The following is a 230686-nucleotide window of genomic DNA, read 5'->3' as shown; positions in this document are numbered from 1 at the left end:
GACGACGCCCAGGCCTCGGAGGTCGAGCCGCCCCGCGAGACGCTGGTCGAGCCGCCGGTGGGCTACCGTCAGGCGCCGAAGAAGATCGTCCGCAACAACGGCGACCCGGTGAAGAACGCGAGTGCGGAGCGCGAGGAATCCGATCCGGGGACCTATCTGCGCAACCAGCAGCGGCGCTGAACGGAGGCGCTTCCGGGCGAGATGCTGTGGCGCAGTTGCGACAGCGGCTGACGACGGCAACATAGGGACTTTCCCGGTACGGCTTTTGCCGCCGGAAATCGCAAAGGTCCCGCATTCCGGTCATCCCTCGGGGGAGGACCGACGAGGGCGGGGCTGGGTAAGGACAGGCTGATGTACCTTTTCAGGCAGGCGACGCCCTCCCTCTTCCCCCGGTTCGGGGCCACCGCCGGGCGTGGGGAGGCCGCCGCCTTCGGGGGCTCGGAAGCCGGCGGACCGGAGGTCGCGTCCTTCACCCTCGACAACAATCTCGACGTGGTGGTGGTGCCCGATCACCGGGCACCGGTGGCGACCCACATGATCTGGTACCGCAACGGTTCGGCGGATGATCCGCTCGGCCAGTCGGGCATCGCCCACTTCCTCGAACACCTGATGTTCAAGGGCACCGAGCAGCACCCGGTCGGCGCCTTCTCCAAGGCCGTGTCCGGCCTCGGCGGCCAGGAAAACGCCTTCACCAGCTACGATTACACCGCCTATTTCCAGCGCGTCGCCCGCGACCATCTCGGCACGATGATGGCCTTCGAGGCCGACCGGATGCACGGCCTCGTCCTCGACGACGCCGTGGTGGCGCCTGAGCGCGACGTGGTGCTGGAGGAGCGCCGGATGCGGGTCGAGACCGATCCGTCCGCGCAGCTTTCCGAGGCGATGGCCGCGTCGCTCTTCGTGCACCACCCCTACGGCATCCCGATCATCGGCTGGATGCATGAGATCGAGGGGCTGAACCGCCAGCACGCCCTCGATTACTACAACCGCTTCTACACGCCCGAGAACGCGATCCTGATCGTGGCCGGCGACGTGACCCCGGACGAGGTGCGGCGGCTCGCCGACGACACCTATGGCCGCGTCACCCCGCGCGGTGCCCGGCCGGAGCGCCGCCGTCCGCGCGAGCCGGAGCCCAAGGCTCTGCGCCGGGTCGCGGTGGCCGATCCCAAGGTCGAGCAGCCGACGCTGCAGCGGCTCTACCTCGCCCCGTCCTGCATGACCGCCACCGATGGCGGCTGCCACGATCTCGAATTGCTGGCCGAGGTGCTGGGCGGCGGGTCGACTTCCTACCTCTACCGCAAGCTGGTCTTGGAGCAGGGAATCGCGGTCAATGCGGGCGCTTGGTACATGGGCTCCGCAATCGATGACACGCGCTTCTCGGTCTACGCCATCCCCGCCGAAGGCGTGAGCCTGGAGCAGCTGGAGGCCGCCCTCGACCGGGTGCTCGCCCGCGCCCCGTCGGACGCCCTGGCCCACGACGCGATCGAGCGGGCCAAGACCCGGCTCGTGGCCGAGACGGTCTATTCCTCGGACAGCCAGTCCTCGCTCGCCCGCATCTACGGCTCGGCGCTCGCCATCGGCGAGTCGATCGAGGACGTGCGCCGCTGGCCGATCGACATCGAGGCGGTGACGCAGGAGCGCCTGAAGGCGGCCTGCGAGCGCTGGCTCTCCCCCGCACGCTCCGTCACCGGATACCTGACCAAGGCCCGGGAACCCGACGCCCCGGTCGCGATGGCCGCCGAGTAGGTTCGCGCGAACCTCCTCCCTCCGCGACCGCAACGAGAACACACGAGGCTGCCATGAACCTGGCCGACACAGACACGCAGACCGCCACGAGTCCCACGACGGCCCTTCCGGTCGTGGCCGTTCCCGGCGTCGAGGCGTGGCACGTCGAGTCCAACGTCGTGCCGATGATCGCCCTGTCCTTCACCTTCGAGGGCGGCGCGGCCCAGGATCCGGAGGGCAAGGCCGGTTGCGCGCAGATGCTCGCCCGCCTGCTCGATGAGGGTGCGGGCGACCTGACCTCCGACGCCTTCCAGGAGCGGCTCGCCGCGCGGGCGATCGAACTCTCGTTCCATGCCGGACCGGACGCCCTGGGCGGCTCGCTGAAGATGCTGCTGAAGCATGCTGACGAGGCGATCGACCTCCTCGCCCTCGCGCTGGCGAAGCCCCGCCTCGATCAGGACGCCATCGAGCGGGTGCGGGCCCAGGTGATCGCGGGGCTGCGCTACCAGCAGAACGATCCGGGCGTGATGGCCTCCCGCCGGTTCTTCCGGGAAGCCTTTGCGGGCCATGCCTATGCCCGCCCCTCCTCCGGCACCATCGAGAGCGTGGCGGCGATCACCCGCGACGATCTCGTCGCCATGCATGCGCGCCTGATCGGTCGCGGGCGGATCAAGGTCGCGGCGGTCGGCGCCATCGGGGCCGAGTCCCTGGCCGAAGCCCTCACCCGCGCCTTCGGGTCGCTCGCCGAGGCGGGTGAGCTGCTGGCCGTGCCGCGCACGGAGATCGCAGAACTCGGCCGCCGCATCGTGGTCGATCTCGACGTGCCGCAATCGGTGATCCGGTTCGGCATGAAGGGCATCCCGTGGCGCGACCCGGACTTCATCCCGGCCTATGTGCTGAACCACGTGCTCGGCGGCGGCGCCTTCACCTCGCGCCTGTTCCAGGAAGTGCGCGAGAAGCGCGGACTCGCCTATTCAGTGGGCACGTCGCTGGTCAGCCACCGCTCGGCTGCGATGATCTGGGGCTACACGGCTACGAAGAACGAGCGGGTGGGCGAGGCCCTGTCGGTGATCGGCGACGAAATCGGCCGCCTCATCACGGAAGGCCCCTCCGACGAGGAGTTGCAGAAGGCCAAGGATTACCTGACCGGCTCCTACGCGCTCGGCTTCGATACCTCGACCAAGATCGCCCACCAGCTGGTGCAGATCGCCTTCGAGGATCTGGGGATGGACTACATTTCCCGCCGCAACGCCATGGTCGAGGCGGTGAGCCAAGCCGACATCCGCCGCGCCGCCGCCCGCACCTTCGCCGACGGCCAGATGCTCGTCGTTGCCGCCGGACGACCCGTAGGGCTCTGAGGACGGGTCAGGCCGCCTGTCGGCTCAGGGGGCGATCCGCTCGATCTCCTGACCGACATTGCGGGTGAGTGTCTCGACCTCGTAGCGCCTCTGAAGGTTGAGCCAGAAATCTGGGCTCGTGCCGAAGTAGCGGCCGAGCCGCAGGGCCGTGTCCGTCGAGATGCCGATTTGCTCGGCAGCGATACGCTCGATCCGCGTTCGCGGCACATGACAGGCGCGCGCCACCGTGCCCGCCGACAAGCCGAGCGGAAGCAAGAATTCCTCGCGCAGAACCTCACCGGGATGAAGCGGCGGGAGGATCGTATCGGTCTCGTAGGCGATGGCCATTGGCATATCTCCTGGCGGAGCGGGGCGATGCCCCAGTCAGTGGTAATCGACGATCTCGACCTCGGCAGGACCCATCTCCGTCCAACGGAAGCAGACGCGAAACTGATCGTTGATCCGGATCGCATGCTGTCCGGCCCGGTCCTTTCCGAGCGGATGCAGCCTGTTGCCCGGAGGTGCCCTCAAGTCATCGAGAGTAGCGGCGGCGTCGATCTGACGGAGTTTGCGACGCGCCGTGATCAGGATCGACGCAGGCATTCCCTTGGGATGTCTGCCGTGGAAGACGGCTTCCGTTGCATCGTCCGCAAAGCCATGGATCGCCACCGCATGTCCCACCCCGTCCGGAATATGTATCACTGAGTGATACGGGTCCGTCAAGGGTTTCTGCCGATGATCCGCTTCAGGCCAGCCGTCTCACCGCCGCCACGGCCTCGTCGTCGACCCGGTCGACGTCGGGGGCATCGATGTGGCGGTAGCGGGCCTGGATGAGGCCGAAGGCACCGAACGCGGCGTGGCCTGCGGCGACGAGGGCGAGGAGCCATGTGCCGTAGGGCTGTGCCCGCAGCAGCACGAAGGCGTCGCTCAAGCCCTTCGCCTCCGCCGAACTCTGGTGCCACGCCGCGGCGGCGACGAAGCCGCCGATGATCAGGAAGGCGATGCCCCGCGCCGCATAGCCGAACCGCCCGGTCGGCTCGGCCCAGCGCCGCCGCGCCTCCCCGTCGAGGGCGAGCCGGGCGGTGGTATCGCCCCGCCAGGCCTTGGCGAGATACCCGAAGGCTGTCGCCGCGATGGCGAGGCCGACCAGCGCCACGAGCCAGCGCCCCATCGGCTGCGACAGGAGCCACGCGGTGCCGTCATGCACTCCGTCGCCCCCGCCGAGGCCGAGGCCGAGGCTGAGCGAGGCGGCCGTGCCCGCGAGGCCGACATACAGGATCGCGCTGATGAGATGGGCGCCGCGCACCACCAAGCCCTTGAGCGAGGTGCCGCGCCGGTCGGCATCCGTCACGGCCTCCACGGCGCGCCACAGGGCGAAGGCCAGAAGCCCCAGGGCGATCAGGCCCACCAGCACCGCCCCGAACGGTCCGACGAGAACCTTGCGCAGGGCGTCGTGGCTGTCGCCGGGACGCCCGCCGCCGAACGCGGCGAGCAGGGCGAGACCGCCCACGAGGACGTAGACCGCGCCGCGCGCGCCGTAGCCGAAGCGCGCGAGGCGCTCCAGGGTGTTGCGCCCGCCGGGCAGGGTCGATGCGGACGGGACGCTGATCATGGCACACACTGCGCGAGGAGACCGCTCAACGCGCGAGCGTGGCGCTTCGTTCAGGGGGCTGCCTTCTCGGCGCGGCCGGACAGGGCGACGTAGAAGCCGAGCCCGTCCTGCGCGGGCAGGGTCTGCAGGCGCTCCACGAGACCCCGGCGCTTGGCGTCGAGGAGAAGCCGTCCGGTGGGCTGGAACAGGGTCTCGCCTCCGCCCTCCGGCGGCGCGTCGAGCCGCACGGCGACGGTCTTGCCCTTCGCGAAGCGGCTGCGCTCGATCATGTCCTTGAGCGAGGCTTCGGCGGTCGCCTTGTTGGCTCCGCGCAGGTCGAGCACAGATTCGGCGTCCGTGACGCCCAGCGAGCCGCGCAGCTTGGCGGCATAGAAGTCATCGAAATGGGGCAAAGGCTCTGCGCTCGCGCGTTGGAGGATCCACTGTCCCGCCAGATGTCGCGCAAAGGCGTGCCGCCGTCGAGTTCTCCGTGCGCCAGAGGGGCGATCAGCCGCCGCTCATACGCGGCGCGTCGAGGACGCGCCCGGCATCCAGGAAGCGCTGCGGGTCCACCGGCTCGCCCTCGATTCGGGTCTCGTAATGCAGGTGGGAGCCGGTTGAACGGCCCGTGGAGCCGACATAACCGATGATCTCGCCCGCCGCGACGCGCTGGCCCGGCCGCACCGCGATGCGGGCCAGATGGCCGAAGCGGGTGGCGAGTCCGTGGCCGTGGTCGATGCCGACCATGTTGCCGTAGCCCCCGGCCCATTCGGCCTCGGTGATGACACCCGGTGCCGTGGCCCGGGCGGGCTCACCCGATTCGGCCTTGAAGTCCAGGCCGGTATGCAGGGCGAGGCCGCGCGTGAAGGGATCGAGCCGCGGCCCGAACGGGCTGGAGAGGGACACGCTCCCCGCGAGCGGCTTGCGCAGGGGCAGTTCGTCCACGAGTTGCCGCAGGCGCTGCCCCTGACCGATCAGGCGGCCGACGAGGGTCATGCCGCCGTCAAAACCGTAACGTTCGATCCCGCCCGCGCCGATCGGCACCAGAGGGCCGCCGATCCCCTCGGCCGACACACGCGGCAGCAGGCGCGACGGATCGAGGCCGACACGCGCGATGACGGCGCGCATGCGGTTGATGCCGGTCTCGGCGCTGCGGGCGATCCGCCCGAGTTCGGCGCCTTGCGCCTCCTCTAGCCCGCCGAGGCGGGCTTCGAGGCGGAGCAATCCATCCTCGGCGTCGAGGCTGTTCTTGGGGTTCAGATTGTTCTTGGGGTCGAGGGCACTGCGGCGGTCCGGCCAGGGCTGAGCGGCCTCGGCGGGGTCATCCTGGCGAAGCTCGAACCCGGTCAGGGGCGGCGTCCGGCCCGCCGGGGGCGCATAAGCTCGGGCCGTCGCGGGAAGCGAGCCGGTCGCTGCGGTGTCGAGAAGGCCCGAGAGGGCGGCCTGCCGCCGCTCCAATTCGGTTTGCCGGGCAAGGGCGGCGCGCAGGCGGGCCCCGATATCGGCCTGCGCCTCGGCTCCCTCGGCGCGGACGCCGTCGATCTTCTCCTGGAGGGTGGCGATGCGCGCCTCGTAGGCGTTGCGCATCGCCATCTGCCCGGACACGATGCGGCCCAGGGCTTCGTCCCGGAACAGGACGAGGTAGGTGGAGGCGCCCGACCACAGGAGGCTCACCGCCAATCCGGCGCCGAGCCACGGCCCGAGGCGTCGGGGCGCTCGCTCCTGCCTGTCCTGAGGGGTCGTTCTGGTCATCGGGGAGCCCAACGGCGATCCCGGCATCAGACCCGAACAGGGTTAAGGAACCGTGCGGAGCCCGGCACTTACGGCAGGGCGCGGGCCGCCGCGAGCACCTCCTCGGCATGGCCGGGCACCTTCACCTTGGGCCAGATGCGGGCGATCTTGCCCTCGCGGTCGACGAGTACGGTGGTGCGCTCCACGCCCATGTACTTGCGCCCGTACATGCTCTTCTCGACCCAGACGCCGTAGGCGCCGAGCACCTCCTTGTCCTCGTCGGAGGCGAGGGGGAAGGCGAGCCCGTACTTGCCGCAGAACTTGTCGTGGCTCTTCACCGGATCGGGCGAAAGGCCGACGATTCGCGTATCGGCTCCCTCGAACTCGCCGAGAAGGCCGTTAAAGCCCTGGGCTTCGAGAGTACAACCGCTCGTGTCGTCCTTGGGATAGAAGTACAACACGACCTTGTGTCCTTTGAGCGCAGACAGCGCGATGCGCCCTCCCCCGGAGGCGGGCAGGTCGAAATCCGGGGCCGCAGCCCCCTCGCTCAAGGCCATCGTGCCTTCCTTTCGGCCGATTGATGGTGTGGGTGGAAACCGGTTCCGGTCTCCCCGCGCGGAGTACCAAACCCGGAGCGAAGCCGCTGTAAAGGCCGCTTCATCTCCGCATCCACCGCAACCGGGCATCCCGTCCCGCGCTGCGATCACCGAACGAGAACACCCGCATTAAGGGGCTCGATGGCGGATCTGAAGATCACGGGTCGCCCGCCGAGGACGAGAGCGCGGCACTGGGGCTGGCGTTGCCTTCTGGGCATGACCGGCACGGTGACCCTGTTGGCCCTCGTGATCGGGGTCGCGGCGATCCGCCTGTCGAACGGCCCGATGCGCATCGACGGCCTCTCGGCCGCCGTGGCCAAGGCCGTAGCCGAACGGATCGGCTCCGGCTGGTCCATCGCGCTGCGCGGTAGCAGCCTCGAACTCGATCGCGAGAACGCCCTGGCCCTGCGCTTCACCGGGCTCGACATCCGTAACCCGCAGGGCGCGCTGGTCGTACGTGCGCCGCTGGCACTGGTCAGCCTCGACCCCTGGGGCCTGCTGACCCTCAGCCTGAAGCCGCGCTCCATCGAGTTCCGCGACACCCAGACCACGGCCCTTGTCCACAAGGACGGCTCCATCGCCTTCGCCGCCTCCGAGGCGGCTCAGCCGGTCGATGTCGAGCCGCACACCCCCCGAGCGTCGACGCGCTGCGGGGCAACGTCTCGCCACTCTCGGCGGCGCTCGCCTCCATCTTCGGCGTGGTGCTCGATTCCGGTGGCGTCGTCGGTGCCCTCGACCGTGCGCGGATCACCGACGCGAAGATGCGCCTGATCGACGATGACGGACGCGAGCGTGCGGTCTTCGCCCGGGTGAACGGCCTGTTCGGGCGAGATCCGGTGAACGGCACCCGCAGCTTCGAGCTCCGCCTCGACGGCCCGCATGGCGAGTGGCGCTTCGGCGGCAGCCTGCACGAGAACGGCGACGGCGCCCGCGCAGGCCGGATCACCCTGGACGATCTGCCCGTCGCCGACTTCCTGCTGCTGGCAGGGCAATCCGGCCTGCCGCTCACCACGGACCTGAAGCTCTCGGCCCGTGCCGACGTGGCCCTGTTGAACGGCCGCATCACCACGATGAACGCCAAGGTCCATACCGGAGAGGGCACGTTCCTCATCGAGGAGAAGGACTTCAACCCAGTCACGATCGACGATCTCGCCGCTACGCTGAGCTGGGACGAGAACGCCCGCACCATGGCGCTGGACAGCCTCGACTATACCGGGGGTGGCAACGCCCTGCGCTTGGCCGGACGCTGGGCGCAGAGCCCGGCGGGATCCGACACGACCTGGACCGCCAGCCTCTCCGGCCGAGACGGCATCCTGCGCGGCGCCACGTCCAAGGACGTGCCGGTGAAGATTGACAGCCTCGATACCCGCCTGTCCGGCCGGGCCGGGGGCATCGCCATCGAGGATTTCGCCCTCTCCGGCCCCGGCGTGAAGGGCCACATCACCGGCACGATCGGCACCGAGGCCGACGATGGCGGCATTAACCTGCGCATCCTCGCCAGCGAAGGCGAGGTGCGGACCTTCCTGCGCCTCTGGCCGGAGCATATCGCCCCGGCGGTGCGCTACTATCTCGCCGACCAGCTTCGCGCGGGCCGGGTCGACCGGGCCGACATGAAGGTCGTGATGACCGGCCAGGAGATCGCGGAGGCGACCAAGGGCGCCCCCTCCCCGACAAGGGACTGAACATCGCCTTCAAGGTGTCGAACGCGGCCATCGACGTGTCCGCCGACGCGCCGCCCCTCGTGAAGGGCAGCGTCACGGGCCTGATCACCGGCCGCACCACCACGGTCCGCGGTGTGACCGCCGATGTGAAGGGCCCGGATGGACGCAGCATCTCCCTGTCGGACGGAAGCTTCGTCATCGCCGAGGCGACCCCGGACCATACGGTGGCGCAGATCGGCCTGCGGCTCTCCGGCGGGGCGGACGGCTTGGCGAGCGTCCTCGAATCCAGGCTGTTCAAGAGCGTGCTCAGCGCCGAGGTCGATCCGGCGACCGTGAAGGGCAATGTCGACCTGCGCGTCGATTTCCCCCTCGACCTCAAGCACATCCCCGACCTTGCGGAGATCCCGATCACGCTCACGGGCAATCTCACGGACCTGTCGGTCGACAAGGTGGTCGGCAAGGACAGGCTGGAGGCGGGCCGCTTCGCGGTGAGCTACGACAAGGGCGCCGTGGCGGTGAAGGGCGACGGCAAGGTCGGCGGCGCGCCGATCGCCGTCGATATGCACCAAGCCAAGATCGGCGCGCCTGGCGAGGTGGTGGTGAGCCTCGCCCTCGATGAGGCCCTGCGGGCGAAGAAGGGGCTTCCGGCCTCGCCGCAGCTGACCGGCACCGTGCCGGTGCGGGCGGTGATCGCCTTCGGCAAGCCGGGTGCCACCAAGACGCCCGTGCGGATCGAGGCGGATCTCACCAAGGCGGGGATCGACGGGCTTCTGCCGGGCTTCACGAAGCCGGCGGGCCGGGCGGGCAAGCTCGCCCTGACCCTGACCGACCGCGAGGGTGGCTACGACCTGCGCGACATCGCCCTCGATGCCGGGCAAGCCGTGGCGCGGGGCAGCGCCTCGCTCTCGTCCGAGGGCGGGCTGGAGCGGGCCGAGTTCACAAGCCTGAAACTCTCGCCGGGGGACGACCTTCGCGTCGTCGTGGATCGCAACGGCAACGCCTACAAAGTGACGGTGCGCGGCGCCGTGGTCGATGCCCGGCCCTTCCTGAAGTCGCTCTCGGGCCCCGAAGGCAAGGGGGGCAAGGAGGCGGCGCCGAAGGATGTCGAGGCCGACATCCAGGTTCCGATCGTCGCGGGCTTCAACGACGAGGCGATCACCAACGCCAATTTCAAGCTCTCTCTGCGGGGCCACGATCTCCGCTCGGGCACGATCTCTGGCCGGTTCCGCGCCGCGCCCATCGCCGCCAGCGTGTCCCGGGCCGAGCGCGGAGCGGCGCCGACCCTCTCGGTCGAATCCGCCGATGCGGGGGCGACCCTGCGCTTCCTCGATATCTACAAGCGCATGTATGGCGGGCGGCTCGTCGCCGGGATCGGCCTCAATGACGGGCCGCAGGCGGGCGTCGTGCAGATCCGCGACTTCACCCTGCGCAACGAGCCCGCCCTGTCGAGCATCATGGCTCAGGGGCCGGACCCGGCCGAGGCCCAGCCGCCCGTGCGTGGGCGCAAGGGCGCGGTGGCGCCGCCCGCCACCGCCGCCTCGGTCTCCTTCGACCGGATGCGGGCGAATTTCGTGCGTACGGGGACGCGGGTGGATTTCTCCGATGCGGCGATCTCGAATGCGGCGCTCGGCTTTACCCTGTCCGGTTACCTCGACACGGGGAAGGAGCGCACGGACATCAACGGCACCTTCGTGCCCCTCTACGGGCTGAACAACGTCGCGGCGCAACTGCCGATCGTCGGGCCGCTGCTGGGCGGCGGCAACAACGAGGGCCTGTTCGCGGTGAATTTCCGCGTGTCGGGCCGGCTGTCGAGCCCGGACGTGACGGTGAACCCCCTCTCGGCCATCGCCCCCGGCTTCCTGCGCAAGCTGTTCAGCGCGGGCGGTGGTCCCTTCGCTCAGGGCATGCCCGGCGCGCCGCCGGTCGAGGACCGCTGACGCTCACGAAAAAGCCCGGCGCGGAGGACCGGCCGGGCTTAACGACTGAAGCGGAGCGACCCTGGCGGATCGCTGGCCGGCGCTACTTCTCGACGAAGGCCTTCTCGATCACGAAGTGGCCGCCCTCGCCGTGGTTGCCCTCCTCGTAGCCGCCCTCGGCCAGGAGTTGGCGGGTGTCGCGGATCATGTCCGGCGAGCCGCACAGCATGAAGCGGTCGTTCTCGATCGACATCGGCGGCAGGCCGATATCCTCGAACAGCTTGCCCGAGACCATCAGGTCGGTGATCCGCCCGCGGTTGCGGAACGGCTCGCGGGTCACGGTCGGGTAGTAGATCAGCTGGTTCGAGATCATCTCGCCCAGGAACTCGTGGCTCGGCAGATCCTGCGTGATCGTCTCGCCATAGGCGAGTTCCTGCACTTGGCGGCAACCATGGACCAGCACGACCTTCTCGAACCGGTCGTAGGTCTCGGGGTCCTTGATGATCGACAGGAACGGCGCGAGGCCGGTGCCGGTGCCGAGCAGATAGAGGTGCTTGCCGGGCAGCAGGTTGTCGAGCACCAGGGTGCCGGTCGGCTTCTTGCCGACGATGATCGGGTCACCGACCTTGAGGTGCTGGAGCTTGCTGGTCAGCGGGCCGTCCTGCACCTTGATCGAGAAGAACTCGAGTTCCTCCTCGTAATTGGCCGAGACGACCGAGTAGGCGCGCAGCAACGGGCGGCCATCGACCTCCAGGCCGATCATCGTGAACTCGCCGTTGCGGAAGCGGAAGGCCGGGTCCCGCGTGGTGCGGAACGAGAACAGGTTGTCGGTCCAGTGGTGCACCGACAGCACCCGTTCCTCGTAAAACTTGCTCATCGCGACATCAGTCCCCACAGGCTCGTATGGTCTGGCGATTTTGGATTTGGGGGCTTTTCCCGCGCTGCGTCATGCGCGTCAAGGCACGCGACGCCACAGCCGACGCATAACTGAACCCCCTGGAATCATTCGAAATTCTTAACGACGCGGCGAGGCCTCCAGCGGCACCAGCCCCGCCTCGATCTCAGCCCGGCGCGGTTCGAGGAACGGCGGGAGGGCGAGACGCTCGCCCAGGCTCTCCATCGGCTCGTCCGAGGCGAAGCCCGGCCCATCTGTCGCGATCTCGAACAGGATGCCGTTCGGCTCCCGGAAGTACAGGCTGCGAAAGTAATATCGGTCCACCGGGCCGCTTGACGGGACCCGGTTCGCGCGCAGGCGGTCGGCCCAGGCTCCGTATTCCGCATCGGGGATGCGGAAGGCGACGTGATGCACGCCCCCGGCCCCCGCGCGGGCGGGCGCCGACGTGTCGTGCAGCAGTTGAATCTCCGCCGCCGGGCCACCCTCGCCCATGGCGTAGACCTCGATCCGCCCCTCCGGCGCATCGAAGGCCCGCTCCCGGCGCATGCCCATCAGGCCGGTCAGCACGGCGCCCGTGCGCTCTGGCGCGGCCACCGCGAGGCGAATCGGGCCGAGGCCACGGATCTGCTCGGGCGCCGGGACCGGCGAGCGGTCCCAGGGATGGGCGTCGCCCGCGCCGCCATCGTCCACCAGGGCGAGGCGCTGGCCCTCGGGATCCTCGAAGTCGAGGGTGAGGCGCCCGTCCCGCATTTCCGGCGCGGCCCGCTTCACCCCGGCCCTGTCGAGCCGCTCGCACCACGCCTCCAGGCCGCCCGCCACGCGCAGATGCGTGCGGGCGATGCTGCCGGAGCCGCGCCGCTCCGGCGCCGCCGGCCAGTCGAAGAAGGTGATGTCGGTGCCGGGGCTCGCGAGCCCGTCCGCGTAGAACAGGTGATAGGCCGAGACGTCGTCCTGGTTCACCGTCTTCTTCACGAGGCGCAGGCCAAGGACGCCCGTGTAGAAGGCGAGGTTGTCCGCCGCGCGGGCCGTGACGGCCGTCAGGTGATGGATGCCGGTGAGTTGCATGACTGGTTCGGGGGCGCCTCGTGATTGCCCCACACATGGCGCTCCGCCGCCGTCATTGCGAGCGGAGGCGAAGCAATCCAGGGATGCGCCCCGCTTGGAAAGGGGCCGTGTTCAGAGATCCCCGAAGGCGAGTTGGCCCTGGCTGCGGCGCGCTTGCGGAGCCGCCTTGTCCTTCGCTTTGGCAGGTGCCTTGGACGAGGCGGCCTTGCGCGGCTTCGGATCTCCGCGGAGGCGGGCGACGGCCCTGTCGCGGGCCACGGCCTCCGGCGCGTGCGGATCGTCGGTCAGCCACTTGCCGCGCTTGATCACCTCGTTGACCCGGCCCTGGTTCACGCCGACCTTGAAGGCGATCTCCTGCTGGGTCATGCCCGTGCTGGCATGAAGCTCCAGGATCGAGCGGGCAAGTTCGGGCGTCATCTTCTGGCCCGTGAGGCGCCGGGCGGGCTTCACCGTGCGGGTCGCGCGGTCACGTTCCCGCAGGCGCTCCAGCAGCGCCAGGGCCATGTTCATGCCGTGCTCGCGCAGGGCTTCCTCGAATTCCTTGAGCGTCGCCATGGGCGCCGTCCTCCGTCGGCCCAGCCTCGTCTCAAGGAGAGAACGTGCCGGGAACGGCGAAGTTGCGCAAGCACAGGCGCCCCCGTGCAACCCACCTAAGAAGGGCCTGAGCCGGTCATCCACCGGAAACGGTGCTGGCCCGGCACGCCGGAGCGGGCTACAGCCCGGCCCGCCCCGTTTTCGGCGGCGACCGCGACAGCATGACGATTGCCTGGCTCCCACTCATCGCCGTGCCCTTCGCGGCCTTCCTCTCGGCGGGGCTGATCCTGCGGCTGCGGCCGCTCCTGCGCCGCTACGCGCTGGCCCGGCCGAACGCCCGGTCGAGCCATGTCGAGCCGACGCCGCAGGGCGGGGGCATCGCGGTGGTGATGGCCCTCATCACCGTCTCGGGCCTGCTCGCGGGGGCGCCGGAGGCCGGGCCGCGCGACGCCTGGACCTGGCTGGCGGGCTGCACCCTGGTGCTCGCCGTGCTCGGGGCGGTGGACGATCTGCGCCCCCTCCCCGCCCTGCCCCGGCTGGCGGTGCAGATCCTCGTCGTCGGCCTGCTGGTGACGCATCTCGACGGGCAGCTCGTCCCGGAGATTCCCCTCTGGCTGGAGCGCGGCTTGGCGATCCTTGCCGGGCTCTGGTTCGTCAATCTCACCAACTTCATGGACGGGCTCGACTGGATGACGGTCGCCGAGATCGTCCCCGTTTCGGCCGCCTTGGCCCTCCTGGGTCTCGCCGGATATCTGCCGCTGATGCCGACGCTCGTGGCGGCCTCCCTGCTCGGGGCGATGCTCGGCTTCGCCCCGTTCAACCGGCCGGTGGCGGGCCTCTTCCTCGGGGATGTCGGATCCCTGCCGATCGGCCTCGTGAGCGCGTGGCTGCTCTGGCACCTCGCGCTCGCGGGGGCTTCGCGGCGGCGATGCTGCTGCCCCTGGTCTACCTCGCCGATGCGAGCCTGACGCTGATCGCGCGCGCCGCCCGGCGGGAGCGGATCTGGGAGGCGCATCGCGGCCATTTCTACCAGCGGGCGACAGTGAACGGGCTCACCGTGACGGGCGTTGTGGGGCGGGTCTTCCTCATCAACCTCGCCCTGGCGGGCCTCGCGGCGGCGAGCGTGGTATGGCCATCCTGGCCGGTCTCGCTGGGCGCCCTCGCAGCCGGGTGCGGGATCGTCGCCATTCTGCTGCGCCGCTTCACCCGGCCGTGACGGAGGTCATTCCATGACGGGTCTCGTGGCGCTCACCGGGGCGACGGGCTTCATCGGCCGTCATCTCCTCGCCACCCTGACGGCGCGAGGCTACCGGGTGCGGGTGCTCCTGCGCCGCCCGGTCGAGGTGCCGCCAGGGGCCGCGAGCGCCGTGGTCGGCGATCTGACCCGCCCGATCAACATGGCCGCCGCACTCTCGGATGTGGACGCCGTGGTCCATTCCGCCGGGCTCGCCCATGCGATGTCGGGCACGCCGGAGGACGATTACCGGACCCTCAACACTGAGGCGACGGCCCGCCTTGCGCAGGCCGCCGAGCGGGCGAAGGTGCGCCGCTTCGTGTTCCTGTCCTCGATCCGGGCCCAGACCGGGGCGAGCGCGCCGGGCCTCGTGACCGAGGCGGACGAGCCGCGTCCGACCGATCCCTACGGACGCTCCAAGCGCGAGGCCGAACTGGCGCTTGCCGCCACCGGGCTCGACTGGGCGGCCCTGCGGCCGGTCCTCGTCTACGGCGCGGGTGCGAAGGGCAATCTGGAAGCGCTGCTGCGGCTCGCCCGCTCGCCCTATCCCCTGCCCCTCGGGGGTCTGCGCGCGAGGCGCTCGCTGATCTCCCTCGACAGCCTCGCGGAGGCGGTGGACACGCTGCTGAAGGCGCCCGAGCCCCTGCGCGCACCCTTCATCGCTGCCGATCCCGACCCGCTGACCCTGCCGGAGATGATCGCCGCCCTGCGCCAGGGTCTCAGCCGTCGGCCAGGCCTGCTGCCGATGCCGGAGCCGCTCCTCGGCCTCGCCTGCCGCGTCACGGGGCGGGGCGAGGTCTTCGAGCGGGTGGCGGGCGGTCTCGTCGCTCGCAGCGACGGCCTCGTACGCCTCGGCTGGCAGCCTCCGATGACGACGCGCGAGGGGCTGGCGCGGCTAGTACAGGGCTAGCCCAGGGCAGCGGGGGCTGCGGCGGGGATGGCCTGCGCGGCCGGGGCGTCGGCCTGGGCCCGCGCGATCCCGCGCTCGCGGAAATGCGGCACCGCCTCCTCGAACACGGCATCCGCCGCCGCCCGGTCGCCCTCGGCAACGGCTTCGCGTAGGCGGGCGATCCAGGCGTCGAGGCGGGGCCTGTCGGCGAAGATCGGCTGGGCGGCCATGACGCCCTCGATGCCCGGCAGGCCGACGCGCGGCTCCTCGCGGGCGAACAGGATCTCGTTCAGCCGCTCGCCGGGCCGGGCGCCGGTGAAGGCGACATCGATCTCGCTGCCGGGCTCGAAGCCCGCGAGGCGGATCATCCGCTCGGCAAGGTCGGCGATGCGCACCGGCTGGCCCATCTTCAGCACGTAGACGGCGGCCTGCTCGCCCCCTCCGTCCGCGCCTCGCCATCGGCATGGGAGGCGGCGGTGAGCACGAGATCGCAGGCCTCGCGCACGGTCATGAAGTAGCGGACCATGTCCGGGTGGGTCACCGTCACCGGGCCTCCGCGGGCGATCTGCGCCTTGAATACCGGCACCACCGAGCCCGCCGAGCCGAGCACGTTGCCGAAGCGCACGGCGATGAGCCGCGTCGGATGGCCGGGCTTGCGCGCCTGCGCAGCGTCGAGGGATTGCGCGATCATCTCCGCGAACCGCTTGGTGACGCCGAGTTGCGAGACCGGCTCGATCGCCTTGTCGGTGGAGATCATCACCAGGGCGCGGGCGCCCGCTGCCACGGCCGCCTCGGCGACGTTGAGGGAGCCGAAGACGTTGGTCTTTATGCCCTCCTGCCAGTCCCGTTCGAGAAACGGCACCTGCTTCAGGGCGGCGGCGTGCATCACGTAATCGGGCCGGAACGCCGCGATCACCGCGAAGGTGCGCTCCCGGTCGCGGATATCGGCGATGACGCCCGTCACCTCGGCCTCGGTCTCGAGGATCGCCGGGTGGCTGAGAATGCCGTGGAGCGCCGGCTCGGAGGATTCGAGGACCAGCACGGCGGCAGCGCCGAAGGCGACCGCCCGCAGGCAGATCTCCGAGCCGATCGAGCCGCCACCGCCCGTCACCACCACGCGGCGGCCGGTGAGGAAGCCCTCCAGCCGCGGCCTGTCGATGGCGACGGTAGGGCGCAGCAGCAGATCTTCGATCTCCAGGGGCGCCAGTTCCGGCCCCTGCGGCCCCTCCCCCAATCCGACCACACGGGCGAGCGGCAGGCCGAGGCGCCGGGCGCGGGCGATGAGGTCGTCGGGAGCGGATTCCGGGGCGAGCGCGCTCGGCGCGGCCACGAGGCGGCGGATCGGCTCGCCGCGCGCGCCGCTATCCATCACCACCCGTTCCAGATCCGCGAAGCCGCCGAGCACCGGCACGCCGCGCATGTACTGCCCGGCCTCGTTCCGGCGCGGCGACAGGATGCCCCTGGGCGCGAGCTTCTTGACCGAGCCGGTCTCGATCGCGCGCAGCAGCACGTCGATATCCGAGCCGCGCCCGAGCAGCAGGGTCGGCACCGTGGCGGCCTTGGCGTTCGTCTGGCGCGAGCGCGTGTATTTCAGGTAGCGGAAGGCGGCCCGCGTCCCACCGAGCAGGAAGATCTGCAGCACCCAGTAGAGGGGGATCGCGATCTTGCCGAAGAAGTAGAAGCCGTAGAGATCGGCCGAGACCAGCACCCAATCGACGACGAGGAGCACCAGGGCGAGCACGCTCGCCGCGCGCACGATCCCGGCGAGGTCCGGCAGGGAGGCGAAGCGCCACTTGGTCCGGTAGAGCCCAAACCGGACATAGACCAGCCCGGCGACGATCAGGAACGGCGGCAGCAGCAACGGCAGGGCGTGCAGGCGCTCGGCGAGCATCGCCCCCTGGAAGCGGAACAGGAAGGTCAGCACCACAGCCGCGGCGGTCGCCGCTAGATCGTGGGCCACCATCACCGCGGTCTTGGCGAGGCGCTGCTGCATCGGATCCGCGGGGGTATCCGCCGCGGCGCGGAGCGTGTCAACGCTAGGCTGTGTGGACTCTTCGGCTTCCCGTTTGAGCATCCAGTGATTCAAGGTCCCCTGGATGACTTCGCTCCGTCGGCAAAGACGGAGGTTTCCCTTGAAGCGACGCCCCGCCCCCGGACGGGTGGGCCGGAGAGGCCCCTAACCCGGAGCGAAATGGCCCCGGTACCGCGCCCCGATCCGCTCGACGGGAAGCGCGACGAATACGTCCGTCGTGCCGAACTGGCGGTCGATCACCGCACCGTCACCGAAAGTGGCGCCGAGGCGCAGGTAGCCCTTGATCAGGGGCGGCAGGGCCTGCAACGCCGCTTTCGGGTCCACTGCCTCCTTCGACAGCCGGTCCATCCGCACCCCCCGCTCCGGTAGGGCGCAGGCGCGCCACGGCTCGGGCGCGCGGGCATGGTGGTGGAGGAAGGACAGCGGAAGGGCGAGCCGGTCGGGATCGGTCCCTTCCAGGGAGGCGCAGCCGATCAGCGCGTCGATCCGGTGGTGCAGGATGTAGGCGTAGATGCCCTGCCAGAGCAATTCGACCGTGCGCTTGCCGCGGTAGGGCTTCAGAACGCAGGAGCGCCCCAGCCCAGAAGCCGCTTCCCGCCCTGGGCGGCGAGAACGGGGGAAAGGTCATACTCGCCCTCGGAATAGAAGCCGTGGTGGCGCTCGGCCACCTCACCGCGCAGCAGCCGGTAGGTGCCGACCACCTTGGGCCGGGGCGCGCGGAACGGCGTCTTGGCGGGCTTCAGCTTGTCGTGGTCGAGCACCAGAAGGTGGTCGCAGAGGGAATCGTAGGCATCCGAATCCCGGCGGGACAGGGAGGCGAGACCGGTCGGCACCGCCGACATCTCCTCATAGAACACCTTGAAACGCAGGCGCTGCGCCCGGCGGATTTCCGAACGGCTCGTGGCGAGGCGCACTTCCAGATTGCCGATGCGGCCGAGAGTGCGGCCCTTCAACCCCCCGTGCCGGTCTCCGGCAGGCGGATCGCATCGGCCTCGGCCAGGACGTCGGCGATGTCAGCGGGAGTGGGCTTGCGCTTCAGCTTGGCGAGCGGCGCGGCGACACCCCATTGGACGCCGCGGTGCAGACCGGCGCCGAGGGCCGCATAGGCCTCGCGGTGGAACAGATTCGTGGCCATCGCCCCCTCGCATCGCACGCCCGTCCCGGGCGCCGCGAGATTCGACATCAGCATGCCGTGGCCACGGCATTATGACAGTCACCACGACATGCAAGAGGGCATGCAAAGGGGGCATGCAAGTGAACATGAAGACGCCCCGGCCCTGAGGCCGGGGCGCTTCCCCCACGGGCCCTGAGGCCGGGGCGCTTCCCCCACGCGGAGGGTGTGGCGGCTTACGCTGCCTGACGGTCGCCCTCGGAGACCTGACCCTCGATCACCGGCGTAGCAGCACGACGGCCCGAGGCGATCTCGATGCGACGGGGCTTCTTGGCCTCGGGGACCTCGCGGACGAGATCGACGTGGAGGAGGCCGTTCTCAAGGACGGCGCCCGTCACCTGCACATGGTCCGCGAGCTGGAAGCGGCGCTCGAAGGCCCGGGCGGCGATGCCCTGGTGCAGGAACTCCACGCGCTTCTCGGCCTCGCCCTTGCGCTCGCCACGCAGGGTTAGGGCATTCTCCCGGACCTCGATGGAGAGGTCTTCCTCGGTGAAGCCCGCCACCGCGACGGTGATGCGGTAGGCGTTCTCGCCCGTACGCTCGATATTGTACGGCGGATAGCTCGGAGCGGTCTCGGTGCTCGCGAACTGATCGAGGGCGGAGAACAGACGGTCGAAGCCGACGGTCGAACGGTAAAGGGGAGCAAGATCGAACTGACGCATGACATATCCTCTTGAAGAGCAACATGTTCTCTGGTCCGCCCATTGGGCCGGACCGGTCTTCAGTGCCGCCTGACGGCCGGCACGAGTGAGATATCGGGGTGGCCGATCCGGGTCGCAAGACCCGTCAGACGGCCGAGGGAACGGATTTTTTCAGGGGCGCGGTCCATGCTGCGCCGGGGGCGGCACGGGAGTCGGCGAGACGTGACACGGTTCGACGGACGGAGCGGGGCCGAGCCCCCGCTGCTCACCCTGCGCGATACGCCCGACAACCCGGCGCCGCCGGGCGGGACCATCACCATGGTCGGCACGAGCGACGATTGCAGCCTGCGCGCGGCGACATGGCGGCCCACCACGCGGACCTGCCGGGGGACCGTCACCCTGCTCCAGGGCCGGGCCGAGTTCATCGAGAAATATTACGAGACCATCCGCGACCTGCGCGGGCGCGGCTTCGCGGTGGTGGCCTTCGATTGGCGCGGCCAGGGCGAATCCGACCGGCGGGTGGACGATCCGCACAAGGGGCATGTCGACCGGTTCGACGATTACCGCCTCGATCTCCTGGCCGTCGCGGAAGCGGTTCTGACGGGGATGCCGCATCCGCATCTCTGCCTCGCCCATTCCATGGGCGGCTGTATCGCCCTGACCGGCGCCCTCGACGGCTGGCTGCCGTTCAAGCGCATGGTGACGGTGGCGCCGATGCTGTCGATCCGCATGGTTCGCTTTCCCGCCGCCGCCTCGCTGCTGTCGAGAGGCCTGCACCGGCTGGGTTTCGGCTCGCGCTACATTCCCTTCGGCAAGCCGGTCTCGATCGCCACCAAGCCCTATCCCGGCAATCGCTTGTGCCGCGATCCGCAGCGTTACGCCCGTAACGCCGCCGCCGCGCAGCAGGTGGGGGCCGGGGCGGTGGGCGATCCGACCATCGCGTGGCTCGCGGGGGCGTTCCGGGCCATGGCGCGCCTGCGCGATCCCCGCGCCGCGCCACGCATCGACCTACCGGTGCTGATCGTGGCGGCGGGCGCCGACCCGGTCTGCGGCACGCCCGTCACCGAGCGTTTCGCCGGACGGCTGAAAGCCGGGCACATCCTCGTCCTGCCGGATGCGCGCCACGAGATCCTGAGCGAGCGCGACGCCATCCGCCAGGATTTCTGGGCGGCCTTCGACGCTTTCATGCCCGGCACGGCCCTCCCCACCCACGAAGAGGTCGAGCGACACGCGGCCCCGGTGCCCGTGTAAGGGGATTCCGAAGGACGAGCCCTCTGGACACCCCGTCTCAGCCCGCGAGGTCGGGGTCGATGTCGCGGGGGCGGACGTAGTGTTCGAGGCTGCCGCGACTGGGAGCGATGCTCGCCCAGGTCTCGGCCTCGAAGGCGATCACCGCGAAGGCGGCCGTCGGGAACTCGGTCGCGAGCAGCGCGCGCAGGCCCTTCGGTCCCGCACCTGTCAGCGTCGCCGCGAGATCGCCGAGGCCGGGATTGTGCCCGACCACGATAAGCATGCCTACCTCGTCGGGTGCCCGACGGATCGCGGCGAGGATATCGCCCGCAGCGGCCTCGTAGATTTCCGGCACGATCTCCAGCCGGGGATCGCCGAGGGCGTCCTTCACGGCGGCCCAGGTCTCCTGCGTGCGCTGGGCGGGCGAGACCAGCGCGAGGTCGGGGCGCAGCCCCTCCTCCGCGATCCGCGCGCCGACGACGGGGGCGGCCCGCCGCCCGCGCTTGTTCAGCGGACGCTCCAGATCGCGAACGCCCGCAGGACGGTCGGACTTGGCATGGCGCAGGAGGATGAGGCGGCGCATGGCGTTGGGCCCTGGATGGAGGGTGTCAGAACAGCGTGCCGATATCCCGGCGGCCATCGAGAACGCGAACGATCTCGACCTCTTCGACCGGCAGGTCGTCAGGATCCGGGATGGTCTCGTAGAGAATCAGATAGGGGGCTTCCACGAGGATGCGCGTCGTCGGCCGGATCTCGGGACGGCGCGGCCCCAGCCGGGGTTGATCGGCCAATTGCCCGGCCCGCTCCTCGATCCGGTCGAGCAGGCGCTCGGCCGCGCTCGGGTTCTTGCCTATCAAGCCGAGATAGATGCTGCGGACGTCCTCTCGTGCGAGCCGGGACCAAACGACCTCAACCCTCACGGCCGGTATCGTCCGCCCGCGCGGCGAGACGCGTCCGGCCTTCGCCGCGAAGCGCCTCGAAGTCGAGAGTGCCGTGGCGACCGCTGGCCTTGCCGGCGTCCCATGCGCCTTGCAGCCGCGCCAGGGACTGGCTTTCCCGGCGTTCGGACCAGAGCCGCACCGCGTCGCGGACCGCCTCGCTCGTGGAGGCATAATCGCCTGCCTCGACCGCATCCCGCAGGAGGGCCGCCATCGGTTCGGGAAACACCACCGTCATCCGCCCGCGATCAGCCACCACGATCCTCCTCCGGTCGGCGCCACCAATGGCCGAGCTAGCCTTTCCGCCCCTCGCGCCGGGTCATGAAGGCGAGCTTCTCGAACAGGCTCACATCCTGCTCGTTCTTGAGCAGCGCCCCATGCAGCGGCGGGATGAGCTTGCGGCCGTCCTGCTCGCGCAGGGTCTCGGGCGAGATGTCCTCGGAGACGAGGAGCTTCAGCCAGTCGAGCAGTTCCGAGGTCGAGGGCTTCTTCTTGAGGCCCGGCACCTCGCGGGTTTCGAGGAAGACCCGCAGGGCCTCCTCCACGAGGCGGCCCTTGATGCCGGGGTAATGCACCTCGACGATGGCGCGCAGCGTGTCCGCGTCGGGGAAGCGGATGTAGTGGAAGAAGCAGCGGCGCAGGAACGCGTCCGGCAACTCCTTCTCGTTGTTGGAAGTGATGATCACCACCGGCCGCCGCACGGCCTTCACGGTCTCGCCGGTCTCGTAGACGTGGAACTCCATCCGGTCGAGTTCGGTCAGGAGGTCGTTCGGGAACTCGATATCGGCCTTGTCGACCTCATCGATCAACAGCACCGGCCGCTCGGGGGCGGTGAAGGCCTCCCACAGCTTGCCCCGGCGGATGTAGTTGGAAATCTCCGAGACGCGCGGGTCGCCGAGTTGCGAGTCGCGCAGGCGCGAGACCGCGTCGTACTCGTACAGCCCCTGCTGCGCCTTGGTCGTGGACTTGACGTTCCAGACGATCAGCGGCGCCTTCAGGCCCTTGGCGATCTCCTCCGCCAGCACGGTCTTGCCGGTGCCGGGCTCGCCTTTCACGAGGAGCGGACGCTCGAGCGTGACGGCGGCATTCACCGCAGCCGTCAGGTCGGGGGTGGCGACGTAGGTGTCGGTGCCGGAAAAGCGCATCGCGGTCTCGGAGGCTGGCCTGAACCGGAGTTACGCGGCGTCCGCCGACCCCGCAAGCGGTCAGCCCGTCCGCTCAACCCTTCTCGTGCCACACGCAGTTGCGCGCCAGGATTTCGAGGTTCACGTCGGATTTCTGCGGCTGCGGCAGCGTCTTGCCGTCCATGGCGAGGTCGATCTTCAGCTCGACCTGTCCCTTGCTCTCGTTGGAGCGCCGGGAGAAGTAGCAATATTGCTGGTAGGGCTGATCGACCCCGTCCTTGAAGTTCCAGCCGGTAACGATCTGCCCGTCGAGATAGGGCACCTGCTTGAACACCGTGAAGGTGGTGTTCACCTGCGCCTTAGAGGCGGGGCTCGCCTGCTCGCCGAGCTGGGCCTTGGTCGGTGTCGGGGCGCCGCCGAGCTTGGGCAGGCCTTCCAGCTTCAGGGTGTTGTCGGTGAGCGTGACCTCGCCCTTCGTCTTGAGGGTCACGTCGGCCAGCGCGGCCTGCATCGCCGCAGCGATCTTCTCCGCCGCCGTGTCGAACTGGTTCATCGTCGCCCAGCCATAGGCGGCGGCACCGATTCCGGCGCCGGTCAGGCATAGGAACACACCGGCCCCGAGCGCCCGGAACAGGAAGGCGCGGGCGGCGACGTAGCTCGAATCCGCACGCAGGCGGGTGTTCACCTGCTGCGCGAGGGCGATGTTCTCAGGGGTACCGGAGGCAACGTAGTTCATGCGCCGGCTCCAGCGGCAGGAAGGGTCGGACCGGGCAGGCCCTGGTTCGCGGCATTCTGGCCCGGCAGGCTCTGGGGCGGCTGGGCTGCCGCCGGACGGTTCATCGGGATGACGGCGGCCTGTTGCGGGGCGGCCTTCGGCAAGGACGGGGTCGAGCGCAGGGCATCGGCGATGGCGTCGAGCATGTACGGCGCCGCCTCGGGGTTCACCGCCGCGCCGAGATCGTCCTCATCCATGAAGGTGCGGCGGGTCGAGACCGCGCAGAGGGCCAGGATGGTCGAGGCGAAGGCCGCACAGAGGGCGGGCACGAACACGAAGATGCGCAGGAAGGCGTGGACCTGCTGCTCGGTCACGTCGATCGGATCGACGCCGTAGACCATGGCCGTGAACGAATGCAGTTGAGAGCGGTTCACCGCGTTCCGGTAGGCCTGCTCGGCATCGGCGACGCGACGATCGGCGGCGCCTCGGTCGAGGGCCGCGCGGTCCTTGCGGGCCGCTTCGAGGTCCTTTACCAGCGCGGTGCGGTCGGCATTCGCCTTGGCGACGCCTGCCGAGAGGGCGGCAACGCGCGGGTCGGTGACGCATTTCAGGTTCTGGTAGCGCACGCCCTTGGAATTGGTGCCGAACACCTTCTCGCAGCGCTGGCCAGGAAGGCCCGCGAGCTGCTGAGCGTTGTCGCCCGCGCGCTTCTCGATCTGGTCGAGTTCGGTCGTGTACTGAGCGACGCGGCTGTCGGCGGCCTTGATGCGGTCCTCGATCGTCGCCCGGTCGGCCTGGGCGTCCTTGAGGGTCGTCTTGGTGCGGGCAGCGTCCATGAGACGCGGATGGAACATCATCTCGCCGAGCTGCGAGACCGACTTCGTGGTCACGCCCGCCGCGAAGATAATGCCGAGGATCGCGAGCGCCCGCACGAAATACGAGCGCTGCGTGCGCGCGAGGATGCCGAGCGGCACCCGGCACAGTTCCACCGCCGCATAGACCAGCGGCGCGAGCAGCATGAAGTAGAAGGCGTGCCAGTCACCGTCGCTGTAGACGCCCGCGAAGAGCCACGCCCCGGCGAGCGAGGCGCCGATGACCATGAACTCCACGAGATAGGCGATGGCGACGTAACCCCACTTGATGCGGTAGCCCTTCTCGACATGCCGCTGGTGCTTCCACCGGTCGGATTCGAGTCGCCATTCCCGGCGCTCGCGGGCGACCTCACGGCTGGGCGCAGCCTTCGGGGCCCTCTCGGCCCGTGAGAAGATCGACTTCAGCGAATTCATCGGTCTCGTCACATCCAGGGCCCGGTCCGGGTCGAGCACAAGCTCTCTTCATTGTTTCCTTACCCCTGCATTGTGCCGATTTTGGGCCACACCCCCGGTTGTACCCATTTTGTGCCCGCTAACGCCGGAAGGGATCGTCGCCGGGACACGATTCAACCTCCGGGGCGGTTGCCGCGCGTGGCTCCAGCACCCATGATCTGGCCGTCCCCACCGTCGAGATCACGCGAGGCTAGAGCCGCCGCCGATGCCAGAAGTCCATGCCGGCTCCTACAAGGAAGCGATCCTGTTTCTCGTCACGGCGGGGATCGTTGTCCCTCTGTTCCACCGGCTGCGGATTTCTCCGGTCCTCGGGTTCATCGGAGCGGGCGCGCTCCTCGGTCCGTTCGGCCTTGGGCGGCTGGCCGACCAATGGCCGGGCGTGCACCTCTTCACCATCGGTAACCGGACGGAGATCTCACACCTCGCCGAATTCGGCGTGATCTTCCTGATGTTCATGATCGGGGTGGAACTGTCCTGGGAGCGGCTGCGCACCCTGCGGCGGCTCGTCTTCGGCCTCGGTTCGTTGCAGGTCGGCTGCTCGGCCCTGATCCTCGGCGCCATCCTGTTCGGGCTCGACGTGCCCCTGACCGGCGCGGTGATCGTCGGCATCGGCCTCGCCCTGTCCTCGACGGCGGTGGTGCTGCCGGTGCTGGCCGAGCAGCGGCGGCTCAACACGCCGACCGGGCGCGCGAGCTTCGCCGTGCTGCTGTTCCAGGACCTTGCCGTGGCGCCGGTGCTGTTCGCCATCGCCGTGCTCGGCCACGACACGGGGGGCGACAAGGGCCTCGCCCTGGTCCTGGCCCTCGGCCAGGCGGCGATCGCCCTGGTGCTGATCGTGGTGGCGGGCCGCCTCGCCCTGCGCCCGCTGTTCCAACTCGTCGCGCGCACCCGCTCGACGGAACTGTTCATGGCGGCCTGCCTCCTCGTCATCGTCGGCACGGCGCTGACGGCGGCGGCGAGCGGCCTGTCGATGACGCTCGGTGCCTTCGTCGCCGGCCTGCTGCTGGCCGAGACCGAGTATCGCCGGGCGATCGAGGCGACGATCGATCCGTTCAAGGGCCTGCTCCTCGGGGTGTTCTTCGTCTCGGTCGGCATGAACCTCGACCCGAAGCAGCTCATGGCCTCGCCGGGGGCGATCCTCGGCCTGTCCCTGGCCCTCGTCCTGATCAAGGGGGTGTGGTGGTGATGGCCGGGCCGGTGCTCGGCCTGTCGCGGGCCGTGGCGCTGGAAGCCGCGCTGCTGCTCGGGCCGGGGGGCGAGTTCGCCTTCGTGCTCATCGGCGGCGCCATGGCCACCGGCCTCGTGCCCGAAGAGGTCGGCGCGGCGGCGCTCATCGTCACCACCGTGACGATGATCCTCATCCCCGCCCTCGCCGCCATCGGACGGCGGATGGGAAGCCATGCGGCGGCCACGGCGCGCGGCCGGATCGAGGCCGAGCCGCTGCCGGAGAAGGTCGAGAACCGGGTGATCGTCGCGGGCTATGGCCGGGTCGGTCGGCAGGTCGGCGAGATGCTGGCCCGCCACCGCATCCCCTACCTTGCCCTCGATTCCGATGCGGCCCGCGTCGCCGAGCAGCGCCGGGCCGGGGCGCCGGTCTATTTCGGCGATTCCGGCAATGTCGAGATCCTGCGTCGCAGCGGCATCGACACGGCCCGCGCCCTCGTCGTGACCCTCGATACGCCCCGCTCGGTCGAGGAGGCGGTGACGGCGGCGCGCAGCGAGCGGCCGGACCTGACCATCGTCTCCCGCGCCCGCGACGCGAAGCACGCCGCCGCCCTCTACGAGCTCGGCGTGGACGATGTCGTGCCCGAGACGATCGAGGCGTCGCTGCAATTGTCGGAGGCGGTGCTGGTCGATGTCGGCGTACCGATGGGCCTCGTCATCGCCTCGATTCACGAGCGCCGGGACGAGTACCGCACCCTGCTCAAGAAGCGTGAGAGCGAGGCGAAGCCGGTCTTCCGCGCGCGGCGGACCGTAGGGAAGGCTCTGCGCGCCGAGCCCGAGAAGCGCGAGGCTCCCGCCCGGCCGGAGAAGGCGGCGAGCTAGAGGGCAGACCCGTCACACGGGTGGCGGGGCCGCGTCCTGGGAGGCGGCGCGACGGGGGGCGCGGGTCCGTGCGACAGGCTCGTAGCCTTCCGCGAAGCTGCACCGGTAGGTGATCTCGTCCGGCGCGCCGAGGCCGGTGACCAGCGGCACGGTCACGGTGTCGCCCTGGAAGCGCCAGCCGCGTGCGCCCTTGTCCCAATAGAGCCAGACGGTGCCGGGATAGCCGCGCAGGCTGAACACGGCCGCCTTCTTCGACAGGGCCTGCACGGCCCGCGGCGCGTACATCCCCCTGTCCCGGTAGGCCGCCCGCGTCGCTTCGGGTTGCCGGTCCATAAAGGTGTTACGCACCACTTGAATCGTCGCACCCGGCTTCGCTAGAAACCGCTTGAACTCGGGTAAACTACGCAGGATGACCGCCACGGCAGGTCTCCTCGACACCGGCTCTCGCCCGCACGATCGCGGACGCATCACCGTTCCGAATGAGTTGGGGTGATTCCCGTGACGGTTTAAGTGACTACGCGAGTCTCAGCCGGTAGGATATCAACAGGAATCGGGACTTATGCCCAGATTCAGGCTCTTGAAGCCGAGTCCAGGCCGTTCAAAGCCCCCTCAAAGACTTCTGCAGCGCCGCATTTCACTTAAGCCCACGCTTTCAAGACTCTGCGCCGATTCGCTCTGATTCGCCTGATGCGGTGCGAAGACTCTGCGGCGGTGCGAAGGCCCCCTCGCCCGGAACGAGCCCCGCCGCCGCACTTGACCCCGGCGCCCCGCTCGCGCGTTGTCGGGCCATGCTGCTCCAGTTCTTCACGGCCCTGCGTGACGCGAAGGTCCCCGTCACCCTCAAGGAGTATCTCGTCCTGCTGGGCGCGATGGAGCACGACCTGCCGGGCAAGAGCGTCGAGGAGTTCTACTTCCTCTCGCGCACGGCCCTGGTGAAGGACGAGACGCATCTCGACCGGTTCGACCGGGTGTTCGGCACCGTGTTTAAGGGGCTCGAGACCGTCGGCGAGGCGGTGGAGGCCGTGCCGATCCCCGAGGAATGGCTGCGCAAGCTCGCGGAAAAGTACCTCACCGAGGAAGAGAAGGCGCAGCTTCAGGCGCTCGGCTGGGACAAGCTGTTCGAGACGCTGAAGCAGCGCCTCGCCGAGCAGAAAGGCCGTCACCAGGGCGGCTCGAAATGGATCGGCACCGGTGGCACCTCCCCGTTCGGCGCCTACGGCTACAATCCCGAGGGCATCCGCATCGGGCAGGACGGCAACCGCAACTTCCGTGCGGTGAAGGTGTGGGACCGGCGCGACTTTCGCGACCTCGATGACGATGCCGAGATCGGCGCCCGTACCATGCGGCTCGCGCTACGGCGCCTGCGCCGCTTCGCCCGGACCGGGGCGGCGGACGAACTCGACCTTGACGGCACGATCCGGGCGAGCGCCCGCCAGGGCTATATCGACGTGAAGATGCGGCCCGAGCGGCGCAATGCCGTGAAGGTGCTGCTCTTCCTCGATGTCGGCGGTTCGATGGACTGGCATATCGAGCAGGCGCAGGCCCTGTTCTCCGCCGCCCGGTCGGAGTTCAAGCACCTCGTGCACTTCTACTTCCACAATTGCGTCTACGAGGGCGTCTGGACCGAGAATGCGCGGCGGCACGAGGCGCGCACGCCGCTCATCGACGTCATCCGCACCTATGGCAGCGATTATCGCCTCGTCTTCGTCGGGGACGCGTCCATGAGCCCCTACGAGATCGCCGTGCCCGGCGGCTCCGTGGAGCATTGGAACGAGGAGCCTGGCGCCGCCTGGCTCGGGCGGCTACTCGACCACTTCCACGAGGCGGCGTGGCTCAACCCCGTGCCCGAAACCCATTGGGGCTACACGCAGTCGATCGGGATGGTGCAGCGCCTGATGGCCGGGCGGATGTTCCCGCTGACCCTGGAGGGGCTGGATTCCGCCGCACGGTCCTTGGTGAGATAGAGCCGCCCGCCGTCATTGCGTTCGCAATGACGAAGAAGAGCCGCCCCAGCCCGATCCTCAGCCCTGCTGGGCCGGGGTCGCGACCTTGAGGCCGTCGAGTTCCGGCGAGATCTTGATCTGGCAGGACAAGCGGGAATTCTCGCGCACGTCGGTGGCGAAATCGAGCATGTCCTGCTCCATGTCCTGCGCCTTGCCGACCACGTCGATCCAGGCATCGTCCACGTAGACGTGGCAGGTGGCGCAGGCGCAGGCGCCGCCGCATTCGGCATCGATGCCGGGCACGTTGTTGCGCAGAGCCGTCTCCATCACGGTGGCGCCGACGCTGCCCTCGACGGTGCGTTCCGTCCCGGCGTGATCGACGTAGGTGATCTTGGGCATGCTCAAGGCTCCTCGTGCGCGCCGGGTCGCAGGGCGGCTCGTCGCGCGGCGGTGACTGATTGGAGGCTCGCAAGGCGGAAAGCAAGCGGATCGAGGCCCGCAAACGCCACAGCGCGGAGCGACTTTTCGAAGCCTCAGGCCTCGATCTCTGCGAGCGCGGCCCGCATCGCCCCGGCCAGAGCCGCGACGGCGGCCTCGGCGCCCACCTCCCCCGCGCGCAATCCGGCCTCCGCCTCCCCGGCGAGGTGCTGTACCCGCAGGGCGCCGAGACCGGCCGCCGCGCCGCGGATCGTGTGGGCGATGTCGGCGCGTCCGGCCGCGTCGAGGGAAGGATCGGTCAGGGCGGGCAGGAGGCGGTGGCACTCGCCCGCGAACAGCGCCAGCACCTCGCGGGCCAGCGCGTCATCGCCGCCGGTCTGCGTTTCGAGGATGTCGCGGTCGATTTCTGCCATCGGTGACCCCGCAATCCACATCGTATCGCCCGGGAGGGGCTCCCCCTCGCCTCGCGCTCGGGCTCCGTCCCTGGCAGTGTGGCTGCGCCCGCCGGACCGGTCTCGGTAACCATTCGGTTAATGTTACCTGGGGGCGGTCCACCCCGCTCCTTCCGGGGCAGGGTGCCGGAGTTTAGGCTCGGGTGGTAAACGGGAAGTTGCGTCTTCGGCGTGCAAGCGCCGGACCCGTGCGTGTGAGGCGTTCTATGGCGACGGACAAGAAGCTGAAGGACCCGGCCGAGGCCGCTCTCTCAGCCATCGAGCAGGCGCTGAGCCTCGACGCGCTGATGCGCGACGGTGGCGCCCGGTCGGAGCCGCGCCTGCCCGATGTGGGCGATGCCGATCCCCTGTCCGACGGTGGTCGCGACGCGTCCGGCCGCCTGCCTCCGCCGCGCCTCGACATCGAGCGTCCGCCGGGCGGCCCGCAGCCGCTGTTGCAGGATCCGCCGCTCGCCTCCGACCTGCCCTCCCCCGATTTCGACCGGCCCCGCCGCGAGGGTGGCCTGCTGCCGCCCGACCGCTCGCTGGTGGCCAACGACGACCGGCGCAACATCGGCATCCTGCAGCAGACCCTGCGGGTGCGCCCCTCGCGCAAGCCCTACATCGTCGCCTCCGCCATCGGCCTCGTCTGGATCGCGGGCCTGCTCGGCGTCGCCTGGACCCAATCGGGCGGCGATCTCGCAGGCTTCGTCGCGGGGCTCCCGCCGCTCCAGGCCATGGGCGCCGTCTCGGCCCTGCTCGGCCCGGTCATCCTGTTCGTCGTCGTGGCGATGCTCGCCGTGCGCGCCCAGGAGATGCGCCTCGTCGCCCGCGCGGTGGGCGAGGTCGCGGTGCGCCTCGCGGAGCCGGAGGGCTTCTCGACCGATGCCGTCCTGACCATGTCGCAGACCGTGCGCCGTGAGGTGGCGGCGGTGGGCGACGGCGTGGAGCGCGCCCTGGCCCGTGCGGGCGAACTCGAGACCCTGGTGCGCGGTGAGATCGCCACCCTGGAACGCGCCTATTCCGACAACGAGATCCGCATCCGCTCCCTGGTCGATGAGCTGGTCGCCCAGCGCGAGGCCATCGTCACCAACGCCGAGCGCGTGCGCGGCGCCATCGCGGGCACGCATCAGAACCTGACGCAGGAGCTCGATGGCGCGGCCCAGCGCATCGTGGCGGCCCTGGACGGCGCGGGCGAGCGCGTCACGGGCGCCCTGGATTCCCGCAGCGCGATCATCACCTCGTCCCTCGGCGAGGTGGGCGAGCGCGTCACCGGTCTGATGAGCGAGCGCGGCGATACGCTGATCGAGCGCCTGTCGCAGACCGGTTCGGGCGTGCGCGAGAGCCTTGAGGGCGTCAGCGCCGAACTCGTCCGCACCTTCGAGAGCCGCACGGTGGAACTCACCGGCTCGTTCGAGGCCACGGGGCAGGCCCTCACCGGGCGGCTCGCCGAGAGCGCGGGCCGCGTCGCGCAGACCCTGGCCGAGGCCGGGGCCGAGGTCGGCGCCACCATCGAGCGCCAGGGCCAGGCGGTGCGGGAGAGCTTCGAGCGCTCCACCACCGGGCTGGAGACCGCCTTCCTGACGCGCGGCACCGAGCCGACCGAGCGCTTCGCCGCCACGGGCGCCGAGATCACCGGCCGCTTCGCCGAGGTCGGCACCGCCTTCACGCAGGATCTGTCGGGCCGCGGCACGGCGCTGCGCACCGAGATCGAGACGGCGGGCCGCGACATCGTCGGCGCCATCGCCCAGAGCGGGAAGAGCGCGCAGGACACCCTCGCCCAGGCGGCGGACGGGGCTGCGGCGACGCTCGCTGCCCGCGCCGTCGCTGTGCGCGACGACCTCGTCGGCGCCGCCGAGCGGATCAGCGAAGAAGTGTCCGGACGCGGTGGCGAACTCGCCACGCGGATGGAGGGCATCGTCTCCCGCCTGCATGAGACCATCGCGGTCGAGGGCTCGGGCCTGGAAAACCGCCTGGAGGCGGCGGCCGAGCGCGCCAGCGGCCTCGTCGCGGGCCGGACGCGGGAAGCCGCCGAGGGGCTGGAAGTCGCCTTCGCGGCGCTGGGCCGGGGCTTCGAATCCGGCGCGGGCGATGCCGTCCGCAGCCTGCGCACCAGCGTCGAGCACCTGTCCGGCGAGATCGACGGCCGCGCCAGCGAGGCTGCCGAGGCCATCCGCGCGGCAGCCGCCACGGCGGGCGAAGCGGCGCAGACCCGCGTCGCCGAGGCCGCGAACCGCCTGACCGAGAGCCTGGGCACGTTGCGCACCGCCTCCGCCGAGGTGACGGGCGCCATCGAGGCGGAATCCGCCATCCTGCTCACCCGCTTCCGCGAGGCCGCCGAGCGGGCGACCGAGGAGCTGGGCTCGCGCGGCGCCGCCGCCGTCGCAGAACTGCGCACTGCCCTCGAAGGGCTCGACCGCGAGCTCGCCGCCCGCACCACAGCCACGACCGGCGCTCTGGAGCGTGCCGCCGCGCAGGTCGCCTCCGACCTGTCCAGCCGTCTGGGCGAGATCGAGGCCACCTTCGGCGCCCATGGGCGCGACGTGGCCGACCTGCTCTCCACCCATGCCGAGGAGACCCACGCCCGCATCGCCGGGACCGGTCGTGACATCGTGCTGGCCGTGGCCAACCAGGGCGCTCGCATCGCCGACAGCCTCGGGCGCACCGGCGACACCTTCGCCGAGACCGCCGACGGGCGCGTCAAGGTCATCGAGGAAGTGCTCGGCAGCCGCCTCGCCGCCCTGCAGGAGACCATCGCGCGCGGCGACATCCTGGCCGACCGGATCGGCCGGGACACGGCGGCCCTCGGCCAGACCGTGGGCCAGCAGCTCGATGAGGTCACGCGCCTCATCAGCGACCGTGGCCAGGCCGTGGCGGAGACCATCGCCGGGCAGGCCCGCGAGGCCGGGAGCCTGATCGAGACCCATCTCGGCACCCTGGAAGAGCGGTCCTCGCGTCATGCGGACGAGGTGGCCCGCCGCGCGGCCAGCCTCGCCGAGACCGTGGCCGGGCTCGTGGGCGAGGCCGGCACCGTCATCGAGACCCAGTTCGGTTCTCTGGAAGAGCGCTCCGCCCGCCAGGCGGACGAAGCGGCCCAGCGCGCCGCCGCCCTGGCCGAACGCGTGGCCGCCCTCGTCGGCGAGGCGGGCGAGGTCATCGAGACCAAGCTCGGCTCACTGGAAGAGCGCTCCGCCCGTCAGGCGGACGAGGCGACCCGCCGCGCCGCCGCCCTGGCCGAGACCGTCACCGCCCTCGTGGGCGAGGCGGGCAACCTCATCGAGAGCCGGTTCGGCTCGCTGGAAGAGCGCTCCGCCCGTCAGGCGGACGAGGCGACCCGCCGTGCCGCCGCCCTGGCCGAGACCGTCACTGCCCTCGTGGGCGAGGCGGGCAACGCCATCGAGAGCCGGTTCGGCTCGCTGGAAGAGCGCTCCGCCCGTCAGGCCGACGAGGCGGCTCGCCGCGCTGCCACCCTGGCCGAGACGGTCGCCTCCCTCGTCGGCGAGGCTGGCAACGTCATCGAGACCCAGTTCGGCACGCTGGAAGAGCGCTCCGCCCGCCACGCGGACGAGGCGGCTCGCCGCGCTGCCACCTTGGCCGAGACGGTCGCCGCCCTCGTCGGCGAGACCGGCACCCTGATCGAGACCAAGCTCGGCGCCCTGGAAGACCGCTCCGCGCGTCACACCGCCGAGGTCGCGCAGCGCACCGCTGAGATGACTGAGGCCCTGGCCGGTCTCGTGGGCGAGGTCGAGGGCAAGTTCGGCACCCATGCCGACGCCCTCAAGGAGGCGCTCGCCGCCCGCGCGGGTGAGATGGCCCGCCTCGTCGATGAAGGCAGCCGCAGCTTCGCCGAGGCTGTGGATGCCCGGCTGGCCTCGGCCTCCCGCGACTTCGAGATCCGCTCCGCCGGGTTCGGCGAGGAGATTGAGCGCCGCACCGCCGAGATCGCCCGCGCCCTGGATTCCGGTGCCGAGCGCTTCGACGGCACCGTGCTGCGCCGCCTGGAAGAGATCAGCGCGACGCTGGAAGAACGCGCCCGCCTCGTGGACGAGAGCTTCGGATCGCAGGCCTTCGAGGCGATCCGCCTGATCGAGGCGCGCACCCGCGCCGTCGATGCCGAACTGACCCAGCGCACCCGCGACCTCGTGCAGGCGATCGAGTCCCGCACGGGCGGGCTCGACGCGGCCATGGGCGAGCGCATCGCCACCCTGACCGGCGCGGTCGAGGAGCATACCCGCAACCTCGATGCCTCCTTGGCGGCCCGCGCCGAGGACATCGCCCGCCTCGTGGGCGAGCGCGCCAACGCCGCCGACGCCGCCCTGACGGCCCGGACGGAGGATGTCCGCGCCGCCTTCGCCGAGCGCTCCGATCTGCTCGGCCGCCTCATCGACGAGCGCACCGAGGCCATGTCGCGGGAGCTCGACGAGAAGGGCCGCGCCGTGTTCGGCGTCATCGGCAACCGCATCACCGAACTGGCCCGCCTGTTCGACAGCGGCAGCACCTCGCTCGCCGAACTGATCGACAATCGCGGCGAGGGCGTGCTCGCCAAGCTGCAGCAGACCATCGCCGATGCCGAGCGGATGCTCGAGGAGGGCGAGGGCCGCCTCGGCCATACGCTCGCGAGCCGCACGGGCGACATCAGCGCCCTTCTCGATGAGGGCGTGCGCACCGTGCACGGGCTGCTCGACGAGCGGACGACCCAGGTGCGCACCATGCTCGATGGGCATGCGCGCACGCTGGTCGAGACCCTGGACGGTCGCACCGGCCCGCTCAGCGAGGCCCTGGACGGGCGCGGTCGCGAACTCGTCACGGCGCTGGAAGGTGCGCTCGTCGGTGCCGCCGGGGCGCTGGAGAGCCGCACCGAGGCGCTGGGGAGCCTGTTCGACTCCCGCCTCGGACGCCTGGAAGATCTGGTCGAGGGCCGGGGCAATCGCCTCGCCGAGACCCTGGACGCCCGCGCCGAGGGCCTGCGCACCCTGTTCGAGGAGGCACATGCCACCCTCGACGCCGCGGTCGAGGGCGGCAGCGGCCGCTTCGCCGCCTCGGTCGATGAGCGGCTTCAGACGCTCCGCGTCCTGCTCGAAGAGGCCCCCGCCGCCGTGGCGGCCCTGGTCGAGACGCGCGAGCGCCAGCTTGCCGCCACCCTCGACAGCCGCACGCAGCGCCTGCGCGCCCTGTTCGAGGAGGCCCAGGACGGCCTGCGCGACCTCGTGGAGACCCGTGGCGGCGACATCGCCCAGACGATCGCCACCCAGACCGACGAGCTGCGCGGCATCCTCAACGCGGCCCCGGCCGGTGTGGCCGATCTGTTCGACGCCCGTCTCACCGCCCTGCAATCCACCTTCGACGAGGCCCGCGCGGCCATCGACGGCCTGCTCGAATCCCGCAGCCGCGGCCTGATCGAGGCGGCCGACGACCGTGTCGGCGCCCTGACCGAGACGTTCGAGACGCGCCTGCGCGAGCTCGACGGGGTGGTCGAGGGCCGCACCCAGGAGCTGACCCGCGCGGTCGATACCCGGGCGGATACCTTCACCCAGCGGATCGACAGCCGGATCCAGCGCTTCGCCAACCTCGTGGGCCAGCGCGCCGACGCCCTCGCCTCGGCCTTCGACGAGCGTCACGACGCCTTCGCGGGCCTCATCGAAGAGCGCACTGCCGGGCTCGGCGCGGCGCTCGACGAGCGCGCCCGCGCCCATGCCGAGCAGGTCGAGGCGCACACGGCCGCCCTGGCGGCGACGCTGGCCGCTCGCGAGGCGGCACTCGCCGCCCTCATCGACCAGCGCGCCGAGGCGATGGGGATCGGCTTCGAGCGTCGGGCCAACGCCCTCGGCTCCCTGGTGGATGCCCGTGGCGAAGCCCTGGCCCGTCGTCTGGCCGAGAGCGCCGAGACCCTGGTGCGGGCGATCGAGGAACGGGGCGGTGCCCTGCTCGAGCGCCTCAACACCAGCGGCGAGACCGTCGGCGGCGAGTTGGAAGGCCATGTCGCGCGCTTCCGCGCCGCCGTGGACGGCCCGATGCGCGACCTCGCCGATGCCCTGTCCGACCGGGCGGGCACGATCGAGCGGGTCCTTGAGGAGACCGGCCTTCCGCTCGCCGAGACCCTGCGCACCAACACCGAGCGCCTCGCGGTGCAGACCCGCGCCTCGGCCGACATCCTCCGCGCGGCGGTGGACGAGGGCGCGGCGCGGACGCTCGCCGATCTCGCGGAGACGAACGAGCGGCTCACCAGCGAGCCTGGGCGGCGTGATCGTGCGGGTCGAGAGCGCCAACGCGGCCCTGTCGGGCCTCGTGGCGGGCGCCGACTCGCATCTCGGCTCCATCGAGCAGAACCTCTCGGGCCGCCTGTCGCAGATCCGCACCGAACTGGAGCGGGTCGCCGCCGAGACCAACCGTGCCGGGACCGATGTGTCGGCCCAGGTCGCGGCCCTGCGCGAAGCCTCCGAGGGGGCCCTGCGCGAGGCGACTGGCCTCGCCCAGAGCCTCGACGGCGCGGCCAGCTCCCTCGACGCGGTCGAGACGCGGCTCTCCTCGGCGCTCGCCGAGCGCGAGCGTGCACTCAACACGGCGCTGGCGGAGTTCGAGGTCCGGGCCGAGACCCTGGAATTGCGCGGCTCGGCCTTCTCCGGGCAGATCGACAAGGTCCTGCGCGATGCCGAGAACCGGGCGCGGTCGCTCACCGAGACCCTCGCCCGTTCAGCCGAGAGCGCGGGCGCGCAGGTCACGGGGGCCTTCGCCGGGCTCAAGGACGATGCCGGCGCGGAGGCCGAGAAGGCCGCCGCCGGTGTGCGCGAGGCCCTCGACGTGGCCTCCCGCGAGATGCGCGAAGGGCTGGAAGAGGCGCAGGCCCGCTTCGGCGAGTCGGTAACGAACCTGCGCGAGATGGCTGCGTCGATCCGGAGCGAACTCGAATCGACTCGCGCCGACCTCGCCCGTGGCGTCCTCGAACTGCCGCGCGAGACGCAGGATGCGGCGGGCGAGATGCGCCGGGTGGTGTCGGACCAGATCAAGGCCCTCAACGAGTTGTCGGCCCTGGTCGCCCGTACCGGCCGCTCGGTGGATGTGGCCCAGCCGATGGCGCAGCCGCAGCGTCGCACCGCCGAGGGCGGAAGCCGCGCCGTCGCCGCGCCGCCGGTCCCCGCCCCGGCTCCGGCTCCTGCGCCGGTCGCGCAGGCGCCCGTCGCGGCGGCTCCGAGCCCGGCTCCGGTTCAGGCCCCGACCCCGGCTCCCGCATCCACGCCCCGGCCGACCCCGGCCCGCACGGAGACGCGGACCGTGACGCCGCGCCCCGCCACTCCGGCTGCCGCGGCGGCGGGCAACAACAAGCGGGGTTGGCTCTCCGACCTTCTCACCCGCGCCTCGCTGGACGAGGACGAGGAGAGCCCGGCCGCGCCCTCCACTCCGGCCGCGTCCAGCCCCGCCCCCGCCGCCCCGGCCCGCGAGTCCCGGAGCACGACGGCCTCCGCCGCCCCTGCCCCGCGCAACGGGAAGTCCGCTGCCGCCGAGACCGGCCGGATCGCCCTCGACACGATCTCGACCGACATCGCTCGGATGATCGAGCACCGGACGGCGGTCGATCTGTGGGAACGCTATCGCCGGGGTGAGCCGAACCTGTTCACGCCGCGCATCTACACGGCGCAGGGACAGTCGACCTTCACCGAGATCCAGCGGCGCTACCGCTCGGATCAGGAGTTCCGCCGCAGCGTCGATCGCTACGTCAGCGAGTTCGAGCGCCTGCTCGGCGACGTGGTCAAGAACGACCCCGACGCCAAGCGCACCGATGCCTACCTCACCTCCGAGACGGGCAAGGTCTACACCATGCTGGCCCATGCCAGCGGGCGGTTCGAGGGGGCGTAAGCTCACCCCCTCTCCCACCGCCGAGGCCCCGCGGGGTCGGCGGGCCGTGTTGAATCAGGAAAGCCCGTTCCGTCATCTTCGGCGGGACGGGCTTTCTCTTTGGCGGAGGGTCGAACGGGGCCTGTGAGGCGCTGGGCTCGATCATTCACCCGTCATGGCGGGCAAAGGAAAGCTCTCCAGGCACGCGCCCCGTTTAGAAGAAGTCAGCCGCCCTGGATTGCGTCGCTCAGCTCGCGATGACGAACAGGCATCGTGAGCCAAAACTCTTGGAGCGCGTTCTACCGCAGGTCTTCCGGCAGCGGGGCGGGCGCCGATCCACGGCGGGATTCCAGCGCGTTGGCGATCTGGTACCAGAGCTTGGACTTCTCACGGTCCGGCGGCATGCCCGCACTGGCCTGCCGGGCGATGATTTCCTCATCGTAGGTCCGTGCGACGCCGCGCGCCCCGCGCGGATCGCCCGCCGCCGCTGCGCGCCGAAAGGCGGCCCGTGCCTCGGCGATCTTGCCGGTCGAGAGAAGCGCCTCGGCCTCCTTCGTGAGCACATCGAGCTCGGCGGTGCGGCTCTGCCGCCGGTGGGCGGGCGGCTGAGGCCTCAGGGTCGCCGCGCGCGTCGTCTCCGGCGCCGGCCTGCGGACGATGGTGCGGTGTCGGGGTTCCACGGCCCGGGCACGGCTCTCCTCCTTCGCCGGGGCGGGGCCGGCCTCCGCAGGCGGGAGGGCCGGAGGAGCGGCCCCGAGAAGGGCATAGGCCGGTGCTGCGGGCGGTGGCGGCTCCAAGGCCGCAACGGACGGGGGCTCGGGGGGAGCGGACGGCGACGGCTGCGTCACCTCCGGTGCGGCGGCAGGCACAGGGGCCGCCTCGGCGATCTCGATGGGCGGCGACGTTGGGATGGGCCCGGGAGCGGGCGCGCTCGCCTCGGGCTGGGCGGAGGCACCGCGCAATGCCAGGGCCGGCGCGGCGGGCGGCGACGGCGCAGCCTCTGGCGTCGCGCTCTGCAGGGCGGGCGCGGAAGGCCGCAACTGGCCGAGAGACAACACTCCGGCGGTGACGGTGATCGCCATCGAGACGCCGAAGACCAGGGTCTTGAAGCCCCATTGTTTGCTGGGCGCAGGTAAGGCCACCTCGGGTACGGCCCCGAGGAACCGCGCCGGAGAGGTGAGGACGGAGGCCGCCAGCGTGCCCGTCGCCACGAGGGCCGGAGGGGCTTCCGCGACGGGCTCCGCGGGCGCAACCGCGACCGGAGAAGCGGGTGGATCCTCAACAACTTCGTGTTGCTCGACGGACGGCGTCGGGGCGCTGGGGCTCTCTTCGGGCTCAACCGCGGCGGGCGTCGCCTCGTCGGTCACCGCCTGTGCCTCGGTGGCGGTCTCCGAGCTTGGAGGCGGGGCGACCGGCGACGCGGCGAGGGTCGCTTCCTCGGTCCCCGACAGGATGAAGATCCGCGTCGATTCCGGCACGCTGTGGAGCCGCACCGGCGGCTCGGGCGGCGCCGGGTATTCGACCAATCCGGCCATGGGCGGCGGCGGTGGGGCGACCGGCAGGGGCAGTGTTGTCGCGCGCGGCATCGGGGCGACGTCCGGCCGGAAAGCCATCGGCTGGGTGACGATCGGCGGCGGCGTGAGCCCGTAGAGGCGGCGTGACGCCAGGGCCGAGAAGGCGCCGATCTCCGGCGTGGGGGGAAGCCCTTGGGCGAGGCGAGATGCGGGTCCCAGACCGGATCGTCGGCATCCGACGACACACTCCCGTCCTCATCGGCCACGGCGAAGGGGCTTCCGGCCGACTGGCTCCAGGCCACAGCCGGGCGGCCGGGCCAAGAGGCCGACATGGACGAGGCGGAGCCGCCGCCATGCTCGCCATAGGAGGCCTCGGCGGCCCTGAACGCCGCATCGAGCGAACCACTCCCGGTCCGGGCGGCACCCTCGTCCTCGTCGGTATCATCACCCCGGTCGAACCGTCCGGATTCCAGGGCCGAGGCGGTGATCTGATCTCCCGTGGCTGCCCGCCCCGTAACGGTGCGGTAGGCGCGGCGCGAACGGACGGTACTGGAGAGGGGGCTCTCCACCCCGTCCGAAGACATGTCCGTCCTGCCGAAGTATGGGGACATCAGTCTAGCGCCAAATCAAAAGTCGACACTCGGCGACCGACTACTTAAGATGTAAGTCTATCGCCCAGGAGCGGATGCGGGATGCTGTTGGCAATCGCCTCGTTCGCTGGACTTCAAGTGCTGTAGGAGTCAAAAAATTTTGTCAACAAACTATGTGGCAAAAGACGGCAGACCTGCGTGCGGTTGTGGGGGATATGTTGTTAATTTGCGCCACAGACCGCTTATTTGATAGTGTCTAGTTGCCGGCTGCGATTGACGTTTTGATCCCCGAATCAATTCAACAGCCGTCCCGATGCGACTGCGCTGACCAAACTCTTAAGATTTGATTCGTTGAAAGGGGCAAAGGCCTCGTCAGGGCAGAGCGGACAGGCGCGTGACCAGCGTGACCAGTTCGGCCTGCCGCCGGGTGCGGGTCTTCGCGAAGGCGGCCGCAAGTTGCGAGCGCACCGTGGCGAGGCTCACATCGAGGATGCGCGCGGCCTCGCTCGTCGTCGCCCCACCCGCGATCAGGGTCGCCAGCTTGGCCTCGGCCGGCGTCAGGCCGAAGATCTTTTCCAGGGCGGGCTGGTTCGGCTTCACGCTCGTTTCCAGATCGATCAGCACAAGCATCGAATGACCCTCGGCCTCCGCTGCTGGGGTCGCCATCGCGTTCATGATCAATGGTCTCTGGTCCGTGCGATCGATCAGGATCCAATGCTCTTGGTCGATATCGACCCGTATCCTGCCGTGACGAAGCAACTGCTTGATCAGATCTCGGCCGACAGTATCCAAATCTTTCAGTTCATCCCCTTCCGCGAAGAAACTCGCGTTGAGGATTTGACGTGCCATGTCGTTGGAAGCAATGACTTTTCCATCGGACGAAACAACGAGGCCGCCGCAGCCCATCCTTTCAAGGATTTGCAGGAGCGGTGCGTCCGAAGTCATTCTTATTCCTTCTGATTTCGGCTACATCGCGTATAGTGAAAGCCTAGGATAGGGCGTCGGTTCCTGCAAGCCTGCAAAGTCTCTTGGCGACTAATCCTTTCGTCAGGCTTGCGTCGAACGGTAGAAGGGGTCGCGGTTCAGAGGGCATTCTACATCGAAATGGGGGAGGTCGGCGCTCCGGTTCCCGATGCTCCGCACTTGCCCGCGCAACCGTGAAGGCAGGGCGACTTGCGTCCTTCGCGTATCGGCGCGACAAGAGGCAAGGAATTTCACTTATATTGGGGTTTCATGTCTTTCACTATTGTTGCGGTGCGGCACGGAATCAGCATTTTTAATCGCCGGGCCTCGCCGCGTGATGCGCTGTTCTTGGCATCCGCGCGCGTCCAGGAAGGGGTCGAGGCGGTTCGCGTGTTCGGCGCCCAGGGCGAATTCATCGCGGCGTCCGCGCTCGCGGAGGCCGCCCGGCGCCAGAGCGGGGCCACGTCCGTGCAGAACGCGGTCAACGACGCGTTCAAGGATCTCGTCACACTCGATCCGAACCCGCCCGAGCGCCGAGGCGAGAGCTTTCGCGTGGGCGGCGATGCACCCACGAGCCCTGCACAGGAGGCGCTGCCTCGGCGCGAGGCGGAGCCGTCTCAGACTGAGCCCGTGCGCACCGGCCGGGTGCGGGTATTCCGCGCGAAATCATCCCGGGACTGAGGGGACCCGGATCGCCGGGACTGAATTGCGCGCCGCGAAATTGACGATAGAACGGCTCGACTCAGTCACGAGGTGTGATCGACATGCCGTTGCAACTGACGCTTGCCGCGGTCGGCGTTCTCATCGGGCTTCCCATCGCCCTGTTCGGCTTCATGCGGCTCGATGAGAACCCGGGCAAAGTGAGCGTGGCGATCCTCATCATCGGCCTGCTCATCACCTTCGGCCCGATCGCCAACGCCAGCATCGCCCATTACCTCGCGACGAGCCATGACGGGCGATACAACGCCTGGTAACGGCCCCGCACCGAGGGGCCCTCCTCCACGACACGCGGTCAATGCCTGGGGCCTGTCGGAAGCCCAGCGCGCGCTGCTGCTCGACCCCGAGCGGCATCTCCAGGCGCTCTATGCCATCGCGGCCGATGCGCTGATGCGCGGGGCGCTCGACACCGCCTATGCCTGTGCCGACCGGCTGTGCCGCCTGTCCGGCTCGGTCCAGGGGCAGGCGCGTGCCCTGCTCGTGCGCGCCGAGGTGGCGCGGCGCCTGGGCGAACCGGAGCGCGCGAGCGAGGATATGGCGCGGGCGCTCAGTCTCGACCCGACGGATCTCCTCGTCTGTCTGCACGCGCTCCAACATGGCGAGAGCGACGCGCGGCTCTCGTCGGCGCAAGGCCTGATCGACGATCCCGCCGCTCCTTCCGGGGCCGTCCGGCTGGCGCTGGCGGTGCTCCAAGCGGCGCAGGCGCGAATCATCGCCCGGATCGAGGCTGGGACGACCCACTGGCACGGTGTCGTGGCGTGGCCGCGCGGGCGAAGCCTCACGTATATAATGAGTGGGCCGGAGGGTGAGACGAGCCGGATCGTCCCTCCCGATCCCGCCCATCCGCTCGCCAGCGCGTCCGTCGCGATCGCGACCCTGGGGGGAATCAGGCCGGGGCCGGGTGCCTTCGCGCTCCGCTTCGCCTGCCGGGGCGAGCCGGCGCTCGAGGCCGATGTGGCGTGCCCCTCGCTCGAACGGGCCCCGAAGGCGCAGTCCGCGCCGGAGCCGTTGCCGGGCGGTGAGTTCGACCTCAGCGTGATCATGCCGGTCTACGAGGACGAGGAAGCGACCGCACGATGCCTCGATACCCTCGAGGCGCAGAACCTGCCGGGCCTGCGCTGGCGGATCGTTGTCGTGAACGACGCGAGCCCCAACGCCGCCCTCGTCGCGGATGTCGCGCGCCGGGCGGCCGAGGGACGGCTCACCCTCATCCATCTCGCCACGAATGTCGGCTACGCCGCGGCGGTGAACCGGGCCGCCGGGGCGATCCGCTCCGGGGCTCTCCTGCTTCTCAATGCGGATACGCTCCTGCCGGAGGGGGCGCTCGAACGCCTGATGGCGATCGCGACCGAGACGCCGGATCTCGGCACGCTAACGCCGCTCTCGAATGACGGCGTCGTCACGAGCTTCCCGCTTCCCTACACGCGCAACGACCTGCCCTCCCCCGAGGATTTGGCGCATTGGGACGCGGCGGCCAAGGCTGCCGGTCACGGGCCTGTCGCGATCCCCAACGGCATCGGCTTCTGCCTGCTGGTCACGCGGGCCTGCTGGGATGCGGCGGGCGGATTACCGCTGACCTATGGGCGCGGGTATTTCGAGGATGTCGGCTCTGCCTCACCGCCCGAACACTCGGCTTTCGCAACCTCTGCGCCATGAATGTCATGGTCGGCCATGTCGGGTCTCGCTCGTTCGGCGCGAGCAAGCGGCGGCTGGTGATGAAGAACAGCGCCATCTTCGCCGCGCGCTTCCCCGAGTATCAAGCCGAGATCGATGCCTTCCAGCTGGCGCAGCCATTCCGGCCGGGCTTCGCCGCGATCGAACGCAGGCTCGCGCCCCCACCCTACGATCTCCTGGTCCTCAATCCCCTGCCGTCCACCATGCCGGCCCTCGCCCTACAGGCTCGCGCGCGAGGAGGCGGCGGGACGACGCGTGCTCCTTATCGAGCCCGACGAGCGGGCGACATCCGTCGCCATGCGCCTGCGCGGACACGGCGGCGGCCTGCCGCAATCCCTGTCCTTTGTGCTGAACAGTGAGGATGAGCGCCGGGCGATGCGCACCTACCTTCGCGGTACGGGTGCCAGAAGGATTCACATCGCTTCGCCGGAACGGTGCCCGCCCGATTTGCTCGCACTCGCCGCCGCTCTCGACCGGCCGGTCGATCACCTCCTTGCCGGACCACTGCCCTCCGAGGCTGTGTTGCGCCAGGCCGCGTCGCTCGTCTGCGCGGACGGTATGACGTTGGCCAGCGCGCGCCGGGCGCTGTCGGCACGCCTGCGCAAGAAACTGAAGCCGACTGTGCCTGAGATTGTCGAACCTCCGACAGGACAGAGCAGGCGGAGCCCGGTACTCGGCATTCTCAGTCCGGTCGCGCGGGCGGAGACGAGCCGCCTCGTCCAGGCGGTCGAGACCCGCCTGCGCCGCTCCGGTTCGGCGATGCGGATCGTGATCCTCGGCGTGACGCTGAACGACCTGACCCATCTCGCCGACGGGGCGAGCTTCGTCACCGGCCCGGTTGCGGCGTCCGATCTCGCCTCACTCGTCAGGCTCTACGGCTGTACGAACCTCGTCCTGCCGATGCGGGACGGCCTGTTCGAATGTCTGGAGGCGGCGTGCGCCGGATCGGCCGTGCCGCGCGCCTATTTCGACCGGTCCGGCGGAGCCTACGAGCCGCGCGCGGGTGATCTCATGCTCGATCCTGCACTTAACGTAGACTCGGCGGCGGACGCTCTCGTCGGCTGGCTCGCGGCGGATGCAAGGATCGCCGCATGACCGGGCACGGTGAGGCCTCCTATGTCGCGCGGGTCGAGCGCACCGGACCGGCGACCATATCCGGCTACGTCCATCACCGTGACGACTACGCCCTCCGGCTGGTCGTAGAACTCCTGATCGACGGCCTGCCCGTGGCGCTCGCCCGCGCCGAGATCTACCGGCCCGACCTCGACGGCGCCGGAATCGGCGATGGCCGCTACGGCTTCAGCTTCGTCCTGTCGCCGGATGTTGTGGCCTCCGGGGGCACGGTGCAGGTCGTGCTGGCGAACCGGGACGAGCCCCTCGCCCCGCCCCTCGTTCTGGGGCACCCCGCCGGGATCGCGCCGCAAGCCGAAGGCGGTGCCGGTGCGGTCGAGTGGGCGGGGGGCTTCTCCTGACCGGCTGGCTCGCGCCCCGCTCCGACACGGCGCAAGCGCGGGTGCGGGCGGTGATCGACGGTGAGACGGTCGCGGAAGGCCCCGCGGACCGCTGGCGCCAGCGCAGCCGAGGCGGCGAGCGGCCGGTGCCGGGCTTCATCCTGCACCTGCCCGAGCGGCTGGCCGATGGATTGGCCAAGCGCGTGGTCGTCACCGACGGCGCAGGTATTCCCCTGGGCGGCAACCCGGTCGCCCTGGTCGCCTTTCCCGATCCCCTCGAACAGGCTCGCCCTGCGCGCCTACGGGCCGGAGACCGGGGGCGTCGCGCAGCGCGCGCGTCTGTTCGATGCCCTCTCGCCCGCCACGGCGCCGCTCGCCGGGGTGCAGGCGTGGCTGCGCCGCTTCCCAGACCCGGCGCCCGCGCCGACAGCGCGTTCCTGGGCCATCGTCCTCGTCGGGGACGAGCCCGAGGCGGTGACGCGCACCCGTGAGAGTGCGGCGGACGCGTCCGGTCTCGCAAGCCTCGCCGCCCTGCCCTCGCCGGACGGGATCGGCTTCGCCCCGGCTGATCTCCTCGCTTTCCTGACGGGCGAGGCGAGAGACCTCGATCACGTGATCCTCGCCCCCGCCGGCACGCGCTTCGTCCGCGACGCCCCGGCCCGGCTCGCTGCCGCCCTCGGCGCGGATCCTGAGGGCTATCTGGTCTACGGCGATGCCCTGATCGGGGCACCCGGTGCGGAGACGATCCTCGCCTGGCCGAGCTTCGACTACGAGCGCTGGCTGGAGCAGGGCTACGGCGCACGGCTCTTCGCCCTGCCCCGCGAGCGGGCCGTCTCCGCCCTGAACGCGGGCGCTGGCGACCTCTATCGCCTCGTCCTCGCGCAGATCGACGATCCGGTCCGCGCCCGCCGGACCGTGCTTCATCTGCCGGGGATCGCGGCGACGCTGCCCCCGCTCGATCTCGCGGCGGCGACGCGCCGCCTGTCGGAGGCGACGGCGGCCCATCTTCAGGCTCGCGCGATCCCGGCGCGGATCTGGCCCGGCAACGGGGCTGTTCTCCCGGCGATCCGGGTCGAGCGAGAGCCTTCCGAGGGCACGGTGAGCCTCCTCGTCATGCCCGGCCGCGATCGCGACGGGCTCGCCCCCCGCCTCGAGGCCCTGCGCCCGGCCCTCGACAGGATCGGCGGCGAACTCCTCGTCCTCGGCCAAGGCGCCCTCGCGCCGGACGGGGCGAGGCCGTGGTCGCCCGCCCGCGCGATGAACCGCATGGCCGCGGCGGCGAAGGGCGACCTCCTCTGTTACCTCGACGGCGATCTCGAGATCCGAGACGAGGGATGGCTCCTCGAATTGCTGGGTCGCCTGCGCGAGCCCTCGACCGCGGTGGTCGGCGCGGTGGTGCGGTCGGCCAGTGGCCTCGTGCACCATGGCGGTCTCGTCCTCGGGCCGGGTTTCGGCGTGGGCGAAGCCCTGACCGATCATCTCGCCGACGAGCCGGGGCCGGGCGATCTAATGCGGGTCGCGCGCGAGCCGAGCGCGGTGGCGGCCGGGTGCCTCCTCCTGCGCCGCTGCGACATCTTCGCCCTCGGTGGGTTCGACGAGGTGCGCTTCCCCGTCCATTACCCGGCCCTCGACCTGTGCCTGCGGCTCGGCGCGCGAGGCGCGCGCGTGGTCCTCACCCCCCATCTCGAACTCGTGCGGGTGGCTGCTCCCGGGGCGCCGGAGCCCGCTCGCAAGGGCGTCGATCCGCAGCGCAGCCGGGAAGTGGCAGCCTTGCGCGCCCGGTGGGGGGGCGTTCTCGCCGCCGATCCCGCTTACTCGCCCCTGCTCGGTCTCATCGACCCGGCCTATGCCGCGCTTGCCTGTCCCCCACGCCCGCGCGTGGCGCGACAGCGTAACCTTCACCGTTCGGATGACGTCGAACCGGTCTGATGAAGAATTGGCAGGGTGCCGGGCCAGTGCTAAGCGCGAAGGACGGGGCGAAATCAGGCGGTACACCGTCATTCGCCAAGCACTCCCGGTTCGCCAAGCCTTCACCGCGTGGCGTTTCCGCCGGGGCTCGTGTGGCCGGGCGCTGGGGCGCCTGGATTCGTGGGGGAAGCGTTCGTGCCGGATTCAGCGCAGTCCGCTCGCCAGAGGCGCGTGCTCAACACCGGCAGCGGGCCGCTCAACCCGATGAAGCTGCACCCGGTGTTCCGCACCCTGGGCTGGACCGAGGTGCGCCTCGACATCGACGCGCGGGTCGCGCCCGACCTCGTCGGCTCGGTCTCGGACATGCGCGGCCTCGTGGGTGACGCCAGCTTCGACGCGATCTGGTCGTCGCATAATTTCGAGCATCTGCATGCCCACGAGGTGCTGCCCGCCTTTCGCGAGATCGCCCGGGTGCTCAAGCCGGATGGCTTTGCGCTGGTCACCTGCCCGGACCTGCACGCGATCGCGACGCTGATCCTCGAGGGCAAGGCGGAATCGGCGATCTACACGGCGCCGGCCGGGCCGATCACCACCATCGACATGCTGTTCGGGCACGGGCCCTCGATCGCTTCGGGCAACACCTACATGGCGCACAATACCGGCTTCACGGCGGACCGGATGGCGCGCTACTTCCTCGATGTCGGGTTCACCGAGGTGCGCACCGGCAAGGGCGGGTTCTACGACCTCTGGGCCTTGGGCCTCATGCCCGAGGCGCGCCTGGAGCGCCTGGAGGGGATGTTCTCGGGCACCGAGCAGCAAGCCCTGGTGCGATGACGTCTGGCCCGGCGCGTGCCTGTCCCCGCGCCGCGCATCTGGGGCGTCGCTCGACGCTCTGTTATGAGCAGGCCCCTCTCCGCGTAACCTTGCCTGACCAGGGACGGTGGTCCGCCCCATGAACGTCCTGTTCGTCCATACGAACTTCCCGGCCCAGTTCCGCTACCTCGCGGAGACCCTCGTCGCCGATCCCGCGCACCGGGTCGCCGCGATCGGCTCGCAGACGGCGGGCGGCGTCCGTGGCGTGCGGCTGGAGCGCTACCATTTCCAGGATGTCGGGCACGCCGCGGTCCATTCCTTCGCGCGCCGGTTCGATTCCGAGGCGCGCCGGGCCGAGCAGGTGCTCTACGCGCTCAACGCCCTCGAAGGATCGGGCTTCGTCCCCGACGTGATCGTGGCCCATAGCGGCTGGGGCGAGACGCTGCCGCTGCGCGCGAAGTTTCCGCGGGCCAGACTGATCGTCTACTGCGAATACTTTTACCGGGAGCAGGGCCAGGACGTCCATTTCGACCCGGAATTCCCCAAGCTCGGGATCGACGGCCTGACCTATCTCCGGGCCAAGAACGCGAGCCAGTTGCTGGCGCTCGCCGAATGCGACCTCGGCCTCTCGCCGACCCAGTGGCAGCGCTCGACCTATCCGAGCGAGTTCCACGGCAAGATCGCCGTCGCCCATGAGGGCGTCGACACCGAGGCGGTGCGCCCCGACCCCTATGCCGTGTTCCACCTTCCCTCGGGCTATAGCCTCAACGCGCAGTCCGAAGTCCTGACCTTCGTCGCCCGCAATCTCGAGCCTTTGCGCGGCTACCACGTGTTCATGCGTGCCCTGCCGGAGATCCTCCGGGCGCGTCCCCAGGCACAGGTCGTCATCGTCGGTGGGGATTCCGTGTCGTACGGACCGCCCTCCCCCGATGGGCGCAGCTGGAAGGACACCTACCGCGCCGAGGTCGCCGGGCGGATCGACCCGCGCCGGGTGCACTTCGTCGGCGCCCTGCCCTACGCTCAATACTTGAGCCTTCTCCAGATCAGCCGGGCGCATGTCTACCTGACCTACCCCTTCGTCCTGTCGTGGTCGCTGGTCGAGGCGATGAGCGCGGGCTGTCTGGTGATCGGATCGGACACCGCGCCCGTGCGCGAAGTGATCACCCACGGTCAGAACGGGCTCCTCGTCCCGTTCTTCGACATCCGGCGTCTGGCCGCGACCGCGATCGATGCTCTGGGTGACCCGCACCGCTATATGGCCCTGCGGCAGCAGGCCCGGGCGAGCGCGTCTGCGGGCTTCGAGCGGCGCCGGGCGGCCGCGGGTCAACTCGCGCTGCTGACAGCCGCGGCCGGAGGAGGCCACGCGGGTCGATAAAGTCACACAGCGGGACAAGTCACCACGGGCGGTGCGATCTCATTGCTGGCGCAAGGCACGCGTGTAAAACAGTCTCAGTGGATTCCTCATCTGTGTGACCGGCGCCGCACTCGCGCGGGATCAGGACTGAGCGGCGAATCCGATGGCCGCGGGACTCGTCTACACAGCCTATGCAAGTCATCTCGATCGTTCAGCAGAAGGGCGGCGTGGGCAAGACGACGCTCGCCATCAACCTCGCCGGCGCCATGAAGCAGCGCGGCATGACGCCGGTGGTGGTCGATGCCGACCCACAAGGATCGGCGTCAGCCTGGGCGATCCCGCGAAAGCTCGGCTTCGAGGTTCGCCCGGAATTGCTGTCGAGCGGCACGCTCTCGCAGTGGCTGCGCAACATCCTCAAGCAGCGCGCCGACGTGATCCTGATCGACACCCCCGCTGGACTGAGCTCGGTCTCCCGGGCCGCCGTCGACGTCGCCGATCTCGTGATCATCCCCTGCGGACCCTCGAGCCTCGACATCAACGCCGCGCGCACCACGCTGATGAATGTGGTGACCGCCCTGCGCAGCGACTCGCGCTCGAAGGCGCAGATCGTGATCGTGCCGACCCGGGTCGATATCCAGACGCCGGAAGGCCAGCAGATCACCGATGAGCTCAGTGGGCTCGGCGAGAGCGTCAGCCCGGCCCTAAGCCACGACGTGTATTTCGTGCGTGCCTTCACCCAGGGCGTGACGGTGACCAGCGCCGCTCCCGAGAGCGGCGCCGCGAACGAAATCCGCGCCGTGGCGGATTTCGTGCTCAGCTCAATCGCCTCCAAGGATGCGTGAGGCTATCGGCCACCTGGCTTTGAATGCGCGCTTCGCAAGCGCGAGCATTCGAAGGGTATGATGACCCCATTCCTAATATTCATAGCTGACCTGCGATTTTGACATAAAGCCGCAGGCTATTGCTGCAACGCGGTCGCGAACAGTGGCTCGAACTTGGTGGGCATGCGGGCTTACCCGCTCGATTGGGCAACCTCACTTTCCCAGCAAACAGCTTCTGGAGCTCATCACCCCATCGCATCCGGCCGAGCAGAAGGATCTCCTCGCTAATCTCGCGGCTTTTAACTGATCCGTACGGTGATCTGGCCCAACAGCCATTCTACGGATCAGCCAAATTGGCCTAAGTATTCACAGTCAAGCTTGGCGCGGGAGCGTTCGATGGCTGATCGTCGGGCGATATTGGGTGGATTTCAGAGCGGAATTGCTCCGGTTGCGCTGCGCTGCACTGTGGTAAGAGCCTCGAGGTCCCTGGCGGATGTGACTGCAAAAGCACGACCAAGAGAATTGTCGAAAAATTTGACCGTTATGATTTCCATCAAATGAATGATGCGCCGCGGTCGAAGACAGGGTAATCAATGATTCGTGACCGTTGGCCCGAGTCGTGCAAGAGCTGCGGCAGAGAGTCGAACGGCGAAATGAGAACAATGGGGCCACATCGTGTGACGTGCTGCCTAGTCGTGGCAGTTGCACAAAGTATTGGCCGCCAGTTTTGACTGATGTTCGGCCAAGGCTTGAAGACATCACGAAAAGTTAACTTATCGAGACTTGCTTCGGCCAAATAAATTTGGCCGAATTGCTGAAACTTGCCGAATTAACCAAGTATGTCGGCGTCGTTTTTCGGCAACTAAGTACAAATTTCGCCGCAAACACGCTTAATGTAGTGTTGACGCTGCTTCAGGGCGCGATCTACAAAATGGCACAAGCGCGGCTGTGCGAGCATCCGTGCAATCCGTGGAAGGGTGAGATGGCAGAGCGCGTTGCATCCGTGCCGCTCGAGGCAGGCCTGTTCGTCCTGCGCTATGTCCAGGCGCTGTCGTCCTATGGCGCGCCTCACGTCTTTGTGCGTCCATCGCCGGGGAGCGAGGGGGTCGTGACCGTGCTCTCTGCTCCGGGGGATCGGGCTGGCTCGATCTCAGCTCCGGGTGGTTGCGTGGTCGTGCGCGCCGAACGGGCGAGCAGCCTTCATGTCACGATCACCTCCACGATAACCGGTGGCGGCACCGAGGCTGAGCTTCGGCTCGAATCGCTGCTCGGTGATGCGGTTCGGGGCGATGAAACTGCCACCAATTTCTATGAGGCACCGGGTTCGCAGCAACAGGTCCTCAACCCACCTCCCTCAATTGCGCTATTGGGACATGTGTCGCGACGCGGCGACGTACGAGTGGGGGGCGGCATATGGGTGGCCGGGCCCGATAGTCCGGCACCGGTGGAAGGCCTGGAGATAGCTGTTGTTGGGCAGGCCGCCGGTCTGGGTGTCGAGTATCAAGTGCAGGTCGGTGGTGGAAGTTGGACCCGGTGGATGCGAGGCGAATTCGCAGGCACACGCGGGCAAGCCCGCCCCCTGCTCGGCCTACGTATGCGTCTCACCGGCGGTTCGGCAACGCAGTTTCAAATAGAGGCAGAGGCTTTATTTCTTGGCGCCTCCGTCAAACGAGTCACAGGGCAACTCGTCGAAGTCATCAGCAATTCCGGCGTTGATCCAATGGTTGGGCTCAAAGTCGCGCTCATCGGACCAATCCACGAAAATCGCCCGATCCAGCCCCAAACGCCGTCAAGGGTGAAATTGCCTGCCGCCTCTGCAGCCAATCCAATTCCGCCTGCCAGGCCGGGTCGCGTCCGCGTCTTCCGGTCGGCCGGTATCCGATAGTTTTAAGCGCTCTGCGCACCACCAGATCAAAATGCAGGGGGATTAACCGTGGCCGATTATGGATCACAAACCCAAGAGGGCGGCACCGGCGACGGATATATCTCCGGCGCGACAGTCTTTGCAGACGCAAACGGCAATGGAATTTTCGATGCTGGTGAAGCTAGCGCTATCAGTGATTCGCTAGGGAAATTTATACTAACGAATGCGTCCGGCACGCTCTACAGCGTCGGAGGTACAGATACGTCAACGAACCTTCCGATAAAGGTGACCTTATCAGCGCCGGCAGGTTCCAAATTCATCTCGCCACTGACAACCCTTGTGAACGCACTGCTGCCGCCCAACGCGACCGCGGCAGATCTCGCAGCAGCAGAATCAAAGGTATTGACCGGACTTGGCATAAGTCTAAACCCTGGGCAAAGCCTCCTGACCTTAGATCCTATCGCTGGAGCGATCAGCGGCGACACCGGCGCAACCGACGCATACCTAGCCGGGGCGAAGATCTACGACACAATCGTAGTGCTAAGCGCCGGCCTCAGCAGTCAAGGAGGTGTCTCGAAGGAGGTTGCGACAGATAGCGTTCTCTCTGCACTTGCAGATAAAATCAGTGCTTCCGTATCCGCCGGGCAATCCGTCGATCTGGGTTCGTCGGTCAGCTTGCAGCAGGTTCTAACGTCGGCTGCAACGACCGCCGGTACGACCGTAAGCGCGGATGCCGCGGAAAGCATCGGAAATATCGCGTCTTCTACAAACGCGGCGATTGACGCTGCCGTCGCAGCGACATCTGGAGGCACGAACGTTTTCCTCGCTACAAGCGCGGTGCAGCAAGTAGCGACAGGCACGACGGCCGCCGCTATTCTCAACAATCCTCAAGGGCAATCTCTTCAATCCGTTGAGGCTCAGTACACCGGGCAAAACCTAGCAAACTTGGTTGACGACGCGAAAGACAATGTAAGCGCGCCCGCAGAAAACTCTACTACCGGCAAGCTGTTAATCCAACTATCCGGAGACCAGTACGCTGGTAACCCCGAATTCTCGATTTACGTCGATGGCAAACTAGTAAGCGGCAATCTGAGCGAGATCGGCGGGACAGGTACGGCAAATAACGCCGGCGTATCCGCAAGTCATACTCAAGGACAATGGCAAACGTTCTCGGTCGACGGAGTCTACGATACTAAATCCGCCCATGAGATAACCGTATCATTTAATAACGACGCTTTCGGCGGGGGGAATCAGGATCGTAACCTCTACATCGGAAAGATAACTATTGCAGGACAGGAAGTATTCGGGACCAGAAATGAGTCCCCAACATCACTATACTCAAATAGCAGTCAATCGTTCACAACCTCGGTTGCGGGAACGATCAAACCCGTCGCAGCGGGCGACGACACGTTGACGATTCGTCTGTCAGGTGATCAGTACTCGGGCAATCCAAATTTCATTGTGTATGTCGACGGCGTTGCCGTAAATGGTCAACTAAGCACAATTAACGGGACCGGTATTTCAAATCAAGAAGGCGTATCCGCGCTACATTCGCAGAATCAGTGGCAAACTTATATCGTAAAAGGAAACTTTGATCCGACATTGGCTCATAAGGTTGATGTTGTCTTCAATAATGATCTTTATGGCGGCCAATGGGGTGATAGAAATCTGTATATTGGTGACATAAAACTCAATGGACAGCCGGTTGCTGGCTCGTATGATAGCAGTCCCGTGACGATGTTAGGAAACGGGACCTCAACCTTCGTTACGGCTATAGCACAAAGCGGTGACTCTGCTGACAACACAGGACAAAGCACCATCTCTGGTGGAACTGGAAAGCTATTCGTCGGAACCAACGGTGACACACTGTATGGCGGAATGGCCGCGGGAGCGCATGACACTCTAACTGCCGGCGCCGGAGCCAATTTGCTTTCCGTCAAGTACGGCGACAATGTTCTCGTGGCGAATTCCGGGCTTGACACGCTCCAGGGAGGGAGTGGCCACGACACGTTGTATGGCGGCGGAACCACCGCGCTCTATGCTGGATCGGGCGGCGATACCCTTTACGGGGGTCTAACGAGCAGTGCTCACGACACGCTAAATAGTGGGGGTGGCAACGATCTTCTTTGGGTATCACAGGGCAACAACCTACTTTTCGGCGGTGCCGGCCTGGATACACTTCAAGGAGGAAGTGGTCACGACACTCTTTACGGCGGGGGGCAGAGCGTCCTTTACGCAGGTACCGGCGGTGACACTCTATACGGCGGACTTGGCAATGGCGCTCACGATACTCTGAGAGGAGGAGCTGGGAGCGACTATCTGGCTGTAAATCAAGGAAATAATTCATTATACGCTTTTGGAGGAACTGACACCCTCCATGCCGGTTCCGGAAACGATACACTGTACGCGGGCAACGGACAGGCTCTGCTATATGGCGGAAGTGGCACGACGACTTTCGAAATTGGAAAGTTCGACGGCAACGACACGATCGTCGGCGGGTCTGGGACCAGTCATGTCAACATATCGGGTTATGCCGGGGCAGAAGCTGAATTCAAGAGTAATTCGGATGGCTCCACTACGATTACTTTCAATAGCTCCAGCCAGACCCTCACCGTCAGCGGCGTCGATGAACTCAAATTCTTATCTGACAACACTACGCACAAGCTGCCTTGAGCCTTAAAAAAGCCGCGAATGCAGGGGGCGACTAGGTCGCCCCTTGCCATTTTAGCGCCTCAAATTGAGCAAGCCAAAGGGTTACGGATAACCGACCTAGAGCCGAAAATTTCGGGTGAAGCATGTTTCAGGATCATAAGAAGCGGATAAATGACCTCAATGAGGAACCGCATTCGTCCGCGCTGTTGTCGAGCTTAGTTGTCATCGCACGATCGCACGGCCTACACTTGACAACTGCTAAAATCTGCAAAGACAATAACTTCGACGCTTCTAAGATAAACAAACAAAAACTAAAAGAATGCGCTAACAAATCTGGTCTAAAATCAAAGCATCTTACTTTATCTTGGAGCGGGCTCCAAAAAATTGAGAGATCTTTGCCTGTAATCGTTTTTCTGGGCGATGGTACCCCTCTACTTCTTCGTAAGGTACTAAGCAATTCTACGGCTGAGCAAGTACAGCTGCAAAACCCAGACGATCCTGACGATATCTATTTGACACTCGACCGCGTCAAATTTGAGGAGATTTGGGCGGGGGAGATTATGCTATTCCGCCGCGAGTACGGCGTGAAGGACGAAAGTCAACCTTTCGGCATGGGTTTGATTGCGACGCTAATGTTCCGAGATCGCAATATAATTCGTGATATTACACTTTCGGCGCTGTTTCTTAGTCTACTAACCCTTGTGCCAATACTGTTCTTTCGACTTATGACGGATCGTGTTTTAATGCACCACGCGTTGAGCACGTTCATAGTATTATCAATAGCACTGGGCATTTGTATTATCTTTGAAACACTATTCTCTTTCGTACGTCGTGCTCTGATGAATGTCTTGATCACACGCATAGACGTAAAGCTCTCAACGCTAGTTTTCGAACGGGTACTTAGACAACCAGTTGATTTGTTTGAACGTACACCAGTCGGCTTGATCGCTCGCAATATGAGCGAAATCTCGAAAATTCGTGCCTTCCTTTCGAACCAACTTCTCGGCACACTTCTCGACGGTATATGTTTGGTCGTGTTTATCCCTGTGATGTTTATGTTGAGTCCGGTGCTGACCGGAATTGTATTATCGTGTTGCGTTGTCATTGCGCTTTGGACAATGGCGATGTTGCCTGTATTCGCGAAGCGTAGCAGCGAAGCTATTGCCGCCGATGGCTTGCAAAGGTCTTTCTTGATACAAACACTTCAGGGAATACGAACTATCAAATCACTCGCGCTGGAAAGTCGACAGATATACCAATACGAATCCTACGTGGCTAAAACAGCGAAGCTCCGAATGAAGGAAGGAAATCTCGCGAATTTAATCCAGTCAACTATCCTGCCAATTGAGCGCTTCATGGTCTCTGGCACGATGGCCATCGGTGTGTATCTTGCGATGACGGCTACGGACCCGTCCAACGTCGCAGAGTTATTTGTTTTTCTTCTGCTAAGTCAGCGCGTAGTTGGACCGATGCGACAAATGGCGCAGCTTGTAGAGCAGTATGAAGAGGCAAAGAGTTCGGTACAATTAGTATCTTCACTAGTAAACAATCCCGCCGAGGACCAAAAGCATGGGCAGGGAGTTCGTAGTCAGATTCAGGGCCAAATCGAATTTGCTGACGTAACGTTTAAGTATCCTGGGGCTACTTCTCCAACATTGAAGAATGCAAAATTTGTCTTGCAGGCTGGTCAAACACTGGGAGTGATGGGGCGAAGTGGTAGTGGAAAGACCACAATCACGAGGCTCTTGCAGCGATTGCATAATGATTTCGACGGGATGATCAAGATCGATGGCATAGATATTAGAGAATACGCACTCGATCATTTGCGTTCAAGTCTTGGTGTCGTGTTGCAAGACAATTTCCTATTTGCGGGATCGGTGCGGGATAACATCACGGCGGCAAAAGTGAGCGCGACCTTTGAGGAAGTCGTGAGAGCATCCCGACTGGCGGGTGCAGAAGAGTTCATCGAACGATTGCCGCAGGGATACGACACCTTGCTGAACGAAGGCTCAACTAATCTTTCGGGCGGTCAAAGACAAAGAATAGCGATCGCACGAGCACTAATCACAGATCCGAGAATTTTGATACTTGATGAGGCAACGAGCGCCCTCGATCCAGACAGTGAAGCGATCGTGAACGAAAACTTGCAAAAAATCGCTGCAAATAGAAGTGTAATCGTGATCTCTCATCGATTGTCGTCCCTCGTTTCTTCCGACGCGATACTCGTGCTTGAAAAAGGCCATGTAGAGGATGTAGGACGCCACACCGAATTACTAAACCGGTGTGATATATATCGTGAGCTATGGAATAGACAAAATCCGCCGACAACTACTCTGCAGGAACCGAGATTACGACTAGTAAACTAAACGAGATTTTGATATGAAGATATCTTCACAAGACAAAGAGCTCACGAACTTTCAATCGGAAGTTGAGGAACTGCGGAACTCGTCCGATTTAAAAATCATTCGCTTAACTAGTTGGATTGCCGCGGGAGTCTTAGTGACGTCGCTGGCGTTTGCCGCTGTTGCGCGGGTTGACCGCGTTATCACCAGCGAGCGAGGCAAAATCGTTCCGTCGCAGGGGGCGATCTTATTTCAAGCTCTCGACAACTCCCTCATAAAGACACTCGATGTCAAAGAAGGTGATCGCGTAGCCAAAGGGCAACTGCTCGCTACCCTCGATCCGACCTTTGCCGAAGCAGACGTGGATCAGCTTGCCCGTCAGCTCGCAAGCGTTGATGCACAGATTAGCCGGGCGAACGCCGAGCAAACGCGGAATGATTATAATCCGTCGAATGAAGAGCGAGATAAAAATGAGTATGTGAGGCTTCAAAAAAATCTTTACGATCAGCGCAAACTTCAGTTCAACGCGCAAATGGCAAGCTTCGACCAGAAGATTGCACAAACTCAGGCGACGATCCAAAAACTTCAAGGGGACGAAGTACGTTATAAAGAGAGGGAGAAAATCTCACAACAAATCGAGGGAATGAGGCAGACTCTAGTCGAGCGGCAAGCGGGGAGCCTCCTGAATCTCCTGTTAGCTAGCGATACCCGTCTTGAAATGCTGCGCACTATGGAGAACGGGCAAAATTCTTTGATTGAGGCACGTCACCAAATTGCGTCCATCAAAGCGGATCGGGATGCTTTTGTGCAGCAGTGGATGTCGACCAGTAGCCAGGATTTGGTGAGCGCGCAGGGCAATCGTGATGGCTTAATCGCGCAACTTGCTAAGGCATCACGGCATAAGGACTTAGTCAGGCTCACCGCGCCTGAAGACGCATTCGTTTTGTCTAGAGCAAAGGTTTCAGTTGGTGCTGTGCTTCAGAGCGGGACAACGTTGTTAAGTATCGTTCCCGAAAACACTCCAATTGAGGTAGAGCTAAATATATCTGCGAGAGATATCGGATTCGTGCGAGCTGGCGACGCGGTTTCTGTCAAAGTCGATGCGTTTCCCTTCATTGAACATGGTCAAGCATTCGGGAAGTTGAGTTGGATTAGTGAAGGCGCATTTACGGTTGACGACGAGGGCAGAGCCGTAAACCCCTTTTATCGTGCGCGGGCAACTATTAGTGAAAGTCGATTTGTGAGAGTTCCGAAGTCGTTTCGGCTTGTTCCGGGAATGACTCTTACTGCAGATATTCACATTGGCGACCGCTCGATACTTGGATACATCATTGCTGGCGCGACCCGAAGTGTTAACGAGTCAATGCGAGAACCCTGATGGCAAAGATCGCTGTGTCATGGTTCGCCGGTATTAAGGGTAGATATTTCTTTACAAGGGCTTTGAAGCTGCGCGAGAATGATAAGCTCGCAAGATCGCACAGATATATGGCTATAGCGGCGAGCAGTGGCCACGTTGACGCATGCTATGAGCTAGGATGCAATTACAAGACCGCGCGTGGATGTATATGGTCGGGAAGTGAGGCTTTGAGATGGTTCAAATCTGCCGCTGCTTCCGGGCAACGAGATGCTCAATTCGAATTGGGTCTCGCTCATCTGACTGATCATGATACAGCTTGGTGCATTGGTTCATCGGCTAGGTGGGCAACTACTTTCTCCGAAAGAAAAGGGGAACTTATACCCCTGATCTTTCCCGAAGGAATTGAGAAACTAAAGGACGACCTCGAAGCGTTTCGCTGGCTTCGTAGCTCCGCTCTGCTAGGCAAGGCAGAGGCAATGGCAAACCTCGGTTGGCTGCAATATCGTGGTATTGGTTGCGAACGAGATGTTGGTCAGGCAAAGCAGTGGTTTGAAGCAGCAGCTAATGCTAGCATCAGCCAAGCTGCTCTGGGATTGGCCGAGGTATATGGCGATAAGAATACAAATTTCTACGATCCTGAGCAGAGAAGATCTTGGCTACTAAAAGCGTCGGAGTTAGGTAATCCATCTGCATCTTATATTATTGCAAAAGAGATTTCTACCGCCAATGCTTCCAACCATGAGGAGGTTGAGCATTTTCTTGAAGTTGCATGTCGAGCCCACCACGCAGCAGCCTGCTATGATTTGGGTTTGCTGAGGTTTCGCCGTAGTCGTACTCAGAAAGCGGCTGAAGAAGCGGTAGAGTTAATTCGTCAAGCGGCTAAAAAGGGCGTTGCTCAAGCATCATGTACCTTAGGTGAAATATATATAAAGGGTGGTGTCATTCCTTCAGACCATCGTGAAGCTGCGAAATGGTTTAAAGTCGCTTCTGATGCCGGGCTGAGTAATGCGCATTTCAATCTTGCTTGTCTGTACGCTAGAGGCGATGGTGTCGTTACAGACTTAAGACAGGCTGCTAAATATTTCGAACTAAGTGCGTTAGCTGGTCATATAATTGCCGCCTATAACACTGCGATATTCTATAGAGATGGTAAAGGCTTCGAGCGAGATCTCTCAAAGGCCATTCTTTGGTTTCGAAAAGCAGGGGAGAATAATGTTGTTCCAGCCCAGGTTGCTCTAGGGAAACTCCTGAGTTCAGATTTGCCGGGCATGAAAGATCAGCGCGAGGCTCGGCTTTGGCTGGAGCGCGCAAGTGCGGCCGGCGACGTCGAAGGCCAATTCGTTTTGGCTAGAATGATGCTCTTATCGCAGGTCGGTGATGACAATACTGAAATTTTAAGGCTACTTCATTCGGCTGTCGCTGCCGGGTATTACGAGGCTGCGATATTTATCCTTGCTGCAAAGTATGATCATTCATTATTAGACAGTCTTACACAAGTGTCAATTGAATGTCTTGAGAAATCGTCGGAAATGGGGGTTGTCGCCGCGGGTAATGCGCTCGCGAAAGAATTACTGCGGGGCGAAAATGTTAAGTTCGATGAGAGCAGGGCGATAGATATCCTCGAGGTGAATGCAAAGTTTGGCGACGCAGCTGCTAACTTCGAGCTTGGTGTTTTTTATTGTAGGCGTTCTCATAGTCCCTCGGACCTCGGTAAAGGATTGGCGTTCTACCGTCGTGCTGCTGAGTTGGGTCATGTACTTGGTCAGTACAATGCTGGTCTTATGCTTGCTAGGGGTGTTGGGGATACCCTAAACTTAGAAATCGGTACGGGTTTACTCGAAACGGCAGCAAAACAGGGCCTCAAAAGTGCAAGTGATGCTTTGGCTTTGTTGCGCCAACCAAGTCAGGGTGGTCAATAAAGGTGCCCTTCGACATCGTTATTTGGTGCATCGCATGAATGATAGGACTGCGTTCAGCGTTGGGTCCGTGTAATGGATGTCATGTTGCCGTTTGGGCTCGTACCCTATAGCGTTGCGACGGGTTAGAGGTTGGCAGTGTTGAGTGTGCAAGCAGCCGTCGATGCCTTCCCCCTTGTTTGTCGATCCGCGCGAGTGTTTCGTTGCGGCCGTTGCACAGGGTGCCTCCTATCAGGCGGCACCGCGGTTCGGTGGTGGCGGGTCCAGTGGCAGGCGCTGGTCCGAGCGGTTTGCTTAGTAAGGCCATTTCGCGCCCGAGCCGTAAGGGATTTTCCGATCTCGTCTTCTGATGAGTGATCTGATCGGGAGGTTTGATGATCCCGTCGGGGGGATCGTTTTGTGTCTCGACTTGACCGTAGACTCGAGCCGGAGGGGACGGTCCGGCGTTTCAAGGTAATTGACGGCACGGTCGGTCGCACGCTCTGGGCTCCGACGATGAGGCGCGAATCCTGGATGTGACGTTCGTTCCGGACGCGGCGGTGTCGGTGGTAGCTCGCCGCCGCGGGTTGACGCTCGACCTGGACACGCCCGTCTTCCTTGATGTGATCGCGGCTGCCACCAACATGGCCCGCCGGTTAGGACGCTCCGCGAGCGGTAAGCAGTGACGGCTCCTCGTGCCGCAGGGCCACTACAGAACTACCACCTTCTTAGCCGCCCTGGGCAACACCGGGCTGTGCGCGCTCAGATTCGTTGACGGCGCCACCAACGGTGTCCGTTCTAGCAGCTACGTGGGGCCGACAGCCTCCTGCCGGTGCTGCAACCCGCGGACACCGTCATTGTCGATAACCTGAAGGCCCAAATGGTCGTCGGTGCGCGCGAAGTTATTGAGGCGGTTGGGACGCTGGGCGTGTACCTCCTACCCTATAGACCTAAGTTCGATCCGATCGAGCAAATCTTCGCGAAGCTTGAGCATCTGCTACGAGCCGCAACCGCCGGTACCGTGCCCGACCTCTAGAGCCGTGCCCTTTCAGGTTGGCTCACAGGCATCGTACCCGGCAGCGGTGAGGTAGTTTCGGGATTCATCCGGTCGGACGGCGGTGAACGCGTTCTCGATGGCGGTGATTAGGTCGACTGCGGTCCGTGCAGCAGCCGTCCGGGGGAGGGCTTTGACCTTGGCAAAGACCTTCTCGATCGGATTTAAGTCGGGACTGTAGGGCGGAAGGTAGCGAACCCGTGCGCCGACCACGTCGATGGCCTCGCGCACCCCGGCTAACTTGTGGGCGTTCAGATTGTCGAGGATGACGGTGTTACCGGGCTTCAGCACCGGAGCCAGGGTCTCGGTGACGTAGGCGCGGAAGCGTATACCATTCGTGGCTCCATCGAAGACGCTCCTGGCGATCAGTCCCGTGGCGCGCAGGGCGGCAGTGATGGTGGTGGTCTTGTAGTGGCCGTGGGGCACGGCGATCCGGCAGCGCTGACCGCACGGAGCACGGCCATAACGGCGAACCATCCTTGACGTGGCGGGCGTCTCGTCAAGGAAAACCAGGCGATTCGGATCGAGGTCAGGTTGGCGATCGAACCAGTCCTCGCGCGCGGCCCTCACATCCGACCGCTCTTGCTCGGCCGCGTGGACAGCCCCTTTATGGATGGCCTGCCCCTCACCCGAGCTGCGCTGCTAGGCTTGCAGGGTAGCCCTAGATGAGGAAGGGAGCGGGACGATGACGATCCCGGTTCTCGGGATCGACCTGGGCAATAACGCTGCAGCCTCGTCGGGCTGGACGCGGCGGGGCGGGTCGTGCTGCGCTGACGCATGGGGCGTGAGGCGGTCATCGCCTTTGGTGCGAAGCTGCCGGGGTGTGTCGTTGCGATGGAGGCCTGTTGCGGCGCTCATCACATGGGCCGCATCCTAGACGAGCAGGGCCACACCGTCCGGCTGATGTCGCCGGAGTACGTGCGCCTCTACGTCAAGGCGCAGAAGAACGACAACCGCGACGCCGAGGCCATCGCCGAGGCATCCACACGCCCGACGATGCGGTTCGTGGCTCTCAAGTCCGAGGCGCAGCTCGACGTGCAGACCCTGCACCGGGTGCGCGACCAGCTCGTAGGCGAGCGCACGGCGCTGACAAACCAGATCCGTTCCGTCCTGCTGGAACGTGGCCACGTCATAGCGCAGGGGCGCGCCAAGCTCACCGCTTGCTTGGCCGCGTTGCTTGACACGGACGCGGGCGCTTCGCTTACGCCACGCATACGCACCCTCGTGGCCGAAATGCGCGAACGCTGTCAGGATCTCGACCGACGCATCGCCGCGCTCGACGCCGAGTTGGCCGAGCAGGCCCGCATCAACGAGGACGCTCGTCGGCTGACCACGATCCCGGGCATCGGCGCACTTAACGCAACCGCGCTGGTGGCAGCTATCGGCGATGTGGCCAGCTTCGCCCGCGGACGCGATCTAGCGGCCTGGCTTGGTCTCGTCCCGCGGCAGGTGACGACCGGCGGGAAGCCTCGGCTCGTCGGCATCACCAAGCGCGGCAGCAAGTACCTGCGCTAGACGCTGGTCCAGGGTGCCCGCGCCGCGCTGCCCTCGCTGCGCCAGAGCGACACCTAGCTCGGGCAGTGGCTGCGCGGGCTGCTGGCGCGGTCGCACGTCAACACGGCGGTGGTCGCCCTGGCGGCCAAAATGGCGCGCATCGTCTGGGCGCTGCTGCGCCACGGGCGGGTCTACGAGCCGGCAGCCGTGGCCGCCTAATCCGAGTTCGGCCAACGCGGACGCGCCGGCCTTCCGATGTCTGCGGGCGGTGAGAGGAAGATGGCCTGACGGTCCACCGGTGTTCTGGAAGCCTCTCCGTAAATATGGTGCTCGACGCCGACCCCTTTATGAGGCGCAGGACGCGCGGATCTCCATCTTGGCCAACGGCGCTGTCGGAAGGCCGGATACGTTTATGCAGACTTCACAGACCAGCGGATCCAAGCCACTTGCGGACGGGGCGGGCCATACGTTTACGGGTGATCCCATGCCTGGCGAAGAAGCGTGACAGACTGCTCGTGCTGGCCCGGACGCCGTGTCCCGAGAGCCTGTCGCGCAGTTCCCGCAGGAAGGAGAGCGGGTGTTCTTCGTTGAGCCGAAGGATCAGGGCGGCCTGCGCTTCTAGACGCTGCGAGTTGCGGTCGCCGCCCATGGGCGTGGGCGCGACCTGCCCTTCCTGTCGGAAGCGCTCATGGCAACGGACTGCGATGGCCGCCTCAATACCGAAGCGTTTGGCCGCCTGACACCGCGAGGCGCCCGCTTCGCTCGCGGCGACCACACGCTCGCGCAGATCGACCGATAGGGCTGAAGGCATGGCGATCCTCCATACAAGCCCATCCAGTGAGTCACACGCCAGCCAGATTGCCTAACTCCAACCGGTTCAACCCGCCAGGGTACGGCTATAGGGCCGCTAGCCACGAGGCCTTCACTCGCTGCACCGTAGACGAACGTCGCAACTGCATCACCGCCCCCGAATACGAGGTTGACTTTGCCGTCACTACACCGGTGGGACCAGCTCTGGTGCTTTGAAGCGGTCGGAGAATCCACGCATACGGTGAGGGGCGCAATTCTTGGTTATGGCTCGATCGGTCTGCGTGCTCCTTTATCCGACCGACGCGGAACGATTGGCTATGACCGCCAGCGACCGCTCTCGTTCGTTCAAGCATACCCAGCGGGCCCGAATCGTTCTGCTTTCGCCCCATCGCCTGAGCGTCCAGGGCGTGGCCCGGCGGGCGGGCGTCAGTCGCCCGGCCGTGTGGAGCTGGCAGCGGCATTACGCCGAGGCGTGTCCCGAAGATATGCTGCGTGCCAAGATGCGTCGGCCCGGCACGCCGCCCTATTCGACCGAGACGGTGGCCAAGGCGCTGGCCCTGACCTACTCGGAGCTGCCGGTCGAGATCACGCACTGGATCGGTCGGACCGCGGCCGCGTGGTAGGACGTCGAGCGGACTCGGGCATCGTTCGCCAAGTTCCCTCGCCTCGCCATCCGCTACGAGGGAAGGACTGACATCCATCTCGCCCTCCCAACCCTGGCCACCGCCCTCATCGTCTGGCATTTCATCGGACGATGGTTTTGTAAGCCGTTCTAAGGTCCACGCTCCACGGGTGGGTCGAAGTTCAATTGGCACATTGGTCTGCGAGAACGGTTGCCTCGGCGGGGCGGTCGTTCTAAACGTTCAAAAGAATGCGGATTACTCATAGAGGGTGTTTGTATGGCTGACGATCAAGTTCGAGACTTGTCGGTGAAATCTCTCGATTTGTTTCGTATGGGCTTTGATGTTGAATTTTATCTGAAGTCATACGGAAGTTTTCCTGACGCACAGGCCGCAGTCAAGCATTATGCCGAAATCGGCGAGGTGAATGGAAACAAGCCTTGCTTTATTTTCGATCCAAAGTGGTATCTCCAAACCCATTCCTTGAGTGGAGATCAAAGAGCTCTCAATCATTACTTGTCATATGGAGAAAGTCGCAATCTTAATCCATCTATATACTTCGACGTCGAATGGTTTAGAAATATTTCTGTTCCGGCGGACTACCAAGATACCTGTCTGAGCTATTATTTGCTTAATAGACAGCGATTAGTATTATCTCCACACCCATTATTCAATCTGAAACTTTATTATGAGCTAAACCCTGACGTAGCATCTGCCAATATTGATGGTTTTGAGCATTTCGTTACTTGGGGGATTTTCGAAGGTAGAAAAGGTTCATTTGAATTCGATGCGGAGTTCATTTGGCAGCGGTATCTAAACAATAACCGTTCCATTAATCCATTTATATCATACTTAAAATACGGCGCCGAGCCGGATGGCAACCAAAGGCGTCAGGTATAACTGTAAGTGTTTCGTCCGAGCGTAAGAAGACTGTAGCGCCTGGCGAGCATTTTGAGGCGAAGCTACAGGTAAATCCCGGCTTGAAAGCCGCGAAAGCGTTTGCGTTTTATCTTCCGCAGTTCCATCCAATCTTTGAAAATGATGAATGGTGGGGGACTGGATTCACAGAATGGCACAATCTGGTGCGAGGTTCGCCTCGTTTCCATGGCCATATCCAGCCAAAAGTACCGCGTGATTTGGGTTTTTATAACCTACTTGATAAAGATGTTATTCAAAATCAAGTAAAATTGGCAATAAAAATGGGTCTCCATGGTTTCTGTTTTTATTACTACAATTTTGATGGCAAGAGATTGCTTGAAAAGCCACTTGATTTGTTTGTGCGGAACAACGAAGAGCGCTTTTCGTTCTGCCTTATGTGGGCCAATGAGAATTGGACACGTCGCTGGGATGGTCAAGAACAAGACGTTCTTATCGCGCAGACTTACAAGAGGGACGATGAACGTTCCTTAGTTGCAGACTTTGCGCAATATCTCCGAGATCCAGCGTACTTTACTATAGATGGTAGGCCTGTCTTGCTCATTTATCGTGCCGATATTATTCCAGATTGCAAAGCAACCGTTGATAGGTGGCGGCAATTATTTCATCGCGAACATAATCTGAAACCGATACTCGTAATGGCTCAGACATTTGGAAATATCGACCCTCTCGCTAAAGGATTTGACGCCGCAATCGAGTTTCCACCCCATAAGTTTGGTTCAACTTTGTCACGAATAAATCATCAAGTTCAGCTTCTCGATGAGTCCTTCTCCGGCGATATTCGGTCCTATGATGAACTAATCGAGAAATCGCTTATAGATTTTCCTTCCGAATTCCCATTGATAAAGACCGTCGTTCCAGGGTGGGATAACGATGCTAGGAAGCAGGGAGCTGGAATGGTTTTTCATGGAGCTCTCCCAGGTAAGTTCGAATCGTGGATATCCAAGCTTCTCCCTTCAATCGCCGATCATCCTGTCTTCAATGAAAAGCTCCTTTTTATCAATGCTTGGAATGAATGGTGCGAGGGCGCTTATCTTGAGCCTGATACCTACTTTGGGTACGCATTTGGGAATGCCTTGTCTCGATCGATAGGGAATTATGTCTCGCCTGATAAGCTGAAGATTATCTTGGTTGGGCATGATGCATTTCCCGCAGGCGCGCAGCAATTACTTCTGAGTATCGGGTCAACCTTGAAATTCCGTTTTGGCGCCGAGGTATCTTTCATCCTTATGGGTGGGGGGCGATGGTTAAAGATTACCTCGCAATCTCGAATACTTATGTTGTCGACGTCAAACACAACTTCTGGGATGAGCTAAACGAACATGTTCAAAAATTGGCTAACAGCGGCTATAAATTAGCTATAACAAACAGCATCTTTTCGGGTAATATCCTGGAAACATTAATTGCTTCGAGAATTAGATGCTTGTCTCTTGTTCACGAGCTGCCAAGAATCATCAATAATGGTTTTGGGGCTGAGCATATCAAGAAGATTTTTGGGCTTAGTGATATTGTCGTGTTCCCCAATAATTTTGTTAAACGAGCTTTGACAAAAGTTTTTGATGAACCGACGAAGAGATCCGTTGTTCGCCCTCAGGGAATGTATAAGAATCTTGTATTTGATACACCCGCAAAGCTACGAGAAAAGCTTGGTATTCCCAAGTCATCGAAGATTGTCATAAACGTTGGATATGCTGATCTTAGAAAGGGCGTCGACTTATTTATACAAGTAGCTCGTTTTAGCTGGACGCAGCGAGACGATCTGCATTTCGTTTGGCTTGGAGGGAGGGATGCAGATGTTAAGGCTTGGCTTGCTTCCGACAGTCCCAATATGCATTTTCTTGAGTTTACAAACGATGTCGGCGCAGTTTTAAGTGAGTCAGATATTTTCCTCCTAACATCCCGCGAGGACCCTTTTCCATCGGTTGTCCTGGAGGCGCTAAGCTTTGGGCTACCCGTCGTCGGGTTTGAAGAAGCGGGTGGTGCAAGTGAATTATTAGCTAATCCAAATCTTGGACGCGTTGTACCGCTTGGCGACGTAGCTGCGGCTTTTGACGCCGTGGTTACTTTGCTGGAAGATCCGGGATCGGATCACAAAGAGTCCGGTCGTTCTTTTCGGGCCGACTTCATACATCGGAATTTCGATTTTGGGGATTACTGCGCCGATCTGCTTAAGTTAATTGGGGGGTATTGTCGGGTATCTGTCATTGTGCCGAATTATAACTATGGACAATACATCGAACAGAGACTTGCATCGATCTTTTCCCAAACTTACCCTTTGTTCGAGGTTATTGTTTTAGATGACGCATCAAATGATGCCTCTGTTGCAATCATAGAAAGTTGCTCCAAGTCCCTTAATAGGGATTTTATCCTGGTCGAGAATGAGGCTAACTCGGGCAATGTCTTTAGTCAGTGGAAGCGAGGGGTGGATCTCGCGAAGGGGGATTTTGTTTGGATAGCCGAGGCTGACGATCTCTCTGATCCTATGTTCCTCGATCGGCTTATTAAAGGCATAACTCAAGTCGACGCGTTGTTTGGCTTTTCCGATTCGAGAGCTATCGATGCACAGGGCGATCTCGTTTATGAAAGCTACAAAGGATACTATTCAACCGCCTATCCTGAGGCACTCTCAACAACACAAGCAATCGATAGTCGTGATTTTCTCTCGGAGTTTCTCGCCGTTCAGAATTATCTACTTAATGTGAGTTCGGTCGTTTGGAAGCGCTCAGTTTTGCAGGATGTTTTTGGCCGGCTCTCCGACGCAGAAGTTCAGGATCTTACTCTTGCGGGCGATTGGAAGATCTATGTTCTTGCTTGTTTGATCGAGGGCACTATTTTTTATGACAGTACGACCTTGAATGTTCATCGGCGCCATTCAGGGAGCGTGACGGGGCGAATTGACCCCGCAAAACATGTTGATGAAATTGAGACTATGCATCATTTTATAAATTCTGTGGCTGTTGGTGGGCAGTTCAAAAGTCGTCAGCAAGATTACGTCCGGAAGGTTCGCGCTCAACTTGTGCATTAATGTCCGCGGTGCTCAGTCGTTATTATGTGTTAGGTGGGGCGTCAAATTTCGGGTGTTCGTCACTCTGTGATGAGGTGATTTTTCACCTTTCAGTCGGTTGCAGCTTTAGGGGTTTGGGATGCGAATTTTTTTGCTTGGTGCTACGCCCAGCTTCAAAGAAGAACCCGGACAGTCCGGTGCCACAAAGTTGGCACGGACTGGGGGCAATTCCGGAAATCAAGTTATCGCGTATGGCTTACTTCAATCATTAAAATACTCCAATCTCTCGTGGGACTACTCGGTCGGACCAGATTTCGTTCGCGAAAACTACGATTTTGTGTTGATAGCGGCGGCAAATTTTTTGCACAAATCTTTCGATTTCGGAGGAATGGCTGATTTTTTGGAAAAAACAAAACTCCCTTGTGCCATGATTGGGGTTGGCGCCCAGTCAAATGATTATGGATTAGACTTGGAACTACAGCCTGGAACTCGTCGCCTTATGGATATCGTGTCAGAGCGTAGTAAGTTAATCGGTGTCAGAGGGCAATTCACAGCGGGAGTTTTAGATCGTCTTGGAATTAAGAATGTGCAGGTAACGGGGTGCCCGTCTTACTATATGCTTGGTCCGGCAGGTCCTACTAAGCGCGCTGACCATCCTAGTTTTCCGTCCCGCATTTCGATCAATTCGTCGCGAGACGTCATACGTCATTCTTTTGATCCGTCACGTATGGCTTCGTCAGTTCAGCATATTATGTCTATTGGAGTTAAATATGGTGCCGATTTTGTTGCCCAAAGCGAGAGCGATGAAATTGCGATTGCGATGTCTTCGGGGGACGCTGATGCAGCAGTCATTGAGCGTTTCGTTCAATTTTACTCAAGTGTTGGCTCCTCTGAGGAGTTGACATTGTATGCTAAAAATCACCTCAAGATCTTCTGGGATGTTGGCTCTTGGATTGATGCGGTCAGACGGGTTGACTTTGTTCTTGGGCACCGGTTTCACGGAGCTATGGTTGCGTTACAGGCTGGCACACCATATTGTGTTATCTGCCATGATTCTCGGACATCGGAGATGTGCGAATTCTTTGAAATGTCTCATGTAAAGCTTTTAGATTCGAGGGCCGAGGAATTTGAATATTTGTGGGAGGTTGGGCGCGTAGGTGACGTTTCCGATCGCTACGCTCAGCTATTCCCTCTATTTATGAATTTCTTATCAGCAAACGGCCTAGAGCCGCGGCATCAATCATTTGTCGAGTAGGCATCATTGTTCGCGATCGGCCAAAGCGAGGGGGTCTGAGGGAAAAAATCTAGCATGCTGTTAGCCGCTCCACTACGGATGGCGTGGTCCGCAGAGCAGGTTGGGTGAGTGCAGCTGGCCAAGCGGTAAAGGCTGGCACGAACAGCTCCGGGACTGGTAGTCGGTATCCGAGCGACGCGTGTTGGCGGTTGGAGTTGTAGTGTCGCCTTCGGTTTCTCGATCACGATCTGTTTCTCGTATGGCAACGCACGGCTCCGGCCTACGTTCGGGCTGGCTGGGCAGGTGCTCATCCGGCTGCGGGAGAACGCTTCCGCGACAAGTTCGAGCGATACATCGCCGGCGACGGGCACGATGCGGACTTGTAGCGCAAGGCGCTGACCGTAATCACCGCCAAGGTGGCGCGCATGGTGGAGGCCAGCATCAAGGTCGGGGACGACTACCGGCCCTTCCTGGAGGGGCCCGGTGCCAGGCAGGAGAACCCCTCTCAGCAGAGTCGTGAGGGCGTGAGAACCACAGACCTGTAGATAATGCTCGGGTCTTCTGCCTGGATCGACATCTTGGGTTGAGGACGGTGAGGACTGACCCTGACCCAGCAAACTGGTCCAGGCCGAGCGCAAGTTATTCGGGCATCCTGAACCCTGGAGGGTGGATGCCAGGCCTCGCAGACGCTTGACGAGTGAACAGATCGCCTTCGCCCTACGGCAAGCGAAGAACGGCGCGACGGTGGACGAGGTCTGCCGGAAGATGAGCGTGTTCGAGCCTACGTTCTACCGCTGGAAGAAGCAGTTCGTCGGCATGGGCGTGCCGGAGATCCGGCGGCTGAAGCAGCTGGAAGACGAGAACAGCAAGCTTAAGCGGCTGGTCGCCGACCTGACGCTGGACCGCTCGATGTTGCAGGACGTGCTCAAACGAAAGTGGTGAGGCCCGCCATTCGTCGTGAGGTCGCCGGCCACCTGCGGATGGCCTACGACATCAGCGAACGTCGGGCCTGTCAGGCGACCGGCTTCGGTCGCTCGTCCCAGCGCTACAGGAAGCGGTCGGATCCGCAGGTGGCGCTGCGCATGCTGCTGAAGGAGTTGGCGTCGGCGCGGGTGCGCTACGGCTACCGGCGGCTGCACATCCTGTTACGGCGGGAGGGCTGGGTCGTGAATCACAAGCGTACCTACCGCCTCTACCGCGACGAAGGGCTGTCGATCCGGTCCAAGCTGCCCAAGCGTAAGCGGGCTTGGCGCTACCGCCAGGGGCGACCGGCGATCGGCGGTCCCAACGAGGTCTGGGCGATGAACTCATGTCTGACGGCCTGTTCGACGGACGCCCGTTCCGGATCCTGACGGTGGTCGACTGCCATACACGAGAGGCGCTCTCACTGACGCAGAGAGCCAACTTCCGCGCTTTCCAGGTCGTCGAAGCGCTGGACGCCCTGGTCAGGCTTCGTGGTCGTCCGAGGAGCCTCCGGGTGGATAATGGGCCGGAGTTCGCCGGACGCATGCTCGATCAGTGGGCCTACCTGAACGCAGTCGAGATCGACTTCTCTCGACCGGGCAAGCCGACCGACAACGCCTACATTGAAGCCTTCAACGGCCGCCTGCGGGCGGAATGCTTGAACGCCTTGTGGTTCCTGTCCCTAGCCGATGCCCGCGCGCGCATCGAAGAATGGAGGTGTTACTACAACGATGACCGACCTCATACGGCCCTGGGCGGCTTGACGCCCCGAGCCTTCGCCGACCAAGCTCTCACAGCGCGAGAACTTGCATAGGCCGCGGACCACAAACGGGGTCAACTCCAGACCCACCGCGCACTAACTTTGCTCTTGGACCACTTCGTGGGGGCCGATCAATCCTGTCTTCGCTATGGCTAAGAGCTTTTTCGGATCGACGTTGACGACAAACACAACGCAGGCCCATGTTCTCGGACGAAGAGCTGTTGACTGGAGTAACCGCACCCTGAGGCTGCAACGCAGTGGAACGCCGAATTGCGTTCTGTCACGGTGAGCGATCGACTCCCTGCAGATCGTGCACCTTATGCTACCCATCGACATGGGAAACCAAATCCAGGCCCTTGGTTGTCTCGGCCTGACCGCTTGCTCGCTCCCGTCTATCCTCCGGCCCGGACCCACGATTCTACCCGTCACAGCACCGCGACGGTGTTTGCAGCGGTCGACGCATTAGCAGACACCGTGCTCGACGTCTGAAAGTAGTGCCATCGGAACAGTGCTTTCATCCGGCCCTGATCATGGAAAAACTTTCAAGCCCCGCACGCCGGCGCGCCTGTGAGCCGCTCGGTCAGCATCGCTCGATACGGCGCAAGGTCCCGCGATGCCATGATGACGAAGAAGCGCCGACGGCCGGTCTCGTGGCGTCGGCCGAGCAGGTATGTACGCTATGGCTACCCCAAGATCAGCGCATTGTGGAAGGCGGCCGGGTGGCTCGTCAATGACAAGCGCGTCGAGCGGATCTGCCGGCGTAACGGCCTGAAGGGTTCGGTCAGGACACCCAAGCGGGGGCGGACGTGGGATAACGACGGTTCCTGCCTGCGTCCTCGCCCCGAGTACCCCAACCACGTCTGGTAGTATAACTAAGTCGAGGCCCGCACGCATGAGGGCCACAAGTTCCGGTTGCTTAACGTCGCCGACAAGCTCATGCACGAACGCTTGGCCATCCGTGTTGCCGACACGCTAAAGGCGATCGACGTGATCGATGTGCTCTACGGCCTGTTCCATCATTCGTGACGCGTCAGGGCAAATCCGTTCAGACAACGTCCTACGTTGCGACGAAGGACGGCCGGCCAGTATGGGGCAGCCACCTAGAGCGCGTGTGGGGCTGCTCAACGGCCATGCCTTGGTCTAGATTAAATGAACAGGCTATACTTAAGTTTTCGTTATCCATGATCATGTCGGCGCTCGTAATGTTGGCCATTGCGCGTATTGAGAGGTGCGTCATTACGCTAGCGGGCAGCGGTATCCCAAATAAAGCAACTCGCAACAACGTCATCGCTAGCCCAAGGTCGGCGGCCGCTGCATATATCTGGCAGGCGGAAATGCAAGCTGAGAGCTTTGTCTCTCTGTAGCTCACTTTTTGCTTCTACGGCAGCGCGCCTGAAAATTGATTTGCGGAGCATCCACCTCCGGCTATTCTGCAACTGCGCAACCGGAGAAAATTATGCATACCGTAATCCGAGGTCACTGCTCGATCTGCGAAAAGGACACGACCTTCGAGATGCGCAGACCGTCTGCTTGGCGTTCATTGACTTGCATGGAATGTGCATCGGCTTCTCGCAACCGGGCGCTGTGGCTTGCCATTTCCCGCGCCTGTCCTGGGTGGCGTGAAAAAGCTGTTCATGAGGGTTCGCCCGGGTATGACATCGTTAGCCGAAGACTGGCTGCAGAGTGCAAAAACTACACTGCATCGCAATACGATACGGGAAGGGAACTCGGATCTATAGTTACGGAAACGCGCCTGCCCTGCGGTAAATATTCAGTTCAAGATTTCGAGAAGCAAACATTCGACGACGAGGTTTTTGATCTCGTTGTGACCCAAGATGTGTTCGAACACATATTTAATCCAGCCTCGGCTATCGCTGAGATTGCGCGAACCCTCAAGCCGGGAGGTCTGACCATCATGTCTGTCCCTGTAATCCGGGCATTTCAGCCATCTCGTCGAAGAGCTAGGATTACTGGGGGGCGAGTGGAACATATTCTTGAGCCCATATATCACGGCAATCCAGTGAGTGGCGACGGATCCCTCGTAACGATAGATTGGGGCCTAGATATCGCCGCCCAGCTTTCTGCCGCGTCCGGCATGTATTTCGTCATGCAGACATTCGAGAATATGGATCTAGGTATACGAGATGAAGTGAACCAAATTCTAGTCGGTAGAAAATCACCTTTGCCAGATATTAGTTAGAATATTCGGCATGGGTGGCGTTAGGTGAGCAGGGTACATGAGTCGACGCCGGGCCCTTTCTTCAATTATGAGTATACACCAGGTTTACGATGATCCGCCTCTCGCTTGTCGCCCCCGTTATCTGACTTGCTGGCTTTCGAACGTACGGGCTGATTGAGAGGTTCAGCAGGGATCGAATGAGTTTGGGCATGGGACGAGGTTAGCGTCCGGACCCATAACGGTGGCCCGGACGGCTGGAGTGTGATTCACGGCTCCTACGGGAGGGGCCGATGGATCATTTCTGGCTGACGGGCGAGCAGTTCGCGAGGATCGCACCGCCTCTGCCGACCGACACGCGGGGCAAGGAGCGCTTGGACGACCGGCGCGTGATCAGCGGCATCGTCCACGTGCTCAAATCTGGAGGGCGCTGAACGGACGCGCCGCGCGAGATCTACGGGCCGAAGAAGACCCTCTACAATCGCTTCGTGCGCAGGGCGGCCAAGGGGATCTGGGTTGGGCTGTTCGAGACCCCCGCTCAAGCCGGTGGGCCGCCCTCCCAGGTGCTGATCGCTTCCACCGCCGTGAAGGCTCACCGCTGTGCCGCAGGGGGCAAGGGGGGAGCAAAGCCGAGCCATCGGTCGCTCGCGGGGCGGGCGCATGACCAAGATCCACGCCCTCACCGACCGCTTCTGCCGCCCGCTCGCCTTCCTGCTGACCGGCGGGCAGGCCCCCGACTGCAAGACCGGCGCGCTGCTGGTCGAACGCCTGCCCGCCTGCCGCATCGTGCTGGCGGACAAGGGCTACGACAGTGACGCCATTCGGCGGCAGATCGAGGCGGCCGGGGCCGCACCCAACATTCCACCCAAAATCAACCGCCGCTGGAAGCCGTGCTTCTCCCCCGCGCTCTATCGAGGGCGCAACGCCATCGAGCGCATGTTCGGCCGCCTCAAGGACTTCCGCCGCATCGCCACCCGCTACGACCGTCTGGCGACCAACTATCTCGCCGCCGTCTGCCTCGCCGCCGCCATCAGCTACTAGTTATGAGTCCGGACCTAGGTAGGGCACTCATACAACCAATTGTCTTAGCTCGCGTTTTTTCCTGAGATTGGAGTTTCTAACGCAGGAGGATCGCGATGGCACGGTTGTTCTGGCTCTCCGATGAAGCCTGGGGGCGGATCGAGCCGCACTTCCCTCACGGCCAACCGGGCAAGCCTCGGGTCGACGACAGGCGAGTGATCAGCGGCATCCTGCATGTGCTGAAGGTCGGCTGCCGCTGGCAGGACACTCCCTCCGCTTACGGTCCGCACACGACGATCTACAACCGCTATAACAGGTGGTCTCAGCGCGGGACCTGGCAGCGGCTGTTCGCCAAGATCGCGGCCACAGGACCCGTGCCAGATGAGTTGATGCTCGACGTGTCCCACGTGAAGGCCCACCGCTCGGCTGCTGGCGGAAAAGGGGGGCCTGGAGCCAGGCCATCGGCCGCTCGCGGGGCGGGTTTACGAGTAAAATCCATTGCTTGGCCGATGATCGTGGCCGACCGGTTGCGTTCGCCCTGACGCCCGGCAACGTGGCCGACATCACCATGGCGCTGCCTCTGCAGTGCGCTGTGGTGCCGCCCAAGCGACTGATCGCCGACAAGGCCTACGACGCACAGAGCTTGAGGGATTGGCTGAAAAGCCATCGGGTAATTGCCACTATCCCGTCTACGGCCACCCGGACGGTACCCTATAAGCACAGCCGGATCGCCTACCGGCGGCGCAATCGGATCGAGCGGCTGTTTGGTCACCTCAAAAACTGGCGGCGCGTCGCAACCCGCTACATCGGTTAGCCTGTAACTATCTCGCAGCTGTCGCGCTCGTTTCCTGTGTCATCGCATGGACCTAAATGAGTCCCCTACCTAGTCCTACCGCTGCCGGAAGTGCGATCAGTCTTGCGGTGCCAGCTCGCCAAGCTTCACATGATGCTGCTGGACCGGGTCCGCTCTGCCGCGGTCTGCCGGTCATTGCTGATGGCGCGCCGCAGGAGCAGGGTCACATAAACAATCAATCGAGCAATATGCTGGGTTCCACTCATCGGCTTGACAATAATTTCGCCATTTTTCCAAAACCGAGCTTGCCGACCAACCACATTTGAGTTGCCCATGTCGAAACGGTCTGCCGTCTATTCACAATAAACGCCCACCGCAATCGCTATTATCATGCACGTGGTAGCTTTTGAGTTATGCTGCGTTCGGAGGGACAAATTTCAACTGGATAGATTTGAATTTGTGATGCCAATCATCAAACTACCGAATTCCATTCGGATGAGCTGCAAAAGCGCTATTGATGTTCATTCGACAATTAACTGAAGGCAGGGCGCATCGAGGGTTATACCTTCGTCGCAGTTCATCTAAAAGGTTTGTATGGAATGATCTTGCCGCTGTATACGCCCGGATCAATATCTATAATCGGTTTAGTCGCCAGACATTAGAGCGCAAGCATGAATGAGTTCAATCTATGAAATTCGGTGACTAAGACCGGAGGTATCATCTAAAGCAAGCACACTGACGTTAGCTTCTCTAGCGACGAAAAAGGTGGCGTTGCCTTCAAATTTTATAAGCGCTAGCTTCTCAGACGCGACCAGCCGATAGACGAGAAATGACGTATCTCACACCTGATGTTTTCGAAGGTAAGGATGGGCATCTATTCCTTGCTCTAGGCAGCAATAACGTTGTAGGATTGTTTTCGGAGAGACATGCTAGCTTTGATTCTCTATTGCGAGATTGGCGGTCGTTGATAGAGGGACGAGCACGTAAGCTTGCTGATATGGGAGTCGTTTATAAGCATATCTTTGTACCAGACAAACTTACGATCTATCGAGAAGAAGCTGGAGATCTGTGGCAGGGTTTAAAATCACCCGTGGAGTTTATTGAGAACGCCGGATTGGCGCCGATGGAAGATATTATTGTTCCGCTATGCGCTTATCTTCGCAAGCAGAAATCCTCATATCCCATCTTTTTCAAGAATGATACTCATTGGACCCCAGAGGGCTGCTTTAGTGCGTATCAAATGCTCTGTGCGTACCTATCGATACCTCACAGGGCGGATTTGATCTCTAACCCTTTTGGCCGTGTTGAATTAAGCGGCGATCTTGGGGGGAAACTTAATCCGCCGCGCACAGAGACATTTCGGTTTGGCAGTTTTGGAAGATCAGCTACCCGAGTTTCGGCAAATCGTCTTGTTACTCTACGCGAAAGCGGAGCGCTTCCTAACGGTAACGATCTTCATGTAGGTTCCATCGTTGAATTCAGAAACATAGCTTCTTCTACGCCGCTACGGGTCCTCTTGTTTGGTGACTCATTTTCGGAGTATAGGAATCACTATCTTACCGGATTATTGGCAGACACTGTAAGTGAATTGAAGTTTGTCTGGTCAACGAACATTGATTACGGTGTTGTAGAGAGATTTAGACCAAACATTGTTATATCGGAGATAGCGGAACGATTTATGTGTCGAATCCCAACTGATGACGTGGATATTGAGCGGCACGCGGAAAAGAAAGTCGAAACTGCACTTCAAAAGGCACGATAGGGTCTTAAAATGATTAAATCAGACGAGAAAATCAATATTAAGATAGCTGCTGTTACGATGGCGTGGAATGAGAGCTTATTTTTGCCTCTATGGATAAATCATTACGCGAGGCATGTAGGAATAAACAACTTATATATAATCGATAATGACTCGGACGACGGCTCGACGAGCAATTTAGGAGGTATATCTAAAATCAGGTATCCTCGAGGAGAATTCGATGACACAGCACGCGCTACATTCGTAAGCAATATTGTAAATGCAATTCGTCCCAGCTATGATGCAGTGATATTTACGGATTGTGATGAATTTCTAGTCCCGGACCCAAGCTACGCTAAAAGCATACCTGAGTATATTCATAAAGTACAAGGACAAGCCCTAGGCGCGATCGGTCTAAATTTACATCATATGTTGACTGAAGAGAGGCCGTTTGATCCTCACGTTCCAATTTTTCATCAGCGCCGTCATGTCCAATTCGTATCCCCTATGTGCAAGCCATCTATTACAAGAGATAATGTAACTTATTCTCCGGGATTTCATAATTCGTCTTTGTTTCCTACTTTTGGATCGTTGTATAATTTTCATCTTCGATGGGTCGACTGTGGCTACTCTCTCCGTCGGTTGGATATGACCCGTACTATGCGTTGGAAAGACAGTTCGTCGTGGCATTATCAACGGCAATCGGACGAAGACACAATAGCTCATTTTTTACATGTTAAGAAACTCAATCGAACAAACGATGATGATTTTCTATTCGCGGATCCTATGGGAAAAATATCGAGCGAATTGAGGTCTAAAGCGGCCAGTGGAGTATTCTATATTCCGCAAAACTTACGTGATTCACACCTGACGGTTCTTCCGAGTCGATTCGATGGATCGATATTATAGGTCTTGCATCTTCTTTGTTGTGCAAAACGAAGACGTTATATGTTTTGCCGCTTTATATAGGGCGACTGTCTATCATGATCTTTAATGCTGGTTATACAAAGTATACTATCGCGATGAATTCGAAGATAATACAACGTGTGTAATCATGAATACGGAGAAAGTTCATGCGGACGAGGCGAAATTTTTTATCATTGGCGGGAGGGGGTATTGCGGTTTGCTACGGCACTTCGTTATACGGTGCGAATCGAGCCAGTTGCTATTTTGGTGCGATAAGATGGGACGCTCAATACTGTGACACGCAGGGGCAACCCTGCGCGGACGAAGAGCGATCACTTAGTCCTGCAAAATGGCATTATAGAGCGCCCGTTCACAGCCGAATTGTGGGTAACGACAGAATCATTTTTGATGCTAGTCAAGAAAGTTTTGATGACGAAATCAGGGCGGCGCGAGCAGGCGGATTAAAATACTGGGCATATCTTACGTACGGCTCAAACGGTGCTATCGATCTTGATAATTCCATGATGAAGGGACTTGCTTATCATTTAAATAGTTCGATTGCAAACGAAATACAGTTCTGTCTAGTGCTTACTTTAGATACTATTGGACAAATTTCCGATCATGTGAATGCGTTTGACCGGATTATCTATTTGGTGAATAAAAGTAATTATTTAAAGGTTATGAATGGCAGGCCTGTATTTTACCTATACTATCGACAAGATGTAATGGACAGACGGTGGAAAGGATCGCTAGATTATATAGCTGAACGTTTGAAGCTTCTTAGGCAGTCGTTGAATAAGATTGGGCACCTTGATCCCTACTTGATTATCATGTGCGCTCCCCCCTCACTCGCCGAAACTGTGAGATTCAAAACGGGAGCGGACGCAATCTCCGCCTATGGGATCACCTTGGGCCCAAATGCTAATGCGTCCTATGCTCAATATGCTTCTTTCGTCAGGGCATATTGGGAACGAGAGCTTAGGGCGGGTCAGGCGGGCGTTGTTCCAACTGTTATGATTGGCTGGGATTCGAGGCCGAGAAGAGAAATTCCGCCATCATATGATCTGCGCGATTATTCGAAAATCGATAAAGCTGCGCATATAGAGAGTCCAACTCCAGACGAATTCGCTGCTGAATGTCAGGCTGCTATGGATTTTGTGAATAAGTATCCGCAAAGATGCGAAGCTCGGCTTGTTCTGATTTATGCGTGGAACGAGAATAGCGAGGGTGGCGCATTGGGACCGACGATAGGCGATCCCTCGGCGTCAAAACTTCGTGCGGCAAGGAAAATTTTGAATTAGGTGTGCCAATGTTATGAATCTATTGGGCTGTGTGGGACTCTGGGGTCATCATGACTATTAAAAGTCGGTGCTGAATATATGTATAACGATGAAATGCAGATTGCTTTCGAGTATATTGCCATAATCTGGATATTGCGCGTTATGAACATTCGACAATACTAATTGCTATCTTATGATATCTAGTGCCTACCATATTGTTTCCAAAATTCTTTCAAGCCGACGTTAAACCTTTGCGCCGTAGGTTGGAGCCGGCATGGATTCAGTCCGAGAGGGATTTTCATGCGGATCCTCGTTACCGGCGGTTGCGGCTTCATCGGCTCCGCCCTCGTCCTGCATCTCGTGCAGGATCTCGGACACGAGGTCCTCACCCTCGACGCCCTGACCTACGCGGCCAACCCGATCTCCCTGAAGCCGCTCGAGAGCAGCGGGCGCCACCGCCTCGTCGAGGCCGACATCTGCGACCGCGACGCGGTGCGCGCCGCCTTTCACGAGTTCAAGCCGCAGGCGGTGATGCATCTGGCCGCCGAGAGCCACGTCGACCGCTCGATCACCGATCCGGGTGCCTTCGTGCGCACCAACGTCATCGGCACGCAGACCATGCTCGATGCCGCCCGCGAGGTGTACGAGGGCCTGACCGGTCCCGAGCGCGAGGGCTTCCGCTTCCTCCACGTCTCGACCGACGAGGTCTACGGCTCGCTGCCGCCGGGCGGCTTCTTCACCGAGGAGAGCCGCTACGACCCGCGCTCGCCCTACTCCGCTTCGAAGGCCGCCTCCGATCACCTCGCCCGCGCGTGGCACGAGACCTACGGCCTGCCGGTGCTGGTGACGAACTGCTCGAACAATTACGGCCCGCGTCACTTTCCCGAGAAGCTGATCCCGCTGATGATCCTCAACGCCCTGGAGGGCAAGAACCTGCCGGTCTACGGCGACGGCCTGAACGAGCGCGACTGGATCCATGTCGAGGATCACGCCAAGGGCCTCGTCGCCGTGCTGGAGCGCGGTCGCATCGGCGAGACCTACCTGCTCGGCGGGCGCGCCGTGCGCAACAACCTCGCGGTGGTCCACGGCCTGTGCGCCGCCTTCGATCGGCTGCGCCCGGAGGCTGGGCCGCACGAGCGGCTGATCACCTTCGTCGCCGACCGTCCGGGCCATGACCGGCGCTACGCGATCGACTGCACCAAGGCCGAGCGCGAGCCGGCTGGGCGCCGAAGAAGACCTTCGAGGCGGCGCTAGAGGAGACCGTGGCGTGGTACCTCGCCAACGAGGCGTGGTGGCGCCCGATCCGCGAGGGCCGCTATCAGGGCCAGCGCCTCGGGCTCGCCGGCTGATGGACATCCTCGTTCTCGGCGGCGCCGGTCAGGTCGGCACCGAGTTGCAGGCCCATGCCTGGCCCGACGGCGTGCGGGTCCATGCGCCGACGCGGGAGGCCCTCGACATCACCGATCCCGCGGCCGTGGCCTCGGCCCTGGCCGAGCGCGATTACGCGGCGGTCGACAAGGCTGAATCCGACGCGGTCGCGGCCTGGCGCCTTAACGCGCTCGCCCCCGCGATCCTGGCCGCCGAGACGAAGGCCAGGGCTATCCCCCTCATCCATGTCTCGACCGACTACGTCTTCGCGGGCACCAAGCCGGAGGGCGCCTATGCCCCCGACGAGCCGGTCGATCCGCAGAGCCTCTACGGCGCCAGCAAGGCGGCGGGCGAGTTCGCGGTGCGCACCGGCAATCCCCGCCACGCGATCCTGCGCACGGCCTGGGTGGTCAGCCCGCACCGGGGCAACTTCGTGAAGACGATGCTGCGGCTGGCCGCCGAGCGCGATAAGCTCACCGTAGTCGATGACCAGTACGGCTGCCCGACCAGCGCGACCGACCTCGCCACCGTCGCCCTGCGCATGGCCGAAGACCCCGCCGCGCCGACGGGCACGTTCCACTGCGTCAACGATGGATCGACCACGTGGTGCGGCTTCGCGAAGGCGATCGTGGCCGGCGGCGCCAAGCGCGGCGGCCGGGAAGTACCCGTGGAGGGCATCCCGACCTCTGCCTACCCGACGCCGGCCCGGCGGCCGTCGAACTCGCGCCTGTCCACCGACAGCCTGCGTGAGGCCTACGGCATCCTTCCGCGTCCCTGGCAGGACGCCCTCGACGACATCCTCGACACGCTGGCCGGACCGGTCCGGCCCTGAGCCGGAAGACAAAGGAACCCACCCGATGAAGGGCATCATCCTCGCCGGAGGTTCCGGCACGCGGCTGCACCCGGCGACGCTGTCGATCAACAAGCAGCTCCTGCCCGTCTACGACAAGCCGATGATCTACTACCCGGTCTCGGTGCTGATGCTGGCCGGCATCCGCGAGATCCTGATCATCTCGTCGCCGGAGCACCTGGACAACTACAAGCGCCTGTTCGGCACCGGCGAGCAGTTCGGCCTGTCCTTCACCTACGCGGTGCAGCCCAAGCCCGAGGGCCTCGCCCAGGCCTTCATCATCGGCCGCGAGTTCGTCGGCGACGACGACGTGGCGCTGATCCTGGGCGACAATCTGTTCTTCGGCGCCGGCATGGCCGAGTTGCTGGCCCGCGCGGTGGCGCGCAAGCAGGGCGCGACGGTGTTCGCCTACCATGTCGACAACCCGCAGGCCTACGGCGTGGTCAGCCTGGACGCGACCGGCAAGGCCACGAAGATCGTCGAGAAGCCTGAGCAGCCGGAATCGACCTGGGCGGTCACGGGCCTGTACTTCTACGACAATCAGGTGCTCGACATCGCCGCCGCCGTGAAGCCCTCGCCCCGGGGCGAGTTGGAGATCACCAGCGTCAACGAGGCGTATCTCGAGCGGGGCGAGCTCTTCGTCGAGAAGATGAGCCGGGGCTATGCGTGGCTCGACACCGGCACGCATGACAGCCTGCTCGAGGCCTCGGAGTTCGTGCGCACGATCCAGCACCGGCAGGGGCTTCAGGTCGCCTGCTTGGAGGAGATCGCCTACCTCCAGGGCTTCATCAACCGCGACCAGCTGATCGCGCGCGGCAAGCTGTTCTCCAAGACCGCCTACGGCAAGAACCTCCTGCGCCTCGCCGACGAGCCGAAGGCGCACGGCGAAGCGCCTTTATCGTCTGAAGGGAGGGGAACTTAGTTAGGGGGTTTCGGGATGCTGCGTTAGTGGGCGGCTTCAGCAACAGATATAGCCACGCTCTCACCTATGTGGCATGCTAGCTCTCATGAAAACTGCCTTTCAAATCCTCGCATTCACTGATCGTCACGCGCCAGATGGTTCGACCGTTACGGAAATCTACGCCGCAACGACGGACACGGCGGAGGAGGCTCTGGCTCTTGCAGTCGAACGCTTGCCTGCAGGATGGAAGGTGTCTGTTACGCCCGGCTTCTTGTATGCGCCAGGGGCAATTGAGGGGCTTCCGCGGGGCGAGTTGCACCCGATGCCTTGAGAAGCATTTGGAGTTCAGATGTTTTTCTATGATTGTCAGATCATCTGAAAGTTTCCTGGCTGCCATCTAAATGCACGCAGCAGCGACGGTAAATTTCCATTAGTAAAACAATAATCATTCTGTTGTGTTTTTCAAAATTTACTGCCATAGCTCAACTGAAGCGTATAAAAATGTTAGAATCATATTTAAGATCGTGGTATTATGGGCATCTAGTGCGCTACGTTGATGAACATGATGACTGTTCACGTGAGATACTTTGGGCGGCTGCTGCCGTTCGTTGAGGCTGACGTACCATTGCGGATGCCGCTGGTCGATCAAATCTCTCGTCAGTATATCGATTGGCGCCGCAGACTGTCGCCAGTCTCATCAGTTCCTGCATCAGAAGATTTTGAGCGGACTCGGCCGAGAAGGAATGGTCGGCGTCGGGTAGAATGTGGACCGGCCCGCCGAGGAGACCGGAGGCTTGTTCGGGTGACCCGAGTTGAGTTCGCAGATCCACCAATCCGAGATCGCCGACGCTGTAGAGCATTGAGACGTGGGCGCCACGCTGCCGAAGACCTGCTATCCGTGATACGATCGTTGCAGGCCCCCCATCCTCATTGGAATCGCAGCGAACCTTATTGATTAGTCGTGAAAGCCCCCTCTTCGCCAAGCTGACGGCAATCTTCGCAACCGGGGTCGTTCCGCTCAAGATGCGCCGCCAAGTGGCGACGTTCAGCAGGAGAGCCACATAGGCCGAGTGATGCCGAATTGGCTTCTCGTTATACGGCACGCCGCCGTGGGTTAGTTCCCAGTCGAAGCAGTAGAGGTTGACGAGCGCGGCAGCCTTAATCCTGCGATCCTCGCAGATCGCGTGGAAGGCGAAATAGGCCCCGCTACAATTACCTACGATGATGACAGGTCTGGCCGAGTCCCGGGTCAACTCATCGACCGCGGCGCGCACGTCAGCGAGGGCATCTTGCTGAAAGAGTGGCAAATCGCCTGTCGCCCGATCGACGCTGTCCCCTGCCCCGCGCAGATCCATACGGAGGGAAGCGATGCCGCTCCGAGCGAGGCTTCGCGCGAAGGTTGTCGTTTGGCGCCCATAGCCCGAATGGACGTACACCCCAAAGTTGACGAACAACACGACCGGTGCACCCGCCATCTCCGTCTGGGGGCGGCATTCCACGCCGAAGAGTCCGTCGGCGAACTGGAGGGGCTCGTCCGTCCATCCTGGCCCTCTGATTGGCTTTTTCTCTGCCTTGGGTCGGATGGGCTGAGCCTTGAGCGGCTCCGCACCTGCAGACACAAAACTGATGATCTGGGCGCGAGCTCCTTCGTGCATCTGCCCGTTCATGGCGTCCATTAGAAGCGTCGACATGTTCGGCAGATCGCCGGTTTCGACGTCTATCCCTTGCGCTCGGTACTGCGTCGCGAGGCGCGCGTGCTCTGGCCCAAGTACGAGGATCGAGCGGGCGGTCGGCCGACCCGCATCGCGAAGGTCGATTAAGCTCAGTTCGGCGATCAGTTCCGGCTCAAGCCGAAATCCCGCCACTGACGTGACGCCCGCTCGCTTGGGCATCGGAGATCCGTCCGGGAGGATGTCGACCAGACGCCCCTGGATCTCCATTTCCCGCAGATAAGACCGCCCCTTCGCGAAGGGGGCGAGAAGGACGAGCTTGTCGACGGCAGTCTCCGCCGCGATGAGCGCTGAGAGCGTCCCGCCCAAGCGAAGGCCGACAAGGACGATCTCTTCGATTTCAGGATCCTCGCGCATGAATCGAATGGCGCGACGGATCGCATCGAGGGCCGTGTCGATCCGGACAGAATAGCCTTCGGAATCGCCCTCCCCCGGGTAGTCGAAGCGCAGCACGGCGCATCCGGTTTCGGCGATTCGCTCGCTCAGATCGCGCCACGCACGATGCGCCGCATGTTGCTCGAATCCGAAAGTCCCGCACAGAACGACTGCACGACGGGTATGTCCAGGGCTGTACCAGCCAAATACACCGCCAATATTAACTACGTCCATCGCGGCGAACTTTCACGCTAATCCTTGGCGTGACTTCAATTCCGCGCGGGGCAGCAAGTCAAGTTATCGTGATGCGTGTACGTAGTATAAAATGCGCGGAAGGGTTATCGGATTATGCCGCGAAACCATTCGCGAACAATGGAGTGATCGAATGTAAATTTTTGATAGATATTAAAAAAGATCGATTGTGCCTCGGTCGCATTCGCGGGTGGGCTCCTCATCAGCCCTTGTGGGATATGCGGAATTCGCAAGCGCTCTCGTTCCCGGGTGTCGAGGTGTGGACGCATAATCTCGGGATAACCAGTCGCCGGGCTGACAGAAATTCGTTGAGGTGTCCCGGATACTCACCTCATCGGGCCCGATCGCGGTGTGTCATTCGGTGAAAAGGTCGAGTCCGAGATTGCGCTGTCGTCTGGTCCGGTCGTGCTCTTCGGTAGCGATAAAGCCCGGCAAGCCCTTGCGGTCGGTGCCGACACTATCTCGGGGGCGAGCGGTGCCGAAAAAGGGCCTGGCGGCAAGCGGGGCGCTGGCAGGATGCTTTCAACTGTCGCGACGATGCAGATGCTTGAACGCCGCGGGTTCCAGGTTCCCCGCTACTCTGCGTGTGGCCAGATTTGCCTGCTCATTGAGCAGCCCGTGTGATGCCTGATCTGTAGCAACCAAATCAGGTGGCAGCCCTTCCAATACTCATATCAAGTTTCGTATCGCCGCGCTTCAGCGGCAGGGAGTGTCAAACTCGCCAACGGTGTGCGTTTCAAAAGAGCTTAATCTCTTGGATGGTACGGTTGTCGGCACAAAAAGTTTTCGAGTTCGAAACGCCATGAACGCCAGCATGCCGGATATGCCCTCCATCGAAGATCATGCCGCCCTGCTGCATCGCCACCTGATCTCGATCTCGGAGACCATCGCACGGACGCGCCAGGAGATTGCCGAGCTGCACCAGGAGCAGGAAGCCGGCCGCGCCTGCGACGAGCTCAACGCTGTCGTCCAAGGCACCGAGCACGCTACCAACACCATCCTCACCGCGTCCGAGACCGTCGACACCCTCGCCCGCCGACTCGCGCGGAACACCCAGGATCAGGCGACCAAGGATGACGCCGAAGCGATCCAGGCGCAGATGCAGACGATCTTCGAAGCTTGCAACTTCCAAGATCTGACCGGTCAGCGAATCTCCAAGGTCGTGCGAACTGTTGGCTTCGTCGAGGAGCGCGTCGCAGAGATGCTCCGCCTGTGGTCCGGTTCGGTGGCGAGCGGGGCCCAGGCCACTTCAACGCGATCCAGGCCGACACGGCACGTCGATCAGGACGGCCTCCTCAATGGCCCGGCGCTGCCCGGAACAGCGGCCGTCTCACAGGACGCCGTCGATGCGCTGTTCGATTGAGGCGGGGGGTTCGCTGTCGGGCGCACCGATCGGTGGGATCCTCGTCCTGACCGATGATGCCGCACGGAGTGCTGGCTTGGCGCAAGACCTTGCCGCAGGTGCGCCTGTCACGCTTCTCGACCTTGATGAAAAGGCAGCCCCGGTCGACTCTGCTGACGCCATCGTCGTCGATCTCCTCGATCTGGGCTCGGACACGATCGCGCGCATACGGAAGCGCCTGAGTGAGACGCCACGCAGCGGCCCGCTCATCGTGCTGCTGCACAAGGATGCCCCGCGCAGCCGCGTCCTGGCTGTCGCGCTCGGCGCCAGCCTGATCGCGTCCGCGCCCTTCGACGTCGCCGAGCTGCGGGCCTTCCTGATGGCCGCGAAGCCCCCGGCGATCCCGAGCCCCTGCCCGCTCGCGCTCTCCAGGTTGCATCCAGGGCACGCGACTTCTTCACCACGGTGTTCGTGCCGCACAGGCCCATCACGCCAGAGATCGTCTCCAGCGGGACCGATCTCATCAATCACGCCATCCAAGACACTGGCATTCGTGATTGGGTTCGCGCCGTGCATCGCTTCGATGACATTACCCACCAGCACTGCCTCCTGGTCGCTGGTCTCGCCGCCGCCTTCGCCAAGAGCCTAGGTCTTGGCGAGGGGGAGTGTCATCGCCTGACCAAGGCCGCCCTTCTGCACGACGTCGGCAAGATCCATGTGCCGACGGCTATCCTCAACAAGCCGGGAAAGCTCGACGCGAACGAGATGGCCCTCATGAAGCGCCATCCCGAGCTGGGTTTCGCCATGCTGACGGGGCAAGCCTTCCATCCAGAGGTGCTTCAGGTCGTGCGCTCGCACCACGAAATGCTCGACGGCTCAGGGTATCCGGACGGACTCAAGGCGAACGAGATCCCCGACCTCGTGCGTGTGATGACCGTGTGCGACATCTACGCGGCGCTCATTGAGCGCCGGTCCTACAAAGCGCCGATGCCGGGCGAGAAGGCCTTCGCGATCTTGGACGGCATGACGGGTCGTCTCGATGCCGCGATCGTCGAAGCCTTCCGGCCGGTGGCCCGCGCCTTCGTTCCCCGCTTTCCGCCGCACGCCTGAGAGCTGTCATGAACGGGCTTGCGCATCCTCAGACGAGTTGGCGTCGCTCCGCCCGAACCTGGGTCGGGCTGGGCATTGTCGTCCCCGTTGGGATGGTCGCGGTTTGCTCCGCAATGCTCCTGCAATTGCGCTGGGATGCGTGGGATAAGGCCGAGCAGACTTCGAAGAACCTGATTCAGGTGATCGAGCGCGATATCGACCGCAACATCGAGATTATCGACGTCGCGCTACAGAATGTCGTCGACAACTTGAAGGCGTACGACCTTGAGGCGATGAGCCCGAACCGCCGCCAGAGCTTCCTGTTCGATCGGGCCGTCAACGCCAAAGATCTCAACGCTTTGCTCGTGCTCGACCAATACGGCAACAGCATCTACGACGCGGCCGGCTGGCCCCCGCGCCGCTACAACAATGCCGATCGCCCCTACTTTCAGGCCCATAAGGCCGATCCGAATCTCGGGCTGGGGGTCAGCGGACCGATCATGTCGCGTTCGGTGGGTAAGCCTGTTCTCATCCTGAGCCGGCGGACCGGGATGCCCGGAGGCTCCTTCGAGGGCGTGGTGCTGGGCAGCCTGTCGTTGACCTACTTCGATCGGCTCTTCCACGACCTCCAACTCGGCCAGGCCGGTACGATCAATCTCTTCCTCAATGACGGCACGCGGATCCTGCGCTATCCGCAGCCTGATTCCGGCCCCCCGCCCAACTTCTCAGCCGCGCCGAACTTCCAGCGCTTCCTCCGCGAGGGGCGCGGTCGTTTCGTCGCTATGACGCATTCGGATGGAATCGAACGGCTCTACACGTTCACCCGGGTCGGCAATTTGCCGTTGATCCTCAACGTCGCGCTCTCGACCGAGGAAATCGAGGCCGAGTGGCGCGCCAAAGCCTTGGTCATTGGGCTGATCGTGTTCGCCCTATGCGGGCTCACCGTCGGGCTTTCGTTCCTCGTGGCCTCGGAGCTCGAGCGGCGCAATGCGGCCGAAGCCGAACTGGCAATGCTCTCGGGCACAGACGCCCTAACCGTTTTGCCGAATCGGCGCGCCTTCGAGACGGCGTTCGCACAAGCCTGGGATGAGGCCCGACGGCCGGGCGGCTCCATCGCTCTCCTCGTCATCGATGCCGATCACTTCAAGCGCTACAACGACCGCTTCGGTCACGCTGGTGGTGATAATGTGCTGAAGGCTCTCGCCCGCGCCCTCGCCTCCTGCACCCACCGGCCGGGCGACTTGGTCGCCCGGATCGGCGGCGAGGAGTTCGTGATGCTATTGCCCGACATGGAGGCTGAGGGCGCCGCCCATGCAGCGGAGAGGGTGCACGCTGCTGTGGCCAATCTCGTCGTCGAAAGCGACGGCGTCGACATGGGGCGGGTTACGGTCAGTATCGGGCTCGCCTTCGGTATTCCCCGGCAAGGCGGCTCTCCCGATGATCTGTTCCGCATGGCCGATGCGGCCCTCTACGAGGCGAAGTCGACCGGTCGCAACCGGACCTGCTATGCGGTGATGGATGGCCCTCGCGCCGGGGATCAAGCGCCATACTCTGACGCTCTCCAACCCGCATCGGCGTTTCTCGCGGCTTGATGAGAGCCCTTCGGAAGTCGACCTGATCGACCCGGTGGCGCATCGAAAGGCTCTACAGCGGGGCTCAGGCCTGGAGCGGGTTCAAGCTGCCACGCTGAGATTGCTCTGGGAGAGGATGAACCCGGCCACTTCGGCGGCGGGAATCGGCCTGCTCAGCAGGTAGCCCTGCACCTCCGAGAAGCCGCTCGCCCGGAGCCGGGCCAATTGCTCCTCCGTCTCGACGCCCTCGGCCGTCGTGGTGATCTTCAGGCTGCGACCGAGTTCAGCCACGACATGGACGATCGCGGCGGCCTCGTCGCGCTCCATGAGGTTCCGGACGAAGGACTGGTCCAGCTTGATCTTGTCGAAGCGGAAGCTGTTGAGGGAGCTGAGCGACGAGTAGCCGGTGCCGAAGTCATCCATGGAGAACCGCACGCCGAGGCGGCGCAGTTCGGTCAACATCTGGTAGGTGGCTTGATCCTGGCTAAGGATCACCGATTCCGTAATCTCGAGTTCAAGGCGCTGGCTCGGGAGCCTCGTCTCCTGCAGCACCTCCTCGACGATCCGATGGATGTTGCCATCCCGGAATTGGGTCGGCGAAATGTTGACCGCCACACGGAGCGACCCTGGCCATCCCATAGCGGCCGCGCAAGCGGTCCGTAGGACATACACGCCGAGGGCATCGATCAGGCCGGTAGCCTCGGCAACGGGCACGAACTCGCCGGGCGAGATCATGCCGCGTTCGGGGTGGCGCCAGCGGGCCAGCGCCTCGAACCCCGTCACCGTGTTGGTCGCGAGCTCGAACAGCGGCTGGTAGTGAAGCTCGATCTGCCCATTCGCGATAGCGATGCGCAGCTCACGCTCGATCCAGCGTCGGTGATGCTGACGCTCCTCCATCTCGGGCTCGAAGGCGCGCACACGCCGACCGCCATCGGCCTTGGCGACGTAGAGCGCGAGGTCGGCGCGGCGGAGCAGGTCCTCACCGTCCGAGTCGTTTTCATCTGATACCGCGATCCCGAGGCTCGCATCGGCGGAGACGAACTGATCGGCGATGAAGAACGGACGCCGCAGCTGGGCCAGAGCCTCCTCCGCGAACCTCATTGCACCATCGGGAAGGTCCGAGCCGGACAGCACGATCGCAAACTCGTCGCCGCCGAGGCGCGCGACCGTTTTGCCCGGTGAACTCAGGGCCGTCAGTCGGGCGCCGACCTGTCGCAGCAGGTCGTCGCCCGCGGGATGACCGAGGGTGTCGTTCACGCCCTTGAAGTCATCGAGGTCGATGCAGATCACTGCGGCGGCGCCGCCCCCACCGGCGTATTCCGAGAACGCCTCGGCCAGGCGCTCCGTCAGCAGCGCACGGTTCGGGAGGCCGGTCAGGGCGTCGTGGGTGGCGAGATGCGTGATCCGCGCCTGCGCGATGACGCTCGTGGTGACGTCCTCATGTGTCTCGACCCAGCCTCCGTCCGCCATCGCCTGAACGGTGATCTCGATGTGGCGCCCGTCGGCCAGCGTCGCTGTCGTGACACGGCCCTGTGCGCCCGCCCTGCCCCGGACCGGCAGGTGGCCTAGTCCCGCCAGTGACCAGACATCGGATTGGGTGAGCGTTGGCCCGAGAGCCTTCGTGTCGATCCCATAGATGTGCAGGAACTGCTCGTTGGACACCTTGAGATGCCCGTTCGCGCCGTACATGCACAGACCCTGAGACATGTTGTTCAGGGCCGCGTCGAACCGCTCGTTCTGCTCCTCAAGCTGCGCCTCGCGTTCGGTCAGGATCTGGTTCTTGGCGAAGACATCGTCGCGCAGCTGGTCCCGCTCGGCGAGGGAGTGCTCCAGAACCACGACTGCGCGGGCGATGTCGCCGACCTCGTCCTCGCGCCGGACGTCCGGCACCGCCACGTGCCAGTTGCCCCGCGCGACCTCGGCGACCGTCCGGGTGATCCGCACGAGCGGGCGCGTGATATGGCTCGACAGGAACAGGAGGACGATCGCCACGAGGCAAAGCGTTAGGCCCGCCACCACGCAGAGCGTCGTGAGAAGGGAGCGAGAACTCGCCTCGCCGATGCCGACGACCTTGTTCTTGATCTGCTCCAACTCCTGGAGAGGCGCCGCGACACACAGCCGGGTGTCCTGCGCGGCTGGAATACAACGGGCGACCTTCTCGGTGCCGACGATAGCTTGAAGGCCCGCCGCCGAGGCGACACCGAGCGTGGCGTCGGGCATCTCGGCACCCGCTGACGACAGAAGGCGGGAGCCCGCGAGAATGAAGACATCGCGCCCGCTCAACGCGTTGAAAGCCGTCAGGATCTCCTCCCGCGGGCGGAGCATCCGATAGCCGACCAAGCCGCCGATCACCTCGCCGAATTCGTCGAACAGCGGCTGACCGAAGACATCGACGAAAGAGCCCGTTTCGTCCGCCGCGAGCGCTCCGGCCACAGCAGCGTCCCAGCGCAGGGACATCACGAAGCCCGTCGAACGCTCCCGATCGTTCCGGGCAATGATCGCCCGCAGCGCGGCAGCCAACGGTGTTCGGCCGATCGCCGTATTGGCCGTGAGCAGGTCTGCCTCGACCCGGTCGGCGGTGAGGGCCCGAAGATTCTGGTCGAAGGCGATGACGCCATCGAGATCGGCGAGCGCCAGAGCAGGCCGCATCAGTTCGGATGCTGCGACGGTGTTGCCGGAGAACACGGCCGTGGACACGTCCCAGCGCTTGGCGATCGTGGCGAAGCGCCGTTCCACATCCTCGCGCTGCATTTGGAGCCGCGCCGCCGCGAGCTTCGCGTCACTGAGGAGGCGGCCTGAGAGCTGCGTTTCCGACCAGCGCGAGATCTCCTGGGCCTGCTCACTCAGGGTCTGTCCCGAGCGCAAAGCCACCAGAAACACGAGCGCCGCGAGGGCGATCGCGGTCGTCGAGAGCGTCGCGCCGACGAGGCGCGCGCGGAGGGATCGTGAGAACGGATTGTGTGTCACGGCCTGAGCGGTGCGCCGCCCCGCTCCTCTAGTAAGCGCTTCGCACGATCGGAGGTCGCGAAGGCGAGGAAATCGGCGGCTGTGGCGTCTCGCGTGTTGTCCTTGTAGATGAGCGCCAGGGTCACCGCGCTGGGATAGGCGGGGTTGCTCGGGGCATGGCCATCGATCGAGAGGACCGTGAGGTCTGCGGCAAGCGCGGGCGAGAACGGTCCGAAGCCGATCGCCCCCGGATTCTGGCGCACGGTCTCGACGGCATCCTGGGTCGTCGTCGCGGTCTTCGAGCGGCTCGTCAGGACGAGATCCCGCCAGCCGGGCATGCTCGAGCGGAGGACCGCGAGGGTGCTGTCCGTGTCCTCGCGACGGACTACGCGGATCTTCAGGTCGGGCCCACCGACCGCATTCCAGTTATCGATCGTACCCGCGAAGATCGCCGTCACCTGAGCGCTCGACAGGTCGTTTACGCCGATGCCGCGATGCACGAAGATCGCGGACGGAATCCGGGTCAGGGGAACCTCGACGAGTCCCTGCCCCTTCTCCGCTGCGGTGAGCGGGCGGGCCACGCGCCCGAGCTTCTGTCGCTCGCTACCTACGGCCGCAACCGCACCACCGGACCCGATGCTCGGTGGGACCGTTACATGCGCAAGCCCGCCCTCATTGTAGGCCGTCGCCACAGCCTGCAGCATCTCGATGCCATCGCCCGTGCCGACGATGGTGAGGTCTTCCGCCCACGCGCCGAAGGACAGCGTGAAGTAGACCAGGGACGCCAGGGGCAGTGCGCGGAGGTTGACGAATGCAGAGGCCATGGTCGCAGCTTGCGACCCAATAATTAAATGTATGTCACCAAATAAGCCGCCAACGATCTGTGGTTTATGACTCTTTAGGTCAAAGGCTGGCTTTTCGGAGTCTGAGGAGTGGAGACCCGCTGAAGCAGGCGCTGGAAGAAATTCAGTTCTCCCGGAAGCTTTGCCGTTTCGGCGCGGGCGGCCGAGTAGAACGGATCGGCGTAGCAGGTCGCCCCCGCCGCTGCGGCGATGAATTGAACCGCTGCGACCATCTCAGGTCCCCCGGCCGTGATCACCGTATCCTGTGCCGTCAGCAACGGAAGATGCTGCGTCGGTCGGCCGGGGCGTGCGTCTTCCGGTGGGTTCGTGCCGCTACAGGTCAGAATCGCCGTCGCCCCCTTTCGCGCAGCCACTCCAGGGCTGGGCGCATGTAGAGGTTGTACGCGTGACGCGTCCCGGCCACGACCACCAAGTCGCGATCCGGTTCACGCAGGCGACTCGCTCGCGCCACGGCCCAGGCTGGCGCGAAGCCCACCCCGGCCGCCACCACCACGAGGCGCCCCCGTCCGAGCCGGTGGAAGGCATGGCCGAAGGGACCTTCGACTTTCACATCGGATCCGGCGCCGATCTGCTTGCCCAGTCGAGAGGACACCGCACCGCCGTTGAGCCGGCGGATCTGAAAGATCAGCTCGTTGAGTTCACCCGATCCGTCGGTGCGAAGGGTCGGGCTGTAGTCCCGCGGCGGGCAACCCGGGAAGGTGACGCGGACGTATTGCCCCGGCAGGTAGGCAAGCGGCTTACGCAGCCTCACCGTGACCTCGACGATGTCGGGGGTCAGGGAGACCACGCTCCCGACCGTTCCGCTGCGCCGGACGGTGTCCGGCACCTCATCGAACTCGATGACGGTCTCGGTCATGAGCCGTGCCCGACAGGCGAGCACTGTGTCTCCGACCCGCGTGCCCGCGTCGTCTACGGCGCCGGAATAGACCCGCACGCGGCAGGTGTCGCACTGTCCGGTGGCGCAATCGTGCGGGATCGCGCGGCCGCTGGCGAGACCGGCATCGAGCAACGTCTGCCCGGCACGTGCCGCCACGCGCCGTCCGTTGATGACGAGAGAAACCGCACCGGTCATGGGGGGCTGATCCGATTCAGCGCAGCAGAACTTCGACCGGCCGCATGTGCCGGGTGTGCCGCGTCTGCGTGTGGTCGAAGGCCGAGACGTACAGGTAGAAGATGTTGCCGGGCAGGAAGTCCACGTCGTACTTGCTGTCGGTGGCGATCTTGCGCGACGCGACCAGGGTCCAATGGTCGTCGGCCCAGTTGGCCGCCGATGTGATCCCCGCCCGGTCGCCGGTATAGCCCTCGGTCAGCAGCACGCCGGGCATGATCGTCCCCACCGGGATCTGCGCGTCGACATCCTTCGCGTACGGGACTGTCTCGGATGCCTCGACCATCCACCAGGCCGCGCCTTCCGAGACGCTGGCATCCGGATCGAGGTCCACCGTCCCGAGCTTGGCCTTGGTGACCTGCCAGTCCTTGGGGAGCCGCAGCGGTTCGACCGCGCCGGTATAGCCGCCCGGACCCTCGAAGCGGAAATTGTAACGATAGGCGCTCGTGCCGGGATCACCCCAATACCCCGCCTGATAGCGTCCCTTGACCGCGCGCTCCGCCGCCGTCGGGTCTGTCGGGGGGCCGATATGCATGTCCTCGACCACGCCGAGCATGCCGCCCCGTCCCGACTTCCACTGCCACATGTCGATGTAGCTGCCATCGGTCGTGTAGTGGTAGCCGCGGCCATTGAGGGGAGCGGGCGCATTGCTGAGCGGCTTGGGGCCGAGATGGGTCGAGCCGCCGGAGCCGAAGGCATCGGAACGCGAGAAGATGACCGCGAACTTGTCCTCGTAATAGGCGGTCACGTCGGCCTTCGCGGCGTCCGCGTCGAGGAGGTGCCAGCCGTCCTCGCGCTTGATCATGGGCACGCGCTTCAGTGAACGCGACGGATCCCACCAGCGGAAGGCGAAGTAGACGTTCTTGTCGTCCCGCACGGCCCGGATCTCGACGTCGGTCTCGCCGGTTCCGCCGAAATTGGCACCCTGCATCGTGCGAATCGAGACCGGGCGGGCCGTCTTCCAGACGGGATCGGTAAGGAGCTTGCTCAGGTCCGGCCCCGTTGCCACCCGGTCCACGACGAGGGTGGACCGCCCGGCGAAATCCGCCCATGCAATCCCGCTGACCACCACGACGCCGAGGGCCAGGGCCGCCAGTAGCGGGCGACGCCGGCGGAGCGCTTCGTCCGCCAGGGGGGCGGGACGGAACAGCCGGAGCAATTGCCACAGGCCTCCGTACATGAAGTGCGCCAGGGTATGGACCGCGATGTATCCGAGCGCCACCAGCGCGCAGGTGGCGTGCAGCCACACCACCCATCCGCCGTAGCCCAAGTAGAGCGCAACGCCGGTTCCAGTGAGGACGAGGGTCACGGCGTAGATCGCCCAGTGCAGGGCGACATTGATGCCGCCCCAGCGGGCCTTCCGGGCGGCCTTCGTGCGCCCGGTGACGAAGATGGCGCGCAGGCGAGACACGCCGTTTCGGTCCGCCAAGCGACCGCGCACGAGATAGACGAGATACGCGGTGATGCCGAAGAACAGGCTCAGTCCAGCGATGAAGTGGACGGTCCAGATCTCGCCCTGAGGCAGCAGCGGCTCCAAGAATTTGGCCGTTCGGGCCACGGGCGCATCCGCCGAGATCCGCAATCCTGTGATCAGGCTCGCAACCATCGCCACGGCGACGATCCAATGGATGATGATCGTGCCCGTATCGGAGCGTGGGTGCCGGTCGACGCGTGCCGCCACCTTGGCCCTTACTTCCGGAACTGGTGTTGGCTCCGCTGGCGGATGGGGCGCGAGGGCGAGTGTGTCGGACATACTGGTCACCAAGCCGCTCGCCGGTACCGAACTCAGTACTTAGGTACTTTTGCAACTTACGACTGTTGGCCGGCCCATGCCAAGGTTAATAATTCGAGAATTCGGTGGAATTTTCCGAGCGTGGCTGAGCTGCATCGCAGAGCGCCGGCTCACATTTGGTCGCGAGGTCCTCGGGCGCGATTCCGTCGCGGCCCCATCCTGCTGGATGGAAGCGGACGACGGATCTGATCCCGCTTCCGATCCATGGCAGGCGCAGGTCAGAACCACGGAAACGAACGGCGCTCTCTCGCTTTGAAGGCACGACGACGCCGAGGCCGACATGCTCTACGAACTCGCTACCCTGTCCTGCCCCCTGCTTGCGGTCGGCCGAGCGGCCGAGGGGCGTCCATGCCTGGGTGAATGACCCGGAGGCCAAGGGTGAACTGTTCGGCTGCTGGCGGACAGAGACAGGAACACTCGGCCGCCTGATCGTGCTGCGTGGGTTCGAGGCTCCGGAGGACATGACAGCCGAGCGCCGCCGTGCGCTCCTGAACACGAACCCGTTCAATGCGGGGGACATCGTGACCGCGCTGGAAATGGACAGCTATGCGCCATTTCCCTTTCTCCCGCCGATCCGGACGGGAGATCGTGGCGGGGTGTACGAGTTCCGGACCTATCGCCTGAAGCCCGGCGGATTGCCGCCGACGCTGGCAGGTTGGGAAGCGGCGATCGAGCCAGCACGCGCGTATACCGAGCATCTCGTCGTGAACATGTATGCGCTCGATGGGGCGCCGCGCATCACGCACATCTGGGGCTTTGCAAGCTTGGAGGAGCGAGCCGAGTTGCGATCGAGCGCCTATGGGGCCGGTGTTTGGCCGCCCAAGGGCGGTCCCGATCAGATCGCGGAGGCGACGTCGACGATTGCGCTCCCACAAGGGCCGTTTCCCTTGGCCTGAGCAGAACTCTGGGTTCATTCCGTTGGGCCGGGATCAGACGGCCTCTCCAAAAAGGTTGAATGAAGCTCTGGTAGCCGGATCGGGCCAAACGGCTGACCATAGCCTTGGGGCTGACCTGACCTAATTCGGTGCCGGAACCCGAGACGTGACGGGGGCACCAGGCGCGGGATCCTGTTCTTGATGTCACTGACGAAGCGGATCGTGGGCCTGGTCGTTTTGGCGCTGATCCCCGCGTTGGCCGTCCAGGGCTACAACGAGTACGCGCTTCGGTCCGCCCGCGCCGAGGCGGTCCGGAATGAGGCCATGCGCGGGGCCAAGGCCGTCGCGGCCGATCTCGGCCAGTTCGGGCGCGGAGCGAGGCAGATCCTCGCCATCCTGGCCGGCGTGGCCGAGGTCCGCGGCAAGGATGCACGCGCCTGCACGGCGTATCTCGCGACGGTCGGCGGGAAGGTCCCCGGTTCGTTCTTTTTGGCGTCGCAGACTCGGATGGACGCATCCGGTGTAACACGCTCGGCTCACCTGCCGGGGCCTATACGGTTTCCGACCGCTCCTACTTCCAAGAGGCGATGCGCACCGGGGGCTTCGCCATCGGCGAGGTCGTGTCGGGCCGGGTCACGGGACGGCCGACCATCCAGTTCGCTCAGGCCATCGCCGACGACGACGGCGATGGCCGCCCCGACGGCATCGTGATCACCAGCATCGATCTGTCCTATCTCGCGGCCCGGCAGGCCACAGCAGGTTTGCCCCCCGATGCCGCCCTCACGGTCGCGGACCGGCAGGGCACGATCCTGGTCCGCCTGCCCGATCATGAGGCTTGGGCGGGCAAGCCGCTTCCCCCGCCTTCTGGCAGGCCCTGACGGATCACCGGGGCAAGGTCGCCGACCTGACTGGATTGCGGGGCAATCCGCGGATCACCGCTGTCGCCGACAGCGCGCCGGGAGACCTCGACGGCATGACGGTGGCGGTGGGCCTGTCGCCTGCAACCTCCTTCGCGGACATTGATGCCGCCACCCGCCGCGGCCTCGTGCTGATCGGCCTCGGCACGGTGCTCGCCATCGCCGCCGCGCTCCTGGCGGGCCGCGCCTTTATCCGTCGACCCGTGCGGCGCCTGCTCGGGGCGGCCGGCGCGTGGCGTGCGGGCGAGCTGGGCACCCGGACCGGACTGTCCGGACGCGACGAGTTCGGCCAGCTCGGTGAGGCGTTCGATGCCATGGCCGCCTCGCTCCAAAGGCACGAAGGCGAATTGCGCGAGGAGGTCGCACGCAGCCGTATCTTGCAGGAGCGGCAGACCATGATGCTGCACGAGTTGAACCACCGCGTCCGCAACACCTTGACCACCGTTCAGTCCCTGGCGCGGCAGGCGCGCCGGGACGAGGACCGCGGCGAGCGGCTGGAGGGACGAATCCTCTCCCTGTCCAAAACTCACGACCTGCTGTCGCGCGACGACTGGGAGGGTGCCTCGCTGCGCACGTTGCTGGAGAACGAACTCTCGCCTTTCCGGGACGATCAGGTGCACCGCTTCGGCCTGGAAGGGGCCGACATCGATCTGCCGCCGCGCTACGTCCTGGCCCTCGGGATGGCGCTGCACGAGCGACGACCAATGCGGCCAAGTACGGCGCGCTCTCGACCGACGAAGGCCGGGTCGACATCGCCTGGAACGTCGTCATCGGCGAGAGCGGCGCGAGGCGGCTCGCCTTGGAATGGCGGGAGAGCGGTGGTCCGCCGGTGCGAGAGACGGGCAAGCGCGGGTTCGGCACGCGCCTGATCACGGGTGGGGTCAGCCGTGAACTCGGGGGAACTGTCAGCCTGGAGTTCGCCCCCGGGGGCCTGTGCTGCAGCCTCGACATGCCTCTCGATGAGCCGGACCGGTTCACCTCGTTCGCGGCTGCCACCGACAGGCAGCCGACCGGCAGGGCTTGAAAGCTTAACCCGGTCTGAACCGTCCGGTTCAGCCTGCAGCAGCGGCGCGTCGGCATGCTTCGTCATCGTCAACGGCGCCGACACGCGCAAGGAGCTTTCCCATGCCCATCATGCCCTGGATCCACGACGCCCTGTATCTCGGCGGCTTTGCCGGCCTCGTCGTCGTGGCGCGGCAGGCGCTCGTACGGCGCGATCTCAAGCTGTCCGGCCTGCCCGGCCTCGAACGTCTGCGTCGACCGTTCGGACTGAGTTCTATCTCGCGGGAGCGGTCGTGGTTCACGCCGGCGCGGACCAGCGGCAACACCGCCTTCGACGCGTGGCGCGACGGCGAGATCAGCCGCATCGAGGAGCAGCGCCGCGCTCTCGAAACTCGTCTCCAGGAATTCAAGGGCTTCGTCGACAAGCTGAAGCGCGCGAAGGATCGCGCGACCTTCGAGCGCTTCGTAGCCGAACATCCCCATGGACGGGGGACGCTGGCCGACATGGCCCAAACTGCCGGTCACCCCGAACACCGGCCGAGCTAGTACCCCCTCATCGACTGAGCGGGGCTGGACCCGGGGCGTCGGCGTCCTTCGCCGCCGTTGGCCCGGGCGAATCATGATCGGGCGAGGCTGCTGATCTTCTACCGGCGCCGAGCCTGGGTTTCGTGCACGATCGTCTCGATGAAATTACGGATCTCGACCTGCCGCTTGTCGTCCTCCGTGACTTGGTCGTCCAGGCCGAGACGCCATGCTAGGTCACGGCGCGCGGGCTCGCGGTGGAGCGCCTCGACGAGGTCAGCTTGGTCCTCGACGTCGCGGCGTGACCGCGCCAGCCCGGCTTCCACGAGGTCGTTCGCCTGCCGACGCAGAGCCCCGGTCACCTCATCCAGTCCGATTTCGGGGTGATACTGCACGCCCCAGAACGTGCCGCCTTCGAACCGGATTTCCGCGGCCTGCACGAGGGTGGACCGGTTGAATGCGATCAGTGTCGCCTCTTCCGGGAGGGTCTCCACCTCATCGGTGTGGATGCTCGGTGCATCGAAGGCCGCGGGCCGCCCCCGCAGCAGAGGATGGGATCTCCCCGCCTTGGTCGCCACGATGCGCCGGGCAAAGCCTGCCTCCGTGCTGCTGTGGTTCGGCCGGACAGCGCCGCCCGCCGCGACCGTGGCGAGTTGCAGGCCGGCACACGACCCGAACGAGGGCGTGCCGGATGCGAAGACGGCACCCATGAAAGCGATCGACCGTCGAACCTCAGGAGTCTCTTCGTACAAGGACAGGGGTGATCCACTCAGGAACACGGCGTCGTAATCGGTCAGCGACATACCGGACGGCAGCGCGCCATCCGCATCAGCGGGCTTGACCCTGTCGCACGTCGCCCCGGGAGCGAGGCGTTCGAGAATCTCAAGATAGGTCTCCCCTGACGAGCGCCCGACGCTCTCGCGCCGTTTCTCTCGGGCGTCCGGCGGCTCGCTCTCCGCCACGAGGAAGCGGAGGCCGGATGACGATGACTGCAAGGGGTCGATGCCTTTCCGGTAAGATATCCCTTCAGCGAACCGAAGCGGCCGGACGGCGTTCCGGGGCGGGCGGTCCTGACGCAGGCGTCGCCCTACGTACTTTAGAGGCAAGATCACCCAAAGATCGACTAAATTTTATTTTCTTGATTTTCAGTATAGGAGACCGTTTGTAATCGCCTATAATCCAAATACCGAAATGCAACGCGTTATCGAAAGCGCGCAATGTTCAGGAGCGATACGAGGGACGAGGCGACGTAAGTCAGGGCCGCAGCGCGCAACACGGAACGCGCGTCGAGCAGATCGCCAGCGTCGAGGTAGCGACCTGTTTCCAGGATCGGCAAGGCCCGGCGAAAGCTCGCGTCGAGTTCGACGGGCAGCGTCAGGAGGTGGAGCACCAAGCGAACGCTGAGGAGCGCCAGACCGACCGCGACCTGAAGGCCGAGCAACGTAGGCGACTTGACGACGGCGAGCACAAGCGGCGCCGTCAGCATCACCAGGCCGGCGGCAAGCTCGACGCGACTGACGATCTGGGCGAAGGCCGCCCGCGCCGCAAGGAGCCGGTCACCCGCCGCGTGCTGAAGCGCGTGGGAGACCTCGTGCGCTGCCACCGCGACGGCCGTGATCGAGCGGCCGTCATGGTTCTCCGGCGACAGGCGCACGACGTTCGCGGCGGGATCGAAGTGGTCCGCTGGTGCGATCTCGACGGGCACGTGCTGAAGCTGCGCCAGGTCGAGCAAATGGCGGGCGAGTTCGCCTCCGGTCCCAGGCAGATCCGGCCGCTCGGTGGCGTGCTGCGTCATCACCCGGCGCACCCACCACTGGGGACCGAACACGAGGCCGAACAGAAGGGCGACGCCGAGCGCCAGGAGAATGGGCATAACCCGGCATGTAAGTGCCCGGCCGGGCTGGCGTAAGCGCGGCGGTTTCCCCCAAGAGGAACGCGGCATTGGGAGAGGCCGATCCGGGATGGATCAGGGCCGAACGGCAGGCGTCTCCAGCGTCAGCGGCGCGGCCCGGGTCGCGAGGTAGAGTTCGAGCGAAATGTATTCCGGCGCCCCGTACCCGAAGGGCTCGGCCCGCATGCCGGTGAGGCAGTTGCGCAGGCGCCGTTGCAGCGAGCCGAGCCCCTGCCATTCGAGACGGTAGAGCGGATAACCGGTCGGCTGGCCCTGCGGGATCACCGCCGCACCGAGGCGGCGGCCCCAATGGTCATCATGGCAGATCGCGCAGGACAGGCCGAGCTGGCCCTGGCGCGCTTGAAACAACGCGTGCCCCTCATTCCGTGCGGGTTCGAGTCGGGGATCGGCCGGAGGTGAGATCGGCAGTCCACGTGATTGCGCGGCGACGAAGGCCGTGAGCGCCAGCAAGTCGGGGCTCTCATAGGCGAGAGGCTCGGCCCCCTGATGCTCGCGGCGGCACGCGTTCACCCGTCCCTGCAGGTCGATGGGCTTATCCGTCCGCGCGTCCCACGCGGGATAGCGTGCCGCGACGCCCCGCATCGTGGACGAGGCCTCGCCGTGGCATCCGGCGCAGGATGGCCTGCCGGAGGGAGGTGCCTTCGTCCAGAGGTCTTCCCCATCCGCGACCGCGAGCATGCCGGGATTGGCCCCGTCGTCTCGCTGCATCGCCTGGATCTCGGGGCTCATCTGATCGAAGCCCGAGCGCCGCTCAGCCTGCGGAATCGGCTCTGCCCCCGCAAGGGCTAGGGAGAGAAGCAACCCGACGAGCGCCATCGGCAGCAAGCTCCCTGAGCGGCGCGACATGGCCGGGCTCAGGCTACGGTGATCGCTGCGGATTCAGTCTGGTCGAAACCGCCATCGCCGCGCCACGTGAAGCTGAAACGCCCGCTGCGCGTCGCGACCCAGGTGAAGGTCAGATACGGGTTGGCCGCCGAGGCGGGAAACAGCTCGGCCCGGAAGATCTCCTCATCCTCGAAGCGGCAGACGAACTCCGTCACGATGTTGCGCGGCAGGATGCGGCCGTCCGCGCCGGGACGGAAGCCCGTCTCCATCGGATGCGAGATCAGCGTCTTGATCGTGATCGTGTCGCCGGGCTTGGCGGTCTTGGGCAGGTTGATCAGCGTCCGGGCCATCGGGGTTCAGCCCTCCAGGCAGGCGGCGAGGGTCACGATGGCGTCCGCGCTCGCCGACCAATAGGTGCCGTCGCTCATCTCGGCGATGGCGGTGATGCGCTGCGTGTCGGCGAGACGGATGCGGGTCGAGACCTTCGCGTGACCGGCCCCGGGCCGCAGGTGGACCGTGACGACGTTCGGCTGCGGGTTCTTCTCGTTGAACACGGCGATCCGGCGGACATGGTCCTCGGGCGTCATCGCGCTCTCGACGCTCACTGAGAGCGGCACCGTGTTGCCGTTCTCCACGAGCGGCGGCAGATCGACCGTCACCCGGCCCGGCCGGATCGGATTGTCGCCCGCGAAGCGCCGGATGGCGGATTCCGTCGTTTCCGTGCGCGGTAGTGCCGTCGCGGCGGCAGCGGGGCGCAACGCGATGGCGAGCACGGTCCCGGCCGCCCCGGCGAGCACGCCGCGCCGGTCCACCGCACGCGCGCTCCGTCCCCTATGCCCGCTCATCGGCTTACCCCGGATGCATCCTCGCGCAACGTCGCCAGGAAGGCGACGACGTCTTCGATGTCACTCGTGCTCAGGATCGTGCGCCCCTGCCACGCCCGTCCCACGCGGGCGAGCCCCGCCAGTGAGTAATAGGATGGCATGATCGTCTCTGGGTTCAACACCCGTCCGTCCACCAGCCGCAGCCGCAGCTGCCCCGCGCTCAACCGCCCGCCGACGCCCGTGAGATCCGGCGCGAGGTTGCCCTGGAACCGTTCCTCCGGGAACGGCCCTGCATGGCAGAGCAGGCAGAGCCCACGGGTCCGGTCCGCGACGATGGCCCGACCGCGCGTGGGATCGCCCGGTGCGCCGGTCAGGCTCTCGGGAATGGCATCGCCGACGATCGTCGTGGGCACCAAGCCCTCCTCGGCCAGCGCCGGTAAGGGAGTGAGCGCCAGGACGAGCAGGGCGGCCACGTGGCTCCGCCTCATCCGAACACGTCCCGCGTGATCGTCTGGTACCAGCTTTCGCCATAGGCCGCCTCCTGCGCGCGCACCGCGTTGGGCGCGTCGAGGGGGCTGATGCCGCCCGCTCCGGGAACGTCCGCGAGCAGGCCGTCGGTCGGACGGAAGACGCCCGCGATCGAGATGCCGTCGCCGGGTGCGACGAGGCTCCAACAGGTGTTGATCAGCTTCGGGCTCTCGGGCTCCCGTCCGGCCAACAGGTCGATCACCGCCTGGGCACAGACCTTGGCTTGCGAGTTCGCCGAGAAGGCGGATTTCGGCATCGCCCCGCCAATGGCCGCGTCGCCGATGACATGAATGCCCGGCACGAGGTGCGATTCGAACGTCACGGGGTCGATGGGGCACCAGCCGCTGCGGTCGGCGCAGCCCGCCTGCGCCGCGATGCAGCCGGCCCACTGGGGCGGGATGATGCAGGCGACATCCGCCTTATACTCGGCGAAGTCGGTGCGAACGACCATCGCTGTGGGATCGACTTCGGTCACCGCGCCGCCCGAGGCGAGCGGCACGTATTCGAGCACGTCCGGATAGAGCTTCGCCCACGCCGCTTCGAACAGCTTCTGCTTCGAGAACGTGTCCTTCGCGTCGAGCAGAACGAGCTTCGCCTTCGGCTTCCGTGTCTTCAGGAAATGGGCGATCAGGCTGGCGCGCTCGTAGGGGCCGGGCGGGCAGCGATATGGGTTGGCAGGCGCCGAGAGAACCACCGTGCCGCCCTCCGGCATGGCCTCAAGCTGTCGGGCGAGGAGCACCGTCTGTGCCCCGGCCTTCCAGGCGTGGGGCATCGCCTCCGCGGCCTTCGCGTCGTAGCCCGGTACCGCGTCGAAGCGCAGATCGATGCCCGGTGACAGGATCAGACGGTCGTAGGGCAGCGTCGTGCCATCGCCGAGGGTCACCCGGCGTGCCGCGGGATCGACCGCATTCGCCATCCCCCGCACGAGGCGCAGTCCGGCCCGCCCGAGGGCCTCGTAGCCGAAGGTCTGGGCCTCGATACCGCGCAGGCCCACGACGACCGCGTTGCTGCCGGTGCAGGCGATGTACTGCTCGGCCGCCTCGATCAGGGTCACATCGACGCCGCCCGCCGCGAGGCAGCGCGCCGCTGTCGCTCCGCCGAACCCGGCGCCCACGATCACGACGCGTGGGGACGTGCCGCCGAGTGCGGGACGCGCCAGCGCAGCGGCTGCGGCTCCACCGATCAGGGCGCGGCGGCTCGGCGAGGGGGAAGCGCGCATCACCTCTTCCCCTGCTCCGCGAACCAAGCGGCGATCGCATGCGATTCCTGCGCGTCGAACCCCTTCACGATGCGGTTCATGATCGTCGCCGGACGCGAGCCCAAGCGGAAAGCTTCGAGCGCGCCGACGATCTCCGCCTCCGGTCGCCCCGCGAGGACGCCCATGGCGGAGCCCTCGGCATGGCAGCCGGTGCAGGACGAGGCACCGGGCGGCGGCCGCGTCCCGGCAGCGCCCGCGCCCCTCCCCCGACAAGCACGGCGGGCAGAATGAGCGCCGGAAGCAGCGCCCTCATGCCCGGCGCAGGTCCGTGTCCTTCAGCGGAAGCTGGCGGACGCGCTTGCCGGTCGCCGCGAAGATCGCGTTGAGCACAGCCGGCGCGGCCACCGCGATGGTCGGCTCGCCGACGCCGCCCCAGAAGCCGCCGGACGGCATCAGGATGGCCTCGACCGCCGGCATCGCGTCCATCTTCATGACCGGGTAGCTGTCGAAGTTCGTTTGCTCAATCCGCCCGTCCTTCACGGTGCAGGCGCCGTAGAGCGCGGCCGAGAGCCCGTAGACGAAGGAGCCCGCGACCTGCGCATCGATCTGTTGCGGGTTGACCGCGTGACCGGGGTCGGTGGCCGCCACGATGCGGTGGATCCTCAGCTCGCCCTGGTCGGAAACCGAGACTTCGGCCGCCCCCGCCACGTAGCTGCCGAAGCCCATCGTCTGGCAGATGCCCCGGTAGACGCCCTCGGGCGGCTTGGTCTTCCAGCCGATCTTATCAGCCACCGCCTGGAGCACGGCCCGGTGCTTCGGGTGGTTGTCCATCAGCTTCAGACGGAACGCCAGCGGGTCCTGGCCGGTGGCGTGGGCCAGCTCATCCATGAAGCATTCGAGGTAGATGGCGTTCGGGTTCAGGTTCACGCCCCGCCAGAAGCCCGGCAGGATGTGCGGGTTGCGCATGGCATGATCGACGAGGATGTTCGGGATCGTGTAGCCGATCGCGGCCTCCGGCCCGCCGGGGTTGAGACCCTGGAAGGTGACCGGATCGCGACCCTCGACCATGCGCTGGGGGGCGACGGAGGCCAGGATCGATTGGCCGGAGATGCGCATGTGCAGCCCGGTCAGGTTGCCGTCCTGATCGAGGGCGGCGCGCATCCGGCACTGCGTGACCGGGTGATACCGGCCGTGCGTCATGTCCTCCTCGCGGGTCCAGAGCAGCTTGACCGGCGTGCCCGGCATCTCCTTCGCGATGAGCACCGCCTGCCGCACCCAATCGTGGGTCGCGCCGCGCCGCCCGAAGCCGCCGCCGAGATGGATCTTGTAGACCTCGCAGGATGTGGCTGGCAGCCCGGCCGCATCGGCGGTCGCGGCAAGGGCGGCCTCGCCGTTCTGCGTCGGCGTCCAGACCTCGCAGCGCTCCGGTGTCCAGAGCGCCGTGGCGTTCATCGGCTCCATCGTGGCGTGGTTCTGGAACGGCACGCCGTAGACGGCCTCGACCACCTTGGCGGCACCCTTCAGCGCACCCGCCACGTCGCCAGCCTTGTTGCCGACGAAGGCCTCCTTGGCATCGAGCCCTTCCCGCAGGACCGCTGCGATGGTCTCGCTGGAGACCTTCGCGTTCGGGCCCTCGTCCCAGACGATGGGGAGGGCGTCGAGGGCGGTCTTGGCCCGCCAGAACGTGTCGGCCACCACCGCGACTGCGCTGTCGCCGATCTGGATCACGCGCTTCACGCCGGGCATGCCCGACACCGCCGCAGCCTCGAAGCTCTTCACGCTGCCGCCAGTGACCGGACAATCCCGGATGGCGGCATTCAGCAGACCCGGCAGCTTCAGATCGATCCCGTAGACTTGGCTACCGTCGAGCTTCGGCAAGGTGTCGAGCCGCTTCAGCGGCTTGCCGGCGATGGTCCAGTCCTTCGGGTCCTTGAGGGTGACGTCCTTGGGCGGCTCGATCTTGGCCGCCTCGGCGGCGACCGCGCCATAAGTGGTGCTGCGGCCGGAGGGACTGTGGGTGATCACGCCCCGCTCGACGCGGCACTCGGCGGGCGACACGCCCCAGCCCTTCGCGGCGGCGGCGACCAGCATGGTGCGGGCGGCGGCACCGCCCTTGCGCACGTATTCGTGGGAGTCGCGGACACCCCGGCTGCCGCCGGTCGAGTAATCACCCCAGACACGCTTGCGGGCGAGGTTCTGGCCTGGGCTCGGATACTCGGTGGTGACCCGCGCCCAATCGCAATCGAGTTCCTCGGCGACGAGCTGTGCGAGGCCCGTGAGCGTGCCCTGACCCATCTCCGAACGGGCGATGCGGATCACGACGGTCTCGTCCGGCTTCACCACGACCCAGGCATTCACCTCCGGCGTGGTGGGCGCCGCACCGAGCGTCGCGGCGCGGGCGGGGAACGGGATATGAAAGCCCAGGGTGAAGAGACCGGCACCGGCCAGCAAGGTGCGGCGGCTGGGGCGGGCGGCCTGCGGGGCGGCCTTGGATTCGAGGCTCATCGTCTCTCCCCCTCAGCCGGCCTGGCCGCGCTCGGCGGCGAGCTTGATGCCCGCCAGCACGCGGTTGTAGGTGCCGCAGCGGCAGATGTTGGTGATCTCCTGACGGATCTGGTCTTCGCTCGGGCGCGGGGTCTGCGCCAGCAGGGCCGCCGAGGCCATGATCATGCCCGGCTGGCAGAAGCCGCATTGCGGCACGTCGAGCTCGGCCCAGGCCTGCTGGACCGGATGGCGGGCATCCGGGGCGAGCCCCTCGATCGTGACGATCTTCTGCCCCGGCTCGACGGCCGAGAGCGGCATCGAGCACGAGCGGACGGCCGCCCCGTCGATATGGACGGTGCAGGCGCCGCATTGGGCAATGCCGCACCCGTACTTGGTGCCGGTCAGTCCAATCTGCTCGCGGATGACCCAGAGGAGAGGCGTGTCCGGCTCAGCATCGACCTCACGCACGACCCCGTTCACGTTCAGTCGTGCCATCGGATCCTCTCGTTTGAAATGAGCTTATTGCATTCAATATCCCAGAAGCTGTCTTTTGCTCAAGGACGGCGGCTGCGGCGCTTCTGCCGCAGGTGCGGTGGATGCGTCCGCTCTTTGGATTTGCCCGCTCACATCTTGGAAACATGTCCGATGAAGCGGACGCCTTACCGTTTCCGCTTAATGCGCTAGGCAGGCCGCCTCAGGGTCGAAGCGGTGTCATTCCGACGTGTCTTATTGCGGCGTCCGCCTTTTCGGACTGCAGAAACGCGATCAGCCGTTTCGCCAGATCCGGGTTTTTGGCCCCTGCCACCACCGCGGCTGAGAAGGTTTGGACGAGTTGCACCTCGTCGGGCAGAACCCCGATGGGCTCGACGCCAGGTATGTTGACGAGCTCGCTGATGGGCCCCAACGCGAGATCAGCCTCGCTGGCCGCCAGCGCAGCGGCCGAGTCGGTTCCTCGTGAATAGACTTTCAGACGAACCTTGTCGGCTATGCCGAGCGCCGGAAAAATTTCCCTCTGGATGAAGAGGCCGCTGGTGCTGCCCGGTATTGCGATGAGGCGGGCATCCAACAAGGTCCGGGTGAGCGCGGCAACAGAGCCTGACGTCCGATCTCGGTGTGTCTGTCCGCACAGCCGCCGCGAGGGGCGCGCTCGCAAGCTCGGCAGCCGAGTCCTCTGCGATGAGGCCCGCGCTGATGAGTTCATGGAGACCTTCATTGGACAGGATGACGATATCGACCTTAGCACCATGATTGAGTCGATAGCGGATCGTCTTCGGGCCCGTGCCTTGAGAGGCGCCAGATTGGGTCTCGATCTTGATGCCTGCCTCTTGCTCGAACTCCGGGATCGCCATCCGATAGGCAAGCTCGAAGCCTCCGGAGATCAGAACGGTGACCGTGGGTCGGCTATCGCTCGTCAACGTCATGGCTTGGGCATTGTTGAGTCAAAGGCGGGTTGGCCGCCATCTGCATCCTCCGTGCTTGCGGCCGAGGTTACGGCATAAAAGCGTCGAATGACGCTCTTTCGATGCGACAGAGCGCGGCGCTCATAACGGTTCAGTCGCTCGAGTTCTTCAAGAATTTCAGAAGTCCTTTCCAAATTGGGAAATTCCTCAGCCATTCTGCCATCATGACTTTGTGAAAAATGCCTACGAAGGTAGGATAACTTGTACGTGCGCACTCGCTGAAGCTGAACGTGCGCCAGGGCTACCGAGCGGGCGAGCCAACATTTAGCTCCATTGAGCGAACTTCGCCTGCGATTAGTTCAGCCAAATGAATGACCGCAGCCTCTTCCTCGGCGTTCATGGTCCCTGCGGAGAGGCCATGGCGGCGAGCGTTCTGACTCGAACGGCTTTTCCCCTCAGGAGACCGTGGTCCGGTGCTCGCTCTGGCATTGAGTCGATTGGCGCGCGCCGCTCGTTCAGAAGTCAAGTCTACCTCCCGCTTTAAATGCTTAGCGCACCTGTTTGCTATCGATATCAATGACGTCTGAGAAAACCGACCGTGCACGCGGAGCGAAATTCGCCCTTTTGTCTTCGATGTCGTGAAAAAGCTTATCGCGTCGCCGATCCATAGCCTGTGTCATGCGGTCAATCCGCTCCATTGAGGCGAGATTCATGAAGAAGCCGTGGGCTCGAACGTTTTCTGCCGTAAGGCCCCGCTCTGATAAAAGAACTTTGACCAAATTGGTCTCTCTTTCTTTCCCTTTTAACCATGCTGCAGCAAGCTTATCAGGGCCTCTGTGGTCTTCGTAAAGAGCGCCAAAAGGATCTAAATTGTACATACTAGGCGTAAATAGTTCCTTGGCCGCTTGTAGATCTGCGTGCTCCAAAATGAGGTTGCGCCACTGCCGTAAACGCTGAGACTCCCAGATCAGGTCAATGATATCTTTTGTCCAGAGGGCCTCAATTATGTCTTGCGGCTTGAGTTCCTGGATTATGCTCCGCTGCAGTACGTCGAACCGCTCGGCGCTCTCGTTACGTAACAGAGGGCGACCCTCGAATAAGAAGACGAGATGGGCGGGCAATGCGGGCAGAACCTCGGTGCTGGCAACATCTGCGTTCACCCCATCATCGACCTGACTTTCGCGAAGTTCTGGGGAACGTTTTCCCCTTGGGTTCGCCATGTATGCCTCGTTCCCTTCTGTTGGATCGTTTGACTTTCAAAGCGGGAAATCGTGCGATTTGATGGTCGCGTTTGAACCTTGGTAGGTTGATGGCTCAGAGCCATCCCGCCCTCTCCGAGCAACGGGATACGAGGCAATATGGGCAATTTTCGCGTTGTCACGTCTCACCACTGTACCGTCGACTTTGCGTTTGAGCATTCCGCAGCGTGACGTCTGGAAAGGGTGTGCGGTCACTTCGGCGCCGAGATGCCGAATCTTGCGCCTCTTAGCTTGGGCAGTGGCAGCGTGATCTTTCCGTGTCTTATCGCGTGCGCATTCTTCGTGGGCTGGACCCATATTGTGGAGGTCATCCTCGCCGCCAAGTTCAAGCGCACGGATATGCTCGACGATCCAACGATCACGTACGCCATCGATGGGTTGATCGCAAACGACACAGACCCCACCCGTACGCTCCCACGCTTGCAACCGGCAATGTCCTGAAAGTGATCGGCGCGTCGTCGTTCGAACATCCTCACGAGCGACGTACGGCATCGCGAGCCTCCTCAGAGAAAGAGGATCGCTCGGCCAGTGCCTTGAGCGCCCTGTATGAGAGATCCTCCCAATCGCAGAGCAGCTGCTCATACCGCTCTAGCAGAGCGCGTAGCTGCGCGTCATTTTCCAGCGTTACCAGCTTTACTGGTAACACAAGAGAGGCAAGCGTCGGACGTGCGGGATCAATCCCGCGGACGCGCGATTTCGTGCGTGGCATGGCGGATCGCTCTGAATGGAGGTTAAGATTATGGCAGTTGATCCGGGCGGCAGAATTCGTCAGGGCCCGATCGAAGGAAAAGCTGTCTCTAGATTTAGCTGGGATTAATCAGCGGAATGACGCTATCTATTGTAAGAAGGGTTGAGCTAAAGGGCGCCACCAATGAAGGGCTGCGCGGGCGATTAGCCGAGATATGAATGGGTACTCCGCTCTCTCCCCTTTCGGAAAATAGCTCGGGACTGACCCGATGACGCTGTTCTCGGACCGCCCTGCGCTCTTCCTGCCATCTCGCTGCGGTCCTTGCAGCTTTAGCAGCCTTCCATGTCCCCTTCAGTGCTGCCGAAAGGCAGAACCCCCAAGGTTCTCCAGTGGCGTGACGGTGAGCCTGGGCCGATGCTATGGCCAAACGCATGATTCCCGCCTTATCGTACGAGTTACCCTTCAACAATTTGCCGGCGTTGGCGGGCACGCCAGCATGTCTTCCCGCTAAGTCAGCGAAAAGCTGGCGACGGGAATTCGCCCGTCGCTCGCCAGGTGCAAATTGGATGCGATCGGAACGAATTTCGCGTAGTGCTGCAGACCAAGATAACCTGCGAGAACGGAATGGCATCGTGATCTCCCTCGGATCGAGTGATCGTTTTTATATCGTTCGATCGCGATTCGGTCAATATGCCGTCCGCTGATCACATCACCCCTACCGGCGCGCAGGTGAGGGCCGCACGTGCTCTCTTGCGCTGGAGTGCGGAAGATCTTGCCAAGTACTCTCGGCTTGGAACCGCGACTATTCGCAGGGCAGAGTCGAATGACGGTCCGATAAACTCAACGGCTGCCAATGTTGCAGCGTTGGTTAAAGCGTTCGAGGAAGCTGGTGTCGTTTTTTTATTCGAAAAAGGGGTTGGAGTTGGAGTTAAGATATTATATTGATACTTACAAAAATGTTTCCAATATTTTGCATATAATATATCGTCCATGATAAGCGGATATGCTAAATATAAATTGTGCACGTATAACGGCCTGATTTCTATGAGAGGAGCTCGAATTTTTTATTAAACAGCTTAAAATTGGATTTTAGTGACTGAAAATAGCCATTATATAGGTTGTTTGCTGTGGATCAGTGGCGCCGAAAGTCGGGTGCATACCTATCGATGCCAATTCCGATTTCATGATTGATAGGACAGAAGCTGTTCCTCGGAGGGGCATTGCGTTGCTGACGGTCTAGGGGGCGCACAGGCGACCAATCTCCATTCACTCACGGCGCGCCTGCCGCCCTATCGCCCTCTCGCTGAGTGGCGGGCTGATCGCCAATTGCATGGCTGAGGCATTGTCCTTGAAGCTCTTGCCCAACTGCCGCATCGTTCTGGCCGACAAGACTTACGACAGTGGCGCCATCCACTGTCTGAGCGAGGTAACGGGGCCTGTCGAGCCTGCCAGGTATCGCCGCCTGTTCGTCCACGACAGGCCGACCTGCCGCGAGATCTTCACGTCAATGTCGAGCGGTTGTCTATGCCTTTCTCATCTTCAACCTTGTCTTATTGAGCGGTCTAATCAACCACAATTACTTGGATATTTCAGGATGAGATAGCATTTTCTAAATTATGCCGTAGCAAATCAAGACCGCCATTCGCGCGATAGAAGGATTATGGGCAGCTAAATGCCGCCTAATCGATACTATCGAACGAAATAAGTTGATCAATTGACGCGCAATGCACAATACATGCGCATTGAATCGGAATAAGATTTGATAGTCTCGCAATTAATCATTTGCGTATCCTCTTGATGTGCCGCGCCGGGAATTTGTTCCGCCAGAAAGATCACACAAGTATCAATTCCTTGAGATACTCCTCTGCCAGAACGACTGGAGAATGAGTTAGGTGGATGCTGGAATCTCGCGCTCGCACACCGATGTGAGTCCACTCTCGTGCATAGGCTGCAGGCGGCATTCGGAAATTGAAGGCGTGTCGACCGGTCCCAATGCCGGCAAAATGCAAATCAACTCGATATTGATCTGCAGGAAATGTGGCGACTACGTCGCCATCCAGCACAAGCTCCAGTACCACGCTTGCGTGAGGTTGCTCCGGGAACCAAGCCCATCCCGAAATCTGTTCTCTTGAAACTCGCTCTAAGTATCCGTCTATCTTTGTACTCACCACCGACGAATCGGCTATCATGCCGTCGTGAAGGTGCTGTGGAGCTCTTTGCTTCACATCGTAGATCGGCGGATGACCAAGATAGTGGGCGCGAGCGTCGATCCATGCGCGCACTTCCGCGACTTGGCGTCCCTCGATAATCAACGGTCTGACTGAGCCCTCTCGGGTGAGAGCTTTGTTAGGATCGAGATCGGATCCGTTGCCATCGTAATTGTCGAATCGATCGCGCTGTCCATCGTCGTAGTAGGTTTCTGCCGCGACCCCTTCAGCCAACACCAAATCATGGTTTGCGAGTTCGATGCTGTAGTAAGTAATTGTTTCAGCAGCGATCTGTTCGACGGTTGAGCCATTGACGAGGGACTTTGCGGGTATGAGAACCTCATCAAAAAAGAGCGCATGATCTGGTGAAAGAAAGAGATCACGACGAGGAAGGCTTGGTGCAAGGGCGCCTTGCTTGATCCGAATGGGGCTGACCAAATCAGGGCGCGCAAAGAGTCGACAATCGATGGTGCGATGCCCGATCCACTCGATGGTTTGGTGTTCGCCCGCCATAGTAATCACGACGTCTCCCACGACGAGTTGCTCGACGGGCAACTCGCCGCGGTCCGTCAGGATCAAGGTGCCGGTGCAATAGCACGGGACGCTTGCATAGGCGCTCGTGATAGCTTGTGACAGGCCATCTCCTGTGAAAGATAACTGAAGTGAGCTTGGCGATTGGCCGCTTGAGAGAGCAAGTGCAGTCAGGCTCTGAGCCACAAACTGTACGGCTGCCGTATTGTGTAGCAGTGTGGCTCCATCATTTGCAGCTTGGGCCTGTGTATCGACAGCAGTATTGCTGGCCGACACGAGGCTGGCCAGAGCGTCCGCTGCCTCGGGCGCCATGGAAAGGTTTGCCAGTCCCGCCGCTTTCGTGACGAGCCGTGAGAGTGCCTGAGTTCCAGCAATGTCGAGGGACGCGCCACCGGAGCTCCCGGCACTCGAAGCAATTTGCGCGGCCATTGCTGACACAACAGCGGCGTCAGATGCTGCTGGGTCGCCAGACTGAGCGCTCAACGCGGACCCGACCAGAGCGATCGTGTCGAGGATCTTCACTCCCGCAACGTAGAGAGCTTGGGCTCCGCTATCGCCCGCCAGCGCTCCAGCGACTGGATCGGTGGTGAGCAGACTCTGACCAGCCGCGAGGGTGACGCCAAGGCTTTTGAGCACAGCGCTTTCAGCTTCGGACGTCGATACGTTCAGACGTTGCTGCACGCCTTGGACAAGCGTGGTGAGCGGGGTGATGACACTCGAACCGCTGGGGGCCGTCAAAGTGTGGGTCAGAGCGACACCGGTCGATGTGTCGGTTCCGCCCGTCAGGACCAGTGGCCCTGACCCACCCTGAAGCGTGAAACGACCCTGTGCGTCGGTTGTTGTTCTCGCCTCGCCGGGATCCCAGCGCCCGTTGCTATTCGCATCGGCGAAGACCGTTCCGCCGGAAATATAGCCATCGACGGCGACCCCTGTGGGGATGCTTGGCTTCGTGTATGTCCCGGAGGCATCGGTGACGGTCTCGACGCTTCCGGCGAAGATCTGAGCGCGCTGTGCCTCGGTCAGGGTCAGGCCGGTGACGACTACCGTGTCCTGGCCTGCGCCGCCCTGGATCTGGGTCGCGGTGGTGGCGCTATTGACGGTGAAGGTCGTGCCGAGTGCGTTCGAGCTCGTGATCGCTCCCCCGCCGCTGGAACCGTAGATGCTCTTGCCCGATAGGTTAAGCGTAGCTGCTTCCGTCGTCAGAACTGCATTGTCGTACAGCGAGATATAGGAGACATCCTTTAGAGAGGCAGTGTCAACCTTGACGATGGTCGTTGTATTGTTCGAGAAGCTAAAGTTTCCGTACGCGTTTAAGTTCTCGACGTGGCTGAGGCTGATTTTGGTCAGATCATACACAGTGTCGCGATAGGTCGGCGGCACGTAAGTCAGCAGACCCGTCGCGGGGTCGATTTGGGAAGTGCCATACGTACCGGTGTAATCGTATGACAGGCTGAGGCCGTCGTAGCCGCCGCCGCCGTCGATGCTGCTGCCCGCCACGAGTTGCGCTGCCGTGGCGGCGCTGAACTGATCGGTTTCGTTGCCGCCGGTGATCGTGACAAGGCTCTTGGCCAAGGTCACCGAGATGCTGCCGGCTGACGAGTATGTCGGGTAGGGCGACGTGCTCGGGGCGGAGCCGTCGCTCAGGGTCACCTTCAGGTCTGCGCCGTCCCGCAGGACGAGAGACGCGCTCGACGCGGAGGCATTGGTCAGCCGCACTTCCTCGAAGCCGGCGAACTGCGCCAATCCGGCGAGGTTGAAGCTGCCGGAGCCCGACAGCGACAGTACATCGTACCCCGCACCTGCATCGAGCCGATCGGTGCTGTTGAGCGTCGTGGATGTGGCCTGTACCACCTGATCTGTGTCGGTCGGGGCGACCAGGTCCGTTCCGGTGGTAAGAGCGATGACCCCTGTGGGGACGCTTGGCTTCGTGTATGTCCCGGAGGCATCGGTGACGGTCTCGACGCTTCCGGCGAAGATCTGAGCGCGCTGTGCCTCGGTCAGGGTCAGGCCGGTGACGACTACCGTGTCCTGGCCTGCGCCGCCCTGGATCTGGGTCGCGGTGGTGGCGCTATTGACGGTGAAGGTCGTGCCGAGTGCGTTCGAGCTCGTGATCGCTCCCCCGCCGCTGGAACCGTAGATGCTCTTGCCCGATAGGTTAAGCGTAGCTGCTTCCGTCGTCAGAACTGCATTGTCGTACAGCGAGATATAGGAGACATCCTTTAGAGAGGCAGTGTCAACCTTGACGATGGTCGTTGTATTGTTCGAGAAGCTAAAGTTTCCGTACGCGTTTAAGTTCTCGACGTGGCTGAGGCTGATTTTGGTCAGATCATACACAGTGTCGCGATAGGTCGGCGGCACGTAAGTCAGCAGACCCGTCGCGGGGTCGATTTGGGAAGTGCCATACGTACCGGTGTAATCGTATGACAGGCTGAGGCCGTCGTAGCCGCCGCCGCCGTCGATGCTGCTGCCCGCCACGAGTTGCGCTGCCGTGGCGGCGCTGAACTGATCGGTTTCGTTGCCGCCGGTGATCGTGACAAGGCTCTTGGCCAAGGTCACCGAGATGCTGCCGGCTGACGAGTATGTCGGGTAGGGCGACGTGCTCGGGGCGGAGCCGTCGCTCAGGGTCACCTTCAGGTCTGCGCCGTCCCGCAGGACGAGAGACGCGCTCGACGCGGAGGCATTGGTCAGCCGCACTTCCTCGAAGCCGGCGAACTGCGCCAATCCGGCGAGGTTGAAGCTGCCGGAGCCCGACAGCGACAGTACATCGTACCCCGCACCTGCATCGAGCGAGTCCGACGCATTAAGAGTCAATGAGGTTGCATTAACAACAAGATCGTCGGGATTCGGGATGACAGTGTCTTCGCCCGCTACCAGGCTTCGGCTCATTGCCATCGGTCCCACCATGAAATTTTATTTTTTCCTTCGTTGGCCATACGCAAGGAAAGGCAGATGATCTATAGCATCGATGCAACTACGCAATTAAATGAGGATGGCAAAGGCGAGGCGTCGCGGTCGGCATACTTGTGTGAGAATATATACAATTAGATTTTTTGCTTAAGATTGCGCGAGACTAGCAGAAAAATTCGATATTATTTTTTATTTGTATCTTTTTATAGGTCAGTCTCTGATATCGAAGGCAATTTGCTCGTTTTTCGAATTTTAGTTGGTTTATTTAAGATTTTAAGATCAAAAATTGGAGCGATAAATTGGAATTTAAAATAGATACTAGATAAAATGAATGGAAAAGAAGCTTATATATATTTATCCAAATGAATAAGGGCGCGACAGCGATAAAAATTGGCCCAGATTGTCGAGGGGCATTTCTGCAATCGCCTTGCGCAACCTTGGGTTTCTGTCTCCAGCTTCTTTATCCGGCGAACCTGATCGCTCTTCAAGCCACCGAACTCACGCCGCCGCTACTACGTCACGGCACTCAGATCGACGGCGCGAATCGCGTCGGAAACGCTCTGATCCTGCGAGATCAGCACACTCGCCTTCCTTAGCTTGGTAACGATCCCCTCGGACTTCGATCGCTGGGCCATGTCGCCCGTCCTCCAGGATTAAAGGCCATACCAAAGGGTAGACCCCTTCGATGAGGGTGGATCGAACACGGTTGAGCGGATGTTCGGGCGGCTCAAGGGCTTTCGTCGCATCGGCCACACGCTACGATCGGCTCGTCCGCAACTAACTTGCTACCGTCCGCTTAGACGCGGCCATCTGCTACTGGTTGTGTGACCCGACGATAGAAGATGGCTCGGCGCCCGCGACGACGTTCCGATTTTCGAAGAAGGGGCCGTCCCAAAGCCGAAGCCATCACGACGATCGTCGGATTTGAACCAGCGGCGTTCGAGCACAGCTTTGCGCTCGCGAATTTCAGCACGAACACGAAAGGACCGCCCGATGGGTCTCCGCTTCATCTTCATGCTGACCCGCAACGACCGCACGGTCGAGGACGCACAGGCGCAGCTCCGCACGGCCCTCGAGCCGGCGTCCGGCATATCGGCTTCAAGGATATCGGTTTGCCGATCGCGCAGCTCAAAGCCTTGAACGCGGCGATTCGAGTGGGCGGCGCGACGTCCTATCTCGAAGTCGTGTCGCTCGACCGTGAGAGCGAGATCGCCTCGGCCCAGGCGGCCGTGGAGATCGGCGTCGACATCCTCCTCGGCGGCACGCGGGTCGACGACGTGCTGCCGGTGATCGCAGGGGCGTCCATCCAGTACTGCCCGTTCCCGGGGCGGATCGTCGGCCATCCGAGCGTCCTCGAGGGCAGCATCCCGGAGATCGTCGCGAGCGCGCGAGATCTCGCGGGCCGCGACGGGGTCCACGGCCTCGATCTTCTCGCCTATCGCTCGCGCGAGGACGTGCCAGCGCTGATGCGGGCGGTATGTGCGGCGGTGTCGAAGCCCGTCTACATCGCAGGCTCCATCGACAATGCCGAGCGGATCACGGCCGTGAAGGAGGCCGGCGCCGCCGGTTTCACGATTGGGACGGCTGCGCTCGACGGCAAGTACGGCACCGGGCAGCGCGACGTCGCAGACCAGCTCGCGGCGATCATCCGCGACGTCGCTGCGTTGAACAATCACCTCTCGTCCGTTCCCAAGCGCAACCTCGACAACGCCTTCGCCGAGGTGACGGAAATCCGGCATGCCCCGATCGCCGAGAGCGTCAACGGCATGCGCATCCGGCTCGACAAGCTGGAGGGCGCGCAAGGCTGGAGCTTCGACAGGAACGGCGACAAACTGTTCTTCGTCCACAAGGGGCGGCTCGGGATGCGCTTCCGCGACCGGCAGGAGGTCGTCGGGGCGGGCGAGTTCATCGTGGTGCCGCGCGGCGTCGAGCATTGCCCCGTCGCGCTCGATGAGCCCTGTGACGTGATGATGCTGGAGACGGCAGGCGTGCGGACGAACCGGCCGTCCCGCGACGGAGAGTGATGCGGCTGATCTATTGCCGGTCGGTGATACCGTCGCTTGAGATCCCCACCTGTCCCGCTTCGCGCGAACTCATCGCGTCCGGCCGGAAAAACAGCCCCGCCTTCAAACTATCCCCGATGCGGTGAGCGCGTTCGATCAGGTCAGCGGCGATCTCGTTCGGGAAGTGTGCGGACGCCGTCTCTTCGAACAGGCCGAGCCAGCGCGCGAAATGTTCGGGTTGAAGCCTCGCCAGCGCGAGATGTTTGCCGAACGGATTGCCCTTGTAGCGTCCAGTCTTGAACAGAACTGAGGACCAGAAGGCGCGGATCGTTTCCATGTGTCGCGGCCAATCCGCCTCCGGGATCGCAGCCGCGAAGATGCGCCCGATCAGCGGATCGTCACGCACGCGGCTGTAGAAGGCGTCGAGAAAGCGGCCGAGGGTGGCTTCGTCGAGCGCGACATCAGGCATGCCCATGACATGTCGGCAGAGGCTGGCCTCTTCAAGGGACACGCGAGACCGGCGGTAGCAACCGCGCCCGGCTTCCGTACAATCGACCCCGTCCGGCGCGAAGACCGGATCGGGGGAGACGAGTGATGAACCGACGTGACGTCCTCGCGGATGCCGCCGCGCTGATGGCGACCACGGTCGCGGCGCAGGCAGACTGGCTGCCCCTCGGCAACCTGCCGGGCACCCGCTATCCCGACCCGCGGGTCGAGGCGATCGACAAGCGCTTCCGCTACAAGGTCGGCAACGCCGCCATCGAGCGCATCGCCACCGGTTTCCGCTGGGCGGAGGGCCCGGTCTACTTCCGGGACGGCGGCTACCTGCTGTGGAGCGACATCCCGAACAACCGGATCATGCGCTGGCTCGAGAATGGCCATGTCAGCGTCTATCGGGCCAACGCGAACTACGCGAACGGCAACACCCGTGATTGCCAGGGCCGGTTGATCACCTGCGAGCACGACACCCGCCGGGTGACGCGCACCGAGCCGGATGGAACCATCACGGTCCTGATCGACAGGGTCGACGGTAAGCCGCTCAACGCCCCCAACGACGTGGTCGTGGCCTCCGACCATGCGATCTGGTTCACCGATCCGGGCTACGGCATCGATGGGAACTACGAAGGGCACCGGGACAAGGCGGAGTTGCCCACCCGCGTCTACCGGCTCGACCCCTCGACCGGGCAGGCCAAGGTCATGGCGGACGGCCTCGACCGGCCGAACGGCCTCGCCTTCTCGCCCGACGAAAAGACCCTCTACGTCGTCGATTCCGGTATCACCCATGGCGGGCGGTCCAACATCCGCGCCTTCACGGTCGAAGGCGACCGGCTCACCGGTGATCGCGTCTTCGCGGAAGGCTTCGCGCCGGGCTTCACTGACGGGGTCCGCACCGACATCGACGGAAATGTCTGGTGCTCGATGGGCTGGGCCGATCCGAACGAGGACGGCGTGCGTTGCTACGCGCCGTCGGGCGACTTGATCGGCAAGATCCACCTGCCCGAGACCTGCGCCAATCTCTGCTTCGGGGGTTTGAAGAGGAACCGGCTGTTCATGGCAGCCAGCACCTCGATCTACGCGGTCTATGTCGAGACGCAGGGGGCGATGATGCCTTGAGAGACCTCGGCAGCGCCACGGCGACCACACGGCGGACGCTGCCGCTCCCGCCCCGCGGAACCATCGTGCCATCAGGCGCGGGGCCGGGTCGCCGTCTCGACGGCGGCGACCTGTCCCTCCGAAGGACGTCTCGCTCCTCAGGCGCCACCGCACATGTGTTGCGAGTCCGGAAGGGTCCAGGACTCCCCCGTACGGAGGTTCGTCGTCTTGTAGAAGCGCCCCCTGTCGTCGCCCTTCGGACAGCCTTTGGGGATCGAGACGAGGCAGGTTTTCACACCATCTCCGATGCGGGAATTCCCGATCGCCTCGACGTAGTCGTAAGATATCCCGTACACGCCGTTCTTCAGCTCAACGCTGGTGCCCTCGCCGAAATCTCCGGCCTTTGGCCGCATCAGCGTCGCGCTGAAGCGTGTTCCAATGCTGGTGATCGTGCTCTGCGCACAGGAGCCGACTCTTGTCGGCAGGGTGCCCTCGGCTTGAGCGGAGGCGCTCACGATCAGGGAGAGTGCTGCCGCGAGGCGGAACAGTGTCGGCAACTGGCCCTTCATGACGATGGCCTGATCCGAGCCTCGATGACCGACGAGGCCTGCTCGGTCGAAAGGGGTCAGATATTCTCGCGTGCGGATTGCTCGGAGCATGCCTTGGCGACCTCAGAGATCGGCAAATTCGAATGACCAGCCGTGAGGGCGGTCGTGTCGAGACAGGAGCGGATGCGATTCCGCGCAGCATCCCCACCGCCCGCCGCATCCAGCTTCCGCAACACAGCATCCTTATCCTGGGATGAGGCGGCGCCCCAATCCTGCATTGTGTCTCCTGCGCCCAGCGCGAAAGCGGGCGTTCCGAGGATGGCGAGACAGACGGCGCAGATCGAGAGAAAGCGCATGGCGATAACCTCGGATGATGAAGCCACTTCGCCTACCCGGAGGGTGCGAAGATAGGGTGGCCGTGTCGGACGTTGTGTCGGTCTGCGAGGCGAGCAGCCGAACAGAAAAATCTGACGATGAAACTAGGTTCTGAAGCGACGTCGCGGACTGCCGGCGACTTGAGTCAAAAACGCACAGTGCCATAGGCCGATTGCCCTCGAGCCTGCGCAGCCTCACGACGCGAGGGGCAAGGTGTTGGGAAGGGATAATGCGTCGGAGGATTGCATCGGCAGCAAAGCCTGCGTCCGTCCCCGCAAGGCTTGGATGCTGCGGTAGCCAACTGAGGCCGCCACGCGGCGCGGCGACCATCCGTCGGCGGTGAGGGCCAGGGCCCGCACGACCCTTGCCCTGGCCCGCCATTGGTCGAAGGTCATGCCCGTCTCGCTGCGGAACCGGCGGGTCAGTGTGCGTCGGCTGAGGCCGCAATGTTCGGCCCAGGCGTCGAGATCGCGATCGGTCGCGGGGGCCTCGATCAGGTCGAGGCAGAGCCGTCGCAAGCGGACATCCTTCGGCAGGGGCAAGGTCAGCTTGGTCTCCGGTGCCCGCTGGATCTCGTCGAGCACCAAGGCGGCGAGATGCCCGCCGCGCCCCGCTTCGTCGTAGAGTACCGGCTCCGCTCCGAGGGCCGCGAGGGCCGCCGCCAGCAGGGACGAGACCTCGATCACGCGGGCGCGGCGTGGAAAGTCCCCCACGGCCTTCACCGCGAGATAGGCCGAGCACATCGAGACCGCCCCGTGCATGGCGACCGCGTGCGTCAGCCCCGGCGGTATCCAGAGAGCATGGCCCTCGGGAACGACCCAGGTCCCATCCTCCGCGGTGGCCATCATCAGGCCTGCCGTGGCGTAGAGCAGTTGCGCCCGCTTGTGGGAGTGGGCATCGATGCGGCTGCTCGCAGCGTAGGTCTTGGGCATCACCGCGACGTCGCGGGGGACATCCTGATAATCCTCCGCCAGGATCGACCGCATCGTGCCCAACCCCCGTCCACTTTGGCCCGATCGCGTACAACTTCGGCCCGACCGCTTGCAACGGGTCAGATATAGACGGCAGTCTCAAGGAGACGCCTGACTCATGGACGCCGCAACCCTGTCCCGCCGGACCTTGCGCTTCGTCAACGTCGCGCACGCCCTCGACCATTTTGTGCTGCTCATCTACCCGACCGCCGTCCTCGCCATCGCGGCGCAGACGGGCCTGGGCTACGGCGAGTTGATCGGGCTCGCGACCGGTGCCTTCGTGGCCTTCGGGCTCTGCTCGCTCCCCATGGGCTGGCTCGCCGACCGGTTCGGACGGCGCACGATGCTGTCGATCTTCTTCTTCGGCTACGGCCTGTCCTGCCTCGGTGTGGCGAGCGCGGCGAGCCCGACGGCCTTCGCGGTGTGGCTCTGCGTGCTGGGGCTCGCCTCGGCGATCTACCATCCGGTCGGCTCGGCGATGCTGGTCACGCACGCGACCCGCCTCGGGCGCGATCTGGGCGTAAACGGCGTCTGGGGAAATGCCGGAGCCGCCACCGCCTCCGGTGTGACGGCCCTGCTCGCCTCCAGCCTCGGCTGGCAGGCGGCCTTCATCGCACCGGGGCTGCTGTGCCTCGGCTGCGGTGCGGCCTTCCTGGCTCTGGTCCCCGAAGACGGCGAGGGCAGTAGCAGCAAGGTGAGCGGCGCCCCGGTCATTGCCGTGGCGCGCCCGATCCCGCTCCTCGTCGTCTTCGCCTTTGCCATCATCGCAGGCGGGATGACCTTCAACATCACCACGATCGCCCTGCCGAAGGTCGTGGATGAGCGTGTCGGCGCGCAACTTCCCCTCGCCCTGATCGGCTCGGTCGCGACCCTGGTCTTCGCCTTCGGCGCCCTGACCCAGCTGGCGATGGGGCGGCTGATCGACCGCTTCAGCCTCCCCACGCTCTTTCTCGGCCTGTCGATCCTTCAGCCGGTCGGGCTCGGTATCGCCGCCGTAAGCACGGGCCTTCCGCTTCTGGCAGGCTTGGTCCTCACGATGGCGGCGCTCTACGGCCAAGTGGTGATCAACGACGCGATGGTGGCGCGCTACGTGCCGGCGGCTTACCGGACGAGGGCCTACAGCGTGCGCTATTTCCTGGGCTTCACGGCGAGCGGCTTCGTCGTGCCGATGATCGCGGTCCTGCATGATCGCGGCGGCTTCGGCCTCGTGCTCGGCATCGCGGCGAGCTTCGGCGCGGTGATCTTCGCTTCGGCCTTCGGCTTCTTCGCGTTGACCCGAGCGGCGGCACCCCGTCCCCTCGTTCCGGCTGAGTAGCGTACTGCCTCGGCTGGTTCGGGAAGGCCCGGGGTCGAGCCCGACGCGACGGCGCGCGAACGAGCGCATGGATGGGAGACGGAACGATGGCGTTCAAGCCGAAGACAGCCGCCGAGACCAAGGCACGTGATCTCGGTCTGGCGCTCGCCAGGATCGCGGAGAGCGAGGGTATCCCGGCCAGCATCGGGGTCGATCGGTTGAGATCGGCCAATCCCCGCCTGACGCCCCAGGCTGTCGGCCTGATGGTGCGAAAGGAGCGTGCGCTGATCGAAGACACCTTGTCGGAGCGCGGCCTCGCACTGGCCGATTACGGCGATCAGGGCCCCGGGCGCGGGATGGAGTTCACGATCGACGCCGCCTCATGACCGCTCGTCCCTGCCCCGATCGGATCCTCGAGACGCGACGCGCCTCCCCCGGCGAGCGAGGCGATCGGGCTTGCGGCGGCGGCCTGCACGGATTGCCGCCGATCCCGCTTCGAGGCGGTGGACCATTTGCCGACAAAGGCGTAAGGTGGCCGCGAGGTTGACGACCGATTCGTAATAACGTTTCAGGACCCGGGGGCGGTACCCGGCGCCTCCACCAGAAGCATCCTGCCCCGGATACCGCACGGGGGTAGAGCGAGCGCCCGGCGTTGCGGGTTGCGCGCTGCCAGGGTGCTTCTGCTGGGGGCGAAATAGGATCGACTGGACGGTAAAGGGATCGCGAGTTCTACCCTGTTTCGGCAGGATAAGATGCGACTTTCGGTAAGGACTCGACCGGTCTGGCGCAGGCAACCCCTGTTCCGGGCACCTGACCAAAACTCTAAATGCCAACGATAACGTTGTCATGGATGCCCGCCTCGCGGCGTAAGCATCTTGCGGCAGGGCAGCCGTAGAAACAGAACCCAGGGCTTCGGCCCTGGGGCCCACCTTTCCAACATATCCGCACGCATGATCGACCGTGGCGCTCCCTCTTGGGGCGCGTCCTTCAGCTGTCGTTGCGCCCACCCATGTCCCAGGCGGAGACCGGCGGCACAAAGGGTGCTGCGGGGGCACTCTCCACGAGTAGCGCCAGCATCGCTCGGCGGGAGCAGAGCAGGATCGCCGGGGGCTCGCCCGTGAGAAGGCGCCAGCGCTCGACGAAGACGGCTTCCGGCATGCGAGCTACGGCGTCGGGGTTGACCGTCGCGGCCTCCCCTTGCGTCTGCAACGGCGTGTCCATGGCCCCACAACGGGGACGGACCGGGTCTGGTCGACTCCTTCCGTTCGGGGTGGTGAAGGAAGTGTTCGCTCGTCCTTACACGCATGAGCTAGCCATGGCTGGCGGGCGTCGCGTCGGCCCTTATCCGGTTTTAGGTTCAGGATGGGCAGGCGGCCCTCCCTCGCAGTGAGTGGCCAACAGGTATTCCCTTCACCCTTCGCGGTATGGCCCGATCAGAGCCAATGTAGATCAAGAAGAGTGAGGGTGCCCTTGATCGCGAATCCGCGATATAACGGAACTGTGAGAGCGATCAGCCAAGTTTGGTTCTAAAGACCCTGCACCGATCGCCGAGCGAGGCTTCCGATGCGCAAAAAGGCCTCTGATCCCCGGGACGTGGCGATTGCCGCGCTCACCAATATGATCCGGCTGATGGGCGCCGAGTTGGTCGCCGGTCGCCATCGCGACGACCTTGCGGTCTTCGAGGAGGCGGTGCGGCGCAAGGCCGAAGCCTTCACGATCGACGGGTTCGACCCGGCGGTTCTCGAGGCCGGTTTGGAACTCGCCAAATCCCAGATCGAACTCGCCCTCGCCTCGGTCGAGCTTCAGGCGCTCAAGGTGTCGAGCGAGATCCCGGCTGGTGTCGTGCACGAGAAGCCGATCGTGAACTAATCCAGCCGCTTTGGGGATCGTTGCGGAACTCGGGATCCGGGACACCCTCGCCGTCTTTGCGAGCGTCAGCGAAGCAATCCAAGGCAGCGCAACAGTCTGAAAACCTGGCGGATCCCTGGATTGCTTCGCTTCGCTCGCAAAGACGGAGGGGCCTTTGAATTTCGCACGATTCCCGCTTTGGCAAGACGAAGCCGTTTCCGGTGGCTCAGTCCGCAGCCTTCGGCGCCACGGCGGCGGGGCGGGCCTTGCGGGCCTTCACCGGCTTCGTGGACGGGGCATCGCCGCAGCCCGAGCAGATCGAGCGCATCGAGCTTTCGAGCCTCGAATTCCGCTTGCGGTCACTCTCGTTCTGCTTGGCGACGTTGGCATCGAAGCGCTTGCGGGTGGCGTCGAGGTCGAGGGCCGCTGCCGGGGTGCCGGGGGCTGGGTCCGCCGCCGTCGGGCGCGGCTGGCGGTGGGGGACTTGAGCCGCCGGGGCCACCGTCTGGGCCGAAGCGCCTGCGGTGAGAGCGAACAGTCCGAAACCAGCGGCGATCAGGCGGTAACGCATCAGGCGCTCCTCAACGGCCGGGCGCGCCGGCGTGGGTTCGACTCTAATGCAAGTGAGGGGGTGGGGTCACGGGGCTGACGAGGCCCGGAGATCACAGCAGGCCCAATTCTGCGAGTTCCCTGCGCAGGGTCTCGGGCATCTCGGCCACGTCGCCGTCATGGCCCGCGCCGAGATCGGCCGGGGCGTCCTTGACGGGCAGATAGCGCCAGCCCTGGAACGGACGGTAGGGACGGGGCACCACCGGGATGAGCGGCGGGTCGAGCACGATCCGGCAGCGGGGAATCCCGTCCGCGCCGGTCTGGGGCTCCAGGGCGCGGATCGTCTGGCGGCAGCACAGGCTGCCCTTGATCACCCAGTAGATCGAGCCCTGGCCCACGATCTCCCTGTGCCGCTTGGGCAGGGTCCGCGTCACATGCACCGGGTACGGCGGAAGGCCCTCGCGGAGGGCGCGTGCGGCGTACTCGGTCTGATAGGCGGCAAGGTCGGCGATGGAGGCCGGGCCGACGCTGAGCTTGATGAGGTGCAGTGCCACGGTGAGCCGGAGGGAGCGGGACGGTGCCCCCTATATCGGCACCCAGCCTCAGGCGAACAGGGCGAGGCGCTTCTCCGGGGGCTCCGCATCGAGCCCGTCGAGGGTCATCGGCTCGGTGTCGGGGAGGACGAAGTCCAGCAGGGCGTCTTCGGATGCAGCCTCCGTCCAGTCCAGCAGGTCCGGCTCGGCCGCTGCTTCGGCGGCGGCGGGCTCCGGCTCGGGCACTTCCTGCAGGGCCAGGACCTCGGCGTTGAAGTCCTGAATGGCGGCTTGAACCGCCGCCTCGGCCGCTGGCTCCAGCGGCGTCGAGACCGGCACGAACACGATGTCCTCGTGCAGGGTCGGGCTGCCCGGCTGGGCGGCGATGGCCGCCGCCGTCACGGATGGCACGGACATGGCGATGTAGCGGTCGACATCGAGCTGGCACAGCTCCTCGTCAGTCGGCTTTGTGCTCTCGCTCGCCAGCGGCGGCACGCGGCCGATCTCTTCGCCCCAGATCGCGATCATCGCGGCGATCCGGTCTTCGAGGTAGCGCAGGGTGTAGATGATCCGCGCGGTGCGCTGGGCGGTGAGGTCCTGGAACGAGCAGGCCGTGTAGATCGCGGTCGCGTGGCGGTCGAGCGCCTCGCAGGTCTCGGGCTCGACGTTGCGCTCGCGCAGGGTCCAGGCGGCCTCCTGCACCGCCTCGGCGGCGCCGAGGATGTCGGAGGTCGCCTGCTCGGTCGCACGCACGATGGCGTCGAGGGCCTGGGAGGCGGAGGTGAGGCGGGTCTGGTCGCCGCCGGGAAGGCTGAGGGCGGAGATCTCGGACTTGGTCCGGCTGATTGCCTCGGCCATCTCCATCAGGCCGCCGCGCAGGCTGCCCACCGCCTCGGAGGCGCGCTCGGCGGTGACGGTGCGCTCCAGCCGCTCGATCGCCGAGAGCACCGTGCTCATCTCTTCCGCGCGGGCGCGGCGGGCGTGCTCGGCGAGGAATTGCTGGCCCCGTTCGCTCGCACCGATCGTCGATTCGATCGCTGCGTATTCCGCAGCATCGATCGCGTGGGCGCTGGGCAGACCGGACATCGACGGCGCTTCCGATAAGGGCCGCCGCGCAGGGAGAAGACCCCGCGCCCGGCATGCCCCGAACCCCCGAACATTGACAGGCGCGGTTTAACGCGCGCTTACGAAGGCGCCTCCTGTCAGCCCCCTCCGCCCCTCCGTGCCAGCCTCTTCCGGCGCGCTGCGCCTGTCGCTGCTCTACGCCGTCGTCTTCACCGAGATCGGCATCGCCATGCCGTTCCTGCCGGTCTGGCTCGCCACGCTCGATCTCGATGCGGGGGTGATCGGCCTGCTGCTCGCCCTGCCCATCGCCACGCGGATCGTCGCCACGGCGCCGCTGATGGGGCTGATCGACAGGGGGCTCAGCGCGCGGCGCCTGATCGTCGCAGGCAGCTTCGGCGTCGCGGTGACCTACGGAATCATGGCGCCCGCCTCGTCCCTGGGCTGGCCCGCCCTGGCGGTGCTCACGGTGCTGAACGCGGTAGCCGCCGCGCCGCTGGTGCCGTCCATCGACTACCTCACCCTGTCCGCCGCACGGCGGGATGCCCGCCTCACCTATTCGCGGATCCGCATGGCGGGCTCGATCGCCTTCCTCGCCGCCAACCTCGCGGGCGGGGTCCTGCTCGCCGCCCTCGGCGGCAAGCTCGCCGTGCCGATCCTTCTCACCGGTCTCGCCCTGATCGCCTGCCTCACCGCGTCCCTCGACCGGACCCCGGCCGAGGCGCCCCGGCGCGCGGCCGGCGGCCCGTCCCCTCGCCTGCCCCGTCGCCTCTGGCTGTGCATCCTCGCCGCCGCCTCGATCCAGGCGGGGCATGCGGCGGTCTACGGCTTCGGCAGTATCTACTGGACTGCCCACGGCCTTGCCGCGACGGAGGTCGGCGCCCTGTGGGCGATCGGCGTGCTGGCGGAGATCGTCCTGTTCGCCCTGGCACCGCGCCTGCCCGCCTCCTGGCGCGGGCCGGTGCCGCTCCTCGTGCTCGGCGGCGCGGCGGGCATCCTGCGGGCGCTGGGGCTGTTCCTCGTCGGCGACCGGATCGAGACCCTCGTGCCGCTCCAGATGCTGCACGGGCTCACCTTCGGCGCCACCCAACTCGGTGCGATGGAGGCGGTCTCGAGCCTCGCGCCGGAGGGCGCGCGCGGCCGGGCGCAGGGCACCCTCTCGGCCGTGAATGCGGGAATCGCGGTGAGCGCGACGCTCGTAAGCGGGCTCGTCTACCGGGAGGCGGGGCCATTGGCCTTCCTCGCCATGGCGCCGCTCTCAGGCCTCGGCGCCGCCCTGGCTGTGGCGGCCGCGCGGGCGCGGACGCCAGCAAGAAACGGTCAACCGTAATCTCGTCATAACCATGACGCAGCATGGCTGCTCACGCGGCCGTGTGCTCGCGCACGGACGGGGCGTGGCAAGCTCGGCCCTACGATCCGCTCCCGGCGCGGGAGCAGCATGGATCGTGAAACACGCGTCTGGGAAGGAGATCCGCTCGTGCTGACCGAAGGGCTCGCGCCCGGCACGGCATCGCTGACGGAAGCAGCCGACGGGCGGATGCGCCTCGGCGGACGCTGGACCGCCGATCAGGCGCCCGCCGTGGAGGCTGCGGCCGCCCGGATCGTGGCGGGCGGACCCGCGCGCCTCGTGATCGACCTCGGCGATATCGAGCGGCTCGACACCCTCGGCGCCTGGGTGCTGGAGCGGACCCGCGCCGAGGTCGAGGCGGCGGGCGGCAGCCTCGCCTATCTCCGCGCGCGGCCCGAGCATCGCACCCTGCTGGGCGAGGTGGTGATCCGCGGCGAGCCCCCTGCCCCGCCCAAGCGCCTCGGCTTCGCCCTCGGCTTCCTCGACGGGCTCGGGCGGCAGGTGGCGCGCGGCGGGCAGGAATTCGCGACCGGCGTCGCCTTCCTCGGCGAGGTCGTGGCCGCCTGTGGCCGGGTCGCCCTGCGGCCCCGGAGCTTCCGCGGCACGGCGGTGGTCAACCAAGTGCAGCAGATGGCGCTGAACGGTGCGCCGATCATCATCCTGATCTCGTTCCTCGTCGGCGGCATCGTCGCGCAGCAGGGCATCTTCCAGCTTCAGCGGTTCGGCGCGCAGACCTTCGTCGTGAACCTCATCGGCCTGCTGATCCTGCGCGAACTCGGCGTGCTGCTTACCGCCATCATGGTGGCGGGCCGTTCCGGCTCGGCCATCACCGCCGAGATCGGCTCCATGCGCATGCGCGAGGAGGTCGATGCCCTGCGGGTCATGGGCCTCGACGCCACCGAGATCCTCATCGTCCCCCGCATCCTCGCGCTGATGATCAGCCTGCCGATGCTGACGCTGATCGGCGATCTCGCGGCTCTGGCGGGCGGCGGCCTCACCGCCATGGTCTATGGCGGGCTCACCGTCGATCAGTTCCTCGCCCGGCTCCAGGCGGCGGTGGGCGTGCACCACGTCACCGTGGGTCTGATCAAGGCGCCGTTCATGGCGCTCACCATCGGGCTCATCGCCACGATCGAGGGCTTCGCGGTCGAGGGCTCGGCGGAATCGCTCGGCCGCCGCGTGACTGCCTCCGTGGTCAAATCCATCTTCATGGTCATCGTCCTCGATGGCCTGTTCGCGGTGTTCTTCGCCGCCATCGACTTCTGAGACCCGCCCGGTGAGCGAGACCGACGACAGCATCATCCGCGTGCGCGACCTCGTGGTCGGCTTCCGCGACAAGACGATCCTGAAGGGTCTCAACCTCGACATCCGCCGGGGGAGATCCTGGGCTTCGTCGGGCCGTCGGGACAGGGCAAGTCGGTGCTGACGCGCACGATCCTCGGCCTCGTGCCGAAGCGCTCGGGCACGATCGAGGTGTTCGGCCGGGACATCGACGGCCTGACCTATGCCGAGCGGCGGCGCATGGAGACCCGCTGGGGCGTGCTGTTCCAGCAGGGGGCGCTGTTCTCCTCGCTCACCGTGAAGCAGAACATTCAGGTGCCGATGCGCGAGCACCTGAAGCTGTCCGAGCGCCTGCTCGACGAGTTCGCCCGGCTCAAGATCGAGATGGTCGGCCTGAAGCCCGACGCCGCCGACAAGCTGCCCTCCGAACTCTCCGGCGGCATGATCAAACGCGCGGCGCTGGCGCGTTCGCTCGCGCTCGACCCCGAAATCCTGTTCCTCGACGAGCCGACGTCGGGCCTCGACCCAATCGGCGCGGGCGAGTTCGACGATCTCGTCTCCACCCTCAAGGAGACGCTGGGGCTCACCGTGTTCATGGTCACCCACGACCTCGACAGCCTCTACACCGCCTGCGACCGCATCGCGGCGCTCGGCGACGGCCAGATCATCGCCGCCGGTACGGTGGAGGAGATGCTGGAGAACCCTCATCCCTGGTTGCGCTCGTACTTCCACGGCAAGCGCGCCCGCGCCGTCGCGGGAGCGCCGCACCAGGATCACCCCATCGCCGCGACCGGAGGCTGACCTCATGGAAACCCGCGCGAATTACGCCCTGATCGGGGCCTTCACCCTCGCCGTCATCCTGGCGGGCTTCGGCTTCACCCTCTGGCTGGCGGGCGGCTCGTCCCGGCAGGTCAGCGAGACGGTGCGCATCGTCTTCTCCGGCTCGGTCGGCGGCCTGTCGCGCGGCTCAAGCGTGACCTTCAACGGCATCAAGGTCGGCGAGGTCACCGACATCAACCTCGCGCCCCACGATCCCCGGCGGGTCATGGCGATGGTCAAGGTCGCACCCTCGACGCCGCTCAAATCCGACACCCGCGCCCGCCTCGATTCGGCGATGCTGACCGGCGTGTCGGTGATCGCCCTCACCGGCGGCGACGCCGACGCGGCGCCCCTCAAGCCCGGCGCCAACGGTGAGCCCGCGACGATCTTCGCCCAGAGCTCCGACGTTCAGGACATGATGGCTTTGGCCCGCCAAGTGGCGCAGCGGGCCGACGACATGATGGCCCATCTCGACCGGGTGGTCGCGGGCAACGAGGGCGCCATCGCCCGCGCCCTCGCCAATGTCGAAGTCTTCTCGAAGAACCTCGCCGATGCCGCGCCCGCCATCTCGGGCTTGGTGAAGGCGGTGGACGGCAACCGCCTCGGTCGCGTCGTCGAGAACGCGGACAAGTTCTCCTCCGCTCTCGCCAGCGCCGCTCCGGACATCCAGGCGGGCCTGCACGATGCACGCTCGCTCGCAGCCAAGCTCGATGCCTCCGCTGACCGGATCGACGCCGTGCTCAAGGGCGCTGAGGGCTTCCTCGGCTCGGCCTCGGGCCAGCAGGGCACCAGCACCTTCGCCGAGATCCGCGAGGCGGCGGTCTCGATCCGCGAGGCGGGCAAGGCCTTCCGCACCATGTCGGAGAACCTCGACAAGCGCACCGCCAGCATCTCGACGAATTTCGGCCGCCTCTCCGGCAGCAGCCGCCGCGAGGTCGAGGCCCTGTCCGGCGACGGCCAGCGGACCCTCGGCACGCTCAACCGCACCGTGCGCAGCCTGGAGCGAGATCCCTCGCAGGTCATATTCGGCGGAAAGCCGTCGTTGCCGGAATACAACGGCGGCCGTTGATTTCCTCGCCAGGGGCGGCTCCGGCCACGTTTGTGCTGAGGCGCACCGCAGCCTTTCAGTTACTGCGTAGTTTGAGCTGCATAGCTTCGGAGTCCTGTCGGTTTCCGACGGGATGTGACAGGTTGTGCGTATGATCCGATCGGTATTTCCGGCCGTGACCCTGCTCGCCGCCGCCCTTCTGGGCGGTTGCGCGGGCGGTGCCACTCCCCTGACTTTCGACCTCGCCGCCCTCCCCGCGGGCGGGCGGTCCATTGCGTCCGGCCGGGCGATCGTCGTCTCCGAACCCGTAGGCATCCAGCCCTTCGAGGCGGACCGGATCATCGTGCGTGAGGGCGCCGGTTCGCTGTCCTTTCTCGGCGGCGGCCAATGGGCGGACCGCCTGCCCCGCCTGATCCAAACCCGGATCATCCAGAGCCTGGAGAATTCCGGGCGTTTGCGGTCGGTGAGCCGTCCGGGCGACAAGATCGCGGCCGATTACCAGCTCATCAGCGAGATCCGCGCCTTCGACATCCAGACCGCCACGGGCGAGGCCGTGGTCGACCTGTCCCTGAAGCTCGTGGCCGACGGCACCGGCCGTGTCGCGGCCGCGCGCATCTTCACGGCGCGGGTTCCGGTGCAGAAGGTCGATGCGAGCTCGGGTGCCCAGGCACTCGATCAGGCCCTCGTGACGGTGCTCGGCGACATCGTGCGCTGGGTGAACACCGGGCGGTAAAGCCTGGATGGCGCGGGGAGAAAGCTTCCCGCCGATTGCCAACGCGGCGTCTTGGCATTAGAAGCCGCCTCAGCATCAAGAGTTGGGGCGACGCCCAACGCCAACCTGCCGCTCCGGGCAAGGTGGCGCTCCGCAAGGAGGATGTGGCCGAGCCGGCAACAAACGGATCACGCCACGCCTGTCGCTCCGCAAACGGACCGACACGACGTGCCCATCAAGATCCCCGACGACCTGCCCGCCACCCGCACCCTCGAAGCCGAGGGCTTGGTTGTGATGCGCGAGACCGACGCCGTCCGCCAGGACATCCGCCCCCTGCGGATCGGGCTCCTCAACCTCATGCCGAACAAGATCAGCACTGAGACGCAGCTCGCGCGCCTGCTCGGGGCCACGCCCCTGCAGATCGAGCTGACCCTGGTGCGGATGAGCGAGCACGTCTCGCGCAACACCGCAGCCGATCATCTCGATGCCTTCTATCGGCCGTGGAGCGATGTCCGCGCGGAGCGGTTCGACGGGTTCATCATCACCGGAGCGCCGGTGGAGCACCTGCCCTTCGAGGAGGTCGGCTACTGGGACGAGCTGCGGCAGATCTTCGATTGGACGCGCTCGCACGTCCATCATTGCCTCACGATCTGCTGGGCGGCGCAGGCGGCGGTCTACCACTTCCACGGCATTCCGAAGCACGTCCTGCCGCGCAAGGCGTTCGGCGTATTCGACCACCGGGTCCTCGCCCCGGCCTCGCCGTTCCTGCGCGGCTTCTCGGACGAATGCGTCGTGCCGGTGTCGCGCTGGACCGAGATCCGCCGGGAGGACATCCCACCGGGACGCGGCCTCGACGTGCTGCTCGAAAGCCCGGAGACTGGGATCTGCCTGCTCCACGACCCCGCCCAGAGGGCGCTGCACGTGTTCAACCATTTCGAATACGAGGCGGGCACCCTCGCCGCCGAGTTCGCCAGGGATGCCGATGGCGTGCTGCCCGCGAACTACTTCCCCGGTGGCGACCCGGCACGGCCCCCCGTCAACCGCTGGCGCAGCCACGCCCACCTGCTCTTCGGCAACTGGATCGACACGATCTACCAGACCGCGCCCTTCGACCTCGCGGAGATCGGGGCCGGTCTTACTCCATCACGGCGGCCTTCATGATCACCACCATGGTCGCCCGGCCCGGCCCCTCGGTGCAGCGCACGAGATGGGGCCGGTCGCAGCGATAGCGCAGGGTCTCGCCCGGCCGCGCCCGCTGCAGGGTGCCGCCGACCTCGACCTCGAACACGCCCTCGCTGACCGACAGGGATTCGACCGAGCCGCGCTGGTGCGGATCGGAATCGAGGACGCCGCCCGGATCGGCGGTGACCTCGTACCATTGCAGCCATTCGACGGTCTTGATCCAGCCGACGATGGCGAGCCGCACCTTGCCGTCCTCGGAGAGGAGGATCGGCGTGTCGGCCCGGGAGGTCTTCTCGATGAAGGGCTCCTCGTCGCCCGCCGCGAGGACCCGCTCGATCGACACGTCGAGCGCCTGCGACAGACGCCAGATGGTGGCGAGCGTCGGGTTGGTCTCGTTGCGCTCGATCTGGCTGATGATCGACTTGGCGACGCCGGATTGCTCCGCGAGGTCCGACAGGGACAGGTTGTAGGCCTTGCGCAGACGCTGGATCGTCTTGCCGAGTTGCCCCGACAGGGCCTGCGCACCGGTCAGCAAGTCCCGCGTCTTGCTGACCCGCTCCGGCTTTTCCGCCCGTTCCACCTGATCCCGCATGGCCCTTCGATCCGCCCGGTCGTTCCGTTCATCGAACGATCGTATGTTTCTTCAAACGCAAACGGGTGACGGGCGCAAGGTTCCGGGGGCCGCTCTTCACATCAGGTCGGCTGCCACCACGCGTGGAAATGGTGCACCGGGCCGTGGCCATGGCCGATGGCGAGGTGGTCGGCGGCCTGGATCGCAGCGGTGAGGTAATCCTTCGCCCCGGCGACAACTTCCGGCAGGGGCAATCCCCGCGCCAACAGGGCGGCGATGGCCGCCGAGAGGGTGCAGCCCGTGCCGTGGGTGTTGCGGGTCTCGACGCGCTGCGCGGCGAGGCGCCGCTCCACGCCGTCCTGCGTGGCGAGGTGATCGACGCTCTCCGGCCCGGTCCCGTGGCCGCCCTTCACCAGGATCGCCCGCGCTCCGAGGCTGAGGAGCCGCTGCGCCAGGGCAGCGCCGTCGTCTCCCGGCTCCTCGCCGAGCAGCACGGCGGCTTCGGGAAGGTTCGGCGTCACGATGTCGACCTGCGGTAGCAGGCGTTCGCGCAGGACCGCCACCGCCTCGTCCGCGATCAGCCGGTCGCCGCTGGTGGCGACCATGACCGGATCGAGCACCACGGGAATGGCGCCCGCATGCCGGGCGAGCCCCTCCGCAACGGCGGCGATGACGTCAGGCCGGGACAGCATCCCGATCTTCACCGCGCCGACCTTCAGGTCGGAGAACACGCTGTCGATCTGCTGGGCCACGAAGGCGGCGGGGACGTCGTGGATGCCCTGGACGCCCTGCGTGTTCTGCGCCGTCAGCGCCGTGACGACGCTGGCGCCGTAGACGCCGAGCGCCGAGAAGGTCTTGAGGTCGGCCTGGATGCCGGCGCCGCCGCCGGAATCCGAGCCCGCGATGGTGAGCGCGATCGCGGTCATCGGGCGGCTCCGCGCTGCGCGAGGGCCTCGTCGATCAGTCCACGCAGATGGCGGGCGTTCTGGCGCACCGGCTCAGCGCCGAACAGCGCCGAAATGACCGCCACGCCGTCCGCCCCCGCGGCGATGACCTGCGCTGCGTTGTCGGCGCCGATCCCGGCGATGGCCCCGACCGGCAGGCCGGGTCCCCGCGCCAGCCGCGCCCGGAACAGGAGGCGCGACAGCCCGTCAAGGCCGACCGGCGGGTCCGGGTTGTCCTTGCTCGTTGTGGCGAAGACGCCGCCGATGCAGGCATAGTCCACCGGCAAGCGGTAGAGCTCGTCGGCATGGGCGGCGTTCTTCACCGTGATGCCGATGATCGCCTGGGGGCCGAGCAGCCGCCGCGCATCGGACGGGTGCATGTCCGACTGGCCGAGATGCACCCCGTCCGCCCCCGCTGCTAGGGCGAGGTCGACCCGGTCATTGACGAGGAGCGGCACCTGCCCGCCGATCGCGGCGTGGATTGCCCGCAGGCGCTCCAGCGTCGCGCGGGCGTCGGAGATGTCCTTCTCGCGATATTGGAGAAGGGTGCAGCCGCCCGCCACCGCTTCCGCCCCGAGGCGAGCGAGGACGGCGCCGTCGCCGCCACTCACGCCTGTATCGAGGAGGCCGTAGAGTCGCAGGTCCACCGCCCGCGCCCCGGCTTCCGCCCTGCCCATCGTCCCGCCCGCGGCCATCCCTGCCTCCGCCCGCCCCGCCCGCTCCTGCGGGCGCCCGGCGCATGCATGGTGTTTGGGTGGCGCGGAGCGGCTTGGCAAGCCGCACGAATCTGGTCGATTGCGCGCGACCGATTTCGCCCTATCCTAGGTTACTGCATCCGCGATCCAGCGGGTGCCCCGCACGCCATGCGGGCATGAAGCAGGAGGAAGCATGGTTACGCATGCGACCGGGGATCCCGGAGGCGGTGGTGCCTTCGGCCCCCACAACACGGTGACGGTGGTCGATCCGTCGCCGGTGAACTGGCTGTCCATCACGTGGAATACGATGGAGGAGGCCAACCGCGTCGATCACGACGGGATCGGCCAGCCGAGCCTCGCCGAATCCTGGCGCTGGCTCGACGGCGAGACCCTCGAACTGACGATGCGCGAGGCCGTCTATCAGGACGGCGAGCCTTTCAACGCCGCGATGTTCAAGCTCGGCTTCGACAAGGTCCAGGAATGGACCAACCCGCATCCGCCGGGCGCCTTCCTGAACTTCGCCCGCGACGTCACCTGCGACGTGGTGGACGACCGCACGATCCGCATGCGCTTCCCCGGTGGCGATTCCGCCGCGCTGATGAAGCTGCGGGGGATGCACTTGCCCTCGACGCGGTTCTGGAACGAGTGGGGCTTCATCGACCCGAAGACGGGATCGGCCGAAGGCCATTGGTGAGTCATCGACGCGCCCGGTCCGTGGGGGACTGGCCCGTTTGTGCTCACCGAGGGTGTCTCGCTGATCGACTCCCGATCCGACAGGGTCGTGATGGAGCCAAACCCGACCTATTGGAATCCGGCTCGGCGACCCAGTGTCCGGATCATCTACGACAACGTCATCGGCAAGGCCGAGGGCATCAAGTCGGTGGCGGCCGGTGACGGCCGTGTCGACGTGGTGTTCGACCTGACGCCCGATGAGGCGAAGGCCTTCCCCCAGAGCGACAAGGGAAGGATCCAGACCAAGAAGGCCAAGACGATCCTGACGGGCGTCTTCAACGAGAACCGGCCGGATTCGCCCTGGCGCGACCCGGAGGTGCGCAAGGCGCTCAACCTCGCCATCGACCAGCAGGCGGTGCTCGACCAGGGGGCGCATGGCTACGGCACGGTGATCCCGGCCTTCATCCAGCCCGGCCGCTACGGCGCGGATCCCGGCATGGCGCCGTTCCCGCACGATCCCCAGGCCGCGAAGGCGGTGCTGGAGAAGGCGGGTCTGGCGGGCCGCGAACTCGTCTTCGTCTCGTCTCCCGCCTGGAAGGGCGTGGTCGAGGCGATCGGCCGGAACCTGTCGGAGATCGGCCTTTCGGCCCGTTTCGTCAGCGACCGGGGCGACCTGCCGGAGGCGTTCGACGTCAAGCTCGAATGGTACTTCGACTGGACGCCGCAATATCCGGTCGCCTGCGTCCACCGGGAGTTCTTCGGGCGTGACGCGACCCTGCGTCAGGGTCCGGAGGATCCGGCCTTCGATGCCCTCTACGACAAACTCCTGCACACCGCCGATCCGGCGGCGCAGGAGGGTGTGGTGAGGGAGGTCGAGCGCTACCTTCAGGACAAGGCCAAGGCGTTGTTCCTCTACTCGCCCTTCACCCTCTTCGCGGTGTCGGATCGGGTCGAGTTCACGCCCTACGACACGTGCATGTCGGAACTGGCCGAAACCCGGATCAAGGGCTGACACAGGGCGGCGCGGAGTCGATCCGCGCCGCCTCCCCATCCACGACGCAAAGTCCCAAAAAGAATGATCGTCGCGACGGCGGGGCATATCGATCACGGCAAGACGGCGCTGGTGAAGGCGCTGACCGGGATCGATGCCGACCGGCTGCCGGAGGAGAAGGCGCGCGGGATCACCCTCGATCTCGGCTTCGCCTATGCCCGGCCGGACGGGCGTTCCCTGGGTTTCGTGGACGTGCCGGGCCACGAGCGGCTGGTGCGGACCATGGTGGCGGGGGCCACGGGCGTCGATTGCGCCCTCCTTGTGGTAGCAGCCGATGACGGGGTCATGCCGCAGACCCGCGAGCACGCCGCCATCCTCGATCTGCTCGGCTTCGAAAAGGGTATCGTCGCCATCACCAAGGCGGACAGGGCCGGCCCGGAGCGGATCGCCGCCGTCACGGACGAGGTGCGCGCAATGCTGGCCGGGACGAGCCTCGCCAATGCGCCGATCCTGCCCTGCTCCGCCCTGACCGGGGCGGGCATTCCCAGCCTCCTTACCACGCTCTTGAAGGCCGGAAGCCGGACCCGAAACGGGGATGCGGAGCGCGGCTTCCGCCTCGCGGTCGATCGCTGCTTCACCCTGCAGGGCGCCGGGCTCGTGGTGACCGGAGCGATCCATGCGGGCACGGTCCGGGTCGGCGACCGGCTGCTCGTCTCCGGCTCCGGGATGGAGGCACGGGTGCGCGGCCTGCGCGCTCAAGGGGAGGTCGCGGACGCGGCCAGCGCAGGCGAGCGCGTCGCCCTCAACCTGACGGGCGCGCGCCTCTCCCGCGAGGCCATCCACCGCGGCGATTGGGTGCTTGCCCCCGAACTGCATGGGCCGACGACGCGCCTCGACGTGCGGCTGCGCCTGCTGCCGGGAGAGGCGCGGGCCCTGCGCCATCGCAGCCCGATCCATTGCCATCTCGGCGCGGCGAGCGTCACCGGCCGGGTGCTGCTGGCGCCCGACTCGTCCCCCATTCCACCGGGGGGCTCGGCCGTCGCGCGGATCGTCCTCGATGCGCCGATCGGTGCCCTGTCCGGCGACCGCTTCATCCTGCGCGATGCCACCGCCTCGCGCACACTCGGCGGCGGCCGGGTCATCGATGGCGAGGGGGGCAAGCGCGGAGCGTGGCTGCCCGCCCGCCGCGCCGAAATTGAAGCCCTGGCCGAGCCGGAAGACGGGGCGGCCCTCGACGCGCTGCTGGCCGTCGAGGACGCAGGGCTCGACCTCGCCCGCTTCGCTCGCGTTCGCAATCTCGCCCGCGCCGCTCTCGACGGATTGCTCGCGGTGCGCGCCGTGCGTCTCGTCGACGCCGGGGAGCGCCGCCTCGCCTTCCCCGCCGCGCGGGTCGCGGCCCTTGAGGCGATCCTCATCGCTCTGTTCGACGCACGCCACGCCGCCGAGCCCGACAATCCCGGCCTCTCAGTGGAGGAAGTGGCGACCGATCGCCCCGTCGTCGATCGACCTCTCCTGCGCGCGGTTCTCGACGGTCTGGTCCGCGGCGGCGCGCTCGCGCGGCGTGGTGCCCTGTTTCATCGCCCCGGCCACGAGGCGCGGCTCGGCTCCGCCGACGCGGCGCTCTATGCCGAAATCCGTGGTGTCCTGGACGCGGCGGGAAGCGACCAGCCGCGCCTGCATCTTCTGGCCGAGACGCTCGGCCGCGAGCCGGAGGCGCTGCGGCCCCTCCTCGACAAGGTCGGCCGCATCGGCTGGCTGCGGCGTGTCTCGAAGAGTTACTACCTTCCGCCCACGCTCCTCGCCGACCTCGCCTGTCTCGCCGAGCGGGTGGCGGGGGAGCATCCCGAGGGTCTTCTGACGGTCGGCCGGTTCCGCGAGGCGGCAGGGATCGGCCGCAACATGACGATGCCGGTGCTCGAACATTTCGATGCGGTCGGCTTCACTGCCAGGATCGAGGACGGACGGCGGTTGCGGACGGGCTGGCGCGACCTGTTCGGAACGGATGCGCCCTGACGCGCACTGGAACGGGGCTCTGCGAGGCGTATCTCACCGGAAACCCTCGATCGAAAGGCCAGAGGATCCATGTCCGGCACAACCCGCACGAGCGCCGACCTCGACCCCCGCCGCCGCCGCACCCTGTTTCGCGCATGGCACCGGGGCATTCGCGAGATGGACCTGATCATGGGCCGCTTCGCCGATGCGGAGATCGGCAACCTGTCCGAGAGCGAGCTCGACGAGTTCGAGGCCCTGATCGAGGTGCCCGACCGCGACCTGTTCAAGTGGCTGACGGGCGAGGCCGAGACGCCCTCGAACTACGACACGCCGGTCTGGCGCCGCCTGCGCGACTTTCACCGCCACGACGCGCCGATCCATTCGTAAGGGAGCTTGTCGATGAGCGAGGACAATGCCGCACCGCAGGTGCCCTACGATCATCCCGCCCGTTCCATCGCCACCGAACTGGTGGTGAGGGTGATGCTCGACCTTCTGGAGCGGTCCGATCCGTCGCTTCGTGCCGAGATCCTGCGTCAGGCGGGTGAGCACGCCGCTGCCATGACCGAGGGCATGCCCAATGCGGAGTTCTTCCGCAGCCGGGTGGAAACGGCCTTGCAGGAGATCGTCGGCCAGAAAGCCTGAGCAGACCGCAGGCGCAGACGGAACCCTGGATCGGCGTGGCGCGATGGGCTAACGCCCGCCCCATCCGCCGCTTTCGAGTCGGCGGACGAATATTTCGCGAACGAGCCCCGATGGCCAAGCCTCAACCGAAGTCGCCACCGCCCGCGCCCAAGCCGCAGGTCGCCCGCTTCGCCCTTCCGAAATCCTCCGCCCTGGCCAAGGCCATGGACGCGCTCAAACGCGGCGATAGTCCGACCCTGGCGGGCGTGCCCGAGGGGTTCGATGCCGTCGTGGCCGCCGACCTCGCCCGGGCGCTCGCGCCTGAATCGAAGGGCGCGGCGGTGCTGGTGCATGTGGCGCGTGATTCGGGGCGCTCGGCCTCGTTCCAGGCGGCGCTCGCCTTCGCCGCCCCCGAACTCGACGTGATGTCCCTGCCTGCCTGGGATTGCCAGCCCTACGACCGGACCTCGCCGACGACCGGCGTCGCCGCCCAGCGCGTGACCGCCCTCGCCCGGCTCGCCCGGACGCGCTCCTCCGAGGAGCGCCCGCGCATCCTTTGCACCACCATCAACGCCCTGGTGCAGCGCGTGCCGCCCAAGGCGCACATCGCCCGTGAGACCTTCTCGGCGGCCATCGGCAACGCGGTGGCGATGGACAGCATCGTCGCCTGGGTGGAGGCCAACGGCTTCCTGCGCACCGGCACCGTGCGCGATACCGGCGAATACGCCGTGCGCGGCGGCATCCTCGACCTGTCGCCGCCGGGCCTGCCCGCGCCTATCCGGCTCGACTTCTTCGGCGATACCCTGGAATCGATCCGCGCCTTCGATCCCGAGACCCAGCGCACGACGGGTCAGCTGCGCTCCCTCGACCTCGTGCCGATGAGCGAGGTACAGCTCACCACCGAGACGATCCGGCGCTTCCGCCAGAACTACATCCGCAGCTTCGGCACCGCGACCCGCGACGACCGGCTCTACGAGACCGTGAGCGAGGGCCGCCGCTATGCCGGCCTCGAACATTGGATGCCGCTCTTCTACGACGGCCTCGATTCGCTGTTCGACTATCTCGGCGGGGTGCCGCTCCTCCTCGACCCACAGGTGGAGGAGGCGGCCACCGAGCGCCTCGCCCTGGTGCAGGATTACTTCCAGGCTCGCGAAACCGCCCTGAAGCATCCGCAGGCGGGCGTGGCACCCTACAAGCCCCTGCCGCCCCGCGCCCTCTACCTGACGCCGAACGAGCTGAAGGAGCGCTTCTCGACCGCCACGGTCGCGCGGCTGACGCCCTTCGACCAGCCGGATTCGCCCGAGCGCGCTGTCATCGATTGCGGCGCCAAGCCCGGCAGGAGCTTCGCCCCCGAGCGGGCCGACGAGCATGCCAGCGTGTTCGACGCGGCCGTCGCCCATATCCGCGATCTCATGGGATCCGGTCATCACGTCATCCTGGGATCCTGGTCGGACGGCTCCCGCGACCGGCTCTGCGGCGTGCTCGCCGACCATGGGCTGAAGAAGCCCGTGGCGATCACCCGCCTGTCGGATGTCTATGCCCTGAAGCGCGGCACCGACTCGGCCGTGGCGGTGTGGGGCCTGGAGTCCGGGTTCACCGTCGGCGAACTGGCCGTGGTGTCGGAGGGCGACATCCTCGGCGACCGGCTGGTGCGCCAGAAGCGCAAGGCCAAGCGCCCGCAGGACGTGATCCTGGAGGTCCAGGCGCTGCAGCCGGGCGACCTCGTGGTCCATGCCGACCACGGCATCGGCCGGTTCATCGGCCTCAAGACGATCCACGCGGCGGGCGCCCCGCACGATTGCCTGGAACTGCAATATACCGGCGGCCAGCTCCTGCTGCCGGTGGAGAATATCGAGCTCCTAACGCGCTACGGCTCGGAGGATTCCGAGGTCGCCCTCGACCGGTTGGGCGGCGGCGCGTGGCAGGCGCGCAAGGCCAAGATGAAGCGCCGCATCCTCGAGATGGCGGGCGAGCCATCAAGGTCGCGGCGCAGCGCTTCGTGAAGAAGGCGCCGCTGCTCAAGCCGCCGGAGGGCCTCTACGAGGAATTCGCCGCCCGCTTCCCGTTCGAGGAGACCGAGGATCAGGCCAACGCCATCGATGCGGTGCTGGATGACCTGAACGCGGGCCGCCCCATGGACCGGCTGGTCTGCGGCGATGTCGGCTTCGGCAAGACCGAGGTGGCGTTGCGCGCCGCCTTCGCAGGGGCCATCGCGGGCAAGCAGGTGGCGGTGATCGTGCCGACGACGCTGCTCGCCCGGCAACATTACCGCACCTTCGCCGAGCGCTTTAAGGGGCTACCCGTTCAGGTGGCCCAACTCTCCCGCTTCGTCTCGGCCGCCGACATGAAGCAGACCCGGGCCGGGCTCGCGGCGGGCACCGTCGATATCGTGGTCGGCACCCATGCCCTGCTCGCCAAGAACATCGCGTTCAAGGATCTCGGCCTGCTGATCGTGGACGAGGAGCAGCATTTCGGTGTCTCCCACAAGGAGCGGCTGAAGTCGCTCCAGGCGGATGTGCACGTGCTGACCCTCTCGGCGACGCCGATCCCGCGCACGCTGCAACTGGCCATGACCGGGGTGCGCGAACTGTCGATCATCGCGACCCCGCCGGTCGACCGGCTGGTGGTGCGCACCTTCATCACGCCGTTCGACCCGCTCTCCATCCGGGAGGCGCTGCTGCGCGAGCGCTATCGCGGCGGGCAATCCTTCTACGTCGTGCCGCGCATCGAGGACCTCGCGGAGGTCAAGAAATTCCTCGATGCCGAGATGCCGGAGATCAAGGTCGCGGTCGCCCACGGCCAGATGGCGGCGGGGCAACTGGAAGACGTCATGACCGCCTTCTACGAGGGCAAGTTCGACGTGCTGCTCTCGACCACGATCGTGGAATCGGGCCTCGATATCCCGACCGCCAACACCCTCATCGTCCACCGGGCGGACATGTTCGGCCTCGCGCAGCTCTACCAGTTGCGGGGCCGCGTCGGCCGCTCGAAGGCGCGGGCCTACGCCCTGTTCACGACGCCCGCCGGGCGGCAACTCACGCCGCAGGCCGAGCAGCGGCTCAAGGTGCTGCAGGGGCTCGACACGCTGGGCGCGGGCTTCCAGCTCGCGAGCCACGATCTCGACATCCGCGGTGCGGGCAACCTGCTCGGCGATGCGCAGTCCGGCCACATCAAGGAGGTCGGCTACGAGCTCTACCAGCAGATGCTGGAAGACGCAGTGACGGCTCTGAAGGCGGGCATCGAGGACGTGCCGGAAGAGGCGTGGTCGCCCACCATCGCGCTGGGCGCCCCTGTCACGATCCCGGAGGATTACGTCGAGGATCTCACCGTCCGCCTCGGCCTCTACCGGCGTCTGGCCACCATCCAGGACGATGCCGAGATGGAGGCCTTCGGCGCCGAGATGATCGACCGCTTCGGCCCGCTGCCGCCGGAGGTGGAGCAGTTGCTCAAGATCGGCACGATCAAGATCCTCTGCCTCAAGGCCAACGTGGAGAAGGTCGAGGCCGGGCCGAAGGGCGTGGTCGTCCACTTCCGCGACCGGTCCTATGCCAATCCGACCGGTCTCGTGGCCTTCGTCGCGGAGCAGGCCTCCTTTGCGAAGGTGCGCCCGGACATGAGCGTGGTGTTCGTGCGCGAACTGCCCTCGATCCAGTCGCGCCTGAAGATCGCCACCGACGTGCTGCGCAGCCTCGTGAAGATCGCCGAGCGGGGGAAGAAGGCCGCGTAGGGGCCGTTCTTTTCTTCCCCGCCCGACCGAACCTTCTCGAATCGGTGAGGTTCACCCTGCAGGCCGCAAGATACTCCCCAGGGGTATCTCGGCTGTCCGCACCCGCAGGGAGTGCCTCCATGTTCTACTTCGACAAGCGCCTTCAGTATCCCGTGAAGGTCGAGAACCCCGATCCGATCTACGCGCGCATGCTCCAGCAGGCGATTGGCGGGATCGAGGGCGAAATCCGGGTCTGCATGCAGTACTTCTTCCAGGGCTGGGGCGCCCGGGGGCCGACGACCAAGTATCGCGACATGCTCCTCAATACCGCGACGGAGGAGATGGGCCATATCGAGATGCTCGCGACCGCCGTCGCTCTGAATCTCGAAAAGGCGCCTGCCACCCTTCAGGAAGAGGGCGCGGCCGATGGTGTCGTCGGGGCGGTGATGGGCGGGGGTAATGCCCGGCACACGATCGAGGGTATGCTCCACCGGCACCTCCTCTCGACAGGCATGGCGGCGTTTCCGGCCAATTGCGAGGGTGTCCCCTTCGACATGAGCCACATCTACGCCAGCGGAAACCTTGCGGCGGACATGTATTGTAACGTCGCCGCCGAGAGCACCGGCCGCGTGCTGGCGGTTCGCCTCTACAATGCTGCCCACGATGCCGGCATGAAGGACATGCTGCACTTCATGATCGCCCGCGACACGATGCACCAGCAGCAATGGCTGGCGGTGATCGAGGAACTCGGCGGCCACCAGGGCGCCCTGCCGATCCCGAACTCCTTCCCGCAAGAGAAGGAGGATACCGCGAACGCCTACAACTTCTACGTCAGTTCCGTGGACGGGACGACGCCGGAGGGACGGTGGACGCAAGGGCCGTCGCTGGACGGCAAGGGCACCTACACGACGTACAAGAACAAGCCGATGGGTGAGGAACCAGTCCTCGGTCCGGCACGCCCCGACAGCGGCGCGCAACTCGAGCAGATGTAGAACTCGAGCCATTGTGATGTGTGGCCCGCCGTCGGCTTGAAGGCGGCGGCGGGCCCCATTCCGCATGCAAATCAAACTCATGTTACGGGAAGCTCGGGTGTCCGAACGGAGCGGGGATGTCGAGCGAGTCCGAGGTCGAGGGTGAGGTCGTCGGCGACCGTATCCAGTTGACGCGTGGCGAGGCTGCCAAGCGGCCCCTGATCCAGCGGCTGAACCGGATCGAGGGACAGGTCCGTGGCCTGCGTAAGATGATCGAGGAGGATCGCTACTGCCTGGACGAGGTCCAGCAGATCAACGCCCTCACGGCCGCCCTGCGCGAGGTGGCCATGGCGATCATCGCCCAGCACGTCACGGTGGGCGTCAAAATCGCCGCCGATTCCGAGGCGTCCGAGGACGTGGCCGTCGATGATGTGATGCGCGTCCTGCGCGCGGCGATGCGGTTCGACGGCTGATGGCCGAGGCGACCACCGAAGGCACCGGCACGGGGGCCGACAAGCCGGGCCTGTTCGCGCCGCTCTTCACCGATATCCGCGTAGCGGCGGTGCTGGGCCTCGGCTTCGCGCAGGGCATGCCGTTCCTGTTGGTCTACTCGACCCAATCGGCGTGGCTCAGCGAGGCGAAGGTGCCGTTGGCGACCATCGGCCTGTTGAGCGAACTGACCGTCGCCTACAAGCTCAAGTTCCTCTGGGCCCCCTTCCTCGACCGCTACGACCCGCCGCTCCTCGGCCGCCTGATCGGCCGCCGCCGGGGCTGGATCGTCGCCTCGCAACTCGCCGTGGCGGCGGCGCTCGCGGGCGTCGCCTTTGGGGACCCCGCCCACTGGCTTGCCTGGACGGTGGTGTTCTCCCTGGCGCTCGGCGTTGCCGGGGCGACGCAGGACATCGTGGTCGATGGCTGGCGCATCGCCGTCGCGCCCGTCGAGCGGCAGGCGCTGATGTCCTCCTGGGTGGAGATCGGCTTCCGCTGCGGCAACCTCGCGGCGGGAGCCGGGGCGCTCTACCTCGCGGATGCCTATGGCTGGCGCGTCGCCTATCTCTGCATGGCCGCGCTGATGGCGCCCGGCACCATCGCCGCCTTGCTCGCGCCCGAACCTTCCACGGAGGATCAGCCGACCCGCGCGGGGCTCATCGAGACGGTCTGGTCGCCGATCCGCGACCTGAAGGCCCGGCTCGGCCCCCTGGCGGTGCCGGTCCTGCTGCTCGTGGCCGGGTTCCGCATGCCGGGCTACGTCTCGAATGCGATGGCGATCCCGCTGTTCAAGTATCTCGGCTACTCGAACACCGACATCGCCACGGTGACGAAGCTGTTCGGCTTCTGGATCGCGCTGGCCGGGACCTTCCTGGCGAGCGCGGTGATCCAGCGGATCGGCATGATGGCGAGCCTGCTCATCGGCACGGTGGCGGCCTCGGCCTCCCACCTCGCGCTGGCCTATCTCGCGTGGCACGGAGGCCATGGCGGGGCCGCCTTCTGGACCTTCGCGGCGAGCGTCGGCATCGACGGATTCGCCTATGCCTTCGCCTCGATCGTGCTGATCACCTACATGTCGCGACTGGCCTCATCGCAGCACGCGGCGAGCCAGTATGCCCTGCTCACCTCCCTTTGCGCCCTGCCCGGAAGCGTGCTCGCGGGCTTCTCCGGCTTCGTCATCGAGGAGACCGGGTTCCCGCTCTTCTTCGTCGGGACGGCGCTGATCGGCCTGCCGGTCGCGGCACTCTGCGTGTTCGTCGCCCGGCGGCACGGGCCCATGGACGCTTGAGTGGATTTCCGGTTCGGCCTTAGCCGGAGATTAACCCTGATGCCCGCTTAATCGCAGCGGTTGAGTTTCCCCAGACGGGTGATCCGGCCCGACCGGCCGACGCATGCGGACCCGCTCCGCAGCGAAGGACGGCGGCTGCCCGGCGGGGCGAGCAGGGCGATGTCGTCATGTCCAGCACCGCGTATGCGCGCCGCACCCGTCGGCGCCGCTCGCCCCTCCCCGCCCTCGCCTGCCTGACGGCGCTGGCAGCAGCGGGCTGGACGGTCTTGAACCGCTCCCACGGGGACGACGCGCTGCGTCTCTCCGGCGCTTCCCAAGACGAGGCGGTGGCGTCCGCCCCGCTGCGGACCTCCCGTCCCGATCTCGCCTGGGTGTTCGATCCCACCCCCACCCTGGGCCGTGGCGCAGCGGGTGGCTTCGTGCGCGACCTGCCGGTGCTGGCCCTGAACACCTCCGCGGCCCTGCGCCCGTCCCTCGTGGCTGAGGTCCCCGCCCCCATCCGCGCGACGCCCGCTGCCGTGACGCCGGTTCGACGCGTCGCTGCGGCCGAGCCGACCCTCGTGCCGCTGCCGATCCGCCGCCCGGCGGGTCTCGCCGCGCCGGTTCCGGCTGCGGTCCAGGCTCCGGCGCCCGCCCAGGTGGCGGCGCTCGTTCCTGCCCCGGCCCGCGCCGCCCGTCGCGCCCTACCCCGCACCCGCGATGTCTTCCGCGCTGCCATCGCGCCCGAAGAGCCCTCGTTCTTCGAGCGCCTGTTCGGCGGCAATTCGGGATCGGGCGCTCAGGGCTCGGCCCAGGCCCTCGCCTATGCCAACCCGGACGCGGTGGCCTCGCCGCGCGAGCGCCTCATCCCCGGCCCATCGGCCAGCACCTCCGCGGGCGTGGCGGTCTACGACATCAGCGCCAGCACCGTGACCCTGCCGAGCGGCGAGGTGCTGGAAGCCCATTCCGGCTACGGCGACCTCATGGACGATCCGCGCTATGTGCATGTCCGCATGCGCGGCGCCACCCCGCCCGGCACCTACGACATGCGGGAGCGCGAGGCCCCGTTCCACGGCGTCCGGGCGATCCGCCTCACACCGGTGGGCGGCAGCGCCGCGATCCACGGGCGCGACGGCATCCTCGCCCATACCTACATGCTGCGCGCCCAGCCGGGCGCCTCGAACGGCTGCGTCGTGTTCCGTGATTACGACCGCTTCCTGCGTGCCTACCTGCGCGGTGAGGTGCAGCGCCTGATCGTCGTTGCGGGCAACCGCTCGCCGCGAATCGATCTCGCCGACCGCAGGCGCTGAGCAGCCACCCAAAGCCTGAGCTCGGCGTCATTCGTGCTTAATGCGCTCGCGTGATGATTGGTTAATAATAAACGATACGGGTTGAACATTACCTATAAGAGCGCTCTGTATCGCGTAAACGTGAGAATCGGCTGGCCAATGTTGCTGGTTCGTTGCAGGAATGCTTCGAACGAAGGTTGGAACCGGCCGTGAAGAAGAGTGTTGTTGCTGCCTTGCTCTGCGCCGCCGCTGCGGCCGGGGCCTATGCCGAGGCCAAGATCTACGAGGGCGGCCGTGCGCTCGGCAGCACCGCCATGCGCCCGCAGGCGGCTCCATTCCAGCCTTCTCCCATCCCCGCGAGCTGGGTCGTGTCGGGCAATCCCGTGGCCGAAGCCGTCGAGGTCTCGCGGACCGAGGACGAGGGCGCCCAGGTTTTCCTGTGGCGTGTCACCGCGGGCACCTTCAACTGGACCCACAAGTCCGACGAGATCGTCACCATCCTCCAGGGCGAGGTCTTCGTGACCGATGCGGATGGCACCCGCCATCACCTGAAGACCGGGGACGTGGCGCATTTTCCCCAAGGGGCGATCCAGACCTGGGAGGTGCCGAAGGAATTGCTGAAGTCGGCGATCCTGAAGCACCGCAGCCCCTCCACGGTCGAGGCGCCGATGCGCTGGCTGAAGCAGGTCCGCGCCCTCGTCACCGGTTGAAACGAACCGGTCTTCCCGCTGGATTCTGCGTTTGGGCGCCGTCCCGGCGCGTGACCAATTGCAGCGCCTGACGGAGCGCGTTCCGGCGCCGCCGCCGAATAAGCATGGGCGGGGGACGCCGGGGCCGTTGCTTTCGGGAGGTCGCTGGCTATAGTCCGCGCGCTTTTCGCCGAGCCTTTCACCGCTCAGACGACGCCACGCCCGGCGACGCCGGCCGGTGGCGGGCCGGCCTTCCGTACGCAGGAGATGCACGTTGATCACCCCCGCTTTCGCGCAAGGGGCCGGCGCGACCGCCGGCGGAGCGGAGATCGCCTTCCAGGTGATCCCCTTCGTCCTGATCTTCGTGATCATGTACTTCCTGATCCTCCGGCCGCAGCAGAAGCGGGTCAAGGATCATCAGGCGCTGATCAAGGCCGTGCGCCGTGACGACACCGTCGTTACCAATGGCGGCCTCGTCGGCCGGGTGACGAAGGCCCAGGACGATTCCCCCGAGATCGAGGTCGAGATCGCGCCGAACGTCCGCGTGCGGATCGTGCGTTCCATGATCTCCGAGGTTCGTGCCAAGGGCGGCCCCGTCAAGGCTGCCTGAACACCGCACCGGAACCGTTCGGTCATCACGTGAGGGAGTCGGCGCAAGTCGCCGGCCGGTATAGAGAAACGATCCTCCGATGTTGCGCTTCTCCCGTGCGAAGATCGCCGCGACCCTCGCGGTCATCCTGGTGGGGCTGGCGCTGGCCGTGCCGAGCTTCTTCTCGCCCGAGCAGCGGAAGGGCTTCCTCGCGAGCCTGCCGCCGTGGTTCCCGCATTGGATCGTCCCGACCCGGGCCATCGTGCTCGGCCTCGACCTTCAGGGCGGCTCGCAGCTCCTTCTGGAGGTCGATCAGAACGATCTGATCGCCTCGCAGGCCAAGTCCCTGCGCGACGACGTGCGCCGCACCCTCCAGCAGGAAAACGTACGCGCCGATGGCGGCATTCGAGCTGCTCCAGCGCGGCGTTCAGGTGAAGATCTCCGACGATGCAGCGCGGGCCAAGGCCTTGCCGAAGCTGCGTGACCTCGCCGCGCCCATCGCCACCTCCATCGGCCAGACCGGCGCACGCACCCTCGACGTCACCGAGCAGCCGGGCGGCATCGTCCGCCTGACAATGACCGATGCGGGCATCACCGACCGGACCCGCCGGGCCGTAAGCCAGGGCATCGAGGTCATCCGCCGCCGCCTCGACTCGACGGGCACGACCGAGCCCTCGATCCAGCAGCAGGGCGCCGACCGCATCCTGATCCAGGTACCGGGCGAGCAGAACCCCGAGCGGCTTGAGAAGCTCCTCGGCTCCACCGCCAAGCTCGAATTCCGCATGCTCGCCGACAGCCCCTCGGGCGATGTCGACATGCTGCCGTCCAAGGACAACAAGGGCGCCAAGGTGCCGGTGGAACGCCGGGTGATGGCCGATGGCAGTGAGCTGACCGACGCGCAGCCCTCCTTCGACCAGCAGACCCGCGAGCCGATGGTGAGCTTCAAGTTCAACCTGCGCGGCGCCCAGCGCTTCGGTCAGGCGACGAGCGAGAATATCGGCCGTCCCATGGCCATCGTCCTCGACAACGAGGTCGTTTCGGCGCCGGTCATCCGCTCCGCGATCACCGGCGGCTCGGGTCAGATCACCGGCAACTTCACGGTGCAGCAGGCCAACGACCTCTCCGTGCTGCTCCGGGCCGGCGCCCTGCCCGCCAAGTTCACCGTCGTCGAGCGCCGCGTGGTCGGGCCCGGCCTCGGCCGCGACTCCATCGAGGCGGGCAAGCTCGCGACCCTGGTCGCCGCCGCCCTCGTCGTGGCCTTCATGTTCGCGACCTACGGGACGTTCGGCTTCATCGCGAACATCGCTCTCATCGTCCACGTCGGCCTCATCCTCGGCCTGATGTCGGTGCTGGAGGCGACCATGACCCTGCCCGGCATCGCGGGCATCGTGCTCACCATCGGCACGGCGGTCGATTCGAACGTGCTGATCTACGAGCGCATGCGCGAGGAATCCCGCGCGGGCCGCTCGCTGATCTCGGCGCTCCAGGCCGGGTTCGACCGCGCCTTCGCGACGATTATCGACTCGAACTCGACCATGGCGATCGCCGCCCTGATCCTGTTCTTCATGGGCTCCGGTCCGGTGAAGGGCTTCGCCGTGGTGTTCATCCTCGGCATCCTCACCACGGTCATCACCGCCGTGACCCTCACCCGGATGATGATCGCGTTGTGGTACAAGACCTTCAGGCCGAAGGCCCTGCCGTTCTAGTTCTCTGGAAGAGGTCGCGCCCCGCGTCGAGCTGAATGAACCGGCGCCGCTGACATCCTCCACACGTTAGGTCCGATACCATGCGCCTGCTTCGCCTCTGGCCCGACGAATCGCATTTCGACTTCATGCGGTTCCGGCGCTTCACCTTCCCGCTCTCGGCGCTGCTGTCGCTCGCGACGGTGATGCTGTTCCTGACCGTCGGGCTGAATTTCGGCATCGACTTCAAGGGCGGTACCCTGGTCGAGCTGCAGGCCAAATCGGGCACGGCCGACGTCGCCGCGATCCGGCACACGGCGGCGGGCTTCGGCTTCGGCGAGCCCGAGGTGCAGGAGCTCGGCAACCAGGGCACCGTGCTGGTGCGCCTGCCGCTCCAGAGCGGCGAGCAGGGCCAGACGGCGGTGATGCAGAAGGCGCACGCCGCCTTCGACAAGGATTACGACTTCCGCCGCACCGAGACGGTGGGGCCGCGTGTCTCGGGCGAGCTCGTCCAGTCGGGCACGATCGGCGTCGTGCTCTCGGTCATCGCGGTCCTGCTCTACCTGTGGTTCCGGTTCGAGCGGGAGTTGGCGCTCGGCGCCATCGTCGGCACCCTGCACGACATCGTGCTGACCGTCGGCGTGTTCATCATCACCCGCATCGAGTTCAACATGACCTCGATCGCGGCCATCCTCACCATCGTCGGCTACTCGTTGAACGAGACGGTGGTGGTGTTCGACCGGACCCGCGAGCCATGCGGCGCTACAAGACCATCCCCACGGTCGAGTTGCTGAACCTGTCGATCAACTCGACCATGTCGCGTACGGTGATGACCTCGATCTCATCCTCCCTGTCGCTGCTGGCCCTCGTGCTGTTCGGCGGCGAGGCGATCAACGGCTTCGCGGTAGTGATGCTGTGCGGCGTTTTGATCTGCACCTATTCGGCGATCTTCATCTCGACGCCGGTGTTGATCTATCTGGGGCTGATGCTGTCGGGCGCCCGCGCGGCCTCCGAGCGGTCCGGCGTCCCGCAACCCGCCGAGTGATCTGATCGCGACATGGCCGAGCGGGAGAGCCTGAACGACCTCGAATCCGGCTTCGTGCCGGGGCGCCACATCATCGACACCTACGGCAATGGCGGCTTCCGCTTCGCCGGGATGTCGCATCGTGGCTCGATCCTGCTCCTGCCCTCCGGGGTCCGGGCGTGGCCCGTGACAGCGCCGCAGCAGATCGACCGCAACGCCCTCCGCCCGGTTCAGGCCGAGGCGGCGGGGATCGAGCTGCTCCTTGTCGGCACGGGGCTCGACATCGCTGCCATCGATCCGGCGCTCCGCGGCTGGCTGAAGGATGCGGGCGTCGGCCTGGACGTGATGCAGACGGGCGCCGCCGCGCGGACCTACAACATCCTGGTGGCCGAGAACCGCAAGGTCGCCGCCGCTCTGATCGCGGTTGCCTGATGGCGGAGGCGGCGCGGGATCAGACGGCGACGGGTGAGACCGGCCTTCCCTTCGCGCAGAGCCATTGCGAGGCCCTGGTGCGCGAGGGCGACCCGGACCGCTACATCGCCACCCTCTTTGCCCCGGCTGCTGCCCGCCCGCACCTCTTCGCCCTCTACGCCTTCAGCCTCACCGTCGCGCGGGTGCGCGAGGCTGCTTCGAACCCGATGGCCGGGGAAATCCGCCTGCAATGGTGGCGCGACGCCCTTCAGGGCGAGGCGCGAGGCGACGTGAAGGCCAACCCCGTCGCGGCGGCTCTGGAAGAGGCGATCAAGGTCAATCGCCTCAGCCGCCAGCCCCTCGTCGATCTGATCGATGCCCGCGTCTTCGACCTCTACGAGGATCCGATGCCGCGGGTGAACGACCTCGAAGGTTATTGCGGCGAGACCGCCTCGGCCCTGTTCCGCATCGCGAGCCTGATCATCGGCGGAGGCGCCGAGCCCGGCGGCGCGGCCGCCGCCGGTCATGCGGGGGTGGCCTACGGCATCACCGGGCTGCTCCGCGCCCTGCCCTGGCACGCCCGCGCCGGTCAGGTCTATCTCCCCGCCGATATCCTCGGGCGCTACGGCGTGACCCGCGAGGACATCGTGACAGGCCGGGGCGGCCCCGGCCTGCGTGGCGCCTGCGCGGATCTCCGCGACCTCGCCCGCCGTCATCTCGCCGCCTACGAGGCAGGGCGTTCGAGCATTGCGCCCGCCGCCCGCGCCGCCTTCCTCCCGATGGCGTTGGTCGAGCCCTATCTCGCTCTGATGGACCGGACGTCCTACGACCCGCTCAACACCCCCATCGACCTGCCCCGCTGGCGCAGGGTGTGGCGGCTGTGGCGAACCTCGCGCCGGAACGGCTGAGGCGTCCCGCAAAGCGCCGCCCTGCACCCGTTAAGGGGCTCGCCCCTGGGGATGCTCGGATTTCAAAGTATCCGTGCCAAGCCCGGCACGAGAGCGGCGAGGCGGATCGGTGGGCCGATCTCCTGTGTGCCGTCCGCCGCGATGGCGGCGACGCGGCAGAAGCCGTCTACAGCGAGGCCGGTCACGAGGCGTCCGCCCGGCTCCAGGGCGGCGAGCCAGTGCTCCGGCACGGCGTCTACGCAGCCATTGACGAGGATGCGGTCGAAGCCGCCATCCGGCAGGGCCGGAGCGAGGGCATCGGCCTGGACGACATGGACCTCGGGCAAAGCCGCGAGGCGGGCGGCGGCGTCCTCCGCGAGGGTCCGGTAGCGTTCGAGGCTCAGCACCGCCCCTGCCCCGAGCCGGTCGAGCAGGGCCGTCACGTAGCCGGAGCCCGCGCCGATCTCCATGACCCGCTGGCCTTCCCGGACCCGCAGCCAGGACAGCATCGTCGCCACCGCCGAGGGGGCGGTCATGGTGGCGCCGCAGGGCAGCGGCAGGGCGATGTCCCGCCGTGCCTGCTCCCGGTACGCCTCCGGGGCGAAGGTCTCGCGCGGCACGCGCTCCATTGCCCGCAGCACGGCGGTGTCGCGCAGGCCCTTCTCGCGCAGGGCGAGGACGAAGGCGGCGTTGCCGATGGAGGCCGCCTCGTCCTGCGCGCTGCTCATTCCTTGAAGGCCTGGGCGAAGCGGGTCAGCGTCGGCTCGTCGGTCAGGTCGAGACGCAGCGGCGTGACCGAGATGTGCTTGTCCGCGATGGCCTTCAGGTCCGTGCCGTGGCCCGGCTCGAACCGGGCCTTGGCGAAGGCGAGCCAGAAATACGGGTTGCCGCGCCCGTCGACGCGGGCATCGATCGAGAGCAGCGCCTGGTTGCGGAAGCCCTGGGCCGCCACCGAGGTGCCTTGCACCTCCTCCGGCTCGCAATCGGGGAAATTCACGTTGACGAGTATGCCCGGCTCGATGCCGGTCTCGAGGATCTTGCGGACCACTTTCGCCCCGTGGGTGCGGGCGCAATCCCATTTCAGGGCCTGCCGCCCGCCCGCCCCGTAGGCTTGGCTCAAAGCGATGGAGCGAATGCCGAGGATGGTGCCCTCCATCGCTGCCGCGATGGTGCCGGAATAGGTCACGTCTTCCGCGACGTTCTGGCCCCGGTTCACGCCCGAGAGCACGAGGTCCGGTCCCTTGTCCGCCAGGATGTGGCGCACGCCCAGAATCACGCAATCCGAGGGCGTGCCCTTCACCGCGAAACGCTGCTCGCCCGCCTGACGCAGGCGCAGCGGATCGTTCAGCGAGAGCGAATGCGACACGCCGGATTGGTCGCTTTCCGGCGCCACGACCCAGACGTCGTCCGACAACTCGCGGGCGATTTCTTCCAGGGTGGCGAGCCCCGGAGCGTGGATGCCGTCATCGTTGGTGACGAGGATGCGCATCAGCGGGGTCCTTCGATCCGGTTGAGGCCGCCCATATAGGGCGCGAGCACGGACGGGATCGTGACGCTCCCGTCGGGGTTCTGGTAGTTCTCGAGCACGGCGATGAGCGCGCGGCCGACCGCCACGCCCGAGCCGTTCAGGGTGTGCACGTAGGCAGGCTTGCCGTCCTTGCCCCGGTAGCGCGCCTGCATCCGCCGGGCCTGGAAATCGCCGCAGACCGAGCAGGAAGAGATTTCCCGGTAGGTCTTCTGGCCCGGCACCCAGACCTCGATGTCGTAGGTCTTCTGGCTGGCGAAGCCCATGTCGCCGGTACACAGCGTCATTACCCGGTACGGCAGGTCGAGCTTCTTGAGCACGGCCTCCGCGCTGGTCAGCATCCGCTCGTGTTCGTCGGCCGAGGCCTCGGGCGTGGTGATCGAGACCAGCTCGACCTTGTTGAACTGGTGCTGGCGCAGCATCCCGCGCGTATCCCGCCCCGCCGCCCCGGCCTCAGCCCGGAAGCAGGGGGTGAGCGCGGTGAAGCGGAGCGGCAGTTCCTCCTCGCGCAGGATCGACTCGCGGACGAGGTTCGTCAGCGGCACCTCGGCGGTGGGGACGAGCCAGCGGCGGGGCTGCTCGGAGGCGGACGCACCGCGCAGCGCCTCGCCATCGAGCACCGCGAACTGATCATCCTCGAACTTCGGCAATTGCGCCGTGCCGAACATCGCCTCGTCGCGCACCATGATTGGCGGCGCGACCTCGGTGTAGCCGTGCTCCTGCGTGTGCAGGTCGAGCATGAATTGCCCGAGCGCCCGTTCCAGCCGGGCGAGCCGGCCCTTGAGCACCACGAAGCGCGAGCCGGACAGCTTGGCGGCGGTCTCGAAATCCATGAGGCCCAGGGCCTCGCCGATCTCGAAATGCTCCTTGCCCTCGCCGAGGCGTTCGCGGGTCGAGGCATGGCTGCGGTAGAGCACGTTGCCGTGCTCGTCCGCGCCCTCCGGCACGTCGGCCTTCGGACGGTTGGGGATGGCGGCGAGCCGTGCGTCGAGGGCTTTGCCCGCTTCCGCCTGCGCGGTTTCAAGACCGGGACCGGCCTCCTTGAGGGCGGCGACCTCCGCCATCAGTGCTGCGGCGCGCGCTTCATCCTTGGCCTTCTTGGCCCCGCCGATCTCCTTGGCGAGCGCGTTGCGGCGCTCCTGATTGGCCTGGGCAGCCGAGACGGCGGCCTTGCGCGCCTCGTCCAGGGCGATCAGCTCGGCAGAGAGCGGTTCGAGGCCCCGGCGCTTGAGATCGTTGTCGAAGGCGTCCGGGTTGTCCCGGATGGCGCGGATGTCGTGCATCGGTTCGGCTCAGGTCGGTCGCGGGGTCGCGGCCCGCGCGGGCCCCGCTTTGCCGCATCGCGCCGGGCGGGACAAGCAGAACGGTTCGCCCAAGGGGATGAGGCAACGCGTGCCTTTCGCCGCCGCGCGCCTTATGAGGCGGCATCTGCCCCGCGACTCGCGCCATCACAAGCCCCGCATGACAAGCCCCGCCAGCCTCGATGCCCTGATGCCCCTCCTGGAGCGCATCGCCACCGCCCTGGAGCGCGCGGCGCCCCTCGTCCCGCCGCCCTTCGACCCGGATGCGGCGGATGCCTTCCTCTGGGGGCCGGAGCGGCGGCTCGTGCCGGTGCCGCAGGTGGCGCATGTCGACATGGCGCTGCTCACCGGCATCGACCGGGCACGGGAGATCTTGGTCGAGAACACCGAGCGGTTCGCCCGCGGCCTGCCCGCGAATAACGCCCTGCTCTGGGGCGCACGGGGCATGGGCAAGTCCTCCCTGGTGAAGGCGGCCCATGCCGACATCAACGCCCGCCGCCCGGTGGGCACCCGGCCCATGAAGCTCGTGGAAATCCACCGCGAGGACATCGAAGCCCTGCCGGACCTGATGGCCCTTCTCCGGCCCGATCCGCATCGCTGGCTGGTCTATTGCGACGACCTCTCGTTCGACGCCGACGACACGTCGTACAAGTCCCTGAAGACGGCACTGGACGGCGGCATCGAGGGCCGACCCTCGAACGTGCTGTTCTACGCCACCTCGAACCGCCGCCATCTGCTGGCGCGGGACATGATGGAGAATGAACGCTCCACGGCGATCAACCCCGGCGAGGCGGTGGAAGAGAAGGTCTCGCTTTCCGACCGGTTCGGCCTCTGGCTCGGCTTCCATAAGTGCAGCCAGGACGAGTACCTCGCGATGATCGACGCCTATGTCGCCCGCTACGGCCTGGAGATCGCCCCCGATCGCCTGCGCGCCGAGGCCCTGGAATGGGCCACCACGCGCGGCTCCCGTTCGGGGCGCACGGCATTCCAGTACATCCAGGATCTGGCCGGTCGGCTCGGCAAGACGCTGGACTGAGCTTGCCTCAGGGCGAGGACCCCGCGACCCATGGGTTGAAGGTGGCCACGCCCGCAGCCTCGAACGGACCGGTATCTCGGGTCGCGACCGCGAAGCCGCGAGCGGCCGCCGAGGCAGCGATGAAGCCGTCAGACTGTCCGATCGCTTTCCCGGCGCCCCGGGCTCGCGCCATGAACTGGGCATAGAGGCGCGAGGCGTCGAGATCGAAGGGAAGGACGCGTCCGGAGAAGGCGGGCAGCAGATCCTGTTCCAGCCTGTCGCGGTAGATCGTCTGGCGTCGGCCATCCGGCATGGCGGCGATGCCGAAGCGCAATTCCGCGACGGTGACGGCCGAGAGATAGAGCGTTTCGATGGCTTGAGCGTCGACCCAGGCCAGGACAGCGGGATCGGGGGCGATCCGCCACAATTCCGAGATGACGTTCGTATCGACGACGATCATTCGAAGCGCATCGGCTCCGCAGGGGCTCCGTCGCGCAGGCGATCGAATGCGGCTGCCTCAGCATCCGTGAGACCACCAGCGTCCCGCGCGAAGGAGGTCAGCATCGAACCGAGCTTCAGACGGCCCGCAGGCTTGGCCGCCTGTTCGAGAATGGTGCGGATCTCCGCCTCGGTGCTCTGGCCGTTGCGCGCGGCCCGCACCCGAAGTGCGCGATGCACCTCATCCGGGAGATTGCGAATCGTCACCGACCCCATGATGGCAAAAGCTCACAATGATAGCATCGCTGCGGAAATACGGCGTTGCTATCAGACGTGCAAGCGACTTAGCGCCCGCTGGACCCGAACCCGCCCTCGCCTCGCGCCGAGCCGGGTCCGTCCGGCCCGTCGAGGACGCTCAGCACCGGCCTGGCGATGCGGGTAAAGACGAGTTGAGCGATGCGCTCGCCGGGCTCGATCCGCAAAGGCTGGCGCGACCGGTTCCAGGCCGAGATCATCAGCGGCCCCTCGTAATCGGCATCGATCACCCCGGTGCCGTTGCCCAGGATCAGCCCGTCGCGGTGGCCCCGGCCCGAGCGCGGAAAGACAAGGCCGCACCAAGCGGGGTCGCGGATCAACACGCTGAATCCGGCTGGGATCAGCGTGGCCGCGGAATCCGGTGCGAGGTCCAGTGTCTCATCGAGGCAGGCATGGAGGTCGAGCCCGGCGGCGGCCTCCGAGCCCCAGCGGGGAAAGCCCCAGCCGGTGAGCCGGGCGTCGAGCAGCCGGATGCCGACCGAGGGTAAATCGCCCATCGCCTCAGGCGCCGAGGCGTTCGATGGCCTCGGCGATGGCGAGCGTTCGCCGAGCCGCCTCGGCATGCAGCCGCTCGACCATGCGCCCGTCGACCCCGACCACGCCGAGCCCGTGATTCTCGGGGGCATCGAACACGGCGGCGATCTTGCGCGCCTGCGCCACCTCGTCCGGGTCGGGGGAGAAGGCCGCGTTGGCCGGGCCGATCTGGCTCGGATGAATCAGCATCTTGCCGTCGAAGCCAAGCTCGCGACCCTGGCGGCACTCGGCCTCGAAGCCGACCTCATCCTTGAAGTTCGTGAATACGCCGTCGATGGCCTCGATCTCGTAGGCGCGGGCGGCGGCGAGCACCTGCATCAGCCACGGGATCAGGGCGGCGCGGCCCGGTGCCGGGATGCGCCCGGCTTTGAGGAGATCGTTCGGCCCGACGATCAGCGCGGAAAGGCGCGCATCGACATCGCGGGCGGCGCTGGCGATCTCGGCGGCGTTCACCACGGCCATCGGCGTCTCGATCATCGCCCAGACGCGAGTCGAGGCGGGGGCGCCGAGGCGGCGTAGGCGGGAGCCCACGGCGATCAGCGCGTCGGAGCTCTTCACCTTGGGCACCAGCACCGCGTCGGGGGCGGCCTTGGCCAGGGCGGCGAGGTCGGCCTCGCCATCCTCGGTCTCCGGCGGATTGATGCGCACCACGACCTCACGGGCGCCGAAGCCCCGAGCCGCCACCGCTGCCGCGACCGAGTCCCGTGCCGCCGCCTTGACGGCAGGCGCGGTGCCGTCCTCCAAATCGATGAGGATCACGTCGGCGGGAAGAGAGCGGGCCTTCTCGATGGCCCGCGCATTGGCGCCGGGCATGGCAAGAACACTGCGGCGCGGACGGATCTCGCTCATCACGGTATCTCCCCCGACGGACGGCCCCGTCCCGCCGGGCGCATAGCGGGCGTGCCCGCTTCGGGCAAGGAGGGTGGCTGATGCCGATTTGCACCAGTCGCCGATAGAGTGGCTTCCACTCGCGAGAGTGACGATGTTTTCGTGAAAATTGACACAAGCAAAGGTCGTGATCATCTATAATTTCAAGCCTTGAAACTTCTAATTGTATTTAGAACAGTCAAATATGACAGACATTATGGATCTTCCGGCGCGCCTTCACGAAGACTTTGATCAAATTATGCGGTTGATAGAAAGGCGGAAGGCATATAACGGGCAAGTTATGCATCGGCTGACCGGTGGAATCATCCAATTCGGTCTATTGAAGGGCTACGCTCTCCATTCCGAGGCGACATGGCATAGCAACGACATCGGCAGTCAGTTGCTTGGTCTGTATGAGCAAGAGGTCTGTGCCCTCCTCTGGCATCTTCGTGAAAGGCGGGATCTGCTGATCGACCTGGGTGCGGCGGATGGATTCTACGGCCTCGGCCTCGTCGCTGCGGGGGGCTACGCCCGATCGCTGTGCTTCGAGATCGACCCAGCGAGCCGCGCCGCGCTGGGCCATCGCCGAGACGGCCTTGGGCTCGCCGACCGGGTCGAGATCCTCGGTGATGCCAAGGGCGATCTGCCGCCTCTGATTCGCAACCAAGCCCTCGATCTGAGCCGGGCGGTGGTTCTCTGCGACATCGAAGGCGCCGAGTTCGATCTTTTCACGGACGAGTTGCTGGCGCAGCTCGCCCCGGCCTGCCTCATCATCGAGAACCATGATTTCGACCGGGCCTCCGGATGCCCCCGTGCGACGGACCTCGTCCGCCGGGCGGCACGGCACTTCCATGTCGCCGAGATCCACCCGGGCCCCCGCGCCCTTCACCGCATCCCTTTGATCGCAAGCTGGAACGACAACGACAGGGCTCTTCTCCTGTCGGAGGGGCGGCTCTCCCTCGCCTCGTGGATCGTTCTCTCCCCCTCTCCGGTGAACCGCTGACGAGCGAGGCGCTATCGCGGATCAATGCGGATTACGTCCGCGCCCATTGGGCCTGACGCGGGCCGCCCCTTCTGCCGAAAGCGGCGATCCAGCATCCCCCTCGTGGCCTCGTGCGCTAGATCCACCCGCATGAGCCTGCCTATCCGCCACATCGCCCGCGCCATCGTCCTCGATCCGGCCGACCGTTTGCTGCTGATCGCCTACACCTCCGTCCACACGAAGGGGCCGGATGGCGAGCCGCTTCGCTTCTGGTTCATGCCGGGTGGCGGGCTGGAGCCGGGGGAAGACCACGTTACCGCCTGCGCCCGCGAACTCGGCGAGGAGATCGGCCGCAGCGACGTGACGATCGGGCCGCAGATCGCGTCCTGCGACGGGCCTTTCCACCTCTTCCGGCAATCCCGCGATGCGCGGGAGCGGTATTTCCTCGTGCGGCTCCCCGACGACCGGGTCGATACGAGCCTCCTGGCCGAGACGGAGGACAATCCGGTTCAGGGCACGCGCTGGTGGACGCTGGCCGAACTCCAGGCGACGAGCGAGCGGATCGAGCCGGCGGGTCTTGCAAGTGTCGTCGCGCACGCGATTTCCGGAACTACGACAGCCGCTCCAACCGTTCTGCATTGGCACGAACACTGATCTCGCACCTGCGGTATAGGGTGCGACAACCAAGGAGGTAGAATGTTTCCCCAGGCCCTGACCAATGGCTACCGCGCGTTCCTGTCCGGTCGCTTCCCCGAGGAGAGCCGCCGGTTCAAGGAATTGGCTACCAGCCAGGCCCCCGAGGTGCTGATCATCAGCTGCTGCGACAGCCGTGTCGCGCCGGAGGCGATCTTCGACGCCGGGCCGGGCGAGCTCTTCGTGATCCGGAACGTGGCCAACATCGTTCCGGTCTATGAGACCGGCGGCGATTATCACGGTACCTCGGCGGCCATCGAGTTCGCGGTGATCGGCCTGAAGGTGAAGCACATCGTCGTCCTCGGCCACGCCACCTGCGGCGGCATCAAGGCCTACGCGAACAAGGCCGAGCCGCTCTCGCCCGGCAACTTCATTGGCAAGTGGACCTCCCTCGTCGCTCCGGCCGAGGCTAAGGCGGGCGATTCGAGCGCGCCGGACTACCTCACCCGCCTGGAACACGCGATGGTGAGCCAGAGCCTCGAGAACCTGATGACCTTCCCCTTCGTGAAGGAGCAGGTCGATGCCGGGCAGATTCAGCTACACGGGGCGCATTTCGGCGTGGCCAACGGCCAGCTGCTGGTCCGCAACCCCGAGACCGGCGACTTCGCCCCCGCCGCCGATCACCAGGGCCAAGCGATCCGCCCGTCGGCCACCATCACCTGCAACTGATCCTCTGAAGATGTCCGGGGCTCTGCCCCGGCATCCTTCGCTCTGCGGGGCAGCCACGAAAAAGGGCGGTGGGTCTATCGACCCACCGCCCTTCGGCATTCTCAGCCTACAGTTGGATCACATGGAGCGCGGAAGGCGCTGCAGCATGCCGTAATGCTCCTGAAGCGACGGCAGGGCCTGCTGGGCGTAGGTGCGGAGCCCCGGGTTCGGGCCGCTCTGCGCATAGGACTGCGTCATGCTGATCGCCATCTGGTGCGACTGCAGCTGCTGATCGACATACAGGCGGTCGAAGCGCGGTCCGGCCGGGGTCGCCGACAGCTCGGCAAGCATCGCCTGCTGCTGCGCATTCGGGGGGACCATCGTGCCCGCACCGGTGTTCTCGACCATGCCGCCGCCGCCGATGCGGCTGCCCGCCGCCGCGCCACGCGCCGCGCCGTTGCCCACGCCCTCAAGGCCGCCGACCGGGCCACCCGTCAGGGTGCCGCTCACGGCGCCCGTCGCGGCGCCGAGGCCCGCTCCGACCGCGCCGCCCGCAACCGCCAGCGGAGCACCGATCAGGCCACCGATCGGGCCGCCATCGGCCATCGCACCCATGGTGCCGGTGGCACCACCGGACAGCGCCACGTTGGCGGCGCGGTGGTCACGGAGGGCTTCCTTGGCGTAGGTGCGAACGCGGGCGTTGCGCGACTTCTGGAGGGCGATCTGCGCCGACTGGATCTCGAACGCGTTCGCCTGCATCGCCTCCGTGCGGAAGTCGTTCATCTGGGCGAAGGCCGGGCTGGACAGGGCCAGCACCATCGCGGAAGCAGCAGCGTAATTCTTGAGCATCAAGTGACCTCATATCAAGAGAATACTGACGAACGCATGCGTCACCCGCGCCGGATCCAGAAGACCCAACGGCACTTGACGACGCCTCGAGCGCCGGATTCCCAAGTCAACGGCAGCTTTCGGAGATTGTTCCTGATGCCGGCAAATGGACCGGACAATCCCGGCGTGGGTTCCGTCGTGAACAGGCCGGATAGACTGGTCCGATGCTGATTTTCGTCCAGATCCTGCGGGCCGTCGCGGCGACGATGGTGGTGTGGCACCATGCGCGTCACGAAGCCGGGCTGCTCGCCGCCCGTGGTGCCGGGGAGACGCTCTCGCCCGGTACGGTCCTGCCCTGGTGGGCGGGCGTGGACCTGTTCTTCGTGATCTCCGGGTTGGTGATCGTGCTGGCAAGCCGTCCGCTCGCCGGACGGCCCGGTGGTCGGGGACACTTTCTCACGCACCGGATCGCGCGCGTCGCGCCGCTCTACTGGCTCACTACCCTCCTCTACCTTGCTCTCGCTCTGGCTGTTCCGTCCCTGCTCGGAGAGGCGGGGGCGCTGGCCCGTGATCCCGCCTTCGTCTCGGCCTCCTTCCTGTTCTGGCCCCTGGCGCGACCCGACGGTGCGGTGCAGCCGCTCTACGGCCTCGGCTGGACGCTGAATTATGAGATGGCGTTCTACGTCCTGTTCGCCCTCGGGCTGGGCTTCACCCTGCGCGGTGCGGTTTTCTGGCTCTGCGCCGTCCTCGTCGCTCTCGTTGCGGTGGGGACGCTCGTCGCCCTGCCCGTGCCCCTCGCCTTCTGGGCGGATCCGATCGTCCTCGAATTCGCGCTCGGAGCCCTGCTCGGCCTTGCGCGGGTGGCCGGCCTGCGTCTGCCTCCCGTCCTGCGGATCGGCCTCGCGCTTCTCGGTGCGGCGGGATTTCTGCTGGCCGCGCGGCAGCTTCAGGACGGCGCCGAGGTGCCGGGCTTCGCGCGACCGCTCATCGTCGGCCTTCCGGCCCTGCTCCTCGTCGCGGCGGCAGCCCTCGGCCCGTCCCGCGACAGGGCCGGAATTGCCGCCTTGTCCGCACCGATGCAGGTGCTGGCGCGGCTCGGTGATGCCTCCTACGCGCTCTACCTCACCCATCCCTTCGCGCTGCGAGCCGGTCGCGAGGCGATGCTGCGGCTCGGCCTCGCCCCGGCTCTGCATCCTTGGGGGGCGATGGTCGCGATGACGGGTCTCGCCCTCGCGGTCTCGCTGGCGGTCCATGCCTTCGTGGAGCGGCCCCTGACCGGGCGCCTGCGGGCGTTCCTCGAAAACCGTGTGGGGGCACGGCGCCGCCCGGTTTTCATAGGCCGAGAGGATCGTTAGCCTCGCGCCCGATCCACGACGTCAGCCCCGAGGACGGCATGATGAAGACCCTGCTCGTACCTGTGGCGATGCACGACGCCCTGCCCTCCGTGTTCGAGACGACGCGTCTGGCCGCCACGCGCTTCGGCAGCCTGATCGAAGGCGTGTCCCTGCGACCGGCTTTGGCCGAATACGTGCCCGTCGACATGGTCGGCGGCATGACGTGGCTGCGCGACGAGGAAGCGGACATCGCGGAGGCCGAGGAGGCCGGGTCGCGCTTCGTCGCGGCCATGGATGCAGCGGGCATTCCCCGCCACCCGCGCGACGGCCAATGCATCCCCGACCGGGTGATGGAGGCCGGGCCCCGTTACCGATGGCGCCAGGACGTGCCGACCGGAGATGCCTTCCTCGGCCAGTATGCGCGGCTGTTCTCGGCAACCGTGGTCGGCCGTCCGGGGGCGGGCGACAACGCCCCGCGCATGACCACCTTCGAGACTGCCCTGTTCGAGAGCGGGCGGCCGATCCTGCTCGCGCCGCCGACCGCGCCCACGAGCCTCGGCGAGGCGGTGCTGATCGCCTGGAACGGCTCCACCGAGACCGCCCGGGCGGTCGCCTTCGCGACGCCGTTCCTGCGCTCGGCCAAGAAGGTGATGGTGCTCAGCGTCGAGGGCGGGATGGTGCCGGGGCCGACCGCCCAGGACCTCGCCCAGGCCTTGGCCTGCGAAGGCGTCGATGCCGTGCACCGCGCCTTGCCGACCGGACGGCGCACCCCCGGTGAGACCTTCCTGGCCGAGGCCAAGGAATTCGGGTGCGATCTGCTCATCAAGGGCGCCTACACCCAGAGCCGCCTGCGCCAGATGATCTTCGGCGGCGTGACGAGCCATGTGCTGGCGCACGCAGACATGCCCGTTCTGATGGCCCACTGACCGGAACCCCCCGCCCCACGGCCACGTTCGGGCAGGGCTTCTCGTTTGGCCGGAGGAATTCCTTGATTCGCACCCTCCCCGTCCTCGCTGCGCTGCTCGCCGCCGCGCCCGCTCTGGCTCAGCCGCCGAAGCCGGAGCCTTCGACGCACCGCTTCCGCGGAACGGTGCAGGTCCGCAACGGCGACAACCTGATCATCCAGCGGCCGAGCGGCAGCACCCTCACCGTCGCCATGGGACCGAAGACGCAGGTCTACACGGCGAGCGGAGCACGCCTGCGCGACATCAAGCCGGAGAGCTACATCACCGTCGTCACCCCGGGCGAAACCGCCCGGGCCGATCTGGTGACGCTCTTTTCCCCCTCGGAGCGCGGGTTCGCAGCCGGGCGCCAGCCCTGGGACACGCAGCCCGGCGCGACCCTGACGGGCGGCTGGATCTCCGACCTGAGCGGGACCGGCCCGCGGAAGGCGACACTCAGTTATGGCGAGGGTCGTCAGACGAGCGCCGCCGTCGAGATCCCCGCCGGCACGCCGGTGACGCAGGTCGCGCCCGGCGAGAAGGCCCTGCTGATACCGGGGGCCGCCGTGACGGTCTTCACCAACGCTGCTCCGGATGGGGCGCAAGAGGCCAGCACCGTCATCGTCGGCCGCCAGGGGACCGTGCCCACCCTGTGAACGGGCTCGGCATTCGGCGACGCACTCGCCTGTTCGGCGGGTGCGGCCGCGCTATAGAAGCGGGATGACCGAGTCCGAATTCGTCCTCGACCCGCGCCTGTCCGCCGATACCGTCCATCTCGGCGATCTCGCCCTGTCGCGGGTCCTGCTGATGGACGATGCCCGCTTTCCCTGGCTCATCCTCGTGCCCCGGCGGGCGGGCGTGAGCGAGATCACCGATCTTGCGGAGCCGGATTCGGCGGCGCTCTGGCAGGAGATCCGCCTCGCCACCGGGGTGATGCAGGAGCTTGCCAAGCCCGACAAGGTCAATGTCGGGGCGCTCGGCAACATGGTCCCTCAACTCCATGTCCACGTGATCGGGCGGTTCCGCTCCGATCCTGCCTGGCCCGGCCCGGTCTGGGGCTTCGGGAGCCGCACACCCTATCCGCTCCATGCCCGCGCCCAGCTCGCCGAGCGGGCGGGCGCCCTGTTCGCGGCGGCCTGACCCCGATGACGGATCCCCTCGCTACCCTCGGCTTCGTCCGTAACCGCCTCGACCGCCACTCGGCCGAGCAGCCGGAAGAGACGGTCCCTCCCCTCGACGCGGAGGGCGCAGGCCTTCTCATCCTCGGCGGCGATCGCTTCCTGCTGCGCGGCGACACGGCGATCCAGTCGGCCTCGACCCTGCCCCATGCGGTGGAGCGCACCGAGACGGTGTTTCTCGGCCGGTGGGACGGGCGCCCGGTCTTCGCCGCCTCGATCCCGGCGGACGAGTTGCCGACCCTGGAAGGCACCGAGAACCGCAGCCTCGACCTGCGCAGCATCGCCACCGACGGCACCGTCGAGGCGGAGGAAGTCGGACTACTAGCGGTCGCCAAGTCGATGCTCGACTGGCACGGCCGCCACCGCTTCTGCGCCAATTGCGGCGCGCCGACCTTCACCGCGGCCGGAGGCTTCCGGCGGGAATGCCGGGCCTGCAATGCCCATCATTTCCCCCGCGTCGATCCCGTGGTGATCATGCTGGTGCGCCGGGGTGAGACCTGCCTGCTGGGCCGCGGCCCGCATTTCCGGCCGCACATGTTCTCCTGCCTCGCGGGCTTTCTCGAACCCGGCGAAACCATCGAGGATGCCGTCCGCCGGGAGGTCTACGAGGAGACGAAGATCCGCGTCGGCGCGGTCTCGTACCGGGCCTCGCAGCCCTGGCCGTTCCCCTCCTCGCTCATGCTCGGCTGCGTCGCCGAGGCGCTGGACGGGGAGATCGTCACCGATCCGACCGAGATCGAGGATGCCCGCTGGTTCGACCGCGCGGCGGTGGCGGCGATGATCGAGGGCACCCATCCCGAGGGCCTCGTCTCGCCCCCGCCCATGGCCATCGCCCATGTGCTGATGCGCCAGTTCCTCGACGAGGAGAGCGGCGCCTAAGCCGCTTTCGGCACGGAGGCCGCCAGCCCCCTGAGCGAGGCGAGCCCGTAAGCGGCGATGCAGGCATAGCAGGCAATCGGCGCGACCAGGGCGGCCTGGAGGCCGATCCGGTCGGCCAGGGCCCCGGTGATCACCGGCACCACCGCGCCGCCGACGATGGCGACGCAGACGATGCCCGCGCCCTGCGCGGTGCGCGGTCCCAAGCCTTCGATCGCCATGGCGAAGATCGTCGGGAATAGGATCGAGTTGGCGAGGCCGACGGCCAGCAGGCTCCACCCGGAGATCGTCCCGCCGGTCAGAGCCGAGAGGGTCGCAAGGCTCCCTGCCGCCAGGGCACAGAGCGCGAGCGCCGCCCCGCCCTTCACCTTGCGCAGCACGAAGCTGCCGACGATCCGCCCCGCCAGCGCGCCGCCCCAATAGAAGCTCAGGAGATGCCCGGCCTGCTCGGGGCTCGCCGCTAGAACCCGCTCCTGCTCGAGGTAGCTCACCATCAGCGTGCCGATGGCGACCTCCGCCCCGACATAGAGGAAGATCGCCAGCGCGCCGAAGGCGAGGCGCGGTCGGCTCAGGAGATCGAGGCCGAGGCCCTTGGTCCCGTCCGATCCGCCCTCCTCCGGCAGCCAGCGGCGAAGCGTCCAGAAGACGGCCGCGAGTACGGCGAGCCCGCCCGCGATGACGAGAAACGGCGTCTGCAACACGGCGGCCTCGGCCTGACGGGCGGCGGCAAGCGCCTCGGGCGAGAGGTTGGCGGGATCGGCCGGAGCCGGTCCACGCGACAGGATCGCCCAGGCGCCGACCGCTGGGCCGATGGTGGTGCCGAGCGAATTGAAGGTCTGGGCCAGGGTCAGGCGGCTCGGCGCACTCTCGGGGGCTCCGAGGCCGGTCACCAGAGGGTTGGCCGCAACCTGCAGCACTGCGATGCCGGAGGCCATGACGAAAAGCGCGGCCAGGAACAGGGGATAGACGCCGACCTTCGCGGCGGGCGTGAACAGCAGGCCCCCTGCCGCCATGACGAGGAGGCCGAGGACGAGCCCACGGATGTAGCCGATCCGCGCGACGAGCGCCCCGGCAGGCAGGGAGATTACCGCATAGGCGAGGAAGAAGCAGAACTGCGTGAGCGTCGCCTCGGCATAGCTGAGGGAGAACAGGCTCTTGAGCTTCGGCGTGATGATGTCGACGAGGACGGTCGCCAGCCCCCAGGTGAAGAACAGGGCGAGCATGAAGGGCAGGAGCCAGCCCGCCTTCTCGGGTGCCCGACCATCTCCCTTCCGCGCGGCGCCTTCGGCCGGATTCCCCCCGAGAGCGACCATGCGCTGCCTCCCCGCCCCGGCTGTGCCGGGCTCTCACCACACTTAGGGTTGTGGCGCGCGGGGTAAGCCTGTCAACGCGGCGTGATTACAGCCCCGCCAGGGGGAAGACCGCCAGCGCGCCCAAGAAGACGAAGCCCGTGACGACGGTCGTCAGAAGCGCCTTCTCCCGCAGTCGCGGCGCGGCAGGCGCACCGGGATCCTGCCCCGGCACGATGTGCTCCGGCCGCGTCTCCGCATGGTTGCGCAGGGGCAGGATGGCGAACAGGAGCGTCCACCAGATGACGAAGTAGAGGGCGACCCCGCCGCCGACGGTGAGCTTGAACAGGCTCACCCCCAGGGCGACGAAGATCGCCACCAGGACGGCGACGGCTGCGAGGGTGGCGGGCGTCGAGCGCCCGAACACCCGCATCAGGCCGCTCATACCTGCTCCAGCTCCACGAGGGTGCCGAGGAAGTCCTTCGGGTGCAGGAACAGCACCGGCTTGCCGTGGGCGCCGATCTTCGGCTCGCCCGTGCCGAGCACCCGCGCGCCTTGCGCCTTCAGCGTGTCGCGGGCGGCGATGATGTCATCGACTTCGTAGCAGACATGGTGGACGCCGCCATTCGGGTTGCGCTCCACGAAGGACTCGATCGGCGAACCCTCGCCCAGCGGCGACATCAACTCGACCTTGCTGTTCGGCAGTTCCACGAAGACGACCGTAACGCCGTGCTCGGGCTGCGGCAGCGCCTCGGACACCTTCGCGCCCAGCGTGTCGCGGTAGATCGCGGTGGCGGCGTCGAGATCGCGCACCGCGATGGCCACATGGTTGAGCCGGCCGATCATTTTCTTGCCCTCCCTGGCATTTCGCTTCGTTGACCCGCGTCCATCATCGCGAGCGCAGCGAAGCGACCCAGGGCTGCGGAACATCGCAGAACGGTGCGCTGCCCTGGATTGCTTCGCTCCGCTCGCAAGGACGATGGAGCGAGCGGCTTATATCACACCTCCACCACCTGTACGTGGCAGGCGGGCTTCTTGCCCCAGACCTCGTTGAGCGACTGCCGGACCGCGCGGTCCACGGTCTTCTCGACGCTCTCGGAATCCTTCAGCTTGCCGCGCGAGAGGCCGGCCAGCGTCTGCGACACCGCATCGACCACGATGTCGATCAGCGCCTCGCCGTTCCGGCCCCGGTTCGGCAGGCCGATGATGTCCACCGCAGGCTCGCCCAGCACGACGCCGTCCTCGTCGATGGCGATGGCCACCGAGACGAGACCGGCCTGCATCAGCTTGCGCCGCTCGGGGATTGCCCGGTCCTTGTCGTCGATGAGGATGTTGCCGTCCTTGTAGAGGCGGCCGGCCTTCACGTGCTCCACCACCTCCGGCTTGCCGGGGGCGAGGCGGATCATGGCGCCGTTGCGCGCCTTGACCACGTGGCCGACGCCCTGAGCGCGGGCGAACCGGGCATGCTCGTCGAGGTGGAGGGCCTCGCCGTGGACGGGGATCGCCGTCTGCGGCCGGGTCCACTTGTACATCTCGACCATCTCGTCCCGGCGCGGGTGGCCGGACACGTGAACCAGCTCGGTCCGGTCGGTGATGACCTCGACACCCTGCTCGATCAGGTCGTTGATGATCGCGCCGACATCCCGCTCGTTGCCGGGGATGGCGCGGGAGGAGAAGATCACGCGATCACCCTCGGCCAGCGTGATATCCGGATGGTCGCGGCGGGAGACGCGAGCGAGCGCGGCCCGGTTCTCGCCCTGCGAGCCGGTCAGCAGGGCCACGACCTTGTCGCGGGGGATGCTCTTCCACGAATCCGCCCGGCGGAACTCCGGCAAGCCGTCGAGATAGCCACATTCGCGGGCCACATCGATCACCCGGTCCATGGCCCGGCCGACCGCGATCACCTCGCGCCCGCAGGCCTGTGCGGCCTCGGCCACGGCGCGGATGCGGGCGACGTTCGAGGCGAAGGTCGTCACCGCCACCCGGTGGGGGGCGTCGGCGATGATCTTCTTGAGGGTGGCGGCGACCTCGATCTCGCTCGGGGAGAAGCCCTCGCGCACCACGTTGGTCGAATCGCAGACCAGGGCCAGGATGCCCTCGTCACCCAGCGCGGTGAACTGCTCCGGCGAGGTCACGTTGCCCGCAACCGGGGTCGGATCGAGCTTCCAGTCGCCGGTATGGACCACGAGGCCCGCCGCCGTGCGGATCGCCACCGCGTTCGATTCGGGGATCGAATGCGCCACCGGCACGAATTCGAGGTCGAACGGCCCGACGGTCAGCCGCTTGCCCGGCTTCACCTCGCGCAGTTCCACCTTCGGGGCGCCCGGCTCCGAAAGGCGGCGCGTCTCGAGGAGGTTCTTGGCGAAGCGCGTCGCGTAGACCGGCACGCGCAGCTTGGTCCACAATTCGGAGATCGCGCCGATATGGTCCTCGTGCGCGTGCGTGATGAAGATGCCGAGAAGGTCCTTCCGGCGTTCCTCGATGAAGGTCAGGTCCGGGAACATGAGGTCGATGCCGGGCATCGCCTCCTCGCCCGCGAAGCCCATCCCGCAATCGATCATGATCCACTTGCGGCCCTTCGGCGGCCCGAAGCCGTAAAGCGCCGCATTCATTCCGATCTCGCCCACGCCGCCGAGCGGCAGGAAGACGAGCCCTCCTGTCCCATTGCCATCTGTCGTCGTCCAAACTCAGGCCGCCGTCGCGGCCGTTCCAAAATGCACTTCCCCAGCGGTCACGACATGCCGGGTATCGTCGGGGCCGTGGATCACGAGCCGCCCCCCTCGTCGATCGTGTCGAACCGGCCCCGCAGGACCCGTTCCCCGCTCGCCACCGCAATCTCGGATCCGAGACCGGCGGCCCGCGCGAGCCATTGCGCGCGGATGCGGGTGAAATTCGTGCCCCCGTCCCACACACGCGCCTGCGCGGCCATGTGGTCGGAGAGATGTTCCAGTAACGCTTCCGGGCCGCCGACGTAACCCGCTCCCGCAAGGCTCGTTGCCCGCAAGCCCTCCGGCGCCAAGGCGACGTTGACCCCGAAGCCGATCACCACCGCCCGTCGCCCGCCGGGCAGCGTCTCGGCCTCCAGGAGCAGGCCCGCGAGTTTGGCACTGCCGAGCAGGAGATCGTTCGGCCATTTCAGGCGAACAGATCGGGCGGCGTCGGCCCTGTCCCAATCCGGCAGGGTGCCGCAGGCCGCGTCCACTGCCCCCGCGAGCGCCACGCCCGCCACGAAGCCGAGCTCGGCAAGCCTCTCCGGCGCTATCTTCGGCACCGGCCACAGCACGCTGACTGTGAGGTTACCGGGCAGCGAGGCCCAGCTGTTGCCGCGCCGTCCGCGTCCCGCATCCTGGCGGTGCGCAACGACCCAGAGCGGGCCGGCCTCTCCGGCCCGCGCCCGCTCCATGGCTTCGGTGTTGGTGGATCCGAGGCGGTCGTGGACATGGAGCCTGTGGCCCGCCGCCCGCGCCGCCTCTCCGAGACGGTAGGCCAATCCTAGAAGAGGGATTTGGCCGCGTTCGCCGCAGCGGCCCGCAGGGGATGCGGCACCACGACGAACAGGATCACCACGATGCTCGACAGGGCGAGCACGACCCGCAGGCCCGGCGCCATGGCCTCGTAACGCTCCTTCGGCTCGTCGAAGTACATGATTTTGACGATACGCAGGTAGTAATAGGCGCCGACCACGCTGGTCACCACGCCGATCACCGCGAGCGTCACGAGACCCGCCTTAATGGCTGCCGCGAAGACGTAGTACTTCGCGAAGAACCCCGCGAGCGGCGGGATGCCGGCCAGTGAGAACATCATCGCCGCAAGGCAGAAGGCGAGCCACGGATGGGTCCGCGACAGACCCGACAGGTCGTCGATCGACTCGAACATCACGTCCCGGCGACGCAGGCTGAGGATGATCGCGAAGGTGCCGAGCGTCATCGCGAGGTAGATGATCATGTAGAGGACGAGGCCCTCGATTCCTTCCTGCGAGCCCGAGGCGAGGCCGATCAGCGCGTAGCCGATATTGGCGATCGACGAGTAGGCCATCAGACGCTTGATCGAGCGCTGCCCGATCGCCGCGAAGGAGCCGAGCGCCATCGAGACGATGGAGACGAACACGAAGATCTGCTGCCAGACCGCCGTGACGTCCGGCAGGGCGCCGATGAACACGCGCACCGTCATCGACACGGCCGCCATCTTCGGGGCGGCCGCGAAGAAGGCCGTCACCGGCGTTGGGGAGCCTTCGTAGACGTCGGGCGTCCACATGTGGAACGGCACGGCCGACATCTTGAAGCACACGCCCGCCGCGACGAACACGATGCCGAGCACGATGCCCGCGCCCGCCTGATCGTTCAGCGCCGACACGATGCCGGGGAAGGAGACGGTGCCGGTGAAGCCGTAGATCAGCGACGAGCCGTAGAGCAGCATGCCGGACGAGAGCGCGCCGAGCACGAAATACTTCAGGCCGGCCTCGGTGGAGCGGACGTCGTCCCGGTGGAAGGCGGCGATGACGTAGGCGGCGAGCGACTGAAGCTCCAGGCCGAGATAGAGGGCGATGAGGTCGTTGGCCGACACCATCACCATCATGCCGATCGTGCACAGCACGATGAGCACCGGAAACTCGAACCGGTCGATCTTCTCACGCTTGAAGTAGTCGTGCGCCAGCACGATCGCCGCCGACGAGCCGAGCAGCACCAGCGACTTCATCACCTTCGAGAAGGCATCGGACACGAAGGCGCCCGACAGGGTCGTGACCCGCCCGGTGGCCGGCTGCGACAGCACGGCGAACAGGGCGACGAGCAGCAGCACCAGGGCGCCGACGCTCACGGTCTCGGCGGAGCGTTCGCCCCGCCACGCGCCGTAGAGGATCAACACCATCACCCCGATGCCGAGGATCAGCTCGGGCAGGAGCGGTGCGAGGGATGGGAGGGCGGCGTGGACGGGCGGCATCGGAACGGCCTCAGCGCGGGACCGGCAGCGCAGCCGCCGCGGTCTGGGTGTTGGCGAGCGCGGCCTTCATGCCCGTCATCAACGCCTCGGTGGAAGGCGCGAACACGTCGAGCACGGGCGCGGGATGCACGCCGTAGTAGATGGTGAGGGCGACCAGCGGAGCGATGATGATCTTCTCGCGCAGGTCGAGGTCGAGGATGCCCTGAAGGTTGGACTTGTCGAGCTTCCCGTAGATCACGCGGGCGTAGAGCCACAGGGCGTAGCCCGCCGACAGGATGATGCCGAAGGTCGAGAAGAAGGCAACCATCGGGTTGGCCTTGAAGGCGCCCATCATCGACAGGAACTCGCCGACGAAGCCGGACGTGCCGGGCAGGCCGACATTGGCCATGGTGAACACCATCATCGCCGCCGCGTAGAGCGGCATGCGCTTCACGAGGCCGCCATAGGCCGCGATCTCGCGGGTGTGCATCCGGTCATAGACGACGCCGACGCAGAGGAAGAGCGCGCCGGAGACGATGCCGTGCGAGATCATCAGGAACAGCGCACCCTGGATGCCCTGCTCGTTGAGGGTGAACAGGCCGAGCGTCACGAAGCCCATATGGGCGACCGACGAGTAAGCGATGAGCTTCTTGATGTCGGTCTGCATCATCGCGGTGAGCGATGTGAAGATGATCGCGACCACCGAGAGGGCGAAGACGAGCGGCGCGAATTCCTGGCTCGCCAGCGGAAACATCGGCAGCGAGATCCGGATGAAGCCGTAGCCGCCGAGCTTGAGCAGGATGCCGGCCAGGATCACCGAGCCAGCCGTCGGCGCCTCGACGTGCGCGTCGGGAAGCCACGTATGGACCGGCCACATCGGCATCTTCACCGCGAAGGAGGCGAAGAAGGCGAGCCACAGCCACCATTGCAGGCCCGCCGGGAAGCGGTGCTGCAGCAGGGTCGGGATGTCGGTGGTCCCGGCCTCCCACTGCATCGCCATGATGGCGAGCAGCATCAGCACCGAGCCGAGCAGGGTGTAGAGGAAGAACTTGAAGCTCGCGTAGATCCGGCGCTTGCCGCCCCAGATGCCGATGATGAGGAACATCGGGATCAGGCCTGCTTCGAAGAACAGGTAGAACAGGACGAGGTCGAGGGCCTGGAACACGCCGATCATCGTGGTCTCCAGGACCAGGAAGGCGACGTAGTATTCCTTCACGCGGACCGTGATCGAGTTCCACGAGGCCCCGATGCAGAACGGCATCAGGAAGGTCGTGAGCAGCACGAGCGGCATGGAGAAGCCGTCGACGCCGAGCTTGAAGCGGATCGTCTCGGCGAGCCACGCATGGCTCTCCACGAGCTGGAAGCTCGACGAGGTGGCGTCATAGCGCGACCACGCCACCAGCGAGAGCACGAACACGACCAGGGTGGTCGCCAAGGCCGCCCAGCGGCTGTTGCGTGCCACCGACGCCTCGTCGCCATTCAGCGTGAGGATGAAGGCCGCTCCGAGGAGCGGCACGATCAGCAGACCGGAGAGGATGCCGAGGCCGAACATTTACTGCGTATTCCCCTCTGCCTGCCGCAACGAAGGCCGCCGCATCAGTGGCCACCCTTGGGAAGACCGGACATCAGGTACCAGCTCGATGAGGCCGGCGACGCCGATGAGCATGACGAACGCGTAGTGGTAGACGTAGCCGGTCTGGAGCCGGACCACCCCGCGGGTGACGTCCACGACGCGGGCGGCGACGCCGTTCGGGCCGAACCCGTCGATGATCCGGCCGTCACCCTCCTTCCAGAGGAACAGGCCGAACTTCTTCGCGGGACGCACGAAGATCGCGTCGTAAATCTCGTCCACGTACCACTTGTTGAGCAGGAAGCGGTACAGGCTCGGCTGCTGCGCCGCCAGGGCGCCCGGCAGTTCCGGCCGACGGATGTACATCCAGAAGGCGAGGACGAAGCCCAGGACCAGCATGATGAACGGGGCGTAGCTCACCAGCGCCGGGACGTGGTGGATATCATGCATGATGTGATTGTCGGGGCCGTGCGCCAGGGCGTGGCCCCAGAACGCGTCCATGCCCTCGCCGATGAAGCGGTTCTTGAAGATCAGGCCCGCGAACAAGGCGCCGAAGGCCAGCACCGCCAGCGGGATCGTCATGACCAGCGGGCTCTCGTGCGGCGTGTGATCGCCGTGATGGCCATGGCCGTGATGGTCATCCGCGACGAGGTCGCTGTGATGCGCGGGCTCGATGTCGTGACCCTTGTTGTCGTGGGCCGCACCCTCGGTGTGGCCCGGAGCGCCATCCGCCTCGTGCGCCATGGCCGAATGGGCCACCGCCGGGTGGGCATGGTCGTCGTGATGCCCGTGGGCATGCACGCCCCAGCGCGCCGGACCCTCGAAGGTCATGAAGAACAGGCGCCAGGAGTAGAACGAGGTGAAGAAGGCCGCGATCACCGTGCACAGGAAGGCCAGGGTGTGGCCGGGCCGGGTCGAGGCATAGGCCGCCTCGATGATCGCGTCCTTCGAGTAGTAGCCGGCGGTGAAGGGGAAGCCGATCAGCGCCAGGGTGCCGATCGCCATCATCGCGCAGGTGAAGGGGATGTAGCGGCGCAGCGCCCCCATATTCCGCATGTCCTGCTCGTGGTGCATCGCGTGGATGACCGAGCCGGCCCCGAGGAACAGCAGTGCCTTGAAGAAGGCGTGGGTGAACAGGTGGAACACGCCCGCCGAGTAGGCGCCGACGCCGAGCGCCACGAACATGTAGCCGAGCCTGCGAGCAGGTCGAGTACGCGATGACGCGCTTGATGTCGTTCTGAACGAGGCCGACGGTCGCCGCGAAGAAGGCGGTGATGCCGCCGATGACCGTCACGACGATCAACGCGTTCGGCGCCACCTCGAACAGCGGCGAAAGCCGGGCGACCATGAACACGCCCGCCGTCACCATGGTCGCGGCGTGGATGAGCGCCGAAACCGGGGTCGGGCCTTCCATCGCGTCCGGCAGCCACGTGTGCAGCAGGAACTGCGCCGACTTGCCCATGGCGCCCATGAACAGGAGCAGGCAGGCGAGCGTCAGGGCGTTCCAGTCATAGCCGAGGAAGTGGAAGCTCAGGTCCTTCACGGTGTCGATCTTCGGGAAGATCCCGTCGAAGGCCACCGAGCCGAACAGCACGAAGACGAGGAAGATGCCGAGCGAGAACCCGAAATCGCCGACGCGGTTCACGATGAACGCCTTCATCGCGGCGGCGTTGGCCGAGGGCTTCTCGTACCAGAAGCCGATCAGCAGGTAGGAGGCGAGACCGACGCCTTCCCAGCCGAAGAACATCTGAACGAGGTTGTCCGCCGTCACCAGCATGAGCATGGCGAAGGTGAAGAGCGACAGGTACGCGAAGAAGCGCGGACGGTGCGGATCCTCGTGCATGTAGCCGATGGAGTAGAGGTGCACGAGGGTCGAGACCGAGGTCACGACCACGAGCATCACCCGCGTCAGCGTGTCGATGCGGAAGGCCCAGTCGACCGTCAGGTCGCCGGCGGTGAACCAAGAGGCCACCTGCACCCGCACCTCGGGGCCACCGTCGACGAAGACGCCCCAGGCGATCAGGGCCGAAAAGGCAAGGCAGGCCGTGGTGATCAGCTCGCAGGTTCGCGCGCCGAGGTAGCGCCCGAACAGGCCGGCGGTCAGGGCGCCGATGAGCGGGAAGAAGACGATCGCGTGGTACATCGGGGGAAGGCTGTCCGTCTTCGCGTCGGGCGGGGCGGGTTGGGAGACGACGAAGGGCTCGATCAGCCCTTCATCATGCTCACGTCCTCGACCGCGATCGATCCACGGTTGCGGAAGAACACCACCAGGATGGCGAGGCCGATGGCCGATTCGGCTGCTGCGACGGTCAGCACGAACAGGGCGAAGACCTGTCCGGTGATGTCGTTAAGCTGGGTCGAGAAGGCCACGAGGTTGATGTTGACCGAGAGCAGGATCAGCTCGACCGACATCAGGATGACGATGATGTTCTTGCGGTTGATGAAGATGCCGAGCACGCCGAGCGTGAACAGGATCGCCGCGACGGTGAGGTAGTGGCTGAGGCCGATCATCGTTCAAAAACCTCCGGCGGGCATCAGACTTCCACGCCCTGCCGCGAGGGCACCTTGCGGGTCTCAACGGCGGTGGCCTGGGTGCGGGCGTTCTGCACCGCGATATTCTGGCGCTTCACGCCCGGGCGATCCCGCAGCGTCAGCACGATCGCACCGATCATCGCCACAAGGAGGATGAGGCCGGCGATCTGGAAGAAGTACGCGTACTCCGTGTAGATCACGCGGCCCAGCGCCTGGGCGTTGGTGACGTTTTCGGCGCTCGCGACATTGCCCAGGGGCGCCTGCACGAGGCCCGGATCGATGGTCCAGGAGCCGACGACCAGCAGCAGCTCGACCAGGAAGATCGCACCGATTAGCGCGCCGATCGGCAGGTATTGCTGGAAGCCCTGGCGCAGCTCGGCGAAATCCACGTCGAGCATCATCACCACGAACAGGAACAGCACGGCGACGGCGCCGACATAGACGACCACGAGGATCATCGCGAGAAACTCGGCGCCCATCAGAACGAAGAGTCCCGCCGCGTTCACGAAGGCGAGAATCAGGAACAGCACGGATGCGACGGGATTGCGGGATGCAATCACCATGAAACCGGACGCGACCGTGATGCTCGCGAACAGATAGAAGAAGGCGGCTGCTGCGGTCATGCGCTTGGTGCGTCCGGCCGCTCGCGCGGCCCCTTCTGCCTCGGTGGCGTCAGGCCGCCGCAGGCGGCCCGTCTATAGAACCCGGCCCGAGCCGGCACAACGGTTTTGCCGCATTGCGGCGGCGGACAGGCGGGCGTGCCTGTCAGCGGTAGGGCGCGTCCATCGCGATGTTGCGCGCGATCTCGCGCTCCCAGCGATCCCCGTTCAGGAGCAATTTCTGCTTGTCGTACAGCAGCTCCTCGCGGGTCTCGGTCGAGAACTCGAAGTTCGGCCCCTCGACGATGGCATCGACCGGGCAGGCCTCCTGGCACATGCCGCAATAGATGCACTTCACCATGTCGATGTCGTAGCGCGTGGTACGCCGTGTGCCGTCGTTCCGGCGCGGGCCGGCCTCGATGGTGATGGCCTGGGCTGGGCAGATCGCCTCGCACAGCTTGCAGGCGATGCACCGTTCCTCACCGTTGGGGTAGCGCCGCAGGGCGTGTTCGCCCCGGAAGCGCGGACCCCGGTGACCCATCTCGAACGGGTAGTTGATCGTGGCCTTCGGCTTGAAGAAGTAGCGCATGCCGAGAACCATCCCGGACACGAACTCCTTCAGCAGGAGGCTCTTGGCAATCTGATCGAGCTTCATGCCCGGATCTCCGAAGTTCCGTGACGTCAGGCGCCGGGGGCGAGGCCGGCGACCTTGAGAACGAAGGCCACCACGACGACGCAGACGAGGGACAGGGGCAGAAACACCTTCCAGCCCAGCCGCATCAGTTGGTCGTAGCGGTAGCGCGGCACGATGGACTTCACCATCGCGAACATGAAGAACAGGAAGCTCGCCTTCAGCACGAACCAGATCACGCCCGGCACCCAGGTGAAGGGCGCGAAGGGATCGGCGAGAGCCAGCCGCCCAGGAAGAGCACCGTACCCAGCGCGCACATGGTCATGATGGCCACGTACTCGCCCAGCATGAACAGCAGGTACGGGGTCGAGGAGTACTCGACCATGTAACCGGCCACGAGCCGATTCAGCCTCCGGCAGATCGAAGGGCGGGCGATTCGTCTCGGCCAGCGCCGAGATGAAGAACACCACGAACATTGGGAACAGCCACAGCCAGTACCAGCCGAACAGGCCGAGGCTCGTATCCTGCGCCGTCACGATCCGCGTGAGGTTGAGCGAGCCCGCGCACATCAGCACGCAGATGATTACGAAGCCCAGAGAGACCTCGTAGGAGATCATCTGCGCCGCCGAGCGGAGCGCTCCGAGGAAGGCATATTTCGAGTTCGACGCCCAGCCGCCCATAATGACGCCGTACACGCCGAGCGACGAGATCGCGAAGATGTAGGTGATGCCGACATTGATGTCGGCGATGGCCCAGCCGTCGGCGATCGGCATCACCGCCCAGCTCGACAGGGCGAGCATGGCGAAGACCAGCGGCGCCAGCAGATAGATTGCCTTGTTGGCGCCCGCCGGGATCACCGGCTCCTTCAGCACGAACTTGAGCAAATCCGCGAAGGACTGGAACAGGCCGTAGGGACCGACCACGTTCGGGCCGCGCCGCAGCTGCACCGCCGCCCAGATCTTGCGATCGGCCAGCAGGGCATAGGCGATGAAGACGAGGAGCGCCGCGAGCAACACGAAGCTCTTCAGCGCGATCAGGAGCACGGTCCCGACCATTTCCAGGGGCGTCATCGAGCTCTCCTACTCGGCGGCCGCGAGGGGCGCCGGCTCGGCCGCACGCTGGCGGGCGAGCCGCGAGCACTCGGCCAGCACGCGCGAGGCGCGGGCGATCGGGTTGGTCAGGTAGAAATCACCGACCGGCGACACGAAGGCCCCGGTCCCGGTCTCGCCGCCGCGCTGGATCAACGCCGCGACAGCGCCCGCCACGTCACCATGCTCCACAGCATCGACGCCAGCGAAATGCGGGTGCGCCGCGTAGAGCGCCTTGCGCAGCGCGATGAGCGAATCGAACGGCAGGCGCTTGCCGAGCACGTCCGACAGGGCACGCAGGATCGCCCAATCCTCGCGGGCATCGCCCGGCGGGAAGCCCGCCCGGTTCGCGACCTGAACGCGGCCTTCGAGGTTCACGTAAGTCGCGTTCTTCTCAGTATAGGCAGCGCCCGGCAGGATCACGTCGGCACGGGAGGCGCCCTTGTCGCCGTGGGTGCCCTGGTAGACTACGAACGCGCCGGGGGCGATCTCGCACTCGTCCGCGCCAAGGTTGAACAGCACGTCGACGCCGTTGCCGACGATCATCTCGCCGAAGGTCAGGCCGCCCTCCCCCGGCACGAAGCCGAGATCGAGGGCGCCGACCCGTGCGGCGGCATGGTGCAGCACGCCGAAGCCCGGACGGCCCTCGGCCGTCGCGCCGATCGCGTCCGCGAGCTTGGCGGCGGCGGCCATCACGCCGGGGGAGACGTTCGCACCGACGATGACGAGCGGCGCCTGCGCCTCCTTGAGAGTCTCGAGGAAGCTGTGCTCGCCCCGGGTCAGAGCGGCCAATGATTCGGAACCCGCGCCGAGATAGTGGCTCGGATAGGTCAGGTCGATCTGCTCGCCGATGACGCCCACCGCCAGCGGGGCCATGCGCCACCGCTTACGGATGCGCACGTTCAGCAAGGACGCTTCCGTACGCGGGTTGGCACCGACGATCAGGATCGCGTCCGCCGCTTCGATCCCCGCGACGGTCGGGTTGAACAGGTAGCTCGCCCGGCCGAGCGCCGGATCGAGGGCCGCGCCGGTCTGGCGGCAATCGAGGTTCGGCGAGCCGAGGCTGCGGATCAGTTCGCGTAGGGCGAAGGTTTCTTCCACGGCGGCGAGATCGCCGACGATGGCGCCGATGCGCTTCGGATCCGTGCCCTTCACCTTGGCCGCGATGGCCTGGAACGCCTCGCCCCAGGAAGCCGGACGCAGGCGCCCGTTCTCGCGCAGGTACGGCCGGTCGAGGCGCTGCATCCGCAGGCCGTCCACGACGTGGCGCGTCTTGTCGGAGATCCACTCCTCGTTGATGTCCTCGTTCACCCGCGGCTCGATCTGCATGACCTCGCGGCCACGGGTGTCGACGCGGATCGCCGAACCCACGGCGTCCATCACGTCGACCGATTCGGTCTTGGACAGCTCCCAGGGGCGGACGTTGTAGCTTTGCGGCTTATGGACGAGAGCGCCCACCGGGCAGAGGTCGGCGACGTTGCCTTGAAGCTCCGAGGCCATGGACTGCTCGAGGTAGGAGGTGATCTCCATGTCCTCGCCGCGCCCGATGGCGCCGAGATCCGGCACGCCTGCGACTTCCGCGAGGAAGCGCACGCAGCGGGTGCAATGGATGCAGCGGTTCATCGCGGTCCGCACCAGCGGGCCGATATGCTTCTCTTCGACCGCCCGCTTGTTCTCCTGGTAACGGGTCGAATCGACGCCGTAGGCCATCGCCTGGTCCTGCAGGTCGCAATGGCCGCCCTGGTCGCAGATCGGGCAATCGAGCGGGTGGTTGATGAGGAGAAACTCCATCACCCCCTCGCGGGCCTTCTTGGTGAGACCCGAGCGCGTCAGCACCTCCGGCGGCTCGCCATTCGGGCCGGGGCGGCAATCCTTCACCGCATAGGCGCAGGAGGCGACGGGTTTCGGCGCGCCTTTCAACTCCACGAGGCACATGCGGCAATTGCCGGCGATGGACAGCCGCTCGTGGAAGCAGAAGCGCGGGATCTCCGCCCCGGCGACCTCACACGCCTGGAGCAGCGTGTAGTCGGCCGGAACCTCGACCTCGGTGCCGTCGATGAGGATCTTGGTCATCGCATCGTCTCGAAATCTGGCACGAACGCTCGAGTGCTCGGCTCACCCGCATCCTCATCCTGAGGTGCGAGGCGGAGCCGAGCCTCGAAGGAGGCCTCCAGCCTGCCGCGCGACCCCTGGAGGTCTCCTTCGAGGCCCGCTGACACGGGCATCGCAGGATGAGGCTGTGGGCTGGAGTCGCTTGTCATCATCACTCCGCTGCCATCGGCACCGGGTCGGAATGCGGGTTCGCGCTGTACTGGTCGATCCGCTTCTCGATCTCGGGGCGGAAGTGGCGGATGAGGCCCTGGATCGGCCAGGCCGCCGCGTCGCCGAGCGCACAGATCGTGTGGCCCTCGATCTGCTTCGTCACCTCGAACAGCATGTCGATCTCGCGCTTCTGCGCCCGGCCCTCGGCCATGCGCGTCAGCACCCGCCACATCCAGCCGGTGCCCTCGCGACAGGGCGTGCACTGCCCGCAAGATTCGTGCTTGTAGAAGTACGAGATGCGCGCGATCGCGCCGACGATGTCGGTGGACCTGTCCAGCACGATCACCGCCGCCGTGCCCAGGCCGGAGCCGAGGTTGCGCAGGGTGTCGAAGTCCATCTTGGCGTCGATGATCTGCTCGGCGGGCACCAGCGGCACCGAAGAACCGCCGGGAATCGAGCAGAGCAGGTTGTCCCAGCCGCCGCGCATGCCGCCGCAATGCTTGTCGATCAGCTCGCGGAAGGTGATGCCCAACTCCTCCTCGACGTTGCACGGCTTGTTGACGTGCCCCGAGACGCAGAAGAGCTTCGTGCCGGTGTTGTTCTTGCCGCCGAGGCCGGCGAACCACGAGGCACCCCGGCGCAGGATCGTGCCCGCCACCGCGATCGACTCGACGTTGTTCACCGTCGTGGGGCAGCCATAGAGACCCATATTGGCCGGGAAAGGCGGCTTCAGCCGCGGCATCCCCTTCTTGCCCTCGAGGCTCTCGATGAGGGCCGTCTCCTCGCCGCAGATATACGCGCCCGCGCCGTGGTGGACGTAGATGTCGAACGGGTAGTCGTGGACGTTCGACGGTCCGACGAGGCGCGCCTCGTAGGCCTCATCGACGGCCTTCTGCAGGGCGTGCTTCTCAGCGACATACTCGCCGCGGATATAAACGTAGCAGGCGTGCGCGCCCATGGCGAAGCAGGCCAGCATGCAGCCTTCGATCAGGAGATGCGGGTCATGCCGCATAATCTCCCGATCCTTGCAGGTGCCCGGCTCCGACTCGTCGGCATTGACCACGAGGTAGTGCGGTCGCCCGTCCGACTTCTTGGGCATGAACGACCATTTCAGGCCGGTCGGGAAGCCCGCGCCGCCACGGCCGCGCAGGCCGGAGGCCTTCATCTCTTCGATGATCCAGTCGCGACCCTGTTCCAGAAGGAACTTGGTCCCGTCCCAGGCGCCGCGCTTCTTCGCGGCGTCGAGACCCGGCGAATGCAGGCCGTAGAGGTTGGTGAAGATGCGATCCTGATCTGCGAGCATGTCAGGTCCTCACTGATCCTTGCGGGTCGTGTCGAGCTTCTCCTCGACCGCTTCGCTGGCGCCCGTGGCTTCCGGCGGCGGCGGGGGATATCCCGACCCGGCAATTCCTGGCCGCCCTCGTCACCGGCGGCGGGCTCACCCTCGGCGACACGCTTGGCGGGCGAATCGAGGGCATCCGAATCGTGCTGGCGGGCGCCGCCATGCTTGGCGAGCGAGTGGCCGCGCTCGGCGGCGTCGGCCCGATCCTCCGGTTTCACCGGCTCCTCGCCATTGGCGGCACGCTGAGCGGGGGCGTCCGAGACGGTCCGCTCCACCGGGCGCCCGGCATCGGGCCGGGCCGGCTTCGGGTTGGTGGCGGCCTGCTGCGCGGCGGCCTCGGCCTCATTGGCCTTGGCGGCCCCGGCCTCCTCCGCCTTCTCGAACCGCTTACGCCACGCGCCGACCCGCGACCCGTCGAACAGGGTCTCGTCGGTCAGGGTATTCACGGCGCCCTGCGGCTCGGAGGAGGTCCGGCCCGTCTGCGAGCCGATCTTGACCGGGCGGCCCGCCGCGAGGTCGTCCATCAGCTTGCCGAGGGATTCCGGCGTCAGGTCCTCGTAATAGTCCTGATTGATCTGGACCATCGGCGCGTTGCAGCACGCCCCCAGGCACTCGACCTCCAGCCAGGAGAAATTGCCGTCCGCCGAGACATGGCCGGGCGGGCCGAGGCGCTTCTCCAGCATCCCCTTCAACTGGCGTGCGCCGCAGGAATCGCACGGCACCGTGCCGCAGAGCTGGATCCAGAACCGGCCCACCGGCTCCAAGGCGAACATCGTGTAGAAGGTCGCCACCTCGAGCACGCGGATCTTCGGCATGCCGAGTTCCTCGGCCACCGCCTCGATCGCCTTCTGGGGCAGCCAGCCGCCATTCTGCTCCTGGGCGCGCCAAAGGAGCGGAATCACGGCCGAAGCCTGCCGCCCTTCCGGGTACTTCGCGATCTGGTGCTTGGCCCACTCCGCGTTCTCGGGAGTGAAGGCGAAGGTTTGGGGTTGCTCAGAGGCGGGGGCGAGTCTGCGGTTGGCCATCGCTGCTGTCTTACCGATCCACTTCGCCGAACACGATGTCGAGCGTGCCGAGCACGCAGGACACGTCGGCCAGAAGGTGCCCGCGGCACATCCAGTCCATCGCCTGCAAATGCGCAAATCCCGGAGCCCGGATCTTGCAACGGTACGGCTTGTTGGTGCCGTCCGACACGAGATACACGCCGAACTCGCCTTTGGGCGCCTCGACCGCGGCGTAGACCTCGCCCTCAGGGACGTGGAAGCCCTCGGTGTAGAGCTTGAAGTGGTGGATGAGCGCTTCCATCGAGCGCTTCATCTCCCGGCGCGGCGGCGGCGCGAACTTGCCGTCAACGGAGGCGATCGGCCCCTGTCCGGCGGGCTCGCGCAGCTTGGCGCAGCACTGCTTCATGATCTTGGCCGATTCCCGCATCTCTTCCATGCGGATGACCTGCCGGTCGTAGGTGTCGCCGTTCTTGCCCACGGGGATGTCGAAATCCATCTCCTCGTAGCACTCGTAGGGCTGGCTCTTGCGCAGGTCCCACGGGATGCCGGAGCCGCGCACCATCACGCCGGAGAAGCCCCACTCCATCGCCTCGTCCACCGAGACGATGCCGATATCGACGTTGCGCTGCTTGAAGATGCGGCTCTCCATGACGAGCGCATCGAGGTCGTTCACCACTTGCAGGAACGGGTCGCAGAAGGCGTCGATATCGTCGATGAGCTTGGGCGGCAGGTCCTGGTGGACGCCGCCGGGCCGGAAATAGTTGGCGTGGAGCCGGGCGCCGGAGGCCCGCTCGTAGAAGATCATCAGCTTCTCGCGCTCCTCGAAGCCCCAGAGCGGGGGCGTGAGGGCGCCGACATCCATCGCCTGCGTCGTGACGTTCAGGAGGTGCGACAGCAGCCGCCCGATCTCACAATACAGGGTGCGGATCAGCTTCGCCCGGCGCGGCACCTCGATGCCCGCGAGCTTCTCGATCGCGAGGCAGAAGGCGTGCTCCTGATTCATCGGCGACACGTAGTCGAGCCGGTCGAAATAGGGCGTCGCCTGGACGTAGGTCTTGTGCTCGATCAGCTTCTCGGTTCCGCGGTGAAGCAGGCCGATATGCGGATCGACGCGCTCGACCACCTCGCCGTCGAGCTCCAGCACGAGGCGCAGCACGCCGTGCGCCGCCGGGTGCTGCGGGCCGAAATTGATCGCAAAGTTGCGGATGTTGTGCTCAGTCACGACGACCTCCGCGCCTCAGGCCGACTTCTTCTCATCGCCCGGGAGCACGTAATCCGTGCCCTCCCACGGCGAGAGAAAGTCGAAGTTCCGGAATTCCTGCGTCAGCTGGACCGGCTCGTACACGACGCGGCCTTCGTCCTGGTCGTAGCGAACCTCGACGAAGCCGGTGAGCGGGAAGTCCTTGCGCAGGGGATGGCCCTCGAATCCGTAATCGGTCAGCAGCCGACGCAGGTCGGGGTGGCCCGAGAACAGGATGCCGTAAAGATCGTAGGCCTCGCGCTCGAACCAGTTCGCGGCCGGGAAGACCTCGATCACCGAGGGGACGGGCGTGGTTTCGTCCGTCTGCACCTTCACCCGGATGCGCGCGTTATGACGCAGCGACAGCAGGTGATAGACGACGTCGAACCGCCTCTCCCGCTGCGGGTAATCGACCCCGCAGATGTCGATGAAGCAGCGGAAGCTGCAAGCTGGGTCGTCGCGCAGGTAGGTCAGCGCGTAGACGATGTCCGAGGCCTGCACGACGAGGGTCAGTTCGCCGAAGGCGATGGTCCGCGAGACCACGGCCGGGCCCAGCGCGCCGCCGATGCGCTCGGACAGGGCGGTCAGCGCCGCCTCGCCGCTCTCGGTGAGCGTGTGGGCGAGGATCGAGATGCCGTTCGTCATGTCAGCGCTCGATCGTCCCGATGCGGCGGATCTTCTTCTGGAGCAGGAGCACCCCGTAGAGCAGCGCCTCCGCGGTCGGCGGGCAGCCCGGAACGTAGATGTCCACCGGCACCACCCGGTCGCAGCCGCGCACCACCGAATAGGAGTAGTGGTAGTAGCCGCCGCCGTTGGCACAGGAGCCCATCGAGATGACGTAGCGGGGCTCCGGCATCTGGTCGTAGACCTTGCGCAGGGCCGGGGCCATCTTGTTGGTCAGCGTGCCGGCCACGATCATCACGTCCGACTGGCGTGGTGAGGCGCGCGGGGCAAAGCCGAAGCGCTCGCAATCGTAGCGCGGCATCGACATCTGCATCATCTCGACCGCGCAGCAGGCGAGGCCGAAGGTCATCCACATCAGCGAGCCGGTGCGCGCCCAGTTGATCAGCTCGTCCGCGCTGGTCAGCAGGAAGCCGCGATCGGCCAACTCGTCGCTGATCGACAGGAAGGTGGGATCGTCCGCGCCGATCGGGCGGCCGGTGTTCGGGTCGATGATGCCCTTCGGCTGCGGCGCGAAAGCCGGGGTCCGGGGCGAAATCGGTGAAGAGGGGTCTTGGATCAGGGCCATGCAGCGCCTCGAAATCTGTGCGGTCTCAGGGCTTTTCGGGGCTTAGTCCCACTCGAGGGCGCCCTTGCGCCACTCGTAGACGAAGCCAACGGTAAGCACCCCGAGGAAGACCATCATCGACCAGAAGCCGTACCATCCCAGTTCCCCAAACGTGATGGCCCAGGGGAACAGGAAGGCGACCTCAAGGTCGAAGATGATGAACAGGATGGCGACGAGGTAGAAGCGCACGTCGAACTTCATGCGCGCGTCATCGAAGGCGTTGAAGCCGCACTCGTAGGCCGACAGCTTCTCCGGATCCGGTGCCTTGAAGGCAACCAGAAACGGGACCACCAGAAGGGCGGTGGCGATGAAGAGCGCCACCCCGATGAAGACGATGAGCGGCAGATAATCCGCCAGCAATCCGGTCATTGCCCGAGCCTCACGAGACGAGGAACGGGTGCGGCGCGAGGCCGGACCGGCTCCCCCAGTGGAATTGTTCTTATGCCAGGATGCGTTTGCCGGTGGCTTAGTCGAGGCGCCGCCGCATGACAATGGGCGTTCCGCGACGCACAAACGGCGTTGTCTCATCGAGATGGGTACGCGCGGTGCTGAGCGCAGACGGCAGAAGCGCGCATGGGGCAGAGCGACGCCTGCGACCAAGGTGCCTTCGCGGCTTCGGCCAAGCTTTCTCGCCAGGGATGCGTTTTTCCTGCGCGACTCGCGCTTGACAGGGGGAGCCCGCCCCCATAAACCCCGCCTCGTCGCTCGGCACTGAGGTGCCTCCGAAGCGGCCGCCCGCGCGGGCGTAGCTCAGTTGGTTAGAGTGCCGGCCTGTCACGCCGGAGGTCGCGGGTTCGAGCCCCGTCGCCCGCGCCACTTCAGAACGTTCCCAAACATCTTTGTCGCTAGAATCGGCGTCCAGATCGCCTCCTGCGTCATGTTCGGCGCAAGGTTGGTATGGCCGTACCGGTTAATGCATGTTGCGGCGGTCGCCGGATGAACGCGCGACACTCCAGGTCCTGACGGGGGCAATTTGCTCTCGCGCTGTCTTTCAGCGGACCTGATGACTGAGCCCGACGTAGCGATCCTCGACGGCGAGGCTGGCCCCGCCCTCCCCGATTCCATTCGCCGCCATCTCGGCGCGCTCTTGAGGGCTGCCTACGAGGACGCTCCACGAGAGCCTGACGGCTTCGCGGATCTGCTCTCGCGCCTGGACAAGGCGCTGGGGCAAACCGGACGCTTGGGCGCGGATGATGAAGAGGCGTTCCGCACGGGGCTGCTGGCGAGCGTCCCGGCCTTGCGTCGCTTCGCCCTGTCGCTCGCGCGCGAACCCGCTGCCGCCGACGATCTCGTGCAGGACGCCCTGCTACGCGCGTGGCGCGGGCGCGGTGGCTTTTCGCCTGGGACGAACCTCGAAGCGTGGCTGTTCACGATCTTGCGGAACGTCTTCTACAGCCGCCATCGCCGACAGACCCGTGAGGTGCCTGATAGCGACGGCGATTATGCCGGCCGTCTTGCTGCCGCCCCCGAGCAGGGCGGCCATCTGGACCTTCAGGACGTCCGCGCCGCCCTCGACCGCCTCGCTCCCGTGATGAGGGAGGCCCTGGTTCTCGTGGGCATTGAGAACATGAGCTACGAGGAGGCTGCTGCCGTGATGGAATGCCAGATCGGCACGGCCAAGAGCCGCGTGTGGCGGGCACGGGCGCAACTCGCCCGCATGCTCGGCTATGGCGGCGCCGATATTGGCAGCGACGGCGTGACCCTCTCGGCGCTGGGCACTGTGAGCGACGCCTCGGTCTAGAAGAATGCCCTTCAGCCCGGCAGCCTGAGCGTCGCGCGCAGGCCCCCACCCTCGGCGTGTCCGAGGCTCAGCGAGCCGCCGTACAATTCCGCCAATTCCAGCGTGATCGGCAGGCCGAACCCGTCACCGGGAACGGCCTCATCGAGACGGCGCCCCCGTTCCATCACGGCGGCGGCGGCCTCCGGCGAGAGGCCGGGGCCGTCATCCTCGATTCGGATCTCGATCAGCGATCCCGCCCGTTCAGCCCGGACAGCAACGCGGCCCGCGCACCAGCGGCAGGCATTGTCCAGGAGGTTGCCCAGCATCTCGTCGCAATCCTGCTCCTCGCAGGCGACCGCGAGGTCGGCGGGGACGTCGAGGGTGATCTCCGGCCGCTTGCCCGCATGGATCTGCGTCAGCACCGCCCGCAGATCGGTGAGGCGCGGCAGCAGCGCCGTGCGGGCCCGTCCGGGCCCGGCGAGGGCGGCGGCGCGCGCCCGGCGCAGGTGGTGGCGCACCCGCCGGTCCATGTCGTCGACCTGCGCGGCGAGCGCGCCGTCCGGGTCCCTCGCCGGATCACGCAGGGCCAGCGACAGGGTCGCCAGCGGCGTCTTGAGGCCGTGGGCGAGGTTGGCGACGTGGCCGCGGGCACGGTCGAGGTTGCGCTCGTTCTGCTCCAGCAGGGCGTTCAGTTCGGTCACGAGGGGCCCGACTTCCTCCGGCTGATCGGAGGGCACTCGCGCCTGCGTTCCGGCGCGGACGGCGGCGAGGTTGTCCCGAAGGCGCGAGAGGGGCGCGAGGCCGAGGCGCACCTGCGCCACCGCCCCCACCGCCAGCACGAGGCCGAGTCCGGAGAGCGCCAGGGCGAGGCTCGCCAGCACGTCGCGCAAGGGGCCGTAGAGGGCGGCCCGAGGGGCGCCGACGAGGATCGTCGCGGGCGGGTCTCCCGGCAGCTCGATCTGCCGCAGCATCATCGCGCCGGGTGGATGCGGCGCGGCGAGGGACTCCGAGCGGAGGGTCTCACCGCCCTTGCGGACCTCCCAGATCCAGCCGCCCGGCCGGTCGAAGGGAGGACCGTCGAATCGCTCGGGGTGACGAGCCAGCGTCCCCGCTTCCAGCCCCGCGCGGAGGGCCGTGACCTGCGCATCAAGGCGCCCGTCGATCTGGCCGTGCAGGAACCGCGTGAGGATCACGCCGATGGCGAGGCCCGCGACGACGAGGGCCACGACCACCGCCGCCAGGGCGGCGGCCACGAGGCGCGTCCGCAGGGAGCCGAAGCGCAGCCGCATCACGCCGCGTCCGCGGTGAGGCGATAGCCGTGGCCGCGCACGGCCTCGATCCGAGCCGGGGCGATCTTCTTGCGCAGCCGCGCGACGATCACCTCCACAGAGTTCGAATCGACCTCGGCATCGCCGTCGTAGACGCGCTCGATCAGGTAGGCGCGGGGCACCACGGAATCCTTGTTCAGCATCAGGCAGGAGAGGACGCGCCATTCGAGCCCCGTGAGGCGTAAGGGCAATCCGTCCCGCTCGAAGGCGCCGAGCCCCGGATCGAAGCTCAAGGGCCCACAACTGAGTCGGCTCGCGCCGTTGCCTTGCGTCCGCCGCACCAGGGCGCGCAGGCGAATCACCAGTTCCTCCACACGCACCGGCTTCACGAGGTAATCGTCCGCCCCGGCCTTGAAGGCGGCGACCTTGTCGCTCCACCCGTCGCGGGCGGTGAGCACCAGCACGGGCAGGGTCCGTCCCGCCGCCCGCCACGCGTTCAGCACCGACACCCCGTCGCCGCGCGGCAGGCCGAGATCGAGGATGCAGGCATCGTAGCCCTCGGTCTCGCCGAGGTGCCGGGCATCCTCGCCATCCGCCGCCCGGTCGAGGACGAAGTTCTCCGCGCGCAGCGCTTTGCCGATTTCGGCCGCCAGCGCCGCATCGTCCTCCACCAACAGGATCTTCACGCCCGTCCCTCCTCGGCTCCGGGGTAGGTCAGGCCGTTTAACCGGGGCTGAACCGCCCGGTTCAGTTCCCGTCGCGCCCCTCCCCTTACACCGGCTGCCACGGACCGAACGGGTCCCGCAGCGAAAGGCAAGAGCGATGAACGCGGACAACAAGAGCACGGACACGGTGATCGACGGCACCGCCACCGAGATTCCGGCACAGCCGCCCAAGCCCGGCAAGGGTATCCCGAAGCGCACCTGGGTGGTCGGCGCGCTGGCCCTTCCCCTCGCCTTCGGGGCGGCAGGCCTGTCCCTGGCCCGGAACGGCACGGTGCCGGTGACCCCGGTCGAGCCGGTGGCGATCCAGGCGCTCGCCCCGTCCGGCGCGACGGCGATCAAGGGTGATGTGGCCGAGATCTTCGGCAACAAGTTCGTGGTGCAGGACGCGACCGGGCGAGCCCTGGTCGAGACCGGCCCGGCGGGCGAAGGCGGCAAGCTCGTCGCCAAGGGCGAGAGCGTCACGGTCCAGGGCCGGTTCGAGAACGGCTTCCTCCATGCCCGGGTGCTGACCCGCACCGATGGGCGCCAGGACCTTCTCGGCCCGGCGGGCGGCCCACCCCCCGGTGGCCTCGACTGGGCCAAGGACAAGGTCGGCCTCGGCCCGACGCCTGATGTCCCCGCCCTGACGGAAGCCGTGAAGAAGGCGGGCTACGACGATGTGCGCATCACGGGGCGCGGCCCGCGTCATCTCGAGGTCGCGGCCAAGGACAAGGACGGCCGCGAGCGCGAGCTGCATGTCGGCTTCGACGGGCAGGTGCGCGACCGGCCGGACCGCTAACCGCGACAGCGCGTGCAACCGAACGCGCTCCTGCGCGTCCTCCGCACTCTAAACCGAGGCGGAGGACGCAGCGTGGAACCGATGAAGCCCATGGAACCGATGAAGCCGATGGAGCCCATGAAGCCCATGAAGCCCATGAAGCCCATGAAGCCCATGGAGGGCACCAAGCCCTGGTGGCCGGAGGATCTCGGCGCGCCGGCGACCAGCGGAGCCCAGAATGGGATGAAATACGCATTCTTCCCGGAGAAGCGGCGCCTGCTGATCGAGGCGAACGGGCAGGTCTCGACCTATGACAGCGGCGATCACCGCATCGGCGGGGTGTCGCAGGCCGATGGCGGCGGCCAATCGGTGACCTTCACGAGCCAGAATGGCGAGGTCGATATCGGTTCGCTGAAGAAGCTCGGCTGAGGCCCTTGCGCCCTCCTCCCGGTCCGTTAACTCGGATCTCCGACAGGATCGGGAGCATTCCGTGGGCGAGCGCATCGACCTCATCGCGCAGGATGGCAGCACGGCGACCGTCGCGACCCATGGGGCCGAGCCGGTCTCGTGGCGGGTCGGCGAGCGCGAGTACCTGTGGAGCGGCGACCCTGCCCACTGGAACCGCCATGCCCCGTGGCTCTTCCCCGTCGTCGGCGCCTCTGCGAGGGGCGCCGTGAAGGTCGAGGGCCGATCCTACCCGATGGGGCAGCACGGCTTCGCCCGCGACTTGCCCTTCACGGTCATCGCGCGGACGGACGATTCGGTGGTGCTGCGCCTCACCGATGGGCCCGAGACGCGAGAGCATTACCCCTTCGCCTTCCGTCTCGATGTGGCGGCGCGGCTCCGCCCGTCCGGGCTCGATTTCGAGGTCACAGTGGGCAATCCCGGCGACAGGCCCCTGCCCTATGCGCTCGGCTTCCACCCCGCCTTCCCCTGGCCCTTCGCCGGGGGCGAGCGTGCGCGGGACGGCGGCTATGCCGTGGCGTTCGAGGCGGCCGAGCGGCCCTTTGCGCCGAAGGTCGGCGAAGGCGGTCTGCTCCTGCGCGACGAGCAGCCGGTGCCCCTCGACGGGGCGAGCCTGCCCCTCGATCCCGCGATCTTCACCGAAGCCTTCGTCTTCCGGAACGCGAAGAGCCGCGTGATGCGCTTCACTGGCCCGGACGGGGCGGCGATCCGCATGGAGGCGGAGGATTTCCCCCATCTCGCCGTATGGACCAAGCCGACCGCGCCGTTCCTCTCCCTGGAATGCTGGACCGGCCATGCCGATTGGGCGGGCTTCGACGGCGAACTCGCGGAGCGGGATTCGCAGCGTCTCCTGGCTCCCGGCGCGGAGGCGCGCCATGGGGTGCGCCTGAGCCTGGAGGGCTGAGCCCGGTGCGCGTCTGGGTGGCGCGACCGGAGCCGGGGGCCTCGCGCACCGGTGCGGCCCTGGCCGGGCTCGGTCATGCGGCCCTCGTGGCGCCCGTTCTCGCCGTGCATCCCGTGGAAGGGCCGCTTCCGGAGGGGGAGTTCGATGGCATCGTCCTCACCAGCGCCAACGCGGTCAAGGCTCTGGAGCCCCGCCTGAAGGGTGTCCCAGTCTTCGCCGTGGGAGCGCGGACGGCCGAGCGGGCGGCCCGTGCGGGGTTCGGGCCGATCATCGAGGGGCCGGGCGATGGGGCGGGTCTCGCGGCCGTCGTGGCGCAACGCCTGCCGCCGGGCGCGCGCCTCATCCATGTCGCGGGGGCCGAGCGCAAGCCGGAGCCCGCCGCCTCTCTCGACCGGGCGGGGTTTCACCTCGTGACCCACATCGCCTACAGGGCCGAAGCCCTGCCGCGACTGCCAGGCGAGATCGAGCACGCCCTTGCCGACGGAACGCTGGAGGCCGCGTTGCACTATTCAAATCGGAGCGCCCGGATCGCCGCCTCGCTGTGCGACTCGGCGGGTTTGCGCGGAGCTTTCCGGGCTCTGGAACATTACTGCCTGTCCGCCGACATCGCGCGAACACTGGAAGAAGCGGACATCCGGGTCCATTTCGTCGCGGCCGAGCCGCGCGAAACGGCGCTGCTAGGCGGGCTTGCCCGATGAGCGGCGGCCCGACAAACCGAACAGGCCGCCCTCGCCGGAACAGGCGACGCGGTGATAGGGGAACGGTCCGCCGCGACACCGCGGTGGCCGTGACGCCGACAGTGGAGGATCCGCCCGTGACGCCAGCGCCCAGCGACGCAGACAAGCCCGCCTCCGGGCCGTCCGGCGCGAAGCCGGATGCCAAGCCCGAGGTGAAGCCTGCCGAGGTGAAGCCTGCCACGGTGCCCGCCTCCGCGACGAAGCCTGTCACGCCCTTGCCGCCCGGCACCCCGCCGAAGACCGGCACCGAGCCGCCGAAGCCGGAAGCCACGAAGGCCGAGCCCCCGAAGGTGGAGCCCGCGAAGCCCTTCGAGACAAAGCCCGCCGACACCAAGCCTGCCGGGGTCGTGAGCGGCGCCGCTAAGATGGATGCGCCCAAGGTCGATCCCGTGAAAGCGGACCCGCTGAAGCCGGAGCCCGCCAAGGCTGCCGATGCCAAGATGTCCGATACCAAGTCGTCCGATCCGAAGAAGCCCGACCCCGTGAACACGGCCGGTCCCAGCGCCCGCCCCGGCGGGCCCGCCGGTCCCGTCACCGGTTCGACAGTCACGAGCGGGCCGATCATCGATCTGAAGGCGACCCGCGTTCCGGAGCAGGCCGCCGCGAAGGATGCGCCCAAGCCAGCCGCGACCGTCCCCAACAAGCCGGGCGAGACCAAGCCCGCCGACACGAAGTCCGGCGGTCCGATCCCGGCTGCCAAGCCGGGTGATTCCAAGTTCGGTGATTCCAAGCCCGGCGAGACCAAGTCCGGTCCCTCTCCGGCTCCGGTGACGGCGTCCAAGGCCCCCTCTTCGCCCGCGCCTGCCGCGTCCTCCGCCGGTGTCGTGCCCCCGGCTGCGAAGGCACGGGGCGGCTTCGGCTCCATGGCCGCTGCCGGCCTCATCGGCGGCGTGATCGGTGCCGGTCTCCTCTTCGCCGCCGACAAGGCGGGGATCGGCGGCGATGCCGGACGTCTGTCCGCCCTCGACCAGAAGCTCAGCGGCCAGATCTCGGCGCTCGACCAGCGCATCGGCGGGCTCGCGCCGAAGGATGCCCTGGCCTCCCTCGACAAGCGCGTGGCCGCCGCCGAGGCGAGCGCCAAGCAAGCCCTCGACAAGGCGTCGGCGCAGCCGTCGGCCCAGGGGCAGTCGGGTGGCGAGGCTGCCGCCGTGCCGCCGGATCTCGCCGCCCGGCTCGACAGCCTCGATCAGCGCGTCTCGGCGCTGCAGGAAGAGCCCGGCCGCGACCAGGGTGGCAATGCCGCCGTGGGCGTCGCGCAGGCCGATGGGGCAAAGCAAGTCGCCGGCTCGATGCCCGCGTGAAGGCCCTGGAAGGCGCGGGGGCGAACGACGCCAAGGCCAAGGAGACGACCGACGCCATCGCCGCCCTGCGGAGCGAGGTCGAATCGCGCACCAAGCAGAATGCGGACGCCGCCGCGGCGCTGGGTCAGCGCCTCGACTCGCTGCAGCAGAGCCTCGACGCCAAGGTGAAATCCGCCACCGACTCGGTGCAATCGGCGACCGAAGCGGCCCGCAAGGCCGCCGAGGCCGGGCAGGCTCAGGCCGCCGAGGCATCGAAGGCGGTCGATCGCAAGCTTTCCGAGCAGGCCGAGCGGATCGCCACCCTGGACAAGGGCCTCGCCGACCGGGCGCCGACCGCGACCGTCCAGGCGGCTCTCAAGGTCGTGGTGGCGGATCGCGTCGCCTCGGCGCTCGCCAGCGGCGTGCCCTATGCCGAGCCTCTGGCCACCCTGCGCAAGCTCGATCCCGCCGCGCAGGATCAGGCCCAGGCGCTGGCGCCCTTCGCGGATAAGGGGGCGCCCACGGTCGGCCAACTCGCGGGGACCTTCCGCGGTATCGCCGACAAGATCGCGCAGGCGCGTCAGGCGGCGCGGGTGAAGGCGGCCTCCGAGAGCGGTGATTTCCGCACGAAGCTGCTCAGCATGGCCGATGGCCTCGTCCAGGTGCGCAAGGTGGATGCCGCCGCACCGGCCGAGGGCAACGCCGCTGCGCCCGAGGAAGCCGTGCAGGCTGCCCTCGACCGGGGTGACCTTGCGGGCGCGGCCAAGGCGTTCGACGCCCTCCCGCAGGAGGCGAAGGCTCAGGCCGGCGATTTCGGTACTACCCTCGCCGCGCGAGCCAAGGCCAGCGAGGCGTCGCGGGCGCTCACCGCTTCGGCGTTCCAGGCGCTGCCCGCCCCCGCCGCGCAGCAATGAAGGCGGCGCTTGCCCGCCGATCCCACCCATCGGCGCGGGGCGTGAGAGCCCCCGCGCCATCCCGAATTCGCGCTGGCCGCCCGGCGGCCGGTGCCAGGAGAGACTGACCTCATGTGGCGCGCCCTCGCCTATCTCGTCCTGTTGGCCGTCGCCGCTTTCGGAGCGGTCTGGATCGCCGACAGGCCCGGCACCGTCACGCTGGTGTGGAACGGCTACCAGGTCGGTACCAGCCTCGCCCTCGCGATCGTCGGCGTCATCGCCGTGGCGATCGCCCTCGGCTTCGTCTGGGCGATCATCCGCGGCATGATCGGCTTGCCCGAGGCGCTCGTGCGCGGCTCGGCCGAGCGGCGGCGGACCAAGGGGCTTTCGGCCCTGTCGCGCGGCATGATCGCGGTGGGCTCGGGCGATCCGCTGGCCGCCAAGCGCTATGCGGGCGACGCCGAGCGTCTGCTCGGCACCGAGCCGCTCACTCTGCTCCTGAAGGCCCAGGCGGCGCAGATCTCCGGTGACCGCGACGGCGCCGAGCGCGCCTTCCAGGCCATGGCCGACGACCCCGAGACCCGGGTGCTCGGCCTGCGCGGCCTGTTCGTCGAGGCCCGCCGCCGCGACGACGAGATTGCCGCCCGCGCCTATGCCTCCGAGGCGGCGCGGCTTGCGCCCAGCGTGACCTGGGCCAACGACGCGATGCTCGAAGCCCATTGCGCCGATACCGACTGGACCGGCGCTCTGGAGACGGTGGAGCGCCGCGCCTCCCTCGGCCTCATCGACAAGCAGGCGGCCAAGCGCCAGCGGGCCGTGCTGCTGACCGCCATCGCCCGCGACCGCGAGGCCGGTGAGCCGGAGGCGGCCGCCGAGCGTGCCCTCCAGGCCGTGAAGCTCGCCCCCGGCCTCGTGCCCGCCGCCTGCCTCGCCGGGCGTCTCCTCGCCCGCCGGGGCGACCTCAAGAAGGCCGCCCGCGTGGTCGAGGCCGCGTGGCGCATCAATCCGCATCCCGACCTGACCCAGGTCTATCTCGGTCTGCGGACCGGTGACTCGGTTCGCGACCGGCTCGCCCGCGCGGAGAACCTGGCCAAGATCTCGTCCTGGGATCCCGAGGCGCGCCTCGCGGTCGCCCAGGCTGCCCTGGACGCCCGTGAGTTCGGCCGGGCCCGGGAAGCGATCCAGCCGCTCACCCTCGAGGGGCCGACCGTCCGCACCTGCCTGATGATGGCCGCGATCGAGGAGGCCGAGCACGGCGCCCAGTCCGGCCGTGCCCGCGAATGGCTTTCCCGTGCGGCCCGCGCCCCGCGTGATCCCCTCTGGATCGCCGATGGCGTCGCCTCGCAGACCTGGGAACCGGTCTCTCCGATCTCGGGCCAGCTCGACGCCTTCACGTGGCAGGCTCCGCCGAACGCGCTGGGTGCGCCCAGCGAGCCGATGGACCCGGAGGAGGACGAGCCGCAGCTAGGTCACGCCCTCGTGCCGGCTCCCGCTTCGGTGCCGGCCGATGCGCCCACCAAGCCGGTCTTCAAGCCCCTCCCGGCCGAGGTGAAGGCGGACAAGCCCGTGGCGTCCGACCCGATCTCCGCGGGCATGGCGGCGGCGGCCCTGCCCGTGCCAGGGGCGTCCGGCCCGAGTGTCACGATGGGCGTGCGTGATACGTCCAAGCCCTTGTCCGGCCTTGCTCCGCGGCCGGAAGGTAGCAATATCTAGACAACGGCTCATCGGGGGCCGTGCGGGGTTACCCGTTGCAGGGGGTGAGCCGGGTTCGACCCGGACGCCCGGAGGACCTTCATTATCGCCGCACACACCGCCAAGCCGTCGACCCGTCGGCTCAGGCCCTCCGATCTCCATCTCGACGATGCCGACGAGCCGCGGCGCCAAGTCGGTGTCCTGCCCATTCGCAGTGGCCGGGACGGCGCCGTGAAGGTGCTGCTCGTCACCTCGCGAGAGAGCCGCCGCTGGGTGATCCCGAAGGGTTGGCCGATGAAGGGCCGCAAGCCGTTCGAGGCGGCGGCGCAGGAAGCCTACGAAGAGGCTGGATTGCGCGGCGCGGTCGGCAAGCGACCGCTGGGCTATTACCTCTACGAAAAGCGGCTGAAGAACCTGGAAGCCGTCACCTGCCAGGTGAAGGTGTTTCCCTTGCGCGTGCGCAAGCAGCGAAGGATTTTCCCGAGGCGCACCAGCGCGAGCTGCGCTGGTTCACCCCCGCCGAGGCGGCGGAGGCGGTGACGGAGCCCGGCCTCGCGGCCATCATCCGGGCGGTCCTGCAACGTCCGGTCCTACCAAAGGTGACGCCAGAGGCATAACTGGCGTTGCCAAGCCCGCGCCGATCCGTTATGGCCCCACTCGCGCAGACGGAACGGCCCCACCGGCCCCCCGATCTGCCCCGCATCCCCTCGAGGATGCAGGATGCTGCGGTAGCTCAGTGGTAGAGCACTTCATTGGTAATGAAGAGGTCGAGAGTTCAATCCTCTCTCGCAGCACCAGCAAATTCAATCGCATAGCTCACCGGATGTGAACCTGTCGGTCAGGTTCATGCCGACGCGCCTACCTCACCTTGCCCCAACTCCGCCTGTGATCCGTTCTGCGGCATGGGTGGGCCGTCACGCCGCCATGTTAGTTCGGTTCGAGTTCGCGCCTTTGGGAGTTCGGCGCTCGCTCCATGCCGTGGCGCTTGCGGCGAAGCGATGGACCGGCCGGAATGGGCGCGCAGCGCGGAGCCTTCGTGCCGGACGAGCCCGCGCCGGTGCAACTCCGGCACGGAGCGACAGACGACATCGCTCGAGCCATTCCTCCATCGGGTCTGTCCGCTTCTGCAGCGTCCAGCTGGGGAAGCGCGCCTTGAGGCCGATGGTTGAGGGTCAGGCGGCTCGTACGGTCGCAAGGAAGCGCGTTACCTCTGCACCCAGGTGCTCGGACTGGCGCGACAGGTCGGAGGCCGCTTGGAGGACGTGCCGCGCAGCCGCTCCGGTCTCCTCCGACGATTGTGCGACGCCAGCAATGTTGCTCGTCACCTCGTCCGTACCGTTGGCGGCCTGTGCCACGTTCCTGACGATCTCCGTCGTGGCCGCGCCCTGCTGCTCGACCGCAGCCGCAATCGACGTTGCGACGCTGTTGATGTCGCGGATACGGCCGGTGATGCCACCGATGGCCGACACAGCCTGATTGGTCACGCCCTGGATTTCTCCGATCTGGGACGCGATTTCCTCCGTCGCCTTGGCGGTCTGGTTGGCGAGCTCCTTCACCTCGGCCGCAACGACGGCGAAGCCGCGCCCGGCCTCGCCCGCGCGGGCGGCCTCGATGGTGGCATTCAGAGCCAGCAGGTTGGTCTGGCTCGCGACGTTCGAGATGAGACCGACCATATCGCCGATCCGCGCGGAGGTCCGTTGCAGGACCTGGACGAGGTTGGCCGTCTGGTCGGCCTCGGTGACGGCCGTCTGCGCCAGCGAGGCCGAGCCCTGCACCTGACGGCCGATCTCCTGCACCGAGGCACCCAGCTCCTCAGCGGCCGCCGCGACCGTCCCTACGTTCGATGCGGCCTCCTCGGCGGCGGTCGCCACGTTGGTGGACTGGCCCGCCGTCCTGGCAGCGATCGCATTCATCCGTTCCGCCGACGACCGGAGCTCGGCCGCGGAAGACGACACCCTGCCGATGATGCCGCCGATCGCGGCCTCGAAGCCTCCCGCAAGCTCGACCATCGTCGAACGGCGTTGGTCTTCGAGCTGCCCCCGCGCACGGGCCGCCTCGGCCTCCAAGACCCGGGATTGATCCAGGCGCGCATGGAGTTCAGCGGCAGAATGCTTGAGATCGACGAAGGCTCTCGCAATCGTCTGAGACACCCAAACCAGGACACCCGTCTCCATCAGCACGATGACCGCGTGAAGGACGACACGGGTGAGATCGGAGCCTGCCCCCTTCGGAAAGATCAACAGCGGCAGTAACAGGCCAAAGGCAAGGTGATGGACCGCTGTGACAGCCGCGGCGACGAGGATGACGCGCCAATCGCACCAGCCCACGAGCATTGCGAGGCAGGCGAAGAAATACATGTGCAGATCAACCTGCCAGGGATGTCCCGTCAGCGCGTAGAGCAAGGTGGCCGCCATCCCGACGAGTGCGACGCCGGTGAGGAGCCGTGTGCCGGTTTCGATCGGAGCACGAACCCAGCAGAGAGTCGCGAGGCTGGCGAGCAGAGCGGCAGCAAGCGGCGGGCCGACACTGAATGTGTCGCCTGCAAAGTACATGATTGCCGCCACGATTGGCACGTGGAGCCAAAGAAGTGCAATGAGAAACCGAGCAAACGATTCTCTCAGCTGATCAAGATCCATCACGGCAAGGCTCTATTCGGCTTCGTTAGATATTTTCGGGAAGGGCGAGATTATTGCAGGCGGCATTCATCGCTGGCAGGACAAGCCACCGACCGGATGCGTGCAGGCGAGATGTAAAGCCGCTGCGATCAGACCGTGCGTACAAAACATGGCCCGCCGCGATCGCGACGATCTCGCCGTCAGCTTCGGCAACGGATCGAATGGCGGCGTCCAGGCTTTCGCGGCTGACGGCTAAGATCGCGACTGACTGCGCATTTTGATCCAATAGAGCCAAGTAGGGTGTGCCCAGCGCCAGCGCGAAGATTAGCAAAACCAGCCTGTACCTGCGAAACGCGGGCGCCACACTCAGACCCCAAATGGCCCAAATCTTTACAGCCCATCATAACGGAGACGATCTTAGCTCTTAATTGCTACTTACTGAACCGTGCAACCGAGAAAGACGCGTAATAGTTCTTTACAATGGTGGTATATTCGCCATTCAGTACTACTTTTGAAATCTATATGGGCTTTTTCAAGTGGTTATAGGATATGCCGATCTCATAACCGTATTCGCAGCGACTAGGCCGTCTTTAAGCTTAGATAAGGTGCCATGCTCCAGCGGGTGCACATACAAGCTTCAACCAATGGTATCATCCAGCTGCTTCCTTTGCAGGCGGGCTGAGCCGCAGCTGTTCGCCCGCCCGCATCGGGCCTCCTGCTCAGGCGGTCGCTCCGAACCGGCAAAAGAGTCGGCCGGTTGCCGGTTGCAGCATTCCGCTGTCCACCGGCACTGGTCCTGAGACGGATCGGGGGGCTTCACGAATGGAGCATGGCTGGTTCATCGTAGCCCTCAGAGCGAGGATGGGGCCCTCATTCGTGTGGCCGGTCCCATGAGCGGATCGCGTTCGAAAGTGAGGACCATGATCGACCCATGCGTAGCGGCCGTGGCGCGGAGTGTCCGGCGCCGATGAAGGTTCGAGACGAGGGGGATCGCGTCGGCGCGATCTGTCAGGCCCTGCGGCGGGCGATCGTCGAGCGGGCGCTGGCGCCCGCGGACCGTCTGCCCGAAGATGCCCTGGGCGAGCGGTTCGGGGTCAGCCGCACCATCGCGCGGCAAGCCTTGCTCCGCTTGGCCGGCGAGGGATTGGTCGATCTCCGCCGCAACCGCATCGCCGTCGTTGCGACGCCGAGTTGGGAGGAGGCCCGCGACACGTTCGACGTGCGCCTCGGCCTGGAGCGATTGGTGGTGCGGCGCCTCGCTGGACGGTTGAGCGCCGAGCAGCACGCGACGCTGCTCGACCAGATCGCACGCGAGGAGGCCGCCCGCAGCGGTCCCGAGGCGGTCTCGATCCGGCTGGCCACGGAATTCCACCTGATGCTGGCCGAGATGACCGGCAGCACCGTGCTGAACCGTTACGTCGCCGAGATCGCCTACCGCTGTGCCCTGATCCTGTCGCTCTATGCGCGTCCGCATTCGTCGGACTGTGCCGTCAACGAGCACAGCGAGATCGTCGCCGCCCTCGTGAGCGGGGATGCAGATCGCGCCTGTAGCCTCATGGACCACCATCTCGACGCGGTGGCGGAGCGGGCGCGCATCATCCAGCAGGTTCCCCGCGAGCGCGATCTCGTTCGCCTGCTCGCGCCCTATGTCGAGGATGTCGGCGCCGGTTGATCGCCGCTCAGGCGGTGATGCCGTGCTTGGTCAGCAGGCGCTCGGCGCTGTCGTTCCACACCTCCATGCCGACGATCATACCGTCGCGCACGGTGAAGCGGTCGACGTAGCGGTTGCCCTCGAACGGCGTGCCGTCGGGCCATTCGCCGTAGAGGGTGCCGAGGCTGTAGACCGTGGTGACACCGTCGCCCGGTACCACGTCCAGCCGCTCCATGCGCTTCTTCACCCAGGCATAGCGGCCGGCATTGAAGGCCGTGACTTCGGACGGATGGCCGAAGACTCGGGCGCCCGTGAACACGATCCGCGTGCCGGGCGCCATGTAGCGCGCGGCGGTTTCGGGATCGGGCACCATCGACGCTTCGAGATAGGCGATGACACTCGCGGCGTCCCGCTCCGTGAGATTCTTCAAGGTCGCATCGGTCATGGCAAGCTCCTATCCCTCCAGGGTGAAGGAACGGGACGCAAAGTGCATGCAGAAAGTGTATGCACTTTGGCGAGGGAATGTGCACATTCCTGCTGCGGAGAATGCATCTTCCGCGGCGGACGATCGCGGATCGCCTCGCATTCCGGTGGCATGGACGTTGCGCAATACCCGGCGCGCTGGTCGTCAGGCGGCGCCTCGCTTCCGGGAGACACCCATGGCCTCCAACGCCTCACCCGTCCTGCGCCGCATCGCGCTGTCCGCGTGCGTCGCGCTCGGCTTTGCCCATCAGCCGGCAGCGGCGGCTGAGCCCGTCAGGATCGGTCTCGTGACCGCCTTGAGCGGCCAATCCGCGAAATCGGGCGAGGCGATCTCGCGGGGAATCGGGCTGGCCATCGACGAGATCAACGCCAAGGGCGGTGTGCTCGGCAGGCCGCTCGAACTCGTCGCCCGCGACGACGAGGCGAACCCGTCGAAGGGCGTGCTGGCCGCCCGCGAGTTGATCCAGCGGGTCGGCGTCGTGGCCGTCGTCGGCGGTCTCGATACCCCGGTCTCGATGGCGATCGTGCCCGTCGCCAATCAGATGAAGGTGCCCTTCATCGGTCCCTGGGCGGCCGGAACCGGGATCACCCGGAACGGCGCCGCCGACAATTACGCCTTCCGCGTCTCGGCCGTGGATGCCCTCGTGGACGAGGCCCTCGTCGCCTACGCGATCAAGACCTACGGCGCGAAGAAGCCCGGCATGATCCTCGTCAACAACGCCTGGGGCGAGTCGAACCAGAAGGGCCTCAAGGACGCGCTTCAGGCCGCGAACCTGCCCACGGCGGGGATCGAGAAGTACGAGGCCAACGACGTCGACATGGTGCCCCAGCTCGACGCGGCTGAAGGAGGCGGGCGCCGATACCCTGTTCCTCGTCGGGAATGTCGGCCCTTCGGCGCAGGTGGTGAAGTCCCTCGACCGGATGAACTGGTCGGTTCCCATCGTCTCCCATTGGGGCCCGGCGGGCGGCCGGTTCGATGAGCTCGCCGGGCCGAGCGCCGCCAAGGTTCACTTCATCCAGACCTTCACCTTCGCGGGGAACACCTCCCCGAAGGCGACGGCCGTTCTCGACGCGCTGAAGGCCAAGTACCCGGCGATCAAGTCGATGGCCGACGTCACCCCGGCGGTCGGCATCGCCAATGCCTACGACGCCACGCATCTGCTCGCCCTGGCGATCCAGGCGGCCGGTTCGACCGAGGGGCCGAAGGTTCGCGACGGCTTCTACAAGATCGGCACCTATCCGGGCCTGATCAAAACCTACGATCATCCGTTCTCTGCGGACCGGCACGATGCGCTGGGTCCGTCCGACTACGTGTTCACGCGCTTCAAGGACGGTGAGATCGTCGCCGTCACCAACTGAGCGGCGGCGATGCTGACCTCCATTCTCGTCAGCGGCCTCGGGCTCGGCAGCATGTACGGGCTCGTGGCGTTGGGCTTCCACGTCACCTACGCCGTCTCGGGCACCGTGAATTTCGCGCAGGGCAGCGTGGTCACCCTCGGCGCGGTCCTGGCTTACTGGCTCGGCGTGACCCTCGGCTGGCCGATGCCGTTGGCCATCCTCCTCGCGCTTCTCGGATGCGCCCTGTTCGGTCTCCTCGTCGAGGCCGTGCTGGTGCGCCCCTTCGTGATGCGGGGCTCGGATGCGTGGCTGCTCGCGACGGTGGCGGGCGGGATCGTCCTCGACAACACGCTGCTCTTCAGCTTCGGCAAGGAGCCGCGCAGCTTGCCCTCCCCGCTCGCGAGCAAGCCGGTGGAGATCTTCGGGACCGGGATCTACCCGCTGCAGCTGGTGATCCCGGTGATCGGGATCGCCCTGGCCTTCGCGATCCGCATGGTGTTCCGCAGGACCGATCTCGGCCGCGTCCTCCTCGCTGTGGCGCAGAACGCCGACGCGGCGCGCCTGATGGGCATCGACGTACGCCGCACGGTGGCCTGTGCCTTCGCCCTTTCGGCGACGCTCGCGGGCATCGCGGGTCTGCTCATCGCGCCGCTCTTCTCGGTCTCGGCCGAACTCGGCACCCTGTTCGGCATCAAGGCCTTCGCCGTGGCGATTCTCGGCGGCATCGGATCCGCGACCGGGGTGATCCTGGCGGGGCTGCTCTACGGGCTGGTCGAGGCGGGCGTCACCGCGACGCTGGGTTCCACCTACACGCAGCTCGTCGTTTTCTCGGTGATCGTCCTGGCCCTCGCCCTGCGGCCGGACGGTCTGCTGGGCCGCGCCGCCGTCAACAAGGTCTGATCCCATGCATCGCCTGAGATCGGCCACGGCGATGCGCCTCTGCATCCTCGTCCTCACCGCCGCCGCGCTGGGCCTCGTCGCGGTGACGGCGGGCTACAGCCATTTCGTCATCGCCCTCGTGGCACTGACGACGGTGGCGGGGGTCGGGCTCAACGTGCTCCTCGGCCTCACCGGGCTGATCTCCTTCGGCCATGCCGGCTTCTACGCCATCGGCGCCTATGCCAGCGCGATCCTGACCCTCCGCGGCGTCAGCTTCTGGCTGGCGCTCCCGGCGGCGGCCTTGATCGCGGCGCTCGTCGGAATCCTCGTGGCCGTGCCGGCGATGCGGGTGAAGGGCCCCTATCTCGCCATGCTGACGATCGCCTTCGGCTTCATTGTCGAGCACGGGCTGATCGAGGGCGGCGAGGTGACCGGCGGCCAGAACGGTCTCGTCGTCACCGACCCCCCGAGCCTGTTCGGCGATCCGCTGTCCCCCGCCGGTCTCGCGGCGCTGGCGGTGCTCGCGGCCGGGGCGAGTCTCCTGTGCTTCGATCTCCTCGCCCGCAGCCGCCTCGGCCGGGCGATGCGCGCCGTGCGCGATGCCGACGTCGCCGCCGCCGCGCTCGGCTTCGACCCGGTACGGGTGAAGACCTTGGCCTTCGCCATCTCGGCGGCGCTCACCGGCATTGCCGGAGCCGTGCTGCCACCGCTGATGCTGTTCATCGCGCCGAGTTCCTTCCCCTTTTCCCAATCGATCCTCTTCGTCCTGTCGGTGATCGTCGGGGGGCGGGAACCGTGCTCGGCCCGCTCTTCGGCGCCCTCGTGACCGTGCTCCTGCCGGAGGCGCTGTCGGGCCTCGCCGAATACCGGCTGCTGTTCTTTGGCCTCACCACCCTCGTCGTGCTCTGGCTGGTCCCGTCGGGATTGGTCGGCAGCCTCGCCCGCCTGCTGCCGCGTGCGCGCGACGAAACCGTATCCGGTGCCGCAGATGCGGCTCCGCTCGCTGGAAAAGCGGGGGACGCGCCGCTGATCCTCGAAGGTCTCGGCATCCGCTTCGGCGGGATTACCGCAGCCGAGGGCGTCGCGCTGACCGCCCGACGGGGCAACGTCACCAGCGTGATCGGCCCGAACGGAGCGGGCAAGACGACCGTGCTCAATATAGTCTCGGGCTTCTACCGCCCGAGTGCGGGCACGATCCGGCTGGGCGAGCGCGACCTGGCCGGGCGGCCCGCGCATGTCGTCGCTCGGGCTGGCATCGCGCGCACCTACCAGACGACGCGCCTGTTTGGCTCGCTCCCGGTTGCCGACAACGTGGCGCTGGGCTTCGCGCCGGGCCGCCTCTGGCGCCGCGCCGGGGCGGGCGACCGCGCGACGGCGCAGGGCCTGCTCGCCTTCGTCGGGTACCGGGGCTCGCTCGACCGCCCCGCCGCCGAGCTGCCGCATGTCGACCGCCGCCTAGTCGAGATCGCCCGCGCGCTGGCGGGACAGCCCGCCGTGCTCCTGCTGGACGAGCCTGCCGCCGGTCTTTCCCGGGCCGATACGGACCGGCTGGCGACGCTGATCCGCCGGGTCGCGGATCACAGTATCGCGGTGGTGCTGGTCGAGCACGACATGCCGCTGGTCATGGGGATCTCCGACCACATCCTCGTCATGGATGCGGGACGCCCGATCGCGCAGGGGAAACCCGCCGAGATCCGGCGCGATCCGGCGGTGCTGCGCGCTTATCTCGGCGGCGCCGACACGCCCGCTCGCCCGCGCGCCGCGCCGTGGCAGGGACCGGCGGATGCCGTGCTCTCCGTCCTCGACCTGACGGCGGGCTACGGTGCCGCCCCGGTCCTCGACCGTGTCGCGCTCGATGTCCGGCCGGGAGAGACCGTGGCGCTGCTCGGCGCCAACGGGGCGGGCAAGTCAACGGCGATGCGGGCACTCGCCGGGCTGTTGCGCCCGGTAGAGGGGGCGATCGTCCTCGATGATCGTCGCGTCGATGCGATGCCGGCGCATGGAATCGCCCGCCTCGGCCTCGCGCTGGTGCCGGAAGGACGGCAGGTCTTTCCGGAACTGACCGTGGTGGAAAATATCCGCCTGGGCGCCTTCGGGCGTGGCACACCGATCGATCCAGCCGAGGTGGAACGTCTGCTCGACCGTTTCCCGCGCCTGCGCGACCGGGCGACGAGCCGGGCGGGGCTGCTCTCGGGCGGGGAGCAGCAGATGCTGGCCATCGCCCGTGGGCTGATGGCGCATCCGCGCATCCTGCTGCTCGACGAGCCGTCGCTGGGTCTCGCCCCGGCCATGATCAACGCCCTCTACGCCACCGTCGCCGAACTGCGCGACGAGGGCGTCACCATCCTCATCGTGGACCAGATGGCGGCGCTGGCCCTCACCGTCGCGGATCGCGGCTACGTTCTGGAACAGGGCCGGGTCGCCGCGCGTGGAACGGCGGCGGAGCTGTCGGCGGACAAGGGGTTGGAGGCCGCGTATCTCGGCGCCGCGTAGGATCGCGCCGCGCAGTGATTACTTGGCGCGTGCCGCCGGGGAGCGCGGCTTCCTCGCGGATTTCGGCTTTGCCGGGGACGCGCCCCTTCGGCGGCCCGCAGGAATGCTTCGATGTCGCTGCCGAGGATCAGGGGCAGATGGCGGGTGATCCGCTCATCCGGCCAAGCCCACCAGTTCACCGTGAGGAGTCGGTCGATGATCGCGGGGTCGAAGCGATAGCGCGCGACCACGGCCGGATCGCCGGTCACGATGGCGTAGGGCGGCACGTCGCGCCGGACGACCGCGCCCGCCCCGACGACCGCTCCGTGCCCGATCGTGACGCCGGAGAGGATCAGGCATCCCGCGCCGAGCCACACCTCGTCTCCGAGCACGACATCACCGCGCGTGGCGTGGTCGTCCGAGCAATCGAGGGCGGGGGCCCACAGGCCCCCGCCAGTGATCCCAGCGATCGCCTTGAACGGATAGGTGGTGACGAGATCCGTGCGGTGGTTGCCGAGGACGATAGTGACGTCCGGCCCGATCGAGCAGAAGCGACCGATATGCAGGCGCGCCAACTCGGCTTCGAGGACATTCGGTCGGCCGTAGCTATGGGCTCCGACCGTCCAGCCCCAGCGGTCGATCTCGCGCGCAAAGTGGTATCGCGTGAGATTGTCGAAGATGGCGTTCGGCTCGATCACGGACGGCTCGCGGATGGTCCTCGATCGTCCCGAGGTGAGTGAAGCGGCGGGCGAGCGTGAACCCATGGCGGCACCGGTCGCCCTACTGCGCGGGCGCGGCCACGGTTTGAGCCATGGGCGTGGGGGTCGGATCGGAGGCCGAGGGCGTCATGGGCAGGCTGGCCGCCGATTTCCGGTCCTTCTTCTCATAGAAGACATTGCCACCGGCCGCGGCCACGTAGTGCATGTTCTTGTACGGGAAGTGATAGCCGGCGGTGTGGAAGAACATGGCCTTCCCTACCTTCGGGTGGCGCTCGCCGGCCAGGACGGCGTCGGCGACGTCCGCGATCTTGTCGAGGTCCTTCTCGCGCATGGGCTTCGTCAGAACGCCGGTCGCGAACTGACCCGGCTGACCCACCACCGCGCAGATGCCCCCGGAAACATCGCCGCTTCGAGCCGGTTCATCACGACCGTGCCGACGGCCAGCAGGCCTTCCGCGTCGTTCCGCTTCGATTCGAAGTACATGGCGCGTCCCAGACAATCACGCTCGGCATCGCTGACGACGAGGGAGGTCTGGCGGACGGCGAGGGAGCCGGTGGTCGTCGGGCCGGTGGAATTGCAGGCGCTCAAGCCGGCACCGAGGAGAACGATCCCGATTCGCGCTGTCGATGACGTCGCCCGAATGACCTGCATGCAGCTTCGCTTTCCTCGCGTCCGGGGAGAGCGCTCCCCATGTTGCTAGAAGTTGGCCTGAAGGCTCGTCTTATGGTCGAGCTTAACCGGCACTTCTGGGCGAGGATGTGGCGAGGTGTGGAAAGGCACGGCGGCGCCCGTCAGGCGCCACCGTGCCGTTGGGGTCTTAGCGGGACGTCGTGGTGGTGGAGCCGGTCGAGGTCGGCGCGGTGTTCGTGCTCGCCTTGTTGGCGCGGTGGTGGCCGACGGCGCAACCCGCCGCAGCGCCCGCCGCGCCGTGGCCGACCATGTGGCCTGCGACGCCGCCGACGACGGCGCCCTTGAGGCAGCCCTTGGCCTCGGCCTGTCCGATGCCGGCGACGGCGGTGAGGGCGAGAATGGAAGCGATGGTCAGAGCGCGCATTGCGTTTCTCCTGGATGAGAAGTCGCTCTGAAACGTGCGGCCATCCGCACCCGTTCCGCCTTATCCCGGGATCGGCATCAGTAGGCGGGCACGATCCGTTGATCGGGCAGCGGTGCACGCATCGTGAAATGCAGGCCGGAGGGCCGGTAATCGAAGGCGATGTCCGCCTCGCATTGGAGCTTCAGCACCCGCTGGAGCAGCGTCGAGCCGAAGCCCTTCCGGGTCGGGGCCTCGGTCAGCGGGCCACCACTCTCGGTCCAATCGAGGCAGAGGACCTGCTGGTTGTCCTGCCGCTCGACCGTCCAGGCGATGTGGATCCGGCCCTCGGGCACGGACAGGGCTCCGTGCTTGGCGGCGTTCGTCGTCAATTCGTGGATCGCCATGCCGGTCGGCACCGCGAGGTCGCCGACGAGATCGACCTTCGGGCCGTCGAGGACGATCCGGGATCCCTCGCTGTCGTTGTAGGGGCCGAGTTCGTTCATCAGCATGTCGCGCAGCCGAGCCTGCTGCCAGTAATCCTCGGTCAGCAGGTTGTGCGTCTTGGCGAGCGAGATCACCCGCGCCGAGAACGAGGCGTAGAAGTTATCGACGGTAGTCGCCGAGCGGGCCGACGCTCCGAGCAGGGCCTGCACCGTGGCCAGCGTGTTCTTGACGCGATGGTGCAGCTCGCGGATCAGCAGCGTCTGCCGCTCCGCCGTCCGGTCTCGCTCTTCGAGGTGCGTGCGCGCGTCGAGCTGGCGGTGCTTGGCCCGCAGGGCCGCCCGCGCCGCCGAGACCAGGGTCGCCGGATGGAATGGGCGTTCCAGCACGCTCACGTTGCCGAGCATCTCCATCAGATGTCCATTGGGCTCGGCGCCCCTCAGGCTGAGCAGGATGAACGGGAAGTCCGACCAGGGCGGCTGCGCGGCGATCCAATCGGCCAGCGCCTGCCGGTTCGAAGAGAGCAGCGCCTCTTCGGTCACGACGGCGCAGCTGGCCTCGTCGAGCCGGGACACGAGGTCCCCGAGGCTGTCGCAGACCTGCGTCGCGATCCCCCCTTCCCCGAGAATGGCGGCGGCCACGATCGCGTCGCGCCCACCCGGCGTGAAGAGAAGAACCGGCGGATCAGCCACGGTCATCGGCGGGGCGGACTGCCAGGAGGGACGAGCGTTCGCCGTCGTATGTGGGGACGCCGGTCATGATGCCCCTGAACGCATTGAGGGGTTCGCCAACGCGAACCCCGCTCGAGTCGATCCGTAATTCGCGGATCGTGTCCTCGTGGCTGCCCGTCCGCTTCTTCACGACCGAGAGCGCGCGGCGTAGGCGTCCCTCGGCCTCGAAAGTGCGGAACAGCAGGATCGTGTCGCTGAGATAGGTCAGATCGACGTTGGACCCCATCGCGCCGATCATGCCGTGCTGCGCCAGGACGAGGAGCGAGATGACACCCTGCTGGTTCAGGTAGGTCAGCAATTCGTGCATCTGCAGCAGGAGGTAATTCTCCTCCGGCATGGCGTTGTGGTAGCCGGTCAGCGAGTCGATCACCACGACCTTCACCCCGCGGTGCTCGACGGCGTTCTGCACGAGGTCGGCGAGTTCGCCGGGGGAGATCTCAGCCGGATCGATCTGCTCGATCTGGATCGCGCCGGATGCCACCGCATCGTCGATCGGCATGGCGAGGCCGCGCGCCCGGCGGCTCAGGACGCCGGACGTCTCGTCGAAGCTCAGCATCAGCACCTTCTCGCCGCGAGCGATCGCGGCCGTGACGCAGGTGAGCGCCACCGTCGACTTGCCGACGCCGGAAGGGCCGATCAACATCGTGCTCGTGCCGCGATCGAGGCCGCCGCCGAGGAGATCGTCCAGCTCGGGGCTGCCCGTCTTGCAGGGCTCGCCGGGGACCTCGGCCACGTGATCGGCCGCGACCAGGCGGGGGAACACCGTCAGGCCGCCGCGCCGGATCACGTAGTCGTGGAAGCCGCCCCGGAAGGCTGTGCCGCGCATCTTGATGACCCGCAGCCGACGGCGCTCGCCGCCATAGAGCGGCGCGAGCTGTTCCAGCCGGATCACGGCGTGGCTGAGGCTGTGGAGGTTCAGATCATCCGTCTCGGCGGTCAGGTCGTCGAGGAGCAGGGCGGTCGCGTTCTGGATCAGCAGGTAGCTGCGCAGGGCATGGACCTGCCGCCGGTAGCGCAACGACCCCTCCGACAGGAGCCGGATCTCGGACAGGCTGTCGAACACGACCCGCCGGGGCTTGGCCCGCTCGATCTCGGCGATCGCCAAGCGCACGGTCTCGCCGAGTTCGAGATCGGAGGAATGAACGAGGCTCTGCTGTTGCGTCGGATCGAGGCTCAACTCAGGCGGAACGAGTTCGCAGATCTCGATGCCGTCGAGGGACCATCCATGCCGCTGCGCGACGTTCAAGAGTTCGCGGCGGCTCTCGGACAGGGTGATGTAGAGCCCGGGCTCGCCGCGTCGCACACCTTCGAGCAGGAACTGCATCGCCAGTGTCGTCTTGCCCGATCCGGGGCGGCCCTCGATGAGATGCGAGCGCTGCGCGGCGTAGCCGCCGTCGAGGATGTGGTCGAGGCCGCTGACGCCGGTCGAGACCGGTATGGCGTCCTGATCGATCGATGCCATCAGGCACTCCTTCTCGCCGCCCTGGACAATGGGTGCCTGTCGAAAGCCTTAGTCGTCTCACGATGCCGCGTATATGCAGGCGGCCCGTTTGTCCTCACTGCGAACGACGCAGAACAAGAGAGAGATCCCGCTTTCTCGACCGCAACGGCCCGGCGCAGGGGCGCCGGGCCGTGTTCAGCGTGATCACGAGCGGTTTAGCGGGCAGAAGCCTCGCTCACCCGGCGGGGGGCCTGAGGGGCGGCCCGCACGAGGCTCGGGGTCGTGGTCAGTTCCGAGGCCGGACGGATCGTGGCGGTCGGACGGGCCTGGTCCCGGTAGAGCGGCGGGATGAAGTCGATCCGCTCGTCCGCCACGGCGGAGCCGAGGGCGGGGACGATCGCGAGGGTGGCGAGGACGAAAGTGCGAATGGTCATGGTGTGGTTTCCCTTGATCACCGGGGTTCGCCCCGGTTCGTGAAGGGAAGATGCGCCGCACTGCACCATCATTCAAACAGATCGTATCGATAGTCGATATCGATGAAATCAATGTCCTGCTGGTATTTCGAGCAACGCTCCGAGAAGGCCGGCCTCCTCGCCGATGACACGGTCGCGAAGGCTCTGAGAGCCGAGGGTCAGGGCGAAGATGTCGAACACCCCCGCATGGTCGTTCGCCATCAGGAACTGGAAGTGCATGCGGAACGGCCGCAGGCGAATGCTGCGATACGTCTGCGCGTCGATGATCTCGGTGAACTTGGCTGAACGGATGACCGGGTTCGCCATTTCCGCCTCGGGAATGCCCACCGGCAGATCGTGGCCCGGGTTGAAGCCGGGAAAGTTCATCCAGTCCTGCGGCGCTTGGTAATCGACCCAGGTCAGCCGCGTGGAGGTCATCAGCTGTGCGACGGCCGCCCGCGTGTCGCGGGCTCCGGGCTGGAACGCCACGACCGGCAAGCTTGAACCGAGGGTGAGAAGGGAGAAGGTCGGCCCGGCCCGCCCGAGCGATGGCTCCTTGTCGAGGAGCAGGACAGCGAGTTCGGCGGCGGTCAGCCCGCCGGTCGAATGGCCGACGATCAGCACCTCGTCGGCTTCGGCAGCCCGGATGCGGGCCAGCATGTGCTCGGCGAAGGCCTCGATCCGTGCCCGGTAATCCGGCCTCCGGCCGGTCGCGTGCTGCCAGTGGAACACGCAGTCATGCATCAATTGCCAGACGAAGGCCCGGTCGAGGCGCGGCGCCACGATCCTGAGGCCGACGGCTCCGGCAAGGCATCCGATCAGGAGCGCGATCCAGGTCGGCAGTCCGAGGCCGATGCCGAGCACGCCATGCCCCGCGAGGCCGGAGGCGAGCAGCACGATGAGCAGGAGGGCGGTGATGACGGCGGGATAGAGGACGACGTTCCCGCATTTCCAACTGGCGCGGTACAGGCGCCCCAGCGTGCCGTTGGCCGCGACGTTCAGGACGGCCCAGAGGTTCAGGCAGGCGCCGACCACATAGGGCTTCCCCATGTCGCGCCGGACGAGGTCGCTCCAGAGCAGCAATTCGTATTGCGTCCGCGTGCGGCCGCCGCAGGCATCGACGGTCCAGGATTGGACGAGGCCATCCTCGCTGTCGATCGGGCGACCGATCTTCGGCACCGGCAGGCCGAAATTCCGCGCGTAACGGCGGATCTCACGCATGAACAGCGCCCGGTAGCGGCGCTCGGAATCAGGATCGTAGCCCGGCACATAGAAGAGGAGCCGACGGCGCACCGGTCCGGTCGAGTCCCGTGGGGCCAGGGGCGGAGTGAACGCGATGGGTTTCGTGCGCCGCGGCCGGCCACGCTGTCCGGACCCGGCGTTCATCGCCTCGGCCTGCATGTGATGGTTCTGACCCCCTCGGCGGCTGGATCGCGTCGCGCCGTCACCGGCGGCACTTCGGCAGCGACCGCCGTGAGCGTCAATAGCACAGTGTTACCGGTTCACCCGCCCGCAACCGAACGAGGCGCCGCTGTCACAGGCCGGGATCACCATCCCTGGCTGCCCGGCCCGCCCTTGAACGGCCCGACGATCCGCGGCGTGATCCAGCCACCGTAGAAGCCGCCGGGCTGGGGCGTCACCCGCTCGTCGCCGACATGGCAGGACTCCATGGGCCCCGCATAGAAGGCGACATGGCCCGCGATCGGTCCGAATTCGGGGGTCGGCGACGGGTAGGCCCAGGCCGCCTGCGGTGCGCGGCGGGTCGGGCCGATCACGTCGTAATGCACCGCCCTGCCCTTCCACTCGCAGAAGCTGCCGCTGGCGATCCGGGCGAGGCTGCCGGGGGCGATGTCGCCGGGCGGGATGTAGTAGGTCGGCGGGTGGCTCGTCTCCAGCACCCGGTAACCGTTCACCGTGTCGGCGATCGGCATGCCGTCGAAGACGATCAGCAGGCGCTCGCGCACGGGTTCGAGACGCGGCGGGCGGGGATAGTCCCACACGCTCTCCTGGCCTGGACCCGTCGGGTCGGGGATCGGGCGCTTGAACACCATCGGCCTGCTCCATCCTTGAGCCGCCGGGGGAGATAGCGCGCCGCATCCCGGTGGGGATGCGGCGTCCGGTCGGGTCAGACGCGGTCGTTGCGGCGCAGGCTCGCCGGGGCCGCGAAGATCAGCAGGGCCGCCGCGACGAGGCACAGCACCCCGATGCCGTAGAGCGCCGGAGTGGTGGAGCCGGTGAGATCCTTGACCCAGCCGACCGCGACGGGGCTCACGATGCCACCGAATTGGCCGAGCGTGTTGATCAACGCGATGCCGCCCGCCGCACCGACCCCGGTGACGAGCTTGGCTGGCAGCGTCCAGAAGGTCGGGATCGAGGCGACGATGCCGGAGCCGACCAGGGCCAGGGCGATCATAAGCGGCACGATCTGCTTGTCGAACATCCCGGCGGCGAAGAAGCCGAGCGCCGCCGCGACGGCGAGACCGGCGACGAATTTCGGCCGCTCGCCGGAGGCATCGGACAGCCGCCCGATCACGACCATGCTGATCGCGCCACAGATATAGGGCACGGCGGTGAGGAAGCCGACCGAGGCGGCCGACCCACCGGTCGCGGTCTTGATCAAGTCCGGACCCCAGAAGTTCAGGCCGTAGGAGCCGATCTGGAGAAGGAAGTAGACCAGGGCGATGAGCAGGAAGCCGGGCTGCTTGATGGCGCCGAGCAGCGAATGGTCGCCGATATCCTTATTGTGGTGGGCGATCTTCGAGGAGAGCAGGTCCTTCTCGGCCCGGCTCAGCCAGCGGGCGTCCTCGATCCGGTCGTCGAGGCGCAGGAACACCATGAGGCCGAGGACGAGGCAGGGCAACCCGCCCGCCAGGAACAGCCATTGCCAGCCTGCGAGGCCCGCGACCCCGTTGAGGCCACCGAGGATCAGGCCTGCGACGGGCGCGCCGAAGATGCCGGAAAAGGCCGAGGCGACGAACATGAAGGAGGTGACCCGGCCGCGGAACGAGGCCGGGAACCACAGGGTGAGGTAGTAGAGAATGCCCGGGGCGAAGCCCGCTTCCATGGCGCCGATGAGGAAACGCAGGGCGTAGAACTGCCACTCGGTGCTGATGAACACCATGAGCGCGGTGGCGATGCCCCAGGAGATCATGATCCGGGCGATCCAGCGCCGCGCCCCGACCTTGTACAGGAACAGGTTCGAGGGCACCTCGAAGATCACGTAACCGATCACGAACATGCTCGCGCCGAGCCCGTAGGCGACGTTGCTGAAGCCGAGATCGCTCTGAAGCTGGAACTTGGCGAAGCTGATGTTGATGCGGTCGAAGAACGCGAACATGTAGCAGACCATGATGAGCGGCATCAGCCGCCATGCGGCCTTGCGCACCACGCTGCTCTCGGTGACTTCGGCGACACCCGCGAGCGGGGTTGTCGTGACGGCACTCATGGGTTTCCTCCAGGCTGGGACGGCGCACGCGAACGCGCGGAGAGGCCGTCGCCGCTTCTGTGGCGGCGTCCGGCGGGAGTGATGACGAGAGCGGAAAAGCGGCTTCAGGCCGCCTTCGGCACCGGATGCAGGTCGCAGGGTCGCCCGGCCTTGGCGACCTGACCCGGCACGTCGTGACCGACGAGGCGCGGGAGGTCGCGGGACAGGGCGATCAGGCCTTCGAGGTCGAGGCCGGTGGGAATGCCCATCTCGTGGGCCATGCTGGCGAGGTCCTCGGTGCAGATGTTGCCCGTCGCCCCCGGCGCGAAGGGGCAGCCGCCGAGGCCGCCGAGCGCCGCATCGAACCGTCGCGCGCCCGTGCCGTAGGCGGCAAGCACGTTGGCGAGGCCGAGTCCGCGCGTGTTGTGGAAGTGCAGGGTCAGGCGCTCGGCCGGGACCAGCGTCAGGGCACGGGCGACCAGCCGCTCCACCTGTCGGGGATTGGCCATGCCGGTCGTGTCGGCCAGCGTCACGCCCTCAATGCCGAGGGCGAGGTAGCGTTCGACCTGCCCGATGACCTTGTCCACCGGCTGGTCGCCCTCGAACGGGCAGCCGAAGGCGGTGGCCACGGTAGCGTTGGTGGAGACGCCCGAGCCCTTCACCGTCTCCATGATCCGGCCGAAGCCCTCGATCGAGGCGTCCGGCGTCATGCCCATGTTGGCGCGGTTGTGGGTCTCGCTCACCGAGGCGACGAGATTGACCTCATCGACCTTGGCGGCCAGCGCCCGCTCGGCGCCCTTGGGGTTGGGCACCAGCGCCACGTAGACCGTGCCCGGCCGACGGGTGATCCCGGCGAAGACCTCGGCGGCATCGCGAAGCGCCGGCACTGCCTTCGGCGAGACGAAGGACGAGACCTCGATGCGCGAGAAGCCCGTGGCCGCGAGCGCGTCGATCAGGGAGATCTTGTCCGCCGTCTCCACATAGACGGGCTCGATCTGGAACCCGTCGCGGGTGGCGACTTCCTGGATCAGCATGGCGTCCGCGCTCATTGGACGGCTCCCTCGCGGCGCAGGCGTGCGATGGTCTCGGCATCCCGGCCGAGATCGGAGAGGACGTCGTCGGTGTGGGCGCCGAGCGCCGGACCCTGCCAGCGCACCGAACCCGGCGTGCCGGACATCTTCGGGACGATGCCCGGCATCTTCACCTTGGTCCCGCCGGGCAGTTCGGCCTCGAGGATCATGTCGCGGGCGTTGTAGTGCGGGTCGGCCACGATGTCGGCGACGGAGTAGATCCGGCCCGCCGGGACATCGGCGGCGTCGAGAGCGGCCAGAGCCTCGTCCACGGTACGGGCCCTGGACCAGTCGGCGATCACGCCGTCGAGCATCCCGGCCACCGCCGAGCGCCCGTCATTGCCGCGCAACGAAGGATCGTCCGCGAGGTCCGGTCGGCCGATGGCGTTCATCAGGCGGCGGAAGATCGGGTCGGAATTGCCTGCGATGACGACGAAGCCGCCATCCCGGGTCGGGTAGGTGTTGGACGGCGTGATGCCCGGCAACGCCCCGCCGGTGCGGGTGCGGACCTCGCCCAGGAGGTCGTATTCCGGAACGAGACTTTCCATGACGTTGAACACGCTCTCCACGAGCGACACGTCGATGACCTGTCCCGCGCCGCCGGAGGTCTTGACGTGAAGCAGCGCCATCAGTGCGCCGATCACCCCATGGAGCGAGGCGAGCGTGTCGCCGATGCTGACGCCGACGCGGGCGGGCGGACTGTCCGGGCTGCCGGTGGTGAACCGGATGCCGCCCATCGACTCGCCGATGGCGCCGAAGCCCGGCCGGTCGCGATAGGGGCCGGTCTGGCCGTAGCCCGAAATGCGGACCATCACGAGCTTCGGGTTCAGCTCCTTGAGCACGTCCCAGCCGAGGCCGAGCTTCTCCAGGCCGCCGGGCCGGAAATTCTCGACCACCACGTCGGCGCTGCGGACGAGATCCTTCACCACGGCGAGGCCGTCCGACGACTTCAGGTTGATCGCGATCGACTTCTTGTTGCGCGACTGCAGGTACCACCAGAGCGAGGTGCCCTCGTGCATCTTGCGCCACTTGCGCAGGGGGTCGCCCTCGTTCGGGGCCTCGACCTTGATCACTTCGGCGCCGAATTCACCGAGAATCTTCGTCGCGAACGGTGCGGCGATCAGCTGTCCGAGTTCGAGAACGCGGATACCATTCAGCGGACCCTGCACGGATTCTGTGGCCGAGCTTGCCATCAACGCTTCCTCCATGACTATTTTCTTGAAGAATACTGCAGGAAGGGCGACCGGTCTAAACGCCATGCGCCAATCAGCGTTCTCCGGTCGAGAACGCTGCGCCGGGTTCAGCCTGCGGCCCGGAGATGGGCGAACAGCAGCGCTGGGGCCGGCGTCAGGATGCCGGGCCGGGCGACGAGAAGCAGGGTTCGTTGCGCCCATGGGTCGGTGAGCGGCACGGCAACGACCTGCATCTGAGGGCCGAGGAGGGCATGGACGCGCTCCGGCACGACGCCGAGACCCATGCCCGCCTGGGCCATCCGGCAGATCGCGTCGAAGCTCGGCACGTGGATTCGCAGCTTCAGCGGGCGCCCGAGGCGGCGCGCCTCGTCGCGCAGGGCGGCGTAGATCGAGCTTTCCCGATGCATCCCGACATGGTCGTGATCGAGGGTGTCGGCCAGTGAGACCGCCTCGCGTCCTGCCAGCGGATGACCTGCCGGGACGACGAGGACGAGCCGGTCGCTGCGGTAGGGATGGGCGACGAGGGAGCGCGTATCGGTGCCCCCGGCGCAGATGCCGAGGTCGGCCGCCCCCTCCTCCACCCCGGCGACGACGCCGCTGCTCGGGCGCTCTTCCAGATCGACGCGGATCTCGCCCTGCGCCGCGAGGAAGGCCTGGAGATCCTCCGGCAGGAATTGGACGATGGCCGAGAGGTTCGCGAAGACGCGGACGAAGCCGCGCACGCCGCGCGCATGTTCCGCGAGTTCAAGGCTGATCTGCTCGGCGCTCGCGAGCATCCGGCGGGTATGGTGAAGCAGGGTCTCACCCGCAGGCGTCGCGCGCATGCCCTTCGGCTCGCGGATCAAAAGCTCGCAGCCGAGTGCCCTCTCCAGTTCCGCGAGGCGCTTGCTGACGGCCGAGGGGGCGATGGCGGCCCGGCGGGCCGCGCCGTTGAGCGTCCCGTCCTCGCAGATCGCCACGAACAGGCGCAGCGTCTTGAGATCGAGGCGGTTCAGGATGGAGGGCGTTGCGGGACCCTGGGCCATGGCCGGTCGGGACCCGCGACGCCCGCGCCGACTGTTACTTGGCGAGCCGGTTGGTGACCCAGCGGAAGGCGACGCCGGACATGTCCAGCACGAACAGCACGCCCACGATTCCGAGAATGACCTGCAGCATCGCGAACCCCTTATGCGTGACCGTCGCCGCCGCCGCGCCGAACGGCCGTTGATGCCGGATGGCATGCAGAAATGGCACGATCAAGACGCGCGGCGGGATTCTCAGATCCGTCGGCTTGACGGGGCCCCGGCGCGAGGGGACACCGAACGGCACAGGTCGAAAGCCGGTCGAAGGGGGCGGGTTGAACAGGTTCGTGCTCCCGTTGCTCTCCGCGCTCGCCTGGGCGGCGACGCCCGCACCCGTCTCGGCGCAGGCCTCCGGCCACGATGCGCAGCTCTGGATCAACACCACCCTGTTCGGCTCGGTCGGCGACGTCGCCTTCTTCGCGGAAGTGCAGCCGCGCTTCGGCAATAATATCTCGCAGCTCGACCAATTGATCCTGCGGCCGGCTGTGGGCTGGAAGGTCACCAAGGACCTGACGCTCTACCAGGGCTACGCTTATGTCGAGGATCACGGCACCGGCCCGGTCCTGGTCGAGAACCGCAGCTTCCAGGAGGTGAACTGGAAGATCGGCGAGTTGAACGGTCTGAAGACGTCCTCGCGGACGCGCCTGGAGCAGAGGTGGCGTTCCGACGGGAAGGATGTCGCCTTTCGCGCGAGGCAACAGTTTCGCGTCGCCGCCCCGCTGTTCGAGGGGGCGGACAGCGTGTCCCTCGTCGGGTGGAGCGAGACCTTCATCGCCCTCAACGATGCCGATTGGGGCCCGAAGGCCGGGTTCGACCAGCTTCGCACCTTCGCGGGGCTCGAGGTGCCGATCGGCGGCAAGTCCACCGTCGAGGTCGGCTACATCAACCGGCTGATCAAGAGTTCCGGCAGCGGCCTCCAGACCGACCACATCGTCTCGCTCAACCTGTCGATCCGGCCGTAGAGCTGCCACCTACCCGTGCGGCGGGCGCAGGATGGACCGGTCGACGTCGAGGAGGTTGCGGTGGCCGCAGAGCGCCATCGTCATGTCAAGCTCCTTGCGGATGATCTCCAGGCAGCGCGCGACGCCCGCCTCCCCGCCCGCGCCGAGCCCGTAGAGGAAGGGGCGGCCGATGAAGACGCCCTTCGCCCCCAGCGCGATGGCCTTCAGCACATCCTGTCCCGAACGGATGCCGCCATCCATCAGTACTTCGATGCGCGAGCCCACGGACTCGACGATCTCGGGCAGGATCGCGATGGAGGACGGCGCGCCGTCGAGCTGCCGCCCGCCATGGTTCGAGACGATCAGCGACTCCGCGCCCGTGGCGACGGCCTTCTCCGCATCCTCGGCATCGAGAATGCCCTTGAGGATCAGCGGGCCCTTCCAGCGGTCGCGGATGCGGGCCACGTCGTCCCAATCGAGGCGTGGGTCGAATTGCTGCGAGGTCCAGGCTGAGATGGAGCGCGTATCGCCGACGCCCTCCACATGGCCGACGATGTTGCGGAAGGTCCGTCGCTGCGTGCGCGCCATGCCGAGGCACCAGCGCGGCTTGGTCAACAGGTCGATGACGGTCGAGGGCGTGAGGCGCGGCGGGGCCGAGAGGCCGTTGCGGATATCCTTGTGGCGCTGGCCCAGGATCTGGAGGTCGAGGGTCAGCACCAGGGCCGAGCAGCCCGCCGCCGCCGCCCGGTCGATCAGCCGGTCGTTGAAGGCGCGATCGCGCATGAAATACAGCTGGAACCAGAACGGCGAAGACACCGCCTCGGCCACGTCCTCGATGCTGCAGATGCTCATGGTGGAGAGGGTGAAGGGGACGCCCGCCGCCTCCGCTGCCCGCGCCGCCAGGATCTCCCCGTCCGCATGCTGCATGCCCGTCATGCCGGTCGGCGCGAGGGCGACCGGCATCGCCACGCGCTGCCCGGCCATGGTCGTGGCGAGCGAGCGGTCCGTCATGTCGACGGCGACCCGCTGGCGGAACTGGATTGCGGCGAAATCCGCCTCGTTCGCCCTGTAGGTGCCCTCCGTCCATGACCCGGAATCCGCGTAGTCGTAGAACATCCTCGGCACGCGCCGCTTGGCGATCCGGCGAAGGTCTTCGATCGTGGTGATCGTGGGGTCCATCGGGACCGATCCTTTGTCGAAGTGATGGTTCAAGGGCCGGAGGGGGCAAGCCGATGCCAGTGACGCGCGACCCGCCTTGGCGATGTCATCGCGCGATGCGCGTCAAAGCCCGGCGACGCTCGGCGGCGCGGGCGCTGGCACCGAGCTCTTCCAATCGCGCGACGAACTTCTCCCGCGCGCGGACGACGTGCGCCCGGCCGAGCGCTTCAGCTTTCGCCGCGTCTTTGGCGACGATCGCACCCAGGATTTCCTCGTGCTCGTCCCACAGGCCGAGGGAGACGCTTCCCTCCAGGCGTAGCACTTCGCCCATCGTCCGGCGCATGTGGTGGAGTTGAGGGCGACTCATCTCGCCGATCACGGTGTTTTCGGAGAGTTCGCTCACATACTCGTGAAACGCGATATCGGCAGCAATCTGATTGGCGATCGTGTCATGCGCGATGGCCGCCCGTCCCCGCGCGATCAACTCGCGACCGCGTTCCAGAACCGTCGAGCCCGTCGCGCGCTCGGCCGCAAGGCGACATGCCAGACCCTCAAGGACTTCGCGGACCTGATAGATGCTGCGCATCAGGTCGACATCGAGCGGAGCCACCACGACGCCACGCTTGGGCGCATCCGTGACGAAGCCCCGTTCCCGCAGCAGCATGATCGCCTGCTGCACAGGCTGTCGCGACACATCGTAAACCTCTGCCAAATCGTCCTGAATCAGACGTGAGTTCGGCGGGAGGGTTCCGTCGCAGATCTCGTCGAGGATCCGTTCGTAGACCTGATCAACGAGGCTCGGGATGATGTGCGAGGGCATGCGTTTTTCGCGGGAATGGGACACTTTCCAGTATCATACACGGTTGGGTGGAGCGGTCTTTCCTCAAGTGCAACCTTAGCATGCGAAATTGAATTCAGTATACAAATATGGACCGGCTGCTTTGGCGGGCTGATGGGTCTCAGCGTTGAGCGTCAATTCCGCCCGCTTCTCCGCATCAGGCCCTCCGCTTCGAGGCGGTTTCGCGCTGGCGCTCCACCTCGACGCGCACGCCCCGCCCCGTGAGCAGGATTTCCACGAGGAAGGCCCCGATCGCCGCGATGGTGAAGAGAAGGGCTAGCCCGAACAGGGCGAACAGCACCGAGGCTGCCGCACCGTCGCGGAGAGCACCGACATAGAGGGTGAGGATCGAACTGAGGACCAGCCCCGCCCCGAGACAGGCCAGCACGACCGCCGCGTCGAGCAGGATCGAACGGCGGTGCAAGTAGGCGAGGCGGATGGAGATCGTCCGCGCCTCGTCCTCGCTGGCGCCGAGCAATTCCTTGTCGGCGGCGTTCACCTTGTCGGAGATGCGTGCGAGCCGCGTCGAGAAGGTGTTGAGCAGCGTCGCCAGGGCCGACAGCAGGAAGGCGGGCGCCAGCGACACTTGAATGATATGGGCAACGTCGTCCGGCGAATTGCCGCTGAATGCACCGCCCAACAGGTCCATGCCGCTCCCCTCGCCCGGCCCGCCGTGGCGGCGAGGGCATCAGGGCGCTTTAGAGCATTTTCCGCAGGAGCGAATGCCGCTCCGGTGCAGGACAATGCAGCGAATACAGTGGATTGAAGCCTCAATCGGCCTTGGCCAGCGCCTTGGCCTGGGCGGCGAGGCGCGCTTTGCGGGCATCCCTGATGATGATCTCCGCCCGTTCGGCCTCCGTGCGGATGCCCATGCGGTCGATCAACTCGGCCCCTGCCCGTTCCCGTACGGCCTGAAGATCCGTCTTCGGCCGCGGCCCCTTCACCTGCCCCATTCCTCACCTCGTTCGCCAAAATGGCCACGCTCGAGGGGGTGATGTTGGGCGCTACAGCAGGGCGTCAACCCTGGCCATTAGGGGTAATCCACAGCACAACTCATCCGGGCAGACCGTTCAAGGCCTGCCCGGATGAGGATCAACCGCAGATCAAGGAGATCAGTGGGCGCTGGTCCAGCCGCTCGCGGCCACGGCGCGATTCCAGGTCTGGCCCGCGCCATCCATCAAGTACAGCTCGGTGGCATCCGGGTATTCCCGGCGAACCTTCTCGTAAGCGACATTGGCTTCGGACTGTGCCGACAGCGCGTCGCCGGCCGAGATGGCGATCCGGCGCACCGGCTCGTCGTCACCGTCAGCCATGATACCCAGCATGAACTTGGCCATGGAAACCTCCCTTATAATTCTGAGGCTATCTCACTCCGTTTGGGATGAGGGTGTCAATTGCCCATCCTCCGGTTTCATGCCGGAAGAATGGTGCATGTTATTTCGCAAGTGCGAACGAATATATGCCGCACTGCGCAATTGCCGTCTGGAGCGCGTACAACCGGTAGCCAGGGCCGTCGTTCCCACCGGCGAAGCCGGTGCGTCAACTTGCACGCAGTTGCGAGATCCAGGCCGAATACTGTCGGGGAGCACTCAATGGGCGCCGCCGGTCTCGATGAACTTGAACAGGAACACCGCCGCGATCACCCAGACCACGGGCTTCACGTCGCGCGCCCGGCCACTCATGAGCTTCAGGACGGCGTAGGTGATGAAACCGAACGAGACGCCCGTGGCGATCGAGTAAGTGAAGGGCATCAGCAGCGCCGTCACGCAGGCCGGGACGACTTCGGTGATGTCGTCCCAATCGAGATGAACCAGTTCGCGCAGCATCAGGCAGGCGACGTAGAACAGGGCGGGCGCCGTGGCGTAGGGCGGGACCGAGCCCGCCAGCGGCGCGAAGAACAGGCAGGCCAGGAACAGCACGGCCACGGTGGCGGCGGTGAGGCCGGTGCGGCCGCCCTCCTCCACCCCTGCCGCGCTCTCCAAGTAGGCGGTGGTGCTCGACGTGCCGAGCAACGAGCCCACGAAGATCGCCGAGGAATCGGCCATCAGCGCCCGGTCGAGCCGGGGCATCTTCCCCGCGGTCAGGAGGCCCGCCCGGCTCGCCACGCCCATCAGGGTACCGGTGGCGTCGAACAGTTCCACGAGGAACAACACGAGGATCACGTTGACGAGCCCGCCCGAGAGCGCCCCCTGCAGGTCGAGGGCGAAGAGCGTCGGCGCCAGCGAAGGCGGCATCGAGACGAAGCCCGTGAACGCGTTGCCCGCAAAGGCGAAGCTCAGCACCGTGATGGTGAGGATGCTGATGAGCAGCGCCGCCTTCACCCGTCGCGCCGAGAGCACGGCGACCATGAGGAAGCCGATCACCGCCAGAACGGTGCTGGGCTTGTGGAGGTCTCCCAGCGTCACGAAGGTCGCCGGGCTCGCCACCACCACGCCCGCGCTCTTGAGGGCAATGATGGCCAGGAACAGGCCGATCCCTACGGTAAGGGCGATGCGCATGGAGCGCGGGATGCCCTCCACGATGATCCGGCGCAGCCCGGTGAGGGTGACGATGAGAAAGCATAGGCCGGAGATGAACACGGCCCCGAGTGCCGCCTGCCACGTGTAGCCCATCTGGAGCACGACGACGTAGGCGAAGTAGGCGTTGAGCCCCATCCCCGGCGCGAGGGCGATCGGGTAGTTCGCGACGAACGCCATCACCCCCGAACCGATCGCGGCCACGAGGCAGGTGGCGACGAACACCGCCCCCTTCGGCATCCCGGCTTCCGCGAGGATGCTCGGATTGATGAAGACGATGTAGGCCATCGTCAGGAAGGTCGTGAGCCCGGCCAGCACCTCCGTGCGAATGGTGGTGCCGTGCTCGGCGAGGCGGAAGGTGCGCTCGAGGAAACCGGAGCGGGCGGGGGGCGGGGTGGCGTCCATCACCTCCCATCTTGGCATGACGCCGCGACGGCCTGGAAGATCCTGTCCGGCGCGAAGGGCGTGGCTGTCAGCCGGGCGCCAGTGGCATCGCGGATCGCGTTGCCGAGTGCCGCCGCCACCGGGTTGAAGGGCGACTCGCTCATCGACTTGGCGCCGAGGGGACCGACCGCGTCGTCGGTCTGTGCGAACAGCACCTGAGTGTCCGGCACGTCGCCACAGGCGGGGATGTGGTAATTGCGGAAGGTGCGCGTCTCGACCGCCCCCTCCCCGTCCAGGCGGAAATCCTCGTAGAGCGCCGCGCCGAGCGCCTGCGCGACGCCGCCCTCGATCTGCCCCCGGCACTGCATTGGGTTGATCACCACGCCCGCATCGGCGGCGTGAACGCTGCGCAGGATCCGGACCTCGCCCGTCACCGGATGCACCGCCACCCGGAAGGCCTGGACGTTGAACGCGACGGAGCGCGGGCTTCCATTCGCGTGGCCGGACGCTTCCAGCGGCGCGAGATCTTCCAGCGGGATGCGCCCGCCCGGCCCCTCGACAACGCCACCCTCCAAACGGCATTCCTCCGCCGCAACGCCCAGCCGCTCGGCCGCACGCTCGCGGATGGCCCCGGCCAGGGCCTCGGCCGCCCGCAGGACCGCCTGGCCCGCCACGACTGTCCCGGTGGAGCCGTAGGCGCCGGTATCGTGCCCGACCTGATCGGTATCCGCCCCGGCGATCCGCACGGATGCCGGATCGGCGCGAAGCGCCTGCGCGGCGAACTGGCGATGCACCGTCTGGCTGCCGTTGCCGAACTCGGCGGTGCCGATGCGGATCAGGTAGCCGCCCTCGGGCAGGAGCATGGCCCGTGCCTCGGCATGGTGGCCGCGCGGGGGAATGGTGTCGAGCATCGCCATGGCCATGCCGGTGCCCACCCGCCAGCCGGGGCCCGGGGCCGGGCCGGGATTCTCGCCCAGCGCCGCTTGCGCGAGGTCGAGGCATTGGTCGAGCCCGTAGCTGCCGAACACCACGTCGTGCGGCGTGAGGCTGTGGGCGATCATCGGCTCGCCCGGCCGCACGGCATTCAGCCGCCGTAAGTCGAAGGGGTCCACCCCCAGGCGCCGCGCCACCTCATCGAGGGCGCTTTCGAGGGCGAAGATCGTCTGGCTCAGGCCGTAACCCCGAAAGGCGCCGGACGGCAGGGTGTGGGTGTAGACCGCCCTGCCCCGCACCCGCTTGTTCGGGCAGGTATAGGCGGCGAGCACTTCGTTGCAGCCATGGTGGAGCACGCCGCCCGCATGGTTGCCGTAGGCCCCCGTATCCGACAGCACGTCGAGGGCGAGCGCGGTGAGCCGCCCGTCCTTGCGTGCGCCGACCGTCACCGTCACCCGCATCGGGTGGCGGGTGGTGGTGGCCGCGAACTGCTCCTGCCGGGTCAGCTCCCACTTAACCGGGCGGCCGGTCTTGAGGACCGCCAGCGCCACCAGGTCCTCCGTCAGCATCTCCTGCTTGCCGCCGAACCCGCCGCCGACCCGCCCGCAGAGCACGCGCACCTCATCACGGCTCAGCCCATACAGGGCGCAGAGGGCGTCGCGCGTCAGAAACGGCACCTGCGTGCTGGATCGCAGGGTCAGGCGGCCCTCCTCGTCGCGCCAGCCGACGCAGCCATGAGTTTCGAGATGGGCGTGCTGGACGCGCTGCGAGCAGAAGGTCTCCTCGTAGACGAACTCTGCTTCCGCCAAGGCGGCCGAGACGTCCCCGACCTCTCCGCGAACTTCGGCCGCGACGTTTCCGCCCTCGTGGACGAGGGGCGCGCTCGGTGCCAGGGCGCCCTCGGGTTCGAGGATCGCGGGTAGCACCTCGTAGGTGACCCGGAGCGCCCGGCACCCGGCCTCGGCGGCGCCCTCACTCTCCGCGATCACGGCGGCGACCCGCTGGCCGACGAAGCGCAGCACGGGGTCGAGCACGCGCGTGTCAGCGGCGTCGTCGCGCGGATCCTCGTGGCGCCCGGTCGAAAAACGGGCGGCAGGCGCATCCTCATGTGTCAGCACCGCCACGACACCGGCAATGGCCAGGGCGGGCGCGGTCTCGATCCCGGCGATGCGGGCATGGGCATGGGGGGAGCGCAGCACCTTCAGGTGGAGCGTCCCGGCCTCGGGCACATCGAAGGTGAAGCGGGCCGTACCCGTCACCACCAACGGCGCCGCCGGGGCGGGCAGGCTGCGACCGATGCAGGCGCCATCCGGTGCCTCGATGCGCGCGATCCCCGCAATGGCATCGCGTATCGCGCCATAGCCGGTGCAGCGGCACAGGTTGCCCTTGAGCGCGTCCCCGAGATCCTGCCGTCGGCCCTGGTCGAGGGCGGCGGCGGTCATCACCATGCCGGGGGTACAGAAGCCGCACTGGAACCCCTGCGCGGACAGGAACGCCGCCTGGACCGGATGAGCCGGAGTGATGGCCTCGCCCGGACGACATGGCCCGGACAGCCCCTCGATGGTCGTGACCTCGGCACTTTCGGCCCTGACGGCCGGGACGAGGCAGGAATGGACCGGCTCGCCGTCGAGATGGACGGTGCAGGCGCCGCAATCGCCCGCGTCGCAACCCTTCTTCACTCCGAACCAGCCCGCCTCGCGCAGGAAGGTGCGCAGGCACTGGCCGGGCCGGGGCGTCGCCTCGTGCGGGTGCCCGTTGACGGTGAGCCTCATGCGCGCGCCTCCGTCAGCTCCGCCAGGATTTCGCCCGCGAAATGATCCGTCATGCGGCGGCGCCAGTCCGGGCGGCCATGGACATCGTCGTAATACTGCCCACCGGGGATCGCGGCCTCGATCGCCGCGAGCAGCGCATCGCGATCGGGCGGGCGCGGGAAGGCGAGCCGCAGCGGCCGTGGCAAGGAGGCGGTGATCGTGAGGGCGAAGGCGCCGTCCGCGCCGCGCGTGCCGATGAGCAGCGCGCCCGAGCGTCCATGCGGACTGAGGCTGATCCGCCGGAAGGCGGCCCGTCGAGCCAACGCCCCGGCGGGCAGGTGGATGCTCCGCAGGATCTCGCCGGGAGCCAGCGCGGTGCGCTGCGGCCCGAGCACGAATTCGGGCACCGCCATGCGGCGCTCGCTCCCATCCGGCGCCCAAAGCAGGCAGGTGCCTTCGAGGGCCGTCGTGAGCGCGATGATCGGCCCGGCCGGGAGGGCGAGGCATAGGTTGCCCCCCACCGTCGCCCCGTTCCAAACCTTGAACGAGCCGAGCAACGCACGGCAGCATTGCCGGACCAGGGGCGCGGCGATCCAGGCGGGCGGCAGCTCCAGCCGTTCCAGGGCCGCGACCGTGCAGGTCGCACCGAGGGTCAGCCCTTCGGCATCCGTCTCGTGCGGTGCCCAGCCGAGGCTCGTCAGGTCGAAGAGACGGCGCAGCGACGGTTGCGGTTCGGAATAGAGCCACGTTCCGCCCGCGAGCAGCGCATCGCCTTCTCGCCACTCGGGCATGTCCGATCGGCTGCGGAGCCGGATCAGAGTCTCGATCGTGTGAAGATCCATGGCGTCCCAGGAGATGATGTCCGGGATCGCTTGGCAAGTTGCTTGCCGCCAGCCCTGCTTCAGACGCGCAACATCCGCCCGACCTTGCGCATCGCCCGCGCCGAGCGGAACCACAGCGTGCGCTCCATCCGCCGCTGCGAGGCCAGGGCGGCGTCGAGGCGGGCGTCGAGGTCGTCCCGCTCGGCCGCGAGGCGAGCATGGGACATCGCGGCTTCATCGAGGGCGGCCCGAGCTTGGTCGCGTTCCGATACGGCGAGATCGTGGGCCGCGACAGCATGATCGCGCGAGGCGATGGCCGCACTATAATGGATCGATAGGTTTTCGATCTGCTCGTCCCGCCGCTCGACCTCGGTCATGTTGAAGGCATCGAGGCTGCCTGCCCAGTCGCGCAGGGTCTTCATCTGCTCGGGCGTGCGTGCCAAATCGTAGAGCGTGTCGAGGGCAAAGATCCTGTGCGGAGGATGCCCGACCTTTCGCGCGATGTGGGCAACGCGCACGGGCATCGGCTCGCTCGGTTGCAGATCGTCCTCCGGGTCGAAGACCTCCGCGAAGAGATCCTCGCTCAGGGCGGCGAACCGGGCGAGCACCTTGCCGTGCTCGAAGCGGTCGCGCAGGCGCGCTTCCGGGCTGGGCGCGCTGGCATTGGCGAGGTTATCGCGGATGCGGAAGGCGGTGAGCCGGTCCGGCATGACGCGGATGATCTGCCCGGCCATGAGCATCCGGATCCACATGTCGAAGTCTTGCAGGTTCGTCAGCCGCGGATCGTAGGCGCCGGCGGCCTCGTAGGCCTCCCGGCGGATCATCGCGGTGGGAGCGCACAGGATGTTCCCGCTGAGGAAGAAGAATCGCAGCCATGACCTCCGCGATTGGTCGGGGAAGCGCAGCGGCACGGTGAAGTCGTTGAAGGGATCCGTCGGCAGGCCCGCCTCATCGACTGGCCGCGGCATCCCGAACACCAGGGCGACGTCCGGGTTGGCATCGAGGAAGCCGACCTGCCGCCGCAACCGCCCCGGCAATGCCCAATCATCGGAGTTGAGAATCGCGAGGTAGCGTCCCCGCGCCCGCGCCACGGTCGCGTTCATCGCGGCCGAGATACCCCCGTTCTGCGGCAGGCATTCGAGACGGATGCGCGGATCGGTGAAGCCGCGCAGGATCTCCGCCGTCCCGTCCGTCGAGCCGTCATCGGTTACGACGATCTCGAAATCCTGGAAGGATTGGGCGAGCACGCTCTCGATCGTCTGCCGGACGTAGGGCGCGTGCTGGTAGGACTTGACCAACACCGAGACCGTCGGCGCCGAACCCGGCTCCGCGGGTACGAGGGGGGTGAGCGGCGCGGCATCCGCCCGCGCGATGGCCTGCTCCTCCCACCAGAGTGGGCGCACGGCCAGTCGCTCTGAATCCGTGGCGGCGAGGTCGACGCTCTCGCGCTCCATCTCGTCCCAGAAAGCCCGCAGCTTCTCACGACCCCACAGGTAGTGCTGGCCGAAGCCCTGCGCCCGGTCGGTGGTGCCGAGCCGTTCGGCCTGGGTCGCCTCGCGGGCGGCGTTCCGCTCGAAGCCGAGATGCTTGTAGTGCCACAGAACCAACGCGTCGCGCGGCGGCAGGACGAGGTCGCCCTGGGGCGTTGCCGCATGGCGGCCCGGCCCGAAACCGGTCTCACGCAGCGCTTCGGGCTTGAACACGCTGAGCTTGTTGAACGCGATCCGCGGTCGGCCCCGCGTGACCCGCTCGACGAGCAGCCCCTCGTCGTCGAGCATATCCGGATGGTTCAGATCGAAACCGAGGGCCGGAATTAGCGTGACGCCCCGGTCGGCCTGTTCGATGAGGTAATCGGCCATGGCGCGGCCGGGCACGTGGAGATGCTCGTCGATTGCCGTGACGACAATCCAGTCGGCCCGGTGGCGGCTTTCCTTCCACGCCTCGTTCTGCAGGGTCCGGTGCGAGAGCACGAAGGAATCCGGGTCGCTGCGGGGAAAGTCGCGCAACTCGACCTTGGGATGAGCGCGCAGGATGTCCCGAGAGCCATCCGTGGAACCGTCGTCGTAGATCACGTAGCGATCGACGAACGGATCGTAGTGGCGGAAGAAGAAGCCGAGCATGTCGGCCTCGTCCCAGCAGATCGTGTAGAGATGGACGACCGGACGCGTCACGGGATGGCGATGCCCCTGTAGCCGCCGATGCCCCGGCGCACGATCCTGGCCGGATTGCCGATGGCGAGGCATCCCGGCGGTACGTTCTTCGTCACCACCGATCCGGCGCCGACCACCGCATTCGCCCCGATCTCGACGTTCGGTAGGATGGTCGCCCCCGCGCCCACGAAAGCGCCTGTTCCGAGCGTGACGTGTCCGGCAAGTACGGCTCCCGGCCCGACGGAGATGAAATCTCCGGCACGGACATGGTGTCCGAGGCTCGCGCCGCGATTGATGAAGGCGAAGGCGCCGAACACGCTGGCCGAACCGAGGCTACACCCCGCGTTGACGTAGGAGCCCGCACCTAATTCGAGATGGCGGGGTGCGGCGACGCTCGGATCGATCAAAGTAAGTGGCCGGTGCAGGCCGTGCCGCGTCGCATCCGCTGTCGCCGTATACCGGTGGCCTGGCGTGAACAGCGGCACGAGAAAGGGCAGATCCCGTTCCTCCTCTCCGAGATCGGAGGGGCTCAGAAGGCGCGCGCCCTCCGGCAGGTAGCTCGGACCCGGATGGTTGGCGATGCCCGCGATGAGCGGTAAGCCCGCCCGGTACAGGCTTTCCTCGACATCCACCACGATGGGCGAGCCGACCCCGTAGAGGATCACGCCGCGCAAGGCAGGCACTCCCGGATCACCGCCGCGATGCGCTCTTCCCGTCCACAGGCCACCTCGGGCTGAATGGGCAGGCTCAGCAGGCTGTCGGCCAGGGAATCCGTCACCGGCAGCGGTGCGCGGGCCCCTTCGAGGAAGGCGGGGTGGCGGTGCAGGCCTGGGGCGTAATGCACCGCCGTGCCGATCCCTGCCGCGTCGAGCCGCGTCCGCAACGTCTCCCGGTCCCGGACCGTCACTGCGAACTGGTGATAGACGCAGCCTTCGTGCCCGGCCGGCAGACCGATCCCGGTCCCGCCGAGAAGTTCGCCGTAGCGCGAGGCGATGGCCCGGCGCTCGGCGTTTCCCTCCGCGAGATGCGGCAGCAGCGCGAGGAGGATCGCGGCCTGAAGCTCATCGAGCCGTGAGTTGAAGCCGATCTGCCCGCTGACGCGCTGCCCCTCGCCGAACCCGTAATGACGCAGGCGGCGGACGCGCTCGGCGACGGCCGGATCCCTCGTGACGACCGCCCCGCCATCGCCCACGCCACCGAGATTCTTGGTGGGATAGAAGGAATACGCTGCGGCATGGCCGAAGCTCCCGAGCGGGCGGCCATCGAGCAGGGCGCCGTGGCTCTGCGCACAATCCTCTACCACGGCGAGCCCGTGCCGGTCCGCAAGAGCCATCAGCGCGGGCATGTCTGCCGGATGGCCGAAGAGATGCACCGGCACGAGGGCCGCGCTGCGCGGCGTGACGGCCTGCGCCGCCGCCGTCGGATCGAGACATCGCGTCGCCGCATCGACCTCGACGAAGACCGGGCTCGCCCCGCAATGCAGGATTGCCTGCGCCGTGCCGGCGAAGGTCATGGCGGGTAGGAGTACCTCGTCCCCGGGGCCGATGCCGAGCGCTCGCAGGGCAAGGGCGAGGGCGTCCGTCCCGGAGGCCACGCCGACGCAATGGCCGCCACCGGACTGTGCCGCGAAGGCCGCCTCGAACTCCGCGACCGCCGCGCCCAGGATGTAGGTTGGGCCTGAGAGGACCCGCGCGACGGCCCTATCGATAGCATCACGGTAGCGCGCGATCCGAAGCGGCGGTGCCGCCTGCGGGATCATGCCGGGCACAGGCTCCGGTTCAGAGCCATCAGCGGCTTGTCGAAATGGCGCGTATCCTCGTACCGCTCGGAAGCGCAGACCAGAAGTGCGGTACCGGGCTCGAACTCTCGCAGCGCGATCATCACGCCCGCGCGGATCCAGAGTGCTTCATGGTAGCCGTCCAGGCGCACGGCGCGACGCTCGACGCCGTTGTCGATCTCCACGGTCACGGCGCCGTCGATGACGCTGATCAGTTCATCGCAAGAATTGGCGTGCCCGCCACGGTCCGGACCAAGCCGGTCTACCGTAATGACAAAGACGCGTTTAGGGAAAAACGGGACGTTTCCGAACTCTTCGAACGAAACCAGATTTCCGCGCGCGTCGCTATGCACGATCTGCGGCAAGAGAGCGACGCCCTCAATGACCTCGCACGAAATCATTCATCGAACTTTCTGGCGTTCTTAGTCTTATGATGACTAGTTCTCGCGAGAAAGTACATGGTCACAAGCGCGTGTACAATTGCCAGGTTATCCCGAACAATCCCGGGATGAATCAGGCAAGATCTTTGGAATTAGCCCCTGAGTGCCCTGAAACGGCAGCGGCGGCGAGGGATCGCTCCCCCGCCGCCGCCGATGATGCCGTGTTTCGTTCAGGCGACGATCAGACCTTCAGGTCGTAGCGGTCGAGGTTCATCACCTTGTCCCAGACTTTCACGAAGTCTCGCAGGAAACGCTCCTGCCCGTCGGCACCGGCATAGACCTCGGCCACCGCCCGGAGCTGGGCGTTGGCGCCGAACACGAGATCGCAGCGGGTGGCCGTGTACTTCGTGCCGCCGCCCTCGCGCGCGTCGAGGTTGAAGGCCATGCCCGCGCCGTCCGCCTTCTTCCACTCGTAATCCATGCTGGTCAGCACGGTGAAGAAGTCGTTGGTGAGCACGCCGACGCGATCGGTGAAGATGCCGTGCTGCGAGCCGTCATGGTTGAGGTTCAGCGCCCGCACGCCGCCGGTCAGCGCGACCCATTCCGGAGCCGTGAGCGCCAGGAGATGGGCCCGGTCGAGGAAGACCTGCTCGGGCGAGACACGGCCCTGCGTGATCTCCGCGAAGCTGTCGTCGACGTAGTTGCGGAAACCGTCCACGACCGGCTTCAGCCACTCGAAGCTGTCGGCATCGGTGAGCGCGTCGGTCGTGTCCATCCGCCCGGGGGCGAAGGGTACCGTGACGGAGGTCCCGGCATCGCGGGCCGCCTTCTCCACGGCGGCGCAGCCCCCAAGGACGATGAGGTCGGCCAGAGACACCTTCTTGCCCCCGGTCGCCCGGCCGTTGAAGCCCGCCATGATGCCCTTCAGGGACTCGATGACCGGCATGGCACGGCGGTTGACCGACCAGTCCTTCTGCGGCGCCAGCGCGATACGGGCCCCGTTCGCGCCACCGCGCTTGTCGGTGTTGCGATGGGTCGAGGCCGACGAGAAGGCCGCGAAGGCGAGATCGGAGACGGAATGCCCGCTTCCGAGGATCTCCTCCTTGAGGGCGGCGATGTCGGCTTCGTCGATCACCGGATGGTCGAGGGCCGGGATCGGATCCTGCCACAGCAGATCGGGTTCGAGGGTCTTCTCCGGGCCGAGGTAACGCTCCTTCGGGCCCATGTCGCGGTGGGTGAGCTTGTACCACGCCTTCGAGAACTGCAGCGTGAAGTAGTCGAAGTCGTTCAGGAACTTCAGGCAGATCTCGCGATAGACCGGATCGGTCTTGAGCGCGATGTCGCTCGTCATCATCATCAGCGGATGAGTCTTGCCGGGGATGTGCGCGTCGGGCGTGCGCGGCGCATCCGGATCGGTCGGCTCCCATTGCAGGGCGCCCGCCGGGCTCTTCGTCTGCTTCCACTCGAACTTGAAGAGGTTCGTCAGGTAATCGTTGTCCCACTGGGTCGGATTCGGCACCCAGGAGCCCTCGATGCCGTTCGTCATCGTGTTCTCGCCGGCACCCGTGCCCTGCGGGTTGTGCCAGCCGAGGCCCATCGCCTCGAGGGGCGCGATCTCCGGCGGCGGGCCGATCTTGTCGGCCTTCACCATTCCGTGGCTCTTGCCGAAGGCGTGGCCGCCCGCGATCAGCGC

The 230686-nt window shown here is 66.1% G+C and carries 194 protein-coding genes, 2 tRNA genes, 1 other RNA gene, 26 pseudogenes and 1 riboswitch (2 of these 224 running past the window's edge); of the genes and pseudogenes, 104 read left to right on the top strand and 119 right to left on the bottom strand.

From position 1 onward, the window contains the following. The 3 genes from ACFQE0_RS19105 to ACFQE0_RS19095 form a co-directional block, all read left to right on the top strand. On the top strand, positions 1-180 hold the end of the coding sequence (locus tag ACFQE0_RS19105; RefSeq protein ID WP_378972492.1) for a hypothetical protein. 381 nt of this gene lie to the left of the window's left edge; 180 of the gene's 561 nt are visible here — the last part of the coding sequence; the start codon falls outside the window, past its left edge; its stop codon occupies positions 178-180. Between the two features lie 171 nt (positions 181-351). Continuing rightward, on the top strand, positions 352-1746 hold the full coding sequence (locus tag ACFQE0_RS19100) for a M16 family metallopeptidase (protein ID WP_378972489.1): 1395 nt from the start codon (positions 352-354) through the stop codon (positions 1744-1746). Between the two features lie 53 nt (positions 1747-1799). After that, positions 1800-3083, top strand: coding sequence for a M16 family metallopeptidase (locus ACFQE0_RS19095; protein WP_378972487.1), 1284 nt, complete (start codon positions 1800-1802; stop codon positions 3081-3083). 24 nt (positions 3084-3107) lie between these two features. Here ACFQE0_RS19095 and ACFQE0_RS19090 read toward each other — a convergent pair whose 3' ends face one another. The 6 genes from ACFQE0_RS19090 to ACFQE0_RS19065 all read right to left on the bottom strand — a co-directional run bounded on the left by ACFQE0_RS19090 (position 3108) and on the right by ACFQE0_RS19065 (position 6941). Further along, positions 3108-3410, bottom strand: coding sequence for a HigA family addiction module antitoxin (locus tag ACFQE0_RS19090; RefSeq protein ID WP_378972485.1), 303 nt, complete (start codon positions 3408-3410; stop codon positions 3108-3110). 36 nt (positions 3411-3446) lie between these two features. Next, entirely contained in the window at positions 3447-3785 is a 339-nt protein-coding gene (locus ACFQE0_RS19085) for a type II toxin-antitoxin system RelE/ParE family toxin (RefSeq protein WP_378972483.1), read from the bottom strand. Between the two features lie 22 nt (positions 3786-3807). Beyond that, on the bottom strand, positions 3808-4674 hold the full coding sequence (locus tag ACFQE0_RS19080) for a DUF1206 domain-containing protein (protein WP_378972480.1): 867 nt from the start codon (positions 4672-4674) through the stop codon (positions 3808-3810). Positions 4675-4724: 50 nt separating this feature from the next. Next, entirely contained in the window at positions 4725-5066 is a 342-nt protein-coding gene (locus ACFQE0_RS19075) for a hypothetical protein (RefSeq protein WP_378972478.1), read from the bottom strand. A 94-nt stretch (positions 5067-5160) separates the two neighbouring features. Further along, entirely contained in the window at positions 5161-6405 is a 1245-nt protein-coding gene (locus tag ACFQE0_RS19070; protein ID WP_378972476.1) for a M23 family metallopeptidase, read from the bottom strand. Positions 6406-6473: 68 nt separating this feature from the next. Next, positions 6474-6941, bottom strand: a complete 468-nt coding sequence (locus tag ACFQE0_RS19065; protein ID WP_378972473.1) for a peroxiredoxin — start codon at positions 6939-6941, stop codon at positions 6474-6476. Between the two features lie 180 nt (positions 6942-7121). Between ACFQE0_RS19065 and ACFQE0_RS19060 the strand changes: the two are divergent. Continuing rightward, positions 7122-10578, top strand: a pseudogene (locus ACFQE0_RS19060) (YhdP family protein). Between the two features lie 82 nt (positions 10579-10660). Here the strand turns inward: ACFQE0_RS19060 and ACFQE0_RS19055 are convergent. From ACFQE0_RS19055 to ACFQE0_RS19045, 3 genes are all read right to left on the bottom strand, one after another. Then, a complete protein-coding gene (locus ACFQE0_RS19055; protein ID WP_378969504.1) occupies positions 10661-11434 on the bottom strand; it encodes a ferredoxin--NADP reductase in 774 nt (257 codons plus the stop codon). Between the two features lie 138 nt (positions 11435-11572). After that, positions 11573-12517 (bottom strand): ring-cleaving dioxygenase, encoded by a 945-nt coding sequence (locus ACFQE0_RS19050; RefSeq protein ID WP_378972470.1) that lies wholly within the window; start codon positions 12515-12517, stop codon positions 11573-11575. Between the two features lie 111 nt (positions 12518-12628). Next, positions 12629-13072 (bottom strand): RNA polymerase subunit sigma-70, encoded by a 444-nt coding sequence (locus ACFQE0_RS19045; protein WP_378972467.1) that lies wholly within the window; start codon positions 13070-13072, stop codon positions 12629-12631. A 200-nt stretch (positions 13073-13272) separates the two neighbouring features. On the opposite strand from ACFQE0_RS19045, the pseudogene ACFQE0_RS19040 reads away from it, so the two are divergent. Beyond that, a pseudogene (locus tag ACFQE0_RS19040) lies at positions 13273-14267 on the top strand (MraY family glycosyltransferase). A gap of 13 nt (positions 14268-14280) precedes the next feature. Beyond that, on the top strand, positions 14281-15195 hold the full coding sequence (locus ACFQE0_RS19035; protein ID WP_378972465.1) for an NAD-dependent epimerase/dehydratase family protein: 915 nt from the start codon (positions 14281-14283) through the stop codon (positions 15193-15195). Here ACFQE0_RS19035 and ACFQE0_RS19030 read toward each other — a convergent pair. The 4 genes and pseudogenes from ACFQE0_RS19030 to ACFQE0_RS19015 form a co-directional block, all read right to left on the bottom strand. Continuing rightward, a pseudogene (locus tag ACFQE0_RS19030) lies at positions 15192-17167 on the bottom strand (SDR family NAD(P)-dependent oxidoreductase). The gene ACFQE0_RS19035 and the pseudogene ACFQE0_RS19030 overlap by 4 nt on opposite strands. 183 nt (positions 17168-17350) lie before the next feature. Then, positions 17351-18147: pseudogene (gene olsB, locus ACFQE0_RS19025) on the bottom strand (l-ornithine N(alpha)-acyltransferase); the annotation flags it as partial. Between the two features lie 8 nt (positions 18148-18155). Then, positions 18156-18389, bottom strand: a complete 234-nt coding sequence (locus tag ACFQE0_RS19020; RefSeq protein WP_378972463.1) for a hypothetical protein — start codon at positions 18387-18389, stop codon at positions 18156-18158. Positions 18390-18553: 164 nt separating this feature from the next. Next, entirely contained in the window at positions 18554-19039 is a 486-nt protein-coding gene (locus tag ACFQE0_RS19015; protein WP_378972461.1) for an Hsp20 family protein, read from the bottom strand. A gap of 240 nt (positions 19040-19279) precedes the next feature. Between ACFQE0_RS19015 and ACFQE0_RS19010 the strand changes: the two genes are divergently transcribed. After that, the gene (locus tag ACFQE0_RS19010; RefSeq protein WP_378975573.1) at positions 19280-20269 is read left to right on the top strand and encodes an alpha/beta fold hydrolase; all 990 of its coding nucleotides are present in this window, start codon (positions 19280-19282) and stop codon (positions 20267-20269) included. A gap of 37 nt (positions 20270-20306) precedes the next feature. Here the strand turns inward: ACFQE0_RS19010 and ACFQE0_RS19005 are convergent, their stop codons facing one another. The 6 genes from ACFQE0_RS19005 to ACFQE0_RS18980 form a co-directional block, all read right to left on the bottom strand. Then, positions 20307-20831: a SixA phosphatase family protein gene (locus tag ACFQE0_RS19005; RefSeq protein WP_378972459.1), complete on the bottom strand. Its 525-nt coding sequence runs from the start codon at positions 20829-20831 to the stop codon at positions 20307-20309. A gap of 25 nt (positions 20832-20856) precedes the next feature. Beyond that, complete coding sequence (locus tag ACFQE0_RS19000) at positions 20857-21168, bottom strand: type II toxin-antitoxin system RelE/ParE family toxin (RefSeq protein WP_378972457.1); 312 nt, start codon at positions 21166-21168, stop codon at positions 20857-20859. Continuing rightward, positions 21158-21442: a ribbon-helix-helix domain-containing protein gene (locus ACFQE0_RS18995; RefSeq protein WP_378972455.1), complete on the bottom strand. Its 285-nt coding sequence runs from the start codon at positions 21440-21442 to the stop codon at positions 21158-21160. The genes ACFQE0_RS19000 and ACFQE0_RS18995 overlap by 11 nt, the downstream gene beginning before the upstream one ends. Positions 21443-21479: 37 nt before the next feature. Further along, the gene (locus tag ACFQE0_RS18990) at positions 21480-22331 is read right to left on the bottom strand and encodes an AAA family ATPase (RefSeq protein ID WP_378972453.1); all 852 of its coding nucleotides are present in this window, start codon (positions 22329-22331) and stop codon (positions 21480-21482) included. 73 nt (positions 22332-22404) lie between these two features. Then, positions 22405-23046, bottom strand: a complete 642-nt coding sequence (locus tag ACFQE0_RS18985) for a hypothetical protein (protein ID WP_378972451.1) — start codon at positions 23044-23046, stop codon at positions 22405-22407. After that, positions 23043-24311, bottom strand: a complete 1269-nt coding sequence (locus ACFQE0_RS18980; protein WP_378972449.1) for an ATPase — start codon at positions 24309-24311, stop codon at positions 23043-23045. Before ACFQE0_RS18980 ends, ACFQE0_RS18985 begins: the two co-directional genes overlap by 4 nt. 244 nt (positions 24312-24555) lie before the next feature. Between ACFQE0_RS18980 and ACFQE0_RS18975 the strand changes: the two are divergent. After that, positions 24556-26396: pseudogene (locus tag ACFQE0_RS18975) on the top strand (cation:proton antiporter domain-containing protein). Positions 26397-26408: 12 nt separating this feature from the next. Here the strand turns inward: ACFQE0_RS18975 and ACFQE0_RS18970 are convergent. After that, complete coding sequence (locus ACFQE0_RS18970) at positions 26409-26816, bottom strand: hypothetical protein (RefSeq protein WP_378972447.1); 408 nt, start codon at positions 26814-26816, stop codon at positions 26409-26411. 368 nt (positions 26817-27184) lie between these two features. Here ACFQE0_RS18970 and ACFQE0_RS18965 point away from each other — a divergent pair, with 368 nt between their 5' ends. After that, entirely contained in the window at positions 27185-28360 is a 1176-nt protein-coding gene (locus ACFQE0_RS18965; protein ID WP_378972445.1) for a vWA domain-containing protein, read from the top strand. A 57-nt stretch (positions 28361-28417) separates the two neighbouring features. Here the strand turns inward: ACFQE0_RS18965 and ACFQE0_RS18960 are convergent, their stop codons facing one another. Together ACFQE0_RS18960 and ACFQE0_RS18955 are read right to left on the bottom strand one after the other, a co-directional pair. After that, a complete protein-coding gene (locus tag ACFQE0_RS18960) occupies positions 28418-28738 on the bottom strand; it encodes a 2Fe-2S iron-sulfur cluster-binding protein (RefSeq protein ID WP_378972443.1) in 321 nt (106 codons plus the stop codon). Between the two features lie 134 nt (positions 28739-28872). Then, positions 28873-29190 (bottom strand): Hpt domain-containing protein, encoded by a 318-nt coding sequence (locus tag ACFQE0_RS18955; RefSeq protein WP_378972441.1) that lies wholly within the window; start codon positions 29188-29190, stop codon positions 28873-28875. 245 nt (positions 29191-29435) lie between these two features. Here ACFQE0_RS18955 and ACFQE0_RS18950 point away from each other — a divergent pair, with 245 nt between their 5' ends. Next, a complete protein-coding gene (locus ACFQE0_RS18950; RefSeq protein ID WP_378975571.1) occupies positions 29436-36806 on the top strand; it encodes an apolipoprotein A-IV repeat region-like domain-containing protein in 7371 nt (2456 codons plus the stop codon). Beyond that, positions 36754-37059, top strand: coding sequence for a hypothetical protein (locus ACFQE0_RS18945; protein ID WP_378972439.1), 306 nt, complete (start codon positions 36754-36756; stop codon positions 37057-37059). Before ACFQE0_RS18950 ends, ACFQE0_RS18945 begins: the two co-directional genes overlap by 53 nt. A 278-nt stretch (positions 37060-37337) precedes the next feature. On the opposite strand, the gene ACFQE0_RS18940 is transcribed toward ACFQE0_RS18945, so the two are convergent. Then, positions 37338-38624, bottom strand: coding sequence for a hypothetical protein (locus ACFQE0_RS18940; RefSeq protein ID WP_378972437.1), 1287 nt, complete (start codon positions 38622-38624; stop codon positions 37338-37340). Between the two features lie 890 nt (positions 38625-39514). Continuing rightward, on the bottom strand, positions 39515-40048 hold the full coding sequence (locus tag ACFQE0_RS18935; protein ID WP_378972435.1) for a helix-turn-helix transcriptional regulator: 534 nt from the start codon (positions 40046-40048) through the stop codon (positions 39515-39517). Positions 40049-40315: 267 nt separating this feature from the next. On the opposite strand from ACFQE0_RS18935, the gene ACFQE0_RS18930 reads away from it, so the two are divergent. From ACFQE0_RS18930 to ACFQE0_RS18860, 15 genes are all read left to right on the top strand, one after another. Further along, positions 40316-40786, top strand: a complete 471-nt coding sequence (locus tag ACFQE0_RS18930) for a hypothetical protein (protein ID WP_378972433.1) — start codon at positions 40316-40318, stop codon at positions 40784-40786. An 83-nt stretch (positions 40787-40869) separates the two neighbouring features. Beyond that, entirely contained in the window at positions 40870-41079 is a 210-nt protein-coding gene (locus tag ACFQE0_RS18925) for a hypothetical protein (RefSeq protein WP_378972431.1), read from the top strand. Continuing rightward, positions 41054-42478 (top strand): glycosyltransferase, encoded by a 1425-nt coding sequence (locus tag ACFQE0_RS18920; protein WP_378972429.1) that lies wholly within the window; start codon positions 41054-41056, stop codon positions 42476-42478. The genes ACFQE0_RS18925 and ACFQE0_RS18920 overlap by 26 nt, the downstream gene beginning before the upstream one ends. Before the next feature lie 273 nt (positions 42479-42751). Beyond that, positions 42752-43591 (top strand): hypothetical protein, encoded by an 840-nt coding sequence (locus ACFQE0_RS18915; protein WP_378972427.1) that lies wholly within the window; start codon positions 42752-42754, stop codon positions 43589-43591. Further along, positions 43588-43968 (top strand): hypothetical protein, encoded by a 381-nt coding sequence (locus ACFQE0_RS18910; RefSeq protein WP_378972425.1) that lies wholly within the window; start codon positions 43588-43590, stop codon positions 43966-43968. The genes ACFQE0_RS18915 and ACFQE0_RS18910 overlap by 4 nt, the downstream gene beginning before the upstream one ends. Positions 43969-44133: 165 nt before the next feature. Beyond that, a complete protein-coding gene (locus ACFQE0_RS18905) occupies positions 44134-45876 on the top strand; it encodes a glycosyltransferase family 2 protein (RefSeq protein WP_378972423.1) in 1743 nt (580 codons plus the stop codon). Between the two features lie 174 nt (positions 45877-46050). Next, positions 46051-46689 (top strand): class I SAM-dependent methyltransferase, encoded by a 639-nt coding sequence (locus ACFQE0_RS18900; protein ID WP_378972421.1) that lies wholly within the window; start codon positions 46051-46053, stop codon positions 46687-46689. 118 nt (positions 46690-46807) lie between these two features. Beyond that, positions 46808-48043, top strand: coding sequence for a glycosyltransferase (locus tag ACFQE0_RS18895; RefSeq protein ID WP_378972419.1), 1236 nt, complete (start codon positions 46808-46810; stop codon positions 48041-48043). A 170-nt stretch (positions 48044-48213) separates the two neighbouring features. Continuing rightward, positions 48214-48864: an AAA family ATPase gene (locus ACFQE0_RS18890; protein ID WP_378972417.1), complete on the top strand. Its 651-nt coding sequence runs from the start codon at positions 48214-48216 to the stop codon at positions 48862-48864. A 781-nt stretch (positions 48865-49645) separates the two neighbouring features. Then, a complete protein-coding gene (locus ACFQE0_RS18885) occupies positions 49646-50728 on the top strand; it encodes a hypothetical protein (protein ID WP_378972415.1) in 1083 nt (360 codons plus the stop codon). Positions 50729-50776: 48 nt separating this feature from the next. Then, on the top strand, positions 50777-53380 hold the full coding sequence (locus ACFQE0_RS18880) for a carbohydrate-binding domain-containing protein (protein WP_378972413.1): 2604 nt from the start codon (positions 50777-50779) through the stop codon (positions 53378-53380). Between the two features lie 122 nt (positions 53381-53502). Further along, positions 53503-55725, top strand: coding sequence for a peptidase domain-containing ABC transporter (locus ACFQE0_RS18875; RefSeq protein ID WP_378972410.1), 2223 nt, complete (start codon positions 53503-53505; stop codon positions 55723-55725). A 13-nt stretch (positions 55726-55738) separates the two neighbouring features. After that, on the top strand, positions 55739-57079 hold the full coding sequence (locus ACFQE0_RS18870) for an HlyD family type I secretion periplasmic adaptor subunit (RefSeq protein WP_378972408.1): 1341 nt from the start codon (positions 55739-55741) through the stop codon (positions 57077-57079). Next, a complete protein-coding gene (locus ACFQE0_RS18865) occupies positions 57079-58977 on the top strand; it encodes a tetratricopeptide repeat protein (RefSeq protein ID WP_378972406.1) in 1899 nt (632 codons plus the stop codon). Before ACFQE0_RS18870 ends, ACFQE0_RS18865 begins: the two co-directional genes overlap by 1 nt. 808 nt (positions 58978-59785) lie before the next feature. Continuing rightward, positions 59786-59989, top strand: a complete 204-nt coding sequence (locus ACFQE0_RS18860) for a hypothetical protein (RefSeq protein ID WP_378972404.1) — start codon at positions 59786-59788, stop codon at positions 59987-59989. A gap of 12 nt (positions 59990-60001) precedes the next feature. On the opposite strand, the pseudogene ACFQE0_RS18855 reads toward ACFQE0_RS18860, so the two are convergent. After that, positions 60002-60616, bottom strand: a pseudogene (locus ACFQE0_RS18855) (IS630 family transposase); the annotation flags it as partial. Positions 60617-60692: 76 nt separating this feature from the next. Here ACFQE0_RS18855 and ACFQE0_RS18850 point away from each other — a divergent pair. Continuing rightward, a pseudogene (locus ACFQE0_RS18850) lies at positions 60693-61720 on the top strand (IS110 family RNA-guided transposase). Between the two features lie 241 nt (positions 61721-61961). Here ACFQE0_RS18850 and ACFQE0_RS18845 read toward each other — a convergent pair. Continuing rightward, positions 61962-62312: pseudogene (locus ACFQE0_RS18845) on the bottom strand (transposase); the annotation flags it as partial. 316 nt (positions 62313-62628) lie between these two features. Here ACFQE0_RS18845 and ACFQE0_RS18840 point away from each other — a divergent pair. The 5 genes from ACFQE0_RS18840 to ACFQE0_RS18820 all read left to right on the top strand — a co-directional run bounded on the left by ACFQE0_RS18840 (position 62629) and on the right by ACFQE0_RS18820 (position 68126). Further along, positions 62629-62934 (top strand): helix-turn-helix domain-containing protein, encoded by a 306-nt coding sequence (locus ACFQE0_RS18840; protein ID WP_378972402.1) that lies wholly within the window; start codon positions 62629-62631, stop codon positions 62932-62934. Positions 62935-63210: 276 nt separating this feature from the next. Next, positions 63211-63831, top strand: a complete 621-nt coding sequence (locus ACFQE0_RS18835) for a hypothetical protein (protein ID WP_378972400.1) — start codon at positions 63211-63213, stop codon at positions 63829-63831. An 80-nt stretch (positions 63832-63911) separates the two neighbouring features. Beyond that, the gene (locus tag ACFQE0_RS18830) at positions 63912-65183 is read left to right on the top strand and encodes a glycosyltransferase WbsX family protein (protein WP_378972398.1); all 1272 of its coding nucleotides are present in this window, start codon (positions 63912-63914) and stop codon (positions 65181-65183) included. Then, positions 65111-66892, top strand: a complete 1782-nt coding sequence (locus ACFQE0_RS18825; protein ID WP_378972395.1) for a glycosyltransferase — start codon at positions 65111-65113, stop codon at positions 66890-66892. The genes ACFQE0_RS18830 and ACFQE0_RS18825 overlap by 73 nt, the downstream gene beginning before the upstream one ends. Positions 66893-67010: 118 nt before the next feature. Further along, entirely contained in the window at positions 67011-68126 is a 1116-nt protein-coding gene (locus ACFQE0_RS18820; protein WP_378972393.1) for a polysaccharide pyruvyl transferase family protein, read from the top strand. Positions 68127-68175: 49 nt separating this feature from the next. Here the strand turns inward: ACFQE0_RS18820 and ACFQE0_RS18815 are convergent. Next, positions 68176-68362, bottom strand: a pseudogene (locus tag ACFQE0_RS18815) (integrase core domain-containing protein); the annotation flags it as partial. A 1-nt stretch (position 68363) separates the two neighbouring features. Between ACFQE0_RS18815 and ACFQE0_RS18810 the strand changes: the two are divergent. From ACFQE0_RS18810 to ACFQE0_RS18785, 6 genes and pseudogenes are all read left to right on the top strand, one after another. After that, positions 68364-68633: pseudogene (locus ACFQE0_RS18810) on the top strand (IS110 family transposase); the annotation flags it as partial. Between the two features lie 138 nt (positions 68634-68771). Further along, positions 68772-69882, top strand: a pseudogene (locus ACFQE0_RS18805) (IS3 family transposase). A gap of 482 nt (positions 69883-70364) precedes the next feature. Then, a pseudogene (locus ACFQE0_RS18800) lies at positions 70365-70882 on the top strand (IS3 family transposase); the annotation flags it as partial. A gap of 402 nt (positions 70883-71284) precedes the next feature. Continuing rightward, positions 71285-72028 carry a class I SAM-dependent methyltransferase gene (locus tag ACFQE0_RS18795; protein WP_378972391.1) on the top strand — a complete coding sequence of 248 codons (744 nt, stop codon included), beginning with the start codon at positions 71285-71287 and terminating at the stop codon, positions 72026-72028. A 269-nt stretch (positions 72029-72297) separates the two neighbouring features. Then, positions 72298-73045, top strand: a pseudogene (locus ACFQE0_RS18790) (IS5 family transposase). Positions 73046-73140: 95 nt separating this feature from the next. Next, positions 73141-73894: pseudogene (locus tag ACFQE0_RS18785) on the top strand (IS5 family transposase). Between the two features lie 69 nt (positions 73895-73963). Here ACFQE0_RS18785 and ACFQE0_RS18780 read toward each other — a convergent pair. Then, entirely contained in the window at positions 73964-74152 is a 189-nt protein-coding gene (locus ACFQE0_RS18780) for a hypothetical protein (RefSeq protein ID WP_378972388.1), read from the bottom strand. Between the two features lie 494 nt (positions 74153-74646). Here ACFQE0_RS18780 and ACFQE0_RS18775 point away from each other — a divergent pair, with 494 nt between their 5' ends. The 6 genes and pseudogenes from ACFQE0_RS18775 (at position 74647) to rfbA (ending at position 80881) form a co-directional block, all read left to right on the top strand. Beyond that, on the top strand, positions 74647-75579 hold the full coding sequence (locus ACFQE0_RS18775) for an alginate O-acetyltransferase AlgX-related protein (RefSeq protein ID WP_378972386.1): 933 nt from the start codon (positions 74647-74649) through the stop codon (positions 75577-75579). A gap of 9 nt (positions 75580-75588) precedes the next feature. Next, a complete protein-coding gene (locus ACFQE0_RS18770) occupies positions 75589-76464 on the top strand; it encodes a glycosyltransferase family 2 protein (protein ID WP_378972384.1) in 876 nt (291 codons plus the stop codon). Positions 76465-76844: 380 nt separating this feature from the next. Then, positions 76845-77762, top strand: coding sequence for a glycoside hydrolase family 99-like domain-containing protein (locus tag ACFQE0_RS18765; RefSeq protein ID WP_378972381.1), 918 nt, complete (start codon positions 76845-76847; stop codon positions 77760-77762). Between the two features lie 279 nt (positions 77763-78041). Next, a pseudogene (gene rfbB / locus ACFQE0_RS18760) lies at positions 78042-79090 on the top strand (dTDP-glucose 4,6-dehydratase). Further along, complete coding sequence (gene rfbD, locus ACFQE0_RS18755; protein ID WP_378972379.1) at positions 79090-79941, top strand: dTDP-4-dehydrorhamnose reductase; 852 nt, start codon at positions 79090-79092, stop codon at positions 79939-79941. The pseudogene rfbB and the gene rfbD overlap by 1 nt, the downstream one beginning before the upstream one ends. A 25-nt stretch (positions 79942-79966) precedes the next feature. Then, positions 79967-80881 carry a glucose-1-phosphate thymidylyltransferase RfbA gene (gene rfbA, locus ACFQE0_RS18750; protein WP_378972377.1) on the top strand — a complete coding sequence of 305 codons (915 nt, stop codon included), beginning with the start codon at positions 79967-79969 and terminating at the stop codon, positions 80879-80881. A 527-nt stretch (positions 80882-81408) separates the two neighbouring features. Here the strand turns inward: rfbA and ACFQE0_RS18745 are convergent. Beyond that, complete coding sequence (locus tag ACFQE0_RS18745; protein WP_378972375.1) at positions 81409-83199, bottom strand: alpha/beta hydrolase; 1791 nt, start codon at positions 83197-83199, stop codon at positions 81409-81411. Positions 83200-83926: 727 nt separating this feature from the next. On the opposite strand from ACFQE0_RS18745, the gene ACFQE0_RS18740 reads away from it, so the two are divergent. The 3 genes from ACFQE0_RS18740 (at position 83927) to ACFQE0_RS18730 (ending at position 87240) form a co-directional block, all read left to right on the top strand. After that, positions 83927-84580, top strand: a complete 654-nt coding sequence (locus tag ACFQE0_RS18740) for a protein phosphatase CheZ (protein WP_378972373.1) — start codon at positions 83927-83929, stop codon at positions 84578-84580. Between the two features lie 549 nt (positions 84581-85129). Then, positions 85130-85669 carry an HD-GYP domain-containing protein gene (locus ACFQE0_RS18735; protein WP_378972370.1) on the top strand — a complete coding sequence of 180 codons (540 nt, stop codon included), beginning with the start codon at positions 85130-85132 and terminating at the stop codon, positions 85667-85669. Between the two features lie 113 nt (positions 85670-85782). Further along, positions 85783-87240, top strand: coding sequence for a sensor domain-containing diguanylate cyclase (locus ACFQE0_RS18730; RefSeq protein WP_378972368.1), 1458 nt, complete (start codon positions 85783-85785; stop codon positions 87238-87240). An 81-nt stretch (positions 87241-87321) separates the two neighbouring features. Here ACFQE0_RS18730 and ACFQE0_RS18725 read toward each other — a convergent pair whose 3' ends face one another. The 5 genes from ACFQE0_RS18725 to ACFQE0_RS18705 form a co-directional block, all read right to left on the bottom strand. Next, positions 87322-90186 carry a putative bifunctional diguanylate cyclase/phosphodiesterase gene (locus tag ACFQE0_RS18725; RefSeq protein WP_378972367.1) on the bottom strand — a complete coding sequence of 955 codons (2865 nt, stop codon included), beginning with the start codon at positions 90184-90186 and terminating at the stop codon, positions 87322-87324. Next, positions 90183-90989 carry a PstS family phosphate ABC transporter substrate-binding protein gene (locus ACFQE0_RS18720; protein ID WP_378972365.1) on the bottom strand — a complete coding sequence of 269 codons (807 nt, stop codon included), beginning with the start codon at positions 90987-90989 and terminating at the stop codon, positions 90183-90185. Before ACFQE0_RS18720 ends, ACFQE0_RS18725 begins: the two co-directional genes overlap by 4 nt. 74 nt (positions 90990-91063) lie before the next feature. Continuing rightward, on the bottom strand, positions 91064-91240 hold the full coding sequence (locus tag ACFQE0_RS18715; protein ID WP_378972363.1) for a hypothetical protein: 177 nt from the start codon (positions 91238-91240) through the stop codon (positions 91064-91066). Between the two features lie 107 nt (positions 91241-91347). Next, the gene (locus tag ACFQE0_RS18710; RefSeq protein ID WP_378972361.1) at positions 91348-92100 is read right to left on the bottom strand and encodes a 2Fe-2S iron-sulfur cluster-binding protein; all 753 of its coding nucleotides are present in this window, start codon (positions 92098-92100) and stop codon (positions 91348-91350) included. Positions 92101-92116: 16 nt separating this feature from the next. Then, positions 92117-93817 (bottom strand): ethylbenzene dehydrogenase-related protein, encoded by a 1701-nt coding sequence (locus tag ACFQE0_RS18705; protein ID WP_378972359.1) that lies wholly within the window; start codon positions 93815-93817, stop codon positions 92117-92119. A gap of 572 nt (positions 93818-94389) precedes the next feature. Between ACFQE0_RS18705 and ACFQE0_RS18700 the strand changes: the two genes are divergently transcribed. The 5 genes from ACFQE0_RS18700 to ACFQE0_RS18680 all read left to right on the top strand — a co-directional run bounded on the left by ACFQE0_RS18700 (position 94390) and on the right by ACFQE0_RS18680 (position 97268). Next, a complete protein-coding gene (locus tag ACFQE0_RS18700; protein ID WP_378972357.1) occupies positions 94390-94824 on the top strand; it encodes an NIPSNAP family protein in 435 nt (144 codons plus the stop codon). Positions 94825-95240: 416 nt separating this feature from the next. After that, a complete protein-coding gene (locus tag ACFQE0_RS18695) occupies positions 95241-95681 on the top strand; it encodes a PDC sensor domain-containing protein (protein ID WP_378975569.1) in 441 nt (146 codons plus the stop codon). Continuing rightward, a complete protein-coding gene (locus ACFQE0_RS18690; RefSeq protein WP_378972355.1) occupies positions 95639-96589 on the top strand; it encodes an HWE histidine kinase domain-containing protein in 951 nt (316 codons plus the stop codon). Before ACFQE0_RS18695 ends, ACFQE0_RS18690 begins: the two co-directional genes overlap by 43 nt. Next, positions 96550-96744, top strand: a complete 195-nt coding sequence (locus ACFQE0_RS18685; RefSeq protein ID WP_378972352.1) for a hypothetical protein — start codon at positions 96550-96552, stop codon at positions 96742-96744. Before ACFQE0_RS18690 ends, ACFQE0_RS18685 begins: the two co-directional genes overlap by 40 nt. 101 nt (positions 96745-96845) lie before the next feature. Further along, positions 96846-97268, top strand: a complete 423-nt coding sequence (locus ACFQE0_RS18680; RefSeq protein WP_378972350.1) for a DUF2852 domain-containing protein — start codon at positions 96846-96848, stop codon at positions 97266-97268. Positions 97269-97366: 98 nt separating this feature from the next. Here ACFQE0_RS18680 and ACFQE0_RS18675 read toward each other — a convergent pair whose 3' ends face one another. The 16 genes and pseudogenes from ACFQE0_RS18675 to ACFQE0_RS18600 form a co-directional block, all read right to left on the bottom strand. Beyond that, positions 97367-98239, bottom strand: a complete 873-nt coding sequence (locus ACFQE0_RS18675; RefSeq protein WP_378972348.1) for a type 1 glutamine amidotransferase — start codon at positions 98237-98239, stop codon at positions 97367-97369. A gap of 206 nt (positions 98240-98445) precedes the next feature. Beyond that, positions 98446-99117 carry a zinc metallopeptidase gene (locus ACFQE0_RS18670; RefSeq protein WP_378972346.1) on the bottom strand — a complete coding sequence of 224 codons (672 nt, stop codon included), beginning with the start codon at positions 99115-99117 and terminating at the stop codon, positions 98446-98448. Between the two features lie 93 nt (positions 99118-99210). Then, positions 99211-99972 (bottom strand): sulfur oxidation c-type cytochrome SoxA, encoded by a 762-nt coding sequence (soxA, locus tag ACFQE0_RS18665; RefSeq protein WP_378972343.1) that lies wholly within the window; start codon positions 99970-99972, stop codon positions 99211-99213. A 38-nt stretch (positions 99973-100010) separates the two neighbouring features. Beyond that, complete coding sequence (locus tag ACFQE0_RS18660) at positions 100011-100331, bottom strand: thiosulfate oxidation carrier complex protein SoxZ (RefSeq protein ID WP_378972341.1); 321 nt, start codon at positions 100329-100331, stop codon at positions 100011-100013. Positions 100332-100337: 6 nt separating this feature from the next. Further along, complete coding sequence (locus ACFQE0_RS18655; RefSeq protein ID WP_378972338.1) at positions 100338-100826, bottom strand: SoxY-related AACIE arm protein; 489 nt, start codon at positions 100824-100826, stop codon at positions 100338-100340. Continuing rightward, positions 100823-101293 (bottom strand): sulfur oxidation c-type cytochrome SoxX, encoded by a 471-nt coding sequence (gene soxX / locus ACFQE0_RS18650; protein ID WP_378972336.1) that lies wholly within the window; start codon positions 101291-101293, stop codon positions 100823-100825. Before soxX ends, ACFQE0_RS18655 begins: the two co-directional genes overlap by 4 nt. Continuing rightward, positions 101290-102552 carry an FCSD flavin-binding domain-containing protein gene (locus ACFQE0_RS18645; protein WP_378972334.1) on the bottom strand — a complete coding sequence of 421 codons (1263 nt, stop codon included), beginning with the start codon at positions 102550-102552 and terminating at the stop codon, positions 101290-101292. Before ACFQE0_RS18645 ends, soxX begins: the two co-directional genes overlap by 4 nt. Beyond that, positions 102552-102716 carry a c-type cytochrome gene (locus ACFQE0_RS18640; RefSeq protein WP_378972332.1) on the bottom strand — a complete coding sequence of 55 codons (165 nt, stop codon included), beginning with the start codon at positions 102714-102716 and terminating at the stop codon, positions 102552-102554. Before ACFQE0_RS18640 ends, ACFQE0_RS18645 begins: the two co-directional genes overlap by 1 nt. Before the next feature lie 124 nt (positions 102717-102840). Then, positions 102841-105036 carry a xanthine dehydrogenase family protein molybdopterin-binding subunit gene (locus ACFQE0_RS18635; protein WP_378972330.1) on the bottom strand — a complete coding sequence of 732 codons (2196 nt, stop codon included), beginning with the start codon at positions 105034-105036 and terminating at the stop codon, positions 102841-102843. A gap of 12 nt (positions 105037-105048) precedes the next feature. Beyond that, on the bottom strand, positions 105049-105510 hold the full coding sequence (locus ACFQE0_RS18630) for a (2Fe-2S)-binding protein (protein ID WP_378972328.1): 462 nt from the start codon (positions 105508-105510) through the stop codon (positions 105049-105051). 199 nt (positions 105511-105709) lie between these two features. After that, positions 105710-106081, bottom strand: coding sequence for a substrate-binding domain-containing protein (locus ACFQE0_RS18625; protein WP_378972325.1), 372 nt, complete (start codon positions 106079-106081; stop codon positions 105710-105712). Positions 106082-106181: 100 nt separating this feature from the next. Then, positions 106182-106364, bottom strand: a pseudogene (locus ACFQE0_RS18620) (substrate-binding domain-containing protein); the annotation flags it as partial. Positions 106365-106432: 68 nt separating this feature from the next. After that, the gene (locus ACFQE0_RS18615; RefSeq protein WP_378972323.1) at positions 106433-106630 is read right to left on the bottom strand and encodes a hypothetical protein; all 198 of its coding nucleotides are present in this window, start codon (positions 106628-106630) and stop codon (positions 106433-106435) included. Positions 106631-106963: 333 nt separating this feature from the next. Continuing rightward, positions 106964-107635, bottom strand: coding sequence for a hypothetical protein (locus tag ACFQE0_RS18610; protein ID WP_378972320.1), 672 nt, complete (start codon positions 107633-107635; stop codon positions 106964-106966). Positions 107636-107671: 36 nt separating this feature from the next. Further along, complete coding sequence (locus ACFQE0_RS18605) at positions 107672-108166, bottom strand: HNH endonuclease signature motif containing protein (RefSeq protein ID WP_378972318.1); 495 nt, start codon at positions 108164-108166, stop codon at positions 107672-107674. A gap of 2028 nt (positions 108167-110194) precedes the next feature. Then, complete coding sequence (locus ACFQE0_RS18600; RefSeq protein WP_378972316.1) at positions 110195-114004, bottom strand: Hint domain-containing protein; 3810 nt, start codon at positions 114002-114004, stop codon at positions 110195-110197. 1115 nt (positions 114005-115119) lie between these two features. On the opposite strand from ACFQE0_RS18600, the gene ACFQE0_RS18595 reads away from it, so the two are divergent. Next, complete coding sequence (locus ACFQE0_RS18595; protein WP_378972314.1) at positions 115120-116031, top strand: cupin domain-containing protein; 912 nt, start codon at positions 115120-115122, stop codon at positions 116029-116031. Positions 116032-116041: 10 nt separating this feature from the next. Here ACFQE0_RS18595 and ACFQE0_RS18590 read toward each other — a convergent pair whose 3' ends face one another. After that, entirely contained in the window at positions 116042-116479 is a 438-nt protein-coding gene (locus tag ACFQE0_RS18590) for a group III truncated hemoglobin (protein ID WP_378972312.1), read from the bottom strand. Positions 116480-116643: 164 nt separating this feature from the next. On the opposite strand from ACFQE0_RS18590, the gene ACFQE0_RS18585 reads away from it, so the two are divergent. Next, positions 116644-117624 (top strand): SMP-30/gluconolactonase/LRE family protein, encoded by a 981-nt coding sequence (locus ACFQE0_RS18585; protein WP_378975567.1) that lies wholly within the window; start codon positions 116644-116646, stop codon positions 117622-117624. Positions 117625-117761: 137 nt separating this feature from the next. On the opposite strand, the gene ACFQE0_RS18580 is transcribed toward ACFQE0_RS18585, so the two are convergent. Then, entirely contained in the window at positions 117762-118262 is a 501-nt protein-coding gene (locus tag ACFQE0_RS18580) for a hypothetical protein (protein WP_378972310.1), read from the bottom strand. Positions 118263-118720: 458 nt separating this feature from the next. Beyond that, on the bottom strand, positions 118721-119512 hold the full coding sequence (locus tag ACFQE0_RS18575; RefSeq protein WP_378972308.1) for a helix-turn-helix domain-containing protein: 792 nt from the start codon (positions 119510-119512) through the stop codon (positions 118721-118723). Positions 119513-119615: 103 nt separating this feature from the next. Between ACFQE0_RS18575 and ACFQE0_RS18570 the strand changes: the two genes are divergently transcribed. From ACFQE0_RS18570 to ssrA, 3 genes are all read left to right on the top strand, one after another. Further along, a complete protein-coding gene (locus ACFQE0_RS18570; protein ID WP_378972306.1) occupies positions 119616-120812 on the top strand; it encodes an MFS transporter in 1197 nt (398 codons plus the stop codon). A gap of 86 nt (positions 120813-120898) precedes the next feature. Further along, positions 120899-121177: an adenylosuccinate synthase gene (locus ACFQE0_RS18565; RefSeq protein WP_378972303.1), complete on the top strand. Its 279-nt coding sequence runs from the start codon at positions 120899-120901 to the stop codon at positions 121175-121177. 165 nt (positions 121178-121342) lie between these two features. Continuing rightward, positions 121343-121514: a transfer-messenger RNA gene (gene ssrA, locus ACFQE0_RS18560) on the top strand. Positions 121515-121778: 264 nt separating this feature from the next. Here ssrA and ACFQE0_RS18555 read toward each other — a convergent pair. After that, positions 121779-122012 (bottom strand): hypothetical protein, encoded by a 234-nt coding sequence (locus tag ACFQE0_RS18555; protein ID WP_378972301.1) that lies wholly within the window; start codon positions 122010-122012, stop codon positions 121779-121781. A gap of 342 nt (positions 122013-122354) precedes the next feature. Here ACFQE0_RS18555 and ACFQE0_RS18550 point away from each other — a divergent pair, with 342 nt between their 5' ends. Then, entirely contained in the window at positions 122355-122660 is a 306-nt protein-coding gene (locus tag ACFQE0_RS18550; protein ID WP_378972299.1) for a hypothetical protein, read from the top strand. A 205-nt stretch (positions 122661-122865) separates the two neighbouring features. On the opposite strand, the gene ACFQE0_RS18545 is transcribed toward ACFQE0_RS18550, so the two are convergent. The 3 genes from ACFQE0_RS18545 to ACFQE0_RS18535 all read right to left on the bottom strand — a co-directional run bounded on the left by ACFQE0_RS18545 (position 122866) and on the right by ACFQE0_RS18535 (position 124807). Beyond that, positions 122866-123210: a hypothetical protein gene (locus ACFQE0_RS18545; RefSeq protein WP_378972296.1), complete on the bottom strand. Its 345-nt coding sequence runs from the start codon at positions 123208-123210 to the stop codon at positions 122866-122868. A 91-nt stretch (positions 123211-123301) separates the two neighbouring features. Then, positions 123302-123742 carry a DUF1489 family protein gene (locus ACFQE0_RS18540; RefSeq protein WP_378972294.1) on the bottom strand — a complete coding sequence of 147 codons (441 nt, stop codon included), beginning with the start codon at positions 123740-123742 and terminating at the stop codon, positions 123302-123304. A gap of 48 nt (positions 123743-123790) precedes the next feature. Next, positions 123791-124807 carry a hypothetical protein gene (locus tag ACFQE0_RS18535; RefSeq protein ID WP_378972291.1) on the bottom strand — a complete coding sequence of 339 codons (1017 nt, stop codon included), beginning with the start codon at positions 124805-124807 and terminating at the stop codon, positions 123791-123793. Positions 124808-124943: 136 nt separating this feature from the next. On the opposite strand from ACFQE0_RS18535, the gene ACFQE0_RS18530 reads away from it, so the two are divergent. From ACFQE0_RS18530 to ACFQE0_RS18505, 6 genes and pseudogenes are all read left to right on the top strand, one after another. Then, positions 124944-126113, top strand: coding sequence for an MFS transporter (locus tag ACFQE0_RS18530; RefSeq protein ID WP_378972289.1), 1170 nt, complete (start codon positions 124944-124946; stop codon positions 126111-126113). A 207-nt stretch (positions 126114-126320) separates the two neighbouring features. Next, positions 126321-127397: an ABC transporter permease gene (locus ACFQE0_RS18525; protein ID WP_378975566.1), complete on the top strand. Its 1077-nt coding sequence runs from the start codon at positions 126321-126323 to the stop codon at positions 127395-127397. Positions 127398-127437: 40 nt separating this feature from the next. Further along, positions 127438-128213: pseudogene (locus ACFQE0_RS18520) on the top strand (ABC transporter ATP-binding protein). 4 nt (positions 128214-128217) lie between these two features. Continuing rightward, on the top strand, positions 128218-129300 hold the full coding sequence (locus ACFQE0_RS18515) for an MlaD family protein (RefSeq protein WP_378972287.1): 1083 nt from the start codon (positions 128218-128220) through the stop codon (positions 129298-129300). A gap of 130 nt (positions 129301-129430) precedes the next feature. Continuing rightward, entirely contained in the window at positions 129431-130012 is a 582-nt protein-coding gene (locus ACFQE0_RS18510; RefSeq protein ID WP_378972284.1) for an ABC-type transport auxiliary lipoprotein family protein, read from the top strand. Between the two features lie 67 nt (positions 130013-130079). After that, a riboswitch (SAM-I-IV-variant riboswitch) is annotated at positions 130080-130185 on the top strand. A gap of 34 nt (positions 130186-130219) precedes the next feature. Continuing rightward, complete coding sequence (locus ACFQE0_RS18505; protein WP_378972282.1) at positions 130220-131152, top strand: homoserine O-succinyltransferase; 933 nt, start codon at positions 130220-130222, stop codon at positions 131150-131152. On the opposite strand, the gene ACFQE0_RS18500 is transcribed toward ACFQE0_RS18505, so the two are convergent. The 3 genes from ACFQE0_RS18500 to thiE form a co-directional block, all read right to left on the bottom strand. Then, a complete protein-coding gene (locus ACFQE0_RS18500; RefSeq protein ID WP_378972279.1) occupies positions 131127-131765 on the bottom strand; it encodes a helix-turn-helix domain-containing protein in 639 nt (212 codons plus the stop codon). The two genes, ACFQE0_RS18505 and ACFQE0_RS18500, sit on opposite strands and share 26 nt — an antisense overlap. A gap of 101 nt (positions 131766-131866) precedes the next feature. Continuing rightward, entirely contained in the window at positions 131867-132670 is an 804-nt protein-coding gene (thiD, locus tag ACFQE0_RS18495; protein ID WP_378972277.1) for a bifunctional hydroxymethylpyrimidine kinase/phosphomethylpyrimidine kinase, read from the bottom strand. Further along, positions 132667-133383 (bottom strand): thiamine phosphate synthase, encoded by a 717-nt coding sequence (gene thiE, locus ACFQE0_RS18490; RefSeq protein WP_378972275.1) that lies wholly within the window; start codon positions 133381-133383, stop codon positions 132667-132669. The genes thiD and thiE overlap by 4 nt, the downstream gene beginning before the upstream one ends. Positions 133384-133576: 193 nt before the next feature. Here thiE and ACFQE0_RS18485 point away from each other — a divergent pair. The 15 genes and pseudogenes from ACFQE0_RS18485 (at position 133577) to ACFQE0_RS18415 (ending at position 150684) form a co-directional block, all read left to right on the top strand. Then, positions 133577-135067: pseudogene (locus ACFQE0_RS18485) on the top strand (ABC transporter substrate-binding protein). Positions 135068-135130: 63 nt separating this feature from the next. Further along, positions 135131-137059, top strand: coding sequence for a selenocysteine-specific translation elongation factor (gene selB, locus ACFQE0_RS18480; RefSeq protein ID WP_378972273.1), 1929 nt, complete (start codon positions 135131-135133; stop codon positions 137057-137059). A gap of 69 nt (positions 137060-137128) precedes the next feature. Continuing rightward, positions 137129-137425, top strand: coding sequence for an FAD assembly factor SdhE (locus tag ACFQE0_RS18475; protein WP_378972270.1), 297 nt, complete (start codon positions 137129-137131; stop codon positions 137423-137425). A 12-nt stretch (positions 137426-137437) separates the two neighbouring features. Continuing rightward, positions 137438-137680 carry a hypothetical protein gene (locus tag ACFQE0_RS18470; protein WP_378972268.1) on the top strand — a complete coding sequence of 81 codons (243 nt, stop codon included), beginning with the start codon at positions 137438-137440 and terminating at the stop codon, positions 137678-137680. Positions 137681-137790: 110 nt separating this feature from the next. Further along, positions 137791-141386: pseudogene (gene mfd, locus ACFQE0_RS18465) on the top strand (transcription-repair coupling factor). 119 nt (positions 141387-141505) lie between these two features. Beyond that, positions 141506-142357 carry a manganese catalase family protein gene (locus tag ACFQE0_RS18460; protein WP_378972266.1) on the top strand — a complete coding sequence of 284 codons (852 nt, stop codon included), beginning with the start codon at positions 141506-141508 and terminating at the stop codon, positions 142355-142357. Between the two features lie 116 nt (positions 142358-142473). Beyond that, complete coding sequence (locus ACFQE0_RS18455; RefSeq protein ID WP_378972264.1) at positions 142474-142809, top strand: metal-sensitive transcriptional regulator; 336 nt, start codon at positions 142474-142476, stop codon at positions 142807-142809. Next, positions 142809-144113, top strand: a complete 1305-nt coding sequence (locus tag ACFQE0_RS18450; protein WP_378972262.1) for an AmpG family muropeptide MFS transporter — start codon at positions 142809-142811, stop codon at positions 144111-144113. The genes ACFQE0_RS18455 and ACFQE0_RS18450 overlap by 1 nt, the downstream gene beginning before the upstream one ends. Before the next feature lie 167 nt (positions 144114-144280). After that, positions 144281-145402, top strand: a complete 1122-nt coding sequence (locus tag ACFQE0_RS18445) for a DUF2778 domain-containing protein (RefSeq protein WP_378972260.1) — start codon at positions 144281-144283, stop codon at positions 145400-145402. 188 nt (positions 145403-145590) lie between these two features. Further along, complete coding sequence (locus tag ACFQE0_RS18440; protein ID WP_378972258.1) at positions 145591-146091, top strand: cupin domain-containing protein; 501 nt, start codon at positions 145591-145593, stop codon at positions 146089-146091. A 253-nt stretch (positions 146092-146344) separates the two neighbouring features. Continuing rightward, positions 146345-146680 (top strand): preprotein translocase subunit YajC, encoded by a 336-nt coding sequence (yajC, locus tag ACFQE0_RS18435; RefSeq protein WP_378972256.1) that lies wholly within the window; start codon positions 146345-146347, stop codon positions 146678-146680. A 79-nt stretch (positions 146681-146759) separates the two neighbouring features. Further along, positions 146760-148365 (top strand): annotated as a pseudogene (gene secD, locus ACFQE0_RS18430) (protein translocase subunit SecD). 80 nt (positions 148366-148445) lie between these two features. Continuing rightward, positions 148446-149386: pseudogene (secF, locus tag ACFQE0_RS18425) on the top strand (protein translocase subunit SecF). A gap of 12 nt (positions 149387-149398) precedes the next feature. Next, complete coding sequence (locus tag ACFQE0_RS18420) at positions 149399-149797, top strand: Mth938-like domain-containing protein (protein WP_378972254.1); 399 nt, start codon at positions 149399-149401, stop codon at positions 149795-149797. Beyond that, positions 149797-150684 (top strand): phytoene/squalene synthase family protein, encoded by an 888-nt coding sequence (locus ACFQE0_RS18415; protein WP_378972251.1) that lies wholly within the window; start codon positions 149797-149799, stop codon positions 150682-150684. The genes ACFQE0_RS18420 and ACFQE0_RS18415 overlap by 1 nt, the downstream gene beginning before the upstream one ends. 62 nt (positions 150685-150746) lie before the next feature. On the opposite strand, the gene ACFQE0_RS18410 is transcribed toward ACFQE0_RS18415, so the two are convergent. From ACFQE0_RS18410 to serS, 3 genes are read right to left on the bottom strand one after another with little or no spacing between them, the layout of a single operon-like run. Then, positions 150747-151391 (bottom strand): protein-L-isoaspartate O-methyltransferase family protein, encoded by a 645-nt coding sequence (locus ACFQE0_RS18410; protein WP_378972249.1) that lies wholly within the window; start codon positions 151389-151391, stop codon positions 150747-150749. Continuing rightward, positions 151388-152152, bottom strand: a complete 765-nt coding sequence (gene surE, locus ACFQE0_RS18405; RefSeq protein ID WP_378972247.1) for a 5'/3'-nucleotidase SurE — start codon at positions 152150-152152, stop codon at positions 151388-151390. The genes ACFQE0_RS18410 and surE overlap by 4 nt, the downstream gene beginning before the upstream one ends. Continuing rightward, positions 152152-153471 (bottom strand): serine--tRNA ligase, encoded by a 1320-nt coding sequence (gene serS / locus ACFQE0_RS18400; protein ID WP_378972245.1) that lies wholly within the window; start codon positions 153469-153471, stop codon positions 152152-152154. Before serS ends, surE begins: the two co-directional genes overlap by 1 nt. 178 nt (positions 153472-153649) lie before the next feature. On the opposite strand from serS, the gene ACFQE0_RS18395 reads away from it, so the two are divergent. Next, positions 153650-154525, top strand: coding sequence for an ATP-binding protein (locus ACFQE0_RS18395; RefSeq protein ID WP_378972243.1), 876 nt, complete (start codon positions 153650-153652; stop codon positions 154523-154525). A gap of 7 nt (positions 154526-154532) precedes the next feature. Here the strand turns inward: ACFQE0_RS18395 and ACFQE0_RS18390 are convergent, their stop codons facing one another. The 4 genes from ACFQE0_RS18390 to ACFQE0_RS18375 all read right to left on the bottom strand — a co-directional run bounded on the left by ACFQE0_RS18390 (position 154533) and on the right by ACFQE0_RS18375 (position 156640). Then, on the bottom strand, positions 154533-154964 hold the full coding sequence (locus tag ACFQE0_RS18390; protein WP_378972241.1) for a type II toxin-antitoxin system VapC family toxin: 432 nt from the start codon (positions 154962-154964) through the stop codon (positions 154533-154535). Then, complete coding sequence (locus ACFQE0_RS18385) at positions 154961-155218, bottom strand: FitA-like ribbon-helix-helix domain-containing protein (RefSeq protein ID WP_378972239.1); 258 nt, start codon at positions 155216-155218, stop codon at positions 154961-154963. The genes ACFQE0_RS18390 and ACFQE0_RS18385 overlap by 4 nt, the downstream gene beginning before the upstream one ends. 68 nt (positions 155219-155286) lie before the next feature. Further along, the gene (dut, locus tag ACFQE0_RS18380) at positions 155287-155754 is read right to left on the bottom strand and encodes a dUTP diphosphatase (protein WP_378972237.1); all 468 of its coding nucleotides are present in this window, start codon (positions 155752-155754) and stop codon (positions 155287-155289) included. 4 nt (positions 155755-155758) lie between these two features. Beyond that, positions 155759-156640, bottom strand: a complete 882-nt coding sequence (locus ACFQE0_RS18375; protein WP_378972235.1) for an HpcH/HpaI aldolase/citrate lyase family protein — start codon at positions 156638-156640, stop codon at positions 155759-155761. Positions 156641-156959: 319 nt separating this feature from the next. Here ACFQE0_RS18375 and ACFQE0_RS18370 point away from each other — a divergent pair, with 319 nt between their 5' ends. The 3 genes from ACFQE0_RS18370 to ACFQE0_RS18360 all read left to right on the top strand — a co-directional run bounded on the left by ACFQE0_RS18370 (position 156960) and on the right by ACFQE0_RS18360 (position 159002). Next, positions 156960-157661, top strand: a complete 702-nt coding sequence (locus ACFQE0_RS18370; RefSeq protein ID WP_378972232.1) for a hypothetical protein — start codon at positions 156960-156962, stop codon at positions 157659-157661. Between the two features lie 129 nt (positions 157662-157790). Next, positions 157791-158294, top strand: a complete 504-nt coding sequence (locus ACFQE0_RS18365) for an NUDIX hydrolase (RefSeq protein ID WP_378972230.1) — start codon at positions 157791-157793, stop codon at positions 158292-158294. Positions 158295-158336: 42 nt separating this feature from the next. Beyond that, the gene (locus ACFQE0_RS18360) at positions 158337-159002 is read left to right on the top strand and encodes a carbonic anhydrase (protein WP_378972228.1); all 666 of its coding nucleotides are present in this window, start codon (positions 158337-158339) and stop codon (positions 159000-159002) included. Between the two features lie 117 nt (positions 159003-159119). Here the strand turns inward: ACFQE0_RS18360 and ACFQE0_RS18355 are convergent, their stop codons facing one another. Then, positions 159120-159830, bottom strand: coding sequence for a DUF4142 domain-containing protein (locus ACFQE0_RS18355; protein ID WP_378972225.1), 711 nt, complete (start codon positions 159828-159830; stop codon positions 159120-159122). 203 nt (positions 159831-160033) lie between these two features. Between ACFQE0_RS18355 and ACFQE0_RS18350 the strand changes: the two genes are divergently transcribed. The 5 genes from ACFQE0_RS18350 to nudC all read left to right on the top strand — a co-directional run bounded on the left by ACFQE0_RS18350 (position 160034) and on the right by nudC (position 164141). Beyond that, on the top strand, positions 160034-161164 hold the full coding sequence (locus ACFQE0_RS18350; protein ID WP_378972223.1) for an acyltransferase family protein: 1131 nt from the start codon (positions 160034-160036) through the stop codon (positions 161162-161164). A gap of 41 nt (positions 161165-161205) precedes the next feature. Further along, on the top strand, positions 161206-162069 hold the full coding sequence (locus ACFQE0_RS18345) for a universal stress protein (protein ID WP_378975564.1): 864 nt from the start codon (positions 161206-161208) through the stop codon (positions 162067-162069). 62 nt (positions 162070-162131) lie between these two features. Further along, a complete protein-coding gene (locus ACFQE0_RS18340) occupies positions 162132-162740 on the top strand; it encodes a hypothetical protein (protein WP_378972220.1) in 609 nt (202 codons plus the stop codon). A 64-nt stretch (positions 162741-162804) separates the two neighbouring features. Next, positions 162805-163224: an HIT domain-containing protein gene (locus tag ACFQE0_RS18335; protein WP_378972218.1), complete on the top strand. Its 420-nt coding sequence runs from the start codon at positions 162805-162807 to the stop codon at positions 163222-163224. Positions 163225-163229: 5 nt separating this feature from the next. After that, positions 163230-164141 carry an NAD(+) diphosphatase gene (gene nudC / locus ACFQE0_RS18330; protein WP_378972216.1) on the top strand — a complete coding sequence of 304 codons (912 nt, stop codon included), beginning with the start codon at positions 163230-163232 and terminating at the stop codon, positions 164139-164141. Here the strand turns inward: nudC and ACFQE0_RS18325 are convergent. The 19 genes and pseudogenes from ACFQE0_RS18325 to ACFQE0_RS18235 form a co-directional block, all read right to left on the bottom strand. Then, positions 164138-165451 carry a sugar MFS transporter gene (locus tag ACFQE0_RS18325; protein ID WP_378972213.1) on the bottom strand — a complete coding sequence of 438 codons (1314 nt, stop codon included), beginning with the start codon at positions 165449-165451 and terminating at the stop codon, positions 164138-164140. The genes nudC and ACFQE0_RS18325 overlap by 4 nt on opposite strands. Positions 165452-165536: 85 nt before the next feature. Further along, positions 165537-165872, bottom strand: a complete 336-nt coding sequence (locus tag ACFQE0_RS18320; RefSeq protein WP_378972211.1) for a DUF1467 family protein — start codon at positions 165870-165872, stop codon at positions 165537-165539. Next, the gene (mce, locus tag ACFQE0_RS18315; protein WP_378972209.1) at positions 165869-166273 is read right to left on the bottom strand and encodes a methylmalonyl-CoA epimerase; all 405 of its coding nucleotides are present in this window, start codon (positions 166271-166273) and stop codon (positions 165869-165871) included. The genes ACFQE0_RS18320 and mce overlap by 4 nt, the downstream gene beginning before the upstream one ends. A gap of 152 nt (positions 166274-166425) precedes the next feature. After that, the gene (locus ACFQE0_RS18310) at positions 166426-168039 is read right to left on the bottom strand and encodes a ribonuclease J (RefSeq protein WP_378972207.1); all 1614 of its coding nucleotides are present in this window, start codon (positions 168037-168039) and stop codon (positions 166426-166428) included. Between the two features lie 75 nt (positions 168040-168114). Beyond that, positions 168115-168917 (bottom strand): annotated as a pseudogene (locus ACFQE0_RS18305) (biotin--[acetyl-CoA-carboxylase] ligase). 2 nt (positions 168918-168919) lie between these two features. Next, positions 168920-170365, bottom strand: a complete 1446-nt coding sequence (nuoN, locus tag ACFQE0_RS18300; protein WP_378972205.1) for an NADH-quinone oxidoreductase subunit NuoN — start codon at positions 170363-170365, stop codon at positions 168920-168922. A gap of 10 nt (positions 170366-170375) precedes the next feature. Beyond that, the gene (locus tag ACFQE0_RS18295; RefSeq protein WP_378972202.1) at positions 170376-171896 is read right to left on the bottom strand and encodes an NADH-quinone oxidoreductase subunit M; all 1521 of its coding nucleotides are present in this window, start codon (positions 171894-171896) and stop codon (positions 170376-170378) included. Between the two features lie 44 nt (positions 171897-171940). After that, a pseudogene (nuoL, locus tag ACFQE0_RS18290) lies at positions 171941-174057 on the bottom strand (NADH-quinone oxidoreductase subunit L). Between the two features lie 62 nt (positions 174058-174119). Next, positions 174120-174425 (bottom strand): NADH-quinone oxidoreductase subunit NuoK, encoded by a 306-nt coding sequence (nuoK, locus tag ACFQE0_RS18285; RefSeq protein WP_010686008.1) that lies wholly within the window; start codon positions 174423-174425, stop codon positions 174120-174122. A 23-nt stretch (positions 174426-174448) separates the two neighbouring features. After that, the gene (locus ACFQE0_RS18280) at positions 174449-175069 is read right to left on the bottom strand and encodes an NADH-quinone oxidoreductase subunit J (RefSeq protein ID WP_378972199.1); all 621 of its coding nucleotides are present in this window, start codon (positions 175067-175069) and stop codon (positions 174449-174451) included. A gap of 142 nt (positions 175070-175211) precedes the next feature. After that, positions 175212-175700, bottom strand: a complete 489-nt coding sequence (gene nuoI, locus ACFQE0_RS18275; RefSeq protein WP_238206107.1) for an NADH-quinone oxidoreductase subunit NuoI — start codon at positions 175698-175700, stop codon at positions 175212-175214. 26 nt (positions 175701-175726) lie between these two features. Beyond that, positions 175727-176746, bottom strand: coding sequence for an NADH-quinone oxidoreductase subunit H (locus ACFQE0_RS18270; RefSeq protein WP_465264078.1), 1020 nt, complete (start codon positions 176744-176746; stop codon positions 175727-175729). A gap of 9 nt (positions 176747-176755) precedes the next feature. Then, positions 176756-178837: an NADH-quinone oxidoreductase subunit NuoG gene (gene nuoG / locus ACFQE0_RS18265; RefSeq protein ID WP_378972197.1), complete on the bottom strand. Its 2082-nt coding sequence runs from the start codon at positions 178835-178837 to the stop codon at positions 176756-176758. 190 nt (positions 178838-179027) lie between these two features. Then, positions 179028-180287: an NADH-quinone oxidoreductase subunit NuoF gene (gene nuoF / locus ACFQE0_RS18260; protein ID WP_378975562.1), complete on the bottom strand. Its 1260-nt coding sequence runs from the start codon at positions 180285-180287 to the stop codon at positions 179028-179030. After that, entirely contained in the window at positions 180188-181393 is a 1206-nt protein-coding gene (nuoE, locus tag ACFQE0_RS18255; protein WP_378972195.1) for an NADH-quinone oxidoreductase subunit NuoE, read from the bottom strand. The genes nuoF and nuoE overlap by 100 nt, the downstream gene beginning before the upstream one ends. A 10-nt stretch (positions 181394-181403) precedes the next feature. Next, complete coding sequence (locus ACFQE0_RS18250; RefSeq protein ID WP_378972192.1) at positions 181404-182594, bottom strand: NADH-quinone oxidoreductase subunit D; 1191 nt, start codon at positions 182592-182594, stop codon at positions 181404-181406. A 15-nt stretch (positions 182595-182609) separates the two neighbouring features. Further along, a complete protein-coding gene (locus ACFQE0_RS18245) occupies positions 182610-183257 on the bottom strand; it encodes an NADH-quinone oxidoreductase subunit C (RefSeq protein WP_378972189.1) in 648 nt (215 codons plus the stop codon). Position 183258: 1 nt separating this feature from the next. Continuing rightward, positions 183259-183861, bottom strand: coding sequence for a NuoB/complex I 20 kDa subunit family protein (locus tag ACFQE0_RS18240; protein WP_378972187.1), 603 nt, complete (start codon positions 183859-183861; stop codon positions 183259-183261). Positions 183862-183903: 42 nt separating this feature from the next. Continuing rightward, positions 183904-184269, bottom strand: coding sequence for an NADH-quinone oxidoreductase subunit A (locus ACFQE0_RS18235; protein WP_378972184.1), 366 nt, complete (start codon positions 184267-184269; stop codon positions 183904-183906). A gap of 370 nt (positions 184270-184639) precedes the next feature. Here ACFQE0_RS18235 and ACFQE0_RS18230 point away from each other — a divergent pair. Next, a tRNA-Asp gene (locus ACFQE0_RS18230) sits at positions 184640-184716 on the top strand. Between the two features lie 187 nt (positions 184717-184903). Then, positions 184904-185641, top strand: coding sequence for a sigma-70 family RNA polymerase sigma factor (locus tag ACFQE0_RS18225; RefSeq protein WP_378972182.1), 738 nt, complete (start codon positions 184904-184906; stop codon positions 185639-185641). 11 nt (positions 185642-185652) lie between these two features. On the opposite strand, the gene ACFQE0_RS18220 is transcribed toward ACFQE0_RS18225, so the two are convergent. Both ACFQE0_RS18220 and ACFQE0_RS18215 read right to left on the bottom strand, forming a co-directional pair. Next, positions 185653-186909 carry a sensor histidine kinase gene (locus ACFQE0_RS18220; RefSeq protein WP_378972179.1) on the bottom strand — a complete coding sequence of 419 codons (1257 nt, stop codon included), beginning with the start codon at positions 186907-186909 and terminating at the stop codon, positions 185653-185655. Continuing rightward, entirely contained in the window at positions 186909-187574 is a 666-nt protein-coding gene (locus ACFQE0_RS18215; protein WP_378972177.1) for a response regulator transcription factor, read from the bottom strand. Before ACFQE0_RS18215 ends, ACFQE0_RS18220 begins: the two co-directional genes overlap by 1 nt. A gap of 136 nt (positions 187575-187710) precedes the next feature. Between ACFQE0_RS18215 and ACFQE0_RS18210 the strand changes: the two genes are divergently transcribed. From ACFQE0_RS18210 to ACFQE0_RS18170, 9 genes and pseudogenes are all read left to right on the top strand, one after another. Then, positions 187711-188391, top strand: coding sequence for a DNA-binding protein (locus tag ACFQE0_RS18210; RefSeq protein WP_378972175.1), 681 nt, complete (start codon positions 187711-187713; stop codon positions 188389-188391). Positions 188392-188472: 81 nt separating this feature from the next. Next, positions 188473-188799, top strand: a complete 327-nt coding sequence (locus ACFQE0_RS18205; protein ID WP_378975560.1) for a hypothetical protein — start codon at positions 188473-188475, stop codon at positions 188797-188799. Between the two features lie 61 nt (positions 188800-188860). Continuing rightward, the gene (locus ACFQE0_RS18200) at positions 188861-189739 is read left to right on the top strand and encodes an aldose 1-epimerase family protein (protein ID WP_378972172.1); all 879 of its coding nucleotides are present in this window, start codon (positions 188861-188863) and stop codon (positions 189737-189739) included. A 5-nt stretch (positions 189740-189744) separates the two neighbouring features. Continuing rightward, on the top strand, positions 189745-190437 hold the full coding sequence (locus ACFQE0_RS18195) for a uroporphyrinogen-III synthase (RefSeq protein WP_378972170.1): 693 nt from the start codon (positions 189745-189747) through the stop codon (positions 190435-190437). Positions 190438-190553: 116 nt separating this feature from the next. Then, complete coding sequence (locus ACFQE0_RS18190) at positions 190554-191777, top strand: hypothetical protein (RefSeq protein WP_378972167.1); 1224 nt, start codon at positions 190554-190556, stop codon at positions 191775-191777. Further along, the gene (locus ACFQE0_RS18185; RefSeq protein WP_378972165.1) at positions 191774-192670 is read left to right on the top strand and encodes a hypothetical protein; all 897 of its coding nucleotides are present in this window, start codon (positions 191774-191776) and stop codon (positions 192668-192670) included. The genes ACFQE0_RS18190 and ACFQE0_RS18185 overlap by 4 nt, the downstream gene beginning before the upstream one ends. A 111-nt stretch (positions 192671-192781) precedes the next feature. Beyond that, positions 192782-194362, top strand: coding sequence for a heme biosynthesis protein HemY (locus ACFQE0_RS18180; protein WP_378972162.1), 1581 nt, complete (start codon positions 192782-192784; stop codon positions 194360-194362). A 180-nt stretch (positions 194363-194542) separates the two neighbouring features. Further along, a pseudogene (locus tag ACFQE0_RS18175) lies at positions 194543-194958 on the top strand (NUDIX hydrolase). Between the two features lie 105 nt (positions 194959-195063). Then, positions 195064-195138 (top strand) — tRNA-Thr (locus ACFQE0_RS18170). Positions 195139-195513: 375 nt separating this feature from the next. Here the strand turns inward: ACFQE0_RS18170 and ACFQE0_RS18165 are convergent. Next, positions 195514-196977 (bottom strand): methyl-accepting chemotaxis protein, encoded by a 1464-nt coding sequence (locus ACFQE0_RS18165; RefSeq protein ID WP_378972159.1) that lies wholly within the window; start codon positions 196975-196977, stop codon positions 195514-195516. A 25-nt stretch (positions 196978-197002) separates the two neighbouring features. Further along, positions 197003-197287, bottom strand: coding sequence for a hypothetical protein (locus ACFQE0_RS18160; protein ID WP_378972157.1), 285 nt, complete (start codon positions 197285-197287; stop codon positions 197003-197005). Positions 197288-197923: 636 nt separating this feature from the next. Between ACFQE0_RS18160 and ACFQE0_RS18155 the strand changes: the two genes are divergently transcribed. After that, positions 197924-198628 (top strand): GntR family transcriptional regulator, encoded by a 705-nt coding sequence (locus tag ACFQE0_RS18155; RefSeq protein ID WP_378975558.1) that lies wholly within the window; start codon positions 197924-197926, stop codon positions 198626-198628. Between the two features lie 7 nt (positions 198629-198635). Here ACFQE0_RS18155 and ACFQE0_RS18150 read toward each other — a convergent pair whose 3' ends face one another. Further along, a complete protein-coding gene (locus ACFQE0_RS18150; RefSeq protein ID WP_378972154.1) occupies positions 198636-199052 on the bottom strand; it encodes a nuclear transport factor 2-like protein in 417 nt (138 codons plus the stop codon). A 214-nt stretch (positions 199053-199266) separates the two neighbouring features. Between ACFQE0_RS18150 and ACFQE0_RS18145 the strand changes: the two are divergent. From ACFQE0_RS18145 to ACFQE0_RS18135, 3 genes and pseudogenes are all read left to right on the top strand, one after another. Continuing rightward, positions 199267-200449, top strand: a pseudogene (locus tag ACFQE0_RS18145) (ABC transporter substrate-binding protein). A 9-nt stretch (positions 200450-200458) separates the two neighbouring features. Further along, the gene (locus tag ACFQE0_RS18140) at positions 200459-201328 is read left to right on the top strand and encodes a branched-chain amino acid ABC transporter permease (RefSeq protein WP_378972152.1); all 870 of its coding nucleotides are present in this window, start codon (positions 200459-200461) and stop codon (positions 201326-201328) included. 4 nt (positions 201329-201332) lie between these two features. Next, positions 201333-203800: pseudogene (locus ACFQE0_RS18135) on the top strand (branched-chain amino acid ABC transporter ATP-binding protein/permease). Here ACFQE0_RS18135 and ACFQE0_RS18130 read toward each other — a convergent pair. The 14 genes from ACFQE0_RS18130 to ACFQE0_RS18065 all read right to left on the bottom strand — a co-directional run bounded on the left by ACFQE0_RS18130 (position 203704) and on the right by ACFQE0_RS18065 (position 215516). Beyond that, the gene (locus ACFQE0_RS18130) at positions 203704-204477 is read right to left on the bottom strand and encodes a CatB-related O-acetyltransferase (RefSeq protein ID WP_378972150.1); all 774 of its coding nucleotides are present in this window, start codon (positions 204475-204477) and stop codon (positions 203704-203706) included. The pseudogene ACFQE0_RS18135 and the gene ACFQE0_RS18130 overlap by 97 nt on opposite strands. Before the next feature lie 82 nt (positions 204478-204559). Beyond that, the gene (locus ACFQE0_RS18125) at positions 204560-204829 is read right to left on the bottom strand and encodes a hypothetical protein (protein WP_378972147.1); all 270 of its coding nucleotides are present in this window, start codon (positions 204827-204829) and stop codon (positions 204560-204562) included. Positions 204830-204837: 8 nt separating this feature from the next. Beyond that, positions 204838-205149 carry a hypothetical protein gene (locus ACFQE0_RS18120; RefSeq protein WP_378972145.1) on the bottom strand — a complete coding sequence of 104 codons (312 nt, stop codon included), beginning with the start codon at positions 205147-205149 and terminating at the stop codon, positions 204838-204840. A gap of 166 nt (positions 205150-205315) precedes the next feature. Then, entirely contained in the window at positions 205316-205552 is a 237-nt protein-coding gene (locus ACFQE0_RS18115) for a hypothetical protein (RefSeq protein ID WP_378972143.1), read from the bottom strand. A 77-nt stretch (positions 205553-205629) separates the two neighbouring features. Continuing rightward, positions 205630-206670: a sensor histidine kinase gene (locus ACFQE0_RS18110; RefSeq protein ID WP_378972141.1), complete on the bottom strand. Its 1041-nt coding sequence runs from the start codon at positions 206668-206670 to the stop codon at positions 205630-205632. Then, positions 206657-208165, bottom strand: coding sequence for an ATPase domain-containing protein (locus tag ACFQE0_RS18105; protein ID WP_378972138.1), 1509 nt, complete (start codon positions 208163-208165; stop codon positions 206657-206659). Before ACFQE0_RS18105 ends, ACFQE0_RS18110 begins: the two co-directional genes overlap by 14 nt. Before the next feature lie 194 nt (positions 208166-208359). Further along, the gene (locus ACFQE0_RS18100; protein WP_378972136.1) at positions 208360-208578 is read right to left on the bottom strand and encodes a hypothetical protein; all 219 of its coding nucleotides are present in this window, start codon (positions 208576-208578) and stop codon (positions 208360-208362) included. Between the two features lie 108 nt (positions 208579-208686). Further along, positions 208687-209889: an alpha/beta fold hydrolase gene (locus tag ACFQE0_RS18095; protein ID WP_378972133.1), complete on the bottom strand. Its 1203-nt coding sequence runs from the start codon at positions 209887-209889 to the stop codon at positions 208687-208689. A gap of 254 nt (positions 209890-210143) precedes the next feature. After that, positions 210144-210647, bottom strand: a complete 504-nt coding sequence (locus tag ACFQE0_RS18090) for a DUF427 domain-containing protein (protein WP_378972131.1) — start codon at positions 210645-210647, stop codon at positions 210144-210146. A 74-nt stretch (positions 210648-210721) separates the two neighbouring features. Then, on the bottom strand, positions 210722-212041 hold the full coding sequence (locus tag ACFQE0_RS18085) for an MFS transporter (RefSeq protein WP_378972129.1): 1320 nt from the start codon (positions 212039-212041) through the stop codon (positions 210722-210724). A gap of 104 nt (positions 212042-212145) precedes the next feature. Next, the gene (locus ACFQE0_RS18080) at positions 212146-213069 is read right to left on the bottom strand and encodes a hydroxymethylglutaryl-CoA lyase (protein WP_378972127.1); all 924 of its coding nucleotides are present in this window, start codon (positions 213067-213069) and stop codon (positions 212146-212148) included. Beyond that, positions 213066-214259: a CaiB/BaiF CoA transferase family protein gene (locus ACFQE0_RS18075; protein WP_465264090.1), complete on the bottom strand. Its 1194-nt coding sequence runs from the start codon at positions 214257-214259 to the stop codon at positions 213066-213068. The genes ACFQE0_RS18080 and ACFQE0_RS18075 overlap by 4 nt, the downstream gene beginning before the upstream one ends. A 131-nt stretch (positions 214260-214390) precedes the next feature. Beyond that, a complete protein-coding gene (locus ACFQE0_RS18070) occupies positions 214391-215308 on the bottom strand; it encodes a LysR family transcriptional regulator (protein ID WP_378972123.1) in 918 nt (305 codons plus the stop codon). A gap of 34 nt (positions 215309-215342) precedes the next feature. Further along, complete coding sequence (locus tag ACFQE0_RS18065; protein WP_378972121.1) at positions 215343-215516, bottom strand: hypothetical protein; 174 nt, start codon at positions 215514-215516, stop codon at positions 215343-215345. 115 nt (positions 215517-215631) lie between these two features. Between ACFQE0_RS18065 and ACFQE0_RS18060 the strand changes: the two genes are divergently transcribed. Continuing rightward, the gene (locus ACFQE0_RS18060) at positions 215632-216306 is read left to right on the top strand and encodes a DUF2490 domain-containing protein (RefSeq protein ID WP_378972118.1); all 675 of its coding nucleotides are present in this window, start codon (positions 215632-215634) and stop codon (positions 216304-216306) included. Between the two features lie 9 nt (positions 216307-216315). Here ACFQE0_RS18060 and ACFQE0_RS18055 read toward each other — a convergent pair whose 3' ends face one another. The 13 genes from ACFQE0_RS18055 to katG all read right to left on the bottom strand — a co-directional run. Beyond that, positions 216316-217464 carry an alpha-hydroxy acid oxidase gene (locus ACFQE0_RS18055; RefSeq protein ID WP_378972115.1) on the bottom strand — a complete coding sequence of 383 codons (1149 nt, stop codon included), beginning with the start codon at positions 217462-217464 and terminating at the stop codon, positions 216316-216318. 85 nt (positions 217465-217549) lie between these two features. Beyond that, positions 217550-218263 carry a GntR family transcriptional regulator gene (locus tag ACFQE0_RS18050; protein WP_378972113.1) on the bottom strand — a complete coding sequence of 238 codons (714 nt, stop codon included), beginning with the start codon at positions 218261-218263 and terminating at the stop codon, positions 217550-217552. 175 nt (positions 218264-218438) lie between these two features. Next, complete coding sequence (locus ACFQE0_RS18045; protein WP_378972110.1) at positions 218439-218930, bottom strand: DUF2721 domain-containing protein; 492 nt, start codon at positions 218928-218930, stop codon at positions 218439-218441. Positions 218931-219051: 121 nt separating this feature from the next. Then, positions 219052-219234 carry a hypothetical protein gene (locus ACFQE0_RS18040; RefSeq protein ID WP_378972108.1) on the bottom strand — a complete coding sequence of 61 codons (183 nt, stop codon included), beginning with the start codon at positions 219232-219234 and terminating at the stop codon, positions 219052-219054. 159 nt (positions 219235-219393) lie between these two features. Then, entirely contained in the window at positions 219394-219618 is a 225-nt protein-coding gene (locus tag ACFQE0_RS18035) for a hypothetical protein (protein WP_378972106.1), read from the bottom strand. A gap of 252 nt (positions 219619-219870) precedes the next feature. Beyond that, positions 219871-221202, bottom strand: a complete 1332-nt coding sequence (locus ACFQE0_RS18030; protein WP_378972104.1) for an NCS2 family permease — start codon at positions 221200-221202, stop codon at positions 219871-219873. After that, on the bottom strand, positions 221202-223886 hold the full coding sequence (locus ACFQE0_RS18025; protein WP_378972102.1) for a molybdopterin-dependent oxidoreductase: 2685 nt from the start codon (positions 223884-223886) through the stop codon (positions 221202-221204). The genes ACFQE0_RS18030 and ACFQE0_RS18025 overlap by 1 nt, the downstream gene beginning before the upstream one ends. Next, the gene (locus ACFQE0_RS18020) at positions 223883-224707 is read right to left on the bottom strand and encodes an FAD binding domain-containing protein (protein WP_378972099.1); all 825 of its coding nucleotides are present in this window, start codon (positions 224705-224707) and stop codon (positions 223883-223885) included. Before ACFQE0_RS18020 ends, ACFQE0_RS18025 begins: the two co-directional genes overlap by 4 nt. A 59-nt stretch (positions 224708-224766) precedes the next feature. Beyond that, positions 224767-226857 (bottom strand): glycosyltransferase family 2 protein, encoded by a 2091-nt coding sequence (locus ACFQE0_RS18015; protein WP_378972097.1) that lies wholly within the window; start codon positions 226855-226857, stop codon positions 224767-224769. Next, positions 226854-227501, bottom strand: coding sequence for a DapH/DapD/GlmU-related protein (locus ACFQE0_RS18010; protein WP_378975556.1), 648 nt, complete (start codon positions 227499-227501; stop codon positions 226854-226856). Before ACFQE0_RS18010 ends, ACFQE0_RS18015 begins: the two co-directional genes overlap by 4 nt. Next, positions 227498-228595: a DegT/DnrJ/EryC1/StrS family aminotransferase gene (locus tag ACFQE0_RS18005; RefSeq protein WP_378975554.1), complete on the bottom strand. Its 1098-nt coding sequence runs from the start codon at positions 228593-228595 to the stop codon at positions 227498-227500. Before ACFQE0_RS18005 ends, ACFQE0_RS18010 begins: the two co-directional genes overlap by 4 nt. After that, the gene (locus tag ACFQE0_RS18000) at positions 228592-228978 is read right to left on the bottom strand and encodes a sugar 3,4-ketoisomerase (protein ID WP_378972094.1); all 387 of its coding nucleotides are present in this window, start codon (positions 228976-228978) and stop codon (positions 228592-228594) included. The genes ACFQE0_RS18005 and ACFQE0_RS18000 overlap by 4 nt, the downstream gene beginning before the upstream one ends. Before the next feature lie 256 nt (positions 228979-229234). Next, positions 229235-230686 carry the 3' portion of a catalase/peroxidase HPI gene (katG, locus tag ACFQE0_RS17995; protein ID WP_378972092.1) on the bottom strand. It continues 825 nt past the right edge of the window, so the window shows 1452 of its 2277 coding nt (coding positions 826-2277); its start codon lies beyond the right edge, outside the window; the stop codon is at positions 229235-229237.

The sequence above is a fragment of the Methylobacterium komagatae genome, from assembly GCF_042661665.1.
In the GTDB taxonomy this organism is placed as follows: domain Bacteria; phylum Pseudomonadota; class Alphaproteobacteria; order Rhizobiales; family Beijerinckiaceae; genus Methylobacterium; species Methylobacterium komagatae.
Note: the sequence above shows the minus strand (reverse complement) of the source record. Positions and strands in the feature narration are given on the sequence as shown.

Coding starts and splice junctions, on each gene's coding strand:
- ACFQE0_RS19100 (WP_378972489.1), top strand. CDS start 352: ATGTACCTTTTCAGGCAGGCGACGCCCTCCCTCTTCCCCCGGTTCGGG.
- ACFQE0_RS19095 (WP_378972487.1), top strand. CDS start 1,800: ATGAACCTGGCCGACACAGACACGCAGACCGCCACGAGTCCCACGACG.
- ACFQE0_RS19090 (WP_378972485.1), bottom strand. CDS start 3,410: ATGGCCATCGCCTACGAGACCGATACGATCCTCCCGCCGCTTCATCCC.
- ACFQE0_RS19080 (WP_378972480.1), bottom strand. CDS start 4,674: ATGATCAGCGTCCCGTCCGCATCGACCCTGCCCGGCGGGCGCAACACC.
- ACFQE0_RS19070 (WP_378972476.1), bottom strand. CDS start 6,405: ATGACCAGAACGACCCCTCAGGACAGGCAGGAGCGAGCGCCCCGACGC.
- ACFQE0_RS19065 (WP_378972473.1), bottom strand. CDS start 6,941: ATGGCCTTGAGCGAGGGGGCTGCGGCCCCGGATTTCGACCTGCCCGCC.
- ACFQE0_RS19055 (WP_378969504.1), bottom strand. CDS start 11,434: ATGAGCAAGTTTTACGAGGAACGGGTGCTGTCGGTGCACCACTGGACC.
- ACFQE0_RS19050 (WP_378972470.1), bottom strand. CDS start 12,517: ATGCAACTCACCGGCATCCATCACCTGACGGCCGTCACGGCCCGCGCG.
- ACFQE0_RS19045 (WP_378972467.1), bottom strand. CDS start 13,072: ATGGCGACGCTCAAGGAATTCGAGGAAGCCCTGCGCGAGCACGGCATG.
- ACFQE0_RS19035 (WP_378972465.1), top strand. CDS start 14,281: ATGACGGGTCTCGTGGCGCTCACCGGGGCGACGGGCTTCATCGGCCGT.
- ACFQE0_RS19020 (WP_378972463.1), bottom strand. CDS start 18,389: ATGTCGAATCTCGCGGCGCCCGGGACGGGCGTGCGATGCGAGGGGGCG.
- ACFQE0_RS19015 (WP_378972461.1), bottom strand. CDS start 19,039: ATGCGTCAGTTCGATCTTGCTCCCCTTTACCGTTCGACCGTCGGCTTC.
- ACFQE0_RS19005 (WP_378972459.1), bottom strand. CDS start 20,831: ATGCGCCGCCTCATCCTCCTGCGCCATGCCAAGTCCGACCGTCCTGCG.
- ACFQE0_RS18990 (WP_378972453.1), bottom strand. CDS start 22,331: ATGCGCTTTTCCGGCACCGACACCTACGTCGCCACCCCCGACCTGACG.
- ACFQE0_RS18985 (WP_378972451.1), bottom strand. CDS start 23,046: ATGAACTACGTTGCCTCCGGTACCCCTGAGAACATCGCCCTCGCGCAG.
- ACFQE0_RS18980 (WP_378972449.1), bottom strand. CDS start 24,311: ATGAATTCGCTGAAGTCGATCTTCTCACGGGCCGAGAGGGCCCCGAAG.
- ACFQE0_RS18965 (WP_378972445.1), top strand. CDS start 27,185: ATGCTGCTCCAGTTCTTCACGGCCCTGCGTGACGCGAAGGTCCCCGTC.
- ACFQE0_RS18960 (WP_378972443.1), bottom strand. CDS start 28,738: ATGCCCAAGATCACCTACGTCGATCACGCCGGGACGGAACGCACCGTC.
- ACFQE0_RS18955 (WP_378972441.1), bottom strand. CDS start 29,190: ATGGCAGAAATCGACCGCGACATCCTCGAAACGCAGACCGGCGGCGAT.
- ACFQE0_RS18950 (WP_378975571.1), top strand. CDS start 29,436: ATGGCGACGGACAAGAAGCTGAAGGACCCGGCCGAGGCCGCTCTCTCA.
- ACFQE0_RS18945 (WP_378972439.1), top strand. CDS start 36,754: ATGATCGAGCACCGGACGGCGGTCGATCTGTGGGAACGCTATCGCCGG.
- ACFQE0_RS18940 (WP_378972437.1), bottom strand. CDS start 38,624: ATGCCGCGCGCGACAACACTGCCCCTGCCGGTCGCCCCACCGCCGCCG.
- ACFQE0_RS18935 (WP_378972435.1), bottom strand. CDS start 40,048: ATGGGCTGCGGCGGCCTCGTTGTTTCGTCCGATGGAAAAGTCATTGCT.
- ACFQE0_RS18925 (WP_378972431.1), top strand. CDS start 40,870: ATGCCGTTGCAACTGACGCTTGCCGCGGTCGGCGTTCTCATCGGGCTT.
- ACFQE0_RS18920 (WP_378972429.1), top strand. CDS start 41,054: ATGACGGGCGATACAACGCCTGGTAACGGCCCCGCACCGAGGGGCCCT.
- ACFQE0_RS18910 (WP_378972425.1), top strand. CDS start 43,588: ATGACCGGGCACGGTGAGGCCTCCTATGTCGCGCGGGTCGAGCGCACC.
- ACFQE0_RS18905 (WP_378972423.1), top strand. CDS start 44,134: ATGGATTGGCCAAGCGCGTGGTCGTCACCGACGGCGCAGGTATTCCCC.
- ACFQE0_RS18895 (WP_378972419.1), top strand. CDS start 46,808: ATGAACGTCCTGTTCGTCCATACGAACTTCCCGGCCCAGTTCCGCTAC.
- ACFQE0_RS18890 (WP_378972417.1), top strand. CDS start 48,214: ATGCAAGTCATCTCGATCGTTCAGCAGAAGGGCGGCGTGGGCAAGACG.
- ACFQE0_RS18875 (WP_378972410.1), top strand. CDS start 53,503: ATGTTTCAGGATCATAAGAAGCGGATAAATGACCTCAATGAGGAACCG.
- ACFQE0_RS18870 (WP_378972408.1), top strand. CDS start 55,739: ATGAAGATATCTTCACAAGACAAAGAGCTCACGAACTTTCAATCGGAA.
- ACFQE0_RS18865 (WP_378972406.1), top strand. CDS start 57,079: ATGGCAAAGATCGCTGTGTCATGGTTCGCCGGTATTAAGGGTAGATAT.
- ACFQE0_RS18840 (WP_378972402.1), top strand. CDS start 62,629: ATGACCGCCAGCGACCGCTCTCGTTCGTTCAAGCATACCCAGCGGGCC.
- ACFQE0_RS18835 (WP_378972400.1), top strand. CDS start 63,211: ATGGCTGACGATCAAGTTCGAGACTTGTCGGTGAAATCTCTCGATTTG.
- ACFQE0_RS18825 (WP_378972395.1), top strand. CDS start 65,111: ATGGTTAAAGATTACCTCGCAATCTCGAATACTTATGTTGTCGACGTC.
- ACFQE0_RS18820 (WP_378972393.1), top strand. CDS start 67,011: ATGCGAATTTTTTTGCTTGGTGCTACGCCCAGCTTCAAAGAAGAACCC.
- ACFQE0_RS18795 (WP_378972391.1), top strand. CDS start 71,285: ATGCATACCGTAATCCGAGGTCACTGCTCGATCTGCGAAAAGGACACG.
- ACFQE0_RS18780 (WP_378972388.1), bottom strand. CDS start 74,152: ATGGGCAACTCAAATGTGGTTGGTCGGCAAGCTCGGTTTTGGAAAAAT.
- ACFQE0_RS18775 (WP_378972386.1), top strand. CDS start 74,647: ATGACGTATCTCACACCTGATGTTTTCGAAGGTAAGGATGGGCATCTA.
- ACFQE0_RS18770 (WP_378972384.1), top strand. CDS start 75,589: ATGATTAAATCAGACGAGAAAATCAATATTAAGATAGCTGCTGTTACG.
- rfbD (WP_378972379.1), top strand. CDS start 79,090: ATGGACATCCTCGTTCTCGGCGGCGCCGGTCAGGTCGGCACCGAGTTG.
- rfbA (WP_378972377.1), top strand. CDS start 79,967: ATGAAGGGCATCATCCTCGCCGGAGGTTCCGGCACGCGGCTGCACCCG.
- ACFQE0_RS18745 (WP_378972375.1), bottom strand. CDS start 83,199: ATGGACGTAGTTAATATTGGCGGTGTATTTGGCTGGTACAGCCCTGGA.
- ACFQE0_RS18730 (WP_378972368.1), top strand. CDS start 85,783: ATGCTCCTGCAATTGCGCTGGGATGCGTGGGATAAGGCCGAGCAGACT.
- ACFQE0_RS18720 (WP_378972365.1), bottom strand. CDS start 90,989: ATGGCCTCTGCATTCGTCAACCTCCGCGCACTGCCCCTGGCGTCCCTG.
- ACFQE0_RS18715 (WP_378972363.1), bottom strand. CDS start 91,240: ATGGTCGCAGCGGTTCAATTCATCGCCGCAGCGGCGGGGGCGACCTGC.
- ACFQE0_RS18710 (WP_378972361.1), bottom strand. CDS start 92,100: ATGACCGGTGCGGTTTCTCTCGTCATCAACGGACGGCGCGTGGCGGCA.
- ACFQE0_RS18700 (WP_378972357.1), top strand. CDS start 94,390: ATGACAGCCGAGCGCCGCCGTGCGCTCCTGAACACGAACCCGTTCAAT.
- ACFQE0_RS18680 (WP_378972350.1), top strand. CDS start 96,846: ATGCCCATCATGCCCTGGATCCACGACGCCCTGTATCTCGGCGGCTTT.
- ACFQE0_RS18670 (WP_378972346.1), bottom strand. CDS start 99,117: ATGCCCATTCTCCTGGCGCTCGGCGTCGCCCTTCTGTTCGGCCTCGTG.
- soxA (WP_378972343.1), bottom strand. CDS start 99,972: ATGGCGCTCGTCGGGTTGCTTCTCTCCCTAGCCCTTGCGGGGGCAGAG.
- ACFQE0_RS18660 (WP_378972341.1), bottom strand. CDS start 100,331: ATGGCCCGGACGCTGATCAACCTGCCCAAGACCGCCAAGCCCGGCGAC.
- ACFQE0_RS18655 (WP_378972338.1), bottom strand. CDS start 100,826: ATGAGCGGGCATAGGGGACGGAGCGCGCGTGCGGTGGACCGGCGCGGC.
- soxX (WP_378972336.1), bottom strand. CDS start 101,293: ATGAGGCGGAGCCACGTGGCCGCCCTGCTCGTCCTGGCGCTCACTCCC.
- ACFQE0_RS18645 (WP_378972334.1), bottom strand. CDS start 102,552: ATGCGCGCTTCCCCCTCGCCGAGCCGCCGCGCCCTGATCGGTGGAGCC.
- ACFQE0_RS18640 (WP_378972332.1), bottom strand. CDS start 102,716: ATGGGCGTCCTCGCGGGGCGACCGGAGGCGGAGATCGTCGGCGCGCTC.
- ACFQE0_RS18635 (WP_378972330.1), bottom strand. CDS start 105,036: ATGAGCCTCGAATCCAAGGCCGCCCCGCAGGCCGCCCGCCCCAGCCGC.
- ACFQE0_RS18630 (WP_378972328.1), bottom strand. CDS start 105,510: ATGGCACGACTGAACGTGAACGGGGTCGTGCGTGAGGTCGATGCTGAG.
- ACFQE0_RS18615 (WP_378972323.1), bottom strand. CDS start 106,630: ATGGCTGAGGAATTTCCCAATTTGGAAAGGACTTCTGAAATTCTTGAA.
- ACFQE0_RS18610 (WP_378972320.1), bottom strand. CDS start 107,635: ATGGCGAACCCAAGGGGAAAACGTTCCCCAGAACTTCGCGAAAGTCAG.
- ACFQE0_RS18605 (WP_378972318.1), bottom strand. CDS start 108,166: ATGCCGTACGTCGCTCGTGAGGATGTTCGAACGACGACGCGCCGATCA.
- ACFQE0_RS18600 (WP_378972316.1), bottom strand. CDS start 114,004: ATGGTGGGACCGATGGCAATGAGCCGAAGCCTGGTAGCGGGCGAAGAC.
- ACFQE0_RS18590 (WP_378972312.1), bottom strand. CDS start 116,479: ATGCCTGATGTCGCGCTCGACGAAGCCACCCTCGGCCGCTTTCTCGAC.
- ACFQE0_RS18585 (WP_378975567.1), top strand. CDS start 116,644: ATGGCGACCACGGTCGCGGCGCAGGCAGACTGGCTGCCCCTCGGCAAC.
- ACFQE0_RS18580 (WP_378972310.1), bottom strand. CDS start 118,262: ATGCTCCGAGCAATCCGCACGCGAGAATATCTGACCCCTTTCGACCGA.
- ACFQE0_RS18575 (WP_378972308.1), bottom strand. CDS start 119,512: ATGCGGTCGATCCTGGCGGAGGATTATCAGGATGTCCCCCGCGACGTC.
- ACFQE0_RS18570 (WP_378972306.1), top strand. CDS start 119,616: ATGGACGCCGCAACCCTGTCCCGCCGGACCTTGCGCTTCGTCAACGTC.
- ACFQE0_RS18565 (WP_378972303.1), top strand. CDS start 120,899: ATGGCGTTCAAGCCGAAGACAGCCGCCGAGACCAAGGCACGTGATCTC.
- ACFQE0_RS18555 (WP_378972301.1), bottom strand. CDS start 122,012: ATGGACACGCCGTTGCAGACGCAAGGGGAGGCCGCGACGGTCAACCCC.
- ACFQE0_RS18550 (WP_378972299.1), top strand. CDS start 122,355: ATGCGCAAAAAGGCCTCTGATCCCCGGGACGTGGCGATTGCCGCGCTC.
- ACFQE0_RS18545 (WP_378972296.1), bottom strand. CDS start 123,210: ATGCGTTACCGCCTGATCGCCGCTGGTTTCGGACTGTTCGCTCTCACC.
- ACFQE0_RS18535 (WP_378972291.1), bottom strand. CDS start 124,807: ATGTCCGGTCTGCCCAGCGCCCACGCGATCGATGCTGCGGAATACGCA.
- ACFQE0_RS18525 (WP_378975566.1), top strand. CDS start 126,321: ATGCGCCTCGGCGGACGCTGGACCGCCGATCAGGCGCCCGCCGTGGAG.
- ACFQE0_RS18515 (WP_378972287.1), top strand. CDS start 128,218: ATGGAAACCCGCGCGAATTACGCCCTGATCGGGGCCTTCACCCTCGCC.
- ACFQE0_RS18510 (WP_378972284.1), top strand. CDS start 129,431: ATGATCCGATCGGTATTTCCGGCCGTGACCCTGCTCGCCGCCGCCCTT.
- ACFQE0_RS18500 (WP_378972279.1), bottom strand. CDS start 131,765: ATGCGGGATCAGGTGGAACGGGCGGAAAAGCCGGAGCGGGTCAGCAAG.
- thiD (WP_378972277.1), bottom strand. CDS start 132,670: ATGACCGCGATCGCGCTCACCATCGCGGGCTCGGATTCCGGCGGCGGC.
- thiE (WP_378972275.1), bottom strand. CDS start 133,383: ATGGCCGCGGGCGGGACGATGGGCAGGGCGGAAGCCGGGGCGCGGGCG.
- selB (WP_378972273.1), top strand. CDS start 135,131: ATGATCGTCGCGACGGCGGGGCATATCGATCACGGCAAGACGGCGCTG.
- ACFQE0_RS18475 (WP_378972270.1), top strand. CDS start 137,129: ATGTCCGGCACAACCCGCACGAGCGCCGACCTCGACCCCCGCCGCCGC.
- ACFQE0_RS18470 (WP_378972268.1), top strand. CDS start 137,438: ATGAGCGAGGACAATGCCGCACCGCAGGTGCCCTACGATCATCCCGCC.
- ACFQE0_RS18460 (WP_378972266.1), top strand. CDS start 141,506: ATGTTCTACTTCGACAAGCGCCTTCAGTATCCCGTGAAGGTCGAGAAC.
- ACFQE0_RS18455 (WP_378972264.1), top strand. CDS start 142,474: ATGTCGAGCGAGTCCGAGGTCGAGGGTGAGGTCGTCGGCGACCGTATC.
- ACFQE0_RS18450 (WP_378972262.1), top strand. CDS start 142,809: ATGGCCGAGGCGACCACCGAAGGCACCGGCACGGGGGCCGACAAGCCG.
- ACFQE0_RS18445 (WP_378972260.1), top strand. CDS start 144,281: ATGTCCAGCACCGCGTATGCGCGCCGCACCCGTCGGCGCCGCTCGCCC.
- ACFQE0_RS18420 (WP_378972254.1), top strand. CDS start 149,399: ATGGCCGAGCGGGAGAGCCTGAACGACCTCGAATCCGGCTTCGTGCCG.
- ACFQE0_RS18415 (WP_378972251.1), top strand. CDS start 149,797: ATGGCGGAGGCGGCGCGGGATCAGACGGCGACGGGTGAGACCGGCCTT.
- ACFQE0_RS18410 (WP_378972249.1), bottom strand. CDS start 151,391: ATGAGCAGCGCGCAGGACGAGGCGGCCTCCATCGGCAACGCCGCCTTC.
- surE (WP_378972247.1), bottom strand. CDS start 152,152: ATGCGCATCCTCGTCACCAACGATGACGGCATCCACGCTCCGGGGCTC.
- serS (WP_378972245.1), bottom strand. CDS start 153,471: ATGCACGACATCCGCGCCATCCGGGACAACCCGGACGCCTTCGACAAC.
- ACFQE0_RS18395 (WP_378972243.1), top strand. CDS start 153,650: ATGACAAGCCCCGCCAGCCTCGATGCCCTGATGCCCCTCCTGGAGCGC.
- ACFQE0_RS18390 (WP_378972241.1), bottom strand. CDS start 154,964: ATGATCGTCGTCGATACGAACGTCATCTCGGAATTGTGGCGGATCGCC.
- ACFQE0_RS18385 (WP_378972239.1), bottom strand. CDS start 155,218: ATGGGGTCGGTGACGATTCGCAATCTCCCGGATGAGGTGCATCGCGCA.
- dut (WP_378972237.1), bottom strand. CDS start 155,754: ATGGGCGATTTACCCTCGGTCGGCATCCGGCTGCTCGACGCCCGGCTC.
- ACFQE0_RS18375 (WP_378972235.1), bottom strand. CDS start 156,640: ATGAGCGAGATCCGTCCGCGCCGCAGTGTTCTTGCCATGCCCGGCGCC.
- ACFQE0_RS18370 (WP_378972232.1), top strand. CDS start 156,960: ATGCATCGGCTGACCGGTGGAATCATCCAATTCGGTCTATTGAAGGGC.
- ACFQE0_RS18365 (WP_378972230.1), top strand. CDS start 157,791: ATGAGCCTGCCTATCCGCCACATCGCCCGCGCCATCGTCCTCGATCCG.
- ACFQE0_RS18360 (WP_378972228.1), top strand. CDS start 158,337: ATGTTTCCCCAGGCCCTGACCAATGGCTACCGCGCGTTCCTGTCCGGT.
- ACFQE0_RS18355 (WP_378972225.1), bottom strand. CDS start 159,830: ATGCTCAAGAATTACGCTGCTGCTTCCGCGATGGTGCTGGCCCTGTCC.
- ACFQE0_RS18350 (WP_378972223.1), top strand. CDS start 160,034: ATGCTGATTTTCGTCCAGATCCTGCGGGCCGTCGCGGCGACGATGGTG.
- ACFQE0_RS18345 (WP_378975564.1), top strand. CDS start 161,206: ATGAAGACCCTGCTCGTACCTGTGGCGATGCACGACGCCCTGCCCTCC.
- ACFQE0_RS18335 (WP_378972218.1), top strand. CDS start 162,805: ATGACCGAGTCCGAATTCGTCCTCGACCCGCGCCTGTCCGCCGATACC.
- nudC (WP_378972216.1), top strand. CDS start 163,230: ATGACGGATCCCCTCGCTACCCTCGGCTTCGTCCGTAACCGCCTCGAC.
- ACFQE0_RS18325 (WP_378972213.1), bottom strand. CDS start 165,451: ATGGTCGCTCTCGGGGGGAATCCGGCCGAAGGCGCCGCGCGGAAGGGA.
- ACFQE0_RS18320 (WP_378972211.1), bottom strand. CDS start 165,872: ATGAGCGGCCTGATGCGGGTGTTCGGGCGCTCGACGCCCGCCACCCTC.
- mce (WP_378972209.1), bottom strand. CDS start 166,273: ATGATCGGCCGGCTCAACCATGTGGCCATCGCGGTGCGCGATCTCGAC.
- ACFQE0_RS18310 (WP_378972207.1), bottom strand. CDS start 168,039: ATGAATGCGGCGCTTTACGGCTTCGGGCCGCCGAAGGGCCGCAAGTGG.
- nuoN (WP_378972205.1), bottom strand. CDS start 170,365: ATGCCGCCCGTCCACGCCGCCCTCCCATCCCTCGCACCGCTCCTGCCC.
- ACFQE0_RS18295 (WP_378972202.1), bottom strand. CDS start 171,896: ATGTTCGGCCTCGGCATCCTCTCCGGTCTGCTGATCGTGCCGCTCCTC.
- nuoK (WP_010686008.1), bottom strand. CDS start 174,425: ATGATCGGCCTCAGCCACTACCTCACCGTCGCGGCGATCCTGTTCACG.
- ACFQE0_RS18280 (WP_378972199.1), bottom strand. CDS start 175,069: ATGACCGCAGCAGCCGCCTTCTTCTATCTGTTCGCGAGCATCACGGTC.
- nuoI (WP_238206107.1), bottom strand. CDS start 175,700: ATGAAGCTCGATCAGATTGCCAAGAGCCTCCTGCTGAAGGAGTTCGTG.
- ACFQE0_RS18270 (WP_465264078.1), bottom strand. CDS start 176,746: ATGACGCCCCTGGAAATGGTCGGGACCGTGCTCCTGATCGCGCTGAAG.
- nuoG (WP_378972197.1), bottom strand. CDS start 178,837: ATGACCAAGATCCTCATCGACGGCACCGAGGTCGAGGTTCCGGCCGAC.
- nuoE (WP_378972195.1), bottom strand. CDS start 181,393: ATGGCCAACCGCAGACTCGCCCCCGCCTCTGAGCAACCCCAAACCTTC.
- ACFQE0_RS18245 (WP_378972189.1), bottom strand. CDS start 183,257: ATGACGAACGGCATCTCGATCCTCGCCCACACGCTCACCGAGAGCGGC.
- ACFQE0_RS18240 (WP_378972187.1), bottom strand. CDS start 183,861: ATGGCCCTGATCCAAGACCCCTCTTCACCGATTTCGCCCCGGACCCCG.
- ACFQE0_RS18235 (WP_378972184.1), bottom strand. CDS start 184,269: ATGACCGGATTGCTGGCGGATTATCTGCCGCTCATCGTCTTCATCGGG.
- ACFQE0_RS18225 (WP_378972182.1), top strand. CDS start 184,904: ATGACTGAGCCCGACGTAGCGATCCTCGACGGCGAGGCTGGCCCCGCC.
- ACFQE0_RS18220 (WP_378972179.1), bottom strand. CDS start 186,909: ATGCGGCTGCGCTTCGGCTCCCTGCGGACGCGCCTCGTGGCCGCCGCC.
- ACFQE0_RS18210 (WP_378972175.1), top strand. CDS start 187,711: ATGAACGCGGACAACAAGAGCACGGACACGGTGATCGACGGCACCGCC.
- ACFQE0_RS18205 (WP_378975560.1), top strand. CDS start 188,473: ATGAAGCCCATGGAACCGATGAAGCCGATGGAGCCCATGAAGCCCATG.
- ACFQE0_RS18180 (WP_378972162.1), top strand. CDS start 192,782: ATGTGGCGCGCCCTCGCCTATCTCGTCCTGTTGGCCGTCGCCGCTTTC.
- ACFQE0_RS18165 (WP_378972159.1), bottom strand. CDS start 196,977: ATGGATCTTGATCAGCTGAGAGAATCGTTTGCTCGGTTTCTCATTGCA.
- ACFQE0_RS18155 (WP_378975558.1), top strand. CDS start 197,924: ATGAAGGTTCGAGACGAGGGGGATCGCGTCGGCGCGATCTGTCAGGCC.
- ACFQE0_RS18150 (WP_378972154.1), bottom strand. CDS start 199,052: ATGACCGATGCGACCTTGAAGAATCTCACGGAGCGGGACGCCGCGAGT.
- ACFQE0_RS18140 (WP_378972152.1), top strand. CDS start 200,459: ATGCTGACCTCCATTCTCGTCAGCGGCCTCGGGCTCGGCAGCATGTAC.
- ACFQE0_RS18125 (WP_378972147.1), bottom strand. CDS start 204,829: ATGCGCGAGAAGGACCTCGACAAGATCGCGGACGTCGCCGACGCCGTC.
- ACFQE0_RS18120 (WP_378972145.1), bottom strand. CDS start 205,149: ATGCAGGTCATTCGGGCGACGTCATCGACAGCGCGAATCGGGATCGTT.
- ACFQE0_RS18115 (WP_378972143.1), bottom strand. CDS start 205,552: ATGCGCGCTCTGACCATCGCTTCCATTCTCGCCCTCACCGCCGTCGCC.
- ACFQE0_RS18110 (WP_378972141.1), bottom strand. CDS start 206,670: ATGACCGTGGCTGATCCGCCGGTTCTTCTCTTCACGCCGGGTGGGCGC.
- ACFQE0_RS18105 (WP_378972138.1), bottom strand. CDS start 208,165: ATGGCATCGATCGATCAGGACGCCATACCGGTCTCGACCGGCGTCAGC.
- ACFQE0_RS18100 (WP_378972136.1), bottom strand. CDS start 208,578: ATGACCATTCGCACTTTCGTCCTCGCCACCCTCGCGATCGTCCCCGCC.
- ACFQE0_RS18090 (WP_378972131.1), bottom strand. CDS start 210,647: ATGGTGTTCAAGCGCCCGATCCCCGACCCGACGGGTCCAGGCCAGGAG.
- ACFQE0_RS18085 (WP_378972129.1), bottom strand. CDS start 212,041: ATGAGTGCCGTCACGACAACCCCGCTCGCGGGTGTCGCCGAAGTCACC.
- ACFQE0_RS18080 (WP_378972127.1), bottom strand. CDS start 213,069: ATGAGCGCGGACGCCATGCTGATCCAGGAAGTCGCCACCCGCGACGGG.
- ACFQE0_RS18070 (WP_378972123.1), bottom strand. CDS start 215,308: ATGGCCCAGGGTCCCGCAACGCCCTCCATCCTGAACCGCCTCGATCTC.
- ACFQE0_RS18055 (WP_378972115.1), bottom strand. CDS start 217,464: ATGGACCCCACGATCACCACGATCGAAGACCTTCGCCGGATCGCCAAG.
- ACFQE0_RS18050 (WP_378972113.1), bottom strand. CDS start 218,263: ATGCCCTCGCACATCATCCCGAGCCTCGTTGATCAGGTCTACGAACGG.
- ACFQE0_RS18045 (WP_378972110.1), bottom strand. CDS start 218,930: ATGGACCTGTTGGGCGGTGCATTCAGCGGCAATTCGCCGGACGACGTT.
- ACFQE0_RS18040 (WP_378972108.1), bottom strand. CDS start 219,234: ATGGGGCAGGTGAAGGGGCCGCGGCCGAAGACGGATCTTCAGGCCGTA.
- ACFQE0_RS18035 (WP_378972106.1), bottom strand. CDS start 219,618: ATGGCCAAGTTCATGCTGGGTATCATGGCTGACGGTGACGACGAGCCG.
- ACFQE0_RS18030 (WP_378972104.1), bottom strand. CDS start 221,202: ATGGACGCCACCCCGCCCCCCGCCCGCTCCGGTTTCCTCGAGCGCACC.
- ACFQE0_RS18025 (WP_378972102.1), bottom strand. CDS start 223,886: ATGAGGCTCACCGTCAACGGGCACCCGCACGAGGCGACGCCCCGGCCC.
- ACFQE0_RS18020 (WP_378972099.1), bottom strand. CDS start 224,707: ATGGATCTTCACACGATCGAGACTCTGATCCGGCTCCGCAGCCGATCG.
- ACFQE0_RS18005 (WP_378975554.1), bottom strand. CDS start 228,595: ATGATCCCGCAGGCGGCACCGCCGCTTCGGATCGCGCGCTACCGTGAT.